The 230,686-nt window shown below is 62.3% G+C and carries 158 protein-coding genes and 2 pseudogenes (2 of these 160 cut by a window edge); 65 read left to right on the top strand and 95 right to left on the bottom strand.

Annotated features, from left to right (window positions below; genetic code table 11):
* The 5 genes from iolD to KHP07_RS17190 all read right to left on the bottom strand — a co-directional run.
* Positions 1-1,719: the 5' portion of a 3D-(3,5/4)-trihydroxycyclohexane-1,2-dione acylhydrolase (decyclizing) gene (iolD, locus tag KHP07_RS17210; protein ID WP_214497598.1), read on the bottom strand. It extends 213 nt beyond the left edge of the window; only the first 1,719 of its 1,932 coding nucleotides appear in the window; its start codon is at positions 1,717-1,719; its stop codon lies beyond the left edge, outside the window.
* Between the two features lie 130 nt (positions 1,720-1,849).
* Positions 1,850-2,671, bottom strand: a complete 822-nt coding sequence (locus KHP07_RS17205) for a TIM barrel protein (protein ID WP_099493440.1) — start codon at positions 2,669-2,671, stop codon at positions 1,850-1,852.
* Between the two features lie 26 nt (positions 2,672-2,697).
* Positions 2,698-3,486: a 5-deoxy-glucuronate isomerase gene (gene iolB / locus KHP07_RS17200; protein ID WP_099493441.1), complete on the bottom strand. Its 789-nt coding sequence runs from the start codon at positions 3,484-3,486 to the stop codon at positions 2,698-2,700.
* Positions 3,483-4,376 (bottom strand): myo-inosose-2 dehydratase, encoded by an 894-nt coding sequence (gene iolE / locus KHP07_RS17195; protein ID WP_214497597.1) that lies wholly within the window; start codon positions 4,374-4,376, stop codon positions 3,483-3,485. The genes iolB and iolE overlap by 4 nt, the downstream gene beginning before the upstream one ends.
* A 104-nt stretch (positions 4,377-4,480) precedes the next feature.
* A complete protein-coding gene (locus KHP07_RS17190) occupies positions 4,481-6,418 on the bottom strand; it encodes a bifunctional 5-dehydro-2-deoxygluconokinase/5-dehydro-2-deoxyphosphogluconate aldolase (RefSeq protein ID WP_214497596.1) in 1,938 nt (645 codons plus the stop codon).
* A gap of 284 nt (positions 6,419-6,702) precedes the next feature.
* Between KHP07_RS17190 and KHP07_RS17185 the strand changes: the two genes are divergently transcribed.
* The gene (locus KHP07_RS17185; protein ID WP_012723775.1) at positions 6,703-7,611 is read left to right on the top strand and encodes a MurR/RpiR family transcriptional regulator; all 909 of its coding nucleotides are present in this window, start codon (positions 6,703-6,705) and stop codon (positions 7,609-7,611) included.
* A gap of 601 nt (positions 7,612-8,212) precedes the next feature.
* Here the strand turns inward: KHP07_RS17185 and KHP07_RS17180 are convergent.
* Complete coding sequence (locus tag KHP07_RS17180; protein ID WP_099493444.1) at positions 8,213-9,118, bottom strand: hypothetical protein; 906 nt, start codon at positions 9,116-9,118, stop codon at positions 8,213-8,215.
* Positions 9,119-9,555: 437 nt separating this feature from the next.
* Between KHP07_RS17180 and KHP07_RS17175 the strand changes: the two genes are divergently transcribed.
* The gene (locus KHP07_RS17175; protein WP_003219726.1) at positions 9,556-10,239 is read left to right on the top strand and encodes a response regulator transcription factor; all 684 of its coding nucleotides are present in this window, start codon (positions 9,556-9,558) and stop codon (positions 10,237-10,239) included.
* A complete protein-coding gene (locus KHP07_RS17170) occupies positions 10,217-11,608 on the top strand; it encodes a sensor histidine kinase (RefSeq protein ID WP_078048027.1) in 1,392 nt (463 codons plus the stop codon). Before KHP07_RS17175 ends, KHP07_RS17170 begins: the two co-directional genes overlap by 23 nt.
* Positions 11,609-11,777: 169 nt before the next feature.
* Here KHP07_RS17170 and KHP07_RS17165 read toward each other — a convergent pair whose 3' ends face one another.
* From KHP07_RS17165 to KHP07_RS17155, 3 genes and pseudogenes are all read right to left on the bottom strand, one after another.
* Positions 11,778-12,194, bottom strand: a complete 417-nt coding sequence (locus KHP07_RS17165; RefSeq protein WP_214497595.1) for an SRPBCC family protein — start codon at positions 12,192-12,194, stop codon at positions 11,778-11,780.
* A 29-nt stretch (positions 12,195-12,223) separates the two neighbouring features.
* Positions 12,224-13,021 carry an SDR family NAD(P)-dependent oxidoreductase gene (locus KHP07_RS17160; protein WP_100490974.1) on the bottom strand — a complete coding sequence of 266 codons (798 nt, stop codon included), beginning with the start codon at positions 13,019-13,021 and terminating at the stop codon, positions 12,224-12,226.
* 17 nt (positions 13,022-13,038) lie between these two features.
* Positions 13,039-14,035, bottom strand: a pseudogene (locus KHP07_RS17155) (aldo/keto reductase).
* Between the two features lie 113 nt (positions 14,036-14,148).
* On the opposite strand from KHP07_RS17155, the gene KHP07_RS17150 reads away from it, so the two are divergent.
* Entirely contained in the window at positions 14,149-15,042 is an 894-nt protein-coding gene (locus KHP07_RS17150) for a LysR substrate-binding domain-containing protein (protein ID WP_100490976.1), read from the top strand.
* A gap of 120 nt (positions 15,043-15,162) precedes the next feature.
* Here KHP07_RS17150 and KHP07_RS17145 read toward each other — a convergent pair whose 3' ends face one another.
* The 3 genes from KHP07_RS17145 to KHP07_RS17135 are packed head-to-tail and all read right to left on the bottom strand — an operon-like array spanning position 15,163 to position 18,922.
* Positions 15,163-16,455: an NAD(P)/FAD-dependent oxidoreductase gene (locus tag KHP07_RS17145; RefSeq protein ID WP_100490977.1), complete on the bottom strand. Its 1,293-nt coding sequence runs from the start codon at positions 16,453-16,455 to the stop codon at positions 15,163-15,165.
* Positions 16,452-17,540, bottom strand: a complete 1,089-nt coding sequence (locus tag KHP07_RS17140; protein ID WP_214497594.1) for a polyamine ABC transporter substrate-binding protein — start codon at positions 17,538-17,540, stop codon at positions 16,452-16,454. The genes KHP07_RS17145 and KHP07_RS17140 overlap by 4 nt, the downstream gene beginning before the upstream one ends.
* Before the next feature lie 23 nt (positions 17,541-17,563).
* The gene (locus tag KHP07_RS17135; protein ID WP_078048020.1) at positions 17,564-18,922 is read right to left on the bottom strand and encodes a glutamine synthetase family protein; all 1,359 of its coding nucleotides are present in this window, start codon (positions 18,920-18,922) and stop codon (positions 17,564-17,566) included.
* Positions 18,923-19,061: 139 nt separating this feature from the next.
* On the opposite strand from KHP07_RS17135, the gene KHP07_RS17130 reads away from it, so the two are divergent.
* Entirely contained in the window at positions 19,062-19,958 is an 897-nt protein-coding gene (locus tag KHP07_RS17130; protein WP_099493794.1) for a helix-turn-helix domain-containing protein, read from the top strand.
* Positions 19,959-20,011: 53 nt separating this feature from the next.
* Here the strand turns inward: KHP07_RS17130 and KHP07_RS17125 are convergent, their stop codons facing one another.
* The 3 genes from KHP07_RS17125 to KHP07_RS17115 are packed head-to-tail and all read right to left on the bottom strand — an operon-like array spanning position 20,012 to position 23,135.
* A complete protein-coding gene (locus tag KHP07_RS17125) occupies positions 20,012-21,115 on the bottom strand; it encodes an acetoin dehydrogenase dihydrolipoyllysine-residue acetyltransferase subunit (RefSeq protein ID WP_214497593.1) in 1,104 nt (367 codons plus the stop codon).
* Positions 21,112-22,131, bottom strand: coding sequence for an alpha-ketoacid dehydrogenase subunit beta (locus KHP07_RS17120; RefSeq protein ID WP_071490080.1), 1,020 nt, complete (start codon positions 22,129-22,131; stop codon positions 21,112-21,114). The genes KHP07_RS17125 and KHP07_RS17120 overlap by 4 nt, the downstream gene beginning before the upstream one ends.
* Before the next feature lie 23 nt (positions 22,132-22,154).
* Positions 22,155-23,135 carry a thiamine pyrophosphate-dependent dehydrogenase E1 component subunit alpha gene (locus KHP07_RS17115; protein WP_078048017.1) on the bottom strand — a complete coding sequence of 327 codons (981 nt, stop codon included), beginning with the start codon at positions 23,133-23,135 and terminating at the stop codon, positions 22,155-22,157.
* A gap of 298 nt (positions 23,136-23,433) precedes the next feature.
* Here KHP07_RS17115 and KHP07_RS17110 point away from each other — a divergent pair, with 298 nt between their 5' ends.
* Positions 23,434-25,296, top strand: a complete 1,863-nt coding sequence (locus KHP07_RS17110; protein WP_214497592.1) for a sigma-54-dependent Fis family transcriptional regulator — start codon at positions 23,434-23,436, stop codon at positions 25,294-25,296.
* Positions 25,297-25,417: 121 nt separating this feature from the next.
* Here the strand turns inward: KHP07_RS17110 and KHP07_RS17105 are convergent, their stop codons facing one another.
* Positions 25,418-26,197 (bottom strand): acetoin reductase, encoded by a 780-nt coding sequence (locus tag KHP07_RS17105; RefSeq protein ID WP_058425756.1) that lies wholly within the window; start codon positions 26,195-26,197, stop codon positions 25,418-25,420.
* Positions 26,198-26,381: 184 nt separating this feature from the next.
* Between KHP07_RS17105 and KHP07_RS17100 the strand changes: the two genes are divergently transcribed.
* Complete coding sequence (locus KHP07_RS17100; RefSeq protein ID WP_214497591.1) at positions 26,382-28,535, top strand: TonB-dependent siderophore receptor; 2,154 nt, start codon at positions 26,382-26,384, stop codon at positions 28,533-28,535.
* 3 nt (positions 28,536-28,538) lie between these two features.
* On the opposite strand, the gene KHP07_RS17095 is transcribed toward KHP07_RS17100, so the two are convergent.
* Together KHP07_RS17095 and KHP07_RS17090 are read right to left on the bottom strand one after the other, a co-directional pair.
* On the bottom strand, positions 28,539-28,976 hold the full coding sequence (locus KHP07_RS17095; RefSeq protein ID WP_078048013.1) for a carboxymuconolactone decarboxylase family protein: 438 nt from the start codon (positions 28,974-28,976) through the stop codon (positions 28,539-28,541).
* A 384-nt stretch (positions 28,977-29,360) separates the two neighbouring features.
* Positions 29,361-30,269 (bottom strand): LysR family transcriptional regulator, encoded by a 909-nt coding sequence (locus KHP07_RS17090; protein ID WP_099493800.1) that lies wholly within the window; start codon positions 30,267-30,269, stop codon positions 29,361-29,363.
* 204 nt (positions 30,270-30,473) lie between these two features.
* Here KHP07_RS17090 and KHP07_RS17085 point away from each other — a divergent pair, with 204 nt between their 5' ends.
* Entirely contained in the window at positions 30,474-30,872 is a 399-nt protein-coding gene (locus KHP07_RS17085) for a helix-turn-helix domain-containing protein (protein WP_099493801.1), read from the top strand.
* A 58-nt stretch (positions 30,873-30,930) separates the two neighbouring features.
* Complete coding sequence (locus tag KHP07_RS17080) at positions 30,931-33,693, top strand: ATP-binding protein (RefSeq protein ID WP_214497590.1); 2,763 nt, start codon at positions 30,931-30,933, stop codon at positions 33,691-33,693.
* Here the strand turns inward: KHP07_RS17080 and KHP07_RS17075 are convergent.
* Together KHP07_RS17075 and KHP07_RS17070 are read right to left on the bottom strand one after the other, a co-directional pair.
* Positions 33,640-35,163 carry an ATP-binding protein gene (locus KHP07_RS17075; RefSeq protein WP_099493803.1) on the bottom strand — a complete coding sequence of 508 codons (1,524 nt, stop codon included), beginning with the start codon at positions 35,161-35,163 and terminating at the stop codon, positions 33,640-33,642. The genes KHP07_RS17080 and KHP07_RS17075 overlap by 54 nt on opposite strands.
* Before the next feature lie 95 nt (positions 35,164-35,258).
* Positions 35,259-36,209 (bottom strand): GlxA family transcriptional regulator, encoded by a 951-nt coding sequence (locus KHP07_RS17070; protein ID WP_078048008.1) that lies wholly within the window; start codon positions 36,207-36,209, stop codon positions 35,259-35,261.
* Between the two features lie 180 nt (positions 36,210-36,389).
* Between KHP07_RS17070 and KHP07_RS17065 the strand changes: the two genes are divergently transcribed.
* Positions 36,390-37,112, top strand: coding sequence for a pirin family protein (locus tag KHP07_RS17065; RefSeq protein ID WP_078048007.1), 723 nt, complete (start codon positions 36,390-36,392; stop codon positions 37,110-37,112).
* A gap of 146 nt (positions 37,113-37,258) precedes the next feature.
* Complete coding sequence (locus KHP07_RS17060; protein WP_068934315.1) at positions 37,259-37,723, top strand: hypothetical protein; 465 nt, start codon at positions 37,259-37,261, stop codon at positions 37,721-37,723.
* Positions 37,724-37,893: 170 nt separating this feature from the next.
* Here the strand turns inward: KHP07_RS17060 and KHP07_RS17055 are convergent, their stop codons facing one another.
* Positions 37,894-38,853 (bottom strand): GlxA family transcriptional regulator, encoded by a 960-nt coding sequence (locus tag KHP07_RS17055; protein WP_214497589.1) that lies wholly within the window; start codon positions 38,851-38,853, stop codon positions 37,894-37,896.
* 108 nt (positions 38,854-38,961) lie between these two features.
* Here KHP07_RS17055 and KHP07_RS17050 point away from each other — a divergent pair, with 108 nt between their 5' ends.
* The 5 genes from KHP07_RS17050 to KHP07_RS17030 all read left to right on the top strand — a co-directional run bounded on the left by KHP07_RS17050 (position 38,962) and on the right by KHP07_RS17030 (position 43,547).
* Positions 38,962-39,498, top strand: a complete 537-nt coding sequence (locus KHP07_RS17050) for a thioesterase family protein (protein ID WP_214497588.1) — start codon at positions 38,962-38,964, stop codon at positions 39,496-39,498.
* Between the two features lie 303 nt (positions 39,499-39,801).
* The gene (locus KHP07_RS17045; RefSeq protein WP_214497587.1) at positions 39,802-40,530 is read left to right on the top strand and encodes a winged helix-turn-helix domain-containing protein; all 729 of its coding nucleotides are present in this window, start codon (positions 39,802-39,804) and stop codon (positions 40,528-40,530) included.
* A complete protein-coding gene (locus tag KHP07_RS17040) occupies positions 40,523-41,218 on the top strand; it encodes a YuxH family protein (protein WP_214497586.1) in 696 nt (231 codons plus the stop codon). The genes KHP07_RS17045 and KHP07_RS17040 overlap by 8 nt, the downstream gene beginning before the upstream one ends.
* A 31-nt stretch (positions 41,219-41,249) precedes the next feature.
* The gene (locus tag KHP07_RS17035) at positions 41,250-41,909 is read left to right on the top strand and encodes a winged helix-turn-helix domain-containing protein (protein ID WP_214497585.1); all 660 of its coding nucleotides are present in this window, start codon (positions 41,250-41,252) and stop codon (positions 41,907-41,909) included.
* Positions 41,910-42,155: 246 nt separating this feature from the next.
* On the top strand, positions 42,156-43,547 hold the full coding sequence (locus KHP07_RS17030; protein ID WP_250883604.1) for an undecaprenyl-phosphate glucose phosphotransferase: 1,392 nt from the start codon (positions 42,156-42,158) through the stop codon (positions 43,545-43,547).
* A 39-nt stretch (positions 43,548-43,586) separates the two neighbouring features.
* Here KHP07_RS17030 and KHP07_RS17025 read toward each other — a convergent pair whose 3' ends face one another.
* From KHP07_RS17025 to KHP07_RS16930, 20 genes are all read right to left on the bottom strand, one after another.
* Positions 43,587-45,662: a YjbH domain-containing protein gene (locus KHP07_RS17025; protein ID WP_214497584.1), complete on the bottom strand. Its 2,076-nt coding sequence runs from the start codon at positions 45,660-45,662 to the stop codon at positions 43,587-43,589.
* Positions 45,659-46,426 (bottom strand): capsule biosynthesis GfcC family protein, encoded by a 768-nt coding sequence (locus KHP07_RS17020; RefSeq protein WP_214497583.1) that lies wholly within the window; start codon positions 46,424-46,426, stop codon positions 45,659-45,661. Before KHP07_RS17020 ends, KHP07_RS17025 begins: the two co-directional genes overlap by 4 nt.
* Positions 46,423-47,076 carry a YjbF family lipoprotein gene (locus KHP07_RS17015; RefSeq protein WP_428847430.1) on the bottom strand — a complete coding sequence of 218 codons (654 nt, stop codon included), beginning with the start codon at positions 47,074-47,076 and terminating at the stop codon, positions 46,423-46,425. Before KHP07_RS17015 ends, KHP07_RS17020 begins: the two co-directional genes overlap by 4 nt.
* 12 nt (positions 47,077-47,088) lie before the next feature.
* A complete protein-coding gene (locus KHP07_RS17010) occupies positions 47,089-48,201 on the bottom strand; it encodes a polysaccharide biosynthesis/export family protein (protein WP_058425522.1) in 1,113 nt (370 codons plus the stop codon).
* A gap of 87 nt (positions 48,202-48,288) precedes the next feature.
* Positions 48,289-48,528 (bottom strand): hypothetical protein, encoded by a 240-nt coding sequence (locus KHP07_RS17005; RefSeq protein ID WP_058425523.1) that lies wholly within the window; start codon positions 48,526-48,528, stop codon positions 48,289-48,291.
* Between the two features lie 180 nt (positions 48,529-48,708).
* Positions 48,709-50,118 (bottom strand): mannose-1-phosphate guanylyltransferase/mannose-6-phosphate isomerase, encoded by a 1,410-nt coding sequence (locus tag KHP07_RS17000; protein WP_214497582.1) that lies wholly within the window; start codon positions 50,116-50,118, stop codon positions 48,709-48,711.
* 23 nt (positions 50,119-50,141) lie between these two features.
* Positions 50,142-50,600, bottom strand: coding sequence for a GDP-mannose mannosyl hydrolase (locus KHP07_RS16995; RefSeq protein ID WP_214497581.1), 459 nt, complete (start codon positions 50,598-50,600; stop codon positions 50,142-50,144).
* Positions 50,601-50,605: 5 nt separating this feature from the next.
* Entirely contained in the window at positions 50,606-51,814 is a 1,209-nt protein-coding gene (locus KHP07_RS16990; protein WP_214497580.1) for a glycosyltransferase WbuB, read from the bottom strand.
* Positions 51,814-52,791, bottom strand: a complete 978-nt coding sequence (fcl, locus tag KHP07_RS16985; RefSeq protein ID WP_214497579.1) for a GDP-L-fucose synthase — start codon at positions 52,789-52,791, stop codon at positions 51,814-51,816. Before fcl ends, KHP07_RS16990 begins: the two co-directional genes overlap by 1 nt.
* A gap of 2 nt (positions 52,792-52,793) precedes the next feature.
* The gene (gmd, locus tag KHP07_RS16980; RefSeq protein WP_214497578.1) at positions 52,794-53,915 is read right to left on the bottom strand and encodes a GDP-mannose 4,6-dehydratase; all 1,122 of its coding nucleotides are present in this window, start codon (positions 53,913-53,915) and stop codon (positions 52,794-52,796) included.
* Between the two features lie 69 nt (positions 53,916-53,984).
* Entirely contained in the window at positions 53,985-54,920 is a 936-nt protein-coding gene (locus tag KHP07_RS16975) for a glycosyltransferase family 2 protein (protein WP_214497577.1), read from the bottom strand.
* Positions 54,917-55,486 (bottom strand): LbetaH domain-containing protein, encoded by a 570-nt coding sequence (locus tag KHP07_RS16970; protein WP_252993996.1) that lies wholly within the window; start codon positions 55,484-55,486, stop codon positions 54,917-54,919. The genes KHP07_RS16975 and KHP07_RS16970 overlap by 4 nt, the downstream gene beginning before the upstream one ends.
* A complete protein-coding gene (locus tag KHP07_RS29755; RefSeq protein ID WP_214497575.1) occupies positions 55,483-56,628 on the bottom strand; it encodes a glycosyltransferase in 1,146 nt (381 codons plus the stop codon). The genes KHP07_RS16970 and KHP07_RS29755 overlap by 4 nt, the downstream gene beginning before the upstream one ends.
* Before the next feature lie 31 nt (positions 56,629-56,659).
* The gene (locus tag KHP07_RS16960) at positions 56,660-57,982 is read right to left on the bottom strand and encodes an O-antigen ligase family protein (RefSeq protein WP_214497574.1); all 1,323 of its coding nucleotides are present in this window, start codon (positions 57,980-57,982) and stop codon (positions 56,660-56,662) included.
* Complete coding sequence (locus KHP07_RS16955; RefSeq protein ID WP_214497573.1) at positions 57,960-59,192, bottom strand: glycosyltransferase family 4 protein; 1,233 nt, start codon at positions 59,190-59,192, stop codon at positions 57,960-57,962. Before KHP07_RS16955 ends, KHP07_RS16960 begins: the two co-directional genes overlap by 23 nt.
* 1 nt (position 59,193) lies before the next feature.
* Positions 59,194-59,787 (bottom strand): acyltransferase, encoded by a 594-nt coding sequence (locus KHP07_RS29710; protein ID WP_352152404.1) that lies wholly within the window; start codon positions 59,785-59,787, stop codon positions 59,194-59,196.
* On the bottom strand, positions 59,777-61,078 hold the full coding sequence (locus KHP07_RS16945; protein ID WP_214497572.1) for a lipopolysaccharide biosynthesis protein: 1,302 nt from the start codon (positions 61,076-61,078) through the stop codon (positions 59,777-59,779). Before KHP07_RS16945 ends, KHP07_RS29710 begins: the two co-directional genes overlap by 11 nt.
* An 8-nt stretch (positions 61,079-61,086) precedes the next feature.
* Entirely contained in the window at positions 61,087-62,424 is a 1,338-nt protein-coding gene (locus KHP07_RS16940; RefSeq protein WP_214497571.1) for a UDP-glucose dehydrogenase family protein, read from the bottom strand.
* 73 nt (positions 62,425-62,497) lie between these two features.
* Entirely contained in the window at positions 62,498-64,720 is a 2,223-nt protein-coding gene (locus tag KHP07_RS16935) for a polysaccharide biosynthesis tyrosine autokinase (RefSeq protein WP_214497570.1), read from the bottom strand.
* A gap of 170 nt (positions 64,721-64,890) precedes the next feature.
* A complete protein-coding gene (locus KHP07_RS16930) occupies positions 64,891-65,340 on the bottom strand; it encodes a low molecular weight protein-tyrosine-phosphatase (RefSeq protein ID WP_214497569.1) in 450 nt (149 codons plus the stop codon).
* Positions 65,341-65,560: 220 nt separating this feature from the next.
* Here KHP07_RS16930 and KHP07_RS16925 point away from each other — a divergent pair, with 220 nt between their 5' ends.
* Complete coding sequence (locus KHP07_RS16925) at positions 65,561-65,869, top strand: phosphomannomutase (RefSeq protein WP_250883603.1); 309 nt, start codon at positions 65,561-65,563, stop codon at positions 65,867-65,869.
* Complete coding sequence (locus KHP07_RS16920; RefSeq protein ID WP_214497568.1) at positions 65,866-66,198, top strand: hypothetical protein; 333 nt, start codon at positions 65,866-65,868, stop codon at positions 66,196-66,198. The genes KHP07_RS16925 and KHP07_RS16920 overlap by 4 nt, the downstream gene beginning before the upstream one ends.
* On the opposite strand, the gene KHP07_RS16915 is transcribed toward KHP07_RS16920, so the two are convergent.
* A complete protein-coding gene (locus tag KHP07_RS16915) occupies positions 66,150-66,806 on the bottom strand; it encodes a hypothetical protein (RefSeq protein ID WP_250883602.1) in 657 nt (218 codons plus the stop codon). The genes KHP07_RS16920 and KHP07_RS16915 overlap by 49 nt on opposite strands.
* A gap of 255 nt (positions 66,807-67,061) precedes the next feature.
* Here KHP07_RS16915 and KHP07_RS16910 point away from each other — a divergent pair, with 255 nt between their 5' ends.
* A complete protein-coding gene (locus tag KHP07_RS16910) occupies positions 67,062-68,144 on the top strand; it encodes an LLM class flavin-dependent oxidoreductase (protein WP_078048003.1) in 1,083 nt (360 codons plus the stop codon).
* Between the two features lie 1,070 nt (positions 68,145-69,214).
* On the opposite strand, the gene KHP07_RS16905 is transcribed toward KHP07_RS16910, so the two are convergent.
* Both KHP07_RS16905 and KHP07_RS16900 read right to left on the bottom strand, forming a co-directional pair.
* Positions 69,215-70,009 carry a class II aldolase/adducin family protein gene (locus KHP07_RS16905; protein WP_078048002.1) on the bottom strand — a complete coding sequence of 265 codons (795 nt, stop codon included), beginning with the start codon at positions 70,007-70,009 and terminating at the stop codon, positions 69,215-69,217.
* Between the two features lie 233 nt (positions 70,010-70,242).
* Positions 70,243-71,148: a LysR family transcriptional regulator gene (locus tag KHP07_RS16900; protein ID WP_078048001.1), complete on the bottom strand. Its 906-nt coding sequence runs from the start codon at positions 71,146-71,148 to the stop codon at positions 70,243-70,245.
* A 217-nt stretch (positions 71,149-71,365) separates the two neighbouring features.
* On the opposite strand from KHP07_RS16900, the gene KHP07_RS16895 reads away from it, so the two are divergent.
* The 7 genes from KHP07_RS16895 to KHP07_RS16865 all read left to right on the top strand — a co-directional run bounded on the left by KHP07_RS16895 (position 71,366) and on the right by KHP07_RS16865 (position 79,100).
* Positions 71,366-71,977: a cysteine dioxygenase family protein gene (locus KHP07_RS16895; protein ID WP_025856214.1), complete on the top strand. Its 612-nt coding sequence runs from the start codon at positions 71,366-71,368 to the stop codon at positions 71,975-71,977.
* Positions 71,974-73,557, top strand: coding sequence for a rhodanese-related sulfurtransferase (locus tag KHP07_RS16890; protein WP_099493808.1), 1,584 nt, complete (start codon positions 71,974-71,976; stop codon positions 73,555-73,557). Before KHP07_RS16895 ends, KHP07_RS16890 begins: the two co-directional genes overlap by 4 nt.
* 309 nt (positions 73,558-73,866) lie before the next feature.
* Complete coding sequence (locus KHP07_RS16885) at positions 73,867-74,844, top strand: ABC transporter substrate-binding protein (RefSeq protein ID WP_214497567.1); 978 nt, start codon at positions 73,867-73,869, stop codon at positions 74,842-74,844.
* 13 nt (positions 74,845-74,857) lie between these two features.
* Positions 74,858-76,222, top strand: a complete 1,365-nt coding sequence (locus tag KHP07_RS16880) for an LLM class flavin-dependent oxidoreductase (RefSeq protein ID WP_214497566.1) — start codon at positions 74,858-74,860, stop codon at positions 76,220-76,222.
* Positions 76,219-76,902: a peroxiredoxin-like family protein gene (locus KHP07_RS16875; RefSeq protein ID WP_078047997.1), complete on the top strand. Its 684-nt coding sequence runs from the start codon at positions 76,219-76,221 to the stop codon at positions 76,900-76,902. The genes KHP07_RS16880 and KHP07_RS16875 overlap by 4 nt, the downstream gene beginning before the upstream one ends.
* 78 nt (positions 76,903-76,980) lie before the next feature.
* Positions 76,981-78,159, top strand: coding sequence for an acyl-CoA dehydrogenase family protein (locus tag KHP07_RS16870; RefSeq protein WP_214497565.1), 1,179 nt, complete (start codon positions 76,981-76,983; stop codon positions 78,157-78,159).
* Complete coding sequence (locus KHP07_RS16865; protein ID WP_214497564.1) at positions 78,156-79,100, top strand: D-isomer specific 2-hydroxyacid dehydrogenase family protein; 945 nt, start codon at positions 78,156-78,158, stop codon at positions 79,098-79,100. The genes KHP07_RS16870 and KHP07_RS16865 overlap by 4 nt, the downstream gene beginning before the upstream one ends.
* A gap of 141 nt (positions 79,101-79,241) precedes the next feature.
* On the opposite strand, the gene KHP07_RS16860 is transcribed toward KHP07_RS16865, so the two are convergent.
* The 5 genes from KHP07_RS16860 to KHP07_RS16840 form a co-directional block, all read right to left on the bottom strand.
* On the bottom strand, positions 79,242-80,009 hold the full coding sequence (locus KHP07_RS16860) for an energy transducer TonB (protein ID WP_214497563.1): 768 nt from the start codon (positions 80,007-80,009) through the stop codon (positions 79,242-79,244).
* Complete coding sequence (gene tolR / locus KHP07_RS16855; RefSeq protein WP_214497562.1) at positions 80,006-80,452, bottom strand: protein TolR; 447 nt, start codon at positions 80,450-80,452, stop codon at positions 80,006-80,008. Before tolR ends, KHP07_RS16860 begins: the two co-directional genes overlap by 4 nt.
* 15 nt (positions 80,453-80,467) lie before the next feature.
* Positions 80,468-81,160, bottom strand: a complete 693-nt coding sequence (gene tolQ / locus KHP07_RS16850; protein WP_214497561.1) for a protein TolQ — start codon at positions 81,158-81,160, stop codon at positions 80,468-80,470.
* Positions 81,161-81,206: 46 nt separating this feature from the next.
* Positions 81,207-83,072 (bottom strand): phytase, encoded by a 1,866-nt coding sequence (locus KHP07_RS16845; RefSeq protein ID WP_214497560.1) that lies wholly within the window; start codon positions 83,070-83,072, stop codon positions 81,207-81,209.
* A gap of 142 nt (positions 83,073-83,214) precedes the next feature.
* A complete protein-coding gene (locus KHP07_RS16840; protein ID WP_214497559.1) occupies positions 83,215-85,728 on the bottom strand; it encodes a TonB-dependent receptor in 2,514 nt (837 codons plus the stop codon).
* Between the two features lie 389 nt (positions 85,729-86,117).
* Here KHP07_RS16840 and KHP07_RS16835 point away from each other — a divergent pair, with 389 nt between their 5' ends.
* Both KHP07_RS16835 and KHP07_RS16830 read left to right on the top strand, forming a co-directional pair.
* Entirely contained in the window at positions 86,118-87,032 is a 915-nt protein-coding gene (locus KHP07_RS16835) for a GGDEF domain-containing protein (RefSeq protein ID WP_078047989.1), read from the top strand.
* Between the two features lies 1 nt (position 87,033).
* Positions 87,034-88,071 (top strand): AraC family transcriptional regulator, encoded by a 1,038-nt coding sequence (locus KHP07_RS16830; protein ID WP_099493818.1) that lies wholly within the window; start codon positions 87,034-87,036, stop codon positions 88,069-88,071.
* Here KHP07_RS16830 and KHP07_RS16825 read toward each other — a convergent pair.
* The 5 genes from KHP07_RS16825 to KHP07_RS16805 form a co-directional block, all read right to left on the bottom strand.
* Positions 88,058-88,939 (bottom strand): LysR family transcriptional regulator, encoded by an 882-nt coding sequence (locus tag KHP07_RS16825; RefSeq protein WP_214497558.1) that lies wholly within the window; start codon positions 88,937-88,939, stop codon positions 88,058-88,060. The genes KHP07_RS16830 and KHP07_RS16825 overlap by 14 nt on opposite strands.
* A 181-nt stretch (positions 88,940-89,120) precedes the next feature.
* Positions 89,121-89,738: an isochorismate family cysteine hydrolase YcaC gene (gene ycaC / locus KHP07_RS16820; RefSeq protein WP_078047986.1), complete on the bottom strand. Its 618-nt coding sequence runs from the start codon at positions 89,736-89,738 to the stop codon at positions 89,121-89,123.
* A gap of 23 nt (positions 89,739-89,761) precedes the next feature.
* A complete protein-coding gene (locus KHP07_RS16815; protein ID WP_214497557.1) occupies positions 89,762-91,600 on the bottom strand; it encodes an amidohydrolase in 1,839 nt (612 codons plus the stop codon).
* Positions 91,597-92,187: an antibiotic biosynthesis monooxygenase gene (locus KHP07_RS16810; RefSeq protein WP_078047984.1), complete on the bottom strand. Its 591-nt coding sequence runs from the start codon at positions 92,185-92,187 to the stop codon at positions 91,597-91,599. Before KHP07_RS16810 ends, KHP07_RS16815 begins: the two co-directional genes overlap by 4 nt.
* An 854-nt stretch (positions 92,188-93,041) precedes the next feature.
* A complete protein-coding gene (locus KHP07_RS16805) occupies positions 93,042-93,512 on the bottom strand; it encodes an Lrp/AsnC family transcriptional regulator (RefSeq protein ID WP_078047982.1) in 471 nt (156 codons plus the stop codon).
* A 123-nt stretch (positions 93,513-93,635) separates the two neighbouring features.
* Here KHP07_RS16805 and KHP07_RS16800 point away from each other — a divergent pair, with 123 nt between their 5' ends.
* The gene (locus KHP07_RS16800; protein WP_214497556.1) at positions 93,636-94,871 is read left to right on the top strand and encodes a methionine gamma-lyase; all 1,236 of its coding nucleotides are present in this window, start codon (positions 93,636-93,638) and stop codon (positions 94,869-94,871) included.
* 156 nt (positions 94,872-95,027) lie between these two features.
* A complete protein-coding gene (locus tag KHP07_RS16795; RefSeq protein ID WP_099492504.1) occupies positions 95,028-95,699 on the top strand; it encodes a response regulator transcription factor in 672 nt (223 codons plus the stop codon).
* Positions 95,700-95,831: 132 nt separating this feature from the next.
* On the opposite strand, the gene KHP07_RS16790 is transcribed toward KHP07_RS16795, so the two are convergent.
* The 5 genes from KHP07_RS16790 to pvdP form a co-directional block, all read right to left on the bottom strand.
* The gene (locus tag KHP07_RS16790) at positions 95,832-97,790 is read right to left on the bottom strand and encodes a MacB family efflux pump subunit (RefSeq protein WP_214497555.1); all 1,959 of its coding nucleotides are present in this window, start codon (positions 97,788-97,790) and stop codon (positions 95,832-95,834) included.
* A gap of 3 nt (positions 97,791-97,793) precedes the next feature.
* Complete coding sequence (gene macA / locus KHP07_RS16785) at positions 97,794-98,945, bottom strand: macrolide transporter subunit MacA (RefSeq protein WP_078047979.1); 1,152 nt, start codon at positions 98,943-98,945, stop codon at positions 97,794-97,796.
* A gap of 511 nt (positions 98,946-99,456) precedes the next feature.
* Entirely contained in the window at positions 99,457-110,751 is an 11,295-nt protein-coding gene (locus KHP07_RS16780; protein ID WP_214497554.1) for a non-ribosomal peptide synthetase, read from the bottom strand.
* Positions 110,748-123,575, bottom strand: a complete 12,828-nt coding sequence (locus tag KHP07_RS16775) for a non-ribosomal peptide synthetase (RefSeq protein WP_214497553.1) — start codon at positions 123,573-123,575, stop codon at positions 110,748-110,750. Before KHP07_RS16775 ends, KHP07_RS16780 begins: the two co-directional genes overlap by 4 nt.
* Positions 123,576-123,885: 310 nt before the next feature.
* A complete protein-coding gene (pvdP, locus tag KHP07_RS16770; RefSeq protein ID WP_214497552.1) occupies positions 123,886-125,511 on the bottom strand; it encodes a pyoverdine maturation tyrosinase PvdP in 1,626 nt (541 codons plus the stop codon).
* Between the two features lie 142 nt (positions 125,512-125,653).
* Here pvdP and pvdM point away from each other — a divergent pair, with 142 nt between their 5' ends.
* The 3 genes from pvdM to pvdO are packed head-to-tail and all read left to right on the top strand — an operon-like array spanning position 125,654 to position 129,188.
* Positions 125,654-127,003: a dipeptidase gene (pvdM, locus tag KHP07_RS16765; RefSeq protein WP_214497551.1), complete on the top strand. Its 1,350-nt coding sequence runs from the start codon at positions 125,654-125,656 to the stop codon at positions 127,001-127,003.
* 18 nt (positions 127,004-127,021) lie between these two features.
* Positions 127,022-128,293 (top strand): pyoverdine-tailoring periplasmic protein PvdN, encoded by a 1,272-nt coding sequence (gene pvdN / locus KHP07_RS16760; RefSeq protein WP_214497550.1) that lies wholly within the window; start codon positions 127,022-127,024, stop codon positions 128,291-128,293.
* A gap of 34 nt (positions 128,294-128,327) precedes the next feature.
* Positions 128,328-129,188: a dihydropyoverdine dehydrogenase gene (gene pvdO / locus KHP07_RS16755; RefSeq protein WP_099492451.1), complete on the top strand. Its 861-nt coding sequence runs from the start codon at positions 128,328-128,330 to the stop codon at positions 129,186-129,188.
* 61 nt (positions 129,189-129,249) lie between these two features.
* Here pvdO and KHP07_RS16750 read toward each other — a convergent pair whose 3' ends face one another.
* Complete coding sequence (locus KHP07_RS16750; RefSeq protein WP_078047972.1) at positions 129,250-130,080, bottom strand: formyl transferase; 831 nt, start codon at positions 130,078-130,080, stop codon at positions 129,250-129,252.
* A 200-nt stretch (positions 130,081-130,280) separates the two neighbouring features.
* Between KHP07_RS16750 and KHP07_RS16745 the strand changes: the two genes are divergently transcribed.
* A complete protein-coding gene (locus KHP07_RS16745; protein ID WP_099492452.1) occupies positions 130,281-131,933 on the top strand; it encodes a cyclic peptide export ABC transporter in 1,653 nt (550 codons plus the stop codon).
* A gap of 155 nt (positions 131,934-132,088) precedes the next feature.
* Complete coding sequence (locus KHP07_RS16740; RefSeq protein WP_100491003.1) at positions 132,089-134,464, top strand: TonB-dependent siderophore receptor; 2,376 nt, start codon at positions 132,089-132,091, stop codon at positions 134,462-134,464.
* A 38-nt stretch (positions 134,465-134,502) separates the two neighbouring features.
* Here the strand turns inward: KHP07_RS16740 and KHP07_RS16735 are convergent, their stop codons facing one another.
* The 5 genes from KHP07_RS16735 to KHP07_RS16715 all read right to left on the bottom strand — a co-directional run bounded on the left by KHP07_RS16735 (position 134,503) and on the right by KHP07_RS16715 (position 171,465).
* Positions 134,503-135,318, bottom strand: a complete 816-nt coding sequence (locus tag KHP07_RS16735; RefSeq protein ID WP_078047969.1) for an HNH endonuclease — start codon at positions 135,316-135,318, stop codon at positions 134,503-134,505.
* A complete protein-coding gene (locus KHP07_RS16730) occupies positions 135,311-137,515 on the bottom strand; it encodes an AAA family ATPase (RefSeq protein WP_214497549.1) in 2,205 nt (734 codons plus the stop codon). The genes KHP07_RS16735 and KHP07_RS16730 overlap by 8 nt, the downstream gene beginning before the upstream one ends.
* A gap of 181 nt (positions 137,516-137,696) precedes the next feature.
* Positions 137,697-152,669, bottom strand: a complete 14,973-nt coding sequence (locus tag KHP07_RS16725) for a non-ribosomal peptide synthase/polyketide synthase (protein ID WP_352152403.1) — start codon at positions 152,667-152,669, stop codon at positions 137,697-137,699.
* A gap of 10 nt (positions 152,670-152,679) precedes the next feature.
* Entirely contained in the window at positions 152,680-160,461 is a 7,782-nt protein-coding gene (locus KHP07_RS16720; protein ID WP_214497548.1) for a non-ribosomal peptide synthetase, read from the bottom strand.
* Between the two features lie 3 nt (positions 160,462-160,464).
* A complete protein-coding gene (locus KHP07_RS16715) occupies positions 160,465-171,465 on the bottom strand; it encodes a non-ribosomal peptide synthetase (RefSeq protein ID WP_214497547.1) in 11,001 nt (3,666 codons plus the stop codon).
* 210 nt (positions 171,466-171,675) lie between these two features.
* On the opposite strand from KHP07_RS16715, the gene KHP07_RS16710 reads away from it, so the two are divergent.
* Complete coding sequence (locus KHP07_RS16710; protein ID WP_214497546.1) at positions 171,676-171,927, top strand: type II toxin-antitoxin system HicA family toxin; 252 nt, start codon at positions 171,676-171,678, stop codon at positions 171,925-171,927.
* Positions 171,924-172,289: a type II toxin-antitoxin system HicB family antitoxin gene (locus KHP07_RS16705; protein WP_078047963.1), complete on the top strand. Its 366-nt coding sequence runs from the start codon at positions 171,924-171,926 to the stop codon at positions 172,287-172,289. Before KHP07_RS16710 ends, KHP07_RS16705 begins: the two co-directional genes overlap by 4 nt.
* Here KHP07_RS16705 and KHP07_RS16700 read toward each other — a convergent pair whose 3' ends face one another.
* Complete coding sequence (locus tag KHP07_RS16700; RefSeq protein WP_099492458.1) at positions 172,290-173,462, bottom strand: MFS transporter; 1,173 nt, start codon at positions 173,460-173,462, stop codon at positions 172,290-172,292.
* 141 nt (positions 173,463-173,603) lie between these two features.
* Between KHP07_RS16700 and KHP07_RS16695 the strand changes: the two genes are divergently transcribed.
* Positions 173,604-174,191, top strand: a complete 588-nt coding sequence (locus KHP07_RS16695; protein WP_100491010.1) for a TetR/AcrR family transcriptional regulator — start codon at positions 173,604-173,606, stop codon at positions 174,189-174,191.
* On the opposite strand, the gene KHP07_RS16690 is transcribed toward KHP07_RS16695, so the two are convergent.
* From KHP07_RS16690 to fmdA, 5 genes are read right to left on the bottom strand one after another with little or no spacing between them, the layout of a single operon-like run.
* Positions 174,175-175,530 carry an MATE family efflux transporter gene (locus tag KHP07_RS16690; protein WP_214497545.1) on the bottom strand — a complete coding sequence of 452 codons (1,356 nt, stop codon included), beginning with the start codon at positions 175,528-175,530 and terminating at the stop codon, positions 174,175-174,177. The genes KHP07_RS16695 and KHP07_RS16690 overlap by 17 nt on opposite strands.
* 37 nt (positions 175,531-175,567) lie before the next feature.
* Positions 175,568-176,551: an AAA family ATPase gene (locus KHP07_RS16685; RefSeq protein WP_214497544.1), complete on the bottom strand. Its 984-nt coding sequence runs from the start codon at positions 176,549-176,551 to the stop codon at positions 175,568-175,570.
* A gap of 3 nt (positions 176,552-176,554) precedes the next feature.
* Positions 176,555-177,598 (bottom strand): aliphatic amidase, encoded by a 1,044-nt coding sequence (locus KHP07_RS16680; RefSeq protein WP_078047958.1) that lies wholly within the window; start codon positions 177,596-177,598, stop codon positions 176,555-176,557.
* Between the two features lie 15 nt (positions 177,599-177,613).
* The gene (locus KHP07_RS16675; protein WP_078047957.1) at positions 177,614-177,961 is read right to left on the bottom strand and encodes an FmdB family zinc ribbon protein; all 348 of its coding nucleotides are present in this window, start codon (positions 177,959-177,961) and stop codon (positions 177,614-177,616) included.
* 2 nt (positions 177,962-177,963) lie between these two features.
* Positions 177,964-179,193, bottom strand: a complete 1,230-nt coding sequence (fmdA, locus tag KHP07_RS16670) for a formamidase (protein WP_025855695.1) — start codon at positions 179,191-179,193, stop codon at positions 177,964-177,966.
* Between the two features lie 234 nt (positions 179,194-179,427).
* On the opposite strand from fmdA, the pseudogene KHP07_RS29945 reads away from it, so the two are divergent.
* Together KHP07_RS29945 and KHP07_RS29940 are read left to right on the top strand one after the other, a co-directional pair.
* Positions 179,428-179,943 (top strand): annotated as a pseudogene (locus KHP07_RS29945) (MCP four helix bundle domain-containing protein); the annotation flags it as partial.
* A gap of 66 nt (positions 179,944-180,009) precedes the next feature.
* Positions 180,010-181,068, top strand: a complete 1,059-nt coding sequence (locus tag KHP07_RS29940; protein ID WP_410896881.1) for a methyl-accepting chemotaxis protein — start codon at positions 180,010-180,012, stop codon at positions 181,066-181,068.
* Here KHP07_RS29940 and KHP07_RS16660 read toward each other — a convergent pair.
* Entirely contained in the window at positions 181,065-181,796 is a 732-nt protein-coding gene (locus KHP07_RS16660; RefSeq protein ID WP_177409514.1) for a GntR family transcriptional regulator, read from the bottom strand. The genes KHP07_RS29940 and KHP07_RS16660 overlap by 4 nt on opposite strands.
* Before the next feature lie 113 nt (positions 181,797-181,909).
* On the opposite strand from KHP07_RS16660, the gene KHP07_RS16655 reads away from it, so the two are divergent.
* From KHP07_RS16655 to KHP07_RS16645, 3 genes are all read left to right on the top strand, one after another.
* Positions 181,910-183,265: a class-II fumarase/aspartase family protein gene (locus tag KHP07_RS16655; protein WP_099492464.1), complete on the top strand. Its 1,356-nt coding sequence runs from the start codon at positions 181,910-181,912 to the stop codon at positions 183,263-183,265.
* Positions 183,266-183,429: 164 nt separating this feature from the next.
* On the top strand, positions 183,430-184,734 hold the full coding sequence (locus KHP07_RS16650) for a cation:dicarboxylate symporter family transporter (protein WP_099492465.1): 1,305 nt from the start codon (positions 183,430-183,432) through the stop codon (positions 184,732-184,734).
* Positions 184,735-184,745: 11 nt separating this feature from the next.
* Entirely contained in the window at positions 184,746-186,134 is a 1,389-nt protein-coding gene (locus KHP07_RS16645; protein WP_214497542.1) for a class II fumarate hydratase, read from the top strand.
* 98 nt (positions 186,135-186,232) lie between these two features.
* On the opposite strand, the gene KHP07_RS16640 is transcribed toward KHP07_RS16645, so the two are convergent.
* From KHP07_RS16640 to urtA, 6 genes are all read right to left on the bottom strand, one after another.
* Positions 186,233-187,345 (bottom strand): hypothetical protein, encoded by a 1,113-nt coding sequence (locus tag KHP07_RS16640; RefSeq protein WP_214497541.1) that lies wholly within the window; start codon positions 187,343-187,345, stop codon positions 186,233-186,235.
* Between the two features lie 281 nt (positions 187,346-187,626).
* Positions 187,627-188,316 (bottom strand): urea ABC transporter ATP-binding subunit UrtE, encoded by a 690-nt coding sequence (gene urtE / locus KHP07_RS16635; protein WP_214497540.1) that lies wholly within the window; start codon positions 188,314-188,316, stop codon positions 187,627-187,629.
* 10 nt (positions 188,317-188,326) lie between these two features.
* Positions 188,327-189,085, bottom strand: a complete 759-nt coding sequence (urtD, locus tag KHP07_RS16630) for an urea ABC transporter ATP-binding protein UrtD (protein WP_025855702.1) — start codon at positions 189,083-189,085, stop codon at positions 188,327-188,329.
* Entirely contained in the window at positions 189,082-190,245 is a 1,164-nt protein-coding gene (gene urtC / locus KHP07_RS16625; protein WP_214497539.1) for an urea ABC transporter permease subunit UrtC, read from the bottom strand. The genes urtD and urtC overlap by 4 nt, the downstream gene beginning before the upstream one ends.
* Before the next feature lie 10 nt (positions 190,246-190,255).
* The gene (gene urtB, locus KHP07_RS16620) at positions 190,256-191,173 is read right to left on the bottom strand and encodes an urea ABC transporter permease subunit UrtB (protein WP_069023195.1); all 918 of its coding nucleotides are present in this window, start codon (positions 191,171-191,173) and stop codon (positions 190,256-190,258) included.
* A 172-nt stretch (positions 191,174-191,345) separates the two neighbouring features.
* A complete protein-coding gene (gene urtA, locus KHP07_RS16615; protein WP_065906042.1) occupies positions 191,346-192,554 on the bottom strand; it encodes an urea ABC transporter substrate-binding protein in 1,209 nt (402 codons plus the stop codon).
* A gap of 301 nt (positions 192,555-192,855) precedes the next feature.
* Here urtA and KHP07_RS16610 point away from each other — a divergent pair, with 301 nt between their 5' ends.
* Positions 192,856-196,239 carry an ATP-binding protein gene (locus KHP07_RS16610; protein WP_100491015.1) on the top strand — a complete coding sequence of 1,128 codons (3,384 nt, stop codon included), beginning with the start codon at positions 192,856-192,858 and terminating at the stop codon, positions 196,237-196,239.
* On the top strand, positions 196,214-196,879 hold the full coding sequence (locus tag KHP07_RS16605) for a response regulator (protein WP_078047946.1): 666 nt from the start codon (positions 196,214-196,216) through the stop codon (positions 196,877-196,879). The genes KHP07_RS16610 and KHP07_RS16605 overlap by 26 nt, the downstream gene beginning before the upstream one ends.
* Positions 196,880-197,013: 134 nt before the next feature.
* Here the strand turns inward: KHP07_RS16605 and KHP07_RS16600 are convergent, their stop codons facing one another.
* Positions 197,014-197,844 (bottom strand): IclR family transcriptional regulator, encoded by an 831-nt coding sequence (locus KHP07_RS16600; RefSeq protein ID WP_214497538.1) that lies wholly within the window; start codon positions 197,842-197,844, stop codon positions 197,014-197,016.
* 243 nt (positions 197,845-198,087) lie between these two features.
* On the opposite strand from KHP07_RS16600, the gene KHP07_RS16595 reads away from it, so the two are divergent.
* From KHP07_RS16595 to KHP07_RS16565, 7 genes are read left to right on the top strand one after another with little or no spacing between them, the layout of a single operon-like run.
* Positions 198,088-199,116 carry an ABC transporter ATP-binding protein gene (locus KHP07_RS16595; protein ID WP_214497537.1) on the top strand — a complete coding sequence of 343 codons (1,029 nt, stop codon included), beginning with the start codon at positions 198,088-198,090 and terminating at the stop codon, positions 199,114-199,116.
* Positions 199,113-199,958 carry an ABC transporter permease gene (locus KHP07_RS16590; protein WP_069023183.1) on the top strand — a complete coding sequence of 282 codons (846 nt, stop codon included), beginning with the start codon at positions 199,113-199,115 and terminating at the stop codon, positions 199,956-199,958. Before KHP07_RS16595 ends, KHP07_RS16590 begins: the two co-directional genes overlap by 4 nt.
* A 4-nt stretch (positions 199,959-199,962) precedes the next feature.
* The gene (locus KHP07_RS16585; RefSeq protein ID WP_078047942.1) at positions 199,963-200,757 is read left to right on the top strand and encodes an ABC transporter permease; all 795 of its coding nucleotides are present in this window, start codon (positions 199,963-199,965) and stop codon (positions 200,755-200,757) included.
* Positions 200,757-201,047 carry a (2Fe-2S)-binding protein gene (locus KHP07_RS16580; RefSeq protein WP_078047941.1) on the top strand — a complete coding sequence of 97 codons (291 nt, stop codon included), beginning with the start codon at positions 200,757-200,759 and terminating at the stop codon, positions 201,045-201,047. Before KHP07_RS16585 ends, KHP07_RS16580 begins: the two co-directional genes overlap by 1 nt.
* Positions 201,044-202,387 (top strand): FAD/NAD(P)-dependent oxidoreductase, encoded by a 1,344-nt coding sequence (locus KHP07_RS16575; RefSeq protein WP_214497536.1) that lies wholly within the window; start codon positions 201,044-201,046, stop codon positions 202,385-202,387. Before KHP07_RS16580 ends, KHP07_RS16575 begins: the two co-directional genes overlap by 4 nt.
* The gene (locus KHP07_RS16570; protein WP_214497535.1) at positions 202,384-203,481 is read left to right on the top strand and encodes an NAD(P)/FAD-dependent oxidoreductase; all 1,098 of its coding nucleotides are present in this window, start codon (positions 202,384-202,386) and stop codon (positions 203,479-203,481) included. The genes KHP07_RS16575 and KHP07_RS16570 overlap by 4 nt, the downstream gene beginning before the upstream one ends.
* Positions 203,482-203,495: 14 nt before the next feature.
* A complete protein-coding gene (locus KHP07_RS16565; protein ID WP_214497534.1) occupies positions 203,496-204,527 on the top strand; it encodes an ABC transporter substrate-binding protein in 1,032 nt (343 codons plus the stop codon).
* On the opposite strand, the gene nadE is transcribed toward KHP07_RS16565, so the two are convergent.
* The 3 genes from nadE to KHP07_RS16550 are packed head-to-tail and all read right to left on the bottom strand — an operon-like array spanning position 204,528 to position 207,215.
* Positions 204,528-205,337 (bottom strand): NAD(+) synthase, encoded by an 810-nt coding sequence (gene nadE, locus KHP07_RS16560; protein WP_214497533.1) that lies wholly within the window; start codon positions 205,335-205,337, stop codon positions 204,528-204,530.
* 1 nt (position 205,338) lies between these two features.
* On the bottom strand, positions 205,339-206,556 hold the full coding sequence (pncB, locus tag KHP07_RS16555) for a nicotinate phosphoribosyltransferase (RefSeq protein WP_099492477.1): 1,218 nt from the start codon (positions 206,554-206,556) through the stop codon (positions 205,339-205,341).
* An 11-nt stretch (positions 206,557-206,567) separates the two neighbouring features.
* Positions 206,568-207,215 (bottom strand): nicotinamidase, encoded by a 648-nt coding sequence (locus tag KHP07_RS16550; RefSeq protein ID WP_214497532.1) that lies wholly within the window; start codon positions 207,213-207,215, stop codon positions 206,568-206,570.
* A gap of 146 nt (positions 207,216-207,361) precedes the next feature.
* Here KHP07_RS16550 and KHP07_RS16545 point away from each other — a divergent pair, with 146 nt between their 5' ends.
* Positions 207,362-208,054 (top strand): NUDIX hydrolase, encoded by a 693-nt coding sequence (locus tag KHP07_RS16545; protein ID WP_078047934.1) that lies wholly within the window; start codon positions 207,362-207,364, stop codon positions 208,052-208,054.
* 42 nt (positions 208,055-208,096) lie between these two features.
* Here KHP07_RS16545 and KHP07_RS16540 read toward each other — a convergent pair whose 3' ends face one another.
* Entirely contained in the window at positions 208,097-208,870 is a 774-nt protein-coding gene (locus tag KHP07_RS16540) for an L-iditol 2-dehydrogenase (RefSeq protein WP_099492480.1), read from the bottom strand.
* A gap of 18 nt (positions 208,871-208,888) precedes the next feature.
* Entirely contained in the window at positions 208,889-210,148 is a 1,260-nt protein-coding gene (locus KHP07_RS16535; RefSeq protein ID WP_371857082.1) for an ABC transporter substrate-binding protein, read from the bottom strand.
* A gap of 260 nt (positions 210,149-210,408) precedes the next feature.
* Between KHP07_RS16535 and KHP07_RS16530 the strand changes: the two genes are divergently transcribed.
* The 3 genes from KHP07_RS16530 to KHP07_RS16520 all read left to right on the top strand — a co-directional run bounded on the left by KHP07_RS16530 (position 210,409) and on the right by KHP07_RS16520 (position 213,493).
* Complete coding sequence (locus KHP07_RS16530; protein ID WP_214497531.1) at positions 210,409-211,347, top strand: AraC family transcriptional regulator; 939 nt, start codon at positions 210,409-210,411, stop codon at positions 211,345-211,347.
* 155 nt (positions 211,348-211,502) lie between these two features.
* A complete protein-coding gene (locus KHP07_RS16525) occupies positions 211,503-212,450 on the top strand; it encodes a nucleoside-specific channel-forming protein Tsx (RefSeq protein WP_078047930.1) in 948 nt (315 codons plus the stop codon).
* Between the two features lie 14 nt (positions 212,451-212,464).
* Entirely contained in the window at positions 212,465-213,493 is a 1,029-nt protein-coding gene (locus KHP07_RS16520) for a purine-nucleoside phosphorylase (RefSeq protein WP_078047929.1), read from the top strand.
* A gap of 43 nt (positions 213,494-213,536) precedes the next feature.
* Here KHP07_RS16520 and KHP07_RS16515 read toward each other — a convergent pair whose 3' ends face one another.
* The 3 genes from KHP07_RS16515 to KHP07_RS16505 form a co-directional block, all read right to left on the bottom strand.
* The gene (locus KHP07_RS16515) at positions 213,537-214,496 is read right to left on the bottom strand and encodes a quinone oxidoreductase family protein (RefSeq protein WP_214497530.1); all 960 of its coding nucleotides are present in this window, start codon (positions 214,494-214,496) and stop codon (positions 213,537-213,539) included.
* A gap of 30 nt (positions 214,497-214,526) precedes the next feature.
* Entirely contained in the window at positions 214,527-214,700 is a 174-nt protein-coding gene (locus KHP07_RS16510) for a DUF1427 family protein (RefSeq protein ID WP_214497529.1), read from the bottom strand.
* Between the two features lie 89 nt (positions 214,701-214,789).
* On the bottom strand, positions 214,790-215,554 hold the full coding sequence (locus KHP07_RS16505; protein ID WP_100491024.1) for an AraC family transcriptional regulator: 765 nt from the start codon (positions 215,552-215,554) through the stop codon (positions 214,790-214,792).
* Positions 215,555-215,670: 116 nt separating this feature from the next.
* Here KHP07_RS16505 and KHP07_RS16500 point away from each other — a divergent pair, with 116 nt between their 5' ends.
* Together KHP07_RS16500 and KHP07_RS16495 are read left to right on the top strand one after the other, a co-directional pair.
* Positions 215,671-215,913, top strand: a complete 243-nt coding sequence (locus KHP07_RS16500; protein WP_069023127.1) for a DUF6555 family protein — start codon at positions 215,671-215,673, stop codon at positions 215,911-215,913.
* 14 nt (positions 215,914-215,927) lie between these two features.
* Positions 215,928-216,200: a hypothetical protein gene (locus KHP07_RS16495; protein ID WP_025855728.1), complete on the top strand. Its 273-nt coding sequence runs from the start codon at positions 215,928-215,930 to the stop codon at positions 216,198-216,200.
* A gap of 187 nt (positions 216,201-216,387) precedes the next feature.
* Here KHP07_RS16495 and KHP07_RS16490 read toward each other — a convergent pair whose 3' ends face one another.
* From KHP07_RS16490 to KHP07_RS16480, 3 genes are all read right to left on the bottom strand, one after another.
* On the bottom strand, positions 216,388-216,558 hold the full coding sequence (locus tag KHP07_RS16490; protein ID WP_078047924.1) for a metallothionein: 171 nt from the start codon (positions 216,556-216,558) through the stop codon (positions 216,388-216,390).
* 88 nt (positions 216,559-216,646) lie between these two features.
* Positions 216,647-217,099, bottom strand: coding sequence for a DMT family transporter (locus KHP07_RS16485; RefSeq protein WP_078047923.1), 453 nt, complete (start codon positions 217,097-217,099; stop codon positions 216,647-216,649).
* A gap of 4 nt (positions 217,100-217,103) precedes the next feature.
* Positions 217,104-217,592: a DMT family transporter gene (locus tag KHP07_RS16480; protein WP_078047922.1), complete on the bottom strand. Its 489-nt coding sequence runs from the start codon at positions 217,590-217,592 to the stop codon at positions 217,104-217,106.
* Positions 217,593-217,710: 118 nt separating this feature from the next.
* Here KHP07_RS16480 and KHP07_RS16475 point away from each other — a divergent pair, with 118 nt between their 5' ends.
* Positions 217,711-218,643 (top strand): LysR family transcriptional regulator, encoded by a 933-nt coding sequence (locus KHP07_RS16475; protein ID WP_078047921.1) that lies wholly within the window; start codon positions 217,711-217,713, stop codon positions 218,641-218,643.
* A gap of 219 nt (positions 218,644-218,862) precedes the next feature.
* On the opposite strand, the gene KHP07_RS16470 is transcribed toward KHP07_RS16475, so the two are convergent.
* The 3 genes from KHP07_RS16470 to KHP07_RS16460 all read right to left on the bottom strand — a co-directional run bounded on the left by KHP07_RS16470 (position 218,863) and on the right by KHP07_RS16460 (position 222,681).
* Positions 218,863-220,185, bottom strand: a complete 1,323-nt coding sequence (locus KHP07_RS16470; protein ID WP_078047920.1) for an Nramp family divalent metal transporter — start codon at positions 220,183-220,185, stop codon at positions 218,863-218,865.
* Between the two features lie 41 nt (positions 220,186-220,226).
* Positions 220,227-221,780, bottom strand: a complete 1,554-nt coding sequence (locus tag KHP07_RS16465) for a DUF726 domain-containing protein (RefSeq protein ID WP_214497528.1) — start codon at positions 221,778-221,780, stop codon at positions 220,227-220,229.
* 103 nt (positions 221,781-221,883) lie between these two features.
* Complete coding sequence (locus tag KHP07_RS16460; RefSeq protein WP_078047918.1) at positions 221,884-222,681, bottom strand: AraC family transcriptional regulator; 798 nt, start codon at positions 222,679-222,681, stop codon at positions 221,884-221,886.
* A gap of 107 nt (positions 222,682-222,788) precedes the next feature.
* On the opposite strand from KHP07_RS16460, the gene KHP07_RS16455 reads away from it, so the two are divergent.
* From KHP07_RS16455 to KHP07_RS16435, 5 genes are all read left to right on the top strand, one after another.
* A complete protein-coding gene (locus KHP07_RS16455; protein ID WP_078047917.1) occupies positions 222,789-223,574 on the top strand; it encodes a crotonase/enoyl-CoA hydratase family protein in 786 nt (261 codons plus the stop codon).
* 80 nt (positions 223,575-223,654) lie between these two features.
* Positions 223,655-224,614 carry a diiron oxygenase gene (locus KHP07_RS16450; RefSeq protein ID WP_099492483.1) on the top strand — a complete coding sequence of 320 codons (960 nt, stop codon included), beginning with the start codon at positions 223,655-223,657 and terminating at the stop codon, positions 224,612-224,614.
* Positions 224,615-224,659: 45 nt separating this feature from the next.
* The gene (gene asnB / locus KHP07_RS16445; protein WP_214497527.1) at positions 224,660-226,564 is read left to right on the top strand and encodes an asparagine synthase (glutamine-hydrolyzing); all 1,905 of its coding nucleotides are present in this window, start codon (positions 224,660-224,662) and stop codon (positions 226,562-226,564) included.
* Positions 226,565-226,617: 53 nt separating this feature from the next.
* On the top strand, positions 226,618-227,520 hold the full coding sequence (locus KHP07_RS16440; protein ID WP_078047914.1) for an EamA family transporter: 903 nt from the start codon (positions 226,618-226,620) through the stop codon (positions 227,518-227,520).
* Positions 227,521-227,602: 82 nt separating this feature from the next.
* On the top strand, positions 227,603-228,004 hold the full coding sequence (locus KHP07_RS16435; RefSeq protein ID WP_214497526.1) for a RidA family protein: 402 nt from the start codon (positions 227,603-227,605) through the stop codon (positions 228,002-228,004).
* Here KHP07_RS16435 and KHP07_RS16430 read toward each other — a convergent pair.
* Both KHP07_RS16430 and KHP07_RS16425 read right to left on the bottom strand, forming a co-directional pair.
* The gene (locus tag KHP07_RS16430; RefSeq protein ID WP_352152402.1) at positions 227,994-228,890 is read right to left on the bottom strand and encodes a LysR family transcriptional regulator; all 897 of its coding nucleotides are present in this window, start codon (positions 228,888-228,890) and stop codon (positions 227,994-227,996) included. The genes KHP07_RS16435 and KHP07_RS16430 overlap by 11 nt on opposite strands.
* Before the next feature lie 32 nt (positions 228,891-228,922).
* The gene (locus KHP07_RS16425) at positions 228,923-229,228 is read right to left on the bottom strand and encodes an XRE family transcriptional regulator (protein WP_214497525.1); all 306 of its coding nucleotides are present in this window, start codon (positions 229,226-229,228) and stop codon (positions 228,923-228,925) included.
* Positions 229,229-229,414: 186 nt separating this feature from the next.
* Here KHP07_RS16425 and KHP07_RS16420 point away from each other — a divergent pair, with 186 nt between their 5' ends.
* On the top strand, positions 229,415-230,686 hold the 5' portion of the coding sequence (locus tag KHP07_RS16420) for a monovalent cation:proton antiporter-2 (CPA2) family protein (protein ID WP_214497524.1). 537 nt of this gene lie beyond the right edge of the window; 1,272 of the gene's 1,809 nt are visible here — the first part of the coding sequence; it begins with the start codon at positions 229,415-229,417; the stop codon falls past the right edge of the window.

Genomic DNA, 230,686 nt, shown 5'->3' with positions numbered 1-230,686 from the left:
CTTGTATGTCTTGCAGCCATAGGCCGCCGCGCTCATGGCGAAATCCACCGGCACCAGGCCGCCGTCGAGCTTGCCGCTCTCGGGGTTGCGGAAGCGGAACTCGGTGCCGAAGCTGTCCATGCCATTGCCAATCTGCAGGTTGTTGATGCAGCCGAACGCCATGTTGTCGAGCAGTACCACGTTGATCTTGCGCCGCTCCTGGATCGAGGTGGCCAGCTCCGAGTGCAGCATCATGTAGGAACCGTCGCCGACCAAGGCGTAGACCTCTTTGCTCGGCTCGGCGAGTTTCACGCCAAGGGCGGCGTTGATCTCGTAGCCCATGCACGAATAGCCGTACTCGACGTGGTAGGTGTTGACGCCCTTGCTGCGCCAGGCGCGCTGCAGGTCGCCGGGCAGGCTGCCGGCGGCGGCGACGATGATGGCGTCGTCGGCCAGGGTTTCATTCAATACACCCAGCACGCGGCTTTGGGTCAGGCACGAACCGGTCAACTCGATAAATTCACGCAGCACCGCGCGGTCCAGGTGGTCGTCGACCTCGGGCACAAAACCGTCACCGGCATATTCCACGTGGTGTACGCGGTCCACCTCGGCGTCTAACTGCGCCTTGGCCTCAACAATCTGCTCGCCCCAGCCGGAACGGTAATCCCCCAGGGCATCGGCAAGCGCTTCCAGGGCGACCTGCGCGTCGGCAAGCACCTGCACACCGTCGAGTTTCAGCGCGTCGCAGGGGCTGATATTGAGGTTGAGAAACTTCACGTCTGCGTGCTTGAACAGCGATTTGGACGAGGTGGTGAAGTCGGTGTAGCGCGTGCCGATCCCAATGATCAGGTCCGCTTCGGGCGCCAGCAGATTCGCCGCCAGGCAGCCGGTTTCACCGATCCCGCCGACGTTCAGCGGGTGGCTGGAGACCACGGCGCTCTTGCCCGCCTGGGTTTCCGCGAAGGGAATATCAAACCGCTCGGCAAAGGCTTGCAACGCGGCATTGGCGCCGGAGTACTTCACCCCACCACCGCAGATGATCAGCGGCTTGCGCTTGCCGCGGAACGCCGCCAATGCATCACTGATCATCGCAGCGGTCGCCGGGCGACGGTCGATGCGGTGCACGCGTTTCTGCAGGAAATAATCCGGATAATCCCAGGCCTCGGCCTGCACATCCTGGGGCAATGCCAGGGTCACGGCGCCGGTTTCGGCCGGGTCGGTGAGCACGCGCATGGCGTGGATCGCGGCGGTCATCAACTGCTCGGGGCGGTTGATGCGGTCCCAGTACTTGCTGACTGAGCGGAAGGCATCGTTGGTGCTGATGCTCAGGTCATGGAACTGTTCGATCTGTTGCAGCACCGGGTCGGGCTGGCGGCTGGCGTAGACATCGCCGGGCAACAGCAACAACGGGATGCGGTTAGCCGTGGCGGTCGCAGCGGCGGTGAGCATGTTGGCGGCGCCCGGGCCTACGGAGGCGGTGCACGCGTAGATCTTGCGGCGCAGGTGCTGCTTGGCGAAACCGATGGCCGCATGGGCCATGCCCTGCTCGTTGCGCCCCTGGTGCACCACCAAGTCGCCGGCGTCTTGTTCCAAGGCCTGACCCAGGCCCAGCACATTGCCGTGGCCGAAAATCGTGAACACTCCGGCGACAAACTTACTCTGCACGCCATCGACTTCGATGTATTGGTTATCCAGGAACTTCACCAGGGCCTGGGCCATGGTCAATCGTGTTGTGGTCATCACTTGCACCTTGTGTGAATACAACTCCAGTGTGGGAGCTGGCTTGCCTGCGATAGCGATGGGTCAGGCAGTGAATTCATATCTGATCGATCGCTATCGCCGGCAAGCCAGCGCCTACCTTTGGTTTGCGTTATGCCAGGGACTTTTCCAGGTGGGCAATGCTCGCGCCCAACGCTTGCTGGATATCGGCCAGGCCGTGCACGCTCTCGGCAAACGGCTCAAATGACAGGTAGCCGCTGTAGCCGGTGCTAAGCAAGGTGTCGATCTGCGCCGCGTTGCCGAGGATGTCACCCTCGCCCACCAGCACGCGGTGGCCGTCGCGAATCGCATTCAGCGGCGCCTCGGCATCTTCCACGCCGGAGATATGCACCAGGCCAGTCAGTTCCGGGAAGAACTCATGCTCGCTGGCCAGATGATGATGGAAGGTGTCATGCACCAGGCGGAACACATCCAGCCCACCAATGGACTTGATCGCCTCCACCGCCACGCGCTTGCGGCGCAGGGCACACTCTTCAAAACCCAGGGGCTCGATAAAGCCGAGAACCCCGTACTCGCGCAGGATCGGCGCCAATTCGCTCAAGGCCGTGCGCAACCCGGCCGCGCGCTGGGCTTCGCTGCGCGTGTCGCCCGGCTCATTGAACGGGCACATCACCAGGCCCTGTGCGCCGCATTCACGGGCATAGGTCGCCAGTTTGATCGCCTGGGCCCGGCGTTCGTCGTTCCACACATCAAAGGGGTACAGCGCGTTGATCGACAGCACGGTGATGCCCTGCACCGCGCACAGTTCGCGCACGCGGCTGGCCGGTGTACCGAATTCGATTTGTTTGTCCGCCAGGTCGTTGCGGATCTCGATCGCATCGCACTTGAGCGTGGCGGCCAACTGAATGAAATCCGGCAGGGACAAATGGGGGGCGACCATGCGGTTAAGGGCAAAACGTAGAGGCGACTTCATTGTTGTTCTCCGTCCAAAACCGCTGATTAGAGGTCCAGCAGCCAGCTGTGCTGCGGGTCGTTGTGGAAGTGCCAGGCGCGCTTGGGGCCGGCCATGACATTGAGGTAATAGGACTCGTAGCCATACGGGACGCTGACCGGGTGATACCCCTTGGGCACCACCACCAGGTCGCTGTTTTCCACAGCCATGGCCTGGTCGATGCTGCGGTCGTCGGTGTACACCCGCTGGAACACAAAGCCCTGGGGTGGGTTGATCTGGTGGTAGTAGGTCTCTTCAAGGAAACTCTGGTGCGGCAGGTCGTCGGTGTCGTGCTTATGCGGCGGGTAGCTCGACGAATGCCCGGACGGCGTACGCACCTCCACCACCAGCAGCGAATGGGCCGGCTCGCTGGCGGGCAGGATGTCGCACACGTAGCGGGTGTTGGCACCTTTGCCACGCACGCTGCGCTTGCAGTTTTCCGGACGGATCAGGCGTGGCTCGTAGCCCTCGCCGCCCGGGGCGGCGCACACGGCAATCTGCACATCGCTCAAGGCCGTGACCTGGGCATCGGTGCCCGGCGGCAGGTAGGCGGCGAAGGGGGATTTTTCTTCAAAGACCGAATGGCGATCCCCGAGGTTCTGCCAGTTGAAGCCTTCGCCTTCGATGTTCACCCGCCCACTGAGCAGCACCAGGCACAGCTCCTGGTCGCCGGCGCTGACCGGCAGGGTTTCGCCCAGGCTCAGGCGGTAGGCGGCAAAGCCCACGTACTCCAGGCGCCCGGCTTCGAGGGCGACCATGGTTTTCCCGCGTTTGCTGCTTTTGACCAACAAGCTCATTGTCCGGCCCTCTCGTTCAGAAGCGCACGTAAGGTGTCGTAGCCTTTTTTCGCATAGATATAGCTGGGGGCCACTGCGGGGTCCTGCTCGGCCTCCACCACTAGCCAGCCTTGGTACTGGGCGGCCAGCAGCACATCGAGCAATTCGGCGAAGTCGATATCACCGTCGCCGGGCACGGTGAAGGTGCCGTTGACGATGCAGTCGGGAAAGCTCCACATCTGGTTGCGCGCCAGTTGCACCACCGGTTTGCGCACGTCCTTGAAGTGCACGTGGCAAATGCGGTCGATGTGTTTGCGCAGCACCTCGATAGGTTCGCCGCCGCCCATATAGCAGTGACCCGAGTCAAACAGCAGGCCGACTTCAGGACCGGTGCGGCGCATCAGTTGGTCAATGTCTTCCGGGGATTCGACATAGGCGCCCATGTGGTGGTGGTACGCCAGGCGCACGCCCTGGGACAGGGTGAAGCGCGCCAGTTCAGTGAGCTTGTCGGCGTAGTCCTGCCAGGCTTGTTCGCTGTGAAAACGTGGGCGTTCGATCAGGCGAATGCGCGAGCCCTGGATCGAATCGGCCACCTCGCCGTAGACCAGCACCGTCGCGCCGTTCTGCTTGAGCAACTCGACATGCGCGGCGATGGCCTCGATCTCCTCAGCCACCGAGCGCCGGGCCAGGCGGCTGGAGTACCAGCCGGAAACCAGCGCCAACTCATAAGGGCGCAATACGTCGCCGACGCCCTTGGCGTCCTTGGGGAACTTGCCGTTGAGTTCAAAACCTTCGTAGCCGATTTCCTTGCCTTCGCTCAGGGCGGTGCTCAAGGGGGTTTCACCGCCCAGGGCCGGCAGGTCGTCGTTGCTCCAGGAGATCGGGTTGATGCCAATTCGGATTGCGGGCATGGCTGCACCTTTTATTGTTTTTCAAAGTTGCATGAGATCTGCTTTATGTGGGAGCGGGCTTGCTCGCTCCCACATTTGATTGCATTCCCTATCTGGAGCTGTGCTTAGGTCCGAGCACTGCGCCAGGCGTTAATGAGCTGTTCGAAGGTGGCCTGGACTTGCTTGATCAAGGTCTCGTCATCAATCTCCCCGGCCATCCACGCGCGGCTCGGTTCCTGGAAGATCGTGCGGCCCACGGCAAAGCCACGGCAGGTGGTGCTCTGGCTGGCCTGCTGGAAACCGTCGGCGAGAAATTCCGCCGACGCATTCAGGCCCAACAACACCACGCCACGGCAGTACGGGTCGCGCTCCTGGATCAGTTCGTCGAGCTTTTTCCAGTCTTCGGCCGATTGCGCCTCGATCTTCCACCACGCCGGGTAGATACCCAGGTTGTACAGGCGCTTGAGGCTGCGGTAGAGCACATCCGGGTAGGTGGACGGGTGATCCTTGGGCGGGATGACCTCCAGCAGCAGTTCATGGCCACTGACAATCGACGCCTCGTACACCGCCTTGAGTTGTGCCTCTTGCTCCAGGCGCAGCATCGGCTCGTCATCCGGGTGAAATTGCACCAGGCATTTGATGATTTGCTCCTGGGGCCAGGCAATCAGGTTGCTGCCCACCGAGCGACCGTGTTCGAACGCCAGCGGCCGAGAGTTCTGCACCTCGACCGGGCGTGCGATCCACCAACCGCGACCGCTGGCGGCGTTGAGCGCGTCCTGGCCGAAGCGTTGGTCGGCCAGTAGACCGACATCGGCTTCTACACCTTGCTCGGCGAGTTTTTTCTCGACGCGTTCGATGGCCTGGATAAACAGTTGCTTGGCATCGCTGATGCGCGCCGGGTCCTGGCCGCCCTTCTGCGCCAGGTCCACCAGTTGCCAGCGGTGGTCGAAGGCAAACACGAATAGCTGCCTCCAGGCCTTGCGCGGCACTGTCACGCGGTGCAGGCGTTGCAGGGTCACGTCCTGGTCCGGACGGGTAATCGGCACCGGGCTGTTGAACAGGTACTCCAGCTCCGCGGGTGTCGGCATGGCCGGAGCACACGCATGGCGCGACACGACCAGGCCGCCACAGGCATTGGCCAACTGGCTGCAGCGCTCATCGCTGGCGTCATTGATCCAACCACTGAGGAACCCCGACATGAACGCATCGCCGGCCCCCAGCACATTGAGCACTTCCACGCGCACACCGGGGTAGATGGCGCCGTCTTCCAGGCGTGCGGGGATGGCGCCGTGAATCACCGTGCAGCCCTGCGGGCCGAGCTTGACCACCAGGGTCGCCGGGGTCAGCTCACGCACGTTACGCAGCGCGCTGAGCAAATCTTCACTGCCCCCCGCGATCAGGAATTCTTCTTCGGTGCCGACGATCAGGTCGAAGCGCGGCAGGATTTTCTGCACGTGCTGGCTGACATTCTGATCGGCCACAAAGCGGGTTTCGCCGTCGGCCTTGCCTGCCAGGCCCCACAGCACTGGGCGGTAGTCGATATCCAGCACGCACTTGACGTTGTGCTTGGCCGCGTAATCCAGTGCCTGGATGCTGGCCTTGTACACGCCGTCGGTGGAGAAATGCGTACCGGTGATCAGCAGCGCCTTGCTGGAGGCAATAAAGGCTTCGCTGATGTCTTCGACGCGCAGGGCCATGTCGGCGCAGTTTTCGCGGTAGAACACCAGGGGGAAGGTTTCGCGGTCCTTGAGGCCGAGCAACACCAGGGCGGTGAGGCGTTCCGGGTCGACCTTGATGCCGCTGACATCGCAGCCTTCGCGGGCCAGGGACTCCACCAGGAAACGCCCCATGTGGTCGTCGCCCACCCGGCTCAGCATCGCCGACTTGAGCCCAAGCCGTGCGGTGCCAAAGGCGATGTTGGCGGAGGACCCGCCGAGGTACTTGGCGAAGCTGGACACGTCCTCAAGCCGCGCACCCACTTGCTGTGCATAGAGGTCGACGCCCAGGCGCCCGAGGCAAATCAGATCCAATTGACGCCCACTGGCAAAACGAGTCTGGCCCATGCTGGCTCCTGTTATTTTTATCAGCCTGCGTTGTGCCGCCGTGGCGATGGCAAACGCTCTTGGTGGGAGCAGACTAGAACGTCCGGCGACGCCAATCAATATTTATTCCAGATATTTTTTCATTGGAATATTTTTTCCATTAAGCTTGTACAACGGCACTCCCACCGCAGTGCATCGTTTCAGCAGGCCACGCCGGCCGTGATGCCGGGGTATTTTTTTGCGCCTACCCTGTAGACTTGCGCCACCCATCAGCGCAACAGACAACAACGCCAGAAGGATTGACCATGTCCCGCACCGATCCCGAGACCACCCTGGAAGACTCTATCGCCAGCCCTCCGATCAATGCCGAGCGCCTGTTGCAGCTGATCACCGACGAATACGAGAGCCTGCCGCGCCAGCTCAAACGCATCGCCAGCTACATGAGCCAGCAGAGCGACCGGATCATGGTCGACCGCATCAGCGACATCGCCCGCGAGTGCGAAGTGCACCCGTCGGCCATCGTGCGTTTCTCGCAACGCTTCGGGTTCAGTGGCTTCAGTGAGATGCAGGCGTTGTTCCGCGAGGCCTACACCCACAAGACCACGCCGGTGCAGAACTACCAGCAACGCATCCGCAGCATGATCGCCAACAAATCGCAGAAGGCCAGCGGCGGTGACCTGGCGCGCGAATGCGTCAACGCGACCTTGTCCGGCATCGAGCGTCTGGGGCTGGAGCTGGATGATGTCGCGTTCGACAAAGCCGTGGACCTGGTGGTGAATGCCGACAATATCTACGTAGTCGGCGTGCGCCGCTCTTTTGCGGTGGCCGATTACCTGGTCTACAACCTGCAGCACACCAACAAGCGCATCCACCTGATTTCAGGCCTGGGCGGCAGCTACCGCGAGCAGATGCGCAGCGTGCGCGCCAATGACCTGGTGATCGCCATCAGCTTTACGCCGTATGGCAAAGAGACTCAGCACTGCCTGCGCATCGCCCAGCACCACCAGGCCAAGACCCTGATCATCACCGACAGCAATCTGTCGCCACTGGCCAAGCGGGCGAACGCCGTGCTGTTGGTGAATGAGGGGTCGTCGTTTGCGTTTCGTTCGTTGAGCGCCACGTTGTGCTTGTGCCAGGCGTTGTTTATTGCGGTGGCGTACCGGTTGGAATTGAAGGTGGATGAGATTCATGAGCAGGTTGGATTTGATGACTGAGCATGGGCCTCTGCAGGTCCCCACATTTATTGCTCAGCGTTAGGGGTTGGGATGACGCTGCCGGGACAGGCCTGAACGTGCGCTGCTGCAACGGGGCTTCCATCTGACGGCCACCGCGTATGCCCTGGTGTTCGCCGCTACCATCAGCGGCTACATGCTCGGCGCGAACCTGTTTCGCCGCTTGGTATGCTGGGCAACCGCCTGCGGTGATCATTGGCTACACCGCGCTGACCCTGGCACAGATCCGCTATCACGGCCGCGTGCTGGCCCAATGGTTAATAACGGCTTAGCCGCGCCTCTCGGATGTGCAGGTGATTATCCGCACACCGCGTAAGGGCCTGACGAACATCTGGATCCCCCTCCTGGTCACAAGCTGGCTGACCCTGCACAAAACCAAATGTGGGAGCGGGCTTGCCCGCGAAAGCGCCGTATCAGCCAACTCATGAGTCGCTGATACACGCCTTTCGCAAACAAACCCACTCCCACATTTTCTACCGATTAAGACGTGCTATCAGTGCATAAAGATCGCAATCAAAATGATCACCGGAATAGGCACACCGAGGAACCAAAGCAGTAATGAGCGCATGATGTTCTCCTTGAATTAACGTACGAAGTGTTCGGTTTCGACATACACCACGGCATCGCGACGGCGACCGCCAAAGGTGGCTGCGAAGCTGGCGAAGAATGCACCGATCAACAGCGCGACAAAGGTCCACAGCGAGGTATAGGCAGCGACTTTTGCGGCGGTGTCAGCGGCTTGCTTGGCTTTGAGCTTGGCGTCTTCAACAGCTTTACGGGCATCGCCATAGACCTTGTCGATACGCGCTTCGGCGTCCGCCTGGCTGAGGTTGGTGCGCTGGCTGATCAACTGGGCCAGGTAGGCACGGTCTTCAGGGGCCAGTTGGCCATCGTTGCTCAGGGTGCGGGTAAAGATGCGGGCAACCACGCCATGGGCGGCGTCATCACTGACAGCAACCGGGCGATCATCACGGAACAGGCTGTCGACGTAATAGTCGAAATCGCCACCGTTGACGCCCTTGGCTGCACTGCCGGCGGCTTGGGTGATACCGCTGGCCGCGCCGGCGGCAACACTGGCACCGGCTTTCACACCACCGCTGACAACACTGCTGACCGAACCCACCACCAGCACCGCGGTGATCAGCGTGGCAACCGCCCAGGCCAGGAAACCATGGGCAGTGTCGCGGAAGTACACCTCATCACCGTGCATGTTGGCCCACTTCACGCGCAACCGACCGGCGATATAACCGCCCAGCCCGGACGCCACAATCTGCGTGAACGCCAGCCAGACAATCGTGGAAATGCCAAGGCCCTTGGCACTGATACCGCTGTCAGCCCACGGCGACACCGCCGAAAAGCCCAGGCCGAAACCCAGCAATACCAGGATCAGCGACAGCGCAGCCGCGGCGGCAGCCCCGGCAAAAATCGCCCCCCAGGAAACCCCGGAGAGCGAGCTCGATTCTTGCAGCGTGGATGAGGATGTGATCATTGTTGTTTTGCTCCAAGGCAGAAAAATAGTGTTACAAGTCTCAAAAGGGACAGTGCAGGCACCATGCCAGTCGGCGCAAAATTTAAAGTCCTTATATTTCAATAATTTAAGTAAATTGAACTAACCCACACCATGCAACTTGCAAGAAATCACCGCAAAAGGCGGGCGTAATGCAATCTCACGCCAGCCACCAACCTGCAGGGGCCGGTGTGCCGGTGCTAGCGCCATTCCAACCGACCCGATAGTTGACCGATAGACCGCGATCGCCGGCAAGCCGTCTCCCACAGTGACCTGTGCCAATGGATGAAATCTGTGTCAGTTTTGCCAACATGAAGTTTTATTTAGGAAGCGTTCAGCTATTTCTTGGCAAAATGCCCGTACTTCTGTAGGCGCCGGCTTGCCGGCGAATGCGGTCTTCCAGTGTGAAAGGTAATCCCATGACCCGTATTTTGACCATCGAGGATGACGCCGTAACGGCCCGCGAGATCGTCGCCGAGCTGAGTAGCCATGGACTGGACGTAGACTGGGTAGACAACGGCCGCGAAGGCCTGGTCCGCGCCGTGAGCGGGGACTACGATTTGATCACCCTCGACCGCATGCTGCCGGAACTCGATGGCCTCGCCATCGTCACGACACTGCGCACCATTGGCGTCTCCACGCCGATCCTGATGATCAGCGCCCTCTCCGACGTTGACGAGCGCGTGCGCGGCCTGCGCGCCGGTGGTGACGATTACCTCACCAAGCCGTTCGCCTCGGACGAGATGGCGGCCCGCGTCGAAGTGCTGCTACGACGCAAAAGCACGGTCAAGGAATTCGAAACCGCCCTGCGCGTCGCGGACCTGGAGCTGAACCTGATCAGCCGCGAAGCCAGCCGCGCCGAACAACCCCTGAGCCTGTTGCCCACTGAATACAAGCTGCTCGAATTCCTGATGCGCAACACCGGGCAGATCCTGTCACGCATGATGATCTTCGAGGAGGTCTGGGGTTATCACTTCGACCCGGGCACCAACCTGATCGACGTGCACATCGGTCGCCTGCGCAAGAAGATCGACCCACCGGGCCTCACGCCGCTGATCCGCACGGTACGAGGTTCCGGTTATGTCATTGCTGAACCCCTCTAAAGGCTGGCGCTCCTCCAGCAGTCGCCTGCTGGCGTTGTACAGTTCGCTGTTCGTGGCCTGGAGCTGCATCCTCATGGGGGTGCTGTATTACGAGGTGTCCGGTTACCTGGGCGACCTGTCGCGCCATTCGCTGATGCAGCGCCAGCACCTGTTCCAGCGCTTCGACGGCGAGGAACTGGTGGAAGCCCTGACCACCAGCATGACCTTCGACATGAAGGGCGTGGACGCCTACGGGCTGTTCGATGAGCAGTTCCGCCCGCTCAGTGGGCCGATCCGCGCGATTCCGCCGGACCTGCCCCTGGACGGCAAGATCCACGCCCTGGCCAATTGCGTGGAATCCAACGACCCCAAATTGCCCAAGGACAGCTGCGACGCCGTGGCCACCCACACCGACGACGGCCGCTGGCTGGTGCTGGTGCGGGCTAACGGTTCGTTGTTCGGCGTAACCCGCATCATCTGGCACGCATTACTGTGGGCGCTGTCCCTGACGATTATCCCCGGCGCCGCCGGCTGGCACTTGTTGCGCCGCCGTCCGTTGCGACGCATCCGTGGGATCCAGGCGAGTGCCGAAGCCATCGTGGCCGGCGACCTCACCCACCGCCTGCCGCTGTCCAATCGGCGTGACGAACTGGACATGCTCGCCGCCATCGTCAACGCCATGCTCGACCGCATCGAAAAGCTGATGAACGAGGTCAAGGGCGTGTGCGACAACATCGCCCACGACCTGCGCACCCCGCTGACACGCTTGCGCGCGCAGTTGTACCGGATCAAGCAGGAGGCCGAGGCGGAGTCGGACTACGCGGTGAAACTGGATGACGCGATTGCCGAAACCGATACGCTGATGGCGCGCTTTCGCGGGCTGTTGCGTATCTCCGAACTGGAAGACCACCAGCGTCGATCAGGCTTCCTGGTGATGGACCCGTTGCCACTGTTGCGCGAACTGCACGACTTCTACCTGCCGCTGGCCGAAGAAGGCGAACTGCAGCTGCGGCTCGAAACCCCGGAATCCCTGCCGTGGATCACCGGCGACCGCGCCCTGTTGTTCGAAGCCCTGTCCAACCTGCTGAGCAACTCGATCAAGTTCTCCCCACCGGGCGGCGAGGTGATTCTGCGTGGGGTCAATGACGCCGGCAGCACACGCATCGAAGTGCACGACTCCGGACCGGGCATCCCGGCGGCGGAACGTGACGCAGTGTTCCAGCGCTTCTATCGCGTGGATGAAAGCGACCAGCAAGGCGGTTTCGGGTTGGGCTTGTCGATTGTGGCGGCGATCATCAACTTGCATGGGTTCAAGTTGGAAGTGGGTACCAGTGAACAAGGCGGTGCCAGATTAGTCCTGGAATGCCGCCAGCAGCTCATGCCCGAATAGCTTGCGCTGTTGAGATTTACTTCGGTGAGCGGGCTTGCTGTGGTGAGCGAGCTTGCTCGCGCTGGAGTGCGTAGCGCTCCCAAGATTTTTGGGGCTGCTGCGCAGCCCAGCGCGGGGCAGCACGGGGCAAACCCGCTCACCACAAAACCCAGTCACCACAGGTTCAGTTTCAGTCTGGGAAATTGGCGCGCAACGCCTCAAGCCCACCGCTGTAGACACCGGCAAACAATTCCTCCACCGCCGCATCCGTAGTCCCCGTCGCCGGCGTGAACACACCGGACCAGGTCACTTTCGCCGACGTTTCGGTCAAGACCTCAACCTGCAATGTCGCCAGATACGCACTCACCGGGAACGGTGACTGCTCGATGGTGTAGCTGTAGGTGCGCCCAACGTTATCAAAGCTCTGCAACCGCTCCACCACCACGCCACCGTCGGCGGTTTGCAGGTGACGCACGCGGCCGCCGTCGCTTGGCTCGCTCTTGACGATAAACGGCAGCCAGTCCGGCAGGCTGTTGAAGCCACCGACCAATTGCCAGACCTGATCGGCCGAGACCGGGATTTCAATTACAGAAGACGCTGTTGCCACGTTAATTACTCCAGAAAATAGAAAACAATTCAGATCGCCATGCTGTCGACAACACCGCCGTCGACCCGCAATGCAGCACCTGTGGTTGCAGAAGACAGGGGTGAAGCAATGTACGCCACCAGGTTGGCGACTTCATCTACATTCGCCGCGCGCTGGATGATCGACGTCGGCCGCGCATTACGTACAAACACATCCGCCTCGTCCCGCGCACTGCGCCCGGATTTTTGTGTCGCGTCCTTGAGCATCTGCTCCAGGCCGTCGGTAAAGGTCGGGCCAGGCAACACCGCGTTTACCGTCACACCGGTGCCCGCCAGGCGCTTGGCCAAGCCATGGGACACCGCCAGATTGGCGCTCTTGGTCACGCCGTAATTGATCATGTCCGCCGGTGTCGCCACGCCGGACTCCGACGACAGAAAGATCACCCGCCCCCAACCCTGCCCGACCATGCCCGGCACGTAATGCCGCGCCAGGCGTACACCGGAGATCACATTGACCTCATAAAAGCGTGTCCATTCGCTGTCCGGGGCCTCGAAGAAATCCACATCGTTGAAGATGCCCAGGTTGTTGACCAGGATGTCGGCACGCGGTTCGGCGGCGAAGAGTTTTTCTGCGCCCTCGGCTGTGCCAAGGTCAGCCACCAGCCCACGCAGGTCCGCATCGGGGACGGCCTGGCGGATGCTCGCCAGTGCGTCATCGACCTTGCCGGCCTCACGCCCGATTACCACCACAGTAGCGCCGGATGCCGCGAGTGCCTGGCTGATGCCCAGGCCTATGCCAGCCGTGCTGCCGCTGACGATGGCCACTTTGCCGCTTACATCGATTTTCATGGGTTGAACTCCTGAAGTTAAAGCGGCAGTGGTGCACGGTCCGAAATCAATCGGCCATCGCGCAGGGCCTGCCAGAAGGCTGCCGGGATCTTCTCTGACAACGCCGCAACGTCTTCGGCAATCCGCCCCGGACGACTGGCGCCTGGGATCACCGCAGCCACGGCCGGGTGCGCCAGGGAGAATTGCAGCGCGGCGGCCTTTACGCTCACGCCAAACGCCTGGGCAATCGCCTTGATCTGCTCAACCTTGCTGATGATCGCCGGGCTGGCTGGCTGGTACTCAAAGTGCGCGCCACCGGCGAGGATGCCGGAGCTGTAGGGGCCACCGACGACGATCTCGACGTTCTGTGCCAGGGCCGCATCCATCAAGCGTTGCAGGGCGCGGTCGTGGTCCAGCAAAGTGTAGCGGCCGGCCAGCAAAAAGCCGTCGGGTTGCGCTTCAGTCAGGTCCAGGGTCAGCTCGCACGGCTCGACGCGGTTCACACCCAGGCCCCAGGCCTTGCTCTTCGCGCAAGCGAGTCAGCACTTTGAACGCACCGGTACGGGCCTGGTTGAAGTACTCCAGCCACTGGTCGCCGTAGAAGTCCTGGGCGATGTCATGGATCCACACGATGTCGAGGCGATCGGTGTTCAGGCGGGCCAGGCTGTCTTCAATCGAGCGCATCGTCGCGTCGGCGCTGTAGTCGTTGACCATCTTGTTCGGGCGACCGTGTTCGAACACACCGCTTTTTTCGCCGAGGTCACGGGGGCTTGCTTCGATTTCGTCGAGAATCACCCGGCCGACCTTGGTGCTGAGCACGAAGTCGTCGCGGTTGTACTGCGACAGGGCTTGGCCCAGGCGGATTTCAGAGAGGCCCGAGCCGTAGAACGGCGCGGTGTCGAAATAGCGCACGCCGGCGCTCCAGGCAGCCTCCACGGTGGCCTGGGCCTCGTCTTCAGGAATGGCGCGGAACATGTTGCCCAGCGGTGCGGTGCCAAAGCCGAGTTGGCCGGGAAGTTTATCTTTCAAGCTCATGGTGGATCCTCAATGGGTGCAGGGGTCGCTGTGACCGTTGAGCAGATCCTAGATTGCAGAGATCGGACCGTCCAAGACATACTGCGACCAACTTGAGTCCTCGCAGGTCTAACATGATCGATCTCCGCCAACTGCGCTACTTCGAAGTGGTCGCCGAAGAAGAACACGTCGGCCGTGCAGCCGAACGCCTGCACATCTCGCAGTCGCCGCTGAGCCGGCAGATCGCCCAGCTTGAAGAACGCCTGGGCCTGACCCTGTTTGAACGCAGCCAGCAACGCATCCGCCTGACCCGCGACGGCCAGACTTTCCTGGCTGAAACCAGGGCCTTGCTGACCCACGCCAATCGCCTGGAATCCCTGGGCAAGCGCCTGGGCCGTGGTGAAGAAGGTGGCCTGTGCATCGGCTATATCGAAAACGCCATGCATGCCGGTGTATTGCCCAATGCCCTGCGCATCCTGCGCGACGACCGCCCCACCGTGCATATCAAGCTGTATAACCTGCCGTCGCTGGAACAACTCGAAGGCCTGCGCCAACGCAGCCTGGACATCGCCCTGGTCGGCGAACCACCGGCTGCCGACGACCCGGACCTGATCGCACGGCAAGTGCTGGACGAGCCCATGCTGCTGGCGTTGCCCGAGCACCATCCATTGGCCCATCAAAGCGAGTTGTTGCCCGAGCACCTGGCCGGCCAGGAGTGGATCGGCGTGCAACGCAAACCTGGCGCCAACCCCGCCGACGACTTTGTGGCCGCCTGCATTCGCGCCGGCTTCACCCCGCAGATCCCCATGGAAGCCGGTGAACCGTTTACCGCGTTGGGCCTGGTGGCTTCGGGCCTGGGCGTGGCAATGGTGCAAAAGGGCCTGAGCCGCAATGCCCCGCCCGGAGTGGTGTTGCGGGAGTTGCCGTGGCTGAGCTACACCACACCATTGTGGGCAGCGTGGCATCGGATCAACCTGCGGCCACTGGTGGAAACCTTCCGCAAAGTGCTCACCGAACCCAAGGCCTGACGCCGTTCAAAACTGTGGGAGCGGGCTTGCTCGCGAATGCGGTGGATCAGTCAGTGCATGTGTCACTGAAAGACCGCTTTCGCGAGCAAGCCCGCTCCCACATTAGGATGGTGGTGTCGGTTAGATCACCTCCCGCAGGCGATACCACAACATCCCCAACGCCAGCAGCGGCGAACGCAACGCCTTGCCGCCGGGAAAGGTCATGTGTGGCACCTGGCTGAAAATATCCAGGCCCGTACTGTGGCCGGCGTGGATACCTTCGGCCAGCAACTTTGCGCACCAGTGGGTCACGTTCAACCCATGCCCGGAATAGCCCTGGGCATAAAACACATTCGGGTATTGCTTCAAGCGCCCCACCTGCGGAAAGCGGTTGGCGGTAATGCCGATCTTGCCGCCCCACTGAAACTCAATGGCGGTATGGGCCAGTTGCGGGAACACCTTGAGCATTTTCGGCTGCATATAGGCGGCGATGTCCACCGGATCGCGCCCGGAGTAATGGCAGGCGCCGCCGAATAGCAGGCGGCGGTCAGCGGACAATCGATAGTAATCCAGGCCGACTTTCTGGTCGCACAGCGCAAGGTTCTGCGGGATCAACTGGTTGGCCACGTCTTCCGACAACGGCTCGGTGGCGATGATGTAGCTGCCCGCCGGGAGCACCTTGCCGCTCAAGCGCGGTTCCAGTTCCTCCAGGTGCGCATTGCAGGCCAGCACCAGGCTGGCGGCGCGCACCGTACCGCCGGCGCAACGGACTTGAACCGTGTCGCCGTGGAGCAGTTCCAGCACCTCGGTGTGCTCGAAGATCCGCACCCCAAGGGACTCGGCCAGCCGCGCCTCACCCAGTACCAGGTTCAGCGGATGCAAATGCCCGGAGCCCATGTCCACCAGCCCCCCGGCATACACGGTCGAACCGACCACCTGTTGCAGGTCCTGCGCACCGACCAGGCGGGTTTCATGGGTGTACCCCAGTTGCGCCAAGTGCGCCTGCTCGTCCTTGAACGCCGCGAACTGCGCCGGCGTATTCGCCAACTCACAAAAGCCCCAGCGCAAGTCGCAGTCGATGCTGTGCTCGCGAATGCGCTCGCCCACCAGCGCCACCGACTCGATGCCAGCGCGTTCCAGGTAGCGCACGCCCTCCTCGCCCACGTATTTGGCAAACCCCGACACGTCATGGCCGATGCCGCGAATCAGTTGCCCGCCGTTGCGCCCGCTGGCGCCCCAGCCGATGCGCCGGGCCTCCAGCAGGATCACCGAGAGCCCACGTTGGGCCAGTTCGATGGCGGTGTTGACGCCGGTGAACCCGCCGCCGATCACACACACATCGGCGGTCAGGTCGGCGCCCAGTGCCGGGCGCTCCACCAGGGCGTTGGCCGTGGCCCGGTAGTAGGACCGGGCGTGGTCAGTCGATTGAATCATTTGTTGGTCTTCACTTTGCTCCAGGCGCGGGTCATCAGGCGCATGGTCGCCGGGGTCGGCGTGGTGGAAATATAGAGTTTGTCGAGCACTTCCTGCGGCGGGTACACCTCGGGGTTGTTCACCAGTTCCGGGTCCATGAAGGCCTTGGCGGCGGGGTTGGCGTTGGCATAACCCACCGAGGCGCTGACCTTGGCGATCACTTCAGGGTCGAGCAGATAGTTAATGAAGGCGTGGGCTTCTTTCGGGTTGCTCGCGTCGGTGGGAATCGCCAGCAGGTCGAACCACAGGTTGGAGCCTTCCTTGGGAATCGAATAAGCGATGTTCACGCCGTTCTTGGCTTCCTTGGCGCGGTTGGCGGCCTGGAACACGTCGCCGGAATAACCGAATGCCACGCAGATATCACCGTTGGCCAAATCCGAGATGTACTTGGAGGAATGGAAGTAGGTGATGTACGGCCGCAGCGTCAGCAGCTTGGCTTCGGCCTGCTTGTAGTCCTCGGGATTCTCGCTGCGCGGGTCCTTGCCCATGTAGTTGAGGATCGCCGGGAACAGCTCATCCGCCGAATCGAGAAAGGCCACGCCACACTGGCTGAGTTTCTTGATGTTCTCGGGCTCGAACAGCACCGCCCACGAATCGATGTGGTCGATGCCCAGCACCTGCTTGACCTTGTCGACGTTGTAGCCGATGCCATTGGTGCCCCACAGGTAGGGCACCGAGTGCGCATTACCTGGGTCGTTTTTCTCCAGCAGCTTGAGCAGCTTGGGGTCGAGGTTCTTGAAGTTGGGCAACTGCGCACGGTCGAGCTTGAGGAACGCACCGGCCTTTACCTGGCGTGCCAGGAAGTGGTTGGACGGCACGACCACGTCATAGCCGGTGCGCCCGGCGAGCAACTTGCCCTCCAGGGTTTCATTGGAGTCGAACACGTCATAGATCGGCTTGATCCCGGTCTTGGCCTGGAAGTCGGCCAGGGTGGTCTCGCCGATGTAGTCGGTCCAGTTGTAGACGCTGACCGTCGGTGCTGCCTGGCTGGTGCTGCTGAACGCGGCCACCAGGGCCAGCGGGAGAAGCTGTTTCACAAGACGCATATCGACACCCCTTTATTGGTTTTTTAGACGCTCAACAGCAGGAACTCACGCTCCCAGGAACTGATCACCCGCTTGAAATTCTCGTGCTCGGCGCGTTTGACCGCCACGTAGCCACGCACGAATTTATCGCCCAGGTACTGCTTGACCGTGTCGCAGTCCTCCATGCGTGCCAGCGCATCTTCGAGGGTGAATGGCAGGCGCAGGTTGCGGCGCTCGTAGGCGCGGCCCTCCACCGGTGCGCTCGGTTCGATCTGCTCGACCATGCCCAGGTAGCCACACAACAGACTAGCGGCAATCGCCAGGTAGGGATTGGCATCGGCGCCGGGCAGGCGGTTTTCCACACGCATGGCGTCGGGGCTGGAGGTGGGTACGCGCAGGCCGACAGTGCGGTTTTCTTCGCCCCACTCCACGTTCACCGGTGCCGAGGTATCCGGCAAAAAGCGGCGGAACGAGTTCACGTTGGGCGCGAACATCGGCAGCAGCTTGGGGATGTACTTCTGCAGGCCGCCGATATGGTGCAGGAACAATTGGCTCTTGTTGCCCTCGGCGTCGACGAACACCGGCTTGCCGGTGGCGATGTCGACCACGCTCTGGTGCAGGTGCATGGCGCTGCCCGGCTCGTCGGCCACCGGTTTGGCCATGAAGGTCGCGGCCACGTTGTGCTTGAGCGCGGCCTCGCGCAGGGTGCGCTTGAACACGGTGATCTGGTCGGCCAGGTCGAGGGCGTCACCGTGGCGGAAGTTGATTTCCATCTGCGCCGGGCCGTCTTCGTGGATCAGCGTATCGAGGTCCAGGCCCTGGGCTTCGCACCAGTCGTAGACGTCTTCGAACAACGGGTCGAATTCGTTGGCCGCGTCGATGGAAAACGACTGGCGCCCGGTCTCGGCGCGGCCGGAGCGACCAATCGGTGTTTTCAGCGGCAGGTCCGGGTCTTCGCAGCGCTGGGTCAGGTAGAACTCCATTTCCGGCGCGACAATCGGCTGCCAACCCTTGTCGGTGTAGAGCTGCAGGACTTTCTTCAGCACGTTGCGCGGCGACAGTTCGATGGGGTTGCCCTGCTTGTCGAAGGTGTCGTGGATCACAATCGCGGTGGGCTCGATGGCCCATGGCACCACGTAGGTGGCGTTGGACACCGGGCGGCAGATCATGTCGATGTCGGCCGGGTCGAGCAGGTCGTAGTAGATATCGTCGTCGACAAAGTCCCCGGTTACCGTTTGCAGCAGCACACTTTCCGGCAGGCGCATGCCTCGCTCATGCAGGAACTTGTTGGTGGGCGCAATCTTGCCGCGTGCGATGCCAGTCAAATCACTGATCACGCATTCGACTTCGGTAATCTTGTGTTCTTTCAGCCAGGCGGACAGCTGATCGAAGGGGGCGTTCATAAGGACCTCGTCATGGGTGGGGGGCATGCGCCGGCTTGTACTCCTGGCGCATTGAGGTCTATCTTGAGGCCGCCGCACGGCAGCATCTATCCACTTTGCACGACCCACAACGCACCAATAGAGTGCGCCCAGGTTTCCCATGACACAGGCAACAGCTTTGCGCGTACAGGCCTTCACCACCGGTGATGTGGCCGCCCAATGCAGTGCGACCCCCGGCTGGGTGCAGCAGTACCAGCAGATGTCTCCCGGGCATTTTGCCGGGCAGATCCGCTACCTCGACCTGCAAGGTGTGGAGGTGTACGAAGAGTGCATGAACACCCGCGTGGAGCAGCATTTCAACGCGCCCGCCGGCGCTCTGGCGTTCTGTTTCGACGGCAGCGACAACGCGCTGTACCTGCTCAATGGCGAAAGCCGCAACACCTGGATCACCCCGGAAAACTACCGTGAAGTGGCGGTGGTGTTCGGGCCGCAGTTCGTGCAGCGTCACGGCCTGGATGTGGCGAAACTCGAAGGTTTGTTCATGGCGCCGCTGACCTGCCAGCAGAACGCGCTGTTCAGCCGTTGGTTGAGTGGCACCCTCACCCGCCTGTCCGCCGAGATCGACCCCGCCAGCCGCGACGCCCTCACCCAGCAACTGCTCGACGATTGCCTGTTTATCCTCGACAACGCCTGCGTGTGCCTGGACCGTTACTCGTTGCAGCGGCGCAGTGAAGAGCGCCGGCTGATGGCGCGCATCGGCGAATGGGCAGCAGACGCGCCGGACGAAACGGTCAACCTGCTGGAACTGGCGCAGATCGCCGGGGTGCCGTTGCGCCAATTGCAACAGGGGTTCAAGACCTACACCGGGATGAGCCCGGCGCAGTGGTTGCGCTTGCGCAGGTTGAATGGGGCGCGGCGGGAGTTGCTCAATTCAACCGGGACCACCGTGGCCGAGGTGGCGATGAATTGGTCATTCTGGCATTTGGGGCGGTTTTCCAGCAGCTACCGCGCCCTGTTCAAAGAGCTTCCAAGCGAAACCCTGAAGCGTTGCGTTTGAAACCCAATCCAAATGGTGGGAAGGGGCTTACCCCCCCCACATTGGGCTGTATTTCAAGGTTGGGACTTGAGAAAAGCGGCCATCACCTGGTTGACCCGCTCCGCCGCCTCCAACTGCACCATATGCCCCTGCCCCGGCAGAATTTCCACCTGGGCATCCAACCCCTCGGCATGCCGGGCGGGGATGATCGCATCGTCACTGCCCCAGATCACCAGGCTCGGCTGCCGGCCCACGCGATGACGTAAGTCCAGCTTCTGTCGTCCGCCCTCGAACAACGCGGTATTGAGCTGCTGCAGCGCCTTGTCCACCCCTTCCAGGCGCTTGAACTTGAGCATGTCCTCCAGCATCTGCCGCGTCACCAGCGCGGGGTCGCTGAACAGTTGGGTCAGTGGCGGCTTGAGCGCATTGCGGTTGCTGGCGTCGGCAAACCCTTGCAAGTAATCGCCGTTGATCTCCTGGCCGAGGCCGGCGCTGGCGATCAGGGTCAATGAGGCAACACGCGCGTGCGCCTGGTCGGCAACGGTCAGTGCGACCAGCCCGCCCATGGAATGCCCGGCCAGGTGTACGCGGTCGAGCCTGAGGTGATCGAGCAAGGCCAGCACCGCAAGGCTCAGTTCCTCGGCATCGCCGCTACGCAGTTGCTTGCCCGACTCGCCATGCCCTGGCAGGTCCAGGGCGATTACCCGGCGTTCGGCGGCCAATACCGGTTGGTTGAACAGCCAGTTGTTCAGATCCCCCCCGAATCCGTGAATCAGTACCAACGGCGTGCCACCCTCGCCCAGCTCGAGATAGCGCAACAGAAACCCGCCTATCTCGACTTTCTGCGCACTCGGTCCCGAAGCTTCGGTTTCGGCACTGCTGGAGACAAACCCGGCATTGAAGCTGTCGATCACCGCATCGATTTCCTCTTCGGTGGCTTCGCCCTCCACCACAATCCCCAGCAACGCGCCCACCGGCAGGGTTTCGTCGCTCAGTGCCAACACACGGCGCAGCACGCCATTGAACGGCGCCTCGACACTGCTGGAGAGCTTATCGGTCTCCACGTCCAACACTTCTTCGCCCTTTTCCACCCGGTCGCCGGGTTGCTTGAGCCAGACATCGATGCGCCCCTCGGTCATCGACAGCCCCCACTTGGGCATGGTCAAGGTATGGATCATGCGGCATTCCTCTTGTCGGCGATCTTCAGCACCGCGGCTTCGATCTTCGCGGCGTTGGGGATGTACAGGTCTTCCAGCGCATCGGAGAACGGCACCGGCGTGTGCGGCGCGGTGACCATTTCGATTGGCGCGCGCAGGAAAGAAAAACCCTGCTGGGCGACCAATGCACTGATATCGGTGGCAATCGAGCAGCGCGGGTTGGACTCGTCGATCACCACCAGGCGCCCGGTCTTTTCCACGCTTTCGAGGATGCTGTCGGCATCCAACGGACTGGTGGTGCGCAGGTCCAGCACCTCGCAATCGATGCCTTGTCGCGCCAGGCTGGTCGCGGCTTCCAGGGCGATGTGCACCATTCGCCCGTAGGTCACCAGGGTCACATCCCTGCCCTCGCGGACAAAATTGGCTTCACCGAAAGGCACGGTGTACAGCTCTTCGGGCACTTCGCCCTGCAGGCTGTAGAGCATCTTGTGCTCGAGGAAGATCACCGGGTCATTGTCGCGGATCGCCTGGATCAACATGCCCTTGGCGTCATAGGGCGTGGCTGGGCACACCACCTTGAGGCCGGGAATGTGTGTCCACATCGAGGTGAGCATCTGCGAATGCTGGGCGGCCGCCCGCAGCCCGGCGCCGTACATGGCGCGCACTACCAGCGGCGTGGTGGTCTTGCCGCCGAACATGTAGCGGAACTTGGCGGCCTGGTTGAGCAACTGGTCGAGGCAGCAGCCGATAAAGTCGACGAACATCAGTTCGCACACCGGGCGCATGCCACGGGTGGCAGCGCCGACGGCCATGCCCACGTAGCCGACTTCGGACAGCGGCGCATCGAGCACGCGGTCGGGAAACTCCGGGTACAGGCCCTTGGTCACGCCAAGCACACCGCCCCAGGCGTCCTGCTCGCCAGGGGAACCGGTGCCGCCGGACACGTCCTGGCCGATGATGAACACGCTCTGGTCGCGGCGCATTTCCTGGGCCAGGGCTTCGTTGATTGCCTGCTGGTAGCTGATTTTGCGAGCCATGAAATTCTCTCCACGAATTGTTGTTATGAGTGGTAGGCGACGTAGACATCACTGAGCAGGTCGGCGGCCTGGGGCTTGGGATCCGACTTGGCCAGGCGCACGGCGTCGTCGATGAGCTGGGCGACCTCGCCATCGATGCGCTCGAATTGCGCCGCGTCCAGCCAGCCTTCAGTGCTGCAACGCTGGCGGAACAGCGCCAGGCAATCGGCGTGTTCCCGCAGGTTCTTCACTTCATCTGGGCCGCGATAGGTTTGTGCATCGCCTTCGAAATGGCCGTAGAAGCGGCTCAATTTCACTTCGACCAAGGTTGGCCCGTCGCCCTTGCGCGCACGTTCCACGGCAACACCAAGCGCTGCGTGCACGGCGAAGAAATCATTGCCATCAACAATCACCCCCGGCATGCCAAACCCCACGGCACGCTCGGCGATGTCCTTGCACGCTACCGACCAACCGGATCCGGTGGCCTCGGCATAGCCGTTGTTTTCCGCAACGAACAGGCACGGCAGTTTCATGATCGAGGCCAGGTTCATCGCTTCGAACACCGCACCTTCGTTGGAGCCACCGTCGCCAAAGAACGCCACGGCCACGCCCTGGCTGCCCTTGAGTCTGGAGGCCAGCGCCGCACCGGCCGCCAACGGCGCACCCGCGCCGACAATGCCGTTGGCGCCGAGCATGCCCTTCTCCTGGTCGGCAATGTGCATGGAGCCGCCTTTACCGCCACACACACCGGTTTTCTTGCCGTAGATCTCGGCCATCATGCCGAACACATCCACGCCCTTGGCGATGCAATGGCCGTGGCCACGGTGGTTGGAGGCGATGCAATCTTCGTCGTTGAGGTGAGCCATGACTCCGGCGGCACTGGCTTCCTGGCCGGCGTAGAGGTGCACGAAACCGGGGATCTCGCCGGTGGCGAATTCCACGTGCAGGCGTTCTTCGAAATCACGGATGGTGCGCATCACGGTGTAGGCATGCAGCAGTTGATCGGTGGACAGGTGAGTGGACATCTTGTTGTTCTCCAGGTTGTCTCGGCACACAGAAGGCTGATCGTGGTCAGCTACAGGGCCTTCAGCACAGCCTGTGCCAAGGCTGTAAAAAACCTGGCATAACCTTGATCCAGAGCGGTTGTCGCAACCCGGCCGGGATCGCAGAATGAGACGCGGCATTGCGACTCGAAGGCGGCATCTCAGCCGGTTTGAGACGCTGCGTCTCATGCCGGGCTGTTGGTCAGGCAGCGCTTGTCGCGCCCGACGCATGCGCGCTTAATGGCGGGCATAACAACAAAGACCGAGAACCGGAGGCCTTATGCTCGCCGCGAACTCCAGGGAGCACGTCGACTGCGTCAGTCGCGTGGTCCGCAATGCCGACCGCCTGCCCCAGGCGCCGGTGCCGTCGCTGATCTTCGATTCGTGGCGGCGCTCCATGGAGCAACACCACCTGGACCCCGGCTCCCTGCAGGGGCCACGCATCCTCAGCGAACCCTTGCTCAAGGAATGCCGCGAACGCGCCGAACTGTTCATGCGCATTGCCGGCGAAGCCGTCGGGCAACTGCATCACCGTGTGCGCCAGGCCGACTACTGCGTGATGCTCACCGATGCCCAGGGCCAGACCATCGACCACCGCGTGGACGCCTCGATCCGCAGCGATTGCCGCAAGGCTGGCCTGTACCTCGGCACCTGCTGGTCGGAAGCCGAAGAAGGCACCTGCGGCGTGGCCACCGTGCTCACCAGTCAATCGGCGGTGACGGTGCACAAACGCGACCACTTCCGTGCAGCCTTCATCGGCCTGACCTGCTCCGCCGCGCCGATCTTCGATCCCCAGGGCAACCTGCTGGGAGTGATGGACGCCTCGGCGCTCAAATCGCCGGATGACCGCCGCAGCCAGCACCTGATACGCCAGTTGGTGGCGCACAGTGCCGAGGCCATCGAGAACGCCTTCTTCATGCACAGCGCCCAGCAGCACTGGGTGCTGCAAGCCCACAGCACACCGGGTTATGTGGACAGCCAGCCCGACCTGCTGCTGGCCTGGGACCAGGACGGCCGCCTGCTGGCCTTGAACAGTAAGGCGCGCCAGGCCTTGCGCCGGCGCTTTGGCCAGGTGCCGGCGCACATCGGCGAGGTGTTCGACCTGAGCGCCTTGCGCGCCGTCACCGACCAGTCCACCCAGCACCTGCATTGGCTGGGAGAACCGGGTGCGCTGCACGTGCGGGTCAACGCGCCCCGACGCAAACAGGCGCGAGCGCCGCTGGTGCCCTTGGTGGATGCCCGTGTCGAAGAACACCTGCGCCTGGCCGTGCGGGTCAAGGACCGCAACCTGCCGGTACTGGTGCAAGGCGAAACCGGCGCCGGCAAGGAAGTCTTCGCCCGCCAACTGCACGAGCGCAGCGCCCGGCGCGGTGGGCCGTTCGTGGCGGTGAACTGCGCGGCGATTCCGGAAAACCTGATTGAGAGCGAGCTGTTCGGCTATGTGGCCGGCGCCTTTACCGGCGCCGCCAGCAAAGGCATGCCCGGGCTGCTGGTGCGGGCCGATGGCGGCACCTTGTTCCTCGATGAAATCGGCGACATGCCTCTGGCCCTGCAGACGCGCCTGCTGAGGGTGCTGGCCGAAGGTGAAGTGGCACCGTTGGGCGCGGCGAAAACCCGCACCGTCGATATCCAGGTGATTTGCGCCAGTCACCGCGATTTGTCGGTGTTGGTCAATGAGGGCCGCTTTCGCGAGGACCTGTACTTTCGCCTCGGCTGCGCGCGCTTCTGCCTGCCGCCGCTGCGCGAGCGCACCGATAAACTGGCGCTGATCAACCGTTTGCTGGAACAGGAAGCGCGCAACAGCGGTATCACGGTGGGTATCGGCCAGGCGGCATTGGAGTTGCTGTTGGGGTACGCGTGGCCGGGCAATGTGCGGCAACTGCGATATGTGCTGGCGTATGCCTGTGCGGTGTGTGAGGGCGGGACGGTGCAGATGGCGGATTTGCCGGTGGAAGTGCGTGGGGAACGGGTACTGGAGATGGTTGAAGCGAGCGTGAGCCCCGAGCGCCAGGTGGTGCTGGATGCGCTGATTCGCCATCGCTGGAAGCCGTTACCGACCGCGCAGGCGCTGGGGATTTCCCGTGCAACGCTGTACCGCCGCGTCACCCGACTGGGCATCGACATGCCCAACAAAACCCGCTGATACAACGGGGTCAATACGGTGGGAGGGGGCTTGCCCCGCTGGCGGTGGATCAGTCAATACTTCCAGTGCTGACACACTGCTATCGGGGGCAAGCCCCCTCCCACATTGGACTGAGTACCTGTCAGCGGTAGACAAGGCCACCGTCGATCAGCGGCGATTGCCCGGTCATGTAGTCCGCATCCGGCCCGGCCAGGTACGCGACCAGCCCCGCCACATCCTCCGGCGTCTGCGCCCGGCCCAAGGCGATGCCATCCACATACTTCTTGTAGGTCGCACCGACTTCGGCGCCGGTGATCTCGGCCATGCGCTTGTCGATCTCGACCCACATATCGGTACCCACAACGCCCGGACAGTAGGCGTTTACGGTAATCCCGGCGCTCGCCAACTCCTTGGCCGCCGCCTGGGTCAAGGCACGCACGGCAAACTTGGTGGCCGAGTACACCCCCAGCAGCGCAAAACCTTCATGGCCGGCGATGGAGCAGGCGTTGATGATCTTGCCCTTCTGCTTGAGCGCCTTGAATTTCTTGCCGGCGGCCTGGATGCCCCACAACACGCCCTGCACGTTGATGCCCAGGGTGCGCTCGACCTGTTCCGGGCTGACGTCCAACAGCGAATCGATCTGCGCCACACCGGCATTGTTGACGATGATGTGGAAGCCACCCAGGGTCAGGTGCGCATGCTCCACCGCCGCCACCACCTGTTCGCGCTTGGACACGTCAGCGACGAACACAGAGGCCTTGCGGCCCAGCGCGACGACTTCGGCGGCCACGGCTTCGAGCTTGGCGCCATTGATGTCCACCAGGGCGATATCGGCACCGTCCTGTGCCAGGCGCAAGGCGATGGCCCGGCCAATGCCCTGCCCGGCGCCGGTCACCAGCGCGACTTTTCCAGCAATACTCATGGCGTTCTCCTGCAATTGATGAGGGAAGCCTTGTCTATCGCAGGTGCGCTGCGGGCTGTCGAGGTGCACATGGATTGGCATGCGGTCTGAGACGGGATGTCTCAAGGTGCGAATCATTCTTGTAAAAGTGCGCACTTATGCCTAGCTTATGCGCCCCCCGCCCGCGCTTTAAGGCCCTGCCCCCATGGTTTTGCGTTTTCGTCCCGTCGTCACCTCACGTTTCGCCCTCGGTCTGCTGCTCAGCGGCGGCATCGGTCACAGCCTGGCGGCAGACCTTGAACTGCCGGCGGTGAAGGTCCAGGGCCAGGATGCATCCGGCTACCGCAGCGACACTGCCTCGGTGAGCGGCGTCGACGAAGCACCACTGCTCGACACCCCGGCCTCGATCACGGTGATCAACGCCGCACTGATCAAGGACCAGCAGGCGCGCCTGCTCAGTGAAGTGCTGCGCAACGACGCCTCGGTGGGCGACAGCTATGCGCCCATCGGTTACTACGAAAACTTTGTGGTGCGCGGCTTCTCGCTGAATGCGGCGAGCAGCTACAAGATCAATGGGCGCACCATCACCGGCGAGCAGAACGTTGCCCTGGAAAACAAGCAGCAGGTGGAAGTGCTCAAGGGCCTGGCGGGCCTGCAGAGCGGGATCTCCGAGCCGAGCGGCGTGATCAACTACGTGACCAAGCGCCCGGAAGATGTGCGCTCGGTGACGGTCTCCACCGATGATCGCGGCAGCGGCTATATCGCCACCGACGTCGGCGGCTGGTTTGGCAGCGAGCAACAGTTCGGCCTGCGCGCCAACGTGGCCCATGAAGACCTCAATTCCTATGTGGAACACGCCAATGGCCAGCGCGATTTTGTGTCCCTGGCCTTTGACTGGAACATCAGCCCCGATGCCGTATTGCAACTGGACGCCGAATACCAGGACAAACAGCAACGCTCGGTGCCGGGCTACCAACTGCTGGGTGGCACCGAGGTGCCACACGGGGCCTCACCGAAGAAACTGCTGGGGCACCAGAGCGGGTCCAGGCAAGTGGGCATTGATTCGCTGAATCTCAACGGCAAGTTTGAATACCGCTTCAATGATCAGTGGAAAGGCAGCGTGAGCGCAGCGCGCAGCAAGGTGGTGATCGATGACTACAGTTCGTTTGCCTATGGTTGCTTCTACGTGACCGATTGCGGCACCGCCTTCTTCAGCCCCACCGGCGACTATGACGTCTACGACTACCGCAGCCCCGACGACACCCGCCGCGACGACGAAGTGCAGGCAGCCATGACCGGGCTGTTCAACACGGGCAGCCTGGGCCATGAACTGACCTTTGGCACCAGCGCTTTTCGCCGTGTGGTCGACAAGCGCAAGTCGGTCAACGAATACATCGGCAGCACCAACATCAACGTCGACGCCCCAACTTTCACCCCCACCGACAAGCCGCTGAACGACAGCCATCGCAACCTCGACAGTCGCCAGTACGGCCTGTTCGTCACCGACCGCATCCGCCTCAACGAGCAATGGCAAACCATCCTCGGTGGCCGCGAAGTGCGCCTGGACGAAAAAGCCTTCGACGGCACCTCTGGCGCCCAGGTACGCCACACCCAGCAATACGTGTTCCTGCCGCAGGCGTCGTTGATCTATAAGCCGGTCGAAAATATCTCGCTCTACACCAGCTACAACAAAGGCCTGTCCCTGGGCGGCCAGGCGCCGTGGACAACCACCAACGACGGCGAAACCCTCGCCCCCACCACCTCACGCCAAATCGAAGCCGGGGTGAAATACGACTGGCGCCGCATCAGCTTCGCCGCCGCCGTGTTCCAGACCCGCCAGGCGTACCAGTACGCCAAACCGAATACCGCTGGCACATTCGACTATGTGCAACAGGGCGAGCAGAAAAACACCGGTCTGGAACTGTCGGCCAACGGCTGGGCCACCGAGCGTCTGCAAATCGCCACCAGCGTCGCGGCGATTCGCGCACGCGTGACCGGCAGTGGTACCGCGGACTACGAAGGTCACCAGGCGATCAACGTGCCCAAATTGCGCGCCAGCCTGTACGCCGACTACGCGTTGCCGTGGGTGAATGGCCTGGCGGTGCTGGGCGGTGTGCAATACAGCGCCAAGAAGTACGCCAATCGCAGCGGCAATGTGGAGGTGGGGGATTACGCGGTGGTGAACGTGGGCAGCCGCTACACCACCCAGGTGAACGGCTATGAGACGGTGTTTCGCCTGAGCGTCGACAACCTGTTCGACAAGCGCTACTGGCGCGACGCGGGCGAGTACTTGGGCGATGACTACCTGTTCCAGGGCGCGCCATTGACGGCGCGCCTGAGTGCCTCGGTGAATTTCTGAGGCTTACTTCGGCATCTTGCGGAAACCCACGGCCAGGCGGTTCCAGCTGTTGATGGTGGCGATTGCCACGCTGAGGTCGACCTGCTCCTGGGCGCTGAATTCGGCGGCCAGTGCGTTGAAGTCTTCGTCGGGCGCGTGGGTGTGGCTGATCAGGGTCAGGCTTTCGGCCCAAGCCAGTGCAGCACGTTCACGTGGGGTGAAGAACGGTGTTTCGCGCCAGGCTGACACGGTGTACAGGCGGCGTTCGGTCTCGCCGCCTTTGCGGGCGTCGGCGGTGTGCATGTCGAGGCAGAAGGCGCAGCCGTTGATCTGCGATACCCGCAGGCGTACCAGTTCCAGCAGTGGCAGCTCGATGGAGAGTTTGCCGACGGCGGCTTCCAGGGCGAGCATGGCTTTCATGGCGTCTGGGGAGGCGGTGTAGAAATCAGTACGGGTTTGCATGGTGATGCTCCAAGGCAGTGGGGATTGATGGCTAGGTTAGTCATCGGCGCTTGGAGGAGGAATATCCAATTTGGGGTAAGAATGGGTGACCAATTGGATTGGGCTGGTTGGGTACATATCCGTTATTTGGGGGCTGCCTAAGATCAAAGCACGGCGGCCTGAGTGCTTGAATCAAAGGCAGATACGTGTAGGAGCTGGCTTGCCGGCGATACAGGCGACTCGGTACAGCAGGCACACCCGGGTGATGCCATCGCCGGCAAGCCGGCTCCTACAGGTTGACCGAGGTCGACAGTATGCAACCGGTCGGCTCTAAGGCCGCCGCGTTAAACACGCTGCCCGAACGCAGGCTTGAATCCGTGGGTAACCCGGGTTAGCTGCCCCCAATCAAACCACCCGAGCCATATGCTCCCCAATCCGAGCCCTCAACCACCGCTCCGCCGGATCATTGTCATGCACCCCACTCCACACCATCGACAACTGCGCCTCCTCAATCGCAAACGGCGGATCCTCCGCCCGTAACGAAGTGCCCTCCGTCAACGCACACGCCGCATAATCCGGCACCGTCGCAATAATCTGCGTGCCTGCCAACAACGCCCGCAACCCACTGAACTGCGGCACCGCCAACACCACCCGGCGTGCCCGGCCAATCCGGGCCAGGTCCAGATCGATGTTGCCACTCAAGTCACCCGAAAACGACACCATCGCATGGGGCCGCTCACAGTAGTCATCCAGCGTCAGCGGCTCGGTGCCGTCGTCCCCACGCAAGACCTTGCACGGAATGTCTCGCAACTTCTTGCGCTTGGCATTCGCCGGCAACTCAGTGGTATAGCTCACCCCGACCGTAATTTCACCACTGGCCAGCAGCGACGACATCAACAGGTAATTGGCCCGACGCACCACCACGATGATCCCCGGTGCCTCTTCGCGCAGTTGGCTGAGCAACGGTGGGAACAGGCCAAATTCAGCGTCGTCCGAAAGGCCAATGCGAAACACCGCGCAACTGGTGGAAGGGTCGAAATCCTTGGCACGGCTGACCGCACCGGAAATGGTGTCCATGGCCGGTTGCAACTCCTTGAGTATCGCCACCGCGCGTGGCGTGGGCTCCATGCCGCGCCCATTACGCAGCAGCAGCGGGTCGTCGAACAGGTCGCGCAGACGGCCCAATGCCGCACTGACCGCCGGTTGGCCCATGAAGAGCTTTTCGGCGACCCGGGTCAGGTTCTTCTCGAACATCAGCGCTTCGAAAATCACCAGCAGGTTCATGTCGACGCGGCGCAGGTCGTTGCGGTTCATGGCGGTATCCAAACAGTAGGCAAGCCCACAGATAAGCACGCCAGACCCTGGCCGGATTGCACGTCTGTGCTGTCTTTTCCACGCCGGTACCTGGCGAAATTAACAACGATTAACTCGTCAGCCGGACGGTCCGGCAACAAGATTAGCCACGTCTACACTGCATCCATTCACCGGGAACGCTCCCATCGACTGCGGATATTTGTCATGGCCCGACTCGAGCAATATGCCCCTCGTTTGTCCGCTACCGGTGGCCTATGCCCCCGGCGCGAGCGTATCGCCAAGCAACTGATCCTGGCCAACCTGGGCGAAAGCCTGGTGATTGCCGACCTGGCCCAGGCCTGCGCGTTGTCGCGCAGCCATTTTTCCCGTGCGTTCAAGTGCACCACCGGGCTGTCGCCGCAGGAGTGGATCCGCCAACAGCGCATCCAGCGGGCCAAGGAACTGATCGCCAGTTCCACCCTGAGCCTGACGCAAATCAGCCTGGAATGCGGGTTTTGCGACCAGGCGCACTTCTGCCATATGTTCACCCGCAGCGAAGGCGTCAACCCCATGACCTGGCGAAATCACCACTCGCGCCAAAAGCCCCAAGTGATCGCGGCCTAGTGGTCGGTGCGTACCTGGAATATGCTGGCCGCTCCCCTTTTCCCGAGCATGGCCTCCCATGAGTGACCCCGACGACCAGGCCGTGCATTTCGGTCCCTACCGCATCCACCCGCGCCAACGCCTGGTGCTGGAGGCCGGTCGTCCGTTGCGCCTGGGGCGGCGCGCCGTGGATATCCTGCTGATCCTGCTCGAACAGGCCGGCAATGTGGTGAGCAAACATGAACTGATCGCCCGGGTGTGGCCCAAAAGCGTGGTGGAAGACGGCAACCTGCGGGTGCATATGGCCGCGTTGCGCAAGGCGCTGGGCGATGGCCAGGCCGGGCAGCGCTATATCGTCACTGTCGCCCAGCGCGGCTACAGTTTTGTTGCGCCACTGAGCATCGAACCGATGACGCTACCCACCGAGGGCGCCCCCCAAGGCACGTGCCACAACCTGCCGCTGCGCCGTACCCGGATGCTCGGCCGCCAGGCCCTGATCGACAGCCTGGTGCAGCAACTGCCCGAACAGCGCTTTATCACCCTCACCGGCGCCGGCGGAATCGGCAAGACCACTGTCGCGCTGCGGGTGGCAGAACTGCTGATCGGGCATTACCGCGACGGCATTCGCCTGCTGGACCTGGCGCCGCTGAGCGCGCCGTCGATGATCCTGCCCAATCTCGCCGCCCTGCTCGACCTCACCCACACCGAGCATGAGCCCCTGGTCACGTTTGCCCGCAGCCTGCAGGAACGCCAGGTGCTGCTGGTGATCGACAACTGCGAGCACCTGTTGGACGACATCGCCCTGATCAGCGAAACCCTGCTGCGCCACGCGCCGAGGCTGCACATCCTGGCGACCAGCCGCGAGGCATTACGTGCCGAAGGTGAGTACGTGCAGCGCCTGGAGCCGCTGGCCTGCCCGCCCGCCAGCGGCAACCGCGCACAGGCGTTGGGCTACCCTGCCCTGCAATTGCTGATCGAGCGGGCCATGTCTCACCAGGACAGCTTTGAACTGAGCGACGCCGAACTGCCGCTGGCGATCGATATCTGCCAGCGCCTGGACGGCATTCCCCTGGCCATCGAGTTGGTGGCGGCGCAGATCGAGCGCTTCGGCCTGCCGGGGCTGCTGGTGCAAATGGAAGACAACTTCCGCTTGCTGACCCGTGGCCGGCGCAGTGCCCTGCCCCGCCATCAAACCCTACGGGCCACGCTGGACTGGAGCTTTGAGCTGCTCACCGCCTGCGAACAGATCTGCCTGCGTCGCCTGGCGGTGTTTCGCGGGGGTTTCAGCCTGGCCAGCGCGGCGGCGGTGATTGCCGGGGAGCAGGTCGCGCCGACCGAGGTGCTGGGCTCGATCACGCAATTGGTCGCCAAGTCGTTGCTCAATGTGGAAGCCGGTGATGACGAGATGGTCTACCGCCTGCTGGACGTCACCCGCACCTATGCCCTGGAAAAGCTCAGCGTCGCCCACGAACTGGACGCCACTCGCGAGCGTCACGCCGAGCGCTGCCTGGCGCTGATGGAACAGGCGCGCGACGATTGGGAGTTGGTCGCCACCCAATCCTGGATCGACCGTTACGCGCCGCTGCGTGAAGATGTCCGCTCAGCCCTCGACTGGGGGCTCGCGCAAGGCGGCGAACACCTGCTGGCGATCCGTTTGACGGTCAGCGCAATGCCGCTGTGGCAAGAGTTGTCGTTGCTCAGGGAACACCGTTTATACGTGGACAAGGCGCTGGCGTTGATGGACCAGGCTATCTCGCCCTGCCCCCGCTTGACGATGCAATTGCAATTGGCGCTGGGCAGCCTGTCCTATCACGCCATGGGCGGTGCCCCGCAGACCATCGCCGCGTTCGTCAGTGCGCGGCGCTTGGCCGAGGCGCGCGAGGACGTCGCGGGGCAGTTGCGTGCGGTCTCCGGGCATATGGCGGTGAACCTGTGCGCGGGCCAGTATCGCCAAGCGCTGGCGCAAAGCGTGCAGTTTGATCGCCTGGACCCACGCACCGACCCGCAACTGGACATCAGTGCCCAGCGCCTGCGCGTACTGGCCCAGCATTACAACGGCAACCAGGCACTCGCCCGGCACAATGCCGAGCAAGTGATCCAACGCATGGCGCACAGCGGCCACCTCAACCGGTTTGCCCACGGCATCGGTGTGCAATACGACCAGAGCGTCGCCTCGCTCACGGTGCTGGCGCGCATCCTGTGGCTGCAAGGCTTTCCCGAGCAGGCCTGGCGCACCGCCAGCCAGGCGCTGGAATTGGCGCAGCAGATCAACCATGGCACCTCCATCTGCTACACCCTCGCGCTGGCGGGCGTGGTCATCGCCCGTTACAACGGTGACGAAGACAGCGCCCAGACCCTGCAGGCGTTGCTGTTGGAACATGCCCACAAGCATTCGGTGCAGCTATTCCAGACCTGGGCAGGCCACTATGCGGGCATCCTCGGGCACAAGGACCTGCAAGGCCTGGGGTTGATCGAAGACATCCTGGTCACACTGGGTTCCCACGCGGTGGACACGCCAGGTTTCGAACGGGCCCGTGCGGGCGACGCGGGCTGGTGCACCGCGGAAATCCTGCGGGTACGCGCCGACACCCTGACCGATGAGCGCGCAGCCGAAGCGCTGTTGCTGGAGGCCCTGGGCCTGGCGCACCAGCAAGGCGCGCTGGCCTGGGAATTGCGCTGTGCGACGTCATTGGCAGGTTTATGGCAGTCCCAAGGCCGCCTGCTGGCAGCGCGGGACTTGCTGGGCTCGATTTACGCGCGGTACACCGAAGGTTTTGCCACCCAGGACCTAGTCCGTGTACGCCGCCTGCTCGACGAGTTGCAGGACAAACGGCCGGCCTGAAAACGGCACCAGGTAATGCCCATAGCCCTGCTGCAAGCGCGCCACCTGCACCGGGTCACGCAGCTGCGCCAGGGCATAGCAGCGCACGCAGTTGAGCAGGCGGTAGCGTGCAAGGCCCGGTCCGGGCTCAAGGCTTAGCAGCGAGGTATTCACCAGGCGCCCGAGCAGGTATGCCAGGTCGGCGTGTTCCAATTCAGTCCCGCTGACCAGCTCGCTCAAGGTGGGCAAGGTCACGGCCATCTTGAATAAACTCAACTGCAGGAACAGCCAACGCTCCGGCAGGCTCAGGCGCTGGTAGGTCCAGTCCAGGGCGGCCGTCAGGGATCGATGGCGTTCCACCGCCGTGCGCCGACCGCGGGTCAGCACGTGCAGGCCCTTGCTCAGTTGCTGTTGCAAGCCGCGCACGCCAAGGGCATCGACTTGGGCGGCCGCCAGTTCAAGGGCCAAGGGAATGCCATCAAGGCGCCGGCAAATATCGCGCAGCGGCGCCAGGTCCTGGGGCCGCAGCACGAACCCCTGCTGACCCGCCCTTGCCCGCGCCACAAACAACTGCACCGCCGGATACGCCAACGCCTGCTCAACACTGCCCAGCGCCGACGGCACAGGCACTGCCAGCCGGGGTACGCGTTGCACCCACTCACCCGCGACCTGCAGGGCTTCACGGCTGCTGACCAGTACGCTGACCTGCGGCGCTTTTTCGCGCAGCACGGCCACCAGGTGCCGGCAGGCGCCGAGCAGCAGGTCGGCACCATCCAGTACCAGCAGGAACTGGCGGGACGCCAATTGCCGGCCCAGCTCAGTGGCACTGGCGATGGGCTCCAGGTGCAAGGCCGTGGCCAGGTGGCGCAGCATGGCCACTGGCGCCTCGACAGTAGCCAGGTCGACCCACCACACGCCATCCCGGTAGCGCGGCAACACGCGTTCGGCCAACGCCAGGGCGAGGGTGCTCTTGCCGACGCCAGCGCAGCCGGTGAGGGTCAGCAATTGTTGCCCGGACAAACGCCGCACCAACATACCCAGCAGCGCGTCGCAGCCCATCACCGCGCTGAGCCGTGCGCTGAGGTTGTGCCGGGGCTGCGTGGCGGGCAGCCCCCCCTGCAGCTTGGCCGCGAAACAATAGCCACGCTGGGGGTCGTTGAGGATATAGCGCTGCCCATCGAGGGCACGGCGCAGCGCAGCGATGTGCACGCGCAGGTTGTTTTCTTCCACCACACTGTGCGGCCAGACCCGCTCGATCAGGGTCGCCTTACTGATGAATTGCCCAGGCGTTTCGAGCAGCACCGTGAGGATATCCAGCGCACGTCCACCCAAAGGCACCGGCCAGCCAGACTTGCTGACCAGCCGTTGTTGCCGGTGAAAGACATAAGCGCCGAAGCGCAGCGTGCCATCAACGTCAATCGCCTGAGGGTTATTCATGCGTGTAAAAGCGCTGAAACGCCCGGCCTTGGGCGTCTGCGCATCCTTTTCCATGGGCCTGACGCTATCTTGCCACCTGGGGATGACAGGACAATGCTGGCACGGGGAGCGACACGGACATTCGGGTGCCCGAGACGGACATTCTGTCGTTAACTGAACTGTTGTCGGTATTGAGTCGGGTTGAGGCCCAGTTTCTCGCTGAATAAAAAGCGCATATGCCGCACGCTGCCAAAACCTGCGTGGAACGCCACGGTCTTGAGCGGCAGGTCGGTGGTTTCGAGCAACTGCCGGGCGCGGTCGATGCGCGCGCCTTGCAGGAACGCCATGGGCGTCATCTGCACCTCTTTGGCGAACAGCCGCGCAAAATGCCGTGCGCTCATGCCGGCCAACGCGGCCATGGACTCGATGGTGAAGGGTTCGCACAGATGTTCGAGCACATGGTTCTGCACACGGGTGATCGCCGTTTCCTGGGGGGCAACCGCCGCTGTCATTGGGCTGAACTGGGCCTGCCCGCCCTGACGCTTCATCACCACCAGCAACACCTTGGCCACGTCCACCGCGACTTGCTTGCCGTGGTCTTGGGCCACCACCGACAGCGCCAGGTCGATACCGGCCGTGACGCCACCCGAGGTGATCAACCGCCCGTCCTGCAGGTAGATGCGGTCGGTCTCGACAATGGCCTTGGGAAACGCCTTGATCAACCGCTCGGTGTAGTGCCAGTGGGTGGTCACGCGGTGATTGTCCAGCAGGCCGGCATGCCCCAGCACGAACGCCCCGGTGCAGATAGAACCGAAGCGCCGCGCCCGTGGGGCTGCCGCCTTGAGCCAGGGCAACAACGCGGGGTGGCATTCGTTATAGGCCCCGGGACCACCAGGTACCAGCAGCAGGTCGTAGGCGTCCTGGGCCTGGTCCAGCAACAGGTCGGCCTGTACCGCCACGCCATTGGAAGCGCGCAGCGGGCCGGGCTCGGTGCCGAGGGTGAGGATCCGGTAATGCTCCGCCGCCGGCAGGTAGCGGTTGGCAATCGAAAACACTTCGAGCGGCCCAGCCATGTCGAGCAGGAGGAAGTCCGGAAACAGCGCCATGGCCACGGTTTTCATATCGGGGAAGGTCCATCGAGAAGGAATGCGGCAGGCATTATGGCACGTCCGCGACTGTCAACTTAAAGGGGACAGTTATTCAGACTTCATGATCTTAATGAATTTACCGGTAACTATTAACCTTCTTCTCAACGCAGGAGCCCTGCATTTCGCAGCCCGCTCCCACTTGAGGACAAGACCATGCTGACCCTTCGCAAAGCTTCCGAACGCGGCGCCGCCAATCACGGTTGGTTGAAGTCGTTCCACACCTTCTCGTTCGCCAACTACTGGAACCCCAATGAACAGGGGTTTTCTGACCTGCTGGTGATCAATGACGACCGCGTCGCGGCCGGCAAAGGCTTTGGCCAGCACCCGCACCGCGACATGGAGATCTTCTCCTATGTGCTCGAAGGCGCCTTGGAACACAAGGACACCCTGGGCACTGGCTCAGTGATCCGCCCTGGCGATGTGCAACTGATGAGCGCCGGCAGCGGCGTGGCCCACAGCGAGTTCAACCACAGCCAGACCCGTGGCGTGCACTTCCTGCAGATCTGGATCGTGCCAGCCGTGGCCGGCGCTGAACCACGCTATCAGCAAGAGCACTTCACTGACGCGCAGAAACGTGGGCGCTTGCAGTTGATCATCTCGCCGGATGGCCACGACGGCTCACTCAGCGTGCGCCAGGACGCCCGGGTGTATGCCGGCCTGTTCAACGGTGACGAAGCCGCCACCCTGGACCTGCCGCCCGATCGCCATGTGTACATCCATGTGGCCCGGGGCAGCGTTGAAATCAACGGCCAACGCTTGCAGGAAGGCGACGGCGCCCGCGTGCGGGATGAGCAACAGATCCGCCTGGGCCACGGTGACGATGCCGAGGTGCTGGTGTTCGACCTGCGCCCACAGGAACTGCCGCAGATGCCATGACTGCCCCGGCGATGGCTCGCCACAACGAGCCATCGCTGGCGTCGATAGTCACCATCAGCCCAATGAAGTTCTCTTAAAAAATGCAACGCGTAACATCAAACCCATACCAGCAACAACCCAAACTAAAACACTCGGAGCACACTCTCATGAAACGCCAAATCTTGCTTAGCCTCGCTTTCTCGGTACTCGCTGCAAATGCTTTTGCCCATCCTGTCGTCGCTGAAGGCGGTTCGGATCGCCTGATCGAAAGTCGCGTCGCAGAGGGTGGCTCGGACCGCCTGCAAGGTAACCGCGTTGCCGAAAATGGTTCGGACCGCCTGCTGGAACGCCGTGTTGCCGAAGGTGGCGCTGATCGCCTGCAGGAACGTGGCCTGGCTGAAGGCGGTGCTGATCGTCTGCAGGAACGTGGCTTGGCCGAAGGCGGTGCTGATCGCCTGCAGGAACGTGGCCTGGCTGAAGGCGGTGCTGATCGTCTGCAAGAACGTGGTCTGGCCGAAGGCGGTGCTGATCGTCTGCAAGAACGTGGCCTGGCCGAAGGCGGTGCTGATCGTCTGCAAGAACGTGGCCTGGCCGAAGGCGGTGCTGATCGCCTGCAAGGCAACAACGTATAACCCCGCGCTGCTTGCGGGAACCCCAAACCGGCCTGATCAGCCGGTTTTTTTTCGCCTGTGGTTAATGCAGCTCGCGGTCTACCTACAGCACCGCCTTGCCGATCAGCTGCAGCGCTTCGATGCGTACATGCACCTGCTGCACGGTTTCCAGCGTGTGCTACACCGCTGAATCAAACCGCACGGGCGAGGAATTTCTTGCGATACGCCGCCGGCAACAGGCCCACGCGTTGCTGGAACAGGCGGCGGAATGAATTGCTGTCTTCGTAGCCGACCGCGTAGGTGATGCTTTCCAACGTCATGCGGGTTGACTCAAGCATCTGCTTGGCCCGTTCCAGGCGCAGGGTTTGCAGGTAGGCAATCGGCGTGTAATCGGTGGCCTCCTTGAAGCGCCGCTTGAAGTTGCGCACGCCAAAACCGAAACGCCGGGCCACCTCATCAATCACCAGCGCCTCGGCAAAATGCTGCTCCAGCCAATGCTGCACCCGTAGGATCTCGCCGTCACCATGGTTTTTGGGCAGCGACCACATGGCGTACACCGACTGCTCGCTGCGCACAGTATCGATCAGCAGGTATTTGCCGCAGGTGTGGGCCAGTTCCGGCGCGCCAAAACGGCGGATCAGGTGCAACACCAAGTCCATCGCCGCACTCGCGCCGCCACTGGTGATCACGCGGTTTTCTTCGCAGAGAATCTGCCCATCATCCAGGCTCACGTCCGCATAGCGGCGTCGAAACAGCTCGGCAAACGCCCAATGGGTCGTGGCGCGCAGGCCTTGCAGCACACCGGACTCCGCCAACAGAAAGGCCGCCGTGCACATCGAAGCCAGGACTGCGCCGTGTGCATGCTGTTCACGCAACCAGGGGGCGTAGGCAGGAAAGGCTGGCAAGGCCTCTTTCAAGGTGAACAGAAAGCCTGGGATCAGTACCAGGTCGGTCTGGGCGACCTGCGCCACCGAGCGATCCACCTGCAAACGCTGGCCGCCCCAGGCCTCCACCGGCTGGCCGTCCAGGGAAGCGACCACGATGTCGAAGGGTGGCGTGTCGGCAAACAGGTTGGCCGCGTTCAGCATCTCCAGCGCCAGGGTGGCGCTGGCAGCGGAGCAACGGTCAGCCAGGAGCAAGGTAATGTGCATGAAAGGAACTCGCTTGCGCTTTTCGCATGTAATAAGTCATTTGCGCACCTACCTTAGCTGATTCCAGCTCTTTACAGTGCAGCCACTGATCAACTGCCTGGCGCTTTTATGAATCTCTGGTTTCGCTTGCTCTTCATGCTGTCCCGGCGCCCCTGGCGCAAGCCTGCCCATGGCCTGGCAACCACGGTAGTGCGCATGCGCGTCTGGCCGCTGGACCTGGATATCAACCGGCACGTCACCAACGGCCGCTACTTTTCCCTGGCCGACATTGCACGGATGGATTTCGTGCTGCGCACCGGCGCCTTTCGCGTGGCATTGCGCAACAAGGCGCTGCCCATCGTGGGCGATACCTGGGGCAAGTTCCGTCGTGAATTGAAACTGTTCGAAGTGTTTGAGGTGCACACCCGCATGCTCGGCTGGGACGACAAGTGGAGCCTCATGGAGCACCGCTTTGTCAGTAAGGGCCGGGTGGTCGGCGTGGTGGTGATGCGCGGGCTGTTCCGGTCGGCCAAGGGCACCCTGCCGCCGGGCGACTTTGTGAAGGAACTGGGCCTGGATGAGACCTCGCCACCGATGCCGCAATGGCTCAGCGACTGGGCGAAAAACTGCGATGACATGAGTGTGCAATTGCGGGGGGAGCAGTAGATTTGAATGCAGGCGCGTGGCGCGCGCCTCTGCCTTCCCTCCTTAGCGATGCAAGGGTTTCCCCGATTCAGCAAAAAAACCGTTTGGGCTAAAATACTTATCGCACATTAAGAGTTTGCACTAGCATATGTGTACGCCCGTGCAAAACCCCTCGCAATAACCGCGCACTACCCCATTCCTTTCTGAAAAACAAAGTGGCGAATGTTAAAATTTGTCACGTTTTACCGTATTCAATTCGATTAGTATCTAAACGCTAGCAGCGATTGAACTGACGGCCTTGCATGCCGGAAAAGGGAGTAGGTGATGCATTTTTCCAACGTCCTCGCTATTGCACGGACTCCATCTAAATCGGAGGATTTTCGAGAGCTTATAGTTCGCACTGTAGCGGATGATTTGAAAGTCGATACACGTTACTACGAACAACTCGTTGACACCCAGGAAAGCCACGCAAGCTACCGCGCCATCATCATAGAAATCGACACCCCCGCGGCGAGCAATCAAACCCTGGACATAATAAGAAAAACCCGAAACAGCCACCCCAACTGCACCATATTTGTCGTCGTCACATTCGCCTCCAGTTTGAGCAAGACCAAATACTATCTGGCTGGCGCGGATTACTGCATCAAAGTGGCAGAGGCGTCCCCTGAAAAAAAGTTAAGCCTGTTCGATGCTTTTCTCAGTGAAGGTGAACGACTGAATCGTTGTGGCCTGGTGCTCGATCAGGATCGCATGTGCCTTTACGGTAACGGCAAGAAACTTGAAATATCCTTCGTCGAAATGAAAGTTCTGGACGCGCTTATACAGCGCCGACTGCTCAGTCACAATGAAATTGCCGAAGTCATGGGCCTTAATACCAAGTACTACGACTCGCGTGCCCTGGAAAAGTCCATCAGCCGACTGCGCAGTAAAATCAAGGCGCACTACGGTGACAACATTATTCAGAATATCCGTGGTTATGGGTACAAACTCAGCCGGGGAGTTATATGTGCCAGCCATTTTCAAACCGCCAAGGAAAGACCCCATCGTGAATAGCGAAAAGGTAGCCCCTGCCGATGCTGTGGACTTCAGGCTTGCCAGGCAAGCCATCGTTGATCGCAGCCATGCACTTTGGGGCAGCGAAGTCAGCGTCGGCTCACTGCAGGATCACCAAGTACCCGACAGCGCCTACCACAAGGCGCTGCAACGTATCAGCGCACCACACAAAGCCTGCAACTCCGTTGTCAGCCGCAAGTTACTGCGGATCGATCAAGCCGCCTTGATGAATGAAGATCTCCACAAGAGCATTGTTCAGACCGCCCAGTCACTGGAAAAACGCAGACAGCCCTTTACGCTCAGTATTACCAATCCTCTGGATGCCCTGCCCGGCCCTGTCGAACGCCGAGCGATGGTGCGTCAGTTATATAAGTTAAAAGACCAGTGCGCTGTCACCCTGGCCTACAACAATTACAGACTCGATACAAAACCGGCAGACCTGCTGATCGACCTCAAGCTTTACGACTACGTGAAAATGCCTTTTCCGGACTCCGCCCTGCGGCTGAGCCTGAATACGCGTTCCGGTCTGTTCGATCGGCTGTACGACCGCATGCTAGAGCTGATCAGTGCAACCCGGGTGTGCTTCATCGCCGACACCGTGGAATTTGCCGACAGCGCCATGCTGGCTAAAAACCTGCCGTTCGAATACTTTCAGGGCGGTTACTACTCCCCTGCCGACTGCTTATAAAAACCGCACTTTCATACTAACGGTGGACACTATGAGTTCCCTCAAGAAACACGCCTTCACCCCCACACTTGCGGCCATCGCACTGCGAGACTTTACGCCCAATGCCGAATTTTTTCATTACGACTTGAATACATTCGCGCCAATAGAAACAGACCCTAAAATCCGTGCAAACAACCCTCAACACTGCAACTCCGATGACAACCGTCGCCTGACAACCTATGTCATTACCCACACACTTGGCTTACCCTCACACTCTTTTAACGCTGTGCGACAAGAATCCAGACTACCCATGCCAGCGGGTCACGACAGCACGCCCAATAGCCCCACTCAGCCTACTGATATAACCTCTGAGCGAACTCAACTTTATCCTCAGGATTTCTGGCTATTGACACAACATGACCGCACCCTGGTCAAAGGCGGCTTACGTATTTCGCTGACAACCATTGAATCGGCGTTGATTAAAAAGATGCTGCACCATGAAGAGCGTGTTGTCAGCAAAGAGGAGCTGATCCGTAATATCGGACGCGAACCTGATCTATATCGCGGGTTGGAAATGTGCCTGAGCCGGCTCCAAGAAAAGTTCAAGCGTGTCAACGATGGCGAACGCTTGTTTCGTGCGGTGAGAAACCGTGGCTATTGTCTTACACAAAAAATCAAGAAGCCCTTGGAACTCACTCAGTCACGCCGTTAAAACAAAAAAAAGAACGGATACTTTGATACCCACCCTGCCTATTAATACACACTTTTTTACCTGCCCTTTTATAACACCCTCACACTAAGACGCCGCTGCCCCTGTTATAAGTCGTCAGCCAATGCCTCCTGCCGTTCATTACTATCCGTGGGTACGCGCGTCCGCGTGCCTATCTTTTAGTGCGGGTATTCCACCGCGTGATTAGACCCTGCCACCACCTGCGTGGTCACCACCGGGAGCAGAACTATGCTGAATAACACTAGAATGCATCGCAACCTGACCCCCAAGGGTTTGACGTTCTGGGGTCAGTGGATGCTTGCCTCGAGTTTGGTCGTTGCACTGTTATTTATGTTGGTCGTGTTCAGGACCGGCCAACTTGAGTACAACTACCGTGTGCTTGCGGCGTTTACCATACTGGCTTCATTACCGGCGTACAGTCTGTGTGATGTCTACAGCAAGAAAGATGACTATGGCGTAGGCTTGGGACGGCTGTTCATGGGATGGTTACTCACCGCTTTAATAGTGTTCGCGGTGGGTATCGCCTGCAATGCCACCTCATTCTTTCCATTGGATATCTTGTTGCTCTGGGCGGCGGTTAGTTACCCTCTGCTGGCCCTGTGTTATATCCCACTGCACAGCCTGTCCCGGTATTACCATCGCCAACTTCACCAACGGCATAAGTCACTGATAGTGGGCACCGGCAAACTTGCCGTCGACCTGGCGAACACCCTGTCTCGCCAAAAGCGCTCACCGTTGGTGGGGCTCGTCGGCAGCCATGCCGAGGCCGCGCCGGATGCACAGGCGCAGATCCTTGGCGAGCTGCCGCAATTGCCGCAACTGATCCGCCAGCATGGCATTCGCCGCCTGTACATCACCCACTCGTTGCAGGACGCCACCCACATCGAGTCGTTGTACCTCAACCTGCTGGAGATCAGCGTGGATGTGATCTGGGTGCCCGACCTCAACAACATGCTGCTGCTCAACCATTGCGTCGCCGAAGTGGACGGGCTGCCAGCGATCTTCCTCAATGAAAGCCCGCTGACCAGCCGCCCCACAGCCGCCCTGAGCAAAGCGTTGCTGGACAAGAGCATCGCGCTACTGGCCATCCTGGTGCTGAGCCCGGTGCTCCTGGCGTTTGCCCTGCTGATCAAGCTCACCTCCCCCGGCCCGGTGATCTTCAAACAGGACCGCCACGGCTGGAATGGCCAGGTGATCAAGGTGTGGAAGTTCCGCTCGATGCGCGTGCATGACGACCACGAGGTACGCCAGGCCAGCCGCAACGATTCGCGCATCACCCCGGTCGGCCGGTTTATCCGCCGCACCTCTATCGATGAATTGCCGCAATTGTTCAACGTGTTGCAAGGGCATATGGCCCTGGTCGGTCCACGCCCCCACGCCATCGCACACAACGACTATTACTCGGGCAAGATTCACGCGTACATGGCGCGCCATCGCATCAAGCCCGGCATCACCGGGCTGGCGCAGATCAATGGATGCCGGGGTGAGACCGAGACACTGGAGAAGATGCAAAAACGCGTCGACATCGACCTGCGCTACATCAACACCTGGTCGTTGTGGCTGGATATCAAGATCCTGCTGAAGACACCGTTTACGCTGCTGTCCAAGGACATCTACTAACCCCCTGTACCTGTAGGAGCAAGTTCGCTCCTACAGGCCTTACTCAGTGATCTTGTCGATATTCTTGTAGAACAATGCACTGTCGCGCCCATCCGTCATCGAATGCAGCGAATACGCGCGATTCAGGCGCGCGCCGCCATCGCGGGTCAGCGGTGCCCACACCAGGTTGGCGCGGCGCATCGTCGACAGGCTCATCAACTCATCAAACGGAATGGACAGGTAGAGGCCCTTGTCGAAGGCGCCTTCGCCAAACTCTTGCTTGGACACGTTGGTGCGAGTGATCCACGCACCAATCCGCACGCCATTGTTGAACTCCCGCGAAAGATCCAGCGTTGCACCCCAGTCCCGAGCCAGGTAGCGACCGACACTCAAGGCCCCCTGCAGGTTGAATGGCAGGTCGGTATACCCGGTGATATGCCCGGTCACCGTGCGATAGTCACGCAGGCTCAAATCCTGCTCGAAACCGCGCTGACGCACATAGTTCACATCGGCACCCACCGCCCAGCCCTGGCCCATCGGCCTGTACAGCACTTCACTGCCCACACCGGCATACATCGATTCCAGCAAACCACCGTAGACCATGCCGTACAGGTCCTGGTCCAGGCGCTGCGCATGGTTGAGCTGGAAGGTCGTCAGGGTCACGTCGGCGCTGGTCATGTACTTGCGCAGGTCGGTGCGAACCCGCGGCAAGCCCGTGGGCGCGTCGTAGGTGAACCCATCGTAGTTGTTCAGCAGGTTGACGCTGAGCAAACCACTCCACCAGGTGTTGCGGGTAAAGCGGTACTCGGCATCGAGGTCGGCGGAAACCTGGTAGAGCAAACCATCCGGCCCACCGACGTTCTGCTTGTAGCCCAGGCCCAGCCCATAGCTGAGGGGCTTCGGCGTTTGGGTGTAGAGCACGGTCTGCGTGCGCTCGCTGGCACGATTGACCTCGACCTGGCGGTGCAGGTCCTGCAGGGCTTCGCGCTGGTTGACCACCTCGCGAAAGGTCTTGCGCGGCACGCTGGTTTCCTCGATCGGCATGGCATAGCGTTCGCTGACCAGGGTGAACCAGTCGATCTGGTCATTCACGCTGTTGTCCAGAATACGACTGGCGCGCCCCACCGCCTTGGCGCTGTAGAAATAGCGCTGCTGTTCGCCATACACCAGCAACTCCGGACCACGCTGGGTAATGCGTTGCACATTGTAGCCGGCGTTATCGTGCAGGCGCAGGGACACGGCGGCCCAATCCACCTGGTCCGGCGGTGTGGTTGGTGGCTTCGCCGGCAACGGGGGGGCCGGTGGGTCATAGGTCTTGGCCGGTGCCTTGCGGCTGACAAAATTGGTGTGCAGCGTAATGCCGAACATCGCGGTATTGCCCCGCTCCCACGCAGCGCTCACATCGACCGCATCGGCGAGCTTGTAGACCAGGCCCAGGTTGACCGGTGAAGCCTGGCGAAAGCTGTTGCTGCGTGGTTCATTTTTGTAGTCGTTGCCTTCCACTTCAAGCTTGAGGCTCAACGGCGCCCAGGGCGTCTGGTAGCCAATACCGCCAAACAGCGCGGGCCGGCCACGGAAATAGCCGTTGGAAAAACTGCCGGATCCTTCAGCGGTGGGACGCTCGTTGAATCGATCATCCAGCACGCCTAGCGGGTTGCCTAAGTCACCACGGCTGCCCAGGTAACCCCAGGCGATACCAGCGCTGAAATCCACGTCGCCATACCGCTTGTTGGCCACCAGGTATTCACTGGAAAACAGCCCGGTGCCGCCCAGGTCCATGAACCCCAGCGCCACTTCCGGCAACCAGTGGGTTTCCTGGTTCAAGCGCACCTTGGCGTCGACGGCCTTGTCCTTGTAACTCTGGCCGCCGCTGAACGACTCAGCGCCATAGGGCCGGTTAGTGATCGCGGTGTAGCGGAACGTGCCTTCCAGCCAGTCCAGTGGTTGCGCAGAAAAACTGTAGCGGCTGTAGGGCTCGGTGCGGTTGGCGTTCACGCTGAGTTCGCCGGCGGGCGCCATGCGGGCGGTAGGCGTCTGCAGCAGCCCCACGCCGCCGAAATCGCTTTGGGTGTAACGGGGATCACCATGCACGACGCCACAAGGCACCAGCAGCACGGCCGCAATACATAATTTCAAGGCGTGACCTCGGCCAGGGGTTGGGTGGCGAGAAACTCGGCCAGTTGCTGATTCAGGTCAGGGGTGGGCGCGCTCAGGTCGTCACTGCGGATCGGCACCAGCAGCGTGGCGCCGGGCGCTGGGGGGGCGCCCTCTTCGCGGTTCCAGGGCGCAATGCCCAGGCGCGAGACCTTCCCGTCAGGCTGGATCACCCACAAATAATCAGCATCCGCCTCCATCAGTGGCGGGCACGCGGTGAGGTAATCCCGGGCTGCCCGCAGCGGCTCGAACGCCAGGCTGCACGCCGCAGCGACAGCCCCCACCACGCGCACCTGCGTGGGCCGTGGCGGGTATACCAGGCGGTCGCCATCGCTGAGCGGCAGGTTCGGCGCAAAGCCGACTTCCACCGCCACCGGGTCCAGCACCGCCACCTGGCGGCCAGTGACAGGTAAGGGCTGCACCTGCCGATACAAGCGTTCGGCACTATGAGCCCGGCCTTCAAGCCCTTCAGCCAACGCGGCCTGGTGCAGGGTTTGCAAATCAAACAGCACGCCGGCCTTGAGCCGCGCCTGGCGTTCCAGCAAGGGTTGATGCAACCAGGCTGCTCCCAGCCAATAACCCTGGGCATCCGGTTGCGACGGAATGATCGCGTCCAGCAAACGTGCATCGGGTGGCAGCGCGATAGGCCCTGGGGTGCGCACCTGGCCGCTGACGGTCACGGCGGCCTGGCTCGTACTGACGCAACTCCAGAACAGCAGCAGCGCCGTGAGTATTCGACCGATCATCGGGCGTCCTTGCGAGTGGGTTGCAGCTGGGTGATGGTCAGGGTCAGGTCGGGCGTGAGGTGCTGTTCGCTCTGCACGATAAAGCCGTCGACGGGGTCGACCCAGTAACGGTTGCGCGCCTGAAAGCCGCTGGCCTCGACGTCTTCGTCCACCCGCAACAAGGCGTAGGGCTTGCCGAGGATCTCGACCGTTTCGATGCCCTTGCGGGTCATACGGCTGGTAAGCGGGATGCCCATGCGATAGCCGTCCACCCCATCGATCTGCCGCGTGCTGCGGTAGCCATCCGGCATACGGTGCAAGCCTTGCTGGAAAGGCGACTGGCCCTGCCAGTGCGTGCCATTGAGGTCCACGCCCAGGCCGACCGTGCGCACCACCAGACCATTACGCACCAACAGCACCTGCTTGCCGGAAGCCACCCAGAACTGCAGGTCGCCACGCTGGCGAATCAGCGCCATCACCCCTTCGCTGGACACCGTGGTGACCTTGATCTGGGCAAACGGCACCGCATCCACCTGGGCCTGGGTCAGTGCCAGTGGCGCCGGCCCGCCCACGGCCGCCTTGAAGGTATCGAGGGAGGCGGTCATCAGTGGATTGCAGCCAGCCAACAGCCACGCCAACCCCATATAAGCAGCGATTTTATGAGTGTTCACGCAGGTTCCACCCTATCGGCTGCTGGCTTCGCTCAGGTTGTTCTGGGTGGACGCGCCGATGCCGACGATTGTGGCCGAAGGGATCAACTGGCTGATGAAGCGGTTCCAGCGCGTGATATTCGCCGGGCCGACAAACACCACATCCTGGGGCTGCACATCAAAGCGCGTGGCCAGGGCCATGGCCGAAGGGGACGCAGCTTCCAGCTGGAACACCTTGGCCGGCTCGTTGGCGATGTTCTGCGCGCCGCGAATCACATAGATCGCGTCCGCGTTGGAGGTGTTCTGATTGACCCCACCCACCGAGCCGAGCACGTCGGAGAGGTTCATGCTGCGGGTCTTGAAGGTCAGGGCACGGGGCTGCATGACTTCGCCCATCACATAGATGCGCTTGCGGTCATTGTAGGCCAGGTACAACTGGTCGCCGTCCTTGAGGTAGATGTCGTTCAGGCGCGACTGCGCCAGGTTGAGCGTGTCGAGGTCCAGGGTGTAGCGCTTGCCGCCTCGGCTGAGCGTGAGGTTGGACAGATCGGCATTGAGCGGGTCGATCCCGGCGGCGCCCATGGCTTCCATCACGTTCAACGGGATGGTGGTGATCGGCACCGGCCCGGCCTTGGCCACCGCGCCGGTGATCACCACGCGCTGGCTGGCGAAGCGCAGTACGCTGACGTCCACCTGGGGGCTATCGATGTATTGGCGCAGCTTGTCGGTGATCTCACTGCGCAGCGCTTCAATGGATCGACCCTTGGCAACCAACTCACCCACGTAGGGGTAGAACAGGTTGCCCTCGGGGCTGACCAAGCGGCCGTTGGCGTCGATCTGTTGTTGCGGGCCGGACGGTGCCGTGAGTTCAGGGTGATCCCATACAGTGATATACAACGCGTCATTGGCGCCGATCAAATACGGGCCCGGCTTATAACTCAATAGTTCCGCAGGAATGGAATAAGGCACTTGGCTGGCCGCGTCCATGGCAAGTAACTTTGGTGTGATCGGAATCAAATCCACCCGGCTGTTTTGCGCGCCGCCACTTTCAGTCAACGCCGCCGTGTCCATGTATTGGCCCGGTGCGAACATGCAGCCCTGTAACAATGCAGCGGCCACGGCCGCCACAGAAAAAATACGCATCATAGTGCTCGGACACTCGCGATAAACGACAAGAAAAAAAGACTACTCGGATGGGGAATCCAAGCAGTCTGAAAAGCGGAAGGTGGTGGATCAGTTGCCGGTGCCGGTGGTTCCGGTCGTACCGGTGGTCCCGGTGGTGGTGCCGCCGTTGGAACTGCCGCCGCTGTTGGACGCAGCCGCCACGCCGGCAACAATGGCGCTGGCGACCAGCAGGGTTTCCCCGACTGTCACCGAACCCGCGACCTTGGTACTGAGCCCCAACGGCAACTCGTCGGCCAACACCGTCGTACTCATGACACTGAGCACAATAACCGCCAGTGCTTTTCTCATAACAGACTCCTTATCGTCAGTGAGTAGCCGGGCCGATAGTGCCATCCAACTAAACAGCGCACCAGACGGGTAACTTCCAGGTGCATTAGTTGAAAATAACGTTTTACCGGCAAAGTGCCCGGCCCTCACTGCATTGCCGATGTTTGAAGTTATTCGGAACGTTATTAATTGTCGGAAACTTCAGGCCCTGCCGTACTTGTCTTCAAATCGGACAATGTCGTCTTCGCCCAGATAAGACCCCGACTGCACTTCGATCAACTCCAAAGGAATCACCCCAGGATTCTCCAGCGCATGCACCTGGCCGATGGGGATATAGGTCGACTGGTTTTCCGCGACCAGGTAGGTCTGCTCGCCATTGGTGACCCGGGCCGTGCCGCTGACCACGATCCAGTGTTCGGCGCGGTGGTGATGCATCTGCACCGACAATTTGGCTCCCGGCTTCACGGTGATGCGTTTGACCTGATACCGCGCGCCGCTGTCCACCGAGTCATACATGCCCCACGGCCGATACACCTCTCGGTGGTTGAGGTGCTCGTGCCGCCCGGCCTGCTTAAGCTGATCGACGATCCCCTTGACCTGCTGCACCTGCTCCTTGTGAGCCACCAGCACGGCGTCCTTGGTCTCGACGATGATCAAGTCGTGCACCCCGACGGTGGCGACCAGGCGGCTGTCGGCGTGCACATAGCTATCGCGGGTATCGAGCAGCAACCCATCACCGCGCAGCACATTGCCGCCGGCGTCTTTTGCACTGGCCTCCCACAGGGCCGACCACGAGCCGATATCGCTCCAGCCGGCGTGCAAGGGCACCATCACCGCGTCATCGGTTTTTTCCATCACGGCGTAGTCGATGGAGTCGTCCGGACATGTGGCGAAGGTTGCCGCATGCACGCGGGTAAACGGCAGGTCCTGGCTACCGCCCTCCAGCGCCACGCGGCAGGCTTCGAGCATGGCCGGCTGGAAGCGTTCGAGTTCTGCCAGGTAGCGGCTGGCGCGGAACATGAACATGCCGCTGTTCCAGGCGTAATAACCGCTCGCCACATACTGCGCGGCCGTGGCGGCGTCCGGCTTCTCGACAAAGCGCTTGACCCGGTAACTGCCCTCGCCCACCGCCGTGCCCTGCTCGATGTAGCCATAGCCGGTATGCGCGCAGGTCGGGGTGATGCCGAAGGTCACCAGCTTGCCGGCCCTGGCCAGGGGCAGCGCCACTTCGAGGCTGGCATGGAACGCGGGCACATCTTCGATCAAATGGTCGGCGGCCAGCACCAGCAGGATCGGGTCCTGGTCCTCGGCAACCGCCTTGCACGCCGCCAGGGCGATGGCCGGCGCGGTGTTGCGCCCAACCGGCTCCAGCAGGATGCTCGCCTGCTCCATGCCGAGCTGGCGCAACTGCTCGGCCACTAGGAAACGATGCTGCTCGTTACAGATCAACTGCGGCAAGGCGACATTGGCGCCCTCCAGGCGCTGGATGGTCTGCTGCAGCATCGACAGGTGCGCATCGGTCAGGCGCAGGAACTGCTTGGGGTTCAGTTGCCGCGACAGCGGCCACAGGCGCGACCCCGAACCGCCCGCCATGATCACGGGTAACAACATAAATGCATCCTCGAGGCAGAGCGTCAAAAATAGGCGCGGCTGTTTTCATGCACGCGCGGGCTGAAGCGCAGTTCATCCTGTGGCCACCAACGGTACTGCTGATGTTGCTCGGTGGGCAGCAAGAGAGTCTGCCCATCTTCCAGGTCCAGGCAATAACCGAGCACCACATAGTGGGTATCCGGCCCGCTGCCGGCATTGGCGAACACGCCGTCATCGTAGAAGTGCTCGTACACCCCGAGCAGACGCGCATTGGCGCGTTCAAACGTGCGTCCCAGCTCTTCGCCGGTGATGCGCCGGAACGCGCTGTCGAGGCTTTCGTTCTTGCGGATACGCCCCCCGGGCACGAACCAGAAACCAAAGGCTGGCCGGTTGACGCGCAAACCGAGCAAGACTTCGCCACGGCTGTTTCTCACCACTAGGTCAATCGCCACCAACGGCGTCGAAGCCACGACCGTTTGGAAGGTCGGTAAATCAAGCCACATACCCATCAAACCTGTGCCAGAAAACGTTGCAGAATGCGTTCCTTGTCGAGGAACTCCTTGGCGTAATTCAACGCCACCTCATTACGCCTCGGCATTGCCAGTGCCCGCTCGATACCCGTGCTCAGTGCCGTGACCGATTCCGGCTCGATCAACACCGCAATGCCCTGATGTTCCTCGCACAGGCGGCCGAGGGTGGTATCGGGGTCGGCGGTGATAATTGCGTTGCCGCCCACGGCCAGAATGTTGGTGAGTTTGGACGGCAACACCGCATCTGCAACGCCGCGCTTCTGGATCACCAGGTGCACGTCGGCCGAGGCCAGCAGCGCCGGCAAGTCCTCGTAGGCCTGCAACGGCGCGAACAGCACATTGCGCAGCCCGTCACGCTGTACACGTTCGAGCAGACGCGCCTTGCCGGTGCCCTGGCCGACGATCAGGAACACCCACTCCGTGCGCTGGGCATGGGCCTGGGCGGCATCGAGGATCAGCTCCAGGCCTTGCTTCTCGCCGAGGTTGCCGGAGTACAACAACACCTTGGTTCCCGGCGGCACGCCCAGGCGTTGCAGCAACGCGCGGTCGCGCGGCACATCGCGAAAGCGTGCGGTCTCCGACCAGTTCGGAAAGAACATCAGCCGCTGGCTGTACACGCCCTTGCCCCGTGCCTTGTGGAGCATGCCGCTGGAAATCGTCGAGACCCGATCAAAGCGCCGCAGCAGCCAGCGCTCCACACCCAACGCCAGGCGCCGCAACAGCGAACCGCCGCCAATGCCCAGGCCGAGCATCGCATCCACTTCATAGTCCTGGACATGCAACACCGACCGCGCGCCACTGAGCTTGGCCAACAGCAACGCCTGGGGCGCACAGAACAGCGTGGGCACCACCAGGATCACCAGGTCCGGCTTCCAGCGCAGTTGCCCCAGCACCGCCACACACGAGCTGGCGGAAAAACTCATCAGGTGCAGCAGACGCGTCATCGCCGTGGGCTGGCGCGGTACGTAAAGCGGACAACGGATCACCGTCACGCCGGCATCCAGCTCGGTACGAAAACGCCACGGCGAATAGCCCTCGCCCACCTGCCACTGCGGGTAATACGGCGGCGCCGTGACTACGCGGACCTGATGACCTTGCGCCGCCAGCCAGCGCGCCTGTTCACCGCTGTACTTGCCGATACCGGTCAGCTCCGGGCTGTAATTGATGCCGTACAAAAGCACTTTCATCACTGGCCCCGAGGCTGTTCGAGCGCCGCGAGATAGGCGTTGTAGGCGTCACGCAAGCCCTCCTCCAGCGGCACGTAGGCTTCCCAGCCAAGGGCGTTGATACGGCTGACATCGAGCAACTTGCGCGGCGCACCGTCGGGTTTGTCGGTGTCGAAACGCAGGCGCCCCTGGAAGCCGGTGACCCGCACCAGCGCCTCGGCCAACTCGGCGATGGTGCAATCCACGCCGGTGCCTACGTTCAGGTGCGAGCGCATCGGCTGGGTCTGTTCGCGGTAGCGCGCCGCATCGAGTTCCATCACATGCACGCTGGCCGCCGCCATGTCATCCACGTGCAAGAATTCCCGTCGCGGTCGGCCACTGCCCCAGATCACCACCTCGTCATCGCCGCGCTGGGTCGCTTCGTGGAAGCGCCGTAACAAGGCGGCGATCACATGGCTGTTTTGCGGATGGTAGTTATCGCCCGGCCCATACAGATTGGTCGGCATCACACTGCGGTAATCGCGGCCGTGCTGGCGGTTGTAGCTTTCGCACAGCTTGATCCCGGCGATCTTGGCCACGGCGTAGGGCTCGTTGGTGGGTTCCAGTGCACCGTCCAGCAACACCGCTTCGATCATCGGTTGCGGCGCATGCACCGGGTAGATGCATGACGAGCCGAGGAACAACAGTTGCTGCACGTCATGGCTGTGGGCAGCGTGGATCACATTGGCCTGGATCATCAGGTTCTGGTAGATGAAGTCGGCCGGGTATGTGGCGTTGGCATGAATCCCACCCACCTTGGCGGCCGCCAGGTACACCTGGTCGATACGGTGCCTGGCGAAGTACGCCTGCACGGCCGCCGGGTCGAGCAGGTCCAGTTCATCGCGGCCCGCCGTGAGTATCTGCGTGTAGCCCAAGGCCCAGAGGCGCCGCACGATGGCCGAACCGACCATGCCGCGATGGCCGGCGACAAAAATCCGCGCATCAAGATCACGTGCCATGTTCAGTTCTCCACCGCAATCGGTGCGTCATGCCCGTGCAGGCGCAGCAAGGCGTGGCGCTGGGCGATCTTGAGGTCTTCGCGGACCATCTCCGCACACATCGCCTGCGCACTGATTTCAGGCACCCAACCGAGCACGCGCTTGGCCTTGGACGGGTCGCCCAGCAGCGTCTCCACCTCGGCCGGGCGGAAGTAACGCGGGTCCACCCGGACAATCACGTCGCCCACCAGAATGCCCGGCGCCAGGTCGCCGTCGATGTGCTCGACCACCGCCACCTCCTCCACGCCTTCACCCACAAAGCGCAGGCGTAGCCCAAGCTCCGCCGCCGACCAGCGAATGAAGTCACGCACCGAATACTGCACACCGGTGGCGATCACGAAATCTTGCGGGCTGTCCTGCTGCAACATCATCCACTGCATGCGCACATAGTCCTTGGCATGCCCCCAGTCGCGCAGGGCATCCATGTTGCCCATGTACAGGCACGGCTCCAGGCCCAGCGCGATGTTGGTCAGGGCGCGGGTGATCTTGCGCGTCACGAAGGTTTCCCCGCGGCGTGGCGACTCGTGGTTGAACAGGATGCCGTTGCACGCATACAGGCCGTAGGCTTCACGGAAGTTCACGGTGATCCAGTAGGCGTACAACTTGGCTACCGCATAGGGCGAGCGCGGGTAGAACGGCGTGGTTTCCTTCTGCGGGGTTTCCTGCACCAAGCCATACAACTCGGAGGTCGAGGCCTGGTAGAAGCGGGTCTTTTTTTCCAGGCCCAACAGGCGGATCGCTTCAAGAATACGCAAGGTGCCCAGGGCGTCCACATCGGCGGTGTATTCCGGTGAATCGAAGCTCACCGCCACATGGGATTGCGCGCCGAGGTTGTAGATTTCGTCGGGCTGGACCTGCTGGATGATGCGCGTCAAGTTCGACGAGTCCGCCAGGTCGCCGTAGTGTAGGATCAGGTTTTTATGCAGGGCCTGCGGGTCCTGGTAAATATGATCGATGCGCTGGGTATTGAACGACGACGAACGGCGCTTGAGGCCGTGCACCGTATAGCCTTTTTCCAGCAGCAGCTCCGCCAGGTACGAGCCATCCTGGCCGGTAATACCGGTGATAAGCGCAACTTTGTTCATGTCTGTCTCCCGATTGATAGGCGAGCGAAGGCCGACACCCAAACTTGGGTGTTTGTTAAAAACGGTCAGTTACTTCTGTTTGGGCAGGTTCAAGTTATGGCCGGTCAACTTTGAGAGTTCCCGGACAATGGCTTCCTTATCGTTTAAATGGGCAATTGCGGTTTCCAGCTCCAGCACCTTGGCGCCCACCAGGAAGCGGTACCAATAGCCCTGGAGCAGGTGATAGACCAGGCCGCTGCGGCCATCGAGAAACCCCAGCTGGATGATGTAGCGCCACAAGAAATAGGCGGTCGAACTCAGGGTGAACGGCACGCGGTTATAGAGGCGGTTCTTGATCAGGCGCTTGGCCTTGGCCTGGAACGAACTCTGCCCCGTGTGCAGTTCATCGCGGATCGCAAACAACCCCAGCCGCGTGTTGAGCACTTCAATCGCTTCGCGGGTGGCGTACTGGTTGTGCTTGTGGGTGAAGAAGGTCAAGTCATGCAAGTTATGGTCGGCGAACCCACCTTCCAGAGTGATGGTGCGACCCTCGGCCACCGAGATGTGCTCGTCCATCCAGCGGTCTTCCATGCGCCCGAACCCGGTGCGCCACAGCCGTAGCATCCGCAACGGGTAACGCCCGCCATGCCGCACCCAGCGCCCCATGAAAATGTGCTTGCGCTTGAAGTTGATGCCGGTGATATCGCTGGCCAACGTCGGCAAGCGTGCGTTGATCTCGGCAGCGAGATCGGCCTCGATGATCTCGTCGGCATCCAGGCGCAGCGTCCAGTTGCCGGTGATCGGCAGGTTGTCCAGCGCCCACTGGAACTGCTTGGCCTGGTTGACGAACGGGTGCTGCACCACCCACGCGCCATGGGCACGGGCGATGTCGCAGGTGCTGTCGGTGGAGAATGAGTCCACCACCAGCACTTCGTCGCTGAAAGCCCGCACCGAGTCGATGGCCCGGGCGATGTGCAGGCTTTCGTTGTAGGTGAGGATGATCACGGTGATGGTTTCGCGCTTCATGGCGTGGGCTCCTGCACATGCTGGGTACGCAGGCCGATATGGCGGGACGGATGCCCGGCATGCACGGTCCACGGCTGCGCGATGCTCTTGATCACCAGGGTGCGGGCCCCCACCACCACGCCGTCAGCCACACTGACGCCTGGGGTGATGAACGCCTCGGCACACACCCACACGTGCTCCCCCAGCACGATGGGTTTTGCATACAGCTGGAAGTTCTTGCTGTTGTAGTCGTGGGAGCCGCCGCACAAATGCGCGCCCTGGGAAACCACGCTGTAGCGCCCAATGCGGATCAACGCCATGCTGTACAACGTGGTGCCATCGGCAATGCCGACATGGTCACCCAGCTCCAGGTTCCAGGGCGCCCAGACCTTGGCCCGTGGATACACGTGCACCCCCTTGCCCAACCGCGCACCGAACAGCCGCAGCAGAAAGGCCCTCCACGCATGGAACGGGCGCGGGCTGGTGCGGAACAGCGCCACGTACACCATGTTCCAGAGCTGGCGGCGCAGCCGATGGCCCAATGAGAACGAGGCTGAACGGTGCGGGTCATTGCCTTGAAGAATCACGGGAAGCACTCCCGCACAATCTCCAGCAAGCGCTGCGCACCGCGACGGATATGAAAGCGTTCGGCAAAGCACGCCCTGGCCCGCTCGGACATTTGCGCGTAAGCGGGCGCATCCAGCTGCAACCAGCGTTGCAGGTTGTGCAGGGCGCCGTCGGCGGTGTCGTCACTGACAAAGCCCACGCGATCCTTGTCGATTTCACGCCAGATATTGACCTTGTTGCTGATCAGCACGGGCTTGCCGCACGCCAGCGCTTCCGCCACCACCACGCCGAAATTTTCCTGGTGCGAAGGCAGGCAAAACACTTCGGCGGCGTAAAACGCGCCCCACTTTGCAGTCCCCTGCAACATGCCGGGCCAGCTGATGCGATGGGCAATGCCCGACTTTTCGGCCTGATCCTGCAGCGCCTGTACCCAACCGCCCTGATCGGGGCCGGCCATGACCAGGTGCAGCCGCTCGTCTTGCCCGGCGACCTGGGCAAATGCCTGCAGCAGGTGGTCGCACCCCTTCTTCTTATGGATGCGACTCAGGAACAGCACTACCCGCTTGCCCTTGAGTTCCGGGTGACCGGTGATGAAGTCCCGCGCCAGGCGCGCCCCATCGGCCGGTGGGCTGGCAGTGCCATACGCCGTGATCGTTTCATGGGCGCGATACAGCCAGAACGACTCACGCGCGCGGATTTGCTCTTCTTCACTGGTAAACACCACGCGCCGCGCATCCCTCAGCACCCGGTATTCGCCCCATGGCCAGTAGAGCCATTTCTTCAGATGCTTGAGCGGGTATTCGTGCTTGAACCAGGGATCCAGCATGCCGTGGGTATACACGATGTAAGGTCGTCCCAACTTGTTCAGCACCTGGCGGGCGACAAACCCGTGGTACTGCCACAAGCCGTTGATAATGAAAAAATCATAGTGCCGGGCGTGCTGCTCCAGCCATTCGCGGATGTTGCCGTTCAAGCCGTAGCCGAATCGGCTTGGCCCCATGAAATGCACGGTGCCGGGATAGTCCACCGCGAACTCGGCATCCAGCGTCAGGACATCCACGCGATGCCCCTCCTGGGCGAGCACCGTGTCGATTTCCCGGGCCGCGTTGATCGGGCCGCCTTTTTCCGGTCTGACCGAAGAGATGATTCTTAGTAACTTCACGTGCTGTCGTCCGCTGATGCATTAAGTAGGTTCAGGTTTTCTTGCAGGCCGCGAGAATCAGGCAGGCATACAGCACGCCAAACGCCAGGAATGTGCCCTGCATGGTCATGACCCCGTTGAACAGGATCGGCGCCAGGAAACCGCACAGCAGCAACGGCACCCCGGTGCCTTGCCTGACCAGCGCCGTGTAGGACTTGAGCAGTAACCAAAGCAGCACGAAGATCCTGAACAGGATGAACATCAGCCCGGCGGGCAGGCCCATTTCCAGCACGATGCGTGACCATTCATCTTCGGCCAGTAAAAAACCTGCGCCCTGCTCCCGCCCTGCGCGCAGGATCGTCGAGGCGGCGTTGGTGCCCGAACCTATCCCGTGGCCCCACAACGGCGCGTCATCGACCACACGCGTGAACGCATACAGGCTGGAGAACGCGCGAGTGACCGGCGAGCCTTCACTGGCCACGGCGCTGCGGTTGCGCTCCACCAGCACCTGGTAGCTGTCGGTGGACATGAAGATCAGCAGGCTGACAAACAACGCGGCCGCCAGGAAAAACAACGACAACAGGTTGCGTTGCGATTTCTTGATCAAGGCGACCATCAACGCCGCCAGCAGCACAATCGCAGCGTACGCATAGATCGCCCTGGACCCCGTGAGAAAACACATCACCGCCACCGCAGCCGCCGACACGCCAAACAGCCCATAGCGCCGGGCGAACACGGCACGGAACAAGGCCTTGTCAAACACCGCCGCGACCAGGAATGCAAAGCAGGCCGACACGTACACCACATGCCCGGCCGTGAACGTGAAGGTGCCGTAGGGCCGCACGACACCGTCGGCAATCATGAAAATGAAGTCATCATCACCAATGCCTTTGTTCACATACGCCTGGGGTCCGGACGAATACTGCAGCACCACCAGCACGCTGATCGGGATCGCCGCGAACAGCGTGATACGGGCGAACCGATAGACATCCGTCAACCTGAGCGTCTTGCCAGCGACAAATATCAACGGGAAATACAGCAGGTAGTTGCGCACGCCGTAGCCGTAGATGACGAAGCCTTCAGGGCTGCTCAACAGAAACGCGGCCACCAGCAGGAAGAACACCATGACCAGCACGACAAAGTAGGCCGACACCAGGTTTTTCGAGAAAAAACCGAACCGGTAGGCGCACCAGTAGATGTAAAGGACGATCGGGTCCTTGATGAAATAGATGACCGAACTGAGGCTCGGCATCACCCACTTGCGCAAGACCCCTTCGAACAGGATGAACAGGTAGATAAGCACGAAGGCGCTGACCACCCGCGTGCGGTAGCGCTCATGCAGGCTGACCCTGTCAGGAATGGCCAAGGATTGCATCCATCACCTCCCTGGCGTAGCTGTCCCAGGTGGTTCCACCGGCAGACAACACAGCGTTGTGCTGCAACGCCCTGAGCTTGTCCTTGTCTTCGGCCAGCTCAACCAGACGGCTGGCGATCGCTTCGGCAGAACGGATCGGCACCACATAACCGTTGAAACCCTCGACGACCAGGTCGGCCGCACCGCAGTTCTGCGACACGATCACCGCTGTGCCCGTGGACAAGGCTTCACCTACCACCAGGCCAAACGCCTCGGCGACCGACGGCAGCACCAGCACATCGGCCTCCAGCAAGTGGCGGATAACGTCATCGTGGGACGCGGAACTGAACCACTGGTACTTTTTCAGCTCGGCATTGAGCACGGGGTTGCGACCGTTGGCGTAGTCGCCACCGATCACCGTGACGTCCAGGGCAACGCTGCTCGCCGCAAGATTCAACGCGTCGAAAAAGTACGAAATGCCCTTTTGCTGGGTCAGCGCGCCGACATAAATCACTTTCAGTCGTGCACCTGGCCGGGCGCTTGCTTCATGACGCACCATCGGCGCCGGCGCGCCATAGGGCGTGATCGCAACCTTGCCTGGCGCAACGCCGTGCTCACCCAGGGTGCGCTTGGCAAAGGTACTCGCCACTATGATCCGGTCTGCCAAGGCCAACTCGGCCGTCTGTTTGCGCATGGTGTCATCGCTGATATCGGGAATGCTGGCACGCCAGGCAGGGTTGGCCTCGCGCTCATGCTCAAGCATCCTGCAGGCGTAAGCGATGGAGCCGAAGGCCGCCTCATAATTGAGGGTGATGTCGCCGATGTCGCGGGCGGCGCTGAACAAGCCCAGGCACTTGCCGTCATAGCCGTACACCTGGCTGGGTTTGCGCGGGGTGTTGTAGAGGAAACCGGCGCTGGCCTGGTCAATGTGGTTGTAGACGTTTTCCGGGCAGAAGATGCCGGTGTTGCGGCGTGTCAGGCGATACCACTTCAGTTTGTCGCAGATCACACGCGGCACGTCATAACGCGGGTAACTATGCAGCAACGCGCCATCGACCTGATCGAACGTACGCCGCAGGCACTCCTTGCCCACCACCGGCAGACGGCAGAGGAACGACCCCTTATGCAGTGCCAGCGAGGTATGGAACGAGTGCAGCAACTGCCGTTGATTCAACGCGCGCAGCAACGCGCGGACATTCTGATTACCAACGGGATGAGCGACCAGAATCATCTTATTTACCCATCCAGGCTTCGACGACGGCACTTGAGCGGACCGGGCTGTAGGTAAACGCATGCGCCCCACGCGACCTGATGACCCGTGCCGGATTGCCCGCTACCACGCTGTACGGCGCCACATTGCGCCCGACCACACTGCCGGCACCGACGACGGCACCTTCACCGATCGTCACGCCCGGCAGGATGATCGCGTCGGTGGCGACCCAGGCGTAGTCGCCGATCACCACCGGGGCGACTTTCAAGCGCCAGGCAGGATCATCCAGGCCATGGGTACCCGTGAGAATACGCACGCCTTCATTGATCGCCACATGGGCGCCCACACGGACGGCGGCGTGCAATTGGATAAAGGTGCGCTTGCCGATAAAGCTGCCGGTGCCCACGCTGAAACACGCGACGGAGCCTTCGAATTCCACGGCATTGATCATCACCAGCGGAGCCAGGCTGGCCCCCTGTCGGCGCAACGTGCGCTGGCGGCGATCGGCCTTGAGCAAGCGGCCCAGCAACAGCACGCGCTTGGCCAGGTACTTGAGCCCCTCAGGCGTCAGCAGGCTGACTTTCAATCGATGGCGGATCAGGTGATTAATCAGCACGGGCCATCCTCAGTTCAAGACGATGGAAACCGCGCCTGGCAAAGCAGAACAGGACGACTTCGGTGGCCACCAACACATAGCAGACACCGAGCAGGCCATAGTCCGGTGCCAGGTAGAACACCGCCAGACTGCTGGCGACCGATACCAGCATGAACACCACGGCAAACGACGAATAGGATGCGGTGGCCATCAGCGCCACCCAATACACCTGCCAGGCCACGTGGGTCAGCGCACCGATGATCAGCACCAGCATGATGCTGGAGGAATAATCGTCTTTGCGGCCCGACCACACATCAAAGATCGTCCCGCCGAATATCACCATCAGCGCGCCTAGCACACAGGCGATGGGCAGCGAGAACCGCAAGGCATAGCGGATCATTTTGCGGACCAGTTGGTTGTCACCGATGGAGAACGCATAGGAAATCTCCGGCCATAGGGATTGGTTCACCACGGTCGAGAACTGCACCAACACCCTGGAAATCGTGCGGTACAAACCGAATATCGCCGCGTGCGCCGGAGACAGCAGCACCGACAACAGAATGATCAGCCCCTGCACGTTCAACGCCAGGCCAATCGGAAAGGCCAGCGAAGCCAGTGACGGTTTGATCAACGTCACAAATGCCCGCCTGCCGATCGCAGAAACGTTGAAACACAAGGCGATCCCCAACCGGTTGGCGATCAGGTTCTTGCTGACGATGCCCGTCGCGCGCACGGCCAACAGCACCAGGCTGGTGGCGACCAGGCTGTGGCTCAGGTAAGCGCACAGCAACGCAGCCGACCATTCCAGCATGCGGATGACGTTCATGATGAATGCCGACAACGGCAAGGCCTTATTGGCCCGGTAGCGGATCGAAATCATGTTGGTAAACAGGCAAAGCAGCGAGTAGCCGGTCAACGCCGAGAGAATCAGCACCCCGTCGCCGCTCTTGATCGACTGGAGGTTGAGCAAGCTGAACAGGTCAAACAACGCCAGGGCGCCCAGGGTCAGCAACAGCACACTGAGTCCCGCCAGGGATAGAAACGCAAAGCTGGTGCTGTACACCGCACTCGCGACCTTCAACCGTCCGCGCTCGTGCCAGATCACGACCTTGCTCGATGCCGCCGTGGTCACACCCAGGTCAGACAGCGCCAGGTAGGTCGGAATCGCAGACAGCACCACCCATTCGCTGTAGGCGCCAAAGCCCCAACTGGCAATCAGCACCGGCACACTCACCACCTGGATCAGCAGGTTTACCACCTGGCCAAACGAATTGGCGCCAATGCCGCTGACGATTCTTTTAAGCACACTCATGGGAAGACCTATACCGGGTTGAGAGGTCGCCCAACTGATACGTAGTGAATACCTTTCTTCTGCACACTGACGGGGTCGAACAGGTTGCGTCCGTCAAAGATCAGCGGTTGCTTGAGCTGCTGTTTGATCACCGTGAAGTCCGGTGCCTTGAAGACCTGCCACTCCGTGACGATCAGCAAGGCATCGGCGCCTTTCAGGCAGGCTTCCTTGGTACCGCACAGGCGCAGGTCTTCGCGGTCGCCATAGAGACGCTGGGTTTCTTCCATCGATTCCGGATCAAAGGCCTGCACGTTTGCCCCGGCACGCCACAAGGCCTCCATCAACACGCGGCTAGGGGCTTCGCGCATGTCATCGGTATTGGGTTTGAAACTGAGCCCCCAGAGCGCGAAAGTCTTGCCCGCCAGTTGCGCGTTGAAGTGCGTGGACAGTTTGTTGAACAGGCTGTTTTTCTGTTCGGCATTGCGTCGCTCCACGGCCTTGAGCAGCGTGGCATCGAAGTCGAGGGTCTCGGCGGTCTGGATCAAGGCCTGGACATCCTTGGGGAAACACGACCCGCCATACCCCACGCCTGCGTACAGAAAGTGATAGCCGATACGCGGGTCGGACCCGATGCCCTGACGCACCATCTCGATGTCGGCCCCCAGTCTCTCGGCCAGGTTGGCCATTTCGTTCATGAAGCTGATCTTGGTGGCGAGCAGGCAATTGGCAGCATATTTGGTCAACTCGGCGCTGCGCACATCCATCACGATGATTTTTTCGTGGTTGCGGTTGAACGGCGCGTAAAGTTCGCGCATCACCGCCTCCGCATGCCGGCTGGCGGTGCCGATGACAATGCGGTCCGGCCGGATGCAATCAGCCACCGCAGAGCCTTCCTTGAGAAACTCCGGGTTGGACACCATGTCGAAGGCCAGGTCGGTGCGCTCACGCAGCGCGAGCATGGCAGCCACCCGTGCACTGACCTTGTCGGCGGTGCCCACGGGAACGGTGGATTTGTCGATGATGGTCAGCGGGGCCAGCATGTGCTGCCCAATGGTCTCGGCCACCGCCAGCACGTACTTCAAGTCGGCCGAGCCGTCTTCATCTGGCGGTGTCCCCACCGCGATAAACTGCACTTCACCATGCTTGACTGCAGCCACGGCGTCGGTGGTGAAATTCAAGCGGCCGGCCGCATGATTTTCCCTGACAAGAGCTTCCAGGCCTGGCTCGTAGATCGGGATATGCCCCTGTTTGAGACGCTCAACCCGCTGCGCATCAATATCGACACACAGCACATCGTGGCCGACTTCGGCAAGAACGGCGCCCTGGACCAGCCCTACATAACCAATGCCAAAAACTGTGACTTTCATAGCGTTTCTCGTTGAACCTGCGGCCAGTGGTAGACGTGCTGCGCGTTGGACTTCAAATGCCTGGCGTCCAGGATCAAACGCTGTCTGACGTGTACTCGTAGTGGTAATAGCTGTAGGCGCCGTATCCGTATTTGGCGGATGAGCGCTTCTCGATACCGTTGAAAATCGCGCCTTTGAGTTCAATGCCGTTCTGTTGATAGCGACGCATCGTCAGCTCCACCTCGCGCACAGAGTTCAATTCGAAACGGGCCACGATCAGATTGGTGCCGGACTGGCGCCCGACGATGGTTGCATCGGTGACCGCCAGAAATGGCGGTGTATCCAGAATCACCAGGTCGTACAGCGCGCTGACCTGGTCCAGGAATTCGCTGAAGTTGGCGTGCATCAGCAGTTCCGATGGGTTCGGCGGGATCCGCCCACGGCTGAGGACGTGAAGGTTCTCGACCTCCGTGGTATGGATCGCTGTGCCGAGCTCGCAGTGTTTGGCGAGCAGGTCGGAAAGACCGTTTTCTGCCGCAACACCAAAGACTTTGTGCAAGTAACCCTTGCGCATGTCCACGTCCACCAACAACACACGCTGCCCCGAATGCGCGACCACAGCGGCCAGGTTCGCCGAGACGAATGTCTTGCCCACCTGCGGGCTCGGCCCGGAGATCATCAAGCGGTTGTTGCCCGCTTCCAACATGGCGAAATGCAGACTCGTGCGCAGGCTGCGCAGCCCTTCAATGGCCAGGTCCGTTGGGTTGCTGAGGGCCAGCAACTGTGTGGAGCCCACCTTGTTGCTGCGAAAGAGCTTCTGGTCCATGTCCTTCTGGATGGCACTGAACGGAATGGCCGCATACACCGGCAAGCCGAGTTTTTCCAACTCGTTGGGGTTGGACACGCCCCGATTGAGCGCCTTGCGAAACAGCACCAGCGCGACTGCCACAAAGGCACCGAGCAGCGTGGCGATCACAACAATCAACGCTTTCTGCGGCCTGACCGGGTTCCTCAGGTCGACATCGGCGGTATCGATCAAGCGCACGTTACCGACCGTGCCGGCGCGCATCACGTCCAACTCCTGATACTTGTTGAGCAGTTGCGTGTAGATCTCGGTGCTGACTTTCAGGTCGCGGGTCAGGCTCAACAACTCTTGCTGGGTGGTCGGCAGGCTTTCGACCTTCTTGGCCAGCTCGCTCTGGCGGGCCGTGAGTTCTGCCAGTTGCGTCAGGAGCGCGCGGTACACCGGGTGCTGGGGGGTGAACTTTCGCTCGATCTCGGCCTGCTGCATCTTGAGCTCGGAAATGCTCGCATCCAGCGCCACGATCTGGTCAAGAATGGCCTTGGCCTCAAGGCTGATGTCGATGGTTTTGTTGCGGATCTGAAACTGGTTCAGCGCCGTCTCAGCCTGCTCGACATCCTTGCGCACCTGGGGCAATTGGTCTTTGAGGAACGCCAGGCTCTGGGCCGCCTCGGCGGAGGTGCGCTCAATGTTCTGGCGTACATAGATACGGGCGACCTCATTGAGTACCTGAATGGCCGCCTCGGGCCGCGTGCTTTCCAGCGCCAGGCCAATGATCCCCGACTCCTTGCCGCGCTCCGCCACATCCAGCAGCTTCTGATAGCGCAGAATGCTGGTGAGGCGTGGCCAACGCACAACGCTGAATTGCGCGCCAGGGTTGGCATCCAGCGTTTCGACCTGCAGCTGGAGGCCACTGCTTTCATAGAAGCGACCCACCTGCCCCGTCAGCAAAACGTTTTGGTCCTGGTCCGACAGGGTAAAGGTGCTGCCACTACCGGCAGTCAAGGTCAGTTCCTGGCTCAGCAAGTCGGCCGGAAGGCGTAACCGCGAAAACGTCAGGGCCTCGCCACCCCAACCGTAACTGTCGAGGCCGAGCCAGGGGCTCGCCACCTCATGGGCCCGCGTCGGCTTGAAGCGACGCGCCATGAAATCACCGATCAACGGGAAGCGCCTGGGCTTCACCTCAAGATCCAGGTTCAGGTTATCGACGGCAGTGCCAACGGTGATCCGTGAGCGGATCAACTCGACCTCCGTGACCGTGGGCGACTCCTTGCCGAGCAGACTGCCGACATCGGAGAAGCCGAGCATGTCGCCTTTTTTCGGTTCGACCTGAATCAGTGCGGTGGCTTGATAGACCGGAGGCGTCAACACGGCATAAGCCACACCCAGCGCCATAAAGACGATACTGATGCCACCGATCAGCCACTTGTGATCGAGCAACGTGCCCAACAACATCATGAAATCCAGATCAGTTTCTTCGCCGTTATGCGACGCTGTTGCGGGTGTTGATTGCATAAGTCAGTTCTTTTTTCCAACCAATAGTCAAGGAATGGCACAGGGTGCAAGACGCCCGTTTCCATGCACGTTTAACGGCTTCACCCAATACCCATACGCTGGCTCGTGGCCGACAACACACGCTTTCACACGGTTAACGCAGAACTTATCAAGTGTGCGACATGACAACTTCAACCCACTTGACCGACCAACTTTTGCGCCCACGCCTGAGCCGCTTGTTCTATTAACGCATAGGCATGAACAAAGGCTGGTTTGCCTTGACGATAAGGGTCCATGATCTCGCGGTTGTATTGCCATTTACCCAGCAGGAACACTTTGCCCCGTGCTTCAGGGGCGAGGCTGAGTACCCCGCCGATATGCCGTTGCTCCATCACTAATACAAGATCCGCGTCACTCACCGCAGCGCTTGTCAGTTGACGTGCCCTGTGTGAAACCGGTGCATGCCCATGCTCTTCCAGCACCTGCAGAGCCGTGGGCTCCAGCGGGCTGTCACGCAATGCGGCCAACCCCGCAGAACTCACTTCTATCGCGGAGTGTGCCAGCGCATTGCGCAATAATTGTTCTGCCGTGGGGCTGCGACAAATATTGCCGACACACACAATCAAAATCCTATTGAACAAGGCAACCTCCCACGCGCCGACTGTATTAACCCGGTAGTAAAAGGGATGACCTTACTTCAAGCAGCGAGGCGATTATGGTCACAACCTCGGCACTTCGACCACCTGCCGAGGCAGACTAAAAATAACAACACCCGGCATAACCGACTAAAAATAACATTCCAATACTTTTGCCCTCCCACAGAATAAAGTGCCGCCTAACCGCAACAACCAAGAGACGGCCATGAACATGTCAAAGTTATTGGTAGAGCGTATTGGCCTATTTCCTTCTTCGGGAAATATTCATGTCGAAGTGAATAACTCGACCCGCGTCGTCGAGCGCATGCAGGTGTTATACCGCGACAATTCCCTGGACAGCGATGAGTCCTGTTCTGGACTGTCGATGGTGTTCGCCGATTGGCGTTTCAAGTTGCAGGTGAGTGATGCACTGTCGGTGTGCCTGTGCGTGGAAAGTCGCGGTGACAGCCAGTTCATGCTGGTCAAGACCGCCGAGTTGCTGGCGAACATCTGCGGCACCGAGAAGCGGCCATGAGCCTGTTGGATGATGTGATACGTAGCTATGCGCTGAGAAAACTCACCGGGATGTTCGAAGGTTTCGCCGAGCCGCCAGTGGGTACGCAATACCGGCGCAATACCCAGGCCATCGGCCGTTGGCTGGAGCAGTTGCACGGCAGCTCACCGCAGCAGATCACCCATACGCTGCTAAAGCAGATGAACGAGGCGCGGCGGCGCGGCGACATGCGGCGTTTCAATGCGCAGACGGTGTTGCTGGAACTGATGGTGGACAGCCACCGGGCGCTGGACCTGGTGACTTACTCGGCCTTTGTGTGTGCCGCATCCAGCCGCCAGGAAGGCGCTTGATGGGCGTGTTCAGCACCCGACAACGTGATCGCGACACGGTTGAGCAGCAACTCGGCGTTGTATTTTGGCACCAGCGCGCAGACCAGTAACACCACCAGTCCGCCGCCGATAAACGAGGGGGACACCTTGATGTCGGCGCGTTCAATTCGCCACAGAAAAGCAATCGCCGCCACCGCGCCCAGCGTCGCACCGGCCAAGGCTTCGTTCAGCGGATGGATGTAAGGCGCGACGCAATAAGCACTGAACCAGGCGCTCGCCAATAACCCTGCCCCGGCTGCCGGCCAACGGAGTACCGGATTGAACTGGCGCGCCAACAGGCTGAGTCCCACGGTCAGCATCAGGCAGGTATTCATGGCATGTCCGCTTAATACGGCAATACCCAAAGGCTCGAACGATAAGCCCCAGCCTTTGAACAGCAACTTGCTGAAGGCAACAATCGAATAGGTCACGCCAACAGTGATTACCCAGGCGCGCAGTGCCCAAGGGTTGGAATACCTCAGCCACACCGCAATGATGATGGCGGCCGGAATCATGACGGTGATACCGCCATAGTGCGCAAGTTCTGCCCGCATACATCCCCAACCTGGCGTGCCCGTTTCGGCGCCCATCAGACCTCAGCGCAGGGGAAAATACAACGTTATCTCCGGTCAGCCTTGGGCAACCCGGCGCCAGCTGAAGGCGATAAAAATGCAAATTACTGATACACCAACAAAGCAAAGATTCGATATTTTAATAATTAGGTTAGAACCAATCGGCATTTTACAGCCCTGGCCCCTGCCCCTATTTTGAACGCGAATAACCGACCCCTTGCCCGGTGGAGGTGACCATCCCGCACAAGATCACGCCCACGATAAGGACAGACCATGAGCATCGAATTCATCGGCTACATCGGCGGCCACCACGCCTCCGAAATCCATCCACGCAGTGGCCCTACCCTGCAACCCGACTACGTCGAGACCGTGGCCCGCGCCCACGAAGATGCCGGCTTCGACCGTGCGCTGGTAGCCTTCCACTCCAACAGCCCGGACAGCACATTGATCGCCTCCCACGCTGCCAGCGTGACCAAAAAGCTGCAATTCCTCATCGCCCACCGTCCCGGCTTCACCCAGCCCACCCTGGCTGCCCGCCAGTTCGCTACCCTGGACGTGTTCAACGGTGGACGCACGGCCGTGCACATCATCACCGGCGGCGACGACCGCGAACTGCGCGCCGATGGCAGCCACATCGGCAAGGACGAACGTTACGCCCGCACCGACGAATACCTGAGCGTGGTGCGCCAGGAATGGACCCGCGAACAGCCCTTCGACTTCAAGGGCACCTACTATCAGGTCGAAGGCGCGCACTCCACAGTGAAATCGCCGCAGCAGCCCCATATCCCGCTGTACTTCGGCGGCTCCTCTACAGCGGCGATTGAAGTGGCCGGCAAACACGCTGATGTGTATGCACTGTGGGGCGAAACCTACGAGCAAGTGCGCGAGATCGTGACCCAGGTCCGCGCCGAAGCGGCCAAGCATGGGCGCACGATTCGCTTCAGCCTGTCGCTTCGGCCGATCCTCGCCGAAACCGAAGAACTGGCATGGGCGCGGGCCGACAAGATCCTGCAGCAAGCCACCGAACTGGCCGAGAAAAATGGCTTTGTGCGGCGTGAACCGCCGAATGAAGGCTCACGCCGGTTACTGGCAGCGGCGGCGCAAGGGTCACGTTTGGATAAGCGTTTGTGGACAGGGATCGCGGCGTTACTGGGCGCCCAGGGCAACTCCACCTCGCTGGTCGGCACAGCCGAGCAAGTTGCGCAAGCGCTGCTGGACTACTACGACCTGGGCATCACCACCTTCCTGATCCGTGGCTTTGACCCCCTGAATGATGCCATCGACTACGGCAAGCGTTTGATCCCCCTCACCCGCCAGCTGGTCGCTGAACGCGAGCAAGCCAAACAGGTCGCTTAAGCACAAAGCACACCCCATGTAGGAGCTGGCTTGCCGGCGATGGCATCGATTCGGTCTGCCTGATTACAACGGTGCCTGCATCGCCGGCAAGCCAGCTCCTACAAAACCGCGTACCCACCGCGTACCCACAATGCGAAGCGAGCCGCTCTTGCTTTTGCTCTTGCTCTTGATCTTGATCTTAGGCGCCCCGTCAAACACGCTGGCCGGAATTCGACAGGGATTTGGGGGGTAAACCGGCAGGGATGCCGGTTTAGCCGCCCCGCGCCATGGATGGCGCGTGGCGGCGGCCCCCCAAATACCTGTCGGATTACGGGCACACCGAGCCTAGGCGAGGTGCCGAGTGTTGGGGCAAGAGCCCTTTGCTTACTTTGGGGCTTTTCCAAAGTGAGCCGCCGTAAGGGCGGAACCATTAGCAGCCGTTACCTAAATAACGGATATGTACCTGGTCTGATCCAACATTCTGGTCGGCTGTCAGGCCGCCTTCGCGAGCAAGCCCGCTCCCACATTTGGATCGCGGGGCAACAGTCAGAGCGTGGTCGGCTGTTAGGCCGTCTTCGCAGGCAAGCCAGCTCCCACATTTTTGAATCGCGGGGTGACAGTTAGATTGTGGTCGGCTGTCAGGCTGCCTTCACAGGCAAGCCAGCTCCCACATTTGGATCGTGGGGTGGCAGTTAGATTGCTGTCGGCTGTTAGGCCGTCTTCGCAGGCAAGCCAGCTCCCACATTTGGATCGTGGGGTGGCAGTTAGATTGCTGTCGGCTGTTAGGCTGTCTTCGCAGGCAAGCCAGCTCCCACATTTTTGAATCGCGGGGTGACAGTTAGATTGTGGTCAGCTGTCAGGCCGCTTTCGCAGGCAAGCCAGCTCCCACATTTGGATCGTGGGGTGGCAGTTAGATTGCTGTCGGCTGTCAGGCCGTCTTCGCAGGCAAGCCAGCTCCCACATTTGGATCGTGGGGTGGCAGTTAGATTGCTGTCGGCTGTCAGGCCGCCATCGCAGGCAAGCCAACTCCCACATTTAGATTGCAGGGCTACAGTTAGACTGTGGTCGACTTCCCACAGGTAACGCCCGAGTCAATTCTTGTAGTCGATATCACTGCGCTCCAACTGCCGAATCAACGCATTCCAATGCCGCGCCACGCCCGGCCCTTCCCCACTGGCAAACACCTTGGCCTGCTGCTCAACCTTCTCCACCACCTCCCTCGGCGGAAAGATCAACTCCGCATTCCCCGCCGCCTGCGCCGCCACCTGGATATTGCACGCACGCTCCAACTGCTGCAGTTGCTGAAACGCATGCTCAACACTCACACCCGCCGTCAACAAGCCATGGTTGCGCAAGATCATCACACTCTTGTCACCCAAGTCCGCAACCAGCCGCTCACGCTCGTCCAGGTCCAGGGCCACGCCTTCATACCCGTGGTACGCCACCCGCCCGGAGAAGCCAATGGAATGCTGGGAGATCGGCAGCAGGCCGTCTTTTTGCGCCGACACCGCAATGCCGTCACGTGTGTGGGTGTGCAACACCGCTTGCAGGTCGTGGCGCGCGCCGTGGATGGCGCTGTGGATCACGTAGCCGGCGTAGTTAATACCCAGGCCAGTAGGATCGTCGACGATGGTGCCGTCGAGGTCGACCTTGACCAGGTTGGACGCGCTGATTTCATCGAACAGCAGCCCAAAGGCATTGATCAGGAAATGCTCCTCCGGGCCTGGCACGCGGGCGGAGAAGTGGGTGTAGATGTGATCGGTCCACTTGTACAAGGCCGCCAGTCGATAGGCGGCGGCCAATTTGACGCGCACTTCCCATTCTTCCGGAGTGACGCGTTGGCGAACGTTGTTGGAAACACTGGAAATCGAGGTGACGCTGCTCATGGCAAAACTTCCTGGATGGCCTTAAGGACTTCCAGGCAAGCCTATGGGATGCAAAAAAATAATAAAAAGCACATTTTAATCTAAGCTAATTATTATTTTTTTTCATAACCACCACAGCACCGCATTCGCCTGTAGGAGCCCGGCTTGCCGGCGATGGCGCCCTTGAGCCCTGCACGTATCTCGAGCGCCTCATCGCCGGCAAGCCGGCGCCTACAAAGAGAGGGAATCCAGGGTCAGGCGGCGTTGCGGATCTTGTGCAGGGAGTTTGCGACCAGCTTGCCAAATGCATCCACCGGCCCTTGCAGGTTGCCCAGGAAGTGCGGGTAGATCAGCCACAGGTCCATCACCGGCTTGAAGTCCTTGAGCGGCATCACCGCCAAGTGTTCGCGGTGGGCGCTGCGCTCCAGTAGCGGCCGTGGCACCAGGCCCAGGCCCAGGCCGTCCGCCACCAGGCCCAATTGCAACTCGGTGCCGAAGGTTTCCAGGTTCACCCGCAGGGCCAGGCCCTGATCGGACAAAGTCCGCTGCAAGCCCGCACGGAAGCCGCAACCATCCGGGTTGAGGATCCAACCGTTCTGGTACACATCCGCCAGCTTGCACGGCTTCTTCGGCAACTGCGCCTTGGCGCACACCACCACCAGTTCCATCTTGCCGATGGACTCACCGACGATGTTGTCCGGGAAGATCTTGCCCGCCGGGAACAACGCCGCCGCTGCATCCAGCTCGCCGCGCTCGATCTTGCCGACCAATTGGCTGCCCCAGCCGGTGGCGACCTGGGCCCGCAGCTCGGGGTATTCGGTGCGCAAGTGCTTGAGCGCGTCCAGCAGCACCACATCGCCGATGGTCTGCGGCACGCCCAGGCGCAGCAGACCGGTGGGCGGTGCGTCGGTGGCCACCAGCTCGCGCAGGGCATCCATCTCGCGCAGGATCAGCCGGCACTGTTCGTAGACACGGGTGCCGATCAGCGTAGGCTTGAGGGGCTTGGTATTGCGGTCGAACAGCTCCACACCCAGCGCCTGCTCGAAGTTCTGCACGCGGCGGGTGATGGCCGGCTGGGTCAGTTGCAACGACTCGGCGGCATGGCTGATGGACTGGCAACGAATCACTTCGACAAAGGCATCGATATCGTCAATTTTCATTTGGGCCGCACATAGAGAACAGTCATTAAGATGTGTGTGAAGCATAGTTGCACGAACGCGGCCTGGATAGCCCGCGCTGTAATCGATAACGTCTAACGCTATTCAGACCGGTTCTAAATTACCTTCGGCTATAAGCTAATCATTAAAAAATAGCATATTAACTATAAACATTATGCTTAGATAAACCCATCACCACCGACCACACGATGGAATTGTCATGACCCAGGCCCGACACCCCGAAAGACTCAGAGCCTTCATAGGCGCCCTGGCGGAATTGATCGACGGCAATCCACGCGAAGGCGACCTGCTGCACCGTGGCGGCAAGCTACTGGCGCAGTTGGTCAGCCATGATGACTGGCTCCCCGATGAATACGCCCAACCCGACCCCGAGCGCTACCAGCAGTTCTTGCTGCATGCCGATTCGCGCCAGCGCTTCAGCATCGTCAGTTTTGTGTGGGGGCCGGGGCAAAGCACACCGATCCACGATCACCGGGTATGGGGACTGATTGGGATGTTACGCGGCTCAGAGTTCTCCCAAGGGTTCGAACGCGCCCCCGACGGCAGCCTGATTGCCGAAGGCAAGCCGATCCAATTGGTGCCGGGTCAGGTGGAAGCCGTGTCGCCCAAGGTCGGTGACATCCATCAGGTGAGCAATGCCCACAGCGACCAGGTGTCCATCAGCATCCATGTGTACGGCGCCAATATCGGTGCGGTGCGCCGCGCGGTGTACCAGCCCGACGGCAGCGAGAAACTGTTTATCTCCGGTTATTCCAACGCCTTCCTCCCGAACATCTGGGATTTGTCCAAAGAAAAGAGCCCTGCCCTATGACCACCGTATCCACCCGCAGCTTCGCCCAGATTCGCCAGGCCTTGTTGGACCATGCAGAAGTCGCCCTGGTCGACGTGCGTGAAGAGGCGCCCTTCGCCGAGTCCCACCCGCTGTTTGCCGCGAATATCCCGTTGTCCAAGCTGGAACTGGAGGTGTATTCGCGCATTCCACGGCGCGATACCCAAGTCACCGTCTACGACAACGGCGAAGGCTTGGCGGCCCGTGCGGCCGAGCGCTTGGCTGCGCTGGGCTACACCGAGGTCAGCCTGCTCGAAGGTGGCCTTGAAGGATGGCGCAAGGCCGGTGGCGAGTTGTTCATCGACGTCAACGTACCGAGCAAGGCGTTTGGCGAACTGGTGGAAAGCGAGCGGCACACGCCATCCCTGGCCGCCGAAGAAGTCCAGGCCCTGCTCGACAGCCAGGCCGATGTAGTGGTGCTCGATGCGCGGCGTTTCGACGAATACCAGACCATGAGCATTCCCACCGGCATCAGCGTGCCGGGGGCCGAACTGGTGTTGCGCGCCCGCGAACTGGCGCCGGACCCGGCCACCCGCATCATCGTCAACTGCGCCGGGCGCACCCGCAGCATTATCGGCACCCAGTCGCTGATCAATGCCGGCGTGGCCAACCCGGTCTCGGCCCTGCGCAACGGCACCATCGGCTGGACCCTGGCCGGGCAGAAACTTGCCCATGGCCAAGCGCGGCGCTTTGCACCGACCTCGGAAGAACACCGCCAGGTCGCCGCCGTGGATGCGCGTCGCGTCGCCGACAAGGCTCGCGTGGGCCGTGCCACCCTGGCCGACCTGCAGGCCTGGCAGCAGGAAAAAACCCGCACCACCTACCTGTTCGATGTGCGCACTCCGGAAGAATTCGAAGCCGGCCACCTGCCCGGCGCGCGCTCCACACCGGGCGGGCAACTGGTGCAGGAAACCGACCATGTCGCCAGCGTGCGCGGTGCACGGCTGGTGTTGGCGGACGACGACGGCGTGCGCGCGAACATGTCCGCCTCCTGGCTGGCTCAACTGGGCTGGGAAGTGCATGTGCTGGATGACCTGCAACCGGCGCACTTCACCGAGCAAGGTGCCTGGGTCGCGCCGGTGCCGACACCGCCCCAGGCCGAACTGATCAGCCCCCATACCCTCGCCGAATGGCAGGCCCATGGCGATACCGTGGTGCTGGACTTCACCGCCAGCGCCAATTACGTGAAGCGCCATATCCCCGGTGCCTGGTGGGCGCTGCGTGCGCAACTGCCCCAAGCCCTGGCCAAGGTGCCCGCCGCCCAGCGCTACGTGCTGACCTGCGGCAGCAGCCAACTGGCGCGCCTGGCGGTGGCCGAAGTCGAAGCCATCACCGGCAAGCAAGTGTTTCTGCTGCAGGACGGCACTGCCGGCTGGATCAACGCGCAGTTACCACTGGAAGAAGGTGAAACCCACCTGGCCTCGCCGCGCATCGACCGCTACCGTCGCCCGTACGAAGGCACCGACAATCCCAAGGAAGCCATGCAGGCCTATCTGGATTGGGAATTCGGCCTGGTCGACCAATTGGCCCGCGACGGCACCCACGGTTTCTATGTGATCTGACTCACCCACCTGCCTGCGCCCGCGCCGGGTGCAGGCCCGCTCCGACAAGGGATCTGCACAGCCGCCCTGAACCTGTTCGCAGTGAGCATTGGCGCATGGATGGCCTCTTTGCCTTGGGCGGCGGCCCCCCATTCAAATGCAATTACAGAATAATTAACTCACACATCATCAAATATTTTAATAATTAACATATAACCAAAAAGAACTTCACAGCGAGTTTTTATGGGAATAACGTTAACCCATTCACCGACCCCTTCTCCAGGCGGAGGTAACCGAACCTCATCTTGATCTGCCTGGAGCCTGCATCCCATGGTCTTTACCATCCCTTTCAAACGCCTGCTCCTGGGCACCGCTCTCGCCCTTGGCCTGACTGGCGGGGCCCACGCCGCCGACTTGCAGCCGCTGCGGGTAGCCAACCAGAAATCTACAATCAAGGCGCTGCTGGAAGTCTCCGGCGAAACCAAAAACGTGCCCTACGAAATCCAGTGGTCGGAATTCCCGTCCGCCTCGCCCTTGGGTGAAGCGCTGAATGCCGGCGCCGTGGACATCGGTGCCCTGGGGGATGCGCCCTACGTGTTTGCCCTCGGTGCCGGCGCATCGCTCAAGGTGGTCAGCATCATTCACGCCGAGGGGCGCAACACCACCGCGCTGCTGGTGCCCAAAGACTCGCCGATCAAGACCGTCGCCGACCTCAAGGGCAAGAAAATCGTCACCGGCCGCGGCTCCATCGGCCATTACCTGGCGATCAAGGCCCTGGCCACGGCCGGCCTGACCACCAAGGACGTGCAGTTCATTTTCCTGCTGCCAAGCGAGTCGCGCCTGGTGCTGGATAACGGCACCGTCGACGCCTGGGCCACCTGGGACCCGTACACCACGGTGGTCACCTCACAAAGCCAGGCCCGCGTGCTGATCAGCGGCAACACGCTGCTGAGCAACCACCTCTACCTCGCCGCCACCCGCCAGGCCATTGCCGACAAGCGCCCGCAGCTGGACGACTTTGTCGCCCGCGTCGACCGCGCCTACGCCTGGACCAACACCCACCCCAACGAATACGCAGCCGCCCAGGCCAAGATCACCGGCCTGCCGCTGCAAGTGCACGAGGAAGTGGCCAAGGACACCCACTTGACCCCGGTCGCCATCGACGACTCGGTGATCAGCGGCCTGCAAGTAACCGCCGACACCTACCAAAAAGAAGGCCTGCTGACCCGGCACATCGACGTGTCACAGGGCTTCGACAAAAGCTTCAACGCCAAGCGTGTCCAACTTTCCCAGCAAGCCTCGCGCTAACCAGGAGCAGAACATGAGCAAGCCACAGCAAGCAAAACCCCGCCATTTGAAACTGGGCGCCATGGTCCACGGCGTCGGCCACGGCTGGGGCGAATGGCGCCACCCGAACGCCCAACCGAATGCCAGCACCAGCTTCGGGTTCTACAAGCAGCAGACTGAATTGGCCGAAGCCGCCAAGTTCGACTTCGTGTTCATCGCCGACAGCCTGCACATTCATGCCAAGTCCAGCCCGCACTACCTCAACCGTTTCGAGCCACTGACCATCCTGTCGGCACTCGCGGCGATCACCACGAATATTGGTTTGGTCGCCACCGTGACCGTCAGCTACACCGAGCCCTACCAAGTGGCGCGCCAATTCGCATCCCTGGACCATATCAGCGGTGGCCGTGCCGGTTGGAACGTCGTCACCTCGTGGCTGAGCGGCACCGCCGACAACTTCAGCAAGGCCGAGCACCCACCCCACGCCGTGCGTTATCGCATCGCCAAGGAACACGTGAGCACCGTCCAGGGCCTGTGGGATTCGTGGGAAGACGATGCCTTTACCTACGACAAACAGTCCGGCGAGTTTTTCGCCCCGGGCAAGCTGCATGCACTCAACCACAAAGGCGATTTCTTCTCGGTGAAAGGCCCGCTGAACATCGCGCGTTCGCGCCAGGGCCAACCGGTGATTTTCCAGGCCGGCACCTCGGAGGACGGGCGCAACTTTGCCGCGCAGAACTCCGATGCGATCTTTGTGCACGTGGACAGCCTCGAAGAAGGCCTGGCCTATTCCCAGGACCTGAAGCGCCGCGCCAAAGGCTTTGGCCGTGACCCGCACAGCCTGTCGATCCTGCCGGGCATTCGCCCGATTGTCGGCCGCGACGAGGCCGAAGTGGAAAGCCGCTATCAGCAGGCCGTAGAGCTGGTCACCGTGGAAGATGCCATCGTCGCCCTCGGCCGCCCGTTCAACGATCACGACTTCAGCCAATACCCACTGGACGAGCCTTTCCCGGAGCTGGGTGACCTGGGTTCCAATAGCCAGAAAGGCGGCTCCGACCGCATCAAGCAGCTGGCCAGGGACGAAGGCCTGACCCTGCGTGAAGTGGCCTTGCGGTTCTCGCGGCCAAAACGTGATTTCGTCGGCACCCCGGAGCAAGTCGCCGACGCGATCCAGACCTGGTTCGAGACCGGCGCCAGCGATGGTTTCATCATCAACTCGGTGCTGCCGGATGGCTTGCAGTACTTCACCGAACTGGTGGTGCCGGTGCTGCAACAGCGCGGCTTGTTCCGCACTGAATACAGCGGCCATACCCTGCGCGACAACCTCGGCCTGGACGTTCCGGCCAACCGCTACAGTGTCGCCGCCCAGGTTGAAGATAAACAGGAGGCGCTGGCATGAGTGAATCCCTCAACCGGCAGTTGGCCGAACTGCACGCCGAGCGTGTCGCCACCTGGGCGCCGGCGGCGCTGCAGGTCAATATCGACCAACGCCAGCGTCTGGTGGCTCAAGCGCGGCCAGATGACTACGTGCAGGTCGGCGATGAACTCGACCCGTTCACCCTGCTGAATGTGGAAGGCGGTGAACTCAATCGCGAGCTGCTGCTGGCGGACGGTCCGGCGGTGCTGATTTTCTTCCGCTTTGCCGGCTGCCCGGCGTGCAACATCGCCCTGCCCTATTACGAACGCCAACTCTACCCACGCCTGCGCGAACTCGGGGTGCCTCTGGTGGCGGTAAGCCCGCAAGTGCCTGAACGCCTGGTGGAGATCAAGACCCGCCACACCCTGCAACTGCTGGTGGCCAGTGACCCCGATAACAACCTCGGGCGCCGCCTGGGCATTCTCTACAGCTTCGACGAGGCGTCGCGCAATGCCGCGTTGGCCAAGGGCAATCACATCGGTGAAACCACCGGCACCGGCACCTGGGAGTTGCCGCAACCGACGGTGGTGGTGATTGCCAGGGACGGCACGGTGGCGTTTGTGCAAGTGAGCCCGGATTGGTTGGTGCGCACCGAAGCGGAGCCGGTGTTACAGGTGGTGGAGCAACTGCTGGGCCAACAGCCCGTAAGACTGGCCATCTAAACGCCTATCCCCTGTAGGAGCCGGTTTGCCGGCTCCTACAGAGGGCGGGTGTCTACCTATCGACCGAGTGAAACAACCATGAGCCAATCCTCACAACCTTCCTTGCGCTCCGTGGAAGTCGCCAACTTTGAAGCCCTGCTTGAACGCCTCAGCGCCGAGCTGGCCAGCACCGCGCACCGCTATGACGAGAGCGGCGCCTTCCCCCACGCCAACTTCAAATTGCTGCACGAACACGGCCTGGTCGCCCTCACCGTGCCCAAAGCCTTGGGCGGCGGCGGTGCCAGCCTGCCCCAGGCGCGCAAGGCGATCAGTGCGATCGCCAAGGGCGAGCCGTCCACCGCACTGATCCTGGTGATGCAATACCTGCAACACACGCGCCTGCAAGACAGCAAGACCTGGCCGGCGCACTTGCGCACGCGAGTGGCCGAAGACGCGGTGCGCAACGGCGGGTTGATCAACGCGCTGCGCGTGGAGCCCGACCTGGGCACCCCGGCCCGTGGCGGGCTGCCGGCGACAATCGCCGTGCGTACCGCCGAAGGCTGGCGCATCAGCGGGCGCAAGATCTACTCCACCGGCAGCCACGGCCTGAGCTGGTTCAGCGTGTGGGGCCGCAGTGATGACGCCGACCCGTTGGTCGGTGCCTGGCTGGTCCCAAAAGACAGCCCCGGCGTGACCATCATCGACACCTGGGACCACCTGGGCATGCGCGCCACCTGCAGCCATGAGGTGGTGCTCGACAACGTGCTGGTGCCACTCGACCACGCCGTCAGCGTCAGCCCGTGGAGCGCGCCGTCGCCGGAGCTGGATGGCGAGGGCTTCCTGTGGATGTCGGTGTTGCTGTCCTCGGTGTATGACGCCGTGGCCCAGGCGGCGCGGGACTGGCTGGTGAACTGGCTGGAAGAGCGCAAGCCGTCCAACCTCGGCGCAGCGCTGTCGACGCTGCCGCGCTTTCAGGAAACCGTCGGCCATATCGACACCCTGCTGTTTGCCAACCGCAGCCTGCTCGATGCCGCCGCCGAAGGCCACACCCCGGCGGCCAATGCCGCGCAACTCAAGTACCTGGTGACCCACAACGCCATCCGCGCCGTGGAGCTGGCCATCGAGGCCTCGGGTAACCCGGGCCTGTCGCGCCACAGCCCATTGCAACGGCATTACCGCGACGTGCTGTGCAGTCGCGTGCATACCCCGCAGAACGACGCTGTGCTGCAAGGCGTCGGCAAGACGGTCTTCGCCCAACGCCAGAAGGAACGCCCATGAGTCAGGTGATTATTGCCAGCCAGCTGGACGAAGATTACAACGACGTGCTCCGCCAGCGCCTGGCCTCCAGCCACCCCGCCGCCCAAGTGATCGGCGTGCCCGCGGGCGTGCCCAGCGACCTGCCGCCCCAGGCGAATATCCTGTTGCTGCGCCCGATCAACGTACGTGGCTACAGCGCCCCGGACACGCCGCCACCGGGCTGGCCCTACGGCGCGCAGTGGGTGCACCTGGTGTCGTCGGGCATCGATTTCTATCCTCAATGGCTGTTCAACGGCCCGCCGGTGACCACCTCCCGTGGCAGTGCCGCCGACAACCTGGCCGAATTTGCCTTGGCCGCGATCTTTGCCGCCGCCAAGCATTTGCCAGACATCTGGGTCAAGGATTCGCAGTGGAATTTCACCGCGTTGCGCCCGCTGAAGGGCACCACATTGGGCATCCTGGGGTTTGGTGCGATAGGCGAACGTCTCGCGCAAAAAGCCCTGGCCCTGGGGATCAAGGTCGTCGCGTTGCGCCAAAGTCAGGTGCCGTTCAGCGCGGGCGTGGACGCCGCCAAGGACATCCACGACCTGTTCGCCCGCGCCGATCACCTGGTGGTGGCGGCACCGCTGACCGAGTCCACGCGGCAGCTCATCAACCGTGACGTGCTGGGCAGCGCCAAGCCGGGGCTGCACTTGATCAATATTGCGCGGGGTGGGTTGCTGGATCAGGAGGCGCTGCTGGAAGCGCTGGACAATGGGCGGATAGGGCTGGCATCGCTGGATGTAACCGAGCCGGAGCCGTTGCCGGACGGGCATCCGCTGTATACCCATCCAAGGGTCAGGTTATCGCCGCATACGTCGGCGATTTCGACAAATAGCCGGAATGAGATTGCGGATACGTTTTTGGCGAACCTGGAGCGCTACGTGGCGGGTCAAGCGCTGAATAACTTAGCTTACGTCTAACGCAAATCAAAATGCGGGAGCGGGCTTGCTCGCGAATGCGGTGGTTCAGTCAAAGGTGTATCGACTGACACTCTGTATTCGCGAGCAAGTCGAATCGTCGCACCGCCGCTCCCACATGGGACCTGTGTTGACTGGGAGAAATCATTTGATGCGGTAGTGGAAAGTATTGCGCACGGCCGGCACCGGCACGGGTTTTCCATCGACGATCCTCGGCTGGTAGCGGAAGGTATTCGCCGCCGCCAGTGAAGGCCGCATGAACAGTGGATGGCAGCCGTCCAGCACCTTGGGGTTTTCTACACGCCCTTGGGTGTTGACGGTGTACTCCACTGAACAATCGCCTTCGATGTTTTTGTCCAGGGCACGCTCCGGATAGTCCGGCGCCTCTTTGCTCAAGGGTTGGTACTGACGGCTGTCGAAGGCCGGCGCGGCGGTCGGTGCTACAGGGCGCGTACGTTCAGCGGCGAGGCGCTCCTGGGCCAGACGCTGCTGCTCCAGCTCGCGGTTGCGCTGTTCAGCGGCCAGGCGCTCCTGTTGCTGCTCCAGCTTCTTTTCCTCGACCCGCTTGCGCGCCAATGCGGCTTTTTCCAGCTTTTGTGCCTGGATCTTTGGATCGATCACCGGTTTCGCCGGCACGGGAGCGACCACAGGCTCCGGCGCAGGCGCTGCGACGGCCGCCGGCTCAGGCTCAGGCACGGGAGCGGGCGTCGGCGGCACCATCACCAACTGGGTATGCATCACCCTCGGCGTTTCCACCTGCGGCTTATCTGTCGACCCACCCAGCATCAACACCGCCAGCACGCCTACATGCAGCGCCACCGCGAGGCTGGCCGCCACGCTGTTTCTCCAGAACCCGGAAGGCTCCCCAGGCCCCACTGCGAGCAGCGGACTGTGCATGATCATCGCCGTCATTGCGGGGCCTCGGTCACCAACCCCAGGTTGCTCACGCCACCCTTTTGCAGCACCGCCATGGCTGCCACGACCCGGCCGTAGCCAGCGCTGTCGTCGGCGCGGATATACACCTGGGTGTCGCTGCGCGTCGCCACCACCTGCATAACCTTGACGCCCATTTCATCCAGGGTCACGGCGCTGTCGGTCTGGTGCGTGGTATCGAGTTCGCCGCCGAGGTTCCAGTAGTAGCCGCCGTCAGCCTTCACCGACAGCGTGAGGATCTGCTGGCGCGTGTCGGTGGCCAGCGCCTCGGCGGCGACCTTGGGCAGCTCGATTTTTACGCCTTGGGTCAGCATCGGCGCGGTGACCATGAAGATCACCAGCAGCACCAGCATCACGTCGATGTAGGGCACCACGTTCATCTCGGCCTTGGGTCCGTGCTTGCGTTGCGGCCTGGTCAACATCGGTTTGCTCCTTGTTCAGGCGGCCACGGCCAGGTTGATCGGCGTGCCGCGCAAGGTGCGGTGCAGGCGCACTTGCAGTTCGTTGCCGAAGGCGTAGTAGCGGGTGAGCAAGGTTTGTCCGCGTGCGGCGAAGCGGTTGTAGGCGATCACTGCCGGGATCGCGGCAAACAGGCCGATGGCCGTGGCGATCAAAGCTTCGGCGATGCCCGGCGCCACGGTGGACAGCGTGGCCTGCTGTACCTGGGACAGGCCGATAAAGGAATTCATGATCCCCCACACAGTGCCGAACAGGCCGATGTAGGGACTCACCGACCCCACGGTCGCAAGGAATTGCAGGCCTTTTTCCAGCTCGACTTCCTGCTCGGTGATCGCCACCTGCAACGCACGCTCCACGCCCTCCAGCACGGCCGGATCATGGCCGTGCAGGTGCTGGTATTCCTGCACGCCGGCGATGAAGATCGGTGCAATCCCGCCCTCGCCGGCCTGCACGGTGTCGCGGTACAGCGGCTGCAAGTCGGGCGCCGCACGAAAGCGCTGCACAAAGCCGTTCAACTGCCGCTCCAGGCGCCGCAGCACACTGCCGCGCTGGATGATCAGGTACCAACTGAGCAAGGACGCCAGCAGCAACGTGACCATTACCGCCTTGACCAACAGACTGGCGTCGCTGATCAAACCCCAGATCGTCATATGTTCCATCGTCGCGTGCATGGTTAAGCTCCTATTCGATTAAAAAGTGATGACCGGGTGATGACGCCTACGGCAATTTCAACGTGCGGGTCACCTCGGCCCAGGGCACGAACTTGAAATTCTGGGTCTGCTCGGGCATGCGCTTGCGCCCGTCCTGCACCACCAGCATGCCTTGGCTCCAGGGCCCGCCCAGGTTGATGGCGGTGACTTCCAGGCCATCGGTTTCCGAAGCCCCATCGATACCGGCGGCGGCATTCAGGCCGACGCGGAAGGCACCGTGGGTGGCAAAGGGTGGCTCGGCATCCACGACCAGGTAGCTGTCATTGCCCTGGCTGGAGATCACCAGGTAGTCGCGTTTTTCGCTCTGGTACAACGCCAGGCCCTCGACATCCGCATGCAACTGCGGGCCGACCTTGATCACGCTGGTGAGCGTGGCCGGTTGGTCGGCGCGCGCATCCACCGCCCAGACGCCGACGTCTTCTTCGCCAATGAACAGGCGCTGACGCTGGTCATCGGCCACGCAGCCCTCGGGTTGGCTGTCGACCTTGAACTGACGTACCAGCTCGCCCTGCACACGGCCGTCCGGTGCGCTCAGGCGGTATTGCAGGAAGGTGCCGTCCTTGCCATTGGCGATCGCGTAGATCTCGCCGCTGGCGGGTTGGAACAGGCAGATACCGTAGATGTCCTTGAGCGGCGTCGGCACTTCACCGGCCTCGCGCAGCTCACCGCTCTGACGGTCGATGCTGAACAGGCTCAGGCTGTTGTGATCGCGGTTGCTCGCCACAGCCAGGTCGACGGTGGTTGCGCCGAGCTTGAAGTTGGGGCGTACGTCGACGTTGTTGAGGCGGCCGACCGCCAGTTCCTGCAACAGCTTGCCGTCGAGGTCATAGGCCAGCAGGCCCTGCTTCTTGTTGGTCCCGAGCACGCGGCTTTTTTCTGGCTGCGTGGGGTGAATCCAGATCGCCGGGTCATCCGCCGCATCGCCCTGGCGGCCGACCGGGTCGGTCTGGCGCAGCGCAGCGACTTCCGGCACTACCGGCTCGGCGGCCACAGGCGTTGCCTTCCAGTCAAGTTTGCCCTGGTAGAGCCTGCCGGTGTCGTCATCCCGCACCAGCACGTGCTGGCCGCTGACGCTCAGTTGCTCTGGTTCTTTCAAGCCCGGCAGCGTCAGGCTGCCCTGTTCAACCCAGCGCTCGCCGGTTTGCTGAAACAGATGCAGTTGAGCCTTCTTAGGATCCAGCGTCACCACCCCGCCCGGCACCAGCGCCATGGCGCCAGCCTCGCGCTTGGGGTTGTCGAACAGCGCCACCGGGGTGCGTTTCACGTCCGCCTCAGGGTGTGCCGGGTAGGCCCACCAGCCGACGTTTTCTTCATTGACTACCAACTGCTGGGTCGCGTCATCCACCTGGCAGAACTGCGCCGACGGCGGCAGCGGCAAGCCGCGTACACGTTGAGGGTCGCGCAGCAAGGTCGCGCCGTTACCCACCAGCCATTGCTCGCCCTTGCCCTCTTCGCCCACCAGGAACACAAACAGGTTTGATGCCCCGTCGCGATACAGGCACAGGCCGTTCACCGGGTAGTCGCGGGTGGGCAAGTACAGGGGCTGGCCAAAGGTCTTGGTGGACGCATCGAGGCTGATCAGCAGCGCCTGTTGGCGGTCGTTGTCGAGGCTGGCCACGAGCGTCTGGGCACCGGCAGCACGGGTATCGAGGCTGCTGAAGTTGCCTTTGAAGCGGGCCAGTTCCGCGCCTGTATTGTCGAGCAGTTGCAGGCCGTCGCGGGTACTGGCGGCCAGGCGCTGGGTGCCGCCAGGTAGGAAGGCCACCGCTTCGGCATTCAGGTTTGGCGCCCAAGGGACCAGCGCCAGGTCGGCGGCCATGGCTTGAGCACAGGTTGCTAGAGCGAGCAGCAAATACAACTTGGAAATTCTCATGAACAAACAAATCCTTCAAAAACGATGGAGATCTACTGTGGGAGCTGGCTTGCCTGCGACGGCATCGACGGGGTCGCCCTGAAACAACGAGGTGTCTGCATCGCAGGCAAGCCAGCTCCCACATTCAAATCGGCGTTGGTGCTTAGAAATGGGTGAAGGTCAGGCCCAGCTTGTAGGTGGGGCCGTACTCTTCGTACTGGCCGTTGTAGCTGCGGTGGCCGGTGTAGACGAAGTACGACTCATCGGTGAGGTTCTGCGCTTCGAAGCTGACTTGCAGGTTCTTGGTCAGCGAGTAGCGCGCGCTGAAGTCGACGAAGGTCTGCGCGTCGACGTGCAGGTCGTGGGCTTTGTCGTTGATCGAGGCCAACTCGTAGAGATAGGCCGATTTGTAGTTGGCCGACAGGCGCAGGCTGAGCTTGTCGTCTTCCCAGCCCAGCATCAGGTTGCCGACGGTGTCGGACTGGTTGGGCAGGCTGATAGTGCGCTTGCGGTTGGTCCCGCTGGTGCCGTCGAAGCCTTCGATATCGGCGCTGGAGCGGCTGAAGGTGGTGTTGGCACCGATCAACAGGCCGTTCCACGGTGCAGGCAGCCAGTCGAACTTCTGTGAGTAGGCCAGTTCCAGGCCGTAGAGCTTGGCGCTGTCGCCGTTGGCGTAGGTATGCGCCTCGGCGAAATTGGTCCAGGCGCCAGTGCCCGCCAGGTCGGTGTTGTAGACGAAGTTCTTGATGTCCTTGTAGAACACGAACGCCGAGACGGTGCCGGCGCGGCCCATGAAGTGCTCGATGCCCAGGTCCAGGTTGCTCGACTCCAGGGGCTTGAGGTCCGGGTTGCCGAAGGTGGCCTCGTCATCGTCGATCACGAAACCCGGTGCCAATTGGCCAAAGGTCGGGCGCACCACGGACTTGGTCCAGGCCGCGCGCACCTGGGTGTTCTTGTCGATCTGGTAGCGCGCATGCAGGCCCGGGAGCCAGTGGTGATAGCGGCGCTTGGTGTCGGTCGGCGTGAACACGCCATCGGTGGCGCCAGTGCCCTTGGCTTCAAACTCGGTGCCTTCGTAACGCAGGCCGGCGATAAAGCGCCAGTCATCGATATCGATGGTGTTCATCAGGTAGCCGGCGTTGATGTCTTCACGAATGGTGAAATCGTTGACCCGGGATTCGGTCTCGTCATAGAAGTCCGCCGGGTTGAGGCTGCCGATCAACTGCTTGATGGCGCTGGGGCTGATACCGGGGCCGTAGTTGCCGAGGCGATAGTCGACGCTGCCCTTCTGGAATTGGGTGAGGTTGAGCTGGTCGTCGCTGAAGCCAAGGGTGTCGAAGTCTTTGTAGACCCAGGCTTCCAGGTCGTTGTCCTTATTGCGGCGGCTGACCTTGCCGCCGAACTTCACTTGGGAGGCATAGCCGCTCAGGTCGTAGTCGCGGGCCAGGTCCAGGCGCAGGTTTTTCTCGGTGTCCTGGGTGTTCTGTTTTTCCCAGTCAACTTTGTCGAGGGTGAAATTGCGCGCGTCGTAGAAGCCGCTGCCGATGATCGGGCGTGGCTTGTTTTTGTCATAAAAGCCGCTGTTGGCAAAGTCGCCACCGTCGAAGGTCGCGCCGGCGATGTGCGCCGGGCTGTCTTCGCTGGATTGGCTGTAGCCGGCCTGGCCGCTCAGGGTCCACAGGCCGAGCATGCGTTCGCCACCGAACACGTAGGATTGGATCTCCTGGGTTTCTTCACGGTTTTTCAGCTTGCGCTTGGCTTCGGCATCGCCCAGCTCGCCGGCGGCCAGTGGGTCGGCAAATTCGAGGCTGGCGGCGTTGCGGGTTTCGGTGTCTTTGTAGCGGCTGTAGAGGGTGCGCAGGTAGTAGCTGCTGAGGTCATCCGGCTTGTAGTCGAAGTTCAGGCCGCCGCCGGCACGTTCGCGGCTGATGTCGTAGTCGCGCTGTTCGAATTCGTTGAGCTTGGCGCCGTCGGTGAAGTCCCAGGCGCCACCGGTCTCGACGTTGTCCGAGCCGAAGTCACGCTTCTGCCAGCTCAGCGCCGCCGCCACGCCGAAGTTGTCGATGCCATCGCCGAGGCTGAAACGGTTACTGGCAGCGCCGGAGAATTTCGGGCTGGTCTGGCGGGTGTTCTTGTCGTAGCTGGCTTCGGTGCTGCCGGTGTAGAACAGCCCCTTGTGGTCGAAGGCCGACAGGCTTTGCACATCGACCGTGCCGCCGAGGGAGTTGGCGTCCATGTCCGGGGTGAGGGTCTTGATCACGGAGAGCGACTGCACCAGCTCCGAGGGCAGCACATCCAGCGCCACGGCGCGCCGCGCGCTCTCCGGGGCCGGCACCAGGGTGCCGTTGATGGTCACGCTGTTGAGGTCCGGCCCCAGGCCGCGCACGCTGACGAAGCGCCCTTCCCCCTGGTCGCGCTCCACGCTGATGCCCGGCAGACGCTGCACCGCTTCGGCGACGTTTTCATCCGGCAACTGGGCGACACCGTCGGCATGCACCACGCTCTTGATGCTGTCGGACGACCGCTGCTCCTTCAACGCCTGGTCGATGGCCGCGGCCTGGCCGACCACTTCGACGTGCTCGGTATTGGCCACTTCAGCCGCGTTGAGTCGCTCGCTGGCAATCGCCAGGGCCAAGGCAGTAAGCGTGAAGCTGACGAGCCCGGTGCGCTTGTACATGCAATCCTCCCCAAGAATCCATTGGCGCCAGGCAAGAGGCCCGGCAACTGGGAGGGCACGCTAGGGGTGGGGGATGACGGTTCTGTGACAGGGGTTGGCGCAAAGCCACGTAAACCGCGGTTTTTAGTTTGTTCCGGCAAGCAAATGAGCTGAAATGACCTCGATCAAAATGTGGGAGCGGGCTTGCTCGCGAATGCGGTATTGCAGCTAGCACATGTGTGGCTGATCCACCGTATTCGCGAGCAAGCCCGCTCCCACATTTGTTTTGTGTTTGGCAGGAGATTGTGTGTATGGCATGAGCTGATTCGACCCCTCCCCACCGTCACGCAACCGTCACATCCATCTGCTGTGCTGGCGCCCATCGCTTATTTGCCCAAGGACTCGCGGCCATGTTTTCCGTGCTCAAGCCACATCGCTGGAAACTCTCCCTGTTGCTGATCGCCGCCAACCTCGGGCTGATCCTGCACCTGGCCTGCGGCGAGTTGAAAAGCGTCAGCGAATGGGTGTGGCTGGACATCTTCGGCGAAGGCGGCTCTGCCCTGCTCGCCCTGGTCTGGCTGGGCCTGGTGCTGAAAAGCCGCCCCGCCGGGCGCGTCACCAACTACCTGGCGCTGGGCCTGTCGTGCATCTTTTTCTCCTGGTGGATCGATAGCCTCGACGAGTTCATCCGCCTGCCCGACAGCATCACCTGGGACCACTGGCTGGAGTCGGGGCCGATGCCGGTGGGCATGATCCTGCTGACCATCGGTATCTACCACTGGCACCGCGAACAACTGGCGATCAGCGCGCAGATGGAAAAACGCGAGCGGTCGTTCCGCGAGCATCGGCTGTTCGACAAACTCACGCCCCTGGCCGGCGCCGACTACCTCAAGCGCCAGTTGGCCGACAGCCTGCAAGACAGCCACGACCAGCAGCAACCGCTGTCGCTGCTGGCCCTGGACCTGGACAACTTCGCGGCCATCAACCAGGCCTACGGGCATGCCGAGGGCGACGCGGTGTTGCAGGCCCTCAGCCATTTGCTGCTGCTCAACCTGCGCCGCCAGGACCTGCTGTGTCGCCTGGCCGGTGACCGTTTTGTGGTGCTGTTGCCCAACACCGGCGAGCGCCAGGCCAAGGAACTCGCACTGGAGTTGCAACAGGCGGTACGCGGCCTGGCGCACAAAACCCGGCTGCACGGTGAGCGCCTGCAACTGGCGGCGACCACTGCCGTGGTCATGGCCCTGAACGAGCCACCCCACGACTTGCTCAAGCGCCTCAACCTGGCCCTGGCCAGGGCCAAGCAACCCTTGGCGAAAAGTGCCTGACATGTCGGTTAAAACAAGCTGGTACGAAGCCGACAGCCGCTTCATTCCCGGGCACTACCAGCCCGCCACGCTGATCGATCTGGCCTTGTCCCGGGACATCGACAGCCATCGCCTGCTGCGTGGCACCGGGTTGTTTCATGAAGACATCCTCGCCGGCACTGCGCGGTTGAGCCCGCAGCAGTTTTTCGGGTTGATCGGCAACAGCCGCAAGTGGCTCGATGCCGATGACAGCAGCTTCCTGTTCGGCCAGCGGCTGTTGCCAGGCTATTACGGCGCGGCCAGCCATGCCCTGGGCCATGCGCAGAACCTGCACCAGGCCTTGGAGATCCTGATCCAGCAACAGGTGCTGCTCAGCCCGTTGGTCACCCTGCAACTGGAGCTGGATGAGCACCACGCCTACCTGTACTGGCTGGACAGTTGCGGCGCCGGCGAGCACTGGCGCTTCTTGCTGGAAGCCAGCATGACCTCGCTGGTTGCCATGAGCCAATGGCTGAGCGGCGAACGCCTGCCGTGGGTGTGCAGTTTCAGCCACGCCGAACCGCGGTATGTCGAGCAGTATTGGGTGCACTTGGGCGAAGGCACCCGTTTCGATCGACCGCTGGACATGATGAGCCTCCCGCGTGAATACCTGACGCGTACCTGGCCAGGCGCCTCGGCCACCGCCGGCCAGGTCGCGCGCCAGCAGGCCCGCGAGCAGATCGACCAACTGGGTTTCGCTGGCAGCTTTCTCGACTGCCTCTATGACTACCTGCGCGAGCAGGTGCGCCAACCCCCAAGCCTGGAACAGGCCGCGCACGCATTCGCCATGAGCCCGGCGACGCTCAAGCGCAAGTTGCACAAGCACGACACCGGGTTCCAACAACAGGTGGACCGTGTGCGCAAGCAGGTGGCGCTGCACCTGTACCAGGTCAAGGGCTACAGCAATGATGAGGTGGCGGCTTACCTGAACTTCAACGATGCGGCGAACTTTCGACGCTCGTTCAAACGCTGGACCGGCAGCACCCCCAACCTGATCCGCCAGCTGTTCAACAGCCGCTAGCCAGGCGTTCGCGCAGGAACTCCACCAGCGCCTGCACCGGCCGCGAGCTTTGCCGGTGTTGCGGGTACACCGCCGAGAGCGTCAGGGCCTCGGGGGCGAATTCGTCGAGGACGGTAACCAGGCGGCCTTCCTTCAGCGCTTCGCCGACGATAAAGGTCGGCAGGTAGGTCACGCCCAGGCCGGCGATGGCGGTGTCGCGCAGCAGGTCGCCGTTGTTCACACGCATGCGTCCGCTGACGTTCAGCGCCTGCAACTTACCCTTGAAGCGCCATTGCACCTGGCGGCCATGGCCGTAGGGCAGGCAATCGTGCGCGGCAAGGTCATCAGGTTTTTGCGGCGTACCGCGCAGGGCCAGGTAATCGGGGCTGGCGCAGTACACCCGGGGAATGCTGGCGATACGGCGGGCAATCAGGGTGGAATCTTCCAGGGTGCCGATGCGCAGCACCAGGTCATAACCTTCGCCGATCAGGTCCACGGGGCGGTCGCTCAAATCGACCTCCACCGCCACCTGGGGATGGCGCTGCAAGAACAGCGGCAACAGGCAACCCAGGTGAGCCATGGCAAACGACAACGGCGCACTCAGGCGAATGGTGCCACGGGGTTCGCTGTTCTGCCCGGCGATGCCCTGCTCCACTTGCTCGACTTCACTGAGCAGGCGCAAGGCGGATTCGTAGTAACTCTGACCGAGAGGCGTGACATCCAGACGGCGCGTGGAACGGTTGAGCAGGCGCACGCCCAGGCGCTCTTCCAGTTGGATCAGGCGGCGGCTGACGAACTGCTTGGACAGGCCCAGCTGTTCAGCGGCGGCGGTGAAGCTGCCGGATTCCATGACCTGGCAGAACAGGCGCATGTCTTCGAAGGGGTTCATTGTCGCTTCTCGGTGGACATTTGCGGTTTTTATAACGGGTATGTCGCTACACCACAAATCAAATGTGGGAGCTGGCTTGCCTGCGATGGCGGTGTGTCAGCCAACATTGCTGTCAACTGACACACCGCCATCGCGGGCAAGCCCGGCTCCCACAGGGTGCAGCGGTGTTCTGTGGCGCAGCTTACTTGGCGGTGAAGGCCGAGTAGCTGTTCATCAGGTTGCGGTAGTTGGGGATGCGTGGCGACAGCAGGTTGGCCAGGCCTTCCATGTCGTTGCGCCAGTCCACTTGCAGCTCGCAGGCCACGGAGAACCAGTTCACCAGTTGGGCACCGGCCGCTGTCATGCGCGCCCAGGCGGCCTGTTGCACGGTTTCGTTGAAGGTGCCGGAGGCGTCGGTGACCACGAACACTTCGAAGCCTTCATCGAGGGCGCACAGGGTCGGGAACGCAACGCACACATCCGTCACCACGCCGGCAATGATGATCTGCTTGCGGCCGGTGGCCTTGACCGCCTTGACGAAATCCTCGTTGTCCCAGGCGTTGATCTGGCCAGGACGCGGGATGTATGGGGCGTCCGGGAACAGTTCTTTCAGCTCGGGCACCAGTGGGCCGTTAGGGCCGCTTTCAAAACTGGTGGTGAGGATGGTCGGCAGGTTGAAGAACTTGGCGACGTCAGCCAGGGCCAACACGTTGTTCTTGAATTCGTTCGGGGAGAAGTCCTGGACCAGCGAAATCAGGCCGGTCTGGTGATCGACCAACAGGACAACGGCGTCATCTTTGTTCAAGCGCGAGTAAGGCATGGGGTAACTCCTTTGGGGTTTGATTAGAAGGCAAAGCACGAGCAGCCAAACGCACCCCAGAAACCCTGGAAGTCGCTGACTGGCACGCTGGAAAGACGCGCCTTTTCATGGCTGTGGGAATGCACGCCGCAGGGGCCGCTGCATTGGTGAACCTGAGCCTGCAACGGCGAGCTTGGGCGCCAGTGCCCTGGCACCTTGACCACTGGCGACCAGTCCGGCAGCACCGGAACGCGGGGAGGCGCGTAATCTTCGAAATCGCCGGCACCGTAGACCACCTTGCCGCCGACCACAGTCAGTACCGATTCAATCCACTTGATCGCTTCTTCATCGACGCTGAAGAAGTCCGCCGACAGGGCCGCCACGTCCGCCAACTGCCCGACCTTGATCTGGCCTTTTTTGCCCTGTTCGGATGAGAACCAGGCGCTGCCATGGGTAAACAATTCCAGCGCGGTAAGGCGCGGCAAGCCTTCGGCATGCAGCTCCAGGCCGCCGACGGTACGGCCACTGACCATCCAGTACAGCGAAGTCCATGGGTTGTAGCTGGACACGCGGGTCGCATCGGTGCCCGCCCCGACCGGCACGCCTTCGGCAAGCATGCGCTTGATCGGCGGCGTGGCCTCGGCGGCCTTGGCGCCGTAACGCTCGACGAAGTATTCGCCCTGGAACGCCATGCGGTCCTGGATCGCGATACCACCGCCGAGGGCGCGTACACGCTCGATGTTTTTCGGGGTGATGGTTTCGGCGTGGTCGAAGAACCACGGCAGGCCATTGAACGGAATGTCGCGGTTGACCTTCTCGAACACGTCGAGCATGCGCGAGATCGACTCGTCATACGTGGCGTGCAGGCGGAACGGCCAACGCTGCTCCACCAGGTGGCGCACCACCGGCTCCAGTTCCTGCTCCATGGTCAGCGGCAGGTCCGGGCGCGGCTCGAGGAAGTCCTCGAAGTCCGCCGCCGAGAACACCAGCATCTCGCCGGCGCCGTTGTGGCGCAGGTAGTCATCGCCCTGGTGCAGGGTGACGGTGCCAGTCCAGTTCTTGAAATCGCTGAGTTCTTCCTTGGGCTTCTGGGTGAACAGGTTGTAGGCGATGCGCACCGTCAACTGTTCGTCCTTGGCCAGTTGCTCGATCACCGCGTAGTCATCGGGGTAGTTCTGGAAACCGCCGCCGGCGTCGATGGCGCTGGTGAGCCCCAGGCGATTGAGTTCGCGCATGAACTGGCGGGTCGAGTTGACCTGGTATTCCAGCGGCAGTTTCGGGCCCTTGGCCAGGGTCGAATACAGGATCATCGCATTCGGGCGCGCCACCAGCATGCCAGTGGGGTTGCCGTTGCTGTCGCGCACGATCTCGCCGCCCGGCGGGTTCGGCGTGTCCTTGGTGTAGCCGGCCACGCGCAGGGCGGCACGGTTGAGCAAGGCGCGGTCGTACAGGTGCAATACGAACACTGGCGTATCGGGCGCGGCCTGGTTCAACTCTTCCAGGGTCGGCATGCGTTTTTCGGCGAACTGGAATTCGTTCCAGCCACCCACCACGCGTACCCATTGCGGGGTGGGCGTGCGGTCGGCCTGGTCCTTGAGCATGCGCAGGGCATCGGCCAGGGACGGCACACCTTCCCAACGCAGTTCGAGGTTGTAGTTCAACCCACCACGGATCAGGTGCAGGTGGGAGTCATTGAGGCCGGGGATGACGGTGCGGCCCTTGAGGTCGATGACCTGGGTGCCACTGCCACGCAGGGCCATGGCTTCACCGTCGGTGCCCACGGCGACAAAGCGCCCCTCGCGGATCGCGACAGCGGTGGCACGCGGGTTTTCACGGTCCACGGTGTGGAACTGGCCATTGAACAAAATCAGATCGGCGTTCATAGGGTTTCCTTTACAGAGGCTTCAAGCCAGGGAGCGAACAGGCGGGTGGCCGCCGGCATCAACAGGTAGACCACCAGTAGGACGATGGTCAGGGTCACCAGGAACGTGGCGACCACGTAGTTGGAGAGAAACGGGTGCAGGCGCAGCACCGGGCCCCACACGATGGGCACCAGCAGGGTCAGCGGCAAGATCACGCACAGGGTGACGACCGCCTGCTTCCAGCGCGGTGGCTTGGCGGCGTTTGGGGTTTCGGGGTTGAACCAGAATTCGTTGACCGCGCCGATTTCGGTGTTGTCGCCCTCGGCGAGCATCGGGGTGGCTTCGGCAATCAGGGTTTTGCGCTCGGGGGAGTCGAGCCAGGTTTCCAGGTCATCGGTGGAGCGGTAGCGCAACACACAGGTGAACAGCGCCAGGTTGCCTTGTTTGCCGCGCACTACGTCGACACCGAGGTGGCCAGGGCGCGCGCCGGCGATGCGTACGATGCGGCGCAGCCAGGCTTCGTAGTCGGCCTCCAGGCCGGGTTTGATGAGGTGCTTGACCACCAGGGTGACGACTTCGTCGGGGCCGGGTTTTGTTGCTGGGTCCATGGGGTGTCCCTCTGCCTTGAAGATTCAGCGATGAGGGAGTTTGCGGGGGGATGGGGTGGGGAAAATTGGATGTACGTGCTGTATCGGGGGGGCGTGTTTTGTTGAGTACATATCCGTTATTTGGGTAACGGCGGCTTATGGTTCCGCCCTTACGGCGGGTCACTTTGGAAAAGCCCCAAAGTAACCAAAGGGCTCTTGCCCCAACACTCGGCACCTCGCCTAGGCTCGGTGTGCCCGTAATCCGACAGTGATTTGGGGGGTAAACCGGCATCCCTGCCGGTTTACCCCCCAAATCCCTGCCGAATTCCGGCCAGCGTGTTTAACGGGGCGCCTAAGATCAAAATCAAAAGCAAAAGCACAGCGGCCTGACAGCCGGCTTGAGTGGTGTGGAGCAAAGGCAGAAGCAAACGCGATCCACTGTAGGAGCCGGCTTGCCGGCGATGGTCTTCAACGATGACGCGGGGAACCAGACAAAACGCGGCGTTCTCACGTTTTTCGCCGGCAAGCCGGCTCCTACAGTAGACCGCGTATCCACGATGCGAAGCGAGTCGCTCTTGATCTTGATCTGAGGCGCCCCGTCAAACACGCTGGCCGAACGCAGGCTTGAATCCGTGGGTAACCCGGCAGGACGCCGGGTTAGCCGCCCCGCGCCATGGATGGCGCGTGGCGGCGGCCCACGGATTCAAGCCGGAGTGAGGGCACACCGAGCCTAAGCGAGGTGCCGAGTGTTGGGGCGAGGACCTTTTGGTTACTTTTGGGTCCTTCCAAAAGTGACCCGCTGTAAGAGCGGAACCATAGGTAGCCGTTACCGAAGCAACGGATATGTACACAACACAACACAACACACCCCCCCATCACCCCGGCAACGGAATCACCCTCAAAGCCCTCACCGACTTATAAGAAAAACTCGAATAAATCTCCTTAACGCAAGGCAACGTCTGCAACACCTCCCGCGCAAACTCCCCAAACGACTCCAAATCCCTAGCCACCACTTCCAACAAAAAATCATACCGCCCCGACACGTTATGACACGCCACAATCTCCGGAATCTCCAACAACCGCCGCTCAAACGCCCGGGCAATTTCTTGGGTATGACTCTCCATCATGATGCTGACAAACGCCGTCACCCCATACCCCAACGCCTTGGGCGAGAGGATCGCCTGATACCCACTGATCACCCCACTCTCTTCCAGGTTGCGCACCCGCCGCCAACACGGCGAGGTGGTCAGGGAAACGCGGTCGGCCAACTCGGCCACGGTGAGCCGGGCATTGCCCTGCAACGCGTTTAAAAGTGCTTTATCGGTACGGTCGAGACTAACGGGCATAACGTGCCTCTGATTGTTATTTTTCGAGGTTTTTCATCCCAGGACGCGGGAATTAGCAGCAAACATTGCAAAGTTCATCTCTGGTTATGAGCATAGCATTGTAGGAAATAAGGAGCGTCCGACATGAACAATAAACACAACACATTCGGCTTTTCCACCCGCGCCATCCACCACGGCTACGACCCCAAGGACCACCACGGCGCGCTCGTGCCGCCGATCTACCTGTCTGCCACCTTCGCGTTCCCCACCGCCGAATACGGCGCCGCATGCTTTGCCGGCGAAGCCGACGGGCACTTCTACACACGGATCTCCAACCCGACGCTGGCGCTGCTGGAATCGCGCATGGCGACCCTGGAAAACGGTGAGGCCGCGGTGGCGTTCAGTTCCGGCATGGGCGCGATCGCCGCGACGTTCTGGACCCTGCTGCGCCCTGGCGATGAAATGATCGTCAGCCAGACGCTGTACGGGTGCACCTTCGCCCTGCTGCACCATGGCATCGGCGAATTCGGCATCAAGGTGCGGCATGTCGACCTCACGGACCTGGCGGCCCTGCAAGCCGCGCTCAGCCCCGCCACCCGCATGATTTATTGCGAGACCCCGGCCAACCCCACCCTGCAGCTGGTGGACATCGCCGCCGTGGCCGCCCTCGCCCACCAACAGCCGAATGTCACCGTGGTGGTCGACAACACCTACTGCACACCCTACCTGCAACGCCCACTGGACCTGGGTGCCGACGTGGTGGTGCATTCGGCCACCAAATACCTCAGCGGCCACGGCGACATCACGGCGGGCATCGCCGTGAGCAGCCAGGCCCTGGCCCAGCGGATTCGCCTGCAAGGCCTCAAGGACTTGACCGGCGCGGTGATGTCGCCCCAGGACGCCTCGCTGTTGATGCGTGGTCTCAAGACCCTGGCCCTGCGCATGGACCGCCATTGCAGCAATGCCCAGGCGGTGGCCGAAGCCTTGCAGGCGCACCCGGCCGTGGAGTGGGTGACGTACCCCGGGCTACGCTCGTTCCCTCAATACGAACTGGCGATGCGGCAAATGAAATTGCCTGGGGGGATGATCGCGTTTGAACTCAAAGGCGGAATCGACACCGGCCGGCGCTTCATGAATGCCCTCAAGCTGTTCACCCGCGCCGTCAGCCTGGGCGATGCCGAGTCACTCGCCCAGCACCCGGCGAGCATGACCCATTCCACCTACACCCCGGAGCAACGGGCGGCACACGGCATCAGCGAAGGGTTGGTGCGCTTGTCGGTGGGCCTGGAAGATATCGCCGACCTGCTGGCGGATGTGCAGCAGGCGCTGGCCAAGTGCAGCCGTACCCTGACGTGTCCTTCTAAGCTTGTGAGCTTTTAATCTGATTTTTTCGGATTGGATCCCCTTCCCGCCGCCAGGCTGTACTAGCATAGGTTCCGGCGGGAAGGACTATTACGCTAGGTTATTCGCATTGGCTTGCACTTTTAATCCCCGCCGCTATGAAGCCGAATACCTGCACGCCTCATGGACGAATTGATGAACGCACAGTTGTTCCCTCATATTGGCAAGGTCATCGCCAGCACCGGCAGCCGCCATTTTCCACGCATGCTGCATGACCTCATCCTCACTCAACTGGCCGTGGATGCCACCCATATCACGCAATTGCAGATCAGCGCCGACGGGCACACTCGTCGCAAGATCAGCCCGATCTATACCGACTCGGTCGCGACCCTCGACGAAGAACAACCCGCAGCAGAACTGCACCTCACCCGGCGCCGGGATGATGTGCGCTATGTGCTGTCGGTGTACCGCACACACCAGTCCGAAAGTTTTTCGCCGCAGGAACGCAGCATGCTGCAGGACTTCTCCACCTTGCTGTTGCCCATGGTCGAAAAGCACATCGCCGCGATCCAACCGTGCCGTCAGGACAGCGACGCGGTGGTGCCGGAAAACCAGGGCCTCGAAACCCTGCGCAGGCGCATCGAAGAACGGTTGGTACAGTCGGGGCTGACCCTGTCCAACCGTGAGCTTGAGGTGTGCGTGGGCCTGCTCGCCGGGCGGACCGCGCCGGAGTTGGCGGAGCAGTTGGCGTTGAAGGTCAACACCATCGAGAGCTACCTGAAGCGCGCGTCGATCAAACTGGGGATCAGCGGGCGGCATTCGTTGTTGCGATGGATGTATGCCACTGAGGACAACACAGGCTTTTAAGACATACCTGTTCAAAATGTGGGAGCGGGCTTGCTCGCGAATGCAGTGTGTCAGTCAACGGATTCATTGGCTGAACTACCGCATTCGCGAGCAAGCCCGCTCCCACATTTAATCTCTATTGGCTGACAAACCTCAATCTCTGGCAAGCGCCTCGATCGGGTCCAGCCGCGCCGCATTCCTGGCCGGCACAAAGCCAAACACAATGCCGATCAACGTCGAACAGGCAAACGCCGTGATGATCGAGCCCAGGGAAAACACCATTTCCCATTCCTTCACGAACAACGAAAACAGAAAGCCCAGGGCATAGGACAGCGAGATCCCGATCAGCCCGCCGATCAGGCACACCATCACCGCTTCCACCAGGAACTGCTGGCGAATGTCCGACTGGCGCGCGCCGACCGCCATGCGAATGCCGATCTCGCGGGTACGCTCGGTGACAGACACCAACATGATATTCATCACCCCGATACCGCCCACCAGCAGCGAAATCACGGCGATCAACGACAGCAACAGCGCTAGGGAGCGGCTGGTTTTCTGCACGGTCTGCATGATGCTGTCGAGGTTGTTGGTGAAGAAGTCCTTGGTACCGTGGCGTTGCAGCATCAGCTTGTTGACGTTGTCTTCCACCACCTTGCTCGGCTGGCCGTCCTTGATGCGCACAGTGATGCTGTCCAGGTGGCGCTGCCCAAGCAAACGCCCCGCCGCCGTCTCATAGGGCACCCATACGTTCAACGCCTTGCTGGCGGCGAACATATTCTTGTTGTCGGCGGTCACCCCGATCACCGTGCACGGCAGGTTGCCCACCAGGATCACCTGGCCCAGCGGGTCGACGTTTGGGCCGAACAAGCGGTGCCGGGTGTTGTGGTCGATCACCACCACCTGGGCCTGGCGTCGTGCGTCGCTTTCGCTGAAGGCGATACCGGCTTCGAGCTTGAGCCCCTTGACCTTGAAATAGCGCTCGCTCACGCCATTGACCTGGGCGTCCAGGTCGATATTGCCAAAACGCAGCAACAGGTTGCGGCCCACCACCGGCGTGGCGCTGTCGACGTAATACAACTGGTTTAACGCGTCCACATCCGACGGCATCAACGTCTCGATGGCCGAAGCACGGCTGTCGCCAAAACTGGTGCCGGAAAAGATATCGATGGTGTTGCTGCCGATCGCCTGGATGTCCTTGAGCACATAGCGCTTGGCGCCTTCACCGATGGCCGAGATCGACACCACCGAGGTGATACCGATGACGATACCGAGCATGGTCAGCAACGTGCGCATGCGATGGGACACCAGCGCAACCCAGGCCATTTTGAAGGCCTCCTTGAACAACCCCAGGCTTGCCACCAGGCGCCGGGCGCCACTGCGCTTGGGCTCTATCGGGGTTTCGCTGGGCAGTTCCAGGCCGACACTGTCGTTGGCCTTGTCGCTGACAATCTCGCCATCACTGACCTCGACAATGCGCTGGGCATTCGCCGCGACCTTGGGGTCGTGGGTGACAATAATCACCGTGTGCCCGGCCGCGTGCAGCTCGGCGAGGATGCGCATTACCTCCTTGCCGCTGTGGGTGTCGAGGGCGCCGGTAGGTTCGTCGGCGAGGATCACTTCGCCGCCGTTCATCAACGCGCGGGCGATACTCACCCGTTGCTGCTGCCCCCCCGAGAGCTGGCTGGGACGGTGGGTGGTGTGCCCCGCCAGACCCAGGCGCGCAAGCAACTCCCGCGCCCGGCTGTGACGCGCGGTTTCCGGTGTGCCGGCATAAATCGCCGGCATTTCCACGTTGTGCAAGGCGCTCAAGTGCGCCAGCAAATGGTAGCGCTGGAAGATGAACCCGAAGTAATCGCGGCGCAGTTCCGCCAACTGCTCATCACCCAATGAACGGGTTTCGATGCCGTTGATTTTATAGCTGCCGGCGCTGGCATAATCCAGGCCGCCGAGAATGTTCATCAGGGTCGATTTACCGGACCCCGAGGCGCCAATGATCGCGACCATTTCCCCGGCATGAATTGTCAGGTCGATGCCCTTGAGCGCGATGAATTCACGCTCGCCGGCCATGAAGCTACGGGTGATGCCCTTGAGTTCCAACAGTGGCTGGGTCATGCGTCAATTCCCCGCCACGGCTGGCGTGGCGTCGCCGATCACCACCTTGTCGCCTTCGGCCAGGCCGTCGAGGATCTGCACCTTGACGTTGTTGTTGATCCCGGTCTTCACCGCCCGCGACACCGCCTTGCCCTTGGCATCCAGCACCCGCAGCGAGTAGCTGCCGTCGTTGTTGCGTGCACCCAGCGCCGCCACTGGCACCATCAACGCAGCCTGGGCCGTGTCGAGCACGATACGCACCTGGGCGGTCATGGCGATGCGCAGGCGGTGATCGGGGTTGGGCACATCGAACAGCGCGTTGTAGAACACCGCCGTGTTCTGCTTGGGCGTGCCGGCGGTCTGGGTTTCGAGAAAGTTTTGCGGTGCCGGTTCGGTGCCGCGCAGCTTGGCGTAGTAGCGTTTGTCGGCCTCGCCGAGGATGGTGAAGTAGACCTGCTGGCCGGGGCTGATATGAATCACATCGGCCTCGGAGACCTGGGCCTTGACGGTCATGGTGTCCAGGTCCGCCAGCTTGAGCAGCACGGGCGCCAGTTGATTGGCGATCACGGTCTGGCCTTCCTGGGTGACGATGCCTACCACATCGCCGTCGATGGGCGCGACGATGCGGGTGTAGGCCAGGTTGACCTTGGCGGTGTCGATCTGGATATGGGCGCTTTTGATCTGGGCGTCCAGGGACAAGAGGTTGGCTTGTTGCACTTGGAAGGTGGACTCGGCGTCTTCGAAATCCTGGCGCGACACTGATTCGTCATCCTGCAGGCCCTTGTAGCGTTCGTACACTGACTTGGCTTGCTTGAGTTGGGCCGCTGTGGCGCGGCGTTGAGCCTGGAGGTTTTCTTCGTCGACCTGGGCTTTGCGCAGGGTGTTTTGCAGGATCAGCGGGTCGATTTCGGCGAGCCATTGGCCCTTCTTGACCTTGTCACCGACCTTGACCTTGAGGGATTTCAATTGGCCGGAGACTTGGGCGCCCACGTCGACCTGTTTGATGCCTTCGAGCAGGCCTGTGGCGAGGACGGCGTTTTCGATGTCACCGCGTTCGGCGGTGGCGGTCAGGTATTGGGGGGCGTCGGCGGGAGCTTGGACCGTGTAGATGATCAGGCCTATGGCGACTGTGATTGCCGTGAGCATTCCTAGTTTGCGTAACTTTGACGTTTCCATGGGTGACCTTTGATCGTGTACATATCCGTTATTTGGGTAACGGCCGCTTATGGTTCCGCCCTTACGGCGGCTCACTTTTGAAAAGCCCAAAAGTAAGCAAAAGGCTCTTGCCCCAACACCCGGCACCTCGCTTAGGCTCGGTGTGCCCGTAATCCGACAGTGATTTGGGGGGCGCCTAAGATCAAAATCAAAAACAGAGCCAGAGCCGTTTGATATCTGCCTGATTTAGGAGATCTAAATTGTGGGAGCGGGCTTGCTCGCGAAAGCGGTGGATCAGTTAGAGATGTAATTGCTGACGCACCGCCTTCGCGAGCAAGCCCGCTCCCACATTTGGACCGAGACCAGCTTCCAGAAGCCGGTCGGCTACCAGGCCGCCGCGCTTTTGCTTTTGATCTTCGGCGCCCCGTAAAACCACGCTGGCCGTTTGGGTCCTTCCAAAAGTGACCCGCTGTAAGAGCGGAACCATAAGCCGCCGTTACCGAGGAAACGGATATGTACCCAAACAACCCGCTCAAGACACCACCTCCCCAACAACAACCCCATCCACCCACCAACGCGCCAACCCAACCACATTGGGCGCCTTGAGCAACGTAAAGTGATTCCCCCCGCCATACCCAACCTGCAACCCACTCCCCTGCCGTCGCCACCCCTCAATCATCAACCCTTGCTCCCGCTGATTCCCCGCCGCGTCCAGCGCCGGATCCTCAGCCAACACCAACCGCACCACGCCCTTGAACCGCGCACCAGGCCGATACTCTGTACGCAACGCCGCCGCATAAGTGCGCGCCGGCCCCTCCATCGCATCCACCGCAGAACGTCCCGGCAACAACCCGACACCGACCATGCCCGCGTGCAACTGGCGCCGCTGCGCCACCTCATCACACGCGGCAAAATCCCCCGGATCAATCCCCAGCGATTTCCCAGCCGACAACTGCATCGCCTCAATCAAGCGCATCAACGCCGCTGTCGTGGTGTACACCTTCCCAGCCCCGCCAGGCGCCTCACTGTCGATCACCGTCAACGACGCCACCTCGCGCCCGGCCGCCTGCAACCGCAACGCCATCTCCAGCGCAACCCAGCCACCAAACGAGTGCCCGACCAGGTGCACCGGCCCCTGCGGGCACTCTTGTTCCAGCGCCGCCAAGTAACACCGCGCAGCCGCTTCCACCTGGCTATGGGGCACCGCTTCACCGTCCAGCCCACGCGGCTGCAAGCCAAACAGCGGCCACTCGCGGCCCAGCGCTTCACCCAGGCCTACAAACCCGGTGACGCTGTCCCCCGCCCCTGGCACGCAGAACACCGGCGCGTACCCGGCCCGACCACTCTGAATACGCAGCAAGGGTTGATGCGGCTCCTGAAGCTGCGCCGCACTCGTTGCCAACGCCTCGCTCAGTGCCTGGCCCAATGCCTGGATATGCGGCGCCTGCATCATGCTCTGGTGATCCCCCGGCACCTGCACCCGGCGCAGCTGCCCCGGCGCCAGGGCATCGCTCCAGCCCAGGGATTCACTGTGCCGTGACAACTCGGTCGGGCGCTCGCTCGCACTGAACAGATGCACCGCCACCGGCAACGGAAACAGGCTGTAGTGCGCCAATGCATGGCCGTGGCCGACTTCGCGCTCGATGTAGTTCAAGAGGTCCGCGTCCGTAGCCGCCGCCATTTGCGCGTGCAGCACACCTTCATCGCGACAACGTTGCAGCAGGCGCGCAAAGTCCAGCTGTCCAAGCTGCGCCTCCAATTGCCCAAGCCTCGCCAGTTCATCCACACCTCCCTGTGCTGTCCAATACGCCGTGCACTGCAACAGCAGGTGCCGCTTGAGTGCATCCGGCCCGTTCCAGCGCGCCTTGCCCTGGTCGGTCATGCGCGGCACATAGCTGTCGATCAGGCCGAGGAACTCCACCGCTTCATCCTGTCCCAGCAGTTGCATCGCCACTTCATAGGCCAGCACGCCGCCAAACGACCAGCCGGCAAGGCGATAAGGTCCATGGGGTTGAAGGCCGCGAATCAACCCGACCAGCCGCGCTGCCAGGCCTTCCATTGTGTTCAGGTGCGGTTCCCCCAGGGCCACGCCCGGCAGGCCGTAGATCGGGTAGTCACCGGGCAGGTGCTGGCCCAGCGCCGGGAAGTAAACATCCATGCCACTGAACTCGTGCACCAGGAACAGCGGCGCCTGTGCACCCCTGCCGCGCACCGTGATCACCGAGGTGTCGCGCACTGGCGCGTCGGTACGCTGGCGCAGCATCGCGGCCACCGAGGCCACGCTGGCGTGCTGGAACAGCTCGGCCAGCGACACTTGCAACCCGGCGTCCTCCATCAGGCTGACCAGCCGGATCGCCAGCAATGAATGCCCACCCAATTCAAAGAAACTGTCATGCCGACCTACCTGTTCCAGCTTCAGCACCTCGGCCCACAACCCTGCCAGGCGCTGCTCCAGAGCATCGGTCGGCGCTTCGAAATCGCGGCGGCTCAACGCCTCCAGGGCCGGCACCGGCAAGGCTTTGCGGTCGACCTTGCCGTTGGCCGTCAACGGCAGCTGCGCCAGTGGCACAAAGGCCGACGGCAGCATGTACTCCGGCAACTGGCCTTGCAGGTAGGCGCGCACGCTATCGATATCGACGGGTTCATCGGCCCAGGTGAAATACGCCACCAGGCGCTTGTCTCCCGGAGCGTCCTCGCGCGCCAGCACCACCACCTCCTGGATACCCGCAAAGGTGGCCAGTCGCGCTTCGATCTCGCCCAGTTCGATACGGAAGCCACGGATCTTCACCTGATCGTCATTGCGCCCGATGCATTCCAACAGGCCGTCCGCCGTCCAGTGGCCGAGGTCGCCGGTGCGGTACATCAAGGCGCCGGCGTTGAACGGGTCCTGCACAAACTTTTCAGCCGTCAGGTCAGGGCGGTTCAGGTACCCCAGGGCCACGCCGTCCCCACCGATGCAGATTTCACCGGTCACGCCCAAGGGCACCGGCTGCAACTGGGCATCCAGCACATGGACCTGGGTGTTGCCGATCGGCCGACCAATCGGCACGCTTTGCGCCGCCTGTGCGAGCGAGCGAACTTCATAGGTGGTGGCGTAAGTGGTGGTTTCGGTCGGCCCGTAGCAATGCACCAGGCGCAACGCCGGCGCGCGCGCCAACAGGCTGCGGAATGCCGCCGGGTCGGCACGCTCGCCGCCGCACAGCAGGATGCGCAAGCCGGCCAGCGCCTGGGGAATCAGTTGCACGTATTGGTTGAACAACGCCGTGGTGACGAACAGCACCGTTGCATCCGCCAGGGCCAGACCAAAGGCGGCCGGGTCGAGCAACGTGGCGTGGTCGATCACCTGCACCTGGCCACCGTTGAGCAACGCGCCCCACACGTCCATGGTGCTGGCGTCGAACGCCGGGTTGGAGGCGAAGGCCACACGGTCGCTGGCGTTGAAGTCGGCGTAGCCGTTGTTGAGCACCAGGCGCGTGATGCCGCGATGGGGCACCAACACGCCCTTGGGCGTGCCGGTGGAGCCGGAGGTGTACATGATGTACGCCACGCTGTCGGAGGACTGCGACAGGTCCGGGTTGTGGCTGGGTTGCGGGTCGAGGACCACAGTGTCCAGGTCCAGGCGCTGCGCCGGGTAGTCAACGGGCGTATCACTGCGGGTCAACAGCCAGGCCGCACCGCTGTCGTGCAGCATGAACCCCTGGCGCTCGGCGGGGGCGTTGATATCCAGCGGCACATACGCGGCGGCGCACTTGAGCACGGCCAATTGGCTGATCAACAAGTCCAGCGAGCGCGGCAGCAGGATCGCCACGCAGTCGGCAGGCCGCACCCCGAGGCCAAGCAGGTGATGGGCCAGGCGATTGGCGCGGCTGTTGAGTTCGCCATAACTCAAGGACTGCTCGCCATGCCGTGCCGCCAACGCAGCGGGACGTGCCTGGGCCTGGGCCTCGAACAGGCGCTGCACGGTGTGCTCGCGCGGGAAAGGCCGCGTGGTGGCATTGAAATCCAGCAGCTGCTGGCATTCGGCGGCTGGCAGGATCGGCAAGTGGCTGATGCCCACCGCATTGCCCTGTTCCAGCGCTTGCACCACCTGTTCCACGGCAATCTGCAGGTAGCCACACAACCGCCGCGCGCCCTGCCCCACTACTTTCAGGGAGAACCCCTCCCCCAGGTCATCCACGCTCACCGACAGCCCGTAGTTGCTATGTTCCTCGGCCTTGAGCAACCGAATGCCCTGCCACGCCTCGGCCGCCGCCTGAGGCGCACTGTGGCGATAATTGAACAAGGTATCGAACAGCGGCGTCGTCACCGGCACACCGCTGCAACGCTGGGCCAACGCCAGTGGCGCCTGCTCATGGCTGAGCAATTGGCTGAGGCGTGTGTGGGTCGCCCGCAGGGCGTCGCGCACCGAGTGTTCACCCAGGTCGACCCGCAGCGGCAAGGTATTGATGAACACACCCATGGCCCGCTCGGCACCTTCACCGCCTTGCAGGCGGCCAAGCATCACGCTGCCGAACACGACCTGATCGCGCCCCGAGACCTTGCCCAGTACCTGGGCCCAGGCCAGGTGCATCAGGCTTGCGGCGCTCACACCGGCCTGGCGTGCCCTGTTGCGCAGGCGTTGGCTCAAGGTCGGGTCGAGGGCCCGTTGCACCTGTTCCGCGCGGCCCAGGCTGTCGAGCTGAGTCGGCTCATCGATGTCACCGAGCATCTCGCGGAAGAATGCCTCGTGATCGTCCACCCCCAGGCGGGTCTGGGCCACGTAGTTGCGATACGGCACCGCCACACCCAATGAGTGTTGCGTGCCCGACAGGTACGCCTGCATGTCGTGTTGCAGGATCTCCAACGCAACGTGGTCCATCACCAGGTGATGAAACAGCAACGTGGCATTGTCGTCGGTGACCACCAGGCGCATCAACGGCGCCTGGGACAGGTCTAGCCGTTCCGGCACCGACCCGTGTTCGACACGCAGCGAAGCTTCGCGCCACACCACCTGCACCGGCTCTTCCAGGCCGTCCCAATGGAACGACGAACGCAGCACGTCGTGACGCTGGATCACCGCCTGCAAGGCCAGGGTAAAGGCCTCCCTGCGCTGGCGACTGTCGAACGCAAACTGCGCACGCAGCACATAGTCGTCACCGGTCTGCACCGCGCGGTGGTGATACAGCATGCCGGCCTGCAACGGCGCCAGCGGGTAGATATCCTGCACATTCGCCGCGCCACCCGGGATGCAGGCGACGATACGTGCAATGGCCGGCTGATCCAGCTGGATCAACGGCAACATGTCCGGGGTGATATAGGCACAATCGGCCGCGATGCCGTTGACCGGCACCGCCACTTCACGGCCCCCACCCAGCGCCGTCGCCAAGGCCGACAAGGTGGGCTGACCAAACAACACCTTCACATCCGCCGACAACCCCAGGCGACGCATGCGCCCCATCAGGCTTACCGCGAGCAACGAGTGGCCGCCCAGTTCGAAGAAGTTGTCGTGACGGCCCACGCGCTCCACGTTGAGCAACTCGGCCCACAGGCTGGCCAGGGCAATTTCGGTATCGCCCTGGGGCGCTTCATACTCACGCACCACCACCGCATCCAGGCCTGGCGCGGGTAGCGCCTTGCGGTCGAGCTTGCCGTTGGGGCTCAGGGGCAAGGTGTCGAGGTGCACGAAAATGGCTGGCACCATGAATTCCGGCAGATGCTGCAGCAACTGCGCACGCAACGCGTCGATTTCGCTGAACGTGCCGGTGTAGTAAGCGATCAACCGATTGTCGCGGGCGATCACCGCGGCTTCATTGACCGACGGACAGTCGGTGAGGCGTGCCTGGATTTCCCCCAGCTCGATACGCAAGCCACGGATCTTGACCTGGTCGTCATTGCGCCCCAGGTACTCAAGCGTGCCGTCGGGCAGGTAGCGGCCAACATCTCCGGTGCGGTACATACGGCCGTCGGTGAACGGGTCCTTGAGGAAGCGCTCGGCGGTCAGCTCCGGCCGGTTCAGGTAACCACGCGCCACTTGCACGCCGCCGATGAACAGCTCGCCGACCACGCCCAAGGGCACTGGCTGCAACTGGGCATCGAGTACGTACATGCGGGTATTGGCGATGGGTTTGCCAATCGGTGTGTTGTCCGGCGTCACCGGGCCGGCGCAGTTCCAGGCCGTCACATCGACGGCCGCTTCGGTCGGGCCATACAGGTTGTGCAATTGGCTACCCGGCAGCTGTTGCTTGAAGCGCCGCACCAGGCTGCCCGGCAAGGCTTCACCACTGCACATCACATGCACCAGACCGGCCGCCTGGCTCACGTCACCATGGGCCAGGAACACGTCCAGCATCGACGGCACGAAGTGCAGCGTGGTGATCTGCTCGGCCGCGATCACGTCGCACAGGTACGCCGGGTCTTTATGGCCGCCAGGGCGCGCCATTACCAGGCAAGCGCCGGTGAACAGCGGCCAGAAGAATTCCCACACCGACACATCGAAGCTGAACGGGGTTTTCTGCAATACCCGGTCATGGGCCTGCAGGCCATAGGCGTCCTGCATCCACAGCAGGCGATTGACCACGCCAGGGTGGTCATTGATCACGCCCTTGGGCTGGCCGGTGGAGCCGGAGGTGTAGATCACATAGGCGCTGACCCCGGCCACTTGGGGGTTGTCGACGGGTTGGTGCTGCCAGGTCGGCTGGTCCAGGTCGATCACCGGCACGTTGCCCAGCAACCCACGCGTGGCACCTTGGGCCAGCACCGCCACAGGCGCGCTGTCTTCCAGCATGTAGGCGATACGCTCCAGCGGGTACGCCGGGTCCAGCGGCACATAGGCGGCGCCGGCCTTGAGGATCGCGTACAGGCCAATGACCATTTCCAGGCTCCGTTCAACGCAGATCGCCACCCGCGAATCCGCTTGAACGCCCATTTCCATCAGGTGATGCGCCAGCTGGTTGGCCCGCGCATTCAGCTCGGCATAGGTCAGTACCCGATCACCCGCCTTGACGGCGGCAGCCTGCGGCGAGCGCGCCACCTGCCCTTCGAACAGACCGTGCAAGGTCTGGTCGAGGTTGTAATCGACCTCGGTGGCATTGAAGTCGAACAGCAGGTGTTGGCGTTCGCGTTCATCCACCAGCGGTACATGCGCCAGCACGGCCTGGTCGTTATCGACCATGGCCTGCAACACGCGGGTGAAGTAACCGACATAACGCTGCACCGTCGACTCATCAAACAGCGCCACCGCGTATTCCAACGCGCCAATGAGGGTGCCCTGCACTTCTGCCAGGTCCAGGGACAGGTCGAACTTGGCAAAGTGGCTGTTCTCGACAATGCCTTCCAACGCCAGGTCGCCCAGGGCCAAAGTTGGCGCGCTGCTGTCCTGCCAAGTCAGCAGGGTCTGGAACAGCGGGCTGTGGGCCAGGCTGCGCGGCGGGCGGGTGACTTCCACCACTTGCTCGAACGGCAGGTCCTGATGGGCCTGGGCTTGCAGGGCCTGGGCCTTGACCCGCGCCAGCAATGCCTCGGTGGTCAGCTCGCCAGCGGTGTCGACACGCACTGCCAGGGTGTTGACGAACAGGCCGATCAGGCCTTCCACCTCGCTGCGCGTGCGATTGGCCACGGGTGAACCGATCACCACCTCCTGCTGCCCGGACAACCGCGCGAGCAACGAGGCCCAGGCGCTCATCAAGGTCATGTACAGCGTGGTGCCGTGGCGTTGGCTGAGCGCCTTGAGCCCGGCGGTGAGGCGCTCGTCCAGGCGTATCTCGACACTGCTGCCGGCGTAGTCCTGTTGCGCCGGTCGCGGCCGGTCGGTGGGCAAGGTGAGCAAGGCCGGCGCCCCCGCCAGCGCCTGCTGCCAATAGGCGCTCTGGCGGTGCAGCACTTCACCGCTGAGCCACAGGCGCTGCCACACGGCGAAGTCGCCGTACTGGATCGGCAGCGGCGGCAACGGGTCTGCCTGGCCGTGGCTGAACGCCTGGTACAGCGCCATCAGTTCACGGGTGAGCACGCCCATGGACCAGCCATCGGAGACGATGTGGTGCAGGGTTAGCAGCAACACATGGTGATCGTCGGCCATGACCACCAAGCGCCCACGCAGCAACGGGCCGCGCTCCAGGTCGAAGGGGGCCGAGGCTTCGCCGTGGATCAATGCGTCCAGCGCCTGCTGGGGTTGCGGATGGCGGCGCAGGTCCTGCACTTGCAGGGGCAGCACGTCTTCGGCGGGCACGATCAAGACTTGGGCGTCATCGCCGTGCTGGGCAAAGCGGCTGCGCAGGGTTTCGTGGCGCGCGACGATACGGGCCAAGGCCCGTTGCAGCGCCTCGACATGCAACTGCCCGCGCAGACGCAGGCCAATGGGAATGTTGTAGGCGGTGTTGGCCCCTTCCATCAGCGCCAGGAACCACAGGCGCTGCTGGGCAAAAGACAGCGGCACCTGTTCATCGCGATTGGCCGGGAGGATATCCGGCAAGGTGCTGCGACCGGACCGGGCCAGCACCTCGGCGACGGCGGCCAGTTCGGCATTCGCAAACAAGTCGCCGAGCAGCAACTCGACACCCAGGCGCTGGCGAATCTGCGAGACCATGCGCATGGCCAGCAACGAGTGCCCGCCCAGTTCGAAGAAATGGTCACGACGCCCCACACGGTCCACGTGCAGCACATCGGCCCAGATCTGCGCCAGCACGCTTTCGATTTCACCTTCCGGGGCCACGTACTCGCGGGTGAACACTGCGGCCATGTCCGGCGCCGGCAGGGCCTTGCGGTCGAGCTTGCCGTTGGCGGTCAGGGGCAGCGCGTCCAATTTGACGTAGGCGACCGGCACCATGTAGTCCGGCAGGTGTGCCACCAGGTGGGCGCGGATATCGCCCACGGCCAACGGGTCGAGCTGGCGGCTTTCGGTGAAATACGCCACCAGCCGCTCTTCACGCACCAGCACCACGGCTTCCTGGATGCCTGCCAACTGGTTGAGCTGGGTTTCGATTTCGCCCAGCTCGATGCGCATGCCGCGAATCTTCACCTGGTCGTCATTGCGGCCCAGGTACTCGAGGTTGCCGTCCGGCAACCAGCGCGCCAAGTCACCGGTGCGGTACATACGCCCGGCGTTGAACGGGTCACGCAGGAAGCGTTCGGCGGTCAACTCGGGGCGATTGAGGTAGCCGCGCGCCACGCCTTTGCCGCCGACGTACAACTCCCCCGCCACGCCCAGCGGCACCGGCCGCTGCTGCTCGTCCAGCAGGTACACGCTGGCATTGGCGACAGGTTTGCCGATGTGCAACGGCTGGCCGGCCTCGACCTTGCCTGAAGTGGCGACCACTGTGGCTTCAGTGGGGCCGTAGTTGTTGATCAGGTCAAAGCGCTGCGCCCGGCCAAACTGGCGCAGGCGATCACCGCCGATCAACAGGGTGCGCAGCGTCGGGTGTTCGATCTGCTGGCTGAACGCGTACTCGGCCACCGGGGTGGGCAGGAAGCACACGTCCAACGGCTGCGCGCACCACCAGGCCAGCAGTGCGTCGACATCCTCGGCGCCGTCCCGGGCCGGCGGCAGGTGCAGGGTCGCGCCCACGCAAAGCGCCGGCCAGACTTCCCAGGCCATCGCGTCAAAACCGAACCCGGCGACGCTGGCGGTGTGGCGCCCGGCACACAGGTCAAAGGTGCTGCAATGCCAGTCCACCAGGTTGGCGACGGTGTGGTGTTCCACCATCACGCCTTTGGGCAGGCCGGTGGAGCCGGAGGTGTAGATCACATACGCAAGGTTGGACGGCGTGACCGCCACCTTGGGGTTGCTCGCCGAATGGTGCTGCCAGGTGAAGCGGTCGAGGTTGATCACTGGCACCTCAAGGGCCGGCAGGCGCTCCAGCAAGGCCTGCTGGGTCAACACCGCCACCGGTCCGCTGTCGCCGAGCAGGTAGTTGAGGCGCTCGGCCGGGTGGGACGGGTCTACCGGCACATAGCACGCACCAGCCTTGAGCACCGCCAACAGGCCGGCCAGGGTGTCCAGGCCACGGCGGGCGACGACGGCGACGCGGTCGTCGGGCTTGACCCCCAGCGCCAGCAAGTGATGGGCCAGCAGGTTGGCTTGCTGGTTGAGTTCGGCATAGGTGAGCTGGCGGCCCTGATACACGGCGGCAACGGCGTCGGGCGTGAGCGCGGCCTGGGATTCGATGCGCCCGTGCAGGGTGGTGCCTTGGGGGAAATCCGTGTGGGTCGCGTTAAAGTGCTCCAACAGCAACTGCTGTTCGTCCGCAGGCACCACCGACAGTTGGTTAAGCGCGGTGTCGGGCGCTTGCTCCAAGCCGGTCAGCAGGTTTTCCAGGGCGGTTTGCAGGTAGGTGCAGACGCGCTGCGGATCGACCTGGTGGGTGGCGAGCAGACGCAGGATAAACCCTTCGCCCAGGTCATCGACACTCAGGGTCAGCGGGTAGTTGGTGCGCTCATCCGAACGCAATGTCTCGATGCCCTGCCACGCCGCCACGGCTTCGCTGCTAGTACCTGTGCCGCTATGGCGATAGTTGAGCAACGCACTGAACAACGGCGTCGGCGCCACCACCCCGCTGCAGCGTTGCGCCAACGCCAGGGGCGCGTGTTCGTGGCGCAACAGCCCGGTGAGGCGCGCATGGGTAGCCTTGACCGCGCTGCGCAGGTCGCCTTCGCCCACGTCCACGCGAAACGGCAAGGTGTTGATGAAAATCCCCAAGGCGCGGTCCGTGGCATGCCCACCTTGCAGGCGGCCCATCAGCACGGTGCCGAACACTACTTGGGATTTGCCGGCCAGCACGCTCAGTACCTGGGCCCAGCCCAGGTGGAACAGGCTGGCAACGCTGACGCCCAGCGATCGAGCCTGGGCGCGCAGGCGCTGGTTGAGTGCGTCCGACAGCGGCCAATCCAGTTCATTGATGCCACGGCCATCGCCCTGCACATCCTGCAAGCCGAAGGGCAAGGTCGGCTCGACCACATCACCCAGCATCTGCTGAAAAAACGCCTCATGCTGCTGCTCACTGACACCCAGGCGCGCCGCCGCCACGTAGTTACGAAACGGCACTGCCTGGCCCAGTTGCCCGGCGTGCCCGTGCATAAACGCCTGCATTTCATGGCGCACCACTTCCAGGGCACTGTGGTCCAGGGCCATGTGATGGAACAGCAGCATGGCGACAATGCGCTGCTGCGCCGGGTCACTGGCCCAGGCGAGGCGCAGCAGCGGCGCCTGGGTCACGTCCAGGCGGTAATGGCGGGCGTCGAAACGTGCGTGCAACTGGGCGGCGATATCGCCGTCGGCCGGGTCCAGCGCAAGGGCCTGCACCGGCAGGCGCGCCGTGCGCCATACCACTTGCGACGGTTGCCGCAGCCCTTCCCAGACCACGCCGGTGCGCAGGATGTCGTGGCGGTCCATCACCCCTTGCAACGCCAGGGCAAACGCGTCGAAACGCTCGACACTGTCGAAGGCGAACTGCGACTGCATCACATAGGGGTCGCCCTGCTCAGTGCTGACGTGGTGAAACAGGATGCCTTCCTGCAGCGGCGCCAGCGGGTAGATGTCCTGGATATTTGCCACGCCGCCGTCGACGGTGGCGACGATACGGTCGATTTCCTCCTGGCTCAGATCAGACAGGGTCAGCATGGCCGGGGTGATGTGTTGCGCACCGGCCGGGATGCCATTGGCCGGCACTTCGTTGGCGGCCGAATATTCACCGGCCTTGATCAGTTCGATCAGCGCCGGCTTGTGCTCGCGCAAGGCGGCGAGGATCAACGGGTCGCTCAGCGCGTGTTTGTTGCCTTGTACCGACAACTGCTCACCCTTGAGCGTGAGCTGCACGTCCTTGGTTTTCAGCGTCGCCAGCAGTTCAAGAATGCTCACAGGACGATCTCCATTCGTTCAGTCATTGCGGCGTAGCCGGCCAGGGTCGGCTGTTCAAACAACGCGCGCACATCGGCTTCCATGCCTTCCTGGCGCAAGCGCCCGATCAAGCTCACGGCGAGCAGCGAGTGCCCGCCCAGTTCAAAGAAATTGTCCTGGCGCCCTACCCGTTCCACATTGAGCAGTTCGGCCCATAGCTGCGCCAGCAGGATTTCGGTATCGCCCACCGGGGCTTCGTACTCGCGCACGGTCAGCGCCTCGCTGCCCGGCGCCGGCAGTGCCTTGCGGTCGAGCTTGCCGTTGGGGCTCAAGGGCAGCGCGTCCAAGTGCACGAACAGGGCGGGCACCATAAAGTCCGGCAGGTGCTGCAACAGGTGCTCGCGCAGCTCGCTGGCCCGGACGCCGGTGTAGTAGGCGACGAGCCGATCATCGCGGGCCACCACGGCGGCTTCATTGACCTGGGGATGTTCAAGCAGGCGCGCCTGGATCTCGCCCAGCTCGATACGCAGGCCACGGATTTTCACCTGGTCGTCGTTGCGGCCCAGGTACTCGATATTGCCGTCGGGCAGGTAACGCCCAAGGTCGCCGGTGCGATACAGGCGCCCATCAGTGAACGGGTCCTTGAGGAAACGTTCGGCGGTCAACTCGGGACGATTGAGGTAGCCCCGCGCCACCTGCACGCCGCCGATGAACAACTCGCCCACCACGCCCAGGGGCACCGGCTGCATTTGCCCATCCAACACGTACATGCGGGTGTTGGCGATGGGTTTGCCAATCGGCGTGTTGTCCGGCACGTCCGGGCGCGCGCAGTTCCAGGCGGTCACGTCGACGGCGGCTTCGGTCGGGCCGTACAGGTTGTACAGGCCGATGCCCGGCAGTTGCTGCTTGAAGCGCCTCACAAGACTGCCCGGCAACGCTTCGCCGCTGCACATCACCCGTTGCAGGCCGGCCGCCTGGCTGACATCGCCGTGGGCCAGGAATACGTCGAGCATCGACGGTACAAAATGCAACGTGGTGATCTGTTCAGCGGCGATCACCTCGCACAGATAGGCCGGGTCTTTATGCCCGCCAGGACGCGCCATGACCAGGCAGGCACCCGTGAACAGCGGCCAGAAGAACTCCCACACCGACACGTCGAAGCTGAACGGGGTTTTCTGCAATACCCGGTCGTGGGCCTTGAGGGCGTAGGCGTCCTGCATCCACAACAAGCGGTTGACCACGCCGGGGTGGTCGTTGATCACGCCCTTGGGTTGGCCGGTGGAGCCGGAGGTGTAGATCACATAGGCGCTGAGGGCCTGTGCGCGGGGATTGTCGATGGCGTGGTGTTGCCAGGTCGGGCGGTCCAGATCGATCACCGGCGCGTCGCCCAGCAAACCACGCGTAGCGCCTTGGGCCAGCACCGCCACAGGCGCGCTGTCTTCCAGCATGTAGGCGATACGTTCCAGCGGATACGCCGGGTCCAGCGGCACATAGGCCGCACCGGCCTTGAGGATCGCGTACAGGCCGACCACCATGTCCAGGCCACGCTCTACGCAGATCGCCACCCGCGAATCGGCTTGAACGCCCATTTCGATCAGGTGATGCGCCAGCTGATTGGCTTGCGCGTTCAGTTCGGCGTAGGTCAATGCCAGGTCGCCTGCCTTGACGGCGATGGCGTCCGGTGTGCGCGTCACTTGCGCTTCAAACAGGCCGTGCAAGGTCTGATCGAGGTCGTAAACCACCTCGGTGGCGTTGAAGCCGGCCAGCAGTTGCTGACGTTCCTGCGCCTCCAGCACCGGCAGGCGGTTGACGGCCAACTGCGGCGCCTGCTCCAGTGCCTCGACCAACCCTTGCAAGGTCACCTGCAGATAACCGCAGAGGCGTTGCGCGCCAATCGACTTCGCGGTCATGGCAGTGAGGCGGAAGCCGTCGCCCTGGTCGTCCACGTTCAGCGTCAGCGGGTAGTTGGTGCGCTCCTCGCTGGCCAGGGTCTGGATGCCTTCCCAGGCCTGGGACACCGGCGCCTGCTGGCTGTCGCTGTGGCGATAGTTGAGCATGGCGCTGAACAACGGCTGCGGCGCGGCGACACCGCTGCAACGCTGGGCCAGGGCAAGGGATGCGTGTTCATGCCCGAGCAACGCGGTCAGTCGTGCATGGGTCTGTTTGACCGCCACGCGCACGCCGCTGCCATCGATGTCCACGCGCAACGGCAAGGTGTTGATGAACATGCCTAGCGCGCGATCACTGCCTTTGCCGCCTTGCATGCGCCCCAACAGCACGGTGCCGAACACCACGTGTTCCTGGCCGGACGTGCTGGCGAGCACCCGCGCCCAGGCCAGGTGGAACAGGCTCGCGGCGCTGACGCCCAGCAAGCGCGCCTGGGCCCGCAGGCGTTGGTTGAGCGCCGGCGCCAGGCTGAGCTGAACCTCCTCGATGGCATTGCCGTCGCCGCGCACATCCTGCAGGCCAAACGGCAGGGTTGGCTCGCTGATGTCGCCGAGCATCCCCCGGAAGAAGGCTTCATGCGCCTGTTCGCTGACGCCCAGCCGCGCTTGGGCCACGTAGTTGCGGTACGGCGTGGCATCACCCGTGGGCTGTGGCAGCCCGAGCAGGCTGGCCTGCATTTCGTGACGCACGCCGTCGAGGGCGGTGTGGTCGAGGACAATGTGGTGGAACAGCAGGATCGCGACCACGCGCTGGTTGGCCGGGTCCGGCGCGTACACCAGGCGCACCAGGGGCGCCTGGTGCATCGGCACGCGGTACTGACGAGGGTCGAAGCGCTGGTGCAGGTGCTCGAGGGCATCGGCCTGCACCACCAATTCAGCCTTGCGCCACACCACCTGCAGCGGTTGGGCCAGGCCTTCCCAGACCACGGCGGTGCGCAGGATATCGTGACGGTTGATCACCTGTTGCAGCGCCTGGGCAAACGCGTCCAGGCGTTCGAGGCTGTCGAACGCCAGGTGCGATTGCAGCAGGTACGGGTCGCCCTGCCCCGCGCTGATGTGGTGGTAGAGAATACCTTCCTGCAACGGCGCCAACGGGTAGATATCCTGCACATTGGCCGCGCCACCGGGCACCAGGGCGACGACGTGATCAATCGTCGATTGGTCGAGGTCCACCAGTGTCAGCAGGTCGGGCGTAATGCGCTGGCACTCGGCAGGAATACGGTTGGCCGGCACCTGTACATCCTGGCCACTGCCCACCGCAGCCGCCAGCGCCGCCAGGGTCGGCTGGCTGAACAGCACGCGCACATCGGCACTCAGGCCGACCTGGCGCATGCGTTCGATCAGGCCGACGGCCAGCAACGAATGGCCGCCCAGTTCGAAGAAGTGGTCATGGCGCCCGACCGGTTCGACGTTCAGCACCTCGGCCCATATCCGCGCCAAGGTCGTTTCAACCTCGCCCTGCGGCGCTTCGTATTCACGCGTCAACAATGCCGTTTGATCGGGTTCGGGCAAGGCTTTGCGGTCCAGCTTGCCGTTGGCCGTCAGCGGCAATGCGTGCAGCTTTACATAAGCAACCGGCACCAATGCCTCGGGCAACTGGGCTTGCAGTTGCGCGCGCAGGGTGTCGATATCCAATGGTTGCTGTTCGGTGAACCAGGCAATCAAGCGCCCTTCGCGCACCAGCACCACCGCCTCACCGACGCCGTCCAGTGCGGCCAGGCGGCTTTCGATTTCCCCCAGTTCAACCCGTACGCCACGCACTTTCACCTGGTCGTCGTTACGGCCCAGGAATTCGATATTGCCATCGGGCAACCAGCGCGCCAGGTCGCCGGTGCGGTACATGCGCCCGGCGTTGAACGGGTCTTGCAGGAAGCGTTCGGCAGTCAGATCGGGCCGGTTCAGGTAACCGCGCGCTACACCGCTGCCGCCGACATACAGCTCGCCCGTCACCCCCACCGGCACCGGACGCAATTGCGCGTCCAGCAGGTAGACGCTGGCATTGGCGATCGGCCGGCCGATATGCAGCACCTGCCCGGCGCGCACGCGGCCGGAGGTGGCAACCACCGTGGCTTCGGTGGGGCCGTAGTTGTTGATCACCGCAAAGCGCCGCTCCTGGGTGAACTGGCGCAGGCGGTCGCCGCCGATCAGCAGGATGCGCAAGGTAGGGTGTTGCAGGTGCTGGCTGAAGGCGTACTCGGCCACCGGCGTTGGCAGGAAGCTGACGTCCAGCGGTTGCGCCAGCCACCAGGCGAGCAGTTCATCAATGTTTTCATTACCGACGCTGGCAGGCGGCAGGTGCAGGGTGGCGCCGACGCACAGCGCCGGCCAGACCTCCCAGGCCATCGCATCAAAACCGAAACCGGCGACGCTGCTGGTGTGCCCCGTGGCATCCAGGCCAAAGGCCTCGCAGTGCCAGTGCACCAGGTTTTCCACGGTATGGTGTTCGACCATCACGCCCTTGGGCTCGCCAGTGGAGCCGGAGGTGTAGATCACGTAGGCCAGGTGCGCCGGGGTCAGGGCGCTGAGCTGCGGGTTGCTGACGGCGCGCTGTTGCAGGCTCGGGTCATGCAGATCCACAGTGGCGACGGTGCCCAGCAGCTCGCGGGTGCTGGCTTCGGCCAACACCGCCACGGGTGCGCTGTCGTGCAGCAGGTAGGCAATACGCTCGGCGGGATACGCCGGGTCGATGGGCACGTAACCGGCACCGGCCTTGAGGATGCCCAGCAAGCCCACCAGCATCTGCGGGCCGCGACGGCAGCACAGAGCGACACGGTCGTCGGGCCGCACGCCGAGGTCCAGCAGGTGATGGGCCAGTTGGTTGGCGCGTCGGTTGAGTTGTTCATAGGTCAGCGCCTCACCGTCTTGCAGCACCGCTACAGCCTGGGGTTGGCGTTCGGCCTGGACCTCAAAGGCACCGTGGACGGTCTGCCCGTGCGGGAAATCCTCGCGGGTGGCGTTGAAGTCGCGCAGCAGGGTTTCACGCTCCGCCGCCGGCAGAATCGGCAGTTGGTTGAGCACCGTCTGCGGCGCGCTTTCCAAGGCGGCCACCAACTGTTCCACGGCGCTGTGCATATAGGTGCACAGGCGCTGGGCGCCGATCTGCGGCAGCGCCAACACGGTCAGGCCGAAGCCCTCACCCAAATCGTCCACGCTCAGGGTCAAGGGGTAGTTGCTGCGTTCCTCACCGCCGAGCAATTGCACGCCTTCCCAGATGCCATGGCCATCGCGGGCCATTTCGTCGGGGTCGCTGTGGCGGTAATTAAGTAACGCACTGAACAGCGGCGATGTGCTCGCCACGCCGCTGCAACGCTGGGCCAGCGCCAGGGACGCGTGTTCATGGCCGAGCAAGGCACTCAAGCGCCCGTGGGTAGCCTTGACCGCCACGCCAGCAGTCGCCGCCACATCGACCCGCAGTGGCAGGGTATTGATGAACATGCCCAGCGCGCGGTCCGCACCGTCACCGGCCTGCAGGCGGCCCATCAACACGGTGCCGAACACCACGTCATCACGCCCTGACACCAGCCCCAGCACCTGCGCCCACGCCAGGTGCATCAGGCTGGCCGCGCTCACACCCAACTGCCGCGCCTGTTCGCGCACCCGCTGAGCGAGCGCCGGGTCAACCGGCTGTTCGGCCTCTTCGATATCGCGCCCATCGCCCTGCACGTCCTGCACACCGAACGGCAAGGTCGGCTCATCCACATCCGCGAGCAAGTCGCGGAAGAAGGCCTCGTGCTCCGCCACGCTGACACCCAGGCGCGCCTGGGCCACGTAGTTGCGAAATGGCGCCGCTGCCGGCAAGCCCTGGGCCTGGTCGAACATGAACGCGCGCATCTCCTGACCCACCACGGCCATGGCGGTGTGGTCCAGCGCCAGGTGGTGGAACAGCAGGATCGCGGCGATTCGATCATGCTGCGGGTCTTGGGCATACACCATACGCAGCAACGGCGCCTGGGTGATGTCCAGGCGGTAATGGCGCGCATCGAAGCGCGCGTGCAGCTGCTCGATGATGCCGCCGTCCGCCGGGTCCAGGGCGACCTCTTGAACGACCAGCTGCGCCTCGCGCCACACCACTTGCACCGGGCTGTCCAGGCCTTCCCAGACGACAGCGGTACGCAGGATGTCGTGGCGAGCGACCACCTGTTGCAGCGCGCCCATGAACGCGCGCAGCCGCTCCAGGCTGTCGAACGCCATGCGCGATTGCAGCAGGTACGGATCACCCTGCTCGGCGCTGATGTGATGGTACAGAATGCCTTCCTGCAACGGCGCCAGCGGGTAGATATCCTGCACGTTCGCCGCACCACCCGGCACGTTCGCGACGATACGCTCGATGGTCGTCGGGTCGAGTTGCACCAATGTCAGCATCGACGGCGTGATTTGCGTGCACCCCGTGGGAATGCCATTGGCCGGCACCACGACTTCCCGCCCGCTGCCCACTGCGGCGGCCAATGCCGCCAGGCTTGGCTGGCTGAACAGCACGCGTACGTCACAGCTCAGGCCGACCTGGCGCATGCGCTCGATCAGGCTGACCGCCAGCAATGAATGCCCGCCGAGTTCGAAGAAATGATCGTGCCGCCCGACCCGCTCCAGCTTGAGCACGTCCTGCCAGATCTGCGCCAGTTGGGTTTCCACCTCGCCTTCCGGCGCTTCGAAACCACGGCTGAGCAATGCGCTCTGGTCCGGAACCGGCAGGCCCTTGCGGTCGAGCTTGCCGTTGGCGGTGAGCGGCAACAGCGCCAGCCACACATACGCCGACGGCACCATATAGTCCGGCAGTTGACCCTGCAGATGGGCACGCAGGGCTTCAATATCCAGCGCCGCACTGGCGGTGTAGTAGGCAACCAGGCGTTTGTCACCGGGCTCGTCCTCGCGGGCCAGCACCACGGTGTCTTTCACGCCTGGGAAGCTGGCCAGGCAGGTTTCGATCTCGCCGGGCTCGATACGGAAACCGCGGATCTTCACCTGCAGGTCATTGCGCCCCTGGTACAGCAAGGTGCCGTCGGCCTGCCAGCAGGCCAGGTCACCGGTGCGGTACAGCACGCCGTCGCCGAACGGGTTGGGGATGAATTTCTCGGCGGTCAGTTGTGGCTGGTTCAAATAGCCCTTGGCCACGCCCGCACCGCCGATGTACAGCTCGCCGACCACACCCAGCGGTACCGGTTGCTGGCGCGCGTCCAGCACGTAGGCCTGGGCATTGGCGATCGGCCGGCCGATGGGAATGCCGCCCTCACCGACCTGGGTGATCTCAAAGGTGGTGGAAAACGTGGTGGCTTCGGTGGGCCCGTAGCCGTTGAGCAGGTGTTGGGGTTTGCCGTGCTCAAGCACCCGCCCGATCACCTGCGGGTCGAGCACGTCCCCACCGACGATCAGGTAGCGCAATTGGCGGAACACCGGCATCAGCGCGTCGGCGTACTGGTGGAACAGCCCGGCAGTCATCCACAGCACGCTGACGGATTGCTCCTGCAACAACGCCGCGAACGCCGCCTGGGACAACAGCACCGCGTGCTCGACCACCACCACACAACCGCCATTGAGCAACGGCGCCCACACATCCAGGGTGCTGGCGTCGAACGCCGGGTTGGAGGCGAAGGCCACACGGTCGTGCGCGTTGAACTCGGCATAACCGTTATTGAGCACCAGGCGCGAGATGGCACGGTGCGGCACTTGCACCCCCTTGGGCGCCCCGGTGGAGCCGGAGGTGTAGAGGATGTAGGCGACGCTTTCGGCCGACTGGGGCAACTCGGGGTTGCGCGGCGACAACGCGTCCAGGTTCAGGTCGGCCAGGCCAGTGAGCACCCGGTGGGCACCACTGTCCTGCACGATGAACGCCTGGCGCTCGACCGGCGCATTGACGTCCAGCGGCACATACACCGCCCCGCACTTGAGGATCGCCAGTTGGCAGACCAGCAGGTCGAGCGAACGCGGCAGCGCAATCGCCACGCTTTCGCCCGGTTGCACACCCTGGTTGAGCAGGTGATGGGCCAGGCGGTTGGCGCGACGGTTGAGGTCGCGGTAACTCAAGGACAGGTTGCCCTGCACCGCAGCTACCGCTTGCGGACGGGCCAGCGCCTGGGCTTCGAAAAGTTGATGCACGGTGAGGTGCGCCGGGAATTCACGGACGGTGGCGTTGAAGTCCACCAGTAACTGGTGGCGCTCGGCGGCCGGCAGGATCGAGACAGCCTGCAAGGGTGTGGTGGGCGCTTGTTGCAACGCCGTCACCAGGTGGCGCAACGCGGTGAGCATGTAGTCGCCGACTCGCTGCACATCCAGGCTCGCCACGCCTTGCACAGTGAGGGCAAAGCCTGTGCCCAGGTCATCGACGTTGAGCACCAGCGGGTAATTGCTGCGCTCTTCAGAACTGAGAATCTGGATGCCGGAGGCTGCAAACGGGCTGTCGCCCGGTGCTTGCCCCGGTGCACTGTGGCGATAGTTGAGCAAGGTGCTGAACAACGGCAGCGAACCCGGCACGCCGCTGCATCGCTGGGCCAGGGACAACGACGCGTGCTCATGCCCGAGCAACTGCGCCAGGCGCGCATGGGTGGCGCGCACGCCGGCCTGAACGCCGACGGAGCCGAGGCTGACGCGCAGCGGCAAGGTGTTGATAAACATCCCCAGCGCCCGGTCGGCGCCTTCGCCGCCCTGCATGCGCCCCAGCAACACCGTGCCGAACACCACCGCCTGCTGGCCGGACACCTGCCCCAGCACCTGCGCCCAGGCCAGGTGCACCAGGCTCGCGGTACTCACGCCAAGCTGCCGCGCCTGTTCGCGCAGGCCCAGGCTCAGTGCCGGTTCCAGGGGCAGGTGAGCTTCAAGGATGCCGCTGCCGTCGCCATTCACGTCCTGCAAACCGAAGGCCAGGGTCGGTTCGTCGATATCGCCGAGCATCTCGCTGAAGAACGCTTCGTGCTGCGCCTGGCTGACGCCAAGCCGCGCCTGGGCCACATAGTTGCGGTACTGCACGGCGTCGGGCAGTTGCGCGCTGTTGCCGGACAGGCTCGCGCTCATCTCTTGCACCAGCACCTGCAGGGCCGTGTGGTCCAGCAGGATATGGTGCAGCAGCAGAATGCCGACGAAACGCCCCTGTTCCTCGGTATAGGCAAAACGCAGCAGTGAGGCACGGGTCAGGTCGAGGCGAAAGTGGCGGGGGTCGAAGCGTTGCTGCAGGCGCGCAAAGGGCTCGTCGATACGCTCGACAGCCAGCGCGGCCTGGCGCAACACCACCTGCACCGGTTCGTTGAGGCCTTCCCAGAGGATCGCGGTGCGCAGGATGTCATTGCGTTCGATCACGCTGTGCAGCGCCTGGATAAACGCATCCACCGCCGCCTGGTCGTTAAAGCTGAACTGCACCTGCAACACGTAGGGGTCGCCCTCGGTGGTTGCCAGGTGATGGTAAAGAATGCCGGCCTGCAACGGCGCCAGGCCGTAGATGTCCTGTACGTTGCTGATGCCGCCGGGCACTTGCTGGATGATGTGGTCAAGGGCTGCCTGGTCCAGTTCCACCAGGGGAATCATGTCCGGGGTGATGTGCGTGGTGGCGTGGGTTATCAGGTTGGCCGGCACCTGCACTTCCTGTTGCCCGCCCACCGCCGCAGCCAGCGCCGCCAGGGTTGGCTGGCCGAACAGCACGCGCACGTCGGCGCTGAGGTCGACCTGGCGCATCCGTTCGATCAGCTTGACCGCCAAGAGGGAATGGCCGCCCAGTTCGAAGAAGTTGTCGTCACGCCCCACGTGGTCGAGCTTGAGCAGGTCTTGCCAGATCGTGGCGATGGCGGTTTCCACCGCGCCTTGGGGGGCTTCGTAGCTTCGGCGGGCCAGCGCAGCGGCGTCCGGTGCGGGCAGAGCCTTGCGGTCAAGCTTGCCGTTGGTGGTCAGCGGCAGTTTTTCCAGCAGTACGAAGGCGCTGGGCACCATGTGTTCGGCCAGGCTCAGCAGCAGGTGGTCGCGCAGGTCGGCGGCACGCAGCTCGCCGTCGGCAATCACGTAGGCCACCAGGCGCTTGTCGCCCGGCTCGTCTTCACGGGCGATCACCACGGCATCACGCACGCCCTCGGCGCTGGCCAGCCGCGCTTCGATCTCGCCCAGCTCGATGCGGAAACCGCGAATCTTCACCTGGTCATCGTTGCGGCCCAGGTATTCGACGCTGCCATCGGCCCGCAGGCGGCCGAGGTCACCGGTCTTGTACATGCGCAGGCCGGTGGCCGGGTCGGGCAGGAAGCGCTCGGCGGTCAGCGCGTCCCGGTTGAGGTAACCCCGCGCCACACCGGCGCCGCCCACGTACAACTCGCCGACCACACCCAGCGGCAAGGGCTCGCGGCGTGCGTCGAGCACATACAACTGCAAATCGGGAATGCGCACGCCAATCGGGCTGACACCGACCAACTGCGCATCCGCCGCTTCCAGGGCGCGGTAGGTCACGTGCACAGTGGTTTCGGTGATGCCATACATGTTCACCAATTGCGTCCCGGCGTTGATCGCCCGGGCGTACCACGGCTTGAGCATGCCCGGCTCCAGCGCCTCGCCGCCGAAGATCACCTGGCGCAGGGAATGGGACTGCGGGTTCTGGCCTTGTGCAGCGATCAATTGGCGGAACGCGCTGGGCGTCTGGTTGAGGATGCTCACGCCCGCTTCGCAGAGCAGCGTGTAGCACTCGTCCGGCGAGCGGCTGACCAGTTGCGGCACGATCAGTAACTGGCCGCCATGCATCAGCGCGCCCCAGATTTCCCACACCGAAAAGTCGAAAGCGAAAGAATGGAACAGCGCCCAGACGTCGTTGCGGTTGAAGCCGAACCAGTGCTCGGTCGCCGTGAACAAGCGCGCGACCTGGCGGTGTTCGATCATCACACCCTTGGGCTGGCCCGTGGAGCCAGAGGTGTAGATCACGTAGGCCAGGTGAGCCGGGCTGAGGCTGACCCGAGGATTGACGAGGGATTCGCCGCGCAACCCGTTGAGGTCGACCTGCGGCAGGTCGCCGACCAGGTGGCGGGTATTGGCCTGCACCAGCACGGCCACGGGTTCGCTGTCGGCCAGGGTGTAGGCAATGCGCTCCAGCGGGTAGGCCGGGTCGATCGGCACGTAGCCGGCGCCGGCCTTGAGGATGCCGAGCAGGCCGATGATCATCTCCGGGCCACGTTCCACGCAGATGGCCACGCGGTCATCGGGGCGGATGCCCTGGGCCAGCAGGCGGTGGGCGACCTGGTTGGCGCGTTCGTTGAGTTGGCGGTAGCTCACGCGCTGGTTGTCGAAGCGCAAGGCAATGGCGTCGGGCTGGGCGGCGGCGTGGGTTTCGACGTGCTGATGGATCAGGGCCGTGTCGGCGTAGTGCGCGGGGGTTTCATTGAGGCGGTGCAACAGGGTGTGGCGTTCGGCGTCGGGCAGGATATTCAGGCCGCTGAGCGGCATATCCGGTCGTTGTTCCAGGGCATTGGCCAGGCTTTCCAGGCCGGTGTGCAGGTAGGTGGCGACACGTGCAGCACCGATGGATGCGTCAACCATCACCGTCAGGACGAAATCTTCACCCAGGTCATCGACGTTGACCGTCAGCGGGTAGTTGGTGCGCTCCTCGGCGCCGAGCACGCGAATGCCCTCGGCCACCTCGATCACCTCGGCCATGTCCGTGGCGGCGCTGTGGCGGTAGTTGAGCATGGCGCTGAACAGCGGCGTCGGCGCGGCGACACCACTGCAACGCTGGGCCAGCGCCAGGGACGCATGTTCGTGGTTGAGCAAGGTGGTCAGGCGTTCGTGGGTAGCCTTGACCCCGGCGCGCACGCCCTGCTCGCCCACATCCACGCGCAAGGGCAAGGTGTTGATGAACATGCCCAAGGCCCGTTCACCGCCCTCGCCCGCCCCCATGCGACCGAGCATCACGGTGCCGAACACCACGGCATCACGGCCGGAGACCACACCCAGCACGCGGGCCAGTGCCAAGTGCATCATGCTTGCCACGCTGACACCAAGGGGCCGCGCCAGGGTGCGCAGGCGGCGGCTCAGCGCGCTGTCGACGGCGACACGTGCCTCGTCAATGCCCAGCCCGTCACCCTGTACGTCCTGCAACCCGAAAGGCAGCGTCGGCTCATCGATGTCTGCCAGCATCTCGCGGAAAAAGGCCTCATGGGCCTGTTCGCTGACGCCGTGGCGCACCTGGGCGATATAGCTGCGAAACGGCACCGGCTCACCCGCCAGGGCCTGCTCGCCAGCCAGGTACAGCTGGATTTCATGGCGCACCACATCCAGGGCAGTGTGGTCGAGGATGGTGTGGTGAAACAGCAGGGTCGCCGCCACACGCCCAGTGAGTGCGTCCTCGGCAAACACCAGGCGCAGCAGCGGCGCCTGGCCCAGGTCCATGCGGTAGTTGCGGGCATCGATCTCCACGGCTTCGCACACCAGGCTCGCCTTGCGCCACACCACCTGCAGCGGCTCGTCGAGGCGCTCCCAGACCATCGAGGTACGCAGGATGTCGTGGCGATCGATCACCCATTGCAAGGCTTCGGCAAACGCGTGCAACCGTGCGCGGCTGTCAAACTCGAACTGCGCGTGCAACACGTAGGGGTCGCCCTGCTCCGCTGACAGGTGGTGGTAAAGCATGCCTTCCTGCAGCGGCGCCAGCGGGTAAATGTCCTGCACATTCGCCGCGCCCCCAGGGATGGCGGCGACGATACGGTCGATGGCCGCCTGGTCGAGGTTGACCAGCGCGAGCATGTCCGGCGTGATGCGATAGGCCGGGCTCAGCCAGTCACCGCCATGCTCGGCAACCAACGCCAGCAGCCGGGGCTTGTGGGCGATCAATTGATCCCACAGCGCATCCTCCAGTGCCTCGTCGTCACCGAGGATGATCAGGTCGCCTTCTTCCAGTTGCAGACGGATCGCATGGGTGGAAATCGCTGCCAATAATTCGCTGAACTGCATGGAGTAACCTGCCTGATAAGTCACGGTGGAGAAGAAAGTCCGTTTTCAGCTGCCGCTTGAATCGGGTGCTGGGCGCCCCGCATCCAAAAAATAGCGGGCGCAGCCGGGGGCCTGGAGAGGCTTCCGGCAGGCTTGGAAAATTAAGGGATTTGACAGGCGGGGGGTGACATGGGAAGCGGGGACAAGGAGGATCTGGGTTGGTTCAATCGCAATTGCGCAACGCCGTATTCCTTTGGTGAGTGGGCTTGTTGTGGTGAGTGGGCTCACCACAGCAAGTCACACTCGCCATAACACGCGCCCGGTTTCAAAATCAGGAGGTTTTCAACTTCAGGTGCCGCGCATACCAAGGCCGTTTCGGTACGCGCTTGAACAGTCCCTGCAACCTACCTTCGTCTTCGCCAAAGGTAATGCGCAGCGCCAGCTTCATGGTCTCCGGGTCCATCTCCATCGACCGGCCCATCTGCAAGCCCGGCGTGGTGCTGCAGCCATGGGTGTCCGGACCGAGCCAGGGGTCGCCGACTTCCACCCAGCGCCCCGGCGCGAACCAGGCGACGCCGTTGACCTGCATGCGCTGGACTTCGCCCGGATTGAAACGCTCATGGGCACGGAACCAGTCTTCGATGCGGTCGTCGATCCAGCCGTGGAAGTGCCAGAACACCGGGTTGACGTGGGAGGAAAACGGGTCGCCAAGGAAGTCGTTTTCCGCCGCGTACCAGCGTGGGGCGAAGTCCGACGGGTCGCGGGCCATGGGCACCGGTGCGCCGTTGGACGGGTCGCGCGGCACCGAGGCCCAGCGCATGTGCAGCCAGTCGTGCAGGCCCAGCTCCATCTCGGAGCCCAACTGCCCCAGGGTGAATTTGGCCAGGTAGCGCGGGTCGCGGTATTGGGACTCCCACACCTGAAAGTTGCTGTGGTAAGTCTCGGCAGCCTTGATGTCGCTGACCCACTGGGTGTACTCGCTGTCATCGGGTGCCTGCCAGGTGGGCGGCAGCGCGAAGCCGTCGTGGTTGTCGAAGTAGCGCAGAAAGCCCAGGCGATCGCGTTCCAGGGCCGGTTGCGGCTCGGGGAATTGCGGCCACGAGGGCAGATCCTGCATGGAGCGCGCGGTGCCGAGCATGTGGCGGTGCATGAAGAAGAAGTCGATACCTGAGCCGTTACGGTCCTTGCGTTTACCCCGAGCATCGCGCTCCTGGCCGCGTGGGCCGGGTTGCCAGCCAATACCACGCAGGGCGTCGCGTTTTTCCTCGGAGAGTTTGTGCCACTGGTCACGGGTGGCGTGCCACAGTTGATGAAACAGGCGGTGTTCGGGAGAAATCAGCCAGGCCAGCAGGGTCGGGTTGAGGCCGATGCGCTGGCGGGCTTCGGGGAACCACTGCTTGTGGGCGATGAAGCGATTATCGCGCTCAACCCATGCAAGTGGCCGATCCAGGTCGAGGATCTGCCCACTGAGGGTGCTGCTGCCAGCGTTGGCAAAGGCCGCCCAGACCTCATCAAGGGTCATCTTGAATTCATAGGCGGGTGTACCGTCGACCGAATCACGGTCGATCAGGCGCCAGTAGAGCACAGCGCTCTCCCCCGTCAGCAGGTCACCCAGCACACGGTAACGCGGCTCGCCTTCGGCGCGCAGGTGGGCGGAGGTGTCCAGGTAACCGCGCAAACCGCGCCCACGGGGCGCGATGTCGAGCAGCAGTTGCAAATCTTGCAGTGGTAGCCCTTTGAGGCCGGCGTCGCGACCTTCCAGGCGCAGGTCCCAGACCCCACGCAGCGTGTTTGCCAGGTGCTGGCCGGCGGTGTCGGCCAGGTCCACCGTGGCTTCGCCGGGGGTGATGGGGAATTCTTCTTCGCGCGTCAACTCGCGATGGGCATAGAAGGCTGCCGGCACAGCGGCACCTGTCAGTGCCAGGCCTGCGATGAACCCACGTCGAGAGATGGTCATTGTCTACCTTAGGAAACGGCTTTATCAGAGCTAGAACGTTTGCACGCCGGGGAAATTTACCGGCGTGCCCTGCCCGCCTAAATTTCCCCGCCCATCACTCGTTCTTCCCTGATAGCGAAGGCCTCAACTGACTGAGATGGCAATGACAAAACCACGTTCGAAAAAGGCGCTGTATATCGGCTTGCCGCTGGCACTGGCCATCGGTGCCGGAGCCGGTTTCCTGGTCTGGGATCACTGGTTCAAGGGCAATGCCGGTTACCCACTGGCGGTGATCAAGCAGGCCAATGAAATGCAGGATCGGTTGCTGTCGTTCGACAGCCATATCACCGTGCCCGTGGATTTCGGCACCGCCGGCAACGAGGCCGACAAGGACGGTGAAGGCCAGTTCGACCTGGTCAAGGCGGCACGCGGGCGTTTGTCCGGCGCAGCGTTGACCATCTTCGGCTGGCCGGAAATCTGGAACGGCCCCAACGCCCCGCACAAACCCACCGACGGTTTTGTCGAGGCCGCGCGCAACGAACAGGAAGTGCGCTACAAGATCATCAGCGGCATGGTGCGCGACTACCCCAATCAGGTCGCCATCGCCTACACCCCGGATGATTTCCGGCGCCTGCATGGCGAAGGCAAGTTCGCAATCTTCATCAGCATGCTCAACGCCTACCCGCTGGGCAACGACCTGAACCTGCTGGACCTGTGGGCGGCGCGCGGCATGCGCATGTTCGGTTTCAGCTATGTGGGCAATAACGCCTGGTCGGACTCGTCGCGACCACTGCCGTTCTTCAATGATTCCACCGACGCCCTTGATGGCCTGTCGGACATCGGCAAACAAGCGGTGCACCGTCTCAATGACCTGGGGGTGATCATCGATGTGTCGCAAATGTCGACCAAGGCGCTGGAGCAAGTGGCGCAATTGAGCCGCACGCCGATGGTGGCGTCCCATTCGGCGCCGCGCGCGTCGGTGGATATCCCGCGCAACCTGAGCGACAAAGAGCTGCAACTGATCAAGAACAGCGGCGGCGTGGTACAGATCGTGGGGTTCTCCGCTTACCTGCGCCCGCTGAGCCAGCCGACCCAGGACAAGCTCAACGCCCTGCGCGCACGTTTCGACCTGCCGCCCCTGCCCAACCTCGCCGTGGCGCTGATGCCGGGCGACGCGATCATCGCCGTCTGGCCCGAACACAAGTTCGGCGAGTATGCCAGCGCGCTGTACGGCATTCTCGAGGAAGAACCCAAGGCCACGCTCAAGGACCTGGGGGATGCCATCGACTACACCGTGCGCAAGATCGGCATCGACCATGTCGGCCTGTCTTCGGACTTCAACGATGGCGGCGGCGTCCAGGGCTGGAACAACGTCGGCGAAATACGCAACGTCACTGCCGAACTGATCCAGCGCGGCTACTCCGAAGCCGACATCGCCAAGCTGTGGGGAGGCAACTTCCTGCGGGTGTGGGACCAGGTACAAAAAGCTGCCAAGCCGTTGGCCAACCGCTAATCATCCAGAAGCCAGTCCATGACCGACCGCCGTACGTTCCTCAAGCAGGCTGGTGTATTTGCCGCCAGCCTGCCACTGGGCGCTGCCCTGCTTCCGCAGGCCTTCGCCGCCAACACAACCGATGCCCCATGGACGGGGCTCAAGCAACTGTTCAACCAGGACCCAGACTACCTGCACTTCTCCAACTTCCTGGTGGCCACGCACCCCAAGCCGGTGCGCGAGGCCATTGAGCGCTACCGCGCGCAGATCGATCGCAACCCTGGCCTGGCCATGGACTGGGACCGGCAGGAAACCTGGAAACGCGAAGGCCAGGTACGCGAGTGGGCCGGCCGCTACCTGAACGCCACGCCGCCGCAGATCGCCCTCACCGGCAGCACCTCCGAAGGGTTGGCGATGATTTATGGCGGGATCAAGGTGCGGCCCGACCAGGAGATCCTCACCACGGTCCACGAACACTACGCCACCGAGTTCAGCCTGGACTTCCGGGTGCGCAAGGAGCAGACCCAGGTCCGCAAGATTCGCCTGTTCGAGAACGCCCACCGCGTGTCCGTCGACGAGGTGCTGGGCAACATCCAGCGCAACATCCGCCCCAACACCCGCGTACTCGGCATGACCTGGGTGCAGTCCGGCAGCGGCGTGAAACTGCCCATCGGCGAGATCGGCAAGCTGGTGGAAGAACACAACCGCAACCGTGACGACAAGGACCGTATCCTTTACGTGGTCGACGGCGTGCATGGCTTTGGCGTGGAAAACCTCGATTTTCCGGACATGCACTGCGACTTTTTCATCGCCGGCACCCACAAGTGGATGTTCGGCCCGCGCGGCACCGGACTGGTGTGCGCCCGCGACTCGCAAAACAAGTATGTGACACCGATGGTACCGACCTTTTCCGAAGACAAGGACTTCGCCACCATCATGACCCCGGGCGGCTACCACGCCTTCGAGCATCGCTGGGCGGCGGACGAGGCCTTCAAGCTGCACCTGCAGCTGGGCAAGGCGCCGGTGCAGGCGCGTATCCATGCGTTGAACACCGAACTGAAAGATCAGCTGCTGGCACACCCGCAGATCGAACTGGTCACACCACGCAGCCCCGAGCTGTCGGCCGGCTTTACCTTCTTCAGGGTCAAGGGCCAGGACAGTGACGCCGTGGCCGCCTACATGATCAAAAACCGCGTGGTGATCGATGCGGTAGACCGTGATGTCGGCCCAGTGATCCGCACCGCGCCTGGGCTGCTCAATTCTTCCGCAGAGATCCAGCGCTTCATGACGTTGCTGGGCCAGCGGGTGTAACGCACACCTTTTCCACGTTGAATGAGAGGACTCCATGAACAAACCCCTCACGGCATTGGCACTGACCGCCCTGTGCGGCGCCTTGTTGCCAAGCCTCGCCCAGGCCGCCGCGCCACAACCCGGCAAAGTGTTCAAGGACTGCAAGGACTGCCCGGAAATGGTGGTGCTGCCCGCCGGCACCTTCACCATGGGCACACCCGAGGGTGAAGTCGGCCGCGAGCCGGATGAAGGCCCGATGCACGACGTAACCTTTGCCAAGCCGTTCGCCATGAGCCGCTTCCACATCACCGCCGGCGAATGGGACAGCTACGTGCGCCAAACCGGCGTGAAGATCGCCGATGGCGACACCCGCCCCGGCCGCGAATGCATCGCCAGCAAGCCGCGCTACCCCCAGGGCCCACGCCAGCCGGCGGTGTGCATGGACATGGACGACATCAAGCAGTACGTGGCCTGGCTGTCGAAAAAAACCGGCCAGCAGTACCACATGGTCAGCGAGGCCCAACGCGAATACGCCGCGCGTGCCGGATCTACCGGGCCATTCCCCTTCCCGTTCGATGAGGGCAAGGACTACAGCATCGCCCAGCATGCCAACACCTATGGCCCGGCCGATGGGTACAGCTATTCGTCGCCGGTCGGCAGCTACCCGCCGAATGCCTTTGGCATGTACGACATGCACGGCAACGTCTACGAGCGCGTGGCCGACTGCGAACACCCCAACTACATCGGCGCGCCTACCGATGGCAGCGCGTGGATGGAGCCGAACTGCGAGGGCTACATGATTCGGGGCAATGACTGGGGTGAAGCGCCGGTGTTCTCGCGCTCGGGCAACCGCAACACCATCTACCCGCAGACGCGGGGGGATTGGATTGGGTTCCGCGTAGTGCGCGACCTGTAACACCCAGGAGATCTAATGTGGGAGCGGGCTTGCTCGCTCCCACATTCTTAACCGTGCCCGCTTAGATTCCCTTCTGCGCCAGCAACGCCAACCCTTCATGCAACGCCGGGAACAGGCTGTTGTTGAAGTTGTTCCAGCGCAGTTCGAGGATGGTGTCGTCCGGCGAGATCTCGGTCTTGAGCACGTCGTGGAACACTTCGCCCGAATCGATGCCGTTGTCCACGTAGTGGAACGAGGCGCCGGTGAGGTACAGCGGTTCCGAAGGCGTCGTGGCCTTGGTGGCCCAGTCCGTGACCGTCAGCCCACGCGCGCCGTACAGGGCGTTCCAGGTTGCATAGGCGCCCCGGCGCTCGTAAGGCGACTCGATGCGGGTAATGCCCGGGTGGATGTTCATGATGCGACGGGCAAACGGCGCTCCGGGGCGTACGAGCTCGTCGAGGATCACCAGCAGGCCGTCCAGCACCACGATATCGGCCTTCAACTCCACCAGCGTGTCGTGCAGACGGCGTTCGAAGTCCTGCTTGCCGGCGATGTGTTCCGCGCTGCCCCGTGGCAGGCGCCGATAAGTGGACGGCACGCTCAGCAGCAAATCATTGACCAGGCGCCCCTGCACCCGCAGGTCGGCCGGGTACAGCCACTGGCGCCCCGGCTGGTAGGCAAAACCGTAGTCACGGACCAATTGCTGGTCACGCGGGTTCTGCTCGTCATCGTCGTACACCACCCCCACCAGGTTGTACGCATCGCCCAGCGGCGTGTCGTTCAGCGCCCCCGCCAGGGATTCCAGCACCGACATCATGTAGCGCTCGTGGTCCTTGTACGCCACCGGCTGCCCGGCCTTGTCGGCCGCGGCATTGCGCAGGGACCATACGTACACCAGATTCTTTTTCGTCATTGTCTCGCTCTCGCTGGATAGATCAGGCACGCGCCAATACGCGTGCGCCTACACCACAAGAACGAACCAGGCCCCGCCCAATTTATCCATCACCGCCACCGCCGGGCACGCCGAGCTAAATAGTCGCGCCAATCCTTCGTTTGTCATGGGTAAGGGTCTGTGTGCCCAGCCCCCTCTTTTTCATTTTCCGGGAAGTATTTATGACCGACCCCAAGCGCGGCGCCTTCAACGGTTTGCTCGCATTGCTCAGGCCCTTTCGCACCATCGTGATCGTCTCCGTCACCCTGGGCATGGCCGGCGGCCTGGCCATCACGTTGTTGCTGGCAACCATCAATAACGCCCTGCACTCGTCCACCGGGATGACGCAGGGGGTGATCCTGACGTTTGCGGCGTTGTGCGTGTTGGCACTGACCAGTTCGATCGTCTCCGATATCGGCACCAACTATGTGGGCCAGCGGATTATCGCCGCGCTGCGCAAGGACCTCGGTGAAAAGGTGCTGTCAGCGCCCATCGAGCAGATTGAGCGGTATCGCTCCCACCGGTTGATTCCGGTGCTGACCCACGACGTCGACACCATCAGCGATTTTTCCTTTGCGTTCACCCCGTTGGCCATCGCCACCACCGTCACCCTCGGGTGCCTGGGCTACCTGGCGTACCTGTCGGTGCCGATGTTCCTGATGATGATCGTGGCCATCGCCATCGGCAGCAGCGTGCAATTTGTTGCCGGGCACAAGGGCATCCGCGGTTTCGACGAAGCCCGCGACCAGGAAGACGAACTGCAACGCTACTACTCCGCGATCGCCTCGGGCGCCAAGGAACTGCGCATCCACCGCCCACGCCGCTATCGCATGAACACCCACCGCATCCAGGAAACCGCCGACCGCATCAGCGATATCCAGGTGCGCTCGGTGAACATCTATATCGTCGCCAAGACCTTTGGCTCGATGCTGTTCTTCGTGGTCATTGGCCTGGCCCTCGCCATGCAGGCCTACAACCCCAACCCCGACCCGGCGGTGATCACCGGCTTCGTGCTGGTATTGCTGTACATGAAAGGCCCGCTGGAGCATGTGGTGGGTTACTTGCCGATCATCGGCAAGGCGCGGATTGCCTTTGCGCGCATTACCGAGCTGTCCGACCGCTTCTCATCCCCCGAGCCGCACTTGCTGATGGATGGCAGCGAAGCCCCGACGCCGGTGGTCAACAGCCTGGAATTGCGCGGCGTGACGTACAGCCCGCCGCCGGTGGAAGGCAGCCAGCCGTTCCACCTGGGGCCGATCAACCTGAGCATCAAGCAGGGCGATATCGTATTTATCGTCGGCGAAAACGGCTGCGGCAAGACCACCCTGATCAAGCTGTTGCTGGGCCTGTATCAACCCCACGCCGGCGAAATCCGCCTCAACGGCGAAACCGTGACCGACCCGGCACGCGACGACTACCGCCAGCTGTTCACCACGGTTTTCGCCGATTACTACCTGTTCGATGACCTGGTCCAAGGCAGCGCCACCCAATCGCTGGACAGTGCCGCCAAGTACCTGGAACGCCTGGAAATCGCGCACAAGGTCAGCGTCAAGGACGGCGTGTTCAGCACCACCGACCTCTCCACAGGCCAGCGCAAACGCCTGGCCCTGGTGAATGCCTGGCTGGAGGAACGCCCGGTACTGGTGTTCGACGAATGGGCCGCCGACCAGGACCCGGCCTTCCGCCGCGTCTTCTACACCGAGCTGCTGCCGGACCTCAAGCGCCTGGGCAAGACCATCATCGTGATCAGTCATGACGACCGCTATTTCGATATTGCCGACCAGTTGGTGCGCCTGAGTGCGGGCCAGGTGGTGTATGAAATGGAACCCGCGTGAATTTCTTTTCCGGTTTCTTCAGGTAGGAACGTCTCACTAGTGGTAATGAGAATTGACCTCAATAAACACCTATAAACTGCCCACCTAAAAACATAGAAGAGAACGCATTCATGTCAGTACGACTCGGTCTCAGCCCCCTGAGCAAGGCGCTATCGATGCGCAGGGCCTTGAACGTCAACCTTAAGCCGTGTGCGCTGGCCCTGGCGGTCGCGCTGCCGCTGTCGGGCTATGTACAGGCCCAGGAGATCGAGATCGACATTCCTGCCCAGCCGTTGGGGACGGCGCTGCAGGAGTTCGGGCGCCAGACCAACCTGCAAGTGCTGTACAGCCCGACGGATGTGCAGGGTAAAAACAGCCTCGCCGTAAAGGGCAAGCTGGAACCGACCAAGGCCATTACTGCCCTGCTCAAAGGCACGGGCGTCAGCTATAGCCTGCAAGGCAATGCCGTGACCATCAGCGCTAGCGCTGGTTCGGGCGCCCTGGAGCTGGGGGCAACCCAGGTCATGGCCAACCAGTTGGGCACGGTCACAGAGGGTACGGGTTCCTATACCCCAGGCACCATCGCGACCGCTACACGCATGGTCCTCACGCCGCGCCAGACACCGCAGTCGATCTCGGTGGTCACGCGCCAGGCCATGGATGACTTCGGCCTGACCGGTATCGACAACGTCATGCGCCACACACCGGGCATTACCGTGTCGACCTATGACAGTGAGCGTACCAACTACTACTCACGCGGCTTTGCCATCCAGAACTTCCAGTACGACGGCATCCCGATGACGCGCAACGCGCCCTACTCGGCCGGCCAGACCCTGACCGACATGGCGATCTACGACCGCGTCGAAGTGCTCAAGGGCGCTACCGGCCTGCTGACCGGCGCCGGCGGCCCGGGCGGGACCATCAACTTGGTGCGCAAAAAACCGACCTCGGTGTTCCAGGGCCATGTCGAACTCGGCGCGGGCTCCTGGGACAAGTATCGCTCGGAAGTAGACGTCAGCGGTCCGCTGACCGAAACCGGCAACGTCCGTGGCCGAGCCGTCGCTGCCTACCAGAACGAGCATTCGTTCATGGATCACTATGAACGCAAGACCAGCGTGTTCTACGGTATTCTCGAGTTCGACCTGGATGAAGACACCCTACTGACCGTCGGCGCCGACTATCAGGACAACGACCCAAAAGGCTCCGGTTGGTCCGGCAGCCGTCCCATCTATGACCGGGCCGGTAACACGATCAGCTTGCCGCGTTCGTTCAACAACGGCGCCAAGTGGAGCAAGTGGGAGCAATACTCGCGCACCGCGTTCGCCACCCTGGAACACACCTTCGATAATGGGTGGGTCGCCAAAGGGCAATACAACCACCAGATCAACGGCTATAACGCACCGCTGGGCTCCCTGACCCGGCCAGACCCCGTGACCGGGTTGTCGTCAATCTACGGCAACAAGTTCACCGGTGAAACCGTCAGCGACAGCGGCGATGTGTACCTGACCGGCCCCTTCAGCCTGTTCGGTCGCGAGCATGAGCTGGTGGTCGGCTCGTCGATCTCTTCTTCGCACTGGGTGGGCAAGGACTACTACAGCCCGACCTACATCAACAACGTTCACGATTTCTACAACTGGAATGGCGACAGCATCGAACCGGATTGGGGAAAAGTGGGCTTCAAGAACGATGAAACCACGCGCCAGACCGGTAACTACATGACCGCACGTTTCAGCCTGATGGACGACCTGCACCTGTTACTGGGTACGCGGATTGCCAATTATCAGGTAACCGGCACCAGCGACACCAAGGACACCGGCAAAGTCATTCCCTATGCCGGGCTGGTCTATGACCTCAATGACAACTACTCGCTGTACGCCAGCTACACCGACATCTACTTGCCGCAAACCGCGTACCGCGATACCAGCAACAAAATGCTCGAGCCGGACGAAGGCACCAACTACGAGTTCGGTCTCAAGGGTGAGTTCTACGACGGTCGCCTGAATGCAAGCCTGGCGTACTTCGAAGTCCACGAGGAAAACCGTGCAGAGGCCGACCTGAACTACACCGGCGTGTCGCTGATCGACAATCCCTATAAAGGTATCAAGGCAAAAACCAAGGGCTACGAAGCGGAAATCTCCGGCGAACTGGCACCAGGCTGGCAGGTGCAGGCCGGTTATACCCACAAAGTCATTCGCGACCAGACCGGCGAGAAAGTCTCCACCTGGGAGCCGGAGGACCAGGTCAACTTCTACACCACCTACAAGCTCACCGGCCCGCTGGACAAGCTGACCCTGGGCGGTGGCGCCCGCTGGCAGGGTGAAGGCTGGCAGGTGCTGACCAACCCCACCACAGACCGTAAGGAAAAATTCGCGCAAGACCCCTACTGGCTAGTGGACGTGATGGCGCGTTACCAAGTGACCGAGAATGTTTCCGCCACGGTCAACGTCAACAACCTGTTCGACAAGAAGTACTACACCAACATCGGATTCTATAACTCGGCGTACTACGGTGACCCACGCAATGTGATGCTGACTACGCGTTGGAATTTCTAAGTTCGGGTAATGACAGCAGCCCCTGGCCACTTGAGTGGTCAGGGGCTTTTTTGTGGGGGCGTACCGAGCGCGTACAGTTGCGACGTCGATTTATTCAGCGCTTCGAGGTAAGCCTTGAGTTCCGGCGGCAGGTTCCCCTCCGTCTCGGCAACCTCGGCGTTGATCACTTCCAGCGCCATCCTGAGTTGCGGATTGCTGTTGAGTACGATCTCCCGCGCTGACAGCTCTTGGAGGTGGTTCAAGCATAAATGCCGGCCCTGGACGGTATTTCCGATGTAGATCGAGATGAGCAGCTCGTTTGTCTGTACCCGGATGAACCGCACGTGCTTAGAAAAAGGATGAAACCTCGGATGATACATCTCGGTAAATTCGGCAAACCCTGGGTAGGTGTCCAAGGCTTTCTTGTCGACATTCGCCCAGTTCTTATCGAGTTTGATCTGGTTGCAATCAAAACAAGCAATCGCCAGGTTCCAGAATTGAAAGGTGTACTGGACGAAATCCACCCGAGGAAGAATGTGCTCGATGGGCTTGGCATGGGCAATATTTAATAGTGGGCGCTGGCAATAACAGCACAGACCATTTTGCTCCGTCACCAGAAATGCTCGTAACGCCTTGCGAATCAAAGGGCCGGTTACACCAGACTTGAGGTTTTTCCTGTACCCCGTCAATTGAGTCCAGAGGTCTTTTTTGGAGGCAGGCTTCCCGCTTTTTCGCCGCTCGAACTCTGCGATCGCAAGCGTGTTTTGCTTCTCAAGATACTCGAGCGTTTTTTGCCGATGAATCTCGCGTTCGTGGCATTCACCTTCATAACGTGCGCGGACCTCTGCCATTTTTTCGAGAGTGAACTCAGCCATGGCTAGCCTCACTTTGTTTAAGCAGCATCGAAACGGCACCCAGGGTTTTTCGAACAAGGTCCAGATCGCTGGCTGTACGTTCGTCGCTATCAGTCAGGAGTTCCTTGTGAATGGACTTTTCGAACTGTTTGAGCTTGTCGGTGGCTTCGCTCACCTGAACAACGACATCGGGTGTGTTTACAGCTGAAATAATTGACGCCACCACCTTCGCACACCGCTCATGAACCTCACGGTTATGCGGGGTGTATGTTCCAAAACCATCCATCAGCAGCGTTTCCACCGAATGACGCTCATCGATGGGGATCTCCTTCAACTCGGCGAATCTGGACACATAACAAATATCGTCTTTCGCTGCATTCGCGATGAGGACGGGCGAATGAGTCGCAACGATAAACGATGCGCCCAGACGCTTGCTCAACAGGGTGAGGATGCGCGGCACGATTTGCTGCCAACCGACATGCAAGCTGATTTCAGGCTCGTCGATCAGGAACGTAGTGTTCAAGGCGTTCGAAGAGATGATATTGATCAGCAGGTTGAGAATGCTTTGCTCGCCGGAGCTGAGATGTTCGAAGGCAATCGTCCGGTACTTCTCGCGCACAAAGTTGAGTGTGTACGCACTGAACGCACCGCGATCACTGTTGAGGTACCTGACGTCCTCTTCCACTGCCAGGTCGAGTTCATCTCGCCGAGGGTCACCATGGCGGTCGAGGTCGGATTTGGATTTCAAGGTAAGGAAGGTGCGTAAACTGAACCCGACCAGTCCCAGGCACGCGTTCAAGAGCGCAACTTTGTCTGGGCTGGATGAGATCACGCGAATGTTCGGCATGATGCGTTTATTGATTGCGCCCCGGTACTCAAAGAAGGCGCTGACTGAGGTATCGTCCTGAGGGAATCGATGAGCATGGGACATCGGGATACCGATGCTGTGTGTCTTCACTTCAGCCAAGCGGTATACGATATCGCGGAGCAGGAAACTCTTGCCCTCGCCATTGTTGCCGATCACATAGCAACAGCAGGCCTTGGCACGCGCTGTCAGTCGATCCGCAACCATCTTGCTGGTGTCGGTCAACGTTCGCTCAGGAACGCCACCTGATAGCGTCTTAACAAACTCTCCCGTGGCACGGCGTGCTTTGCCCATCGTCTTGGGCAACTTTTTCGAGGTATTGCACAAACCGCGAATGGGCTTGAAACCGTCCAGGAAGTAGTTGTTGAGAAACCGCACGACCTCGACGGAAAGGTATTCCTCCCCACGATGGAAATGGCGGCCTTGCCAGAGATTGTAGATACACCCAGCCAGCAGCATCCGCTCTATACCATCCATGGGCAGTGACGTATTGGCCACGGATACATCGACGTAGAGCACCTCATCCTGGACTCCTCCAGTATTGAGAATAATCGCGGTGCAGTGATCGGAAGCCGTAGGGAGGCTGCTGAAATCGATGATCGCCTCGACGTAGGCACGACCGTGGATCAGCGCCTGCATCTCCTTCCAAAGACCCGACGTTTTTGCACGTGTCCAGTTCTGGATCACCACCAGACGACTTTGAACGTTGTGCGTCAGCACCTCGTGCAATGCATGGAGCATAGGCTCTTGATCAACATACGGAGCGTCAAACAGGAATGTCGCTTTAGCGGAGCGCTGGTATCGGCCGGGATTGACGAAGTTGGCTTTGATTCCCTCCGCTGCCAGACGGATACCGATCAGACAACCTAGATAACTGTCGATGTTACCCACCATTGGAAATGATCTTCTCGGGCCGTCGCCGAGCAGACCCAGCGAAAGCTCGGCAGTATTGGGCATGACCTCCAACAGGGACGTGGATAACGTCGATTGCACGGTACCCACCAGCGCAGCGACCAACTTCGGATGCCGGTAATCAATCCCCAGCTTCGACGCTATCAATTTGGCAGCGAGATGGATAAGCAAATCGGCCGCTTCAAGGCCAGAGCCGATGACGCGCCGAGTGTGTAGCGTCAATTGGGCGAGCTTCTTGAGGTCCATTGAAGCAACAACAGAGTTTTGCAACAGCTCATGAGCCAAGTCGAGTTGCGTCTTGGGCGGGCTCCAAAGCCTCGCGACGATAATCAACATCAGCAGCAACCGGTCATCACCTGAAACATCCAGGTAGCCAGGACACTGAGATTCGAGCTTATCGATCATCTGCTCGGCAATAATTTCGCGCTCATCATGGTACATAGCGGGTCGTAGGTCCTGGTCAGTAAAAGGGCTTCCATGGAAAAAGCTGGCAACTAGCCACCCAGCATCTATTGGAAAGCTTTACCCGCACAAACTCAATAAAAAGGTTGTGCATATCGACAGGAACAACCCATAAAAAACCCCCAGCCACTTGCGTGATTGGGGGCTTTTCGACCTCCGCTTATCTGCCCATCACATCCACGAAACTACTGACAAACTCAGGGTTGTCCACGATGCGCTCATGGGTGGTGTCGATCACGATCGATTGCGCGATTGCCATCTGCCCAAGCACTGCCCGCAGGCTCGACTCGATCAGCTCGCGATGTTGCCCACCCTTGCTCTGGGCAGCCCACCAACACAGTACCGGTGCCGTGATCGCCGAATATCGAGCCTCTTGCAACCGCTGATCCAACGCTTGCTTGATATCCCAGGACACCTGCGCCTCAGAACCTTCCAGCAGTTCGTGCTTCAGTGTCAGATAGGCTTCCCCCAAGGTGTGTTCAGCCCAGGCGTCCAGTCGCGCCCATTGCCGCGTTTGCTCTTGTTCGCTCGCTTGGGCCTCCTGCCAGATCGCCTGGACCTGCAAAGCATGCGACGGGAACATCACGCCGAGCAACTCAGCCCGCTGCGCTGCATCGGACAGGTGCCGATCGTCGATAACATCGTCTTCCTTCCAGAATGCTGTGACGTCATGCGGCGGCGGTGTGTCGACCAGACCAACGCGCTCGACTTCCCTGCCCGCCCGTTCCAGGCTGTAGGCCACGTCCAGCGCCAAGTTGCCGCCCAGCGACCAACCGGCCAGGCGGAACGGGCCTTGCGGGTGGGCGACCATCAACTGCTCGGTGTAGTCCTCAACCATACTCGCCCAGGAAGGCACCGGGCCGCCCTCTTCTGCCAGCGCTCGGCAGATCACACCCAGCACCGGGCGTTGCTCCCTGAGTGCCAGCGCTACCGCTTTATAACAATGCACCGAGCCATAGCTGGGGTGGAACAGGAACAACGGCGTACCCGATTCCACGCTGTTGAGCGGCACGATGAGCGATCGGCGCGTGCTACCAAGCAAGCATTCGACTTGCCCTTGCACTGTCGGATTGAGCATCAACTGGGTCACCGAAAGATTGACACCGCTGGCGTTCTTGATGCGTTCCTTGAGCATCAAGATCAACAAGGAGTGACCACCCAGTTCGAAAAAGTTATCGCGCAGGCCAACGGGGTCAACACCCAAAATATCCCCCCAGATCGCCGCAAGCTGTTTCTCCAGCGGGGTTTGCGGTGCCAGGTAAGCCTGGGCGTGCTGAGCCACATCAGGCTTTGGCAAGGCTTTGCGATCAAGCTTCCCGTTAGGGCTCAGAGGCATCTGCTCCAGCAACACCCACTGGGCCGGGACCATATAGTCCGGCAGGTGTTGGGCCAGGTGAGCGCTCAACACTGCGCGCCAGTTATCGCCGGCGCCTCGCAGCACCAGATAGCCCACTAGGTATGCACCATTGACCGCCAGCACGGCGGCCTCACGAACCCAGTCGTGTTCCAGTAGGCGCGCTTCGATTTCACCCAGCTCGATACGCAGGCCGCGCAGCTTGACCTGGTGGTCGATACGCCCGGCGTATTCAATCACGCCGTCTGCGCGGTAGCGCGCCAGGTCGCCGGTGCGGTACAGGCGTTCGCCTTTGACGAAAGGGTGAGCCACAAAGCGCTCGGCGGTAAGCGCCGGGCGGCGATGGTAACCACGGGCCAGACCGACACCACCCAGGTACAACTCGCCCAACACACCGACCGGCACCGGTTCGAAGTTGCTGTCAAGGATGTAGCAGCCCAGGTTGGCAATCGGTTTACCGATCGGCACCGTATCGCAGCCTTCCTCAACGCACGTCCAGTGGGTCACGTCGATGGCAGCTTCAGTCGGGCCGTACAGGTTGTAGAGCCCGGCTTGCGGCAGCTTGGCGAAGACCTGCTGCTGGGCATCCACCGGCAAGGCTTCACCGCTGCACACGATGCGCTGCAGGCTTTGGCAGGTCGACACCACTGGATCCTGCAGGAAGGCCTGCAACATCGAAGGCACGAAGTGCAACGTAGTGACCTGTTCCTGATTGATCAGGCTGATCAACTTGGCCGGATCGCGGTGATCCCCCGGCGCTGCCACCACCAGGCGAGCGCCGGTCATCAGCGGCCAGAAGAATTCCCACACCGATACGTCGAAACTGAACGGGGTCTTTTGCAGCACTGTATCGCTGACCTCCAGACCATAGGCTTCCTGCATCCAGTGCAGGCGGTTGGCCAGGGCTGAATGCCGGTTGCCGGCGCCTTTGGGTTGGCCGGTGGAGCCCGAGGTGTAGATCACGTAGGCAAGGTTTTCGCCGTCCAGCGCGATCCCTGGATTGGCGTCGCTGTAGTTTTCGAATGCAGACTCACCCAGCACCAGGGTTTGCAGTCCCTGGGGAATCGGCAACTGTTCATGCAAGTGCGCCTGGGTCAACAGCAGTTTCACACCACTGTCTTCCAGCATGTAGGCCAGGCGTTCACGCGGGTATTCAGGGTCGAGCGGCACGTAGGCGCCCCCGGCCTTGAGCACCGCCAACAGGCCTACCACCATGTCCATGGAGCGCTCTACCGCCAGGCCCACCAGCACGTCCGGGCCCACGCCGGCTTCAATCAGGCGATGCGCCAGGCGGTTGGCACGACGGTTCAGTTCGGCGTAGTTCAGGCGCTGTGCACCAAACACCAGAGCCGGTGCTTCTGGTGTCAGGGTTACCTGGTCTTCGATCAACTGATGCACGCCACGCTGCAACGGGTACTCACGCGCCGTTGCGTTCCAATCCTCGACGATCCGTTGACGTTGCGCGGCGGGCAGCGATGGCAGGTCTGCCAGACGCTCCATCTGCGGCAGCGTCAAGGCTTGCAGCAACTGTTGGAAATGCTCCGCCAGATGCTCGATCTCCTGAGCATCGAATGCAGAGTGAGCGTAGTTGAACTCCACCGCCAGTCTGTCACCCATGGCCAACAGCACGGTCAGTGGATAGTGGGTCTGTTCCAGGCTGTCCATCGCACCGAACCGCAGGCCCACCGGCGAGCCCTGCTCCAGCGCTTCGGACACCGGGTAATTCTCGAACACCAGGATGCTGTCGAACAATGCCTCGCCACCAAGCCCGGCCCAACGCTGGATCTCGAACAGCGGCGTGTGCTCCTGTTCACGCAGGCGCAGGTTTTGTTCCTGCACCTGCTGCAACCAAGCGTCGACGCTCAACTGCGGGCTTGGAGCGGCCACCACCGGTAGCGTGTTGATGAACAATCCGACCTGCTGCTCGATACCCGCCAGCTCGGCCGGACGCCCCGCAACCGTGGCCCCGAACGCGACGGTGTCGAGGCCGGTATGCCGTTGCAACAGCAAGAGCCAGGCGCTTTGCACCAGCGTATTGAGGGTCACTTTATGGCGCTGGGCAAGAGCCTTGAGCTGTTCGGTCGCCGTCTGCTCCAGTATCAGGTGATGAACGCCATTTGCCTGGGGCACACCCGACTCAAGGGTGATGCCACGGGACAGGCGCGTGGGCTCCTGCAAACCGGCCAACTGGGCTTTCCAGAAGGTCTCGCTGGTGACCGGGTCCTGGGCCTGCAACCAACCGATATAATCCCGGTAGCGCCCACTCGGTGCGCGCAACGGCTCGCCAGCATACTGTTGCAGTACCTCGCCGAACAGCTGCGAGGCACTCCAGCCATCCATCAGGATATGGTGGTTGGTGTAGATCAGATGATGGCTGTCAGGACCGGTGCGGACCACCATCAGGTTCAGCAAAGGCGCCTGTTCCAGCACAAAACCATCGGCTCGCAGGGTATGCGCCAACGCGTCAAGCGCCTGACCACTGTCTGCGCGCTGCTGCCAGTCGTGCTCGACAAACGGCACCTGCGCCGTCCGGTACACCACCTGCAACGGCTGCTCCAACTCGGTCTGCCAGAGGAAACCGGTCCGCAGAATATCGTGATGCTCCAGCGCGACCTGCCAGGCTGCGCGGAAACGCGCCACATCCAACCCTTGCACCTCCACGCGCATCTGGTTGATGTAGTCGCCCGAACCCTGGCCAAACAACGATTGGAACAACATGCCCTGTTGCATCGGCGAAAGCGGGTAAATGTCTTCGACCTGGTTCAACGGCAACCCCAAGCTATCCAACTGCGCCTGGTTCAAGCGCGCCAGCGGGAAGTCCGACGGCGTGGCGCCGGCCTGTCCGGGCTGGCAGCAGTGTTCGATCAACGCCTTGAGCTCTTCGGCGTAGTCATCGGCCAACTGCTGGATGCAAACCGGATCGAACATCTGCTGGCTGAATCCCCAGTTCAGGTTCAGCTCGCCGCCGTACACCTGGCCATTGATTTCCAGCCAGTTGCCCAGCGATGCGTCCGGGCTCTGATCGCTGCCGGCGGCGTCACCGGAGGGCGCAAACAGCCCCACGTGTTCATGGCTATCAAAACTCGCATCGAACTGGCCCAGGTAGTTGAAGGTAATGCGCGGCTGCGGCAAGTCTGCCAGTGCATCGCGTACCTGAGGCTGGCCAAGGTAGCGCAAGGCACCAAAACCGATGCCCTTGTCGGGAATGGCGCGCAGTTGTTCCTTGATCCCCTTCAATGAGCCAGCCAGGGTTGCAGCCGGCGTGAGTTTGATCGGGTAAATGCTGGTGAACCAGCCGACCGTGCGGGTCAGGTCGATCTCCTCGAACAGGTCTTCGCGGCCATGTCCTTCGAGGCGGATCAGGGTGGAATCGTGTCCGGTCCAGCGCCCGATTACCCGCGCCAGCGCCGTCAGCAACAGGTCGTTGATCTGGGTGCGGTAGGCGGCAGGTGCATCCTGCAACAGGCGGCGCGTGTGAGCGGCGTCCAAGTGTGTGATCGCGCTGCCGGCATGCCGGTTGCTCAAGCTCGCCTGCGGATTGGCGCCCGGCAGGTCAGATTCGGCGCCGTGCAATTGGGCTTGCCACCACGCCAGTTCCCGGGTCAGTGCGTCGCCTTGGGCATATCGCTGAAGCCGCTGCGCCCAGTCGCGGGTTGAACTGGTCTTGGCGGGCAACGCCACCTTGGCGCCACTGGCGAGTTGGCGATAGGCCGTTTGCAGGTCCTCAAGGAGAATCCGCCACGACACGCCATCCACCACCAAATGATGGATGACCAGCAGCAAGCGTTGCGAACCGTCGTTCAATTGAACCAGCACCGCACGCATCAACGGGCCCTGGTCAAGATCAAGGCTGCGTTGCGCCTCCTCACCCAAGGCGGCCAGTTCTTCGATATCGTGCAACACGCTTTGCCACAGCACGGCATCGGCCTGGTGGTGCTCGGCGGCGCGATACATACCCTGCCAGCCGTCCGTGCCCTCGAAAAACCGGGAACGCAGCGCATCGTGATGCATGATCAGCGCCTGCAAGGCCTGGGTAAGCAGCCCGGCATCGAGGGGCTCATGGGCTTTGAGCACCACCGACTGATTCCAGTGGTGACGTTCGGCAATCTCATCGGCGAAGAAGGCCTGCTGGATCGGCAACAGCAATGTTTCGCCACTCAAGGCCGCCTGATCGATCGCGAACCCGTCGTCCCCCTGGCGTGCCACACCGGCCAGGCTTTGTACGGTCTGGTGCTGGAACAGGTCCTTGGGCGTAAAGCGGATACCGGCCTGCCGCGCCCGGCTCACCACTTGGATCGAGATGATCGAATCACCGCCCAGCTCGAAAAAGTTGTCGTTCAGGCCTACTTGCGGCAAGCGCAGCACGTCGGCCCAGATCGCCGCGAGCTGTTGCTCCAGCTCGCTCTGCGGCGCCACATAGGCCTGTTGCAACAGGCTGGCGTCCGGTTGCGGCAGGCCCTTGCGGTCGAGCTTGCCGTTGGGGGTCAACGGCATCTGCGCCAGGAACATGAAGTACGTCGGCACCATGTAATCCGGCAAGCGGGTTTTCAACGCGCGGCGCAGGGTTTCACGGAACTCGGTTTCGTTGGCCAGGCTGCCGTCTGCGGGCACCACATAAGCCACCAACTGTTTACCGGTCGGTCCTTCCTGGGCGACCACCACGGTTTCGCCGACGTTTTCCTGCTCACGCAGACGCGCTTCGATTTCGCCCAGTTCGATACGGAAACCACGGATTTTCACCTGATGGTCGACACGGCCGAGGTAGTCCACCACACCATTCGGGCGGCCACGGGTCAGGTCGCCGCTGCGGTACACGCGGCTACCCGGTTTGCCGAATGGGTCCGGCACGAAGCGTTCGGCAGTCAGCGCCGGGCGCTCAAGATAACCACGGGCCACGCCTTCGCCGCCCAGGTACAGCTCGCCGGCTACGCCGATGGGTTGCAGGTTGAGTTGCGCGTCCAATACGTAGCCGCTGCGGTTGCCCAGCAGTGTGCCAATCGGTGCATAGACGGCGCCGCACGGGTCGCCCTTGCGCGCTTTCCACAGCAGTGGCGTGACCACGGTTTCCGTCGGGCCGTAGCCGTTGAACAGGTAGGTCGGCTTGAGTGCGCGCCAAGCCAAGTCGTAACTGGCCTGGGCGACGGCATCGCCGCCAAAGCAGTACACACGCACCTTCGGCGGGTTGCCGTCACGCTCGGCATGCTCGGCCAACTGTTGCAGGTACACCGGCGGGAACACCGCCATGGTCACGTTGTGGCGATGCATTTGCTGGTAGGTGTATTCCGGCAGCCACAGGCTGTCGTCGCGGATCAGCACGCTGGCGCCATTGATCAACGGGTGCATCCAGCCTTCGTGGGAGCCGTCGAAGGCAAAGGACATGAAGTGCAGTTCGCAATCGGCGGGCGAGGTTTCATAACGCTCGCCGGTGGCGATGATATGGGCTACCAGTGGTCCGTGAGCAACGGCGACACCCTTGGGCATGCCCGTCGAGCCAGAGGTGTAGATCACGTAGGCGAGGTTATCGCCGTCCAATTCGATTTGCGGAACCGTGTCACTGTGATCGGCCCATTCCTCGGTGCGATCAATCGCCAGGCTATCGAGGCCGTCGGGGATCGGCAGTTGCTGCAACGCGCTGGTGTGGGTCAGCAGCAACTTCGCACGACTGTCCTGCATCATGTACAGCAGGCGATCACGCGGGTATTCGATATCCAGCGGCACATACACGCCACCGGCCTTCATCACCGCGAGGAACGCCACCATGATTTCGGCGCTGCGCGGCATGGCGATGGCCACGCGCACTTCCGGGCCGACGCCACGGGCGATCAGCGCATGGGCCAGGCGGTTGGCCTGGCGGTCCAGTTCGCCGTAAGTCAGGGTTTGCGCGTCGAATTTCACTGCCACGGCATCGGGGGTTTCGCGGGCGCGGTCGCCGACCAGTTCGTGAACAAGTCGGGTAGCCGAGAAGCCGGCGTCAGTACGGTCCCACAGTTGCAGGATCTGTTGGCGCTCAGCCAGATCGAGCAAATTCAACTGGCCAATGCTCTTCCGTGGGTCTGCAACCATGCCCTGCAGCAGGTTCTGCCAATGCCGCGCCATGCGCTCGATGGTGGAGGCATTGAACAGGTCGGTGGCATAACCCAGGGTGGCCCAGATACCGTCAGTACCTTCATGCACATCCAGGTCAAGGTCGAAGTGCGCGGTATGGCTTGCCCATTCCATCCCTTCGACACGCAAAGTGGACAGTTGATGCTCGGTTGCGCCCAGGCGTGCCTCGGTTTGATGGTTGAACATCACCTGGAACAGCGGGTTGAGGCTCAGGCTGCGCTCGGGTTGCAGTGCCTCAACCAGTTGCTCGAACGGCAAGTCCTGATGGTCCTGGGCTTCCAGCGCACGGCGGCGGGTCTGCTGCAACAATTGCAGCACTGAGGTCTGCTCGTCGATATCGGCCTTGAGCACCTGGGTGTTGACGAAGAAGCCCAGCAACCGCTCGGTTTCGACTCGGTTGCGGTTGGCGATAGGCACTCCCACGCGCACGTCTTCCTGGCCACTGTAGCGATGCATCAACGCCTGGAACGAGGCCAGCAACAGCATGAACATCGTCACGCCCTCACGCTGTGCAAGGCCTTTGAGGTCGGCGACCAAGGTCGGTGGCAACTCTACAAACAGGCGCGCACCACGATGGCTTTGCTCAGCCGGGCGCTGGTGGTCGAACGGCAGCTCGAGCACTGGTTGCTCGCCACCTAGCAACGCCTGCCAGTAGCCCAGTTGCCGGTCCTTCTCGCCGGCGTCCATCCACTCGCGCTGCCAACGGGCGTAGTCTGCGTACTGGATCGGCAAGGCCGGCAACTGCACCTCCTGGCCCTGGCTGTAGGCGCTGTACAGTTGCACCAGTTCATCAACCATGATCTGCATCGACCAACCGTCCGAGACGATATGGTGCTGGACCAGCACCAACACATGCTCATCGTCGCTCAGGCGCAACAGCGTAGCCCGCAGCAACGGCCCAGCTTGCAGGTCGAACGGTCGGGCGATCTCGGCTTCGACTTGCGCCTTTACCTGCGCTTCATCGCTTTGACGCAAGGTAATCTGGACACGCCCTTGCGGCAGGATCACCTGCACGGTCTGCTCATCGCCCTGATGCAGATGGGTGCGCAGGCTTTCATGGCGTGCCACCAAGGCATCGAAACTGCGCTGCAGCGCGTCCAGGTCCAACCGGCCCTTGAGGCGCAAAGCGCTGGGCACATGGTAGGCGGCGCTTTCGGGGTCGAGCAACCAGAGGAACCACTGGCGTTCCTGGGCGTAGGACAACACCAACGGCAGCTCGCGAGACGCGGGAACCAACGCCGGCGCCGTCGAACCGCCGCGCTTGCCCTCGGTGTGCAGCGCGGCCACGAACCCCTGCAGGCGCGGTTGTTCGAACAGCACGCGCAAGGGCAACTCGATCCCCAGGTTATGCCGCAGGCGTGAAGCCACTTGCATGGCCAGCAACGAATGCCCGCCGAGTTCGAAGAAATGGTCGTTCAGGCCAATACGCTCGGCGCCGAGAATATCCGCCCAGATCGCCGCGACTTGCTGCTCCAGCGCACTGATAGGGGCCACCCACTGCTCGGTCGCCTGAGTCGCTTCCGGGCGTGGCAGGGCATGCCGGTCCAGCTTGCCGTTGGGGCTCAGCGGCAGGCGTTCCAGGAACATGAAGTGCGCCGGCACCATGTAGTCAGGTAGCTCATCGCGCAGCACAGCTCGAATGCGCTCACGCAAGCCAGGCTGCTCGGCTTCGGTCAGTGGGGTGACGAGGTAGGCAATCAGTTGCTGGTCGGCGGCGATCACCAACGCTTCGCGTACGTCGTCCTGTGCCAGCAGGCGCGATTCTATCTCGCCCAGCTCGATACGGAAGCCGCGCACCTTGACCTGGTGGTCGATGCGACCGATGTACTCGATCACGCCATCGGCGCGGTAACGGGCCAGGTCGCCGGTACGGTACAAACGCCCTCCCCCTAGCGGGTCGAAGGGGTCGGGGATAAACCGTTCGGCGGTAAGCGCGGCGCGGTTGAAGTAACCCCGTGCCAGCAGCGGCCCGCCAATCACCAATTCACCCGCCACGCCCACGGGCACCGGATTCAGGCTGGCATCCAGCAGGTAAATCGCACGGCCGTCCAGCACGCGACCAATGGGCATCATCTGCGTGACGGTCTCGCGACCTTCCACGTAGCCGGCGCAATCCAGGGCAGTCACCGTGACGGTCGCTTCGGTGGGGCCGTAGGTGTTGAGCAGGCGCACATGGCCCAACCCGGCGTCACGCCAGGAGGCAAGCCCTTCCGGCGGCATCGCCTCACCACCGGCATGCACTTGGCGCAGGCGGCCGTAATCGCGCACGCCGCGCTCGGCAAAGTCACGGGCGATCAAGTGCCAATAGGCGGTGGTCAGGTCAACCACCGAAATCTCATGTTCGATCAGTTGCGCATAGAAGGTGTCGCTGTCCCACAACTCGCCGCCGCGCACCACCACGGCGGCACCGCAGCACAGCGCCGGATACAGCTGTTCGACAAACCCGTCGAAATTGAACGTACCGAACTGCAACACGCGGTCAGCCGCAGTCAGTTCGAACAATTCGATAAACACCTCGACATGCCGTGCCAGCGAGGCCTGATCGATACCGACGCCCTTGGGCCTCCCGGTCGAGCCGGAGGTAAACATCAGGTACGCCAGGTTCGCGGGGAACGCCCGTACATCGGGGTTGCTGCACGGATACTCGGCGAGCCAATCCTGATCCCCTTCCAGGCAAATCAACGCCAGGCCAGGGCTGATCGGCAAGCGCTCCAGCAGCGGCTGCTGGGTCAGCAAAAGCTGCAGGCCACTGTCTTCGATCATGCATTGCAGGCGATCCTGGGGGTATTGCGGGTCCAGCGGGACATAGGCGCCACCGGCCTTGAGCACCGCCAACAGCGCAATGATCATCTCCAGCGAACGGTCCACGGCCACGCCCACCAAGCTGTCGGCACCCACGCCCTGCTTGATCAGTGCGTGGGCCAGGCGGTTGGCCCGCAGGTTGAGGTCGGCGTAGGTCATGCGCCGCTGATCCATGATCAAGGCGATGGCCTGGGGATGGCTGGCCACCTGTTGTTCGAACTTTTGCAGCACGCTGCCGTGGGCGGCACGCGACGGTTGCGGCGGGTTCCACGCGTACAGCATCTGCGCTTGTTCATCGCTGCCCAGGATCGGCAAGTCGGCGACACACTGTTGGGCATTCCCCGCCACACGCTTGAGCACGTTCTGCCAATGGGCGGCGAAGCGCTGCAAGGTGCTCGCGTCGAACAGTGCGGTGGCGTAAGTCAGCGAAGCCAGCAGCCCTTCGCCAGACTCTTCGGTGTCCAGGCTCAAGTCGAAATGCGCCGTGTGGCTGTCCCACGTCACCCCTTCCACATGCAGGCCAGGCAGTTGCTGGCCATCGCGCCGGGCTTGCGCAGCCGACTGGTGGTTGAACATCACTTGGAACAACGGGTTGTGGCTCAGGCTGCGCTCCGGTTGCAAGGCCTCGACCAATTGCTCGAATGGCAGGTCCTGATGCGCTTGCGCGCCCAGCGCCTGCTCCTTGACCTGCTGCAGCAGTTGGGCAAAGGTCATGTGCCCGTCAATCTCGGCCTTAAGCACTTGGGTATTGACGAAAAAGCCGATCAGTTGCTCGGTTTCCAAACGGTTGCGGTTAGCGATCGGCACGCCGACGCGGATATCCGACTGGCCGGTATACCGGTACAACAGTGCCTGGAAGGACGCGAGCAACACCATGAACATGGTCACACCTTCGCGCTGCGCCAAAGCGCGCAAGCTCTCGACCACCGAAGGTTGCAATACCAGGTCCAGGCGTGCCCCCTGATAGTTCTGCATGGCCGGACGCGGACGGTCCAGCGGCAGTTCCAGTACAGGCTGCACATCACCCAGACGGTCGCGCCAGTAAGCCAGTTGGCGGTCCTTTTCGCCCGCCTCCATCCAGCCACGCTGCCATTGGGCATAGTCGGCGTATTGAATCGGCAACGGTGCAAGGGTGGGCTCGAGGCCCTGGCTGTAGCCGGCATACAGGCTCACCAGCTCATCGACCATCACTTGCATCGACCAGGCATCCGAGACGATATGGTGCTGCACCATGACCAGCACATGCTCGCGCTCGTTCAGTTGCAGCAGCTTGATGCGCAGCAATGGCCCGGCCTTCAGGTCGAATGGCTTGGCGATTTCCTCTTGTACCAGCGTCTGCAACCGGGCAGGCCCGGTGGCGGTCAGGACTTGATACTCGATGACCGCAGTGGCCTGTTCGAGCACACGCTGGACGGTCTGGTCGGCGCCGGCGAAAAACACGGTTCGCAGGGTTTCATGGCGTTGCACCAGGGTGTCAAACGCCCGTTGCAGGGCCACGCGGTCCAGCGTCCCCAGCAGGCGCAACGCAACGGGAATGTGATAGGCCGCGCTGTCAGGCTCCAGTTGCCAGAGGAACCACTGGCGCTCCTGGGCATACGACAGCAGCAACGGTTGTTCGCGATTGACCGGAGTCATCTGCGCCACATCGGCACCCTTCTCACCCAGCGCCTGTACAAACGCCCCCAACACCGGTTGTTCAAACAGGCTCTTGAGCGCCACGTCGATCGCCAATGCCTGGCGTACCCGCGACACGACGCGCGTCGCCAGCAAGGAGTGACCACCCAGTTCGAAGAAATGATCTTCAAGACCAACCTGCGGCACCCCCAGCACCTCGGCCCAGATCGCAGCCACTTGCCGGGCCTTCTCGCCGACTGGTGCCACGTAGCGTTTTTGCAGCACGCTGACATCCGGCTTCGGCAGTGCCTTGCGGTCCAGCTTGCCATTGGGCGTCAACGGTAGGCGTGCCAGGAACAGCATGTGCGCTGGCACCATATAGTCCGGTAACCCGGCGCGCAGCGCGGTCTTGAGCGTTTCGCGCAGAGCACCCTGGTCGCCTTCCGAAGTCACGGCATGGGTCACCAGATACGCCAGGAGCTGGTCATTTTCGGCCACCACCACCGCTTCACGGACAGCGCTCTGTTCACGCAGGCACGCCTCAATTTCTCCCAACTCGATACGGAAGCCACGCACCTTGACCTGATGGTCGACGCGGCCTATGTACTCGACCACGCCATCCGCGCGATAACGTGCCAGGTCGCCGGTGCGGTACAGCCGCTCACCGTTGCGCGCAAAGGGATTAGGCACAAAACGCTCGGCGGTCATTGCGGCTCGGCCGTGATACCCGCGGGCCAGGCCAACACCGCCGATCAGCAGTTCGCCGCTGGTGCCGACCGGGGTCGGAGTGAGTTCGGCATTGAGGATAAACAGCGACGTGTTGGCGATGGGTCGACCGACAAACGGCAACGGCTCAACCAGTGGGTGGGCCGCCGACCAGATGGTGGTTTCGGTCGGGCCGTACAGATTCCACACCGTGCCCTGCTGGGCCAGCATGCGCTGGGCCAGGTCGGCCGGCAGCGCTTCGCCGCCGCACAGGCACTTGGCCCCGTGCAGTAAGGCACGGCGCTCGCTGTCCAGCAGCATGCGCCAGGTCGACGGCGTGGCTTGCACCACGTTGATCGCCTGCTCATGCACCAGGCTCAGGATCGCCTCAGGGTCCTGGGACACTGCCTTGTCCGCCAGCACCACTGTGGCGCCAATCGACAGGGGCACGTAGAGCTCAAGGGCGAAAATATCGAAGGAGAACGTGGTTAATGACAGCAACCGCGCTTCGGCGTCGATGCCCAGGGTATCGGCCATGCCTTGTGTGAAGCTGCTCAGAGCGCCATGGCGTACCATCACGCCCTTGGGCTTGCCGGTGGAACCGGAGGTGTAGATCACGTAAGCCAGGTGTTCGTCGGTCAGCTCGACGTGCAGGTTTTCACTGCTGTAGCGCGCATCTTCCGACTCGCTGATGAACAGCACCTGTTGGTCGGCTGCCCGTGGCAGGCGCTCGTGCAGATCGCCGGCGGTCAAGAGTACGCGTGCACGGCTGTCTTCGAGCATGAACGCCAGCCGGTCGGCCGGGAACTGCGGGTCAAGTGGCACATAGGCGCCACCAGCCTTGAGGGTTGCCAGCAAGGCCAGCACCATGTCCACCGAACGGTCCAGCGCGACGGCCACCAGCACGTCCGGGCCTACACCGGCCGCGCGCAGGCGATGGGCCAGGCGATTGGCACGCCTGTTGAGTTCGGCATAGCTCAGCGCCTGGCCATTGCAGACCAGCGCAGTTGCCTCCGGACGCGCCTGCGCCTGGGCTTCCAGCAGGCGATGCACCCCGACATCCTGCGGGAATGCCTGGTGCGTGTGATTCCAGGCATGCACCAGTTGCTGCCACTGCATATCGTCCAGCAACGGCAGCTCGCCGACCCGACCGTTGCAATCCTGGGCCACTAGGTGCAGCAAACGGTGCCAATGCGCCAGGAAGCGCTCCAGCCCCGGCGCGTCAAACAGGTCGGTGGCATAGGTCAGGGACGCCTGGATGCCGTCAGCCGATTCCTGGGTGTCGAGGTTGAGGTCGAACTGCGACGTCTTGCTTTCCCACTCCAGCGCCTGCACGTGCAGGCCGGTGACGCCACCGCCACCGCCGCTGCGCTGGGTATCGGTCTGGTGGTTGAACATCACTTGGAACAACGGGTTGTAGCTCAGGCTGCGCTCCGGCTGCAGTGCTTCTACCAGTTGCTCGAACGGCAAGTCCTGATGCGCCTGGGCTTCCACCGCGCGCTGGCGGGTTTGGTGCAGCAGCTCACGGAATGTCATCTGACCGTCGATATCGGCCTTGAGAATCTGCGTATTCACGAAAAAGCCGATCAGCCGCTCGGTTTCCACCCGGTTCCGGTTGGCCACCGGCACGCCGATTCGGATGTCAGCCTGGCCGCTGTAGCGATGCAACACGGCCTGGAACGACGCCAACAGCAACATGAAGATTGTCACACCCTCGCGCTGCGCCAGGGTCTTGAGGCCCGCCACCAGCGACGCTTCAAGCGTCAGGTCAAGCCGCGCGCCAAGGTAGCTCTGCACCGCAGGCCGCGGGCGGTCCATCGGCATTTCGAGCACCGGTTGCTCACCACCGAGCATACCGGTCCAGTAACCCAACTGGCGCTCGCGCTCCCCCGCCTCCATCCAGCTGCGTTGCCACAGCGCATAGTCGGCGTATTGAATCGGCAAGGCCGGCAATTGCAGGTCATGGCCCTGGACATTGGCCGCATACAGCTGGACCAACTCGTCGACCATCACCTGCATCGACCAGCCATCAGAGACGATATGGTGCTGCACCAACACCAGCACATGCTCCTGGGGCGCCAGGCGCAGCAGCTTGACCCGCAAAAGCGGGCCTTGCTGCAGATCGAACGGCTGAGCGATTTCAGCTTCGACCAGGCCTTTGAGGTCCGACTCCTGGGCGTCAACCAGGGCAATGTCCACGCGCACCTGATCGGTAATCACCTGCAAGGCGCTGTCGCCCTCCTCCCGCAAATGCGTGCGCAGGCTTTCATGACGCATCACCAGCGTGTCAAAGCTGCGCTGCAACGCCGCCACATCCAATTGGCCGGTCAGGCGCAGAGCCCTTGGCACGTGATAGGCAGTGCTCTGCGGCTCCAACTGCCACAAAAACCACTGCCGCTCCTGGGCATAAGAGAGCCGAAGAGGCTCACCTTCCTGACGCTTGAAAACCGGGGCAATCTCAAACAGGTTGATGCCTTGCTGCTTGAGCATTACCGCCAGCGCTTTCTTTTGTTGCGCCGAAAGTGACCCTACCGACTCGATTAATGCTTGCACGCCACGCCCCTCAGGAAATCAATTTATCCAAATCTTCTGCTGATAGACGTTTGAGGGCCTCCAAGGATTTAGCCAATGCGTCCTGCACCGGCGAATTATTTGTCTGCTGGGCGGCGACATGGGCACTGAACTCGGCCAGGGTCGGCGTGGTGAAAATCGATTTGACGTCGAATTCGGCGTGCAACTGTTCGCGCAGGCGCACCACCACCTGGGTTGCCAGCAGGGAATGCCCGCCCAGCTCGAAGAAGTTGTCGTGCAGGCCCACCCGCTCCACGTCCAGCACTTCGGACCAGATCGCGGCAATCTGTTGCTCCAGTTCGCTGTTCGGGGCGACGTACTCGCGGGCTTGCAGGCTGGCGTCGGCTTTCGGCAGGGCTTTGCGGTCCAGCTTGCCGTTGGGGCTCAGGGGCATCTGCTCCAGCAGCATCCACTGGGCCGGGACCATGTAGTCCGGCAGCTGTTGCGCCAGATGGGCGCTTAGCACATCGCGCCAGTCGTCATCGGCGTTTTGCAGCACCAGGTAGCCCACCAGGAATTTGCCATCCTCCGCCAGTACGGCGGCCTCACGCACCCAGTCGTGTTCCAGCAGGCGCGCTTCGATTTCGCCCAACTCGATGCGCAGGCCACGCAGCTTGACCTGATGGTCGATACGCCCGGCGTACTCGATCACACCGTCTTCGCGGTAACGCGCCAAGTCGCCCGTTCGGTACAGGCGCTCGCCCTTGACGAACGGGTGGGCAACAAAACGCTCGGCAGTCAGTGCCGGACGACGATGGTAACCCCGCGCCAGGCCGATGCCGCCCAGGTACAACTCGCCCAGCACGCCGACCGGCACCGGCTCGAAGTTGCTGTCGAGGATGTAGCACCCGAGGTTGGCAATCGGGCGACCAATCGGCACTGCATCGCGGCCTTCATCGACACAGGTCCAGTGGGTCACGTCGATGGCGGCTTCGGTCGGGCCGTACAGGTTGTAGAGCCCGGCCTGGAGCAGCTTGGCGAAGACCTGCTGCTGGGCATCCACCGGCAAGGCCTCGCCGCTGCACACGATGCGGTGCAGGGTGTGACAGGTGGCAACCGTCGGGTCCTGCAGGAAGGCCTGCAACATCGACGGCACAAAGTGCAGCGTGGTGACCTGTTCTGTATTGATCAGCTTGATCAACTTGGCCGGATCCCGGTGATCGCCCGGCGCCGCAACCACCAGGCGTGAGCCAGTCATCAGCGGCCAGAAGAACTCCCACACCGATACGTCGAAGCTGAACGGGGTCTTTTGCAACACGGTATCGCTGACATCCAGGCCATAAGCCTCCTGCATCCAGTGCAGGCGGTTGGCCAGGGCAGAATGACGGTTGCCGGCGCCTTTGGGTTGGCCGGTGGAGCCTGAGGTGTAGATCACGTAGGCGAGATTTTCGCCGTTCACCACAATTTCAGGATTGGCGTCGCTGTAGCCTTCGAACGCGGCTTCACCCAGCACCAGGCTATTCAAGCCTTGCGGAATCGGCAGTTGCTCAAGCAGATGCGCCTGGGTCAGCAGCAGTTTCACGCCGCTGTCGTCGAGCATGTACGCCAAGCGATCACGCGGGTATTCCGGGTCCAGCGGCACATAGGCGCCACCGGCCTTAAGCACCGCAAGCAGGCCTACCACCATTTCAATCGAGCGCTCTACCGCCAGGCCCACCAGCACGTCCGGGCCCACACCGGCCTCGATCAATCGATGAGCCAGGCGATTGGCACGACGGTTCAGCTCGTCATAGCTCAAGCGCTGCTCGGCAAACACCAGCGCTGCAGCGTCTGGCGTGCGCGCCACCTGTTGTTCAATCAGTTGATGCACACAGTGCTGTAACGGGTAGTCCTGCGCCGTGGCGTTCCAGTCAACGACCACTTGTTGACGTTCCGCCAGCTCCAACATTGCCAGGTCGCCCAGGCGTTGTTGATCGCCGTCGAGCATGGCTTGCAGCAGGTTGACCAGATGGCGGCCATAGGTTTGCACTGTGACTGCGTTGAAATGCGCACGCGCAAAGCTGAATTGCACCGACAGCGTGTCACCGACATCCACCAGCACCGTCAGCGGAAAGTTGGTTTGTTCGCGAGAATCCGGCAGGCCGAAACGGATGCCACTGCCACCGCCCTGCTCCAGGGCCTTGGACACCGGATAGTTTTCAAACACCAGAATGTTGTCGAACAAGGCTTCACCGCCCTGCCCGGCCCAGCGCTGGATATCGTACAGCCCGGTGTGTTCATGCTCACGCAACGCCAGGTTCTGCGCCTGCACCGCTTGCAGCCAGTCGGCCACGGTCTGCTGGGCGTCCACCGCGCAGATCACCGGCAGGGTGTTGATGAACAGCCCGATCTGCTGCTCCACCCCCGCCAACTCTGCCGGGCGCCCGGCCACGGTGGCACCGAAGGACACCACCGACTGCCCGCTATGGCGCTGCAACAGGACCAGCCACGCCGCCTGGATCAGGGTGTTGAGCGTGACCTTGTGATTGCGCGCGAAGGCTTCAAGCCGTTCAGTCAGTGCGCGATCCAGGCTGAGCTGATGCTCGCCATGCCCGTCCGCCGCCGTCGGCTGGCTGCTGCCCAGGCGCGTGGGTGCTTGCAGAACGCTCAGTTGTTCGCGCCAGAAGGTTTCAGTCGCTGCGGCATCACGCTGCTGCAGCCAGCCGATGTAGTCGCGATAACGCCCGGCCGCTTCAGGCACTGCGACACCGGCATAACGTTGCAGCACTTCGCCGAACAGCCGCGAATTGCTCCACCCATCCATCAAGATGTGATGGCTGGTGTAGATCAGTTCATGGCGTTGCTCATCGGTGCGCACCAGTACCAGGCGCACCAGGGGCGCCTTGGCCAGATTGAAGCCCTGGCGGCGCTGGGCCTCCTGAAGGTTCTGCAATTCCAGTTCGCGCTCCGGCATGGCGCGCCAATCGAGGTGTTCGATCGGCAACCGAGCCTCGCGATAGACCACTTGGCACGGCCATTCGAGCTGGCCCTCCCAAAAGAACCCGCTGCGCAGTACATCGTGGGCTTGCACCGTGGCATCCCAAGCTTGCTGGAACCGCGCCACGTCCAGGCCATCGGCCGTCACGCGGATCTGGTTGATGTAGTCGCCGGCAGTCTGTTCATACAGGGTGTGGAACAACATGCCCTGCTGCATCGGCGACAGGGTGTAGATGTCTTCAACGGCATCGGCGGCCAACGGCAAGGATTCCAACTGCTGCTGGTTCAGGCGCGACAACGGGAAGTCGGACGCCGTCACGCCGTTGTTGCCAGGCGTGCAGCAGTGTTCAACCAATGCGGTCAGTTCGCGGGTGAAGGCCTGGCCTAAGGCTTCGATCTGCGGCGCGTCGAACATCAGTGGGCTGAAGGTCCAACCCATTTGCAGTTCGCCGCCGTACACCTGGCCGTTGAGGGTCAACCAGTTGCCCAGTGGCGCATCCGGGCTCTGTTCGGCGCCAGCGTTTTCCGAAGCTGGTGTGAACAGGCCGTCCGGCTGGTCAAAGCTGCCGTCGAACTGGCCCAGGTAGTTGAAGGTAATGCGCGGCACCGGCAGCGCGCTGAACGCCTGGCGCGTGGCGTCGTCGCCAAGGTAGCGCAGTGCGCCAAAACCCAGGCCTTTGTCCGGCACGGCGCGCAGTTGTTCCTTGACCTGTTTGATCGAGGCGGCCAGGGATTCGGCCGGGGTCAAGCGCACCGGGAACAGGCTGGTGAACCAGCCGAGGGTGCGGGTCAGGTCGATGTCGTCGAACAGGTCTTCACGGCCATGGCCTTCCAGCTGGATCAGGCTCGAAGCCTGTCCGGTCCACTGGCAGATGACACGCGCCAGCGCGGTCAGCAGCAGGTCGTTGATCTGAGTGCGATACGCCGTGGGCGCCTGTTGCAGCAATTGCCGGGTGCGCTCGGCATCCAGTTGGCTGACCACCGTCTGGGCCAGACGGCCGGGACGTGCGCCTTGCGGATCCCGGCACGGCAAGTCGGCAGGCGCGCCTTGCAGCTGTTGCAGCCAGAAGGCTTTTTCCGGCTCGATCGATTCGCTGCGGGCATGCGCCTGCAAACGCTCGGCCCAGGCCTTGAACGAAGACGTTTTGGCCGGCAATTTCTGCTGGCGATACAGGCTTTGCAGGTCCTCGAGGAATACCCGCCAGGAGACACCGTCCACCACCAGGTGGTGCATGACCAACAGCAGGCGCTGGGAACCGTCAGCCATTTCTGCGAGTACCGCACGCAATAATGGGCCTTGTTGCAGGTCGAGGCTGCGCTGGGCGCGCTCGCACAGGGCGTGCAGTTCGGCGGCGTCCTGCACGCTGGCCTGCCATAGCAGTGTTGCAGGTTGCGCATCATGCCGCGCAGTCCAGCCTTCGGCTTGCTGGCTGAAACTCAGGCGCAGCACGTCGTGGTGCAGGGTGAGCGCTTGCAGTGCAGCTTCCAATGGCTCGGCCAGCAGAGGCTGGTGTGGTGTCAGCAGTAAGGACTGGTTCCAGTGGTAACGGTCCGGCAGGTCCATGTCGAAGAACAATTGCTGGAACGGCAGCAACGGCGTCGCACCCTGCACCGGGCCCTGGTCGATCACCTGAGCCGTCTGCAACTGCGCCACGCGGGCCAAGCTGCGCACCGTTTGGTGCTGGAACAATGCCTTGGCAGTGAAATGGATACCGGCGGCACGGGCGCGGCTGACCACTTGAATGGAGATGATCGAATCACCGCCACGCTCGAAGAAGTTGTCGTTCAAACCCACTTGCTCGACGCCCAGCACCTCGGCCCAGATTGCGGCGATCTGCTGCTCCAGCCCACTCTGCGGCGCTTCGTAGTGGTGGGTGGCTTCGGGCTTGGGCAGGGCCTTGCGGTCCAGCTTGCCGTTGGGGCTCAGCGGCATCTGCTCCAGCAGCATCCACTGGGCCGGCACCATGTAATCCGGCAGGTGTTGGCCCAAGTGGGCACTCAGCATATCGCGCCAGTCATCACCGGCGTTGTGCAGCACCAGGTAGCCCGCCAGGTACTTGCCGTCAACCGCCAGCACGGCGACCTCACGCACCCAGTCGTGCTCCAGCAGGCGCGCTTCGATTTCACCCAGTTCGATGCGCAGGCCACGCAGCTTGACCTGGTGGTCGATACGCCCGGCGTATTCGATCACGCCGTTGTCGCGGTAGCGCGCCAGGTCGCCGGTGCGGTACAGGCGTTCGCCTCTGACAAACGGATGCGCGATAAAACGTTCGGCAGTCAAGGAAGGACGGCGATGATAACCACGGGCCAGGCCAACGCCGCCCAGGTACAGCTCGCCCAGCACGCCGACCGGCACCGGTTCGAAGTTGCTGTCGAGGATGTAGCACCCGAGGTTGGCAATCGGACGGCCGATCGGCACCGCGTCGCGGCCTTCGTCGATGCAGGTCCAGTGGGTCACGTCGATGGCCGCTTCGGTCGGGCCGTAGAGGTTGTAGAGCCCGGCTTGCGGCAGTTTGGCGAAGACCTGCTGCTGGGCGTCCACCGGCAGGGCTTCGCCACTGCAGACAATACGTTGCAGGCTTTGGCAGCTCGACACCGCCGGGTCCTGCAGGAACGCCTGTAACATCGACGGCACAAAGTGCAGCGTGGTGACCTGTTCTGTATTGATCAGCTTGATCAACTTGGCCGGATCCCGGTGATCGCCCGGCGCCGCAACCACCAGGCGTGAGCCAGTCATCAGCGGCCAGAAGAACTCCCACACCGACACGTCGAAGCTGAACGGCGTCTTCTGCAACACGGTGTCGCTGACGTCCAGTCCATAGGCTTCCTGCATCCATTGCAGGCGGTTCAGCAACGCCGAGTGGCGGTTGCCCGCTCCCTTCGGCTGGCCGGTGGAGCCGGAGGTGTAGATCACGTAGGCAAGGTTTTCGCCGTCCAGCGCGATGCCAGGGTTGGCGTCGCTGTAGGCCTCAAAGGCCGACTCGCCCAGCACCAGGCTGTCCAGGCCATCCGGGATCGGCAACTGTTCACGCAAATGCGCCTGGGTCAGCAGCAGTTTCACGCCACTGTCGTCGAGCATGTAGGCCAGGCGCTCACGCGGGTATTCCGGGTCCAACGGCACGTAGGCACCCCCGGCCTTGAGCACCGCCAGCAGGCCCACGACCATCTCGACGGAACGCTCCAGCGCAAGGCCCACCAGCACGTCCGGGCCTACCCCGGCTTCGATCAGGCGATGGGCAAGACGGTTTGCACGGCTATTGAGCTCGGCATAGCTCAGGGTCGCCTCGTTGAAGCGCAACGCCGGCGCATCCGGTTGTGCCAGCGCCTGGGCCTCGAACAACTGATGCACCCACTGCCCTTGTGGGTAGTCACGCTCGGTGGCGTTCCACTCAGAGAGAATCTGCTCGCGCTCATGGGCGTTGAGTGTCGCCAGGTCCTGCAAAGGCAACGCGGTGTTCGCCACGGCAGCGCGCAACAGGCTCAGCCAGTGCTCGGCCATGCGCGCCACGGTGGCGGCATTGAACAGGTCGGTGGCGTAAGTCAGGGAGGCCCAGATCGCGTCGCCGCTCTCCTGGGTGTCCAGGCTCAGGTCGAACTGGGCGCTGCGGGTGTCCCATTCGAGGTTGGCCACGCGCAAGCCCGGCAGCGCGTGCGCTGCTGCGTGAGTGCTGGCCTGATGATTGAACATCACTTGGAACAGTGGGTTGTGGCTCAGGCTGCGTTCCGGTTGCAGCGCTTCCACCAGTTGCTCGAAGGGCAAGTCCTGATGGGCCTGGGCCTCCAGCGCACGGCGCTTGGTGTGTTGCAGCAACTGGGCGAAGCTCATCTGGCCGTCGAGGTCGGCCTTGAGCACTTGAGTATTGACGAAGAAACCAATCAGCGACTCGGTCTCGACGCGGTTGCGGTTGGCAATTGGCACGCCGACGCGGATGTCCGGCTGGCCGCTGTAGCGATAAAGAAAAGCCTGGAACGAGGCCAGCAGCAGCATGAACATCGTCACGCCTTCACGCTGGGCCAGGGCTTTCAACCCCGCAACCAGTGCCGGCTCCAGCGCGATGTCCTGGCGCGCGCCGCGAAAGCTCTGTTGCGCCGGGCGCGGCCGGTCTAAGGGCAACTCCAGCACCGGCTGCGCGCCGCTGAGCAGTTCGCGCCAGTACGCCAGTTGACGGGCCTTCTCCCCCGCTTCCATCCAGCTGCGTTGCCACAGCGCATAGTCGGCGTACTGGATCGGCAGCGGCGCCAAGGCACAATCCTGGCCCTGGCTGTAGGCGGCGTAGAGTTGCATCAGCTCCTGCACCATCACGCCCATCGACCAACCATCGGAGACGATATGGTGCTGCACCAGTACCAGCACGTGTTCTTCTGCATTCACTGCGAGCAAGCTGACCCGCAACAACGGGCCTTGCTGCAAGTCGAAGGGACGGGCGATTTCAGCTTCGACGCGGGCCTTGAGGTGTGCTTCGTCGACCGTGCTTTCGGCGATCTCGATCACGCTGTGGCCCAGCACCTCCTGGGCACGCTCATCGGCGTCCAGGTGCAGGCGCGTACGCAGGCTTTCATGGCGTGCCACCAGGGTGTCGAAGCTGCGTTGCAGGGCGGCCTTGTCCAACTGGCCGCTCAGGCGCAAGGCACCGGGGACGTGATAGGCGTCGCTGTCCGGGTCCAACTGCCAGAGAAACCACTGGCGCTCCTGGGCGTAGGACAGCGGCAGCTTCTGGCCGTCCTCGCGGATCGAGGCAATCGGTAGCTGGGCGAAGCTCATGCCCCGGCTTTGCAGGCGCTGGTAAAACTGCTGGCGCTGTTCCAGAGGCAGGCGAAGAAAGCGCGAAACCAGATCGATATTAGGGTTGGAAAGCATGGTTCAAATCGCCTCTAGTTCGCTCAAAAAGTCACGAAGATCATCAAAATCTTCCGCGCTGCCGGCGCGGAAAGTGGCGGCGGCCTGGACATAGGCGCGCAGCGTTTCGGTCTGGAACACTTCCACCAGTGGCACCTCCAGGCCCAGTTCGGCCTGGACCCGCGAGGTGATCTGGATCGCCAGCAGGGAATGGCCACCCACTTCAAAAAAGTTGTCGTTGAGGCCCACTTGCGGCAGGCGCAGCACGTCAGCCCAGATCGCGGCGACCTGCTGTTCCAGCTCGGTTTCGGGGGCCACATAGGCCTGTTGCAACAGGCTGGCGTCCGGCTCGGGCAAGCCCTTGCGGTCGAGTTTGCCGTTGGGGGTCAGCGGCATCTGCGCCAGGAACATGAAATGCGTCGGCACCATGTAATCCGGCAGGCGGGTTTTCAGGGCGCGGCGCAGGCTGTCGCGGAACTCGGCCTGGTCGGCCAGGTTGGCCTCTGCCGGCACCACATAGGCCACCAGCTGCTTGCCGGTCGGGCCGTCCTGGGCGACCACCACGGTTTCACCGACGTTGTCCTGCTCACGCAGACGCGCTTCGATTTCGCCCAGCTCGATACGGAAACCACGGATTTTCACCTGATGGTCGACACGGCCGAGGTAGTCCACCACACCCTCCGGGCGGCCACGGGTCAGGTCGCCGCTGCGGTACACGCGACTACCCGGTTTGCCGAATGGGTCCGGCACGAAGCGTTCGGCAGTCAGTGCTGGGCGCTCAAGATAACCACGGGCTACGCCTTTGCCGCCCAGGTACAGCTCGCCGGCTACGCCGATGGGTTGCAGGTTGAGTTGCGCGTCTAATACGTAGCCGCTGCGGTTGCCCAGCAGTGTGCCAATCGGTGCATAGACGGCGCCGCACGGGTCGCCCTTGCGCGCTTTCCACAGCAGTGGCGTGACCACGGTTTCCGTCGGGCCGTAGCCGTTGAACAGGTAGGTCGGCTTGAGTGCGCGCCAGGCCAAGTCGTAACTGGCCTGGGCGACGGCATCACCGCCAAAGCAGTACACACGCACCTTCGGCGGGTTGCCGTCACGCTCGGCATGCTCGGCCAGCTGTTGCAGGTACACCGGCGGGAACACCGCCATGGTCACGTTGTGGCGATGCATTTGCTGGTAGGTGTATTCCGGCAGCCACAGGCTGTCATCACGAATCAACACGCTCGCGCCATTGATCAACGGGTGCATCCAGCCTTCGTGGGAGCCGTCGAAGGCGAAGGACATGAAGTGCAGTTCGCAGTCGGCGGGCGAGGTTTCATAACGCTCGCCGGTGGCGATGATATGGGCTACCAGTGGTCCGTGAGCAACGGCGACACCCTTGGGCATGCCCGTCGAGCCAGAGGTGTAGATCACGTAGGCGAGGTTATCGCCGTCCAATTCGATTTGCGGAACCGTGTCACTGTGATCGGCCCATTCCTCGGTGCGATCAATCGCCAGGCTATCGAGGCCGTCGGGGATCGGCAGTTGCTGCAACGCGCTGGTGTGGGTCAGCAGCAACTTCGCACGGCTGTCCTGCATCATGTACAGCAGGCGATCACGCGGGTATTCGATATCCAGCGGCACATATACGCCACCGGCCTTCATCACCGCGAGGAACGCCACCATGATTTCGGCGCTGCGCGGCATGGCGATGGCCACGCGCACTTCCGGGCCGACACCACGGGCGATCAGCGCATGGGCCAGGCGGTTGGCCTGGCGGTCCAGTTCGCCGTAAGTCAGGGTTTGCGCGTCGAATTTCACTGCCACGGCATCGGGGGTTTCGCGGGCGCGGTCGCCGACCAGTTCGTGAACAAGTCGGGTAGCCGAGAAGCCGGCGTCGGTCTGGTTCCACAGCTGCAGGATGTGCTGTTGCTCATCCTGGCCCAGCAGGTTGAGCTGGCTGATGGGTTGCTGTTGGTCGGCAAGCATTGCCTGCAACAGATTTTGCCAGTGGCCGGCCATGCGTTCGATGGTCGCCGGGGCGAACAAGTCGGTGGCGTAGCTCAGGGAGGCGCCGAGTTGGCTCTGGGACTCCTCGATATCCAGCGTCAGGTCGAAATGCGCGGCCGTTTCATCCCAGCTCACCGGGCTCATGTCCAGCTGTGCCAGGCGCTGTAAATGCTGGCCGGACAGACTGATGTGATGGTTGAACGCCACCTGGAACAACGGGCTCAAGCTCAGGCTGCGTTCAGGTTGCAGCGCTTCGACCAATTGCTCGAATGGCAGGTCTTGATGGGCTTGGGCTTCGAGCGCGCGCTGTTTGACCTGGGCCAGCAACTGGCGGACGGTGGTATGCCCGTCGATCTCGGCCTTGAGCACCTGGGTGTTGACGAAGAAGCCGATCAGCCGCTCTGTCTCGACCCGGTTACGGTTGGCGATCGGCACGCCCACGCGGATATCCTGCTGGCCGCTGTAGCGATGCAACAACGCCTGGTAGGAGGCCAGCAACAGCATGAACAGCGTCACCCCTTCGCGCTGGGCCAGTACCTTGAGGCTATCGATCAGTGGCGTCGGCAGCGCAATATTCAACCGCGCACCGCGATGGGTCGGCACCGCCGGGCGCTGTTGATCGAAAGGCAACTCCAGTACCGGTTGCTCGCCGCCAAGCAGTTCACGCCAGTAGTCAAGTTGACGGGCCTTCTCCCCCGCCTCCATCCACGCGCGCTGCCACTGGGCATAGTCGGCGTACTGGATCGGCATGGCCGGCAATTGCAGAGGCTGGCCCTGGCTATAGGCGGCGTAGAGCTGTACCAGTTCGTCGACCATCACTTGCATGGACCAACCGTCGGAGATGATGTGATGTTGCACCAGCACCAGCACATGCTCGTCTTCCGCCAGTCGCAGGAGATTCACACGCATCAGCGGCCCCTGGCGCAAATCGAACGGTTGGGCCACCAGCGCTTCGACCCTGGATTTGAGCTGCACTTCGTCGGTGAATTCCGACGCCAGTTCGATCCGCGCCTGTGGGCTGACCACTTGCACCGTACGGTCTGCCTCTTGCTGCAAGTGCGTGCGCAGGCTGTCATGGCGCGCCACCAGGGTATCGAAGGCACGTTGCAGGGCGGAACGGTCCAGCGGGCCTTTCAAGCGCAGCGCACTGGGCACGTGATAGGCCGAACTGTGCGGGTCCAACTGCCAGAGGAACCACTGGCGTTCCTGGGCATAGGACAGCAACAGCGGCTGATCGCGATTCGCCGCCACCATCGCCGGCGCCGAAGTGCTGACGTCGGCCAGACTGCTGACAAAATCTCCAAGTATGGGTTGTTCAAACAGCGTCCTGAGCGACACTTCGATACCCAGCCCACGACGCACCCGGGACACCACCTGTGTGGCAAGCAACGAATGCCCGCCCATTTCGAAGAAGTGATCGTTGAGCCCGACCCGCTCGGCGCCCAACACCTGGGCCCAGATAGCCGCGACGCGTTGTTGCGTCTCGGTGACCGGTGCAATCCAATCGGCCAGGGGTTGACTGAGATCCGGCTTGGGCAGCGCGGCACGGTCCAGCTTGCCGTTGGGGCTCAGGGGCAGGCGCTCCAGCAGGAGCACATGCGCTGGCACCATGTAGTCCGGCAGCTCTTCGCGCAATGCGGCCTTGAGCGCCGCGCGCAACTCGGTCTGCTGGGTGTCGGACAGCGCCTGGCTGGCCACGACGTAGCCGACCAACTGGTTGTCCGCAGCGATCACCAGCGCCTCGCGCACACTCGCCTGGGCCAACAGGCGCGCTTCGATTTCGCTCAGTTCGATGCGGAAACCACGCACCTTGACCTGGTGGTCGATCCGCCCCACGTACTCGATCATCCCATCGGCGCGATAACGTGCCAGGTCACCGGTGCGATACAGGCGGCCGACGCCGTCGCGGCAGAACGGGTCGGGAATGAAGCGATGGGCCGTCAGGTCCGGACGATTGAAGTACCCTCGCGCCAGCAACGGCCCGCCGATCACCAATTCGCCCGCGACGCCTACCGGCACCGGGTTGAGGTTGGCATCCAGCAGGTAGATGGCACGACCGTCCAGCACTCGGCCAATCGGCATCATCGACGGCAAGGCTTCATGGCCATCGACATAGGCGGCGCAGTCCAAGGCGGTGGCAGTCACCGTAGCCTCGGTAGGCCCATAGGTGTTGAGCAGGCGCACATGCTGCAAACCCGCCGCGCGCCAGGCACTGAGGCCTTCCGGTGGCATGGCTTCACCGCCGATGTGCAGTTGGCGCAAGCGCCCGTAGCCACGCGGGCCCAGGTCTGCAAAATCACGCACCAGCGACAGCCAATAGGCCGTGGTCAGGTCGACCACGGAGATGTCGTGCTCAAGCAGTTGCTGGTAGAAGGTGTCGCTGTCCCACAGTTCGCCGCCGCGTACCACCACCGCCGCACCGCAGCACAGCGCCGGGTAGAGCTGTTCGACAAAACCATCGAAGTTGAACGTGCCGAATTGCAGCACTCGATCATGGGCGTGCAGCGCAAACAGTTCGGTGAACACTTCCACATGCCGCGCCAGTGACGCCAGGTCGATGCCCACGCCTTTTGGCCTGCCGGTCGAGCCGGAGGTGAACATGACGTAGGCCAGGTTGCCCGGCTGCGCCCTCGACACGGGGTTTTCGGCGCTGTAATCGGCCAGCCAGCCGGCGTCGGTTTCCAGGCAGACAAGGGTCAGGCTTGCGCTGATCGGCAGATGCTCCACCAACGGCTGCTGGGTCAGCAGCAATTGCAGGCCGCTGTCCTCGATCATGCAGTGAAGGCGTTCGGCGGGGTATTTCGGGTCCAGTGGCACGTAAGCGCCGCCGGCCTTGAGTACGGCCAGCAAGCCGACGATCATCTCCAGGGAGCGGTCCACCGCAACGCCCACAAGGGTATCGGCGCTGACACCCAACTCGATCAGGCGATGGGCCAGGCGATTGGCGCGCACATTGAGCTCGGCGTAGGTCATGCGCTGCTGATCCAGGATCAGTGCGATGTTTTCCGGGTGCAACGCCGCTTGTTGTTCGAAGCGCTGCAATACGCTGGCCTGGGCGGGTCGAGTGACACCCTTGGGGTTCCAGTCTTGCAGCATGCGGGTGTATTCATGGTCCATTAGCAACGGGACGGCGCCCACGGCTTGCCCAGGCGCATTGATAAATTGCTGCAGCAAGCCCTGCAGGTAGGCGCCGATGTGCTGCACGGTGTCAGCGGCGAAATCCGCTTGCAGGTATTCCAGGTGCAGGCTCAGTTGTTCGCCGCCGTGTACGGTAAGGGTCAACGGGTAGTTGGTGCGTTCCTGATGGCTGACCCCACTGAAACGCAGGCCGCCCTCCCCCGACTGCTCCAGGCTCTTGGCCACCGGGAAGTTTTCGAACACCACCAGCGTGTCAAATAACGCCTCACCGGCTGAACCGGCCCAGCGCTGGATATCAAACAGCGGCGTGTGTTCGTGTTCGCGCATTTCCAGGTTCAGTGCCTGTACGCTTTGCACCCAGTCGCTGACGCTTTGCGCCGGGCTGGGGGTGGCAATCAGCGGCAAAGTGTTGATGAACAGGCCGACTTGCTGCTCGACATTCGCCAGCTCTGCCGGGCGCCCGGACACCGTCACCCCACAGGCGACGCTGGACTGGCCAGTGTAGCGCTGCAGCAGCAACAGCCACGCCGATTGCACCAGGGTATTGAGCGTCACTTGATGGGCACGTGCGAAATCGCTCAGGCGCTGCGTCTGAACCGCATCCAGCTCGTAAAGGAGTTCACCGTATTCAGCAGCACTGTGCCCTGTACGCTTGGCGACACTGCGCGCCAGGTGCGTGGGTTCATCCAATTGCCCCAGGCACTGGCGCCAGAACGCTTCGCCCACCGCAGGGTCCTGCTGTTGCAGCCACGCGATATGCTGGGAAAACGCCGCGCCCACCGGCGGCAGCGCCTGGCCTTTGCAAGCCTGCAGTACTTCATTGAGGACCAGGGCGTTGCTCCAGCCATCCATCAGGATGTGATGACTGGTATAGATCAAGTGCCAGCGGTCTTCCCCGATACGTACCAGCGCCACCCGCAGCAACGGCGGACGCGCCAGCTCGAAGCCCTCACGATGGTGCTCGGCGGCGAGGCTGTCGAGGGCAGCAGCAAGGTCCTGACGCTCGCGCCAGTCGTATTCAGAGAACGGCAAGCTGACCTGGCGATGCACTACTTGCAGGGCCTGGCCCTGGTCGTCCTGCCAGACAAACCCGGTGCGCAACATGTCATGCCGTGCCAGCACCTGCTCCCAGGCGCGCTGGAAAACCGCCACGTCCAAACCCTGTACATCGGCGCGCAGTTGGCTGACGTAGATGTCATCCTCGTCCTGCTGGTAGAGGCTGTGGAACAGCATGCCCTGTTGCATCGGCGACAGCGGATACAGGTCTTGTACCTCCCGCGCGGGCAGTGCCAGGTCGTCCAGCTGGGATTGGCTCAGTTGCGCCAAGGTCACGTCGGCCGGTGTCAGGCCTCCCTGTGTCGGGTCGACGCAATGTGCGATCAGCGCCAGCAGTTCCTGCTGGAAATCATCCGCCAGGCGCTGGACCGTCGCCACCTTGAACATCTCGCGGCTGAAGCCCCATTGCAGCGCCAGCTCACCGCCATACACCTGCCCTTCCACCGTCAGCCAGTTGGCCAGCGGCGCCTGGGGGTCCTGGGCCTGCCCACTGCCCTGGGTGGCTGGAACAAACAGTGCCGACTCGTTGAACTGGCGGTCGAACTGGCCCAGGTAGTTGAAGGTGATGCGCGGCGCGGCCAGGGTCGACAACGCTTCACGGGTGTCAGGCGTGCCGAGGTAACGCAACAGGCCGTAGCCAATGCCTTTGTTCGGCACGGCGCGCAGTTGCTCCTTCACCGACTTGATCGCGGCCGACAGTTCGCCCCCGGCGTGCAGGCGCACCGGGAACAGGCTGGTGAACCAGCCGACGGTGCGGCTCAGGTCGACCGTGTCGAACAGGTCTTCGCGGCCATGGCCTTCCAGCTGGATCAGCGCGGCGGGCTGCTCGCTCCAGCGGCTGATAACCCGCGCCAGCGCGGTCAGCAGCAGGTCGTTGACCTGGGTGCGGTAGGCCGCCGGGGCGTCTTGAAGCAGTTGACGGGTGTGTTCGGTGCTCAGGCGGATTTCGAGTTTGCTGCCCAGGCGGTTCTGCAGGCCGCCCTGGGGGTTGTCGCAGGGCAGATCGGCGCTCGCCGTCTGGGCCTGCCAGTACGGCAGTTGCTCGCCCAGCGTTTGCGCGTAGGCTTGCAACTGCTGCGCCCACGCTTGGTAGGCGCTGGTCTTGGCCGGCAACGCGGCGTTGCGGTAAGCCTGTTGCAGGTCTTCGAGCAGGATGCGCCACGACACGCCGTCCACTGCCAAGTGATGCACCACCAACAGCAGGCGCTGGGTGCCATCGGCCATGCCGGCCAGGACCGCACGCAGCAGCGGGCCTTGTTCAAGATCGAGGCTGCGTTGGGCCTCGTCGCAGAGTGCCGCCAGCCCAGCCTCGTCGGCGACCTGGGACTGCCACAACGAAGCGCTGGCCACCGGCTCGCCATGAGCCTGCTGCCAAGCGCCGGCCTCTTGCACAAAGCGCAGGCGCAGGGCGTCATGGTGGTTGATCAACCGGGTCAGGGCGACCTCAAGGCGCACGGGGTCGAGGGTTTCACGCGGGGTCAGCAACAGCGACTGGTTCCAGTGCTGACGCGCCGGGATCGCCTGCTCGAAAAAGCGGTGTTGCACGGGCGTGAGGCTCACCCCGCCGGTGACCGGTCCCTGGTCGATGACCGTTGCCTGTTCGAAGCTCGCCACCAACGCCAGGCTGCGCACGCTCTGGTACTGGAACAGGTCCCGTGGGCTGAGACGAATGCCTGCCTGGCGCGCACGGCTGACCACTTGAATGGAGATGATCGAATCACCACCCAGCTCGAAAAAGTTGTCGTCCAGGCCGACCTGCTCCACACCCAGCACGTCGCTCCAGATCGCCGCCACGGCTTTCTGCACATCGGTTTCCGGTGCGGCATAGGCCTGCTGTGGCGCGGCATCCGGCAATGGCAGGGCCTTGCGGTCGAGCTTGCCGTTGGCGGTCACCGGCAGCTTGGCCAGGGGCACCATATGGGTCGGCACCATGTATTCCGGCAGGCTGCTGAGCAGCCAGGCCTTGAGGTCGGTCGGCGCCTGGTCTTCCAGCACCAGGTAGGCCACCAGTTGCTTGCCGCCTTGCACCAGCACCACGGCTTCGCGCACCGAGGGGTGTTGCATCAGGCGTGTCTCGATCTCGCCCAGTTCGATACGCAGGCCGCGCAGCTTGACCTGGTGATCGAGGCGCCCCAGGTATTCGATCACGCCGTCGGCACGCTGGCGCACGCGGTCGCCCGTGCGATACAGGCGCGCGCCGTCGCCGAAGGGGCTTGGCACAAAACGCTCGGCGGTGAGTGCCGGGCGCCGATGGTAACTGCGGGCCAGCCCGGTGCCGCCCAGGTACAGCTCGCCACTGACGCCCGCGGGCACCGGGTTGAGCTGGGCGTCGAGCACGTAGGTGCCGAGGTTGGCGATGGGCCGGCCGATGGGCACGCTGTCGGCACCGTCGTCGACGCAGGTCCAGTGGGTCACATCGATGGCCGCTTCGGTGGGGCCGTAGAGGTTGAACAGTCCGGCCTGTGGCAACTTGGCGAACACCTGCAACTGCGCATCCAGCGGCAAGGCTTCGCCGCTGCAGACGATACGCTGCAGACTGCCGCAGGCCTGCACACCCGGCTCATGGATAAACGCCTGGAGCATCGACGGCACGAAGTGCAAGGTGGTGATGCCGTGCCGCCCGATGGTGTCGATCAGGCGCGCGGGTTCGCGGTGTTCACCCGGTGCCGCCACCACCAGGCGTGCACCGGTCATCAGCGGCCAGAAGAACTCCCACACCGAAACGTCAAAGCTGAATGGGGTTTTCTGCAGCACCGCATCGCTGGCGTCCAGGCCGTAGGCCTGTTGCATCCAGCACAGGCGGTTGACCAACGCACGATGACTGTTACCGGCGCCCTTGGGCTTACCGGTGGAGCCGGAGGTGTAGATCACGTAGGCGAGATTCAGTGCATGCACCGCCACGGCGGGCGATTCGCTGCTGTAGCCGTCGAGCCACGGCGCAGGCTGGTCCAGGGCAATCACTCGGGCACTGGCGGCGGGCAGCGATGGCAGCAGGCGCTGCTGGCTGAGCAGCAACCCGATGCCACTGTCTTCGATCATGTAGGCCAAGCGTTCCTGGGGGTACTCGGGGTCCAACGGCACGTAGGCGCCGCCCGCCTTGAGAATGGCCAACAGGCCGACCACCATCTCGATGGAACGCTCGACGCAGATCCCCACCAACACATCCGGGCCAACGCCCTGTTCGCGCAAGGCATGGGCCAGTTGGTTGGCGCGCGCGTCCAGTTGAGCGTAGGTCAGCGTGGTCGCACCGAACACCAGCGCCGGCGCATGCGGGGTGGCCTGCACCTGGTCTTCGATCAGGTGGTGAATGCCGCGTGCGCTCGGGTACGCCTCGGCGGTCTGGTTCCAGGCGTGGACCAGCACGTGCTGCTCATCCGCAGCCAGCATCGGTAACTCGCCAATGCGCTGCTCGCCTTCGCCGACCATGGCCTGCAACAGGCGTGTCCAGTGCAGGGCCATGCGCGCGATGGTCGGCGCGTCGAACAGGTCATTGGCGTAGGTCAGCGCAGCGTGCAGGGTGCCGGATTTTTCATAGGTGTCGAGGGTCAGGTCGAACTGAGTCGTGCGGCCTTGCCATTCCACCAGCGCCAGCTCCAGGCCGGAGGTAGTGCTGACGCTGGCAATGTCGGCCACCACCGGTTGGTGGTTGTACATGACTTGGAACAGCGGTGTATGGCTGAGGCTGCGCTCGATCTTAAGGGCTTCCACCAGGCGTTCGAAGGGCAATTCCTGATGAGCCTGGGCACCCAGCGCGTGCTCCTTGATGCCTTGTAGCAGCTCAGTGATACGGGTTTGCCCGGTCAGCTCGGTGCGCAACACCTGGGTGTTGACGAAAAAACCGATCAGCCCTTCGACTTCGGTGCGGTTGCGGTTGGCGATCGGCACGCCGACGCGGATATCGCCCTGCCCGGTGTAGCGATGCAGCAGCACATTGAAGGCGCCGAGCAACAGCATGAACAAGGTAACGTTGTGCTTTTGCGCGCAGGTGCGCAGTTGCGCGGCCAACTGCGGGTCGATCGCGAAGGTGTGTCGCGTGCCTTGGTAGCTCGGCATGGCCGGGCGCGGGCGGTCGGTGGGCAGCTCCAGCACCGGGTGCTCATCACCCAGGCGCGCCTGCCAGTATTCCAGCTGACGTGCCTGCTCCCCGGCTTCCAGCCAGCGGCGCTGCCACAGCGCGTAGTCGCTGTACTGGATCGGCAGTGCCGGCAATTGCGGGGCCTGGTTGCGCTCATGGGCGTCGTAGCAACGGATGAATTCGTCGATCAGCACATTCATCGACCAGCCGTCGGAGACGATATGGTGCAGGGTCAGCAGCAGCACGTGCTCCCGGGCGTCGAGCTTGAGCAGTTGCACGCGCAGCAATGGGCCGTTTTCCAGGTCGAACGGCAGCAGCGATTGACGAGTCGCGGCTTGGTTGACGGCCTGTTCACGCTCGGCGGGGGCCAGATGGCTCAGGTCGAGTTGCTCGATAGTCAACGACGTGTCTGCGGCCACCTGCAACAGGCGCTCATCCGCCTGGCGCTGGAACACCGTGCGCAGGGTTTCGTGGCGTGCAACCAGGCTGGCAAACGCCTGCTCCAGCGCACCAAGGTTCAGCTCGCCCTTGAGCCGTACGGCGCCGGGCAAGTTATAGGCCCCACTGGCCGGGTCCAACTGCCATAGAAACCACATGCGCTGCTGTGCATAGGACAGCGCCTGGCGATCCTCCGCTTCCACCCCTGCCGGAATCGGAAACCGGGAAAAATCCACCCCTTCTTTCTGCAAGGCCTGCAGGAACAATTGGCGTTTTTCCAGGGGCAACCCGATAAACCGGCGAGCAAGTTTCAAGGAGTCTTCAGCATTCATTTCTTGGAGTCCGGAGCAATAGGCGGGAAGCACAAAGGCACGTCGTCCCTATAAAACGAACCGCAGAGGGAAAAATTAGCGAGGGCATGGGAGGTACGGCGCGAGGTGTCATCAAGGGTTACATCAATCTCAGCAAGCCCAGCGAAAGACGAGCTAGCATTGACGAACACCACTTTTTGCAACTACATTTAGTTACACGCAGGGAACGCCGTGTCCAAAAATGAAAAGCTGCTCGCCAAACTGCTCAACGAGCACACGGCATTTACCTGGCCCGAACGCGTGACACTGCTGCGCCGGCTGGGCTACACACAGATTGAAGGGGCTGGAAGCCGCGTCAAATTCGACATCGGTGACCCCAGTGCAATGATTACCTTGCACAAGCCTCACCCGGGCAACGAACTGAAACACTACATTCGGCGCCAGATCATCGAGCAATTGAAATCAGGAGAACTGATTCAGTGAACAATCAACTGCAACACAAAGGCTACATCGGCTCTATCGAAGCCAGCCTCGAAGACAACTGCCTGTTCGGCAAGATTCTGTTCATCAAGGCGCTGGTGAGCTACGAAGGAAAAACCGTCGCCGAGCTGGACGGCGCGTTCCGGGAGGCGGTGGACGACTACCTCGCCACCTGCCAGGCCCTGGGGCAAACACCGGAAAAACCCTGCAAGGGTTCATTCAACGTACGCGTCGGCCATGACTTGCACTTGGCGGCAGCCCTGGCGGCGACCCGCAAAAAAGTGACCCTCAATGACCTGACACGCCAGGCCTTGAATGAGTTTTTACAACATCATGGCAACGACCCGTGCCCTGCGGTTAGCTGATCACCCCAACCGCCGATAACCCAACACTGCCGCCCCCAGCACCACCGCCCCCGCCGCCAACGCCACGTAGAACCCGCTGGTGGCGCCGAAGTGGTCGATCATCCAACCGGAACTCGCGGCGCCGATGGCCACGCCGATGCTGAGGCCGGTGATCAGCCAGGTCATGCCTTCGGTCAGGCGACTGGCGGGCACGATCTGCTCCACCAGGGCCATGGACACGATCAGCGTGGGGGCGAAGAACAGCCCGGAGATAAAGATCGCCACCGCCAGCCCGGGAATATTGCTCACCAGCAGCAGCGGCAAGGTAGTCAGCGCCGTAGCCACGCCGCAGTACAGGAACTGCCGGGGCAGCGGCGCCTTGAGCTTGAGCGTGCCGAACGCCAGCCCCGCCAGGCACGAGCCGATGGCATACACCGACAGCACGATGCTCGCCGCCGCCGGCTGGCCCTGGTGCTGGGCAAAGGCGACGCTGACCACGTCCACCACTCCGACGATCACGCCCATGGCCAGCAGCAGGATCATCAGGATCAGCACCGGGGGTGAAGCGATCAGCCAGCGGCCGTGATGGTCCTGATGTGCATGGACAGGAGGCTCGGTCGCGCGCTGCAGTACAAAGGTGGTGACGCCCACCGCCAGCAACAGCGCCGCCACCAAGGGCCCCGCTTCCGGGAACAGCACCACGCTCAGCCCCACCGAGATCGGCGGGCCGATGATAAAGCACACCTCGTCCAGCACCGATTCCAGCGCAAAGGCGGTCTGCAGCTTGGGCTGGCCTCGGTAGACCTCGGTCCAGCGCGCCCGCACCATGGCCGACATGTTGGGCATGCAACCGGCCAGGGCCGCGAACAGAAACAGCGTCCAGTTCGGCGCCTGCAGGCGGGTACACAGCAGCAACATCAACAACGCCCCGCCGCCGATCAGCGCGGCAATCGGCAGTACCCGGCCCTGGCTGTAGCGGTCCACCAGGCGTGAAACCTGCGGCGCGCAAAACGCCGTGGCCAGGGCAAACACCGCCGCTACCGAGCCCGCCAGGCCGTAGCCGCCGTGCACCTGCGCCAGCATGGTGATCAGGCCAATCCCGGTCATCGACACGGGCATGCGCGCCAGCATGCCCGCCAGTACAAAGGCCCGGGCACCGGGGGCCTGGAACAACTCGGCGTAGGGGTTTGCCATCCTGCTTGACCTCTTCCTGGACGCCCGGGAGCTTGCTATCTGCAAGCATCAAGGCAAAATACATACGGTGCGTATGTGACAAATCATGCTTAACATACGCGACGTATGTCAATCCTACACTTGCCCATTGTGAGCTTTACCATGAGCCGAGCCCGTGCCGAAATGATCGAAGACACCCGCGCCCGGCTGATCGCCAGCGCCCGCCAGGCCTTCGCCACCCAAGGTTATGCGAACACATCGATGGACGATTTTACCGCCCGCGCCGGCCTGACGCGCGGAGCGTTGTATCACCACTTTGGTGACAAGAAAGGGCTGTTAGCCGCCGTGGTTGCCCAGCTCGACAGTGAGATGGACAGCCGTTTGCAGCGCATTTCAGATGAAGCGGCAGACCCTTGGAGCGGCTTTTGCGAACGTTGCCGCGCTTATTTGCGCATGGCCCAGGACGGGGAAATCCAGCGCATTGTGCTGCAGGATGCGCCGGCCGTATTGGGCGATACCGGCTCCCAGCACCATTGTGTCGAGTCGATGCAGCATCGGTTGGAAGCCCTGATGCAGGCCGGTGTCATTCACCCCGCCCCGAGCGCCGCCCTGGCGCAATTGATCAACGGCAGCCTGGTCAATACCGCCCTGTGGATCGCCCGGGAAGAGCACCCGGACGAGCGGTTGGAGCAAGGCTTGCAAGGCCTGGAGCTGTTATTGCGTGGCCTGAGCCTTACACCAACCGCTTGATCTGCTTGTGACGCCACACCAAACGGTAATACGCCGTCTGCAATAGCAGCATGGCCAGGTAGGTCACCGGAAAGGCCATCCACACCCCTTCCAGGCCGAAGTGGGCGTTGAGCAGGTACGCCATCGGCAGCTCGACGCACAGCACGCAGAAGATCGAGATGATCACCGGCATCAGCACCACGCCGCTGGCGCGCATGATCCCGCCGATCACGGCCTGGAAGCCGAAGACCAAAATACTCCACAACATGATGTGCAACAGGTGTTCGGCATTGACCCGTGCCGCGTCATCGGTGATGAACAGGCCGAGCAGCCAGTGGGACAGGACATAACCCAGCACAATCAGGCCACCGGTCAGGCAGGTATTGATCAGCAGGCCGGTGCGCAGGATCGGGCCGATGCGCTCCAGACGCCCGGCGCCAATCGCCTGGGCGCCGAGGATCGAGGCGGTGATGGCAATCGACAGCGCCGGGAACTGCACGTAGTTGACGATCTGCGTCACTGCGCCATAGGCCGCCGTGGCCTGGGAGCCATGGCCGTTGACCAGGGCGAGAATGACCAACTCCGACAGCGACAGCACCACCATCTGCAAGCCGGTAGGCAAGCCGATGCGCAGGACTTTGCCGAGAATCACGGGGTCCAGGCGCAAGGCCGCGAGCAGTTCACGGTCCGGCGCCATCACATGGTTTTTATGCCGAAGGCGCAAGATCAAAAACAGCATGGCCGACGCGTTGCCCACCAACCCTGCATACACCGCACTCTGGATACCCATGGGAGGCAAGCCGACCCAGCCGCGAATCAGCGCCGGGGTCAGCAGCAGGCCGACCAGGGTCGAGACCATCAATGCCAGCAACGGTGAGATCGTATCGCTGACGCCGCGCAGTAACTGGGTGTAGAGGATGAACACCAGCAGCAACGGCATGATCAGCATCATCTTCTGGGCATAGCCGACCGCATCATCGAGCACGTCCACCGGCGTGCCCAACGCCTGCAACGCCGGACGCGCAAACAGGCTGCCCAACACTGCCGCAATCAGGCCGACCAGTGCGCCGAGGGTCAGGGTCGCACCGGTAATCACCTTGACCATCCCCGTTTCCTGCGCGCCCCAGGCCTGGCCGATCAGCACCGAGGCGCCCGCCCCCAGGCCGATCACCAGGGCAATGAAGAAAAACACGATGGGAAACATGCCCGACACCGCCGCCAGCGCCTGGGTGCCGAGCATCTGCCCGACATAGATGCCGTTGAGCGTGCCGGAAAAACTTTGCAGGAAGTTGGACAGCACCATGGGTGCGAGAAAGATCAGGTAGATATGCCACAGCGGTCGTTGCAAGGGGCTTTGCATGAAAAACGGGGCCTCGGGAAACTAAAGCGTCCGAGGGTTATACCGGAAGTGGATCCCATCTTCCTGTGCTTTCGGGTTCAACCACCAGACAAGCGTCGCGCACCGTCGCACTCAGGTGCCGGGCATGACCTTGCAACAGGCATTCGGCAATCGCCGGTTCCAGTTCGACGCGCAAGCGTCTGGTCAGCGCCCTCGCGCCGAATCGCGCGTCGTGTTGACGACACAGCCAGGCGCGCGCCTGCTCATCCAGCACCAATGAACGTTGATGCGCCGCCAGGCGCTGGTTGAGCTTGGCAAGTTCCACCTCCAGCAGTGCTTCCAGCCACCGCGCGTCGATAGGCTCGAACATCAGGATGCGATCGATGCGGTTGAGAAACTCCGGTTCGAAGTGCCCATGCAGCGCCTCCTCCAGCACCTGCGCCTCGCCCCGCACAAACACGCGCAGCAGCCGCCGCCAGCCCTGGGCAAACCGCAGGCGATGCCGGCGCGCCTGTTGCGCGCCGATATTGCTGGTCATGAAGATCAGGCTGTTGCGAAAGTCCAGCGTACGCGTGCCACCGGCCAGGGTCAGTTGACCGTTTTCTAGAATGCCCAAGAGGCTGCGCACCACTTCCTGGCTGGCTTTTTCCAGTTCATCGAACAGCACGATCCCCGGCCGGCTATAGGTGCCCTGGATCAATTCGCTGTTGAACAGGCTGATGCCCTCCTTGCTGCCCACATACCCGGGCGGCGCACCGGTCAGCGCGGCGGCGTAATGCTCCTGGGCCAGGGTGTGCATGTCGATGCGGCAGAAACCATCGGCGCGACCGTGCAGCGCCTGGGCCAGCAGGCGCACGATTTCGGTCTTGCCGACCCCGGTCGGGCCCATGAAGAGGTTGACGCTCAGCGGGCGGTCACGTTCGCCGATATCGGCCTTGACCACCTTGAGCAGGCCTTCCACCTGGGCCAACGCCGCGTCCTGGCCGACGATCCGGCTGCGCAGCAAGGCCATGACCTGGGCGGGATCAAAGGTAAAGCGCATGCCCTACCCCGCCGTCTTTGCTTGACCACCATGGGGCAATTGCCCCACCGGGCACTCCGCGACGCCAACCGTGTTGCGGGTGATCTTCTCGACGTTTTCCTGGGCTTTCTGTGCATCCAGGACCCAGGTGCGGTAGAACTCGAACGGACAATCCGCCACGCCCTTGTCGCCATCCCCCGAGGCGTGCATGCCGGTGTAGCCCCGGTGCAGCAGCTTGAACAGATGGTTCTGCGACTGGTCATTGGCCCGCGCATCGCGGATCTGCGACACCGACAACTGCGCGTACTGGATGCCCATCTCCTCCTCGCCACACTCACCCAGGGTGCGCCCGTCAAAGCCGATGATCGCCGAGTGGCCGAAGTACGAATACACGCCGTCGAACCCGGCCGCATTGGCCACCGCCACATAGCAGTTATTGGCCCAGGCCATGCTCTTGGACATCTGCACCTGCTGCTCCTTGGCCGGGTACATGTAGCCCTGGCAACGCACGATCAACTCAGCGCCCTTCATCGCGCAGTCGCGCCAGATCTCCGGGTAGTTGCCGTCGTCGCAGATGATCAGGCTGATCTTCATGCCCTTGGGCCCATCGCACACGTAGGTGCGGTCCCCCGGATACCAACCCTCGATGGGGCACCAGGGAATGCACTTGCGATAGCGCTGCACGATCTCGCCAAGATTATTGATCAGCACCAGCGTGTTATAGGGCGCCTTGTGCGGATGTTCTTCGTGGCGCTCGCCGGTCAGGGAGAACACACCCCAGGTATCCGCCTGGCGGCAGGCCGCCGAGAAAATCGCAGTTTCTTCGCCGGGAATGCTTGCGGCGGTCGCCATCATTTCGTCGTGGTCATACAGGATGCCCATGGTGCTGTATTCCGGGAACACCACCAGGTCCATGCCGGGCAGGCCTTGTTTCATGCCGACAATGATCTCGGCGATCTTCTTCGCGTTGTCGATGACCTCGGCCTTGCTGTGCAGGCGCGGCATCTTGTAGTTCACCACCGCTACACCGACGGTGTCCGGGCTGCTGGAAATGTCGCCATGGCGCATTGCAACGCTCCTGTTCTAGTGACTGATCATCCACGGCCGTGGGCCGGTGCGGGTCTTGAGCCCCAAGGGGTTGGCCTTGCTGGGCTCGACCTGCTTGCGGGTACCGCAGCAACTGCAACCGGCCGGGTGTTTGCGGCTGTCCTGGTATTCGCCAACGGTCTGCGGCGCATGGGCGCTGCGCTCGTTACCGGCGATGGCCTTGCGCTGGTGGGCCGACAAGGTTTGCAGCGCCGGGGCCGACACCCGCAACTGCCCACCCGGCCCTTCGCAATAAGGGCACTGGCTGGGTTCGTTGCGCTGGGCAATCGGGCGCAACATCGTGAAGGTGCCGCAGGTGTCGCAGGCGTATTCGTAGGTCGGCATGGCTACAGGTCCGGGGCGATGGGCAGGTCGATGCTGCCATCGAGGAACTGGGTCGGGCCATTCGCGTTGGGGTTGATATCAAACTCGAAGATTTCCGTCGGCAGCCACAAGGTCGCGCAGGCATTCGGGATGTCCACCACGCCGCTGATATGCCCTTGCACCGGTGCCGAGCCGAGCAGCGCATAGCCCTGGGCCGGCGAGTAGCCGAATTTGGTCAGGTAGTTGATCGCATTCAGGCATGCCTGGCGGTAGGCGACGTTGACGTCCAGATAGTGCTGCTGGCCCTGTTCGTCCACGGAGATGCCTTCGAAGATCAGGTAGTTTTTGTAATTCGGCGTGATCGGGCTCGGCTTGAATACCGGGTTCTTGATCCCGTACTTGGCCATGCCACCCTTGATCAGCTCGACCTTCATGTGCACCCAGCCGGCCATCTCGATGGCGCCGCAGAAGGTGATTTCGCCGTCACCCTGGCTGAAGTGCAGGTCCCCTACCGACAGCCCGGCACCCTTGACGTAGACCGGGAAGAAGATCTTCGACCCCCGGGACAGGTCCTTGATATCGCAGTTACCGCCATGCTCGCGCGGCGGCACTGTGCGTGCGCCGGTCGCCGCGGCATCGTCACGCGCCTGGCCGGTGAGCTTGCCCATGTGGGCGGTGGCGGCCAGCGGTGCGTTGGCCAGGGGCGGAACGCGGGTGGGGTTGGTGTCGATCAGTTCCTGTTCGCGACGGTTCCAGTCGGCGAGCATCACCGGGTCGGGCAGGCAGCCAATCAGGCCGGGATGGATCAGCCCGGCAAAGTTCACCCCGGGAATGTGCCGCGAACTCGTGAACATGCCTTTGAAATCCCAGATGGCTTTTTGTGCGCTGGGGAAGTGATCGGTGAGAAAGCCACCGCCGTTCTGCCGCGAAAAGAACCCGTTGAAGCCCCACTGGGAGTCGGCCTTGGCGCCGATGTCCAGCAAGTCCACCACCAGCAGGTCCCCCGGTTCGGCGCCGTGTACCCCCACCGGGCCCGACAGGTAATGCACGGTCGACAGGTCCACATCGCGTACATCGCTGGCGTCGTCGTTGTTCTTGATCGCGCCGGCGGTCCAGTCGTAGGTCTCGAGGATGAAGTCATCGCCCGGCTTGACCCAACAGGCCATCGGGATATCCGGGTGCCAGCGGTTATGGATCTGCTCGTTCTCGGTGACAGGCTGGTTGAGGTCGACTTTGATCAGCGTTTCAGTCATGGACTGGCTCCTGGACGGATGACGGGGTGCGTGCGGTCCAGTCTCGGGCGGCCAGGGAAAACGGGAAATACGTTGGATGACGTATGAACGACGGTGTCGCGGTTTTATTCCATCAATTCGCTCGATGACAGTTTCAGTATTTACTGATTGGACGCCTGGCAGGCGGGTGGTTAGATTCCACGGCGAAGATAGCTTTTAGCCATCACTCCTAACCCCTTGAATATCGAGCTTTCCATGAAAAAACCTGTGTCGTTGGCGATGCGTATCGGATTGGGCTTCGCGTCCACCCTGTCGTTGCTGGTGCTGATCACTGCCGTCGGTATTCAACGTGTGGGTTTTATCGACAGCACGCTCAAGGATGTCGGTGAAAAAGCCGCCGTGGTCCAGCGCTACGCGATCAACTTCCGAGGCAGCGTGCACAACCGCGCCATCGCCATTCGCGACGCGGTATTGGTCAAGGATGAACCGGCGCTCAACCGCCACCTGGCCGAGATCGACCAGCTCAAGCGCGATTACCAGGACTCCGCCGTGATGATGGATCGCCTGTTCGCCAACTCCGCCGCCAGCGCCGAGGAAACCCGCCTGCTGGGTGATATCAAGGCCATCGAGACCCAGGCCCTGGCCTCCACCGAGCGGGTGATCAACCTGCGTCGCAGCAATGACATCGCCGGCGCCCAGGACCTGCTGCTGGCCCAGGCCTCGGCCCACTACACCGAGTGGCTCAAACGCGTGAATGCACTGATCGACTTCGAAGAAGCGCAAATCAAGCAACGCCTGGACACCGTCCAATCGGCTGCCAGCAACTTTGCGGTGCTGATGGTGCTGGCCAGCGCCGTCGCGATTCTCTTGAGCGTGCTGGTGTCATTGCTGATTATCCGCAAGGTCAAGTCCACCCTGGGCGCAGAACCGGAGGACGTCGCCGAGGCGATCCGCCGCCTGGCCAATGGCGAACTGAACCAGCGCATCGAAACCCGCTACCCTGACAGCGTAATGGGCATCCTGAAAAACGCCCTGGCGCGCCTGAGCGACACCATCAGTGAAGTGCGCTCGGCAGCCCAGGCCCTGCGCCATTCTTCAGTCACCCTGTTGTCGGTGGCCAGCGATAACCGCCAGCAGATCAACTTGCAGACCAGCGAAGCCCAACATGTGGCAGCCGCGATTACGCAAATGGCCGCCTCGGTCAGCGAGGTCTCGGGCTATGCCTCCGCCGCATCCAAGGCGACTATCCTGGCCGACGCCGAAGTGGACAGTGGCCACCGCCTGGTGGGCGAAGTGACCGTGGCCATCGAGGAACTGGCGACGATCCTCGACCAGGCCACCAGCCGGGTCAACCAGGTGTCCAGCGACAGTGAAAACATCGAAACCGTGATCGAAGTGATCAACGCCATCGCCGCCCAGACCAACCTGCTGGCGCTGAACGCCGCGATTGAGGCCGCGCGTGCCGGTGAACATGGTCGCGGATTTGCGGTGGTAGCCGATGAAGTCCGCTCCCTGGCGACGCGCACCCAGGAGTCCACCCAGGAAATCCGCGACATGATCGGCAAGTTGCAGAGCGGCACCCAGCACGCCGCCGACATCATGCAACGCAGCCGCAGCCTGGCCCAGGTCACCGTGACGCAGACCCGCGACTCCCAGTTGGCGCTGGGCAAGATCAGCCAGGAAGTCGGCGCGATCAATGCCATGAACGCGCAGATCGCCAGTGCTTCGGTGCAGCAAAGCGCGGCCGCCGAAGAGGTGGCGCAGAACGTCACGCGTATCCACGGCTCCACCGTGCAATCGGCCGCCGGCTCCGAGCAGGTGGAAAACGCCAATCACGAACTGGCGGAGCTGGCGGATCGCCTGAGCACCCAGGTGGCGTTTTTCAACGTGGCCTAGAGTTTGTCGCGCTTCATCTGCATGGTCAGGGTGAAACGGTCTGCCGGGTAGACCGTTTCCGACACCGCAATCACCCCACCGGCCTCGTCACGGTACTGGCGGATGATGTTGAGCCCCAGCGCGCCGCCCTGCGCCTTGAGGCTGGCAGCCAATTCGGCCGACAGTTGCACCGGGCGCACCTGCTGGTCCACCACATCGATATGCCGCGAGAACGCCTTGCCGATCAGCGCGGCGATCAGTTCATCCGGGTGCTTGCGTGCAGCGGGAATCACCTCGGCAAAGGCCTGCTCGGCGTACACGTCGGTCCAGCACAACGGCGCGTTGCCGGCGCTGGCATCAACCTTGATGCTCGACACGCAGAAGTAATGCCCGCCCGGCTCCAGCCCCAGGCGCCGGGCCAGGGCGATATCGGCGACGAACTCGCGCACCGCCTGGATATCACGGATATGGGTTTCGGCCACTTGCACCAGGTCGGCCACCGATGCCATCGCCTGGGAATACCCGCCCTGGGGTGAAGCGGCTTCGACCCGCGTGCCCACGCGCTTGCGCCGCGAGACCATGCCCTGGCCCTGCAACTGGTCGATGGCCGCGCGCACAGTGTGCCGGCTCACCGCGTACAGCGAGCAGAGTTCGAATTCCGTCGGCAACAACGACCCTACCGGGTAATGGCCGCTGCCTATCTGGTCGATCAAGTCCTTGGCCACCGCCGCATAACGCCTCTGGCTCACGCTTTCCATTTTTACCCTCGTTGTCGAGTTGACAGTGTATCAGCACAGGCGTAATCATAATGTACGGACATATTAAATATGTATGGTTTAAAAATAACAATTAGGATTTTCCCATGTCGAGTACCGTTTTTGATTCCGCCCTGTTCCGCGACATGTTCGGCACCGCCGAAATGCGCGGCGTGTTCTCCGATAAAGCCCTGATCGAACGCTACATCGAAGTGGAAGTGGCCCTGGCCCGCGCTGAAGCGCGTTGCGGCGTGATCCCGGCGGACGCCGCCGAGCAGATCGCCGCGCTGTCGCAGTACGAGGCGCTGGACCTGGCGCTGATGCAACACGAGACCGAGATCGTCGGCTACCCGATCCTGCCGCTGGTGGAGCAACTGTCGAACATCTGCGGCGAAGCCGGCCGCTATGTGCATTGGGGCGCGACCACCCAGGACATCATGGACACCGCCGTGGTCCTGCAGGTACGCGCCGCGCTGGCCATCGTCGAGCGGGACATTCAGACCGTGCGCGGCCTGCTCGCCGGCCTGGCCGAGCGCTATCGCGACACGCCCATGGCCGGTCGCACGCACTTGCAGCACGCGCTGCCGATCACCTTCGGCTACAAGTGCGCGGTGTGGCTGAGCATGTTCGACCGCCACGCCGAGCGCCTGGTGCAACTGCGGCCGCGCGTTGAAGTCGGCCAGTTCGCCGGGGCCGCCGGCACCCTTGCTTCCCTGGGCGACAAGGGCCTGGAGGTGCAGGAAGCGTTGATGGCCGAACTCGGCCTGGGCGTACCGCAAGCCACCTGGCATGTGGCCCGCGATGGGCTGGCCGAGACCCTGAACTTTCTCGGCCTGGTCACCGGTTCCCTGGGCAAGATCGCCCTCGACATCATGATGATGATGACCAGCGAGCTGGGCGAAGTGTATGAACCCTTCGTCAAGGGCCGTGGCGCCAGCAGCACCATGCCGCAGAAGCGCAACCCGATTTCCTGCGAGCTGATGTATGCCGCCGCCAAGGGCGTGCGCCAACACGCCGGGCTAATGCTCGACGCGATGATCCAGGATTTCGAACGCTCCACCGGCCCGTGGCAGGCGGAGTGGATCGCCATCCCCGAAGCCTTCGCCCTCAGCGCCGCGTCCCTGGGCCAGGCAACCTTCATGCTCGCCGGCCTGGAAGTGCGCCCCGAACGCATGCGCAAAAACCTCGACATGACCCAGGGCTTGATCGTCGCCGAAGCCGTAATGATGGGACTCGCCCCGGCCCTCGGCCGCCAAGTGGCCCATGACGTGGTGTATGCCGCCTGCCGCATGGCCAATGACCAGGGCACCAGCCTGCTCGACGCCCTGCTCGCCCAGGGTGAAGCCACTGCGCAACTGGACCTGGCCGACCTGCAGCGCCTGACCGACCCGGCCAACTACCTGGGGCTGGCGCCGCAGATGGTGGATATCGCGCTGGCACGCCCCGGCCCAGTCAAACGCTGATCCCAAATGCAATGGAGATCTAACTGTGGGAGCGGGCTTGCTCGCGAAAGCGGTCTGTCGGTTGATGAATGGGTTGACTGATGCACCGCATTCGCGAGCAAGCCCGCTCCCACACTGGGATCTCCAGCGTCACACCGAACCATAACAACAATGAGATCACAGACATGTCATCCACCCCCGGAAAAAAACCGCTCTACAAGGACCTGACCTTTCAGGTCGTCGCCGCCATGTTCCTCGGCATTGCCTTCGGCTTTCTCGCCCCGGAGCTGGCCGCCAGTTTCAAGATCCTCGGCGACATTTTCCTCAAGCTGATCAAGACCGCTGTTGCGCCGCTGGTGTTTTTCACCGTGGTCCACGGCATCGCTTCGGCCGGTGATATCAAACGCGTCGGCAAAGTCGGCTTGCGCGCCTTGATCTATTTCGAAGTGGTCTCCACCATCGCCCTGGCCATCGGCCTGTTGTGGGGCAACCTGCTGCAGATCGGCTCCGGCATGCACGACGCCCACCCGAGCAGCGCCACCGCGGCCGCCGCGAGTGCCGCCGTGGCCAAGGGGCATGCGCCCGCGTCGACCATGGACTTTATCTACGGCATCTTCCCGGACAATTTCGTCGGTGCCTTCGCCGGCGGCCAGTTGCTGCAAGTGCTGGTGATCTCGGTGCTGTTCGGCTTCGCTCTGCTGGCGTTGAAGCCCGAGCGCCGCGAAGTGATCGAAGACGGCCTGAACCGCATCTCCGAGTGCTTCTTCGAGTTCATCAACCTGATCATGAAGTTCGCGCCCCTGGGTGCCTTCGGTTCGGTGGCTTACGCCGTGGGCAGCAACGGCACGGCGGTGCTGATGTCCCTGGCCAACCTGGTGTTGATGTTCTACGTCGGCATCGCGTTCTTCATCTTTGTGGTGCTGGGCGCCGTGTGCCGGTTGAGCGGCTTCAGCCTGTGGCGCTTCCTCACTTACATCAAGGATGAAATCTTCATCGTGCTCGGCACCGCCTCGTCGGAAAGCGCCCTGCCGCGCCTGCTGCAAAAACTCGAAAAATTCGGCTGTTCCAAGCAAAGCGTCGGCCTGGTACTGCCCACCGGCTATGCGTTCAACCTCGACGGCACCTCGATCTACATGTCGCTGTGCGTGTTGTTTATCGCCAATGCCTACGGGGTGCCGCTGAGCTGGGAACAACAATTGGGCATCATCGCGATCATGCTGGTGACGTCCAAGGGCGCGGCGGCGGTGTCGGGTGGCAGCTTCGTGGTGTTCGCCGCGACGGTTACCGCTATCGGCGTGCTGCCGGCAGAAGGCCTGGCGCTGCTGTTTGGCGTGTACCGCTTCATGTCGATGGCCATCGCCACCTGCAACACCATCGGCAACAGCGTGGCGACGGTGGTGGTGTCGAAATGGTCCGGCGAGTTCTCCCAGCAGACCGCCCAGGATGAATACCAACGCGTACTCGGGCGTGCCGCCGGCGCTGCGCTTTAAGGGGCTCCTTGATGACCACTCTGCGAATCGAACACGACGCGTTCGGCCCGGTGTCCATACCGGTCGACCGTTACTGGGGCGCGCAAACCCAGCGGGCATTGGAGGTGTTCGGCGGCAAACAGCCGTTCCCTGCCAGCCTGATCCGCGCCTTTGGCCAGCAAAAACGTGCGTGTGCCCGCGCCAATGCACGCCTTGGCACCCTGGCGCCGGCCCTGGCGCATGCGATCGACCAGGCCGCCGAAGAGTTGGCCAGGGGCGACCTTGACCACCACTTCCCGCTGTCGATCTGGCAAACCGGCTCCGGCACCCAGACCAACATGAACGCCAACGAGGTGATCGCCAACCGCGCTAACCTCGCGCTTGGCGGCGGACTGGGCAGCAAGTCGCCGGTGCACCCCAACGACCATGTGAACCGCTCACAGTCGTCCAACGACAGCTTCCCCACGGTGATGCACCTGACCACCGTGCTGGAACTGCGTGGCCGCCTGCTGCCTGCCCTCAGCCAACTGGCCGACGCACTGACCGCCAAGGCCGATGCCTGGCAGGAGGTGCTGAAAATCGGCCGCACCCACTTGATGGATGCGGTGCCCATGAGCCAGGGCCAGGCCTTCGGCGCATTTGCCCACCAGATCCAGCACGGCATTGCACGCATCGAAGCCTGTATGCCGCGCCTGCTTCTGCTGCCCCAGGGCGGCACGGCGGTGGGCACAGGGCTGAATACACCGACAGGTTTCGACCTGGCGTTCTGCGAGGAAATCAGCCACCTCACGGGCATTACGTTCGAAACCAACCCTTGCAAGTTCGAAGGCATGGGCACCCACGACGCACTGGTAGAGGCCTCCGGTGCGCTGAATGTGCTGGCGGTGTCACTGACCAAGATCGCCAATGACATCCGCCTGCTCGGCTCGGGCCCGCGCTGCGGCCTGGGCGAATTGATCGTGCCCGACGATGGCCTGACCTCCTCGATCATGCCCGGCAAACGCAACCCGACCATCGCCGAGGTGCTGGTGCAGGCGGCGATGCAGGTGATGGGCAACCACACCACCATTACCCTGGCGGGGGCGTCCAGCACCTTCGAATTGAACGTGGCCAAACCGGTGCTGATCCACAACCTGCTGCACTCGATCGATGTGCTCAGCGACTGCGTCAGTCTGTTCACCCACAAGCTGCTGGACGGCCTGGAGGTGAACCGCCCGCAACTGGCGCGCAACGTTGAACATTCATTATTGATGGCGACGGTGCTGAACCCGGTGCTGGGTTATGACCGCGTGGCGCAGATCACCCGCAAGGCGGCGGATGAAGGCTTGTCGCCGAAGGAGGCGGCGGTGCGGTTAGGGCTGATCACCGCCGAAGACTACGAGCAACGGGTGCGGCCGGAAAGGATGATCAACCCTGGCTGATCAATGCACCCTGCGCTGTTGAGGCGTGAGCACGACCGGTGAGCCGGTGGTCTCAAATTAACGGTGCAGACCATGGCCTGGGCTGCACCGGAGCACACTCACCCCCTCGACGAGTGCGCTTTTTTTTCTGCAATCACGTAGTCGACATTGACCCTATCAAACCTTTGATCTTCGTCGCCCCTGCGGCCATTGCCCTTAGTGCCAATATCCAGTTCTTTCATCAGGCCCGGACGATGGAGCAATGCAGCCGCGAGTCGAGTTCGATCCGTGGGCGGGGACTCTGCAGCCGCTTTTTCCAGACTGTCGAAGCTGATGTAGTCGTCTCTACCCCAGTACTGTTTGAACTTTCCTTTCACCGCTTCAAGCAATTCCACATCATTCATTAGTTCATAGTTTGGCTCAGCCTTCCGACTGGACAGCCTTTCAATGGTGTCGCGCCCAATAAGGCCGTCAGATTTGTCAACATCGTGGTCGGAATCCAGTTTTCTATTCAATTCCGGTCGACTGAGGATTTCCCTACCCAGGAGGGTCATCCGGTCATCTACCGGATTGCCAGTCAAAGGCCGACCTGCGACTTCACGAAGCGAGTTCTGAGTTATCTTGCTGTGCTCGTTGGGTTTGAAGTAATCAAAATTATTGCCCAGCTCCGACGCCAGATCCGAGTATTTGGCGCACTTGAAGTCATTAGCGAGCGCGTTATTCTGTGGACTCATGCGGCCGTCATACGACGGCTCATACGCCCCCCTGGAGAACGGCTGACCGATTGCACGGTTGTCGAATACCGGGTGACGAGTGTAGGCCCCGCTCTCACCATATCCATTTTCAACACGATGGCGCTGCATGCCACCCGAATACCGCTCATAGCCACCCCGTGCGCCAGCGTTATACGCCATCGGTTCGTTCTGTAAGCGAGAGGACTCGTCCGCTTCGTACATGTCGACCGCTGCATGAGCATCTCCCAGGCTGATCAGCCCGTCTTGATGACCGCCATGGTTGACGCCATCGAGCAAGCTACTCATTCCAGGCCGGCTGAGTATCTCCCTGGCCAGCCGGGTCATCGGGTCGTCTACCGGGTTGCCGGTCAAAGGGCGGTTGGCAGCGTGCTGAAGAACGTCCCGCGTGACGAATCCGGACTCTCCCTGAAAATAAGGGTAGGCACCGGCAAATTCCCGCGCCACCACTGAATGGGGGGCTCCGCGATAGTCCATCATGGGTGGGTTCATACTGGGCTGATTAGCAAACCCGGTCCTACCGAACGCGAGGGGAGATTGCGGGTAGTGAACCGGCGTCGGTTGACCGAACGGAGTATTTATCATCGCAACACCTCAAATAGTTAATGCATGGAACGTGACCAACGCCTGAACCGGCATTTGATCAGCCTCCATCTGTGGCAATAGGCGAAGAAATGGTTCCGTTACGTGCAGGTCACTGCGACTCTGACAGGCAGGAAAACTTACCCGTACATCGCTTCAGCCGATAAGAACCGGCACGACTAAACCGATAAATACCGACTGATCGTTGCTTCATCCACTCGATCACGGGTTTCCTCAATCACAAATCGCCCTTTCTCGATCACCAGGAAACGATCGGCAATTTCCAGGGTGAACGACAGCACCTGCTCGGAGACCACGATGGTCAAGTCACGCAGGTTGCGAATTTCCTTCAGCGTGCGCGCGATGTCCTTGATGATCGAGGGCTGGATGCCCTCGGTCGGTTCATCCAGCAACAGCACCTTGGGGTTGGTGGACAACGCCCGGGCAATCGCCAACTGCTGTTGCTGCCCGCCAGACAGGTTGCCGCCCTTGCGCGATTGCATGTCGTAGAGCACCGGGAACAGCGCGTACAGATCCTCGGGCACCTTGCCTCGCGCCGACGCCGGCAGGCCAGTCTGGATGTTTTCCAGCACCGTCATGCTCGGGAAAATCATGCGGCCCTGGGGCACATAGGCGATACCACGCTCCACCCGCTCATGGGTTTCCAGCGCCGACACATCGTGCCCGTCCACACTCACCTGGCCTTTCCACTGCGGGAGGATGCCCATCAGGCTCTTGAACAAGGTGGTCTTGCCCATGCCATTGCGGCCCATCACCGCGACGATCTCGCGCTTGGCGACGTTCAGGTCCAGGTCGTGAAGGATCTGGCTCTGCCCGTAGCCGCAGGACAACTGGTCGATCTTGAACATGCGCAGCTCCTCAGTGGCCCAAATACACTTCGATGACTTTCGGGTTGCTTTGCACCGACTCCATGCTGCCCTCGGCCAGCACCTTGCCCTGGTGCAGCACCGTGACCTTGTGGGCGATGCTTTTGACGAACTCCATGTCGTGCTCGATCACCAGCACCGATCGGCCCTGGCTGATGCGGTTGAGCAGCTCGGCGGTTTGCGCGCGCTCGTTGACGCTCATGCCCGCCACCGGTTCATCCAACATCAATAACTCGGGGTCCTGCATCAGCAACATGCCAATCTCCAGCCACTGCTTCTGCCCGTGGGACAGCAGGTCGGCCTGTTGTTGCAGCAGGTCGCCGAGGAAGATCTCCCGCGCCACCTCCTCCACCCGTGCGATCACCTGGGCGTTGCGCTTGAAGAACAACGCACCCCATACCTTGCGCCCGGCCGGGTAAGACATCTCCAGGTTCTCGAACACCGTGAGGTTTTCGTAGATCGACGGGTTCTGGAACTTGCGGCCCACACCGGCACGCACGATGTTGTACTCGCGCATCTTGGTCAGTTCCTGGCCGTCAAACTGGATGCTGCCGCTGGTGGCGCGGGTCTTGCCGCAGATCAGGTCAAGCACGGTGGTCTTGCCGGCGCCATTGGGACCGATCACCACGCGCACTTCATTGCGGTCGATATACAGGTTGAGGTTATCGACCGCCTTGAAGCCGTCGAACGACACGGTGAGGCCTTCGATGGCCAGCACCGGTTTTTTCATTTCAAAGCCGACGGCGGTCATGGCTGGGTCTCCAGGATCTTGCTGTTGGCCTTGGGTTTAACCGGCGGTTTCGCCGGGGCTGCCGCCAGGGGTTTGCGCCGCAGCACTTTGGCCAGCGCCTGGCGCCCATGGCTGTCCCACAAACCAGCCAGGCCGTTGGGGAAGTACATCACCACCGCAATGAACAGCCCGCCCATCAGGTACAACCACAACTCGGGGAAAGACTCGGAAAAGTAGGTCTTGCCGTAGTTCACCAGCAGCGCGCCATACACCGCGCCGAGCAGCGACATGCGCCCGCCCACCGCCGCAAAGATCACCATCTCGATCGACGGCACGATGCCCACGAACGACGGCGACATAAAGCCCACCTGCAAGGCAAACATCGCCCCGCCAATCGCCGAGAACGCGGCGGCCACGCAGAACACGAAGATCTTGAAGCTGGCCACGTCATACCCGGAAAAACGCACGCGTTCTTCCTTGTCGCGCATCGCCATCAACAACCGGCCAAGCTTGGACGCGAGGATGAACCGGCCAATGAAGATGCAGCCGAACAGCAACCCGGCGTTGATGAAGTACAGGATCATCTTTGCGCTGTCGGTGCGCAGGTCCCAGCCAAGCAGGGTCTTGAGGTCGGTAATGCCGTTGACGCCACCGGTCAGGCCTTGCTGGCCGACGATCAGCACCGTAAGGATCAGCGCAATCGCCTGGGTGACGATGGAGAAATACACATCGCCCACGCGCCGCTTGAACAGCGCCATGCCGATGATGAACGCGAGCAGCACCGGCACCGCGATCACCGCCACCAGGGTAAAGCTGAAGCTGTGGAACGGTTGCCACAACCACGGCAGTTCGGTGATCTGGTTCCAGTCCATGAAGTCCGGGATGCCCGGTGTGGACTGGATCTTGGTGCTCTGCGGGTCCGAGGCCTCAAGCTTGAGGAACATCGCCATGCAGTAGCCACCCACCCCGAAGAACACACCCTGCCCCAGGCTGAGAATGCCGCCATAGCCCCAGCACAACACCAGGCCGACCGCGACAAACGCGTAGGTCAGGTATTTGCCGACCATGTTCAGGCGGAACGCATCCAGGGTCAGGGGGAATACCACCAGGATCAACAGCGCCAGCAACACGATGCCGATCAGGTTTTGCTGGCCGCCCAGCAGATTGTCTAGAGCCTTCATCCGGTCGCCTCTACTTGCGCACTTTGATGGAAAACAACCCTTGCGGGCGCAGCATCAGGATCAGAATCACCGAGGACAAGGTGAGCACCTTGGCCATCGAGCCACTGAGGAAAAACTCCGACAGCGATTGGGTCTGGGCAATCACAAAGGCCGATGCGATGGTGCCGAACAGGCTTTGCGCGCCGCCGAACACCACCACCAGGAAGGTGTCGACGATGTACTGCGAACCCGCCGTCGGCCCGGTGGAACCGATGGTGGTGAACGCCGCACCGGCCACCCCGGCGACGCCGCAACCGAGGGCGAAGGTCATGCGGTCGACCTTGCGTGTGTTGATGCCCACCGCACGGCTCATCAAGCGGTTCTGCACCGTAGCGCGCACCTGCAGGCCCCAGCGCGAGCGGTAGAGCATCAGGAAGATTGCCGCAGTGAGCAGCAAGGTCAGGGCCATCATGAACAGGCCGTTGCGCGGGATCTCGATGGCATCGGTGAAATTCACCGATCCCATCAGCCAGGCCGGCGGTTCGGCGCTGACTTCGCGGGCGCCGAACACCGAACGGAAGGTCTGCTGCATCACCAGCGACAGGCCCCAGGTGGCGAGTAAGGTGTCCAGCGGGCGCTTGTACAAGCGGCTGATCATCGCCCATTCCACCAGCCAGCCGATGGCGCCGGCGACGAGGAATGACAGGGCAATGGCGAAGAAGAAGTAATAGGGTTGGAAGCTCGGTGCAAAGTGCGCCGTGAGGCTGGAACACACGTAGGTGGTGTAGGCGCCGATGGTCAGGAACTCACCATGGGCCATGTTGATCACGCCCATCTGGCCAAAGATAATCGCCAGCCCCAATGCCATCAGCAACAGCACGCAGAACACGGACAAGCCGTTGAACCCCTGCATCGCCGCGATGGCTCCAAATTCCGATAGCCATTCCATGATGATGGTCTCCTGAGAGCCAGGTTGAATTGCAATCTGCTTTAAGTGGGTGCTGGCTTGCCTGCGATGGCATCACCTCGGTTCAACTGCAAAACCGAGTCGCCTGCATCGCAGGCAAGCCAGCTCCCACACAAAGCCAGTTCCCACCGTTGGATCAATGCCAGACCTTGGGTTATTGGTAGCCTTTAGGGAACGGGTTCGGCTCGATCAAATCCGACTCGTAGATCACCTTGAACTGGCCATTGGGCTGCACCTCACCAATGCGCGACTTGCTCCACAGGTGATGGTTCTCGTGGATCTTCACGTAGCCTTCCGGCGCGGTTTTCAGCTCGATGCCAGGCGATGCGGCCACGACTTTATCCACGTCGAAACTGCCCGCTTTCTCCACCGCTGCTTTCCATAGCCAAGGGCCGAGGTAGGCCGCCTGGGTCACGTCGCCGATCACGGCGTCCTTGCCATATTTGGCCTTGAAGGCCTCGACGAAGGCTTTGTTGTTCGGGTTGTCCAGGCTTTGGAAGTACTTCATCGAGGCATAGAAACCGGCCATGTTTTCACCGCCGATGCCGAGCAGTTCGTCCTCGGTCACCGACAGGGTCAACAAGGTCTGCTTGGACGAGTTCACGCCCGCCGCGTTGAGTTGCTTGTAGAACGCCACGTTGGAGCCGCCCACCACCGCCGCGAACACCACGTCAGGCTTTTTCAGCTTGACCTTGTTGATCAGCGAGCCGAACTGGGTGTTGCCCAACGGGTAGTAGTCTTCGCCGACCACAGTGCCGTGCAGGACGTTTTCGATGTGCTTGCGCGCAATCTTCATCGAGGTGCGCGGCCAGATGTAGTCGGAACCGACCAGGTAGAAGGTCTTGGCGCCCTTGGTCTTGGCGATCCAGTCGAGGCTGGCGAGGATCTGCTGGGTGGCTTCCTGGCCGGTGTAGATCACGTTTTTCGACTGTTCCAGGCCTTCATAGAAGGTCGGGTAGTAGAGCAGGCCATTTTCCTTCTCGAAGATCGGCAGCACGGCTTTGCGCGAGGCCGACGTCCAGCAGCCGAACACGGCGGCAACCTTGTCGTTGACCAGCAGTTTCTTGGCTTTTTCGGCGAAGGTCGGCCAGTCGGACGCACCGTCTTCCTGGATCACCTTGATCTGCCGTCCCAGGATCCCGCCCGAAGCGTTGATCTGTTCGATGGCCAGGCGTTCGGCCTGGATCGAGCCGGTTTCGGAAATCGCCATGGTGCCGGTGGCCGAGTGCAACTGGCCGACGGTGACTTCGGTCGGGGTCACGGCCAGGCCTTCGTTATCGGCCAGCACGCCCTGGCTGAACAGTGCGGCCGCCAGCAACGACAAGGCCAACAGTGGTTTGGAGCGGATCAATCGTGGTGCCATGGGGCGACTCCTCTGCAATGAGGGGTCCAGCATGGCGGCAGTGAGCCAGCGCGGGTATACGCAGCCTGACGTAACGGCGTACGTCATTTGACGTATGCCGCTGCGCACCATTTTCGCGCAGGATCCCGCCCGCCCTGACAGCACCGATCAATGTGGGAGCTGGCTTGCCTGCGATGGCGGTGTATCAATCAACTTCCCCATGCCTGACCCACCGCCATCGCAGGCAAGCCAGCTCCCACATTTTGTATCGGGGCACGGAAATTGCTCATCCACCTTGCCCACTTCCCGGAGCCATCCCACCGTGCACCCTCCTTCCGGCACCCAGCGCATCGTCAAGATCCGCCGCGACTACAACACCTGGGTCGCCGACGAGACCATGGAAGACTACGCCCTGCGCTACACCCCCAAGTCCTTTCGCAAGTGGTCGGAGCTGCGCATTGCCAACACTGCCCTGGGCGCAGTGTCGTTCCTGGCGCTGGAAGCCATCGGCGGCGTGTTGGCCTTGAGCTACGGGTTCACCAACACCTTCTGGGCGATCCTCGCCATCAGCCTGGTGATCTTTTTCACCGGCCTGCCCATCAGCTATTACGCGGCGCGCTACGGCGTGGACATGGACCTGCTGACCCGCGGCGCCGGCTTCGGCTACATCGGCTCCACCATCACCTCGCTGATCTACGCCAGCTTTACCTTCCTGTTCTTTGCCTTGGAAGCGGCGATCATGGCCCTCGCCCTGGAGCTGTATTTTCATATCCCGCTGGCCTTCGCCTATGTGATTTGCTCGCTGTTGGTGATCCCGCTGGTGGCCTACGGCGTCACCCTGATCAGCCGCCTGCAACTGTGGACGCAACCGCTGTGGCTGCTGTTGCTGGTGCTGCCGTACGGCTTTGTGGCGTGGAAAAACCCCGGCGCCTTCAGCGACTGGACCAGCTTTGTCGGGCGCAGCGGTGATGGCGGCGGCTTCAACCTGTTGGCGTTCTGCGCGGCCTGCACCGTGGCGCTGTCGCTGGTGACGCAGATCGGCGAACAGGTGGACTACTTGCGCTTCCTGCCGGAAAAAACCGTCGCCAACCGCAAGCGCTGGTGGGCCGCCCTGCTCTGCGCCGGCCCTGGCTGGATCATCCCCGGCGCCTTGAAGATGTTCGCCGGCGCATTCCTGGCGTTTCTCGCGCTGCAACATGAGATCCCCATGGAACGCGCCGCCGAGCCGACCCAGATGTACCTGGTCGCCTTCCGCTACGTGTTCAGCTCGCCAGAATGGGCACTCGGCGCCATGGTGCTGTTCGTGATCATCTCGCAGATGAAAATCAACCTGACCAATGCCTACGCCGGCTCGCTGGCCTGGTCGAATTTTTTTGCCCGCGTGACTCACAGCCACCCCGGCCGGGTGGTGTGGCTGGTGTTCAACGTGGCCATCGCGTTGATGCTGATGGAGTTAGGCGTGTTCGACGTGATCGACCAAGTGCTCGGGCTCTACGCCAATATCGCGATTGCCTGGATCGGCACGTTGGTGGCGGACCTGGTGATCAACAAGCCGTTGGGCCTGTCGCCCAAGCACATCGAGTTCAAGCGCGCGCACCTCTACGACATCAACCCGGTGGGCGTCGGCTCGATGCTGATTGCGTCGCTGCTGTCGATCCTTGCTCATTTCGGCCTGTTCGGCGCCCTGGCCCAGGCGGCGCCGCCCTTCGTGGCCCTGGGCACGGCCTTGGTGATGGCACCGCTGCTGGCCTGGCTGACCCAAGGTAAGTACTACATCGCCCGCACCAGTGACGTGCAATTGATCCACCCGATTGCCCCGGCAACCCACGCGGTGTGCGGCTTGTGCAGCAACCCGTTCGAGACCGCGGACATGGCGTTCTGCCCGGCCTACAGCACGCCGATCTGCTCGCTGTGTTGTTCGTTGGATGCGCGTTGCGGTGACCGGTGCAAACCCCACGCCCGCCTGGTCACTCAGTTCGAAGGTGTGTTGCGCTGGTTGCTGCCCAATACGATGATGCCGCGCCTGCACACGCGCCTGGCCCATTACCTGGGGTTGTTGCTGGCGCTGGTGTTGATGCTTGCCGGCGCATTGGCCTTGATCTATGTGCAGGCGGCCCAGGGTTTGCCCCATTCGGAAACCCTGTACCAGGCATTCTTCAAGGCGTTCCTGACCCTCTCGGTACTGGCCGCCGTGCTCGCCTGGTGGGTGGTGCTGACCCGCGAAAGCCGTGGCGTGGCTCAGGAGGAATCCGACCGCCAGACCCTGCTGCTGATGCAGGAAATCGACGCCCACAGCCTCACCGACCAGGCCCTGCAGCAAGCCAAGGAAGCTTCCGAGGCGGCGAATGCCGCCAAGAGCCGCTACGTCACCGGGCTGTCCCATGAGCTGCGCACGCCGCTGAACAGCATCTTAGGCTTCACCCAGATCCTGCAGCGCGACAGCGCCATGCCCGAGCAGCACCAGGATGCACTCGCGACCATCCTGCGCAGTGGCTCGCACTTGGTCTCGTTGATCGATGGCTTGCTGGATGTGGCCAAGATCGAAGCTGGCAAATTGCGCCTGGAACTGACTGAAATCCCCTTCCCCGAGCTGCTCCATGACCTGGAACAGATGTTCACCCCGCAAGCCCAGGACAAGGGCCTGCGCTTTCGCCTGGATTGCGTGGGCAAGATCCCGGCGGTGGTGCGCGGCGATGAAAAACGCGTACGCCAGATCCTGATCAACCTACTGGGCAACGCGGTGAACTTCACCGACAGCGGCGAGGTGCGCCTGCGGGTCAGTTATATGCGCGAGACCGCCAACTTCGAGATTATCGACACCGGCATCGGCATTGATCCGGGGCAGTTGGAGCGGATATTCCAGCCGTTCGAACGTGGCGACCTGATGCGCCAGGACAACGGCGTAGGCCTGGGCCTGACCATCACGCGCATGCTCACCTCATTGATGGGCGGCGAGCTGCGGGTGACCAGCGAGCTGGACAAGGGCACCTGCTTCCAGGTGCGGCTGTTCTTGTCCCAGGTGCGCGCGCCGCAGGCGGTGGTGCATGTGGAACACGACATCATCGGCTATCAGGGGGCGCGGCGACGCATCCTGGTGGTGGATGACCATGTGGACCATCGCAAGGTGCTCAGCGGCATGCTCACGCCCCTGGGATTCGAAGTGATCCAGGCCAGCAATGGCCAGGACGCGATCCGCCAGGTGGCATTGCTGGCGCCGGACCTGATCCTGATGGACCTGTCGATGCCGACCCTGGATGGCTACGAAACCAGCCGCCTGATCCGGCGTAATGCGCTGTCCACGGCGCCGATTATCGTGATTTCGGCCAATGCCTTTACCGACGACCGCGAACGCAGCATTGCCGCCGCGTGCAACGACTACCTGGCCAAGCCCGTGCGCACGCCGGAACTGCTTGGGCGTTTGCAACAGCACCTGGACCTGCACTGGCTGCGGCGCACCAAGAGCCGGGTGCCGCCACCGCCACCCAGCGTGTTGCCCAGCCCGGAAGACCTGGCGGCCCTCGCCGAACTCAGCGCTATCGGCTACGTGCGCGGCCTGCACGAAAAACTCGACACGATCCTTGCGCACCACCCCGATACCGAGCCTTTCATCAGCAAGGTGCGTGGTTTGCTCAAGGGTTTCCGCCTGGATGAACTCAACCGAACCCTCAAGGAGGCCGAAGATGAATGCACTCACCCGCAGCACTGAACCCGGCGTCGTGCTGATCGTGGACGACACCCCGGACAACCTGGCGATGCTCTCCGATGCCCTCGACGACGCCGGCTACATGGTGCTGGTGGCCCTTGACGGGCTCAGCGCGTTGAACCGCGTGCAACGCCGGCGCCCGGACCTGATCCTGCTGGACGCGATGATGCCCGGCCTGGACGGCTTCGAAACCTGCCGTCGGCTCAAGGCGCAACCCGCCAGTGCGGATATCCCGGTGGTGTTCATGACCGGGCTGACCGACACCAAGCACGTGGTGCAGGGCTTTGAAGTGGGGGGCAGTGACTACGTGACCAAGCCGATCCAGACTGACGAGGTACTGGCGCGGGTGGCGGCGCATTTGCGCACCTCGCGCATTTTGCTCTCGGCGCGCGAGGCGCAGCAGCCCAGTGTGCTGACGCTCGAAGATGCACCGGCCCAACGCCTGCTGTCGGCCCGGTTCCAACTGACCGAGCGCGAGGTAGAAGTGCTGCGCTGGGTGGCCTGCGGGAAAACCAATCGGGATATCGGCGATATTCTGGGGTTGAGCCCGAGGACGGTGAACAAGCACCTGGAGCATGTGTATGTGAAGCTCGGCGTGGAAACCCGCACAGCGGCCACCTCTGTCGCCCTAGCTGCCATCTAAATGTGTGTGGGGCTTGTGTGGGAGCGGGCTTGCTCGCGAATACGGAGTATCCGTTGACATATCCTTGGCTGACCCACCGCATTCGCGAGCAAGCCCGCTCCCACATTTTTTGATCTTTATCGTGGCTGAAATCGTCACCCGCCAAAGGTGTGTGAGGGCCGCCTCAACGTCGGATCAAACGGATTGATGCGTGGCCCGATCGCCGCTGCTTCGCGCTTGAGCAACTCCACCACCATGGGCAACCGGCTCGGCCCCAGGCGGTCGCTGATGGTCGCCACACTCAACGCCGCCACCGCGTGCCCGTCGCGGTTGAGGATCGGCACCGCCAACCCGGCCATGCCTTCCAGCACCCCAGTATTGCGGGCCGCATACCCAAGGTTGCGCACGTTCTGCACTTCCGAGCGCAACAGCACTTCGTCATACAGGTGGAAGTCCTTGAGCCGTGGCAGGTTGTAGCGGATCACCGTTTCACGCTCTTCCTCTGGCAAGAACGCCAGGATCGCCAGACTGCCCTGCCCCACGCCCAACGCCACGCGCCCGCCGATATCGCCGGTGAAGGTGCGGATCGGGTACGGGCCTTCGCTGCGGTCCAGGCAGATCGCGTCGAAGCCACTGCGCGCCAGCAGGAACAGCGAATCCCCCAATGAAGCACTCAGGCGCAGCATGCTCGGCCGCACCAGGTCGCGCAGGTTGCCGGTCTTGCCCGCATTCGCCGCCAGGGCAAAAAACTCCAGGCTGAGGCGATAGCGCTTGCTGCGTGCGTCCTGCTCGACCATGCCTTCGTCCATCAGGCTGCGCAGCAGCCGGTGCGTGGTGGGTTGGGACAGGCCCACCTGTTGCGCGAGCTGCGTAACGCGTTCGCCACCCTCCGGCACTTCACCCAGGGTTCGCAGCAGCGCGAACAGACGAGACACCGCGCCCGCCCCGACTTCCCTACTGCTTTCATTTCGATCAGTGGAATCCATAACAACCAATCCCTTTGTAAATTCCGGTGAGTGAATAAATTTGAAAATAATAGTCCGCTCAGTGAAATTCCATCTTCCGCCCATCCTAGTCTTCGTCCTAATCTGCGTCCACAGGGGCGAAATGAACAACAACCGGCAGCCGACTTGAGATCGAGCGCCAACGCACCCGCAACACCCTTTTCGCATCTGCCCAAAACAAAAAAGCGCGTTTCGACGCGACTCAAAAAAAGGTGGAACGCAGACATGGCATTTCTCCAACTCAACGCCTTGAGCAAACGCTACGGCGCCGTCGATGCGGTGGTCGCCACCGACCTTGCGGTGGAAAAAGGCGAATTCGTTTCCCTGCTCGGCCCTTCGGGTTGCGGCAAGACCACCACCCTGCAAATGATCGCTGGCTTCGTCGATGTCAGCGGCGGGCAGATCCTGCTCGACGGCCGCGACATCACCCACGCCAAACCCGCCAGCCGTGGCCTGGGCGTGGTGTTCCAGAGCTACGCACTGTTCCCGCACATGAGCGTGCGCGACAACGTCGCCTTCGGCCTGAAGATGCGTAAAGTGCCGGCCAGCGAGATCGCCAGCAAGGTCAAGACCGTGCTCGAACTGGTGCGCCTGGCACCGCACGCCGACCGTTACCCACGGGAGCTGTCCGGCGGTCAGCGCCAGCGCGTGGCCCTGGCCCGCGCCTTGGTGATCGAACCGCCGGTGTTGCTGCTCGATGAACCGCTGTCCAACCTCGACGCCAACCTGCGCGAAGAAATGCAGTTCGAGATCCGCCGCATCCAGTGCGCCGTCGGAATCACCACCTTGATGGTCACCCACGACCAGGCTGAGGCGCTGTCGATCAGCGACCGCGTGGTGGTGATGCAGGCCGGGCGCGTGACCCAGATCGACGCGCCCTACAAGCTCTACGAGCACCCGCGTACGCGCTTCATCTCGGACTTTGTCGGCAAGGCCAACCTGCTGCCGGGCGACTACGACCCGCTGGGAAGCCCGCAAGTACGCCACGAAAGCGGCGACGGCGAACTGACCCTGAGCCTGCGCCCGGAAAAGATCCAATTGGTGGATGCAGGCACAGGTCGCCTGCAAGGCCAGGTCATCAATCGCTACTTCTTTGGCAGCCAGTGGCTGTACCACATCGACACCGCCCTCGGCGAAGTCACCGTGGTGCGCAGCAACGACGGCAACGCGCCGCTGCGTTGCGGCACAGCGGTGGGCCTGGACTGGCACGCCAGCCTGTTGCGTGTGTTGGCCACGGATGAGGTGCATCCATGAGCCGCGGCTACCTGCTCTCGCTGCCGGCGCTGGTGTTGTTTGCCGGGCTGCTGATCCTGCCGCTAGGCCTGACGCTGGTGCTGTCGTTCAACGTGTTCGACTACCAGGTCGGCGTGAAGGCCGATGAGTGGACCTTCGCGCACTACCTGTCGCTGTTCAGTGATTCGTACTTCTACGAAATCTTCTGGCGCACCTTTTGGATCAGCGCGCTGGTCACGCTGTTATGCGTGGTGATCGGCGTGCCCGAGGCCTACATTCTCAGCCGCATGGGCACGCCGTGGCGTTCGATCTTCCTGATCCTGATCCTTACGCCACTGCTGATTTCGGTGGTGGTGCGCGCCTTTGGTTGGAGCCTGTTGCTTGGCGCGGACGGGTTGGTGAACCAGGTCATCCAGTTCCTTGGCGGGCGCCCGGTGAAGCTGCTGTACACGCCGTTCGCGGTGATCATCGCCCTGGTGCACGTGATGCTGCCGTTCATGATCATCCCGGTGTGGACCTCCCTGCAGAAGCTCGACCCGTCGGCTGAACAGGCGGCGTTGTCCCTGGGCGCCAGCCAGGCCACGGTGATGCGCAAGATCGTGTTGCCGCAGGTCATGCCCGGCGTGCTGTCCGGCACCCTGATCGTGTTCGGCCTGGCCGCCAGTTCCTTTGCAATCCCCGGCCTGCTCGGCGGGCGTCGCCTGAAAATGGTCGCCACGGTGGTGTACGACCAGTACCTCTCGGAACTCAACTGGCCCATGGGCGCGACCATCGCGGTGGTGCTGCTGTTGGTCAATCTGCTGATCATGCTGAGCTGGAACCGCATGGTCGAAGGCCGCTACAAAAAGTCCCTGGGGGTTTAAGCGCATGTCCAGAAACGGTCCTTTGGCCCTCGGTTTCCACGCGTTGGTGGTGCTGTTCATGATGGCGCCGCTGGTGGTGGTGTGCCTGGTGGCGTTCACGCCCGAAAATACCTTGAGCCTGCCCACCTCGGGCTTCTCGCTGCGCTGGTTTCGCGCGGTGTTCGAGCGTGCGGATTTTATCCAGGCGTTCTATAACAGCCTGGTCCTGGCCTTCACCGCCGCGACCCTGGCCACCTTGATCGCCGTGCCGGCGGCCTTGGCGATCAGCCGGTACACGTTCCCGGGGCGCAATTTTTTCAGCGCCTTGTTCCTGTCACCCATCATCATCCCGCACCTGGTACTGGGCGTGGCCATGCTGCGCTTGTTCGCGCTGATGGGCGTCAACGGCAGCTTTACCTGGCTGATGCTGGCCCACGTGGTGATCATCACGCCGTATGTGCTGCGCCTGGTATTGGCGGCGGCCATCGGTATTGATCGCAGCGCCGAGCAAGCCGCCGAATCACTGGGTGCGAGCCGCTTCACGCTGTTTCGCCAGATCACTCTGCCGATGATCCTGCCCGGTGTCGCCGGCGGTTGGTTGCTCGCCTTCATCAACAGTTTCGATGAGGTGACGCTGTCGATCTTTGTCAGTTCGCCGGCCACGCAAACCCTGCCGGTGCGCATGTACGTGTACGCCACCGAGTCCATCGACCCGATGATGGCGGCGGTGTCGGCGCTGGTGATTGCACTGACGGCGGCGACCATGATTTTGCTCGACCGGGTCTACGGCCTCGACCGCGTGCTGGTGGGGAAACATTGATGGCCCTGTTCAAACGCTTGGCCGAGACCGAACGCCCTGCCCTGGCCTTTACCCTGGACGGCCAGCCTGCCAGCGGCTTGCTGGGTGACACAGTGCTGACCGCCGTGCTGACCTGCGCCGAACACCTGCGCGGCAGTGATTTCAGCGCCGAGCGCCGCGCCGGTTTCTGCCTGATGGGCGCGTGCCAGGATTGCTGGGTGCGCCTTGCAGACGGACGCCGCGTGCGTGCCTGCTCGACGCTGCTGGAAGAAGGCCAGGCGATCAGCCGCGATCCGGGGCGCCAGCCATGAAGCCGGTGGTGATTGTGGGCGCCGGCCCGGCCGGCATCAGCGCGGCGCGCACCCTGCTCGACCACGGCATCACACCGTGCCTGGTGGACGAAAGCCTGCGCGGCGGCGGGCAGATTTATCGGCGCCAACCCCAAGGTTTCCAACGCACGGCCAGGCAACTCTACGGATTTGAAGCAAGCAAGGCCGACGCTGTGCACCGCACGATGGATGAGCTGGCTGCGCTGATCGTCTACCGGCCGCAAACCCTGGTGTGGAATGCCGAGGACGGCCGCCTGGACCTGCTCAACAACGGGCGCGCCGAGAGCCTCGAGTACGCGCAGATCATCGTTGCCACGGGCGCCACCGACCGTATCCTGCCGGTGCCGGGCTGGACCTTGCCCGGTGTCTACAGCCTCGGCGCGGCGCAGATCGCCCTGAAATACCAGGGCTGCGCCATCGGGGAGCGCGTGGCGTTCTGTGGCACCGGACCGTTGTTGTACCTGGTCGCCTATCAGTACGCCAAAGCCGGGGCCAAGGTCGTCGCGGTGCTCGACAGCGCACCGTTCAGCGCGCAGTGTCGCGCGCTGCCGGCACTGCTCGGGCAACCGGCGACCTTGGCCAAGGGCTTGTATTACCGCGCCTGGCTGACGGCCCATGGGGTTGCCGTGCATCAAGGCGCCACGCTCACGCAGATCGAAGGCGAACAGCGGGTCAGCGGTATTCGCTGGGGCGAACACAGCCTGGAATGCGACGCCGTGGGCTTTGCCCATGCCCTGCGCAGCGAGACGCAACTGGCGGACCTGCTCGGTTGCGCATTCGCCTGGAACGCATTGAACCGCGCCTGGCTTCCGCAACGCGACAACGCCGGGCGCAGCAGTGTCAGCGGTGTGTACCTGGCCGGTGACGGCGCCGGGATCATGGGCGCGGACGCCGCGCAGATGGCCGGCGAGCGCGCCGCGCTGGCGGTTTTGGAAGACTCGGGCATTGCCATTGATCACCGCCGCCCTGCCGCGTTGGAGCAGCAACTGGCCGGCATCCAGCGCTTTCGCCAGGGCCTGGAAACCGCGTTCCCCTTCCCTGAGCAGTGGGCTGCACAGGCTCCGGATACGCTGATGGTGTGCCGCTGCGAAGAAGTCAGCGCCGGCGAAATACGCGCAGTGGTGGATGAAGGCCACTGGGAGATCAATCGGGTCAAGGCCCACTGCCGCGTCGGCATGGGCCGCTGCCAGGGGCGCATGTGCGGGCTGGCGGCGGCGGAAATTGTCGCTGAGCGCAGTGGCCGGCGCATTGAAAACGTCGGCCGCTTGCGTGGCCAGGCGCCGATCAAGCCACTGCCATTTGGCGTGGAGGCGCAGCCATGATCGACGTCATCGTACTGGGCGGTGGGATTGTCGGCGCGTCGGCAGCCTTGATGCTCGCGCAGAAAGGCCAGCGCGTGGCCCTGGTGGAGCGGGATTTCTGTGGCTCGCATTCCAGTGGCGTGAATTATGGCGGTGTGCGCCGCCAGGGCCGGCCTTTGCATCAGTTGCCGCTGTCGCAACGCGCCCATCAACTGTGGGCCGACTTGCCGGGCCTGATCGGCATCGACGGCGAATACGTGCGATCCGGGCATTTGAAGCTGGCGCGCAGCCATGCTGATTTCGCCGCGTTGCAGGCGTATGCCGAGCAGACCCGTGGCTTTGGCCTGGGCTTGCAGTTGCTCGACTACACCGAGCTGCGCGCACGCTTCCCCTGGGTGGGCGACATTGCGGTGGGCGCCTCGTTGTGTCCGCAAGACGGCCACGCCAACCCGCGCCTGGTATCGCCCGCCTTCGCACGTGCCGCGCAACGCTTTGGCGCATCGGTGTACGAGCAAGCCGAGGTGATTGGCATAGAACATGACGGCCAGCAGTTCCAGGTGCATTGCGCCAACGGCCTGCACCTGCAAGCGCCGTGGTTGCTCAACTGTGCCGGCGCCTGGGCCGGTACTGTCGCTGCGCAGTTTGGCGAAGCAGTGCCAATCACCTCGGCGCACCCGGCGATGCTGGTCACCGAGCCGCTGCCGGTGGTGATGAATGTGAGTACCGGCGTTGAAGGCGGCGGGATTTATGCACGCCAGGTCGCCCGGGGCAATTGCATCCTCGGCGGCGGTCGCGGCTTTGCCCTTGGCCCGCTGACCGCGCGACCTGGGCAGGCCGCCGTGCTGGAGATCCTGCGCAATGCCGGCGAGCTGTACCCGTTCCTCAAGGGTGCCCAGGCGATTCGTACCTGGAGCGGCACCGAAGGTTATCTACCCGATCACGAACCGGTGATCGGCCCCAGCAGCACCCAACCTGGCCTGCTCCACGGTTTCGGCTTTGCCGGTGCCGGGTTCCAGCTCGGTCCCGCGGTCGGTGAAGCCCTGGCAGAGATCGTCTGCGACGGAGCCAGCCGCCAACCCATCGAAGCGTTTTCCATCCGTCGTTTCCAAGCCTGAGAGGAAAAACATCCATGAACCCACGTATTGCGCTGTCCTGCTTGTCCCTCGCCCTGCTCGCCTCCACCGCGCACGCCGCGCCCACGCTGTACCTGGGCATGAACGGCGGCACCATGGAACGGGTGTACGCCGACAAGGTGCTGCCCGCGTTCGAGAAGGCCAACAACGTCAAGGTCGTGATTGTGCCCGGCACGTCGTCGGACATCCTTGCCAAGGTCCAGGCCAACAAAGACAACCCACAGATGCACGTGATGTTCCTCGACGACGGCATCATGTACCGCGCCATCTCCATGGGCCTGTGCGACAAGCTGACGCCGAGCCCGACCCTGGAGCAGATCCCGGCCAAGGCCAGAATCAAGGACGAAGCCGTGGCCGTGACCCTCGGCGTCACCGGCCTGGGCTACAACGCCAAGATGTTCAAGGAAAACGGCTGGGCGGCGCCCACCTCGTGGATGGACCTGGCCGACCCGCGCTTCAAGGAGAAAGTGGTGTTCCAGTCCCTGGCTTCGTCCACCTTCGGCCTGCACGGTTTCCTGATGTTCAACCGTATCCAGGGTGGCGATGAAACCAACGTCGAGCCCGGCTTCAAGGCCTGGCCGAAAACCGTCGGCCCCAACGTGCTGGAATACATCGCCAGCTCGGCGAAAATATCCGAGATGGTGCAGACCGACGAAGCCGCGATTTTCCCGCTCACCCCGACCCAGGTCGCCACCCAGAAACTGCTTGGCGTGCCCATGGAATATGCGCAACCCAAGGAGGGTGCGGTGGTGCTGAACGTGGCTGAGTGTGTGATCGCGCGCAACGACCAGCCGGAACTGGCGCAGAAGCTCGCCGCATTTTTGCTGACCGCCGAAGCCCAGGCCCCTGCGCTGGAAGAAGGCGATCAGATCCCGTCTAACCCGACCACGCCGACCACCGACAAGACCCGTGCGCGGGTGGAAGCGATGCAGGGTTACTTGCAGACGGCGATTTCGATCGATTGGGACCAGGTCAACCAGGCGCGGCCGGAGTGGAATGCGCGGTGGAGTCGATCGATCGAGCGTTAATCAAAGGGGCGCAATCGGCAGCGCGCGTTTGTGCGCTGTCTTGCTGTACGCGCCCTCGACAATCGTCCTCACCCGCTCGCTCACCGGTTCGCCCATCAGGTAGGCGTCGATCTCTGCGTATGTGCAACCGTAGGCGTGCTCGTCCAGCTTTCCCGGTACCAGTTCTTCCAGATCGGCCGTCGGGTGTTTGTGCACCAGATTGTCCGGCGCGCCGAGGGCCGTGGCGAGCAGGCGCACTTGGGTTTTGGTCAGGCCGGACAGCGGGGCCAGGTCGCAGGCGCCGTCACCGAACTTGGTGAAAAACCCCATCAACGCCTCGGCGCCGTGGTCAGTGCCGACCACCAGGCCATTGTGCAGGTTGGCCACGGCGTATTGCGCGATCATGCGCGTGCGGGCCTTGACGTTGCCCTTGATGAAATCGACATGCTCGGCGCTGGCTTCGGCGGCGGCCAGGCTGGCCATCAGACCGTCGACGCTGGCGGCGATGTTGAGGGTGTCGATGTGGTCCGCGGTGATGAAGTTCAGGGAGGCCTGCGCGTCGCTTTCATCAGCCTGGGTCTTGTAGGGCAGGCGCATGGCGATGAAGCGTGCGGCGTAACCCTCGCTGCGCAGTTGCTCGGCCGCCAATTGGCACAGGCGGCCGGCGGTGAGGGAGTCGACGCCGCCACTGATGCCCAACACCAGGGCCTTGCAGCCCGAGTGGCGCAAGGTGGTCTTGATGAAGTCGATGCGCCGTTGGATTTCCTCGGGCTCGCCGCCTTGGGTCAACGCGCGATTGATGTTCAGTTCCCGTGCGATACGTTCTTGCATGTCACACCTCCACACTGCCAACGTTGAACACTTGTGCTGCGTACTGCAAAAACGAAGCGTCTTCGCAGACATTTTTCACCGGGTCATCGGAGAATTTCACCACTGGCTCGCCGTGCACCCGCACCAGCTTCATCACGATGCTCAGCGGTTCCACGCCTTCCACATCGCAGGCCAGGCTGGTGCCCATGCCGAACCCGAACCGCGCCTTGCCGCGCACATGGCGCAGGATCGGCAGGCATTTTTCAAAGTTCAGGCCGTCGGAGAACATCAGGTCCTTGGTCATCGGGTCGATGCCCAGTTGCTTGTAGCGGGCCAGTACCTTATCGGCCCAGGCGATGGGGTCACCAGAATCCTGGCGCAACCCGTCGTACAGCTTGGCGAAGTACAGGTCGAAGTCCTTGAGGAAAAAGTCGGTGCTGATGCAGTCGGTCAGGGCGATGCCAAGGCGACCGCGGTACTCGCGCACCCAGTTTTCCAGGGCGGCGTTCTGACTCTCGCGCAGCCGCCCCAGTTGCTGGTGCACCATCAGCCACTGGTGGGCCATGGTGCCGATCAGCGGCAGGTCGAATTCGTAGGCCAAGTGCGCGTTGCTGGTGCCGACGAACTGGCCGGGGAAGTCGCGGCGCATGATATCGACCACTTCGCGCTGGGCCTTGAACGACAAGCGCCGACGGGTGGAGAAGTCGGAGACGCGCAGGTCGGCCAGCTCATCGCGGCTGAGATTTTTCTCCAGCCAGTCGAATTTCTGGTAGAGCTTGCGGGTGACGTCTTCGAGGGTGACGTCGGGGTATTTGTCGCGGTTGCGCAGCTCGCTGACCAGGGCCAAAACCGGCTGTTCGAACATGATGCAGTGCAGCATCGGGCCGACTACGCGGATGTTCAGTTGGCCGTCGACTTCACTGACATGGATATAGCGCAGGTTGAAGCGGAACAGGCCGAGGAAGCGCTCGTAGTCCGGGGTGAGGTATTCGCGAAAGCGTGGGTTGAACAGAAAGCGCAGTTCGCCTTCGCGCATGTGCAGGCCGGCCATTTTTTCCAGCTCGGCGCGCAGTTCGGGAATCAGGTGGCCGAGTTTTTCCTTCGAACGGACGATGAAGTTGTACTCGACGTCGACGTTCGGGTGCTGGTGCAACACGGCCTGCATCATGGTGAAGGTGTAGTAGTCGGTGTCGAGCAAACCCTGGATCACCGGAGTCTCGTAGTCGTATGCACTTTCCATGGTATTTCTCCTTAACGCGTGGCCATCGCGGCCAGTTCTTCGCGGGTGCCGCTGATGACAGCACCGGCCTTGAGCAACTCATTGACCGCTTGCACACCGCCCTCCTCGCTGATGCCTCGGCACGCCGGCAGGTGCAGGACCACTTCCAGGCCGGCCTTGAGCAGTTGCAAGGCGGTGGTCTTGACGCAGTAGTCCAGCGCCAGCCCGCCAACGATCACGCGGCTGACGCCCTGGGCCTTGAGGTATTCGATGACGCCGGTGGACAGTTTGTCGTGCAGGTCGTGGTAGCAGGCACCGTAGGGGTGCAGGTCGGGTTCGACGCCTTTCCAGATGAAGTAGTCGTAGTCATAAGGCGTGGGCAGCGCGTCCAGCAGGGTGAAGCCCTCGGTGCCGGGGACGCAGTGGCTCACCCAGGTCACATCGGCGTGGGCCAGGCCGGTGGGTTGCAGCATGTCGCTGTGCTGTGCCACCACCCAGGGCGCGTGTGGGGTGTGGGCGTCCTTGCTGCCGACACGGTGGCCGGCGAGGCTGGCCATGTAGTTGAGTTCGGCACCGATCTGGTCACCGCCGGCCACAGGCAACTCGTTGGGGCACAGTGGCGTGAAGCTCTTCTGGGCGTCGACGTCGAATGAGGCAATGGCAGTTTTCGCAAGGGTCATGATGGCTCTCCTGTGGCCTGGAAACAAAAGTACACGTCATGTACTTTCATTGCAAGAAACATTTAGTTATCTATCCTGGTGCCGGTACATGACATATCTGTTCGATCCGTTAGACTGTGCCCTACTGTTATCCGCAAGGACCTCACATGCCGCTTAGCGCCTACCTCCACACCGTCGACCTGTGCGTCCTGTATTACTGCCGCAGCACGGGCGAACTCAAGCTGCTGCTGAACAAACGCGACGCCGAGCCATTCGCCGGGCACTGGGCGTTGCCGGGTGTGGTGGTGAACGGCGGCGTGCAAGATCTGCGCCTCCAGGATGCGGTGGAACGCTTGCGGGCGAGTGACAAGGTGGGGTTTGAATTGGCCTGGAGCGAGCAAGTGGGCACCGTGGGTGATGCGTTCCGCGACCCGCGTTGCTGGTCGTCGTCCACGTACTACCTGGCGATCGTGGCGCAGGAGGTGACGCTCGGCGAGCATCAAGCCTGGTATTCACTGAATGCCGTGGCTGACGGCAGCATCAAGCTGCCGTTCGATCACAACATGATCGTGGCATCGGTGCAGGAACGGCTGTTCTCCAAGTCGCTGTACAGCAGCTTGCCGCTGATGTTCCTGGGCGATGAGTTCAGTGCCCCGCAAGCCACCACGATTTTTTCCCTGGTGCTGGCTCGCCCGGTGCTGAAGACCAGTATCCGCCAGCGCTTGTTGAAACTCACGGAGGCAGGGTATTTGCGCGAGACCGGGCGCAAGAAACAAGGTGAAGGCGGCAGGCCCCAGGCGACGGTGGAGAACCTGAAACCCGGGGACATTTACTTCTTCGATCGCAGCTTCGCCGAATAACCTACGCCTGCAGGAGCCCGGCTTGCCGGGCGCCTACAAGGGTCAGTTCATCCAGTTGCCGCCGTCGACGTTGTAGGTCTGGGCCACCACATAGTCGGCCTCCTTCGAAGCCAGGAAGATCGCCATCCCGGTCAGGTCCTGCGCCGTGCCCATCCGCCCAAAGGGCACTTCCTCCCCTACCCGCTTCTTCTTCTCGCCCGGCGCCAACCCTTCATGCCTGGCAAACAACGCATCCACCCCGTCCCAGTGCTCGCCATCCACCACACCGGGTGCGATGGCGTTGACGTTGATGCCTTGCTTGATCAGGTTCAGCCCCGCCGATTGAGTCAGGCTGATCACCGCCGCCTTGGTCGCGCAGTAGATCGCCACCAACGGCTCGCCCCGGCGTCCGGCCTGGCTGGCCATGTTGATGATTTTGCCGCCATGGCCCTGGCTGATCATCTGCCGCGCGGCGGCCTGCAGGGTGAACAGCGTGCCGGCGACATTGATCGAGAACAGCCGCTCGTAACTGTCGCGGGTAATATCGACGATGGGCGCCAGGTCAAACAGCGCAGCATTGTTGATGAGGATATCCAGCTTGCCGGCCTGTGCCACCACGGCCGCGATCGCGGCGTCGATGGAAGCCTGGTCGGTGACATCCATTGCCACTGCATAGGCTTGCGGGCCTAGTTCGGCGGCCGTCGCCTGGGCGCGTTGCAGGTTGATATCGGCGATGGCCACCGTCGCACCTTCAGCAATATAGGCCTGGGCAAAGGCGCGGCCGATACCGCGCGCCGATCCGGTGATGAGCGCGCTTTTACCTTCGAGTCGTTTCATTGAGGTGTCCTGTAAAAACTATTTCGGGTAGCCGGCGCGTTTCATCTCGCGCTCGGTGCTGGACTGCGCTTGCAGCAAGGCCTGGTCGACCGACATGCCACCGGTCAGCGCGGCCGAGAACAGCTTGCCCACCGAGGTGCCGATGGCCTGGAACTCAGGGATGGTCACATACTGGATGCCCACGTACGGCACCGGCTTGGCCGAAGGGTGCGCGGGGTCGGCGTGCTTCATCATCGCCAGGGTTACCTGGGCAAACGGCGCGGCCTTCAGGTACGCCTCGCTATAGGTGGACTGGCGCGTGCCAGGCGGTACGTTGGTGATGCCTTCTTTGTCGGCGACCAGTTGGATATAGGCCTTGGAGGTCGCCCAACTGATAAAGGCCTTGGCGGCGTCCTTGTGCCGGGAGGTGGCCGGGATCGCCAGGGACCAGGCGTAGAGCCACGAGGAACCTTTGTCGGTGACTTCGGTGGGGGCGGCGGCAAAGCCTACGCTGTCGGCGACCTTGCTTTGGCTTTTATCAGTGGTGAAGGAGCCCGCCACGCTGGCATCGACCCAGATCGCGCATTTACCGCTGTTGAACAGCGCCAGGGTTTCATTGAAGCCGTTGCTGGACACACCCGGCGGGCCATATTGCTTGAGGGTGTTGACGTAGAAGTTGGCAGCAGCTGTCCATTCGGGGCTGGTCAGCTCCGGCTTCCACTGCTCGTCGAACCAGCGCGCACCAAAGGCGTTGGCCATGGTGCTCAACAAAGCGATGTTTTCGCCCCAGCCGGCCTTGCCACGCAGGCACATGCCATATTGGTCCTTGTCTTTGGCGGTGAGCTTGGACGCGAACTCGCCAAGCTGGGTCCAGGTGGGGTGCGCCGGCATGCTCAGCCCCGCCTGCTTGAACAGGTCGGTGCGGTAGTAGGTGACGGTGCTCTCGCCATAGAACGGCAGGGCGTACAGGGTGTTGTCGACTGACAGGCCCTGACGCACCGAGGGGAAAATATCCTCGACGTCATAGTCCGCTGGCAGTTGGGTCAACGGCTCCAGCCAGTGCTTGGCGCCCCACAGTGGGGTTTCGTAGGTGCCGATGGTCAGCACATCGAACTGCCCGCCCTGGGTGGCAATATCGGTGGTGAGGCGCTGGCGCAGCACGTTTTCTTCCAGCACCACCCAATTGAGCTTGATGTCTGGATGCTGCTCTTCGAACACCTTGGACAGGCGCTGCATGCGGATCATGTCGCTGTTGTTGACTGTGGCGATGGTGACGGTGTCGGCGGCATGGCTGGGCATGGCCAATGCCAGGCCGGAAAGCAGGAACAACGCTTGCGGGAGCTTGAACATAGCGGTTTCCACCTGTTGTTTTTGTTGTTGAGCGCCGATTACAGCAGCTTGGCCAGCCCCTCACAAACGCCAGGCGGATGCTCGACTGGTACTTTTTTAACCGGCAACCGACAGTTAAAAAAGTATCAGTGCCGGGCGAAACCGGGGGTAGCGCCCAAGTCGTCAACCCGCGTATTTTGAGGCCTTCCATAAATAAAAGAGGCATCGCCATGCCCATCAGCCGCGCCCAGTTGTTCGAGCACCGCCCAGCCGAACTCGAAGTGATCCTGCCCGAACCGGACCATTGCTTTCGTTGGTTCGAGCACGACTACCCCTACGATTTGGCGCGCTGGAACCACCACCCTGAGTTTGAAATCCACCTGATCCGCCAAGGCAGCGGCAAGCTGGTGGCCGGCGACTATATCGGTGCGTTCAGTGCCGGGCATGTGGCGCTGATCGGCCCCGACCTGCCCCACGACTGGATTGGCGAGTTGGCCCCCGGCGAATACCTGACTGGCCGCGACGTGGTGCTGCAATTCGACGGCGCCGCCCTGCTCGCCCTGCGCAAGACACTGCCGGAACTCGGCGACCTGCAGCCATTGTTCGAACAGGCCCGGCGTGGCCTGGAATTTACCGGCGATACCGCGTTGCAGGCCGCGCACTTGATGGAAGCCATCGGCAGCGCCCATGGCCTGCAACGCTTGATCCTGTTCCTGCAACTGCTCGACAGCCTGAAAAACGCCCCGCCGCCGCAGGTCAAGGCCCTGGCCAGCCCCTGCTACGCGCCGACCCTGGACGCCCGCAGCGCCGAACGCATCAACAAGGCGTTCGACTATTTGATCCGCGAACTGACCGGCGATGTGCGCCTGTCGGTCATTGCCCAGCAGTTGGAAATGAGCGAGCCGGGCTTCTCACGCTTCTTCAAGCGCAACACCGGCCACGGCTTCATCGACCTGATGCGCAAGTTTCGTGTGCAACGCGCCTGCCGGCTGTTGCTGCAAAGTGATATGTCAGTGGCGGACATCTGCTTTGAAGTGGGCTACGCCAACCTGTCCAATTTCAACCGGCATTTTCGGATCGAAATGCACCAGACGCCGAGCGACTACCGGCGGGAAACAGCCATGCACCTGTTCCAGCGCATCGAAAAAATGACACCCAGTCAATTTTGACCAAAAGGTCGACTAATTCCACTTTTTTTCATGCTGATCAATCGATTGAGCAAAGTTGGTACAGCCTGTGCAAACGTTTGCGGTACGAACTTGGCAACCAAGTTCACCTCAACCCGAAGAATCGGGTCTCAACCGCGTACGAATAGGGATTTTCAATGCACCCCACCTCAAGGCGTCCTACCCCCTTTGGTGTTTCTTTGCTACTGGCTGCCGTTACGGGACTACTCAGTGCGTCTATTTTGGCGCAGGAAAAACCCGTCGATGACTCAGCACAGGGCGAAACGCTCAGTCCTGAAGCCAGCCCGGCGAAAAAAGGCGTGTACCTGTCGGACTGGTTCAACCAGGACCTGACATTGATCGGCAGCAAAGACATCAGCTTCGGCCCCAAGCCGCAGGATGATGTCTACCTGGAGTACGAGTACTTCGGCCGCAAAGGGCCGTTCGAGTTGTACGGCTACATCGACGTGCCGAAGATCCTCACCATCGGTAACAGTAATGACAAAGGCGTGTGGGACCATGGTTCGCCGGTGTTCATGGAGCATGAGCCGCGCATTTCCATCGACTACCTGGCGGGCCGCAGCCTGGCCTTCGGACCGTTCAAGGAATGGTACGTGGCGTTCGACTGGATCTACGACCACGGCAGCAACAAGGAAAACCGCGCCAACACCCTGTACAGCGGCCTCGGCACCGACATCGACACCCACTCGCGGGTCAACCTGTCGGCCAACTTCTACGGGCGTTACCAGTGGGAAAACTATGGCGCCAGCAATGAATACTCCTGGGACGGTTACCGTGCGCAAATGAAGTACATCGTGCCCATCGGCAAGTTCGACAACGGCGCATCACTGACCTATATCGGCTTCACCAATTACGATTTCGGTTCGGACCTGCACAAGGACAACCCAGCGCGCACCGCCAACTCCCTGGTGGCCACCAACGTGCTGCTGTATTCGTTCACCCACCTGCGTTTCACCCTGGTCGGCCGGTACTTCCATAACGGCGGCAACTGGGAAGATGGCAGCGAGTTGAATTTCGGCGAAGGCAACTTCCGCGCCCGTTCTGATGGCTGGGGTTACTACGCTGGCGTGGGCTATCAATTCTAATCAAGGAGCTTTAGATGAAAGCGTTCAAACGTCTCTCAATGGCCGTCGGCCTGGCCCTGCTACCCCACGTGGTGCTGGCGGATGCGCCTGCGCCGATCAAACCCAAGGTCATGCTGATCACCATGTTCGCCCCGGAGGCACAAACCTGGATCGACCGCCTGGCACTCAAGCAGGAAGTGCGCGTGCCGGGACTGTCCGCCGAATACCCGGTAATCCGCTGCAACACCCAGGACGTGTGCCTGCTGGTAACCGGCATGGGCCAGACCAATGCCGCGGCCTCCACCCTCGCCCTGGCCTTGTCGCCCAAGTTCGACCTGCGCCAGAGCTATTTCCTGATCGCCGGGATTGCCGGTATCAGCCCCAAGCATGGCACCATCGGCACCGCCGCCTGGGCGCATTACCTGGTGGAGTTCGGCACTCAGTGGGAGCTGGATTCACGGGATGCCCCCAAGGATTGGCCGACCGGCTATATCGGCATCAACACCAAGGGGCCCAACGAAAAACCTCCGTTGGACTACAAGACCGAAGTGTTTGAGCTGAACCCCAAGTTGCAGGCCAAGGCCTTCGCCTTGTCGCAGAAAGTCGAGCTGACCGAAAGCAAGGAATCCAGCGCCTGGCGCAAACACTACCCTGCCGCCCCAGCCAACCAGCCGCCGCAAGTCACCCGCTGTGACACCCTCGCGGGCAACACTTGGTTCTCCGGCACGCGCTTGAGTGAGCGCGCCGAAGTCTGGACCAAGTTGCTGACCGACAACAAAGGCGAGTACTGCACCACCCAGCAGGAAGACAATTCCACCTATGAAGCCCTGCTACGCGCCAGCCGCGAAGGCCTGGTGGATATCCAACGCCTGGCAGTGGTGCGCGCAGGGTCGGACTTCGACCGCCCGTACCCTGGCTACAGTGAAGTGGACAACCTGCTGAAATACGCCGATCAAGGCGGCTTCGTGCCGGCGCTGGAGAACCTGTACCGCACTGGCAACCCGCTGGTGCAGGCGATCCTGAAGAACTGGTCCGCATGGGAAAAAGGCGTTCCCGAAGCCTGATGATTCTGTAGGCGCCGGCTTGCCGGCGCTTACAGGGGCTGTGTCAGGGCACGAAGATGATTTTGTCGGCGCTGCCCTGGTTCACTTCTTCATAACACTGCACGCCATTTGCCAACGCGACTTCACGCAGGCCCGTGGGCAACGGCAGCAGGCCTTCATCAAAGAAGCGCCCGAACTGCTCCAGCATCACCGCGCATTGCTCGCAGTTGTAGAGCAACGAATTGATCCCCACCACCGAGCCACCCTTGCGGTACAAGGACAGGGCCGGCAGTTGCACATGGCCGTCCACCGGTGCCGCGATGATTGCAATGCGACCGAACGGCGCCAGGCCTGCCACAGCCGCCGGCAGCCAGAAACCGGTGGTGTCGAAGATCACGTCGGCGCCGCCCGTGAACACGGCATTCACCTGCGAACCCAGTTCTTCCGGATTGCCCAGGGCAATCGCCTCAAAGCCCTGCCCCTGCAAGGCTGCAACCTGCTCCGGTCGACGCACCGCAGCCAGCACCTGGGCCCCGCGAATCTTCGCCAAAGCCAATGCCGCGCTACCCACGGCACCATTGGCGCCAATCACCAGCAACCGCGTGCCTTTCGCCACACCGCTGCGCTCCAGCGCATCCCAGGCGGTGGTGTACGGCACGCCGAGGCTGGCGGCCTGGGCGAAACTCAGGTGGGTGGGTTTGTGCGCCACGCCCTTGGCCGAGACGGTGAGGTATTGGGCATGGGAACCGTCGGCAAAGAACCCCAGGTCGCGGCCTGTGCCCCAGACGTCCTGGCCTACCCATTCTTTTGGCCCCTCCACGACGACGCCGGCGAAGTCGCGACCGGGAATGCGTGGCAAGGTGGTGTAGGGAAAACGGCCGAGCACGTTTTTGACGTCGCTGGGGTTGAGGCCCGCGGCCTTGATCTGTACCAGCACTTCACCCTCGGCCGGCACCGGTGTGGCGACGTCGACTACGCTGAGGGCGGCGAGATCGCCGGTGGCGGTAAATTGCAGTGCTTTCATGGCCAATATCCATCGAAGAGTAAAAAGGGATCAAGACAACCAGGTGCTCACCCACAGCCGGCCCATGAGCCAGAGCTTTTCGCCCAGCAGCATGCCCATCAGGCCGATCAAGGCGATGGCCGGGGGGGCTGGCGAGCGGAAATCCAGGGCGCCGTAGATCACGCCGACAAACAGGCCGATGGCGAGGGAAATCAGGTAGTTCATGAGGTGAGCGCCGTGTAGGTGGTTGCGCTCAGTGTAGAGAGCCGAATCCTGAAGCATCGGCCAAGTACTTCAGGATTTCGGCCAAACCCTCAACCCACGTAGTGCGAAGGCGCCACGCCGAGTTCGCGGCGGAACATGTCGCTGAAACTGCTGGGTGAGTAGCCGAGAGAACGGGCGATGCCGCTGACAGACTGGCCCTGGATCAACTCCGCCACCGCCGTGGCCAGTTGCACCTGGCGGCGCCACTCGGCAAAGCCCATGCCCAGGTGGTTCTGGAACAGCCGCGCCAGGGTGCGCACACTGGCACCGGCGGTTTCGGCATGCTGTTCGAACGGGACCTCCAGGGACGGGGCGGCCATGACCGCCTGGCAGGCATTGATCAGGCGGCGGTCTGCCTCCACCGGCATGGCAATGCGGATTTGCGAGCGGCGCGCCCGTTGCAGCTCCAGCAGGGCCAGGCTGACCACTGCATCGTAGTAATCCGCCTCACCGTTGTCGCCCTCGTCCACCAGCGTGACGATCAACTCCCGCAGCAACCCACCGACTTCGATCACCTGTACCTGGCTGTCCAGCGTCGCCGCCAGCGCCGGGCGCAGGTAGATATTGCGCATCTGCAGATCCGACACCACACGAATCCCATGCTCCACACCTGGCGGCAGCCATACGGCGCGCTGCGGCGGCACCACCAGCGCTTCACGCGGGGTCTCGACCCACATCACGCCGCTCATGGCGTAGAGCAACTGGCCCCAGTCGTGGCTGTGGGGTTCAACGTACAGCCCACGCGGGTAGGTGCGCGCCAGGGGCTGCACGGGAACGGCGTGATCACTGAGGTCGGGGGGCGCAGCCTGGGCCATGGGGTGCACATCAATCAGGGGTGAGCCGCCATGGTAATGACCACCGCTCGACAATCCGAGTGAATTTTTACAGCCGCAGGTGATCACTTGCTTATACCGGGAGGGTCAATGGACCAATGAATAACGCAAAGCTGTTTGTGATCGATTACACCCTGCATGGCGAACCCAAGTCGTTCATCATTCGATTGGAAAAACTGGATGCTGCCGAAGCCTGGCACTGGGCGAGTTGTGACGCCGGCGTGGGCCGTATCGGCCGCTTTGCCCGCGAGCAAGTGAAAAAGACCAGCCAACAGCAGGCGGAAAAATTCGGCATCACCAACGTGCAATGGCGCCGCTCGGATGCGCGCGCCCAGGCTTGATCAGGGAGAGAACCATGGATTTACCGGTACGGGTCAATGGCAAGGCGCGCATTGACTACACCCAGGACACTCTATTCGGGCCAATGGCCAAACATGTCGAATGCCAGGTGAGTTTGCAGCAACAACCTGGCTGGACAGTGCTGAAGGTGTTCCAGCCTTTACCGGACGACCTGCACGCGGCACACACTGTGGTGTTTGCGCTGGAGGGGCGGCGCACCAGCGCCATCGTGAAGGACCGTCAGCGCTTGTCAGACCATAGCCTGCGGCTTGAACTGGAAACTCAGTAGCCCACGGAACACGGATACCTTTGCGAGCTTGCTGCCGCTGGCGGCCTGACAGCCGACCACAATCTAACTGTCACCCCGCGATCCAAATGTGGGAGCTGGCTTGCCTGCGATGCAGGCACCTCGGTACATCAGGCACACCTAGTCGACGCCATCGCAGGCAAGCCAGCTCCTACATTCTTGACCGCATTCAGCCCTTGGCTGACTTCGCGCATTCGCAGCCGGTGGCCGATGCACACGGTTCACCATGGGCATGGTGCTCGGCACAGCCCTGGCAGCAATAGCCCTTGCCGTCCTTCATTATCGCATCGGCTCCCAGTACGCACTTGCAGTGTGGGCAGGCACAGGTTTTATCTGGCATGTCAGACTCCTTCTTCATGGTCGTCCCAGTGCGGCGGGCGCCGGCACCTTAAGCAGTGACTGTGGCCCGCCGTCGATGGTTCAAACCATCAGTCGGTGCGGGTATTGCTGCGGTACATGAACACCAGCGCCAACGCCAGGCAGGCCATCGCCACGATCCGGCTGCCCGACAATTCGATGGCCGGGTTGCCCAGCCAGCCGAAGTTGTCGATCAGCATGCCCATGCCCAGTTGGCCGACGATCACCGCGACGGTCGCGACGGCCGTGCCGACCACCGGTACCGCGCCGACCATCACCATCATGTACACCACGCCGAACAACGCGCCGGTGAGTTGCCATTTCGGTACCTGCAGCAGGCTCACTGCCTGGGCGGGCTCAAAGAACAGGATCAGCAGCGAGGTGACAATCGCCCCCACCACAAAGGTCACCAGGCTGCCACGCAACACACCCACGGTCTGACCCAGGCGACCATTGATAGCCGCCTGCACACTCAACACCGCACCGGCGGCAACCACAACGACCAATAACAAAATCAGATTCATCGCCTTAACCCCGTGCAATCAGAACAAGTGCCACCACAATCAACGCCAGGGCAATCCAGCGTTCACCATTGACCCGCTTGCGCGCTGTGCCGAACCAGCCGAAATGGTCGATCAACACACTCTTGCCGACCTGGCCGGACAAAATCGCAATCATGGTCATCGCAATGCCGATATGCGGCGTGGCGAGCGTGAGCACCACCACGTAGATCGGCCCCAGGAAACCGCCGATCAACTGCCAGCGCGGCAGCTCGGACAGTGCCGGGCCCTTTTGCGGGCCACTGAACAGCAGCAGCAGATACAGGATCGCCGAGCCCACCCCGAAAATGCTCAGGGTTGCCCACAGATGGCCGACCTGCACCCCCAGCGGTCCGAGTAACCCCGCCTCCACCGACAGGCCCATGCCGGCCAGGATCACCAGCGGCAGCAACAGCAGCCGCAGGGCATTTTTCTTCGGCTTGGCGTGCGCCACGCCCTCAACAGCACTTGCTTGCATACATCACCTGCACATCAACAAAGGATTGGATGACGCGCATTATCCGGTGGCCGTCCTGTGCGATAAATGGGAGCATGCCGACAACACCTTTGCGCAAAACGCACAACCTGGAGGCATGATGCAAGGCTTGAATGAACTGAGCTTCAAAGCGCTGCGCCTGTTTGTCGCCGTGCTGGATTTCGGCAGCTTTTCCGAAGTGGCCCGCCGTGAGGGCCTCGCGCCCTCCTCCATCTCCCGCCAGATACAGTTGATGGAACAGGCCCTCGGCCAACAGTTGCTGTACCGCCACACCCGCGCGGTCAGCCCTACCGAGGCCGGACGCCTGCTCGGGCGGCATGCGCGGTTGATGCTCGAACAACTCGAAGCCGCCGGCCAAGCCCTGCAGGAACAGGAAAGCGAACCCAGCGGCCTGGTGCGCATCAATGCGCCGATGGTCTTCGGCCAGCGCCACATTTCCCCATGGTTGGGCGAGTTGTGCCGGCGCTACCCGAAGCTACAACTGGATATCCAGCAGACCGACACCTACGTCGACCCACTGCAAGATGGCACCGACCTGCTGTTCCGCATCGGCGTGCTCAACGACTCCAGCATGCAGGCACGCATCTTCGCGCCCCAACGCTTTCGGATTGCCGCCAGCCCTGCCTACCTGGCCCGGCACGGCACGCCCCAACACCCCGACGAGCTGAGCAACCACCAGTGCCTGGCCTACAAAGGCATCACCGGCCAGCAACGCTGGTTCTTCCGCAAAGGCCAGGGCGACTGGACACCCTATAGCGTCAAGGGCCCGATCACCGGCAACCACGCCGACACCCTGACCCACGCCGCCGAGCAGGGGCTGGGGCTGGTGGTGTTTCCTTCCTGGTTGATCGGCGAAGGCCTGCGTGCAGGCACTTTGCACGCGGTGCTGACGGAGTACGAAGTGGCGACGACCCTGGAGCCGCAGCAGATTGCGGCGTTGTGGCCTGGAAGCCGGCGTTTGTCGCTGAAGGTGCGGACGGTGATTGATTACTTCGTGGAGTGTTTTGGTGGGGTGCCGTATTGGGATCGGTGACCTGTAGAGCCTCACCACTGAGGGCATTTCCTACCTCAAAAAGCAGGTAGGATCTGATTTTGCCAGCCAGTATTTTTGGCCAAAGCGTAGTGCGGCAGACTTGGGCAACTTCCGCGATGGAACAGCGTTCATGAATACGACATGCGTAGTAACGGTGACGTTAGCTCAAGCACACGCTGGACACATTCGAACTCAGGTCCTCTTGTTCTACCTGAACTATCAACCCAACACCCACTGCCCAATCAACCAGGCATTTGCCCCGCTGATCACTGCAAACAGGAACCACGCCAGCAACCGGGTGGGCAGGCGATTCACGAACGGCCCCATCAGCTGTTTGTCGCCGGTCATGCGGATCAATGGATACAGCGCAAACGGCAACTGCAGGCTGAGAACCACCTGGCTGAGGATCAGCAGCTTGCCAATGGCATCGTCGCCCATCAGCCATACGCCCAGGAACGCCGGGATCAGCGCCAGCCCGCGCGTGATCAGGCGCCGTTGCCAGCAGGGAATGCGCAGGTTGAGGTAGCCCTCCATGATCACTTGCCCGGCGATGGTGCCGGTAAAGGTGGAGCTTTGCCCGGAGGCCAGCAAGGCGATGCCGAACAGGATGCTGGCGAACGCGCCGCCCACCAGAGGATCGAGCAGGTGGTAGGCGTCCTGGATTTCCACCACGTCAGTGTGGCCCGTCTTGTGGAAGGCGGCGGCGGCGAGTACCAGGATCGCCGCATTGACCAGCAAAGCCAGGGCCAGTGAGCCGATGGTGTCGATACGCGCCAGCTTGACCGCGTCCTGTTTGCTGGCGAGGTCCTTGCCGATCAGGCGGGTTTGCACGATGGAGCTGTGCAGGTAGAGGTTATGGGGCATTACCGTGGCCCCGAGAATACCGATGGCCAGGTACAGCGGCGCAGCATCGCTGATGGCCGACAACGATGGGGTGAAACCACTGAACACGTCGGGCCAGTAAGGTTTGATCAGGACCAGTTCGATGAAGAAACACACGCCGATGGTCGCCACCAGCGCCAGCATGATCGCTTCAAGGCGGCGGAAACCGCGGTTCTGCAGGGCCAGGATCAACAAGGTATCGAAGGCAGTGATGACAATGCCGGTGGTCAGTGACACCCCCAGCAGCAGGTGAAAGGCCAGGGCACAGCCGAGTACTTCGGCGAGGTCGGTGGCAATAATGGAGATTTCCGCAAGCACCCACTGGGTGCGTGCGGATCGCTTGCTGTAGCGCTCACGGCACAGTTGCGCCAGGTCTTTTCCGGTGGCAATGCCCAACCGCGAGCACAGGCACTGCACCGCCATCCCCGCCAGGCTGGCCAGCAACACCACGAACAGCAGGTTGTAACCGTAACGTGAGCCCGCCTCGATGGCCGTGGCCCAGTTGCCTGGGTCCATGTAGCCAATGGAGATCAGCAAGCCTGGGCCGGCGAACATCAGCGCGCGCTTGAAGAACGAAGCCTTGGGGTCAACGGCGACGGAACCGGCGACTTCCGGCGGGCAAAAGGGGGCGGTAGCGATTTTTGGCAGGCTGAATTTCACGCGGTATCCCAGGCAAACACACTTGATAGAGACGCAGCTTATCAGTCGGATGCGACCGTGCGCATCACCGTCTCCCGCGGCAAGTCGAACGCTTCGACCACTTGCACCACCAGGTCCATCTCCTGGTTCAGCGCTTCACGCTCCATGCGCTGGCGAATCACACCTATCACCAGCACCGCCAGAGTGGTAATTGAATACGCCGGGCCGGAAAACGCGCGTACCCCGCTCACCAGCAGCATCGCTGCGGCCAGTGCCTGGCCCACCACCGGGATGGCCGTGGCCGCGCCACGACGCAGGATAAACCCGGTCAACCCGGCGAGCGCCGTGCCGCTCAACGCGGTGGTCGCCGATCGGCCGACATCGAAACGGTTGAACAAGCCCTGCTCCTTTTGCGCGGCGGCCTTGAGTTCGGCGTCGAACACCTGGCGGTCGGCGTTGCTGAGTTTGTCCTTGTACTGCTCGATGAGCTTTTCGGCGACCTGGGCTTCAAGGTCGGCCAATTCGACAGTATTGAGCGGCTCATCGAACTTGATCCCCAGCCGCTGCACCACATCTTCGGCGATCTGGCGATAACTCACGCCGTGGCCACGGGCCAGGTTCATAAAGGTATCGCCGCCCATGCGCTGCAACTCGATGGCCAGCTTGAGCGGCTCGCGCACTGTGGCGTCGATAGTCGCACTGCGCTTTTGCGCCATCAGTTCAGCGAGAAACTTCAACTCCTCGGGCCGCGCCTGCACCAGCGCCGGAAACAGCTCCGTGTCCTCTTCGGCAAAACGCACCTGCGGGCTGCGCTGGTCGGAGCGGATCATGCCGCGCCGCTCGTGCAACAGGTCGGTGTACTGCACCACCGTCTGCAACTGCGGCCAGTAGGCGGCATGATCGAAGGTCGCCAAATGCACGTTGGTGACCTTGGCCTTCAGCGCCGGCGTCACCGGGATCGCATAGCGGCCGATGCAACGCTCGGTATCCGGTTTCAGGGCCAGCGCCCAGTCTTTGCTGGAGTGGCAATTGATCACGCGCCCGTTGAGCGGCGCCGATACATCATCCCAAGGGCTCGACGTGCAGATCGCCCCACCCATCAACAGCAGATTGTCCAATGGCAGTTCACGGGCGGTCTCGGGATTGGCGAGCAGGCTCTTGACCAGAATGCGTGCGCCAAGGGAATGGCCAATCAGGTTGATACGCCGGACTGCCAGGGATTCGCCGTGCAGGTAATTGGCCAATTCGGGCAGCAAGCTCCTGGCGACCTCGTCCACCCGTGCCTCGACACTTTTGTAGTGATCGAGGAAATACGCGATTGCCTTGCCCACCCCGACAGTCGCCGCGCCCAGGCTGCCGCCGCCAAGCATTGCGCCGATCACATCCTTGAACGGTGCAAACAGGTTCTCCAGGAAATGCCCCGCCGGCCAGAACAGCATCAGGTTGGTGGAGCCCTCGATGCCCGCCAACTGCGCCTTGAAGCTGCCCAATTGTTGCCGGTTGAAGAACGCCGAATAACCGTGGACATAGAAATTAAGCACATCGCCCTGGGGCTCACCACACATCAAGAACGTGGGCTTGCGGGTGCGGTGCATTTCATCCCACTGGTGCTGCATGGGGCGGTGACTCCTGGTGACAAGGGACGGCGATAGTAACAAAGGGCGCGGCTCAACGTCGTACCGCTGGGGCAAAAGGCGCCACGTTGGCCACCTCTTCCTTTCAGAAGATGGAAGCCGCCTTGGACTTGGCCAGGTATCGCGCCGGTGAATCGCCCAGGTTACGGCGAAACACCGAGGTAAACGCGCTGGAGCTGCTGAAACCCAACTCGAACGCCACATCGGTGATGGACGAGCCGTGGCTGAGCCGCGCCGTCGCCTCCAGCAGGCACACCTGCTGGCGCCACGACACAAAGGTCATGCCCGTGCATTCACGAAAGTTACGGGTAAAGGTGCGCCGGCTCATGCTCGACCAGTCCGCCATCTCGCCGATGGAGATTTTCTGTGTGGGCGCTTCAAGAAAGCGCTGACAAGAACGGGCCAGCCGCGATTCCGAAGGCAGCGGCGCGCTCAACGGCAGCTCGGGCATGGTGCCGATTTCGTCGATCAGCAAGGTCAGCACGCAACGATCGCGCACGCTGGGCGAGGCCGATGGCCCAATCGCCAGCGCCGCCTCCAATAGATGGCGCAACAGCGGCGAGACGCCAAACACCTGGCAATAGTCCTGCAACCCGGCGCGTCGAGCCGCGTCGTCATCCAGGTAGGTATTGAGCATCACCACATCGCCGCGCATGTGCATTTCGTGCGACACCCCGCCCGGCACCCAGATCGCCCGCTGGGGCGGCACCACCCAGTTACCCAGGTCGGTGAACATTTTCAACGCGCCTGTCGAGGCGTAGGCGAACTGCCCGCGCCGATGGGTATGCCTGGGAAACACAGTGCCAGACGGGTATTCGCGCAGCGTCACCACCGCTTCGGGGCTATCGGGTTCATAGGGCGAAAAAGTGAAGGTCGGCGGCATGGCCCGATTTTGTCAAAGTATGACCTGACATAGCAAGCGGGCCATTAATCTGCCACCTAGAATCGTCGCTCCCCAAGTTGGGTTCATATCGAAGGGATATTCGGAAAATGAGTGTCAAAAACTACTTGGACGTAAGCGTAGACGGCGCCGTTCTGATGGTGGGACTCAATCGCCCGCAGAAGCGAAACGCCATGTCTCTGGAAGTCATGCACGAACTGCGCGATACCTTCACCAACATACCCGAAGGTATTGGCGCCGCCGTGCTCTACAGTACCAGCCAGCATTTCTGCACGGGGTTGGACCTGTCGGAAATTCGCGATCAATCGGTCATCGACAACGTCCAGGCCTTCCGCGAATGGCACAAGACCTTCGAACTGATCCAGTTCGGCAAGGTGCCCGTCGTCGCCGCCATTACCGGTGCCGCCATCGGTGGTGGCCTGGAAATCGCCACCGCCTGCAGCCTGCGCGTGGTGGATGACAGCGCCTTCTTCTCGCTGCCCGAAGCCATGCGCGGCTTGTATGTCGGCGTCGGCGCCTCGGTGCGCTTCCCACGCATCGCCGGCATCGCCCTGATGACCGACATGATGCTCACCGGCCGCACGCTCTACGCCAAGGAAAGCTATGAACGCGGCGTGGCGCAGTACCTGGTGCCAGTCGGCCAGGCGGTGCTCAAGGCCACCGAGCTGGCGCACAAGATCGCCGGCAACCTGCCCATGACCAACTACGCGGTGACCCACGTGCTGCCACGCATTGTCGATCAGAGCCAGCAGGACGGCCTGATGACGGAAGCCTTGATTGCTGCCGTGGTGTCTTCGGACATCCGCACACAGGATCGCCTGGCGGACTTCCTGGATCGCAAGAAGGACAAGATCCAGACCGCGCCAGCGGTGTAACTCCCGGTCGTGAACGTTGCCGGGCGCACCTCGGCAAACCATGGATGGCCTTCACAACTCACTATCAACCCGGTGAAACCATGTTTCAGCACAGCACTCAAGACGATCTTTATCGCAGCAATGACGCGACCGATGAACGATTGATCAAAATCGAACGCAGCTGGCATAAACGCGCACAGATCAAGCTCGATTCCCAACGCCCGGATATCCAGCTGGACCTGCAAGCGCCGGACTTTCTCGAGGCCCTGTTACCTTTCGCCCATGACCCGCATTACCAGGATTACCCCCATGCCCTGAAGCTGCTGATCCTGTCGGCCGGCTGGGTCATCTACAACCAGAAAACCATCGCCATCGAAACCGAGATCATCTGCCCGTCCTGCATCGACCTGCTGCAGTTGGGCTCGCGCCTGAGCTCCGCCAGCGCCGCGACGATTTCCGAAACCCTGGCGGATGAGGCTTATCACACGCTGTTTTCGATCAACATGTGTGAGCTGGCAATTACCCAGCGCGGCATGCGCATCAAATGGCCGGAGCTGGAATTGACCCGCCACCTGAGCCAGGCCCAGGCCACCCTGTCGGAGGCGGACTTCAAGGTCTACCGCCTGGCCTTTTCGCTGGTCTCGGAGACCTTTATCAGCGACTACCTGGCCGACCTCAGCGACGCGCCGGACATCCAGCCGGTGTTCCGTCACGTGGTGGCCCTGCACAAAAAAGACGAGCTGGTGCACAAGCACATCTTCCCGCTGTTCGTGCAGCAGGTGGTCGGTGACTTCACCCCGCAGCAAACCGCCTTGTTCACCCGCGGCATCGCCAACTCGATCCGGATCTTCCCGATGCGTGAGATTTCGGCGTGGCGAATCATCCTGCCGCAACTGCTCGAAGTGTTCGGCGACCAATCGCTGCTGCTACCGACTCAATTCACCGAGACCGGCGAAGCGGACTACTCGGCCATGCCCGAGATCCTCAGCTCCATTGGCATACACCCCGAAGCGGTGCTGCCTGAGCTGCCAGTGATGAGCGAACCGGCCATTACTGTTTGAACCCAGCGTGCTGCTGACCTTCACAATTTCATAAGAGTAAATGTCATGTGTGGATACATTGGCGTCTTTGCCAAACAACCTCGTGCGTTCAACCCCAACATGTTCGATGCCGCCCTGCGTGCGATCCATCACCGTGGCCCGGACAGCTCCAGCCAGTGGTTCGACCCCAAGGGCCAGGCCGCCTTTGGCTATGTGCGCCTGGGCCTGGTCGGCCTGGGCAACGGCACCCAGCCGATCGTCGCCGACGAAGGCGACCTGGTGATGATGGTCAACGGCGAGTTCTATGACTATCAACGCATTCGCGCCGAGCTGGAGGGCTACGGTTGCCGCTTCAAGACCTCGTCCGACAGCGAAATCGCCATGCACCTGTACCGCCGCCATGGCGTCCGCGGCCTCAAGCAACTGCGCGGCGAGTTCACCATCCTGATCTTTGATCGCCTGCGCAAAAAGCTGTTTGCGGTGCGTGACCGAGTGGGCGTCAAGCCGCTGTACTACACCGAGCATGAAGGCGCCTGGTACTTCGCGTCCGAAATCAAAGCCTTGCTCGCCGCCGGCGTGCCCGCACAGTGGGACCACGAAGCCTACGCCAATCGCGGTTTCATCCTGCGCGACCGGACTGTGTTCAACAATATTCGCAGCGTGAAACCAGGTTGCTGGATCATCGCCGATGAAAGCGGCCTGCAAACCGAACAGTATTGGGACTGGGACTTCCCGGACGCCCAAGCCACCGAGCAGCGCAGTGAAGCCGAGATGATCGAGTCCCTGCGCAACACCATCGAAGAATCCGTGCGCCTGCGCCTGCATGCCGATGTACCGGTCGGTGTGTGCCTGAGTGGCGGTCTCGACTCGTCGGCCATGCTCGGCATCGCCACCGAGCTGACCGGCCAGCCATTGCAGGCGTTCCACTTGTCGTTCGAAGGCGAGCAGGCCTACGACGAACGCCAGTACGCCGAAGTGGCCGCACGGCATAACCGTGCCCACCTCAACGTGCTGTCGGTGAACTCCTCCGACATGGCGGATAACTTCGAAAATGCCCTGTGGCACGCCGAAATGCCCTTCGCCAACGCTCACAGCGTGGCCAAGTACCTGCTGTGCAAATACGTGCAGAACCAGGGCATGCGCGCCGTACTCACTGGTGAAGGTGCCGACGAAGTCTTCGGCGGCTACCCGCACTATCGTCGCGACATGGTGCTGTACAACCACGAAAACCAGGATCCGACGGCCATCGCCGAACTCACCCGGCGCCTGCACGCCAGCGAAGATCGCTACCTGCCCGGTGCAAAGAACGATGTGAAATGGGTGCAGGACGAACTGGGCCACGGCGTGTCCTGGCTGCAAACCCAGTCGGCGCTGTTCGGCCCCCTGGCGCAGCTGTACAACGATGACTTCCGTGAGCGCTTCAGCAATACCGATGCCTATCGCGATTTCTACGATCGCCTGAGCCCACGGGCGCTCAATGGCTGGGAGCCGGTCAATCGCTCGCTGTACATGGTGGCCAAGTCCAGCCTGCCCAATGTGGTACTCACCTCCCTGGGCGACCGCATGGAAATGGCCGGCAGCCTGGAAGGCCGTCCGCCGCTGCTGGATCACCAGGTGATCGAGGCCGCGTGCCGCTTGCCGGTGAACATGAAAGTGCGCGGCGCCACCGAAAAATACGCCCTGCGCGAGGCCATGCGCCCGTATGTGCCGCAAGCCGTGCTGGACCGCAAGAAACAATACTTCCGCGCGCCACCGGCGTCCGAGAGCCCGCAATCGAAGCTGTATGAAATGATCAACGACGTATTGAGCGGCCCGGCATTGAGCAACGTGCCGTTCTTCGATCCACGTAAAGTACGCGCCTTGCTGGCAACCCTGCCAAGCTTGTCCACCGCCCAACGCGCTTCGGCAGACAACCTGCTGATGGAAATCGCCGGGCTGTGCCTGATGCAAAAACGGTTCGCCTTGAACTGACTTCCCGGCGGCGCACCGCGTTTGCGGTGTGCCGCCTGACCCAAGGAGGGTCCATGCTGAAAAAACATTTATCACTCGCCGTGCTCGTCACCCTGGTGTGGGGGGTCAACTTCCCTATCACCAAATTGGGCCTGCGTGCCATCGACCCGTTTGTGCTCACGGGTATCCGCTTCGCCCTCGCCGCCTTGCCGCTGGTGTTCTTTATCAAGCGCCCCGCCGTCAAGTTCAGCTACGTGGCCGCCTACGGCTTCATCTTCGGGTTGGGCATGTGGGGCGTGATCAACTACGGCATCCAGGTGGGGGTGAGCCCCGGTATTGCTTCATTGATCATTCAACTCAGCGTGTTCTTCACCATGGGCTGGGGCTTTGTGCTGTTCAAAGAGAAAATCCGTGGCGCGCAGATGGTCGGCGCCGTGTTGGCCTTGGTCGGCCTGGCAGGGATCATCTCCACCCAGGAAGGCAACCACGCCGTGCTGGGGGTCATGTTGATCGTCCTCAGCGCGGTGGCCTGGAGCGTGGGCAACGTCATCATCAAGAAATCCGGGGTCAAAGAGATCTTCTCGTTCATGGTCTGGGCCAGCCTGATCCCGCCGATCCCGCTGTTCCTCACAGCCTGGTTGATGCACGGGGGCGCCGCCTTCGAGGGCTTGCAAACCAGCCTCGACCTCACGGCAGTCCTGTCGATCCTGTTCCAGGTGTACCTGGCGACGCACTTTGCCTACTGGGGCTGGAACTCGCTGCTCAAGCTGTACCCGGTGTCTACCGTGGCGCCGCTGTCACTGCTGATTCCGGTGTTCGGCATCACCAGCTCGATGCTGATGCTCGATGAGCGCATTTCTACGCCCAACCTGATCTCCATCGGCATCATCATCGCGGGTCTGGCTGTGGGCCTGTACCGCAAGCCGGTCAACCTGGCGCCTGCCGAACCGCAACCGATTGTCCATATGGATAGATAGTCATGGCATAAATTCGGGATTTTGTTCGCGTATTGGCTGCTTTAACTTGGGTCCGGTCTTGTACTGAACGTGAGGAAACACCATGAGCACGCCCGAATTTTTTGTCACTCCAGGCTACGGCGATTACATGCGCGAGCACCTGCATTACTCGCAAGCAGTAAAAGTCGGTAATCGCGTGGAAACCTCAGGCCAGGGCGGCTGGGACGATGAGTTCCAGATTCCCACCGACCTGGCCGAGGAAATCGCCCAGGCGTTCCATAACCTGGAACGCACCCTGGCCACCGCCGGCGCACGTTGGGAGCACGTGATTCACGTCAACTCCTACCACGTCGGTGGCTTACCCCCCGAAGTCAACGAAGCGATGGTCAAGCACTACCGCCAGTACATGCCCCACCATGCGCCGATCTGGACGCAGGTCGGTGTCGAATTCCTGGGTTTGCCGACCATGCGCGTGGAAATCCGCGTGACCGCGATTATTCCCTGACCCCGAACCTGCGGATCACCCATTCGACAAACACCTTGAGCCGCGCGCTCTGGTGACGATTGGGTGGATAGAGGATGTGCAGCGGCGTGGCTGGACGCGACCACTGTGGCAGCACACTGACCAATTGGCCATTGTCCACGTAGTACTGAACGATGGCTTTGAAATGCTGCCCGACGCCCAAGCCGGCGAGCAGCATTTCCTTGAGGCCGTTGCCTTCGTTGGTGGAGTAGGCGCAATCGCCCACTTCGATGCGCCTGTCACCCTGCTCGAAAATCAGTGGCTCCGCCTTACCGGAGCCGGCAAAAAAATAGCCGGCCTTGAGGTGGTTGAGCGCCAGATCCTCCGGGGAAAGCGGCACACCTCGGCGCTCCAGGTAATCAGGGGCCGCACAGGTCAAATACTCCAGGTCGGTCACCTTGCGCCCGATCATCGCCATGTCATCCAGCTTGCCGGCACGGATCACGCAGTCCACCCCTTCCCCCACAATATTCACCGAACGATCACTGATACCCAAGGCAATGGTGATATCGGGATACTCGCGATGAAAATCCACCAGCGCCGGAATCAGCAGGCAATTGGCAAACGACGCCGGCGCATCCACCCGCAGATGCCCGCCGGGCTTGAGGACTTGCCCACGGATGGCGCTATCCACTTCGTCCAATTCTGCGACCAGGCGCCGGGCATGTTGGTAATACTCCAACCCCTCGGACGTTGGCGCCAGAGCCCGTGTGGTGCGGTGCATCAGCTTGATGCCGAGGTGCTTCTCAAGGTCGGTGATCAGCTTGCTCACGGTGGAGCGCGGCAGCGCCAACTGGTCGGATGCACGACTGAATGAGCGGGTTTCGACGACGCGGACAAAGGCACGCATGGCGAGAAGTTGGTTCACAAGGATGACCTTCTGGATAGCTGCAACTGCTTTCAGCAGGCGAAATTGTCGATCTTGACCTGACCATCGGGAAACGTGGCAATAATCTCCAACTCGCCGCCCATCGCGCGGATATAGTCGCGCAACGTGCTGATGTACATGTCGGTACGCCGCTCCATCTTGGAGACGGCCGCCTGGTTGATGTTCAGTGCTTCAGCCAGGCTCGCCTGGCTTAACTGCTGGGCTTTGCGCAGCTCATGCAGTGGCATTTTCTGCAGATGCTGCTGAAACAACAGCTTGGCTTCGGCACGGGATTGCGGCGTCATGCGCGCTTGCAGTTCAGCGAATTTCTTAGCCATGGTGACGGCCCTCCCAACCAGAATTCGACCTCACAAAACATTCCACCAAAGGAATAAAAAATTCAACCTGTCAAAAAGCGTTTTACCTGAGTCTCTTCCCATCCCGCTCAAAAACACAATTTTCGAAATGTAAAAAGCGCTCTAATACACCCCTATTGATTGGTTTTAGAGATCCTGGAGTTCGCAATGCCCCATGAAGGCAACCTGTTACAAGCAGCGGTGGTGTTCCTGCTCGCCGCCGTACTGACCGTACCCCTGGCCAAGCGCCTGCAATTGGGCGCGGTGCTGGGCTATCTGTTCGCCGGTGTGATCATCGGCCCGTCGGTGCTGGGCCTGATCGGCAACCCGCAGAGCGTCGCGCAGTTCTCCGAACTGGGCGTGGTGTTGCTGTTATTCATCATCGGCCTCGAACTGTCACCCAAGCGGTTGTGGGTGATGCGCAAGGCGGTGTTCGGCGTCGGTCTGGCGCAGGTGCTGCTGACGGGCCTGGTGATGGGCATGGTGGCGCTGTGGCTGTTTGGCCAGTCGTGGAACAGTGCGATCGTGCTCGGTCTGGGCCTGGCGCTGTCGTCCACCGCGTTTGGCCTGCAAAGCCTGGCCGAGCGCAAGGAGCTGAACCAACCCCACGGCCGCCTGGCGTTTGCCATCCTGCTGTTTCAGGACATCGCCGCGATCCCACTGATCGCCATGGTGCCACTGCTGGCCGGCAGCGATCACCCGACCACCGAAGCCCAAGGCTTGCAGCATGTGTTGCAGATTCTCGGCAGCATCGCGGTGGTGATCATCGGCGGACGCTACCTGTTGCGCCCGGTGTTTCGCATCGTTGCCAAGACCGGCCTGCGCGAAGTCTCTACCGCCACCGCGCTGCTGGTGGTGATCGGTACGGCGTGGTTGATGGAGCTGGTCGGCGTGTCCATGGCCCTCGGCGCCTTCCTGGCGGGCCTGCTGCTGGCGGACTCGGAGTACCGCCACGAACTGGAATCCCAGATCGAACCGTTCAAGGGCCTGCTACTGGGCCTGTTCTTTATCAGCGTGGGCATGGGCGCCAACCTCAGCCTGCTGATCAGCTCGCCGCTGGTGGTGATCGGCCTGACGCTGCTGCTGATCGGCCTGAAACTGCCGCTGCTGTATGCCGTGGGCCGCATGGTCGGTGATCTCAATCGCGAAAGCGCCCTGCGCCTGGGCGTGGTGCTGGCGGCGGGCGGTGAGTTCGCCTTCGTGGTGTTCAAGATCGGCCGCGACCAGGGCCTGTTCGAACCACACCTTTACGACATCCTGGTGCTGACTATCACCCTGTCCATGGCGGTGACACCGTTATTGCTGCTGGTGTGCCCGAAGCTGTTCAAGCCCAAGGTCAAGCCGGTGGAAGTGCCGGAGGAATACCGCACGATTGAAAGCGACGCCCCGCGCGTGGTCATCGCCGGCATGGGCCGTATGGGCCAGATCGTCGCGCGGATC

This window comes from Pseudomonas sp. VS40, from assembly GCF_018587885.1.
Lineage (GTDB): Bacteria > Pseudomonadota > Gammaproteobacteria > Pseudomonadales > Pseudomonadaceae > Aquipseudomonas > Aquipseudomonas pergaminensis.
This window is presented reverse-complemented; position numbering and strand designations above follow the sequence as displayed.

Excerpts from the sequence above, each read along its gene's own strand:
- KHP07_RS17080 (WP_214497590.1), top strand. The coding sequence starts at position 30,931 with ATGAGTGACCCCGACGACCAGGCCGTGCATTTCGGTCCCTACCGCATC.
- KHP07_RS16690 (WP_214497545.1), bottom strand. The coding sequence starts at position 175,530 with ATGCAAAGCCCCTTGCAACGACCGCTGTGGCATATCTACCTGATCTTT.
- KHP07_RS16440 (WP_078047914.1), top strand. The coding sequence starts at position 226,618 with ATGCTGAAAAAACATTTATCACTCGCCGTGCTCGTCACCCTGGTGTGG.
- KHP07_RS17185 (WP_012723775.1), top strand. The coding sequence starts at position 6,703 with ATGTCCCGCACCGATCCCGAGACCACCCTGGAAGACTCTATCGCCAGC.
- KHP07_RS16810 (WP_078047984.1), bottom strand. The coding sequence starts at position 92,187 with ATGGACCCAGCAACAAAACCCGGCCCCGACGAAGTCGTCACCCTGGTG.
- KHP07_RS17120 (WP_071490080.1), bottom strand. The coding sequence starts at position 22,131 with ATGGCTCGCAAAATCAGCTACCAGCAGGCAATCAACGAAGCCCTGGCC.
- KHP07_RS16450 (WP_099492483.1), top strand. The coding sequence starts at position 223,655 with ATGTTTCAGCACAGCACTCAAGACGATCTTTATCGCAGCAATGACGCG.
- KHP07_RS16510 (WP_214497529.1), bottom strand. The coding sequence starts at position 214,700 with ATGAACTACCTGATTTCCCTCGCCATCGGCCTGTTTGTCGGCGTGATC.
- KHP07_RS17070 (WP_078048008.1), bottom strand. The coding sequence starts at position 36,209 with ATGAAAACCGTGGCCATGGCGCTGTTTCCGGACTTCCTCCTGCTCGAC.
- KHP07_RS16680 (WP_078047958.1), bottom strand. The coding sequence starts at position 177,598 with ATGCGCCATGGCGACATTTCCAGCAGCCCGGACACCGTCGGTGTAGCG.
- KHP07_RS16425 (WP_214497525.1), bottom strand. The coding sequence starts at position 229,228 with ATGGCTAAGAAATTCGCTGAACTGCAAGCGCGCATGACGCCGCAATCC.
- KHP07_RS16605 (WP_078047946.1), top strand. The coding sequence starts at position 196,214 with ATGAATGCACTCACCCGCAGCACTGAACCCGGCGTCGTGCTGATCGTG.
- KHP07_RS16790 (WP_214497555.1), bottom strand. The coding sequence starts at position 97,790 with ATGACCCAGCCACTGTTGGAACTCAAGGGCATCACCCGTAGCTTCATG.
- KHP07_RS16545 (WP_078047934.1), top strand. The coding sequence starts at position 207,362 with ATGCCGCTTAGCGCCTACCTCCACACCGTCGACCTGTGCGTCCTGTAT.
- KHP07_RS16505 (WP_100491024.1), bottom strand. The coding sequence starts at position 215,554 with ATGGCCCAGGCTGCGCCCCCCGACCTCAGTGATCACGCCGTTCCCGTG.
- KHP07_RS17005 (WP_058425523.1), bottom strand. The coding sequence starts at position 48,528 with ATGAGAAAAGCACTGGCGGTTATTGTGCTCAGTGTCATGAGTACGACG.
- KHP07_RS16570 (WP_214497535.1), top strand. The coding sequence starts at position 202,384 with ATGATCGACGTCATCGTACTGGGCGGTGGGATTGTCGGCGCGTCGGCA.
- KHP07_RS16960 (WP_214497574.1), bottom strand. The coding sequence starts at position 57,982 with ATGCAATCCTTGGCCATTCCTGACAGGGTCAGCCTGCATGAGCGCTAC.
- KHP07_RS16805 (WP_078047982.1), bottom strand. The coding sequence starts at position 93,512 with ATGCCCGTTAGTCTCGACCGTACCGATAAAGCACTTTTAAACGCGTTG.
- KHP07_RS16520 (WP_078047929.1), top strand. The coding sequence starts at position 212,465 with ATGAAAGCGTTCAAACGTCTCTCAATGGCCGTCGGCCTGGCCCTGCTA.
- KHP07_RS16795 (WP_099492504.1), top strand. The coding sequence starts at position 95,028 with ATGAACGCACAGTTGTTCCCTCATATTGGCAAGGTCATCGCCAGCACC.
- KHP07_RS16990 (WP_214497580.1), bottom strand. The coding sequence starts at position 51,814 with ATGAAAGTGCTTTTGTACGGCATCAATTACAGCCCGGAGCTGACCGGT.
- pvdN (WP_214497550.1), top strand. The coding sequence starts at position 127,022 with ATGACCGACCGCCGTACGTTCCTCAAGCAGGCTGGTGTATTTGCCGCC.
- KHP07_RS16870 (WP_214497565.1), top strand. The coding sequence starts at position 76,981 with ATGAGCCAATCCTCACAACCTTCCTTGCGCTCCGTGGAAGTCGCCAAC.
- KHP07_RS17180 (WP_099493444.1), bottom strand. The coding sequence starts at position 9,118 with ATGATCACATCCTCATCCACGCTGCAAGAATCGAGCTCGCTCTCCGGG.
- KHP07_RS16845 (WP_214497560.1), bottom strand. The coding sequence starts at position 83,072 with ATGAGAATTTCCAAGTTGTATTTGCTGCTCGCTCTAGCAACCTGTGCT.
- KHP07_RS16525 (WP_078047930.1), top strand. The coding sequence starts at position 211,503 with ATGCACCCCACCTCAAGGCGTCCTACCCCCTTTGGTGTTTCTTTGCTA.
- KHP07_RS16540 (WP_099492480.1), bottom strand. The coding sequence starts at position 208,870 with ATGAAACGACTCGAAGGTAAAAGCGCGCTCATCACCGGATCGGCGCGC.
- KHP07_RS16655 (WP_099492464.1), top strand. The coding sequence starts at position 181,910 with ATGTCGAGTACCGTTTTTGATTCCGCCCTGTTCCGCGACATGTTCGGC.
- pvdO (WP_099492451.1), top strand. The coding sequence starts at position 128,328 with ATGAACAAACCCCTCACGGCATTGGCACTGACCGCCCTGTGCGGCGCC.
- KHP07_RS16920 (WP_214497568.1), top strand. The coding sequence starts at position 65,866 with ATGAGCCTGTTGGATGATGTGATACGTAGCTATGCGCTGAGAAAACTC.
- KHP07_RS29940 (WP_410896881.1), top strand. The coding sequence starts at position 180,010 with ATGGTGCTGGCCAGCGCCGTCGCGATTCTCTTGAGCGTGCTGGTGTCA.
- KHP07_RS16935 (WP_214497570.1), bottom strand. The coding sequence starts at position 64,720 with ATGCAATCAACACCCGCAACAGCGTCGCATAACGGCGAAGAAACTGAT.
- KHP07_RS17055 (WP_214497589.1), bottom strand. The coding sequence starts at position 38,853 with ATGCACATTACCTTGCTCCTGGCTGACCGTTGCTCCGCTGCCAGCGCC.
- KHP07_RS16955 (WP_214497573.1), bottom strand. The coding sequence starts at position 59,192 with ATGATTCTGGTCGCTCATCCCGTTGGTAATCAGAATGTCCGCGCGTTG.
- KHP07_RS16885 (WP_214497567.1), top strand. The coding sequence starts at position 73,867 with ATGGTCTTTACCATCCCTTTCAAACGCCTGCTCCTGGGCACCGCTCTC.
- KHP07_RS17170 (WP_078048027.1), top strand. The coding sequence starts at position 10,217 with ATGTCATTGCTGAACCCCTCTAAAGGCTGGCGCTCCTCCAGCAGTCGC.
- KHP07_RS16975 (WP_214497577.1), bottom strand. The coding sequence starts at position 54,920 with ATGAAGCGCGAAACCATCACCGTGATCATCCTCACCTACAACGAAAGC.
- pncB (WP_099492477.1), bottom strand. The coding sequence starts at position 206,556 with ATGGAAAGTGCATACGACTACGAGACTCCGGTGATCCAGGGTTTGCTC.
- macA (WP_078047979.1), bottom strand. The coding sequence starts at position 98,945 with ATGGAAACGTCAAAGTTACGCAAACTAGGAATGCTCACGGCAATCACA.
- KHP07_RS16835 (WP_078047989.1), top strand. The coding sequence starts at position 86,118 with ATGTTTTCCGTGCTCAAGCCACATCGCTGGAAACTCTCCCTGTTGCTG.
- KHP07_RS17085 (WP_099493801.1), top strand. The coding sequence starts at position 30,474 with ATGGCCCGACTCGAGCAATATGCCCCTCGTTTGTCCGCTACCGGTGGC.
- KHP07_RS16940 (WP_214497571.1), bottom strand. The coding sequence starts at position 62,424 with ATGAAAGTCACAGTTTTTGGCATTGGTTATGTAGGGCTGGTCCAGGGC.
- KHP07_RS16575 (WP_214497536.1), top strand. The coding sequence starts at position 201,044 with ATGAAGCCGGTGGTGATTGTGGGCGCCGGCCCGGCCGGCATCAGCGCG.
- KHP07_RS16715 (WP_214497547.1), bottom strand. The coding sequence starts at position 171,465 with ATGAATGCTGAAGACTCCTTGAAACTTGCTCGCCGGTTTATCGGGTTG.
- urtB (WP_069023195.1), bottom strand. The coding sequence starts at position 191,173 with ATGGAATGGCTATCGGAATTTGGAGCCATCGCGGCGATGCAGGGGTTC.
- fcl (WP_214497579.1), bottom strand. The coding sequence starts at position 52,791 with ATGGCACGTGATCTTGATGCGCGGATTTTTGTCGCCGGCCATCGCGGC.
- KHP07_RS17205 (WP_099493440.1), bottom strand. The coding sequence starts at position 2,671 with ATGAAGTCGCCTCTACGTTTTGCCCTTAACCGCATGGTCGCCCCCCAT.
- KHP07_RS17075 (WP_099493803.1), bottom strand. The coding sequence starts at position 35,163 with ATGGAAAAGGATGCGCAGACGCCCAAGGCCGGGCGTTTCAGCGCTTTT.
- iolE (WP_214497597.1), bottom strand. The coding sequence starts at position 4,376 with ATGCCCGCAATCCGAATTGGCATCAACCCGATCTCCTGGAGCAACGAC.
- KHP07_RS16500 (WP_069023127.1), top strand. The coding sequence starts at position 215,671 with ATGAATAACGCAAAGCTGTTTGTGATCGATTACACCCTGCATGGCGAA.
- asnB (WP_214497527.1), top strand. The coding sequence starts at position 224,660 with ATGTGTGGATACATTGGCGTCTTTGCCAAACAACCTCGTGCGTTCAAC.
- KHP07_RS16910 (WP_078048003.1), top strand. The coding sequence starts at position 67,062 with ATGAGCATCGAATTCATCGGCTACATCGGCGGCCACCACGCCTCCGAA.
- urtA (WP_065906042.1), bottom strand. The coding sequence starts at position 192,554 with ATGGCACCACGATTGATCCGCTCCAAACCACTGTTGGCCTTGTCGTTG.
- KHP07_RS17110 (WP_214497592.1), top strand. The coding sequence starts at position 23,434 with ATGCTCGCCGCGAACTCCAGGGAGCACGTCGACTGCGTCAGTCGCGTG.
- KHP07_RS16530 (WP_214497531.1), top strand. The coding sequence starts at position 210,409 with ATGCCCATCAGCCGCGCCCAGTTGTTCGAGCACCGCCCAGCCGAACTC.
- KHP07_RS17175 (WP_003219726.1), top strand. The coding sequence starts at position 9,556 with ATGACCCGTATTTTGACCATCGAGGATGACGCCGTAACGGCCCGCGAG.
- KHP07_RS16815 (WP_214497557.1), bottom strand. The coding sequence starts at position 91,600 with ATGAACGCCGATCTGATTTTGTTCAATGGCCAGTTCCACACCGTGGAC.
- KHP07_RS16880 (WP_214497566.1), top strand. The coding sequence starts at position 74,858 with ATGAGCAAGCCACAGCAAGCAAAACCCCGCCATTTGAAACTGGGCGCC.
- KHP07_RS16640 (WP_214497541.1), bottom strand. The coding sequence starts at position 187,345 with ATGATGGACTATCGCGGAGCCCCCCATTCAGTGGTGGCGCGGGAATTT.
- pvdP (WP_214497552.1), bottom strand. The coding sequence starts at position 125,511 with ATGACCATCTCTCGACGTGGGTTCATCGCAGGCCTGGCACTGACAGGT.
- KHP07_RS16675 (WP_078047957.1), bottom strand. The coding sequence starts at position 177,961 with ATGCCGACCTACGAATACGCCTGCGACACCTGCGGCACCTTCACGATG.
- urtE (WP_214497540.1), bottom strand. The coding sequence starts at position 188,316 with ATGTTCAAGATCGACCAGTTGTCCTGCGGCTACGGGCAGAGCCAGATC.
- KHP07_RS16905 (WP_078048002.1), bottom strand. The coding sequence starts at position 70,009 with ATGAGCAGCGTCACCTCGATTTCCAGTGTTTCCAACAACGTTCGCCAA.
- KHP07_RS16485 (WP_078047923.1), bottom strand. The coding sequence starts at position 217,099 with ATGAATCTGATTTTGTTATTGGTCGTTGTGGTTGCCGCCGGTGCGGTG.
- KHP07_RS17140 (WP_214497594.1), bottom strand. The coding sequence starts at position 17,540 with ATGCGTCTTGTGAAACAGCTTCTCCCGCTGGCCCTGGTGGCCGCGTTC.
- KHP07_RS16890 (WP_099493808.1), top strand. The coding sequence starts at position 71,974 with ATGACCACCGTATCCACCCGCAGCTTCGCCCAGATTCGCCAGGCCTTG.
- KHP07_RS16720 (WP_214497548.1), bottom strand. The coding sequence starts at position 160,461 with ATGCTTTCCAACCCTAATATCGATCTGGTTTCGCGCTTTCTTCGCCTG.
- KHP07_RS16800 (WP_214497556.1), top strand. The coding sequence starts at position 93,636 with ATGAACAATAAACACAACACATTCGGCTTTTCCACCCGCGCCATCCAC.
- KHP07_RS16600 (WP_214497538.1), bottom strand. The coding sequence starts at position 197,844 with ATGGATTCCACTGATCGAAATGAAAGCAGTAGGGAAGTCGGGGCGGGC.
- nadE (WP_214497533.1), bottom strand. The coding sequence starts at position 205,337 with ATGCAAGAACGTATCGCACGGGAACTGAACATCAATCGCGCGTTGACC.
- KHP07_RS16865 (WP_214497564.1), top strand. The coding sequence starts at position 78,156 with ATGAGTCAGGTGATTATTGCCAGCCAGCTGGACGAAGATTACAACGAC.
- KHP07_RS17125 (WP_214497593.1), bottom strand. The coding sequence starts at position 21,115 with ATGATCCATACCTTGACCATGCCCAAGTGGGGGCTGTCGATGACCGAG.
- gmd (WP_214497578.1), bottom strand. The coding sequence starts at position 53,915 with ATGAACAAAGTTGCGCTTATCACCGGTATTACCGGCCAGGATGGCTCG.
- KHP07_RS17160 (WP_100490974.1), bottom strand. The coding sequence starts at position 13,021 with ATGAAAATCGATGTAAGCGGCAAAGTGGCCATCGTCAGCGGCAGCACG.
- KHP07_RS16700 (WP_099492458.1), bottom strand. The coding sequence starts at position 173,462 with ATGGCAAACCCCTACGCCGAGTTGTTCCAGGCCCCCGGTGCCCGGGCC.
- KHP07_RS17145 (WP_100490977.1), bottom strand. The coding sequence starts at position 16,455 with ATGATTCAATCGACTGACCACGCCCGGTCCTACTACCGGGCCACGGCC.
- tolQ (WP_214497561.1), bottom strand. The coding sequence starts at position 81,160 with ATGCACGCGACGATGGAACATATGACGATCTGGGGTTTGATCAGCGAC.
- KHP07_RS17060 (WP_068934315.1), top strand. The coding sequence starts at position 37,259 with ATGAAACGCCAAATCTTGCTTAGCCTCGCTTTCTCGGTACTCGCTGCA.
- KHP07_RS16475 (WP_078047921.1), top strand. The coding sequence starts at position 217,711 with ATGCAAGGCTTGAATGAACTGAGCTTCAAAGCGCTGCGCCTGTTTGTC.
- KHP07_RS17190 (WP_214497596.1), bottom strand. The coding sequence starts at position 6,418 with ATGGGCCAGACTCGTTTTGCCAGTGGGCGTCAATTGGATCTGATTTGC.
- KHP07_RS16925 (WP_250883603.1), top strand. The coding sequence starts at position 65,561 with ATGAACATGTCAAAGTTATTGGTAGAGCGTATTGGCCTATTTCCTTCT.
- KHP07_RS16490 (WP_078047924.1), bottom strand. The coding sequence starts at position 216,558 with ATGCCAGATAAAACCTGTGCCTGCCCACACTGCAAGTGCGTACTGGGA.
- urtD (WP_025855702.1), bottom strand. The coding sequence starts at position 189,085 with ATGACCGCCGTCGGCTTTGAAATGAAAAAACCGGTGCTGGCCATCGAA.
- KHP07_RS16590 (WP_069023183.1), top strand. The coding sequence starts at position 199,113 with ATGAGCCGCGGCTACCTGCTCTCGCTGCCGGCGCTGGTGTTGTTTGCC.
- KHP07_RS17090 (WP_099493800.1), bottom strand. The coding sequence starts at position 30,269 with ATGAACCGCAACGACCTGCGCCGCGTCGACATGAACCTGCTGGTGATT.
- KHP07_RS16995 (WP_214497581.1), bottom strand. The coding sequence starts at position 50,600 with ATGTGGCTTGATTTACCGACCTTCCAAACGGTCGTGGCTTCGACGCCG.
- iolB (WP_099493441.1), bottom strand. The coding sequence starts at position 3,486 with ATGAGCTTGTTGGTCAAAAGCAGCAAACGCGGGAAAACCATGGTCGCC.
- KHP07_RS17065 (WP_078048007.1), top strand. The coding sequence starts at position 36,390 with ATGCTGACCCTTCGCAAAGCTTCCGAACGCGGCGCCGCCAATCACGGT.
- KHP07_RS16685 (WP_214497544.1), bottom strand. The coding sequence starts at position 176,551 with ATGCGCTTTACCTTTGATCCCGCCCAGGTCATGGCCTTGCTGCGCAGC.
- KHP07_RS16515 (WP_214497530.1), bottom strand. The coding sequence starts at position 214,496 with ATGAAAGCACTGCAATTTACCGCCACCGGCGATCTCGCCGCCCTCAGC.
- KHP07_RS16455 (WP_078047917.1), top strand. The coding sequence starts at position 222,789 with ATGAGTGTCAAAAACTACTTGGACGTAAGCGTAGACGGCGCCGTTCTG.
- KHP07_RS16460 (WP_078047918.1), bottom strand. The coding sequence starts at position 222,681 with ATGCCGCCGACCTTCACTTTTTCGCCCTATGAACCCGATAGCCCCGAA.
- KHP07_RS16840 (WP_214497559.1), bottom strand. The coding sequence starts at position 85,728 with ATGTACAAGCGCACCGGGCTCGTCAGCTTCACGCTTACTGCCTTGGCC.
- KHP07_RS16595 (WP_214497537.1), top strand. The coding sequence starts at position 198,088 with ATGGCATTTCTCCAACTCAACGCCTTGAGCAAACGCTACGGCGCCGTC.
- KHP07_RS17030 (WP_250883604.1), top strand. The coding sequence starts at position 42,156 with ATGCTGAATAACACTAGAATGCATCGCAACCTGACCCCCAAGGGTTTG.
- fmdA (WP_025855695.1), bottom strand. The coding sequence starts at position 179,193 with ATGACTGAAACGCTGATCAAAGTCGACCTCAACCAGCCTGTCACCGAG.
- KHP07_RS16645 (WP_214497542.1), top strand. The coding sequence starts at position 184,746 with ATGACCACTCTGCGAATCGAACACGACGCGTTCGGCCCGGTGTCCATA.
- KHP07_RS17000 (WP_214497582.1), bottom strand. The coding sequence starts at position 50,118 with ATGTTGTTACCCGTGATCATGGCGGGCGGTTCGGGGTCGCGCCTGTGG.
- KHP07_RS17035 (WP_214497585.1), top strand. The coding sequence starts at position 41,250 with ATGAGTTCCCTCAAGAAACACGCCTTCACCCCCACACTTGCGGCCATC.
- KHP07_RS16740 (WP_100491003.1), top strand. The coding sequence starts at position 132,089 with ATGCGCAGGGCCTTGAACGTCAACCTTAAGCCGTGTGCGCTGGCCCTG.
- ycaC (WP_078047986.1), bottom strand. The coding sequence starts at position 89,738 with ATGCCTTACTCGCGCTTGAACAAAGATGACGCCGTTGTCCTGTTGGTC.
- KHP07_RS16730 (WP_214497549.1), bottom strand. The coding sequence starts at position 137,515 with ATGTACCATGATGAGCGCGAAATTATTGCCGAGCAGATGATCGATAAG.
- pvdM (WP_214497551.1), top strand. The coding sequence starts at position 125,654 with ATGACAAAACCACGTTCGAAAAAGGCGCTGTATATCGGCTTGCCGCTG.
- KHP07_RS16465 (WP_214497528.1), bottom strand. The coding sequence starts at position 221,780 with ATGCAGCACCAGTGGGATGAAATGCACCGCACCCGCAAGCCCACGTTC.
- KHP07_RS17105 (WP_058425756.1), bottom strand. The coding sequence starts at position 26,197 with ATGAGTATTGCTGGAAAAGTCGCGCTGGTGACCGGCGCCGGGCAGGGC.
- KHP07_RS16735 (WP_078047969.1), bottom strand. The coding sequence starts at position 135,318 with ATGGCTGAGTTCACTCTCGAAAAAATGGCAGAGGTCCGCGCACGTTAT.
- KHP07_RS17020 (WP_214497583.1), bottom strand. The coding sequence starts at position 46,426 with ATGATCGGTCGAATACTCACGGCGCTGCTGCTGTTCTGGAGTTGCGTC.
- KHP07_RS16830 (WP_099493818.1), top strand. The coding sequence starts at position 87,034 with ATGTCGGTTAAAACAAGCTGGTACGAAGCCGACAGCCGCTTCATTCCC.
- KHP07_RS16580 (WP_078047941.1), top strand. The coding sequence starts at position 200,757 with ATGGCCCTGTTCAAACGCTTGGCCGAGACCGAACGCCCTGCCCTGGCC.
- KHP07_RS16550 (WP_214497532.1), bottom strand. The coding sequence starts at position 207,215 with ATGACCCTTGCGAAAACTGCCATTGCCTCATTCGACGTCGACGCCCAG.
- urtC (WP_214497539.1), bottom strand. The coding sequence starts at position 190,245 with ATGAAGGCTCTAGACAATCTGCTGGGCGGCCAGCAAAACCTGATCGGC.
- KHP07_RS17135 (WP_078048020.1), bottom strand. The coding sequence starts at position 18,922 with ATGAACGCCCCCTTCGATCAGCTGTCCGCCTGGCTGAAAGAACACAAG.
- KHP07_RS16480 (WP_078047922.1), bottom strand. The coding sequence starts at position 217,592 with ATGCAAGCAAGTGCTGTTGAGGGCGTGGCGCACGCCAAGCCGAAGAAA.
- tolR (WP_214497562.1), bottom strand. The coding sequence starts at position 80,452 with ATGTTGACCAGGCCGCAACGCAAGCACGGACCCAAGGCCGAGATGAAC.
- KHP07_RS16695 (WP_100491010.1), top strand. The coding sequence starts at position 173,604 with ATGAGCCGAGCCCGTGCCGAAATGATCGAAGACACCCGCGCCCGGCTG.
- KHP07_RS16900 (WP_078048001.1), bottom strand. The coding sequence starts at position 71,148 with ATGAAAATTGACGATATCGATGCCTTTGTCGAAGTGATTCGTTGCCAG.
- KHP07_RS16775 (WP_214497553.1), bottom strand. The coding sequence starts at position 123,575 with ATGCAGTTCAGCGAATTATTGGCAGCGATTTCCACCCATGCGATCCGT.
- KHP07_RS16895 (WP_025856214.1), top strand. The coding sequence starts at position 71,366 with ATGACCCAGGCCCGACACCCCGAAAGACTCAGAGCCTTCATAGGCGCC.
- KHP07_RS16535 (WP_371857082.1), bottom strand. The coding sequence starts at position 210,148 with ATGCCCAGCCATGCCGCCGACACCGTCACCATCGCCACAGTCAACAAC.
- KHP07_RS16565 (WP_214497534.1), top strand. The coding sequence starts at position 203,496 with ATGAACCCACGTATTGCGCTGTCCTGCTTGTCCCTCGCCCTGCTCGCC.
- KHP07_RS16945 (WP_214497572.1), bottom strand. The coding sequence starts at position 61,078 with ATGAGTGTGCTTAAAAGAATCGTCAGCGGCATTGGCGCCAATTCGTTT.
- KHP07_RS16495 (WP_025855728.1), top strand. The coding sequence starts at position 215,928 with ATGGATTTACCGGTACGGGTCAATGGCAAGGCGCGCATTGACTACACC.
- KHP07_RS17010 (WP_058425522.1), bottom strand. The coding sequence starts at position 48,201 with ATGATGCGTATTTTTTCTGTGGCGGCCGTGGCCGCTGCATTGTTACAG.
- KHP07_RS16750 (WP_078047972.1), bottom strand. The coding sequence starts at position 130,080 with ATGACGAAAAAGAATCTGGTGTACGTATGGTCCCTGCGCAATGCCGCG.
- KHP07_RS16435 (WP_214497526.1), top strand. The coding sequence starts at position 227,603 with ATGAGCACGCCCGAATTTTTTGTCACTCCAGGCTACGGCGATTACATG.
- KHP07_RS17095 (WP_078048013.1), bottom strand. The coding sequence starts at position 28,976 with ATGCAAACCCGTACTGATTTCTACACCGCCTCCCCAGACGCCATGAAA.
- KHP07_RS16585 (WP_078047942.1), top strand. The coding sequence starts at position 199,963 with ATGTCCAGAAACGGTCCTTTGGCCCTCGGTTTCCACGCGTTGGTGGTG.
- KHP07_RS17050 (WP_214497588.1), top strand. The coding sequence starts at position 38,962 with ATGAATCTCTGGTTTCGCTTGCTCTTCATGCTGTCCCGGCGCCCCTGG.
- KHP07_RS16915 (WP_250883602.1), bottom strand. The coding sequence starts at position 66,806 with ATGGGCGCCGAAACGGGCACGCCAGGTTGGGGATGTATGCGGGCAGAA.
- KHP07_RS17045 (WP_214497587.1), top strand. The coding sequence starts at position 39,802 with ATGCATTTTTCCAACGTCCTCGCTATTGCACGGACTCCATCTAAATCG.
- KHP07_RS16860 (WP_214497563.1), bottom strand. The coding sequence starts at position 80,009 with ATGACGGCGATGATCATGCACAGTCCGCTGCTCGCAGTGGGGCCTGGG.
- KHP07_RS16875 (WP_078047997.1), top strand. The coding sequence starts at position 76,219 with ATGAGTGAATCCCTCAACCGGCAGTTGGCCGAACTGCACGCCGAGCGT.
- KHP07_RS17130 (WP_099493794.1), top strand. The coding sequence starts at position 19,062 with ATGACACAGGCAACAGCTTTGCGCGTACAGGCCTTCACCACCGGTGAT.
- KHP07_RS17100 (WP_214497591.1), top strand. The coding sequence starts at position 26,382 with ATGGTTTTGCGTTTTCGTCCCGTCGTCACCTCACGTTTCGCCCTCGGT.
- KHP07_RS16825 (WP_214497558.1), bottom strand. The coding sequence starts at position 88,939 with ATGAACCCCTTCGAAGACATGCGCCTGTTCTGCCAGGTCATGGAATCC.
- KHP07_RS16745 (WP_099492452.1), top strand. The coding sequence starts at position 130,281 with ATGACCGACCCCAAGCGCGGCGCCTTCAACGGTTTGCTCGCATTGCTC.
- KHP07_RS17150 (WP_100490976.1), top strand. The coding sequence starts at position 14,149 with ATGATCGATCTCCGCCAACTGCGCTACTTCGAAGTGGTCGCCGAAGAA.
- KHP07_RS17115 (WP_078048017.1), bottom strand. The coding sequence starts at position 23,135 with ATGTCCACTCACCTGTCCACCGATCAACTGCTGCATGCCTACACCGTG.
- KHP07_RS16650 (WP_099492465.1), top strand. The coding sequence starts at position 183,430 with ATGTCATCCACCCCCGGAAAAAAACCGCTCTACAAGGACCTGACCTTT.